The following is a 230,686-nucleotide window of genomic DNA, read 5'->3' on the forward strand; positions in this document are numbered from 1 at the left end:
GATGCAGCACTTGAAATGGGCCTGATCGCCGAAATTGATTCAGATGCATTGGCCGGTGCAACAAAGATTGCCCAGCACATCGCCGAGCAACCACCTCAAGCAATTATTAACACCAAAGCACTGCTCAAGGCGCGCAACCACGAATCAGTGGCAGCAGTGATGAAGGCAGAGTTTGAAATCTTTGCCATGGCTTTGCAATCAGATGAAGCAATGGAAGCGTTTATGAAGTTTATGGCTAAGAAGGGGAAATCATGACACTTGCAGGAAAGCGCATATTCATCACAGGAGGATCTCGCGGTATTGGCTTAGCGATTGCATTGCGCGCCGCAGCCGATGGTGCATCCGTAGCAATTGCGGCAAAAACCTCAGACCCTAATCCAAAACTTCCAGGAACTATTCACACAGCAGCTGCAGAAATTGAAGCCGCAGGTGGAAAGGCCCTTGCAATTCAATGTGATCTTCGGGATGAACTCCAGATTGAGGCCGCAGTTAATCAAGCCGCAGAAGCCTTTGGTGGAATAGATATTCTGGTCAATAATGCCAGTGCCATTAATTTGACGCCTACAGATGCAACACCAGCTAAGCGCTTTGATCTCATGTTTGATGTGAACGTGCGCGGTACTTTTCTAACTTCTCAGGCTGCTTTGCCACATCTTCGCAAATCAGCTGCCGATGGTCGTAATCCTCATATTTTGAATCTGTCACCACCGCTATCGATGAAGCCAGTGTGGTTTAAAAACCATGTTGCTTACACAATGGCTAAATACGGCATGAGTATGTGCGTATTGGGAATGGCTGAAGAGTTCAAGCGTGATGGAATTGCTGTGAATGCGCTGTGGCCACGAACTGTTATCGATACTGCTGCTCTTCAAATGATTCCAGGCATTGATGCCCTAGCTGGTCGCACACCTGAAATCTTGGCAGATGCTGCATATGTCATCTTTAATCGCAAAGCAGCAGATTGCACTGGCAATTTCTTTGTAGATGATGAGTTATTGGCATCAGAAGGAATTACTGATCTAGAGAAGTATTCTGTTACTCCAGGGACAAAGGATTTCCTTCTCGACTTCTTTCTTGACTAAGATGGCTAAATGATCAAGAAAATTCTTGTACTTGCTATTGCCTCTCTGTTTGCCTTTCCTATTGCCGCTTTTGCCCACGGAGAAATGGTCCAAGCAACTCCGGCAGTAGATTCAAATGTGCTCACAGCACCCACAGAGGTTTCAATTGAATTTGATGGAAAGCTTCAAATCATTGGAAACACCAACGTAAATTCAATTGAAGTAACTGATAATCAAGGTCAAATAATTTCATCTCCAACTTCAGTAGTTGAAGGCAACAAGATTTCAACAAAATTGCAGTTAACCGATATTACTGGCCTGGTTTCAGTGCACTATCGAATAGTTTCTGAAGACGGACATCCTGTTGAAGGCGATTACAGCTTCACTGTTGGTGAAACGCCAGTGGCTATTAGTGCGCAAAGTGAAGAAAGCGCTGGAGAAGAAGTTGCAGAAAGTGGCAGTAATTTACTTGTGAACGGAATCGGAATTTTGACTCTAGTTAGCATTGCTTTCCTCGTTGTAAGGCGCATCAAGAAGTAGACTGCCCCAATGCCTATTTTTGAATTAGAACTCAATGGTCCCAACCTGATTCAAGAATCAGAACGACGGGGATCGGCGCGCTCATTGTTCTGGCCGTGGGCTGGAGCAAATGTCTCACTCCTAGCGCTGTCTTATGGTTCCTTCTTCTTAGGATTTGGCATCTCATTTAGGCAAGCCACATGGGCTGCAATCATCGGCACGATTTGTTCCTTTTTCTTAGTCGGTATTAGTTCTTTAGCTGGCAAGCGTTCAAATGCACCAACAATGGTGTTAGCTCGAGCTTCCTTTGGAGTTAAGGGCAGCATCGTTCCTGGATTCCTTTCATATTTTATCTTCGTCGGATGGGAAACAGTTTTAGTCTCTCTAGCAACTCTGGCAACAGGAACGGTTTTTTCTAGAATTGGCGGAGTAGACCAGAACCTTGCTTTGATTCTTGGATTTGTAATAGCGGTCTCACTCACCGTTTTTGGTGGAGTTCTGGGACTTGGCGTCATTATGAAGTTACAGAAAATATTGACGGTAATTACCGTTGTGATGACCGTTGTTTATATCGCACTAACAATCGACACCATTAATTGGAGTGCGGTAACTGCCATTAAGGATGGTTCAACTCAAGGTTTCATAGGTGCACTAATTTTCGGTGTGACTGGAATTGGACTTGGTTGGGTTAATTGCGCAGCAGATTATTCGCGTTATCTTCCTAGATCTGTTTCTAGCAAAGCAGTTGTGGGATGGACTGTCTTTGGGGCCTCGATTGTGCCCATCATTTTGGTTATCTATGGTGCAGCCCTGTCTGCTAGCAGCAAAGATCTCAGCCAAGCAATTGCTATGGATCCAATCGGTGCATTGACTTCGCTATTGCCAACATGGTTCTTAATTCCATTTGCTCTTGTTGCAATTTTAGGATTAGTTGGTGGAGCAATTCTTGACCTTTACTCTTCAGGGCTAGCCCTTGTCTCAATCGGCGTTCCAATCAAACGACATCAAGCGGCCATCATCGATGCATTTATCATGCTTGCTGGGTCTATCTATATCGTCTGGGTCGCCGATAATTTCTTCTATCCGTTCCAAGGATTTCTCATCACACTGGGTGTTCCTGTTGCAGTGTGGTCAGCAATCTTTGTTGCAGATGTAATTATGCGAAAGAAGGCATATAGCGAGAGGGACCTATACGACCCACAAGGGATGTATGGGTCAATCAACAAGGGATCCATCATTTTGATGATTATTGGAACAATTGTTGGTTGGGGATTAGTTACAAATACTTTTGCTTCATGGCTATCGTGGCAGGGTTATTTGCTATTTCTCATTGGTGGCAAAGAAGGTGCTTGGGCATATGCCAACGTGGGAGTTATTGCAGCGTTGGTAATCGGATTCACAGGACACATTCTCTTATCGAGAAAAGCTATAAGGGCGCAGGAGTCGGTCTAAGCCAGATGTATCCAGCTAGCCCGGAGATAATCGCTGAAACAAATAACCCTAAACGCACTTGATCTAACTCCACCTCAGAGCGTGCAGCGATATCTGCAATTACTAAAGCAACTGTTAACCCCATACCGGCCAAGGTTGCAATGCCAGTGATCTCCTTCATACCAATATTTGCATGACCGCCAATTCTTAAAGCTACCCAAGCAAAAAGGGTGATGCCGATGATTTTTCCAATTGACCTGGCGATGATGATGGCGATGGTTGTTTGTGAAGTGAAGGCGCTGATATTGATATCAAGGGGAATATTGACAATCACAATAACGGGCACGATGAAATAGGTTGACACTGGCGTTAAAACCTTGATTACTTTGTGGAGTGCATGAGTGCGTAGCGGCAGTAGGAATCCGATTGTGGCTGCAACTAAAGTAGTGAGGGCCTTTATCGGCTCTAAATCATCACCATAGAAGATTGCAAGAACAATGAGAGAAAATAAGTCATCAGCTATTGCAAGAGTTAATAGGAACAATCGGACGTGAGGGTTAACACGCTTACCAAGTAACGAGAGCACACCCAAAGCAAGGGCTATATCTGTTGGCATAGATGCGGCCCACACATGCGAGCCCGGGTTAAGAAGTAGATAGATGCTGGCCGGAACAATCATGCCGCCCAAAGCTGCAACAATTGGAACAACAGCGGTTTTTAAATCCTTGATGCCATTCTTAATTTCAAGGCCAACTAGAAAGAAGAAGATAGCGATTAAGGCATCTAGGTACATGGTCTAAATCTACTATGACAGCAAACAACAAAGCCCGTACCAATCGGCACGGGCTTTGTCTTAAAGCGGTTTTTAGATGTCGAAATACAGCTCAAACTCAGCTGGATGTGGACGCAAACGAACATAATCAACTTCTTGCTTGCGCTTGAATTCAATCCATGTCTCGATGAGATCCTTTGTAAATACTCCACCCTTGAGCAAGAACTCGTGATCGCGCTCTAGGTTGTTGAGTACTTCATCTAGTGATCCTGGAACTTGTGGAATAGCTGCCGCTTCATCGCCAGTTAATTCATACAAATCTTTATCTACTGGGGCAGGTGGTTCGATCTTATTGATGATTCCATCAAGACCGGCCATCAACATCGCAGCAAATGCTAGATATGGATTTGATGATGGATCTGGGCAACGGAACTCAATGCGCTTTGCCTTTGGATTGGATCCTGTAATTGGGATACGGATACAAGCTGAACGGTTACGCGCTGAGTAAACAAGGTTTACTGGTGCTTCATAACCTGGGACTAAGCGACGGTATGAGTTAACAGTTGGGTTAGTGAAGGCAAGCAATGACGGTGCGTGCTTTAGAAGGCCACCGACATAGTGGCGGGCCAGGTCTGAAAGATCACCGTATCCATCACCAAAGAACAATGGCTTGCCATCTTTCCAGAGTGATTGGTGAACGTGCATACCTGAACCGTTATCACCAAAGAGTGGCTTTGGCATAAATGTTGCAGTCTTGCCGCCCTGCCATGCAGTGTTGCGAATGACGTACTTAAACTTCATTACATCATCACCTGCAGTCAAAATATCTGTGAAGCGGTAGTTAATTTCCATTTGACCTGCTGTACCAACTTCGTGGTGTGAGCGCTCAACTAGAAGGCCAACTTTTCCAAGTTGCATAACCATCTCATCGCGAAGATCAGCAAATTGATCTGTTGGTGATACTGGGAAATATCCACCCTTGACGCGTGTGCGGTATCCACGGTTAGGAGTTCCATCAGCATCTTCCTTAATTCCTGTGTTCCAAGCACCTTCATAAGAATCAATCTCATGATAAGCAGTGTTGATATCAGTCTTAAAGCGAACGCGATCGAAAACATAGAATTCTGCTTCTGGTGCAAAGAACGCTGTGTCAGCAATTCCTTGTGCACGCATGAAGTCAACTGCCTTTGCAACAACACCACGCGGGTCGCGACTATAAGCAGAGTTATCAACTGGATTGTGAACAGAAAAGATAATGATCAGAGTCTTCTCTTTGCGGTATGGGTCAAGGTATGCAGATTCTGGAACTGGTAACAGCTTCATATCTGATTCATGGATTGACTGGAAACCGCGAATTGATGAACCATCAAACATCAGACCATCTGTAAAGACGGCCTCATCAAATGATTCAACAGGAACGTTGAAGTGGTGCTGGATACCTGGAAGATCTGTAAAGCGCACGTCAACGAGCTTTATGTCTTCCTTCTTGATATATGCAAAAATTTCTGCAGAGTTCTTAAACATGCTTCTCCCAATTCACATGGATACATAGATGGTGTATCAGTGCAGATTTTCTCGACTTTGAGCTCTCTGCTTCGTGGCCCAAGAATAAGTCGCAAAAGGCAAAATGGCCTAACCGCCCTGTTACATCCATGTTAAGAATTTTCGGGGCGATAGGCTTAGCCCATGAGCTACCCATTCATCCGAACCACCTATGGACGCCGCATGGGCGCCCTGGCCCTTGATTGGTTGGCGTGCATGTCAATTGTTGGGGCCTTTTCTGGAGGTTTGTTTGCGGTGGACCCGCTTAGACCCCTCTGGATCTTCCTATTGTTTTTTGCGCAGATGTGGATTTTCACCGCTTTGAAAGGTGGAACTCTCGGTCATCACCTCTTTGGAATGAAGGTTGTTCGATTTGAGGATGGTGGGCCACTCTCTATTCGACAGGCTCTGATTAGAACAATTCTGGTGATGCTTGTTGTCACTGCAGTTACTTTTGATGAGAACGGCCGTGGAATCCATGAGCGCTTGAGTGGATCGGTGCTTACAAGAAGCTAGATCAATTTTGAATCAATCAAGTTAACTCCGCTTACACTTACCGAATGAACGGCTCACTGGCACTTGTTGGTTCAGGTGAATATCTACCTGCCATGGCAGAGTTTGAAAAATCACTTGTTCACGACGGTGTTAAGAACGGCAAAGAAGCCAGATATGTTCAAATCCCAACGGCTGCTGGGCGAGAAAGTACTGATCGTTTGGAATACTGGAAACAACTGGGCCTGACACAAGCAAAAGCGATTGGTGTTGAGGCAACTTATCTTCCCATCTACACACGTGAAGATGCCTTCAATCAGAAATATGTTGATGCAGTAGCAAATAGCGCCCTGATGTATATGTCTGGGGGAGACCCGCATCATTTAGCTGAAGTTTTGAGTGACACTCCCTTGTGGTCGGCAATTGTTGAGAATTGGAAAACGGGAGCATCACTTGCAGGATGTAGCGCTGGTGCCATGGTCCTGAGCGCGCATATCCCTAACTTTCGATTGCTCAAGAAAACGGCAACGCAAGGTCTTAATCTGCTGCCAGAGATTCGTGTGATTCCACACTTTAATAAGTTCTTTAAGTGGATCCCAGAGAGTGCGGCAAAGGTATTGCTGCATGTGCCAGATAACTCTATTTTGATAGGCGTTGATGAACTGACAGCTATTGTGAAGCGATCAGGGGATACGGAATGGGTTGTAGTGGGTGAGGCAAAAGTGCACGTATTAAAAGGCCTGCCTGATCAACAACTTCACGACGGGGAGAGAATTAAACTTCCTACCCCTTAATTGATAAGTGTTAGCGAACCTTTGGTGCGCGAGTTGGCATCGGACCCTTAGGAATTGGCATAGATAAACCACCAACTGCCTTAAGGCGAGCACGAACTTCGCGCATTTGATGGGCAGTTAATTTCTTAGGTTGTTTTTGTAAATGCTTTTGTAGTTTACGAAGAGAAACTTGGCCTTCTCCATCACCAACAATTACTTCAATGACTGGAACTCCTGGAGCAAAGCGTTCGGTCTTCTTGTGCTCATCTTGGAGCAGTTGGCGAAGAGTGCTGGGTGAACCTTCACCGGTGAGAACAATTCCCGCACGTCCAACACTTCGGTGGACCATGTCTTGGTTGCGTGAGACTGCAACGGCTGGGGTTGTCGTCCATCCTTTGCGGATTGCCATCAAAACGCTTGCGCCCGCGCCCATCTGACCTTCAATGGATGAATATGCCGCACGACCTGCAACTCGAGTGAAGAAAAGAAGAGTGGCAAGAAAAGAAAGTGGAGTAAAGATAAAGCCAACATAGAAAGGATGATCAACTGCAATTCCAATGCCAATTCCTATTGAGAGTGTTACTAGGAAGATTGCAACAAGTGCAATGCCAATCCAAGGCTTGACTTGCTTGGTGACTGCGTAGGCATCACGGAAAGTTTGAAAGCGTGGAGTCTTGATCTTCTTTTCTTTAGCTTTTCTCTTGAACATGGCTTTAGTTTAGTGGGGCAGGGGCAGTTCCACCAAGGCGGGCTGGAGCCCAACGTTGGCCCACATGGCTATCAGGGTAGTTCTCTTGCACCTGATACAACATGGCCAGCAAAGTTTGCCGCAGATGTAACTCTGATTTCTCAACATCTGCACCGCGCTCATAGAAAATCGGCTCACCAAAAACAACAGTGACGGGGAAGTTATTGCGTTTGAGGTTTCGCTTAACCCCTTTAGTCCAAATCCTCTGACTTCCCCAAATGATTGTTGGGATAATTGGAACACCGGCACCCATCGCTAATCTGACAGCTCCGGATTTAAGTTCTTTGATCTCAAAAGAGGTGGAGGTCGTTCCCTCAGGGAAGATGCCGATAATCTCGCCAGATTTAAGAGCGCGCAAAGCTGCAACAAAAGATGCTGAGCCGTTGCTGCGATCCACATTGATGTGGTGCATACCGCGCATCAATGGCCCCGCAACTTTGTGATCGAAGATTTCTTTTTTAGCCATAAAGCGCACTAACCGCCCAGCTGGCAGGGCGGCAGTTCCAGTTATTGCAAAATCCAAATAGCTCACATGATTAATGGCAAGAATTGCGCCGTCTTTTCGTGGAATGTTTTCTTCTCCGCTGAAATCAAACTTGAGACCAAGATATTTCCATAGGGTCTTTATAACTACGATAACTGGGGGATAGACGAGATCAGCCACGAGCTGCCTTTGCATCGATTGCCTGCTTATAGAGGCGACCTGCGCGATAGCTAGAGCGGACGAGTGGACCACTCATTACGCCGAGGAATCCAATATCGGTAGCCTCTTTTGAAAGCTCAACAAACTCTTCGGGTTTAACCCAACGCTCAACTGGATGGTGGCGATTTGTTGGACGCAGGTACTGAGTAATGGTGATTAAGTCACAGCCTGCATCGTGTAAATCGACGAGTGCTTGAGTAACTTCTTCTCGAGTCTCGCCCAAACCAAGGATGAGATTTGACTTAGTAACTAAACCAAAATCGCGTGCCATGGATATAACAGTTAGGGACTTTTCATAAGTGAACGCTGGGCGAATTCGTTTGAAAATGCGGGGGACAGTTTCCAAGTTATGGGCAAAGACCTCTGGGCGAGTTTCAAAGATTTCATTGAGCAGGTGTACTTTTGCATGAAAATCAGGAGCTAGCATTTCAACGCCAGTACCTGGATTTAACTCGTGGACCTTTCGAATAGTTTCGGCATAGAGCCAAGCACCTTCATCAGGTAGATCATCGCGTGTAACACCAGTGATGGTCGCGTACTTAAGTCCCATTGCTTTAACAGATTCTGCAACCTTGCGTGGCTCTTCACGATCTAGAGCATCAGGTTTGCCGGTATCAATATTGCAAAAATCGCAACGACGGGTGCACTTATCGCCACCAATTAAAAATGTCGCTTCTTTATCTTCCCAGCACTCAAAGATATTTGGGCAAGCTGCTTCTTGGCAGACTGTGTGGAGACCTTCTGATTTAACAAGGCTTTGTAAACGTGTGTACTCAGGGCCCATGTGTGCCTTGGTCTTAATCCATTCAGGCTTTCGCTCAATAGGGACCTCGGCATTGCGTGCTTCAATGCGAATGAGTTTGCGACCTTCTGGGGCAAGTGTCATGCGCACACCTTCTTTAAGGATTCAAAAATATGTCTCTCAACCAATGGAGAAACCTCTTCGATGCTTATGTTACGGCCAAGCTCTCTAGAAATAGAAGTGACATCAGCATCTGAAATTCCGCAGGGAATGATCTGATTAAAGGCGCTTAAATCTGGGCATACGTTGAGTGCAAACCCATGCATTGTCACGCCCTTGCTCACGCGAATTCCAATGGCAGCTATTTTGCGATCGACCTTTTCATCTATTACCCAAACTCCTGAGCGACCAGAAACGCACGTTGCTTTAATCCCTAAATCTTCACAGACATTTATCAGCCCGCGTTCAATTTCGCGAACAAAGCCAACAAGTTCATGAGGTTGAGAAAGTTTTACGATTGGGTATCCAACAAGTTGTCCTGGCCCGTGCCAAGTAATTTTTCCGCCGCGATCAACTTCAATAACAGGGGTTCCATCCTGAGGTTTTTCTGAATCTAAAGTTCTGCGACCTGCGGTGTAAACAGATGGGTGCTCAAGTAATAACAAAGTGTTGGGACGTATTCCCTCAGAAACTTCTAAGTGAATTGTTCGCTGGACTTGCCAAGCCTTTTCATAATCAATCAGGCCATGGCGGGTGAGGGCAATCGCACTTTGGCTTGGAGTGGTTACGACGGGCACATCGCTAGCCTAAAGGTAGGCTTGCCTCCTTACCAATTGAAGCCAAATCAGACCCATAGGAAAGGCCTCCTTCATTATGTCCACGCAGTCAATTCAAAAAACCCGTAAACCCTTCGCCATCGCACTCTTGGTAGTAATTGTTTGGTTTGGCATAACAGGTGTCATGGGTCCTCTGTTTGGCAAGCTTTCTTCGGTTCAAGAGAACAACAACTCTTCTTTCTTGCCTAAGGGTGCTGAAGCAACGAAAGCTTCAGATGTAATTGCTACTTTCTCTGATGAGAAGACCTTCAATTTTCCTACGTTAATTTTATTTGAAGGCACATCAACACCAGAGACATTTGCTGCAATTAATGCCCACATCTCAAAAGTTGGTGCGCTAACACTGGATGGAACAAGCGCAAAGATCTCTGACTTCTTAGCTCCTGGTGCGCAGATAAGTGTCTTTCCATCCCAAGATGGAAAAGCGATTTTGGCAAACATTCCATTAGATGGAAATTCACTCACCAAAGTTCTGCCCAACGATAAGCCAGTCCTACCTGAACTCATCGCAGCGCTTCGCGCAGATATAGGACCAATTGCCAAAGCCAATGGTCTAGAACCTTATGTAACAGGTCCAGGTGGTTTGCTGGGCGATCTCTTTGGCGCTTTTGGAGATATTGATTCTAAATTGCTTTTGACCACTCTTGCAGTTGTTGCAATCATTTTGATTTTCGTTTATCGCTCTCCAGTTTTGTGGATAATTCCACTCTTGTCTTCACTGTTTGCATTATCTACAGCAGGTGGAATTGTTTATCTCTTAGCAAAAAATGACATCATCGATGTTGATGGACAATCCCAAGGTATTCTCTCGGTATTGGTTATCGGTGCTGCCACCGACTACGCACTTCTACTTATCGCTCGATATCGCGAAGAGCTACATCTTCATGAAAGCCGTTTCGATGCGATGAAGAGTGCTTACAAAGGCGTCTGGGAACCAATTCTTGCTTCAGGTTCAACAGTTTCCATCTCATTACTTGTTTTGCTTTTTAGTCAGTTAACAAACACCGCAGGACTTGGTCCAGTTGGAGCAATCGGAATTGTTTGCGCAATGCTCACAATTTTGACCTTACTACCAGCTCTTCTTCTGCTCTTTGGCCGCTGGATATTCTGGCCACGACGACCTCTCTTTGATGGCGATGATCATGTGATGACTGGTGGATGGTCAAAGCTTGCAAATGGAATTGGACGCAATCCTCGCAAGGCGTGGGTTGTTACAGGTTCAGTCCTACTGCTTTTTGCTTTCGCATCAACAACACTTAAAGCTGATGGAATCGGAACAGTCGACACATTCACTGGTAATCCTGAATCAGTTGTTGGACAAAAGCTTCTTGTTACCCACTTCCCAGGGGGAGAGGGTGATCCAACTCAGATTGTTGTGGCCGTCGATAAAATTGATGCGGTAACAGCAGCTGTTAAGAATGCACCTGGTGTAACAGGAATCGTTCCTTTTGTTGATCCAATGACTAAGGTAATGAAGGTTGTTAATAACAAAGCTATTTTAAATGTGACGCTGGATAAGGCTCCAGATAGCGTGGAAGCATCAAATGACATTCCTAAGATTCGCGAACTGGCCCAAGCTGCTGATGAGACCTCATTAGTTGGTGGCACAAGTGCGGTCTATTACGACGTTCGAAAAGCCAATGACAGAGATAACAAGACGATTATCCCAATCATCTTGCTCGTGATCACAATCATCCTTGGATTGCTGCTGCGCAGTATTTTGAGCGCAATAGTTCTTCTCGGAACTGTACTTCTTTCTTATTTTGCAACTCTGGGAGTATGTGCGCTGGTCTTTAATAATGTATTCGGCTTTGCCGGAGGTGATAATTCATTCCCACTCTTTGCCTTCATCTTCTTGGTGGCACTTGGAATTGATTACAACATCTTCCTTATGACTAGAGTGCGCGAAGAAAGTGCCAAGATTGGTACGCGTGCAGGAATCATTAAGGGCGTGACAGTAACTGGTTCAGTTATTACATCTGCCGGAGTGGTTCTAGCAGCAACCTTTGCTGTTCTCGGACTGTTGCCATTGGTGCCGCTAGCTCAGCTTGGCTTTGCAGTGGCCTTTGGAGTTCTCCTAGACACCATCATTGTTCGTTCAATCTTGGTACCAGCAATGGTTCATGAGATCGGTCCAAAGATCTGGTGGCCTTCAAAACTTCAGCATGAAGATATAAAGAGCTAATGCGCGTAGGCATTGCTGGATATGGATTAGCAGGCCGATATTTCCACGCACCTTTGCTTAAAGGGTGTGGGTATGAAGTTGTTGCGATTCAGACCAGTAATGCCGAACGAGCAGGACATGCCGTTGCAGACTTTCCAGATGTCAATGTTGTTGCAACTATTGAAGAGTTAGTTGCTCACAAACTTGATCTAGTCGTTGTTGCCTCTGCAAATCTTGTCCACGCCGAGCATGCATTTGCTGCAATTAATGCTGGAATTCCAGTCGTCGTCGATAAGCCTATGGGGCGCACATTTGCTGAAACTGCAGAGATTATCTCTGCAGGAGAGCGTGCAGGTGTTCCAGTATCAACTTTCTTTAATCGCCGTTGGGATAGTGATGCGCTAACAATTAAGAAAGTTTTAGCATCCGGAGTACTTGGAACTATTCATCGAATGGATTCACGCTTTGAGCGCTTTCGCCCAGAACTCAATAAAGCTTCTTGGCGTGAGAACATGAGCGCTGCCGATGGTGGGGGACAGTTACTAGATTTGCAACCACATCTGATCTCAACTGCTATTGATTGGTTCGGTAAAGCCGAGTTAGTTACATCCACAGTTCGCACCATTCGTGGAGGCGCTGATGATGACGCCGTGTTAGTTCTAAAGCACGATTCAGGTGTTCTTTCAATTCTTTCTGCAAGTGTTGTTGTGGGTGCACCAGGTCCTCGTATCCGTATATTGGGTAGCAAAGGTGCTTTGGTTATCAATGATTTAGATCCTCAAGAGGCCCTACTCAAAGCGGGCAAAATCCCAATGGGTGGTAAATGGGATGTCCCTACGAAATCAAAGACTTTTATCCATCGCGGCGATAGCGTGGAAGAAATAGTTGGCGAAGATGGCAACTACGCCACTTTCTACACTTTGGTAGCTGGGGCAATTGCTGGCACAAACCCATGGCCAATTTCTAATGATGATGCGCTATTAGTTGCTCAAATTATTGACCAGGCACGAAACAACGCACTTCATGTCTAAAAGCAGTGATGTCCTCATTGTTGGTGCTGGTCTAGCTGGGCTCAACGCCGCCATCCAACTCCAAGCTGCGGGGCGTTCTGTAACGGTTATTGAGGCAAGTGATCGCGCAGGTGGACGTGTAGCAAGTGATCACATTGATGGATACATCTGTGATCGTGGTTTCCAACTCATTAATTCTAAGTATCCAGCACTTATGGAACTCGATGTGATCGATGAGATTGATTTCATCCCTGCACCTCGAGTAATTGAAGTCAGTTTAGGAACGGAGCGAATTGCACTAGGTGATCCACGCAAAGCACCATTTTCAGCCCTGCATCGTGGAACCGGTTCCCTAAATGAGAAAGTGAATTTTGCCCGCATTATTTTCTCTAAGTTAAAGGGTGAACAATCACTGGGCCAAGCGCTGCGAAAAGCTGGTTGTGGAACAACATATGAGCGAGTGCTACGTCCATTCTTGCAAGGCGTGTTTTTAGCAGATCCAGACAAAGTTGATGCGCACTATGGGCAAATAGTCATTCGCTCATTTGTGACTGGATCACCTGGTATTCCTAAGTTTGGTGTTGGCCAACTATCACAAGCACTTGCATCTCGGATTGTAGATTTACAACTCAATGTGCGGGCTGAGCGCATTGTGGGTAACACCGTGCAGACATCTGCTGGAGATTTTGCTGCAAAAGATATTTTGATAGCAACGGATGCGACAACTGCGACGCAGTTATTAGAGCTAGGTGAAGTGTGCCGAATGCAAGGCTGTGTGACTTGGTATCACGCAACTGACCAGAATCCATCGGGGACTGGACGCTTGCTTATCGACGGGCAAAAGCGTGGACCGGTCTTTAACTCCCTTGTTATTTCCGATATTTCAAAGGCTTATGCACCTAACGGTATGCATCTGATTTCAAGTACAACCGAGCTTGGAACAACTGATTCAGAAGTGCGCCGTCATCTTTCAACAATGTGGGGCGTTGAAACCCGTGATTGGCAGTTGATCGCAAAGTATGAGATTCCTTCAGCGTTGTCACTTCATGAAGTTGGAAAAGCACTTACACAACCAACGAAGATTTCAGATCATCTCTATGTTGCAGGAGATCACCGAACAGTTCCATCACAGCAAGGCGCCCTCTTTAGTGGCAGCCTGGCTGCGCAATTAATCTTGAACTAGTTGGTTGAGCGCTTCAGTAATGTGGGGATAGTCCCAAGTAAACCCTGCTTCTTGTAATACATGGGGGATCACTTTCTTAGAACCCAGCACTTCAGAGGAAAAACCACCGAGTGCGATCTTTAGTGCAATAGCTGGAGCTGGAAAGAGGGCGGGACGGTGAAGTGCACGCGCTAGGGCTGATGTGAATTCTTGATTAGTAACTGGATTAGGCGAGGTCACGTTCACAGGACCTGAAATTGGATTTTCTAATGCAAAAACGATTGCGCGGATTTGATCATGCAATGTAATCCACGACCACCACTGCTTACCTGAACCAAGTTTTCCACCAAAACCTAAGCGAAAGAGTGGCAACATCTTTCCTAGCGCTCCGCCTGTTGGATCAAGCACTAGTCCTGTGCGAATCTTTACAGTGCGAACATCTGCGGCTAAATCAGCTGCACTTTCCCATTCGCGGCAAACGGCAGCAAGAAAATCATCGCCCACGCGATCTGTTTCAACTACTGCGCGGTTTCCACTCTCTCCATACCAACCAATTGCACTTGCTGAGATAAAGACTTGAGGCTTAAGTTCTGCAACAGCTTTAGCAATAGTTGTAGTTCCGAGTAGACGAGAATTGAGAATTTCAGACTTGTATCTCTTCGTCCAGCGCTTATCGCCAACTCCCACACCAGCCAAGTGAATGATTGCATCCACACCAGCAAGAGGAGCTAAATCAACAAAACCTGTCTTTGGATCCCACTGCACTTCATCGGCTGCAACAGGTGCACGACGAACTAGACGTTGAACTGTGTGGCCTTCAGATTTTAAATGGCCAACGAGGGCAGTACCAATAAGGCCGGAGGAACCGCTAATTGCGATTCTTTGAGGGACGCGCATTACTACTTAGAGTCCCAAATCTGATTCGAAAGCGCCGCCTTCTAGACGTTCTTTCAACGTAACAAGGAATCGGGCTGCATCTGCGCCATCGACTACACGGTGATCGTATGAAAGACCTAGGTAAACCATTGAGCGGATAGCAATAGTCTCTCCGCCATCTTCACCGCGAACAACCATTGGACGCTTAACAACTGCGCCTAAGCCAAGGATTGCTACCTGCGGTTGATTAATAATTGGTGTGTCAAAGAGTGCTCCGCGGCTACCAGTATTTGTGAGTGTGAAAGTTCCGCCACCTAATTCATCTGGAGTTACCTTGTTATCGCGTGTACGAGCAGCAAGATCTGAAATCTTGCGTGCGATGCCGCCCATATTCAAATCACCAGCGTTTGCAATAACAGGAACTAGGAGTCCGCGCTCTGTATCAACAGCAACTCCTAGGTGTTCTGCTCCGTGATAAGTAATTTGATCGCCCTCAACGGATGAGTTAAGAACTGGGTGTTGCTTGAGTGCTTCACATACTGCAACTGCAAAGAATGGAAGGAAGGAAAGCTTGACGCCTTCACGGGCTTCAAATGATGCCTTTGCCTTATCGCGCAGACGAGAAATCTTTGTTACATCAACTTCCACAACAGTTGTTAGCTGGGCACTTACCTGAAGTGATTCAACCATTCTGGCTGCAATAACTTTGCGAAGTCGAGACATTGTCACAGTTGTTCCACGAAGTGGAGAGACTGCAACTGCAGCTGGCTTAGCAGCAGAAGGTGCTGGAGCAGTTGGTGCAGGTGCTGAATATGAAGGAGTTGCAGGCTTTGCTAGAAATTCAACATCTTCACGTCGAATACGTCCACCGATTCCAGTTCCCTTAACGTTTGCAAGATTTACGCCAAGTTCATTTGCAAGCTTTCGAACTAGGGGAGTCACATATGCATCAATAGGTTGTGTAACAGGTGCTGCCGCAACTGGAGCAGGTGCAGAGACAACAGGTGCTGCTGCAACTGGCGCAGCGACCACAGGTGCTGCAACGACTGGCGCAGGTTTTGGAGCAGCAGGTGCTGCTACTGGCGTTGCTCCGCTAGTACCAATTAATCCAAGACGTGCTCCAACTGGAACAGTTGTATCAACGGCAACATCAATAGCCAATAGAGTTCCTGCAACTGGTGAAGGAATCTCAGTATCAACTTTGTCTGTTGAAACCTCTAGTAATGCTTCATCTACGGCAACAGAGTCACCAATGTTTTTTAGCCAACGAGTAACAGTTCCTTCGCTCACGCTCTCACCCAATGCAGGCATTGTGATTACTGTGCCGGCTCCTGCTGCAGCAGGTGCTGCAGCTACTGGTGCAACGGGTGCAGGTGCAGCAGCAACTGGGGCTGCTGGCGGTGGAGTTACAGGTGCTGCAGGAGCAGCAGCTACTGGCGCAGATGGAGCAGGTGCAGCAGCGCCATCAGCAATGATTGCTAACTCTGCGCCAACTGGAACTGTCTGATCAACTTGAACAACAATTTTTGTAAGAGTTCCAGCAACAGGTGAAGGAATCTCGGTATCTACTTTGTCAGTTGATACTTCAAGAAGTGGTTCATCAACATTGACATGGTCGCCTTCGGACTTTAACCAACGTGTAACTGTTCCTTCGCTAACACTTTCACCAAGTGCCGGCATCGTTACGGAAAATGTCATTATTTTCTCTCCTTGGTTATCCGTGTGCGTGAAGCGGTTTGCCTGCAAGAGCCATATGAGCTTCGCCCATTGCCTCAGACAGTGTTGGGTGTGCATGGATCAGGGATGCAACATCGGTTGCACGTGCTTCCCAGTTAAAGATTAACTCTGCTTCAGCCAAAAGTTCGCCGACACGAGCGCCGACCATGTGCACTCCAAGAATTGGGCCATCTTTTTCACCAACAAGTTTGATTGAACCAGCAGTTCCCAGAATCTGAGCCTTACCATTTCCAGCCAAGTCATAACTAAGTTCGACAACATCATGACCGCGCTTTTTAGCCTCTGCAGTTGTTAAACCAACGGAGGCAACTTCTGGATCTGAGTAAGTAACGCGTGGAATTCCATCGTAGTTAATTGGACGGGGATTTAATCCTGCGATTTCCTCAGCAACGAGCATGCCTTCAGCAAAACCAACGTGTGCCAATTGCAGCGTTGGAATTAAATCTCCAACAGCCCAGATGCCTGGAACATTGGTACGGCACTTGTTATCAACGATCACATAACCACGATCCATTGTGATTCCCTGCTCTTCATAGCCAAGGTTTGCAGATACTGGACCACGACCAACAGAGACCATCAAAAGATCTGCGGTGAATTCTTTGCCATCTTCTAAAGTAATTGTTACGCCTTTTTTGCTCTTGGCAGCAGATTTGAATTTAACGCCAAGTTCAAAGTTAATTCCACGCTTGCGGAAAGCACGCTCTAACTGCTTGCTTGAGCTCTCATCCTCTAGTGCAATCAGATGAGGAAGGCCTTCAATAATTGTTACTTCTGAACCAAAAGATTTCCAGACAGATGCAAACTCGCAACCAATCACTCCGCCGCCAAGAACGATGACTGACTTTGGAACATAATCCATCTTTGTTCCATGATCGGATGTAATGATCTGCTTGCCATCAATTTCAAGGCCAGGCAAAGTGCGCGCATATGAGCCAGTTGCAAGGATGATGTTCTTGCCGGTGTAGCGCTGTCCGTTTACTTCAACCGTGTCTTTAGAAACTAACTTTCCATGACCTTCGATGTATGTGATGTTTCGTGACTTCACTAAACCTTGTAGACCTTTGTGAAGACGGGAGATAACACCGTCCTTGTATGAATTAACGCCATCCATATCGATGCCATTAAATGTGGACTTCACGCCGAACTTAGAACCTTCGCGGGCACCATCTGCGATTTCAGCTGAGTGCAAAAGCGCTTTCGTCGGGATGCAGCCCTTATGTAGACAGGTTCCACCAACTTTGTCGGCTTCGATTAAAGCAACTGAGAGGCCAAGCTGCGCACCGCGCAAAGCGCAGGCATAGCCACCGCTTCCGCCACCCAGAATTACTAAATCAAATTGCGACACTGCGCTACCCCTTTTACCTCGAGCTCAGGGCTCTATCCTGCCGTACCTACGCCTGTTCGACCAATCTCACGAGTGAGCGCATGCTCACACCTGTTCCACCGACTGGCGTGTATCCGTGGGGCTTACCCTCATTAAAGGCCGGACCTGCAATATCAAGGTGTAACCATGGAAGATCATCACTTACAAACTCTTTTAAAAATAGGCCAGCAACCATCATGCCGCCGTTCTTATCGCCTCGGTTAGCGATATCTGCAACTGGAGAATCAAGAGAGGCTCGAAGCTCGACAGGTAAAGGCATGGGCCAGAACTGCTCGCCTGTCTCTTTTGCAATTGCGATAAATGAATCACTAAAGCTTTGGTTGTTTGTCATGACTGCGCCAGTGCGAGTACCCAGCGCAACAACTTGGGCTCCAGTTAAAGTGGCTACATCAATCATGCCATCTAGCTTATTTTTGCCAGATTGAGCTTTCACCATTGCATCGGCAAGAACTAAGCGACCTTCAGCATCAGGGTTGAGAACCTCAACAGTTTTTCCGCCAAAGATGGTGATGACATCACTTGGACGCGTGGCAGTATCACTTGGCATATTTTCAGCAAGTGGTGCCCAGCAATCAATTGCCACAGGTAGTGCAAGTTCTGCGATAGCCAACGTTGCAGCACATACCGCTGCCGCACCGCTCATATCGCACTTCATTGCTTCCATACCAAAACCTGGCTTGAGATTGAGACCGCCTGTGTCAAAGGTGATTCCTTTGCCAACAAGTGCAAAGCGCTTAACATTTTTAGCTTTTGGTGTGTAAGAGATATAGAGCAGGCGTGGGGGATTAGCAGATCCCTGTCCCACACCAATGATGCCGCCAAAGCCTTGAGATTTGAGTTGCTTCTCATCCCAGATAGTTATCTTCAAGCCAGCTTTAGCACCGCCGGCCGCTTTAAAGCTTGCAGCAAGTTTTTTAGTAAATGAGTCAGGGGTTAAGTGGCTAGGAGGTGTGTTGATCAGATCACGCACAAGGTGTGTGTACTTAGCAATTATCGATGCACGATTTGTAATCTCTTTAGCTTCACTTTTGCCCGCTAGCTTTGAGAAGATCGTTGCTGACTTCAATGCACTCTTATGGCTATCTTTTGAAGATCCGCGGAAATCATTGAAAACGTAAGCACCAAGGGCCGCGCCTTCTGCAACAGCGCTCACACCTGCTAGATCGCGAGTCGGTAGGGCAAAAGTTGCTCCACTATTTCCTGCCAGCGCTCTAGATGCACTACCTGCTGCTCTGCGCAAAACTTCATGAGAGTAAGTAGAAGATTTAGGACCAAGACCTGTGAAGACCATCAGCCGTGCTGGTCCACCAGGCATCTTTGTTACTTCATCGGCTTTTCCAGTTGCACCCATCTCAAGTAAAGAGGCCAGAAGAGATTTTGAATCAAGGGCTAAATCACCTGATTCGATGGCGATGCCACCTTTTGTGTTGGTGCTAACCAGACCCACAACAAGGAGATCATCTTTAACGAGGCCATCTGAGATTTTGAGTGTTGTCATAGGTGCCAGCGTAATAGATGTATTGGTAGGTTCACACTATGAAGCACTCACCTTTACACGATAAGCATCTAGCCCGAAATGCCAAGATGGCCGATTTCGGTGGTTGGCTGATGCCTATCGAGTATCCAGGGGCAGGAGTTCTAGCCGAGCATGGCGCGGTCCGCGAAAAGGTGGGCATTTTCGATGTCTCGCATTTAGGCAAAGCCAGTGTGACTGGAAAAGGTGCTCTTGAGTTCCTCAATTCAATGTTTACCAACGACCTTGGTCGAATTGGAAATGGCTTTGCCCAATACACCCTGCTGTGTAATGAAAAGGGAGGGGTCATTGATGACCTTATTGCATATCGAAATAGTGAAGAAGATTTCTTTTTAGTCCCAAATGCATCAAATACCACTGATGTTGTTGCAACTTTAAATGCTCATGTCCCAGCGGGAATTACTGTGACAAATCTACATACTGAGTATGCAGTAATTGCTGTGCAGGGCCCACTGGCACCAGCAGTGATGCAATCACTTGGGGTTAATACCGCCATTGATTACATGGCATTTGAAAAAGTAAGCATCGGGGGAGCAGACGTAATTTTGTGCCGTACCGGTTACACAGGCGAACTCGGTTATGAACTTCTACCTAAGACTGCAGATGCCTCCAAAGTCTGGGATGCAATCGTTGCAGCGATAGAACCTGTGGGTGGATTAGTGTGTGGCCTCGGAGCGCGTGACACATTGCGCACTGAAATGGGTTACCCACTACACGGCCATGAACTCTCACTAGAGATCACTCCGGTGGAAGCAAGTGCCACATGGGCCATTGGTTGGGACAAGAGTGGGTTTCTTGGCTCAGAGGTTTTGAAATCACAAAAGGCTCAAGGTGCAAAGCGCCGAAGCGTTGCAATTAAATCTTTGGACCGTGGAATTCCACGTGGTGGAATGAGTGTGAAAACAAAGGATGGCGCAGCCCTAGGTGAAGTGACGAGCGGGACCTTTTCCCCATCACTTAAAGTGGGGATAGGAATCGCGCTCCTTGATGCATCTGTGAAAATCGGTGATCAGTTAGTTATTGATGTGCGAGGCCGGGACTCAATGGTGGAAGTTGTAAAACTTCCCTTTATGCCTTCACACGTTCGTTAAATTCAATCGGCTCTAAAAATGCAGCGCGGGTCTTAGTTCTACGCAGCGCTGATAAAACAGCCTTACCTGAAAACACCAAGAGAATCGTCGTAAAGACTGCCCGGGGGATATCCCAGGCCATTGCTGTGGCAAAGTGAAAAGTGATGAAACGAGAGAGGTTTTCACTTATTGCGCCATTGGCGATGTAAGACAATTGTGTGTCAGCACCCAGCGCCCAAGGCCAAAACTGTAGATCCATCAAGATTCCAAATACCTGTGCAGCGATGATGCCAAAGAAAATCAGAAGCAACATTTCTTTCCAGCCTCTAAGTTTTTTACCGCCAAGCATTCCTGCAGCCATTCCAATCCAAGCTGCTGCAAATGCTTGGTAACCCAGCCATGGACCAACACCACCGGTAAGTAGGGCTGAAACAAACATTGATGTAAGTCCCAAAATAAATCCAAAAGAGGGACCAAAGACACGAGCGCTCAGAATCAAAATAAACCACATGGGTTCAATTCCAACGGCTCCTGCACCTAGCGGGCGAAGAGCTGCAATGAGTGCCGATAAAACACCTAGGAGGGCAACTGATTTTGCATCTAACGCTGAGTTAGAAATTTGAACGATTACTAAAATGAATGCAACGGTGAGTGCTGCCCAAAAGAAAAGCTGCGTGCGTGGAAGTGATTGTCCATTATAGAAAAATGGCCAGAGAAATCCAGCAGCAGAAATCAAGGAAGCTAATGCAAGTACTGATGTACCAATGGGAGAAAATCTCACAACATCATTAGTGCGCATCATTTATCCGCCTCAATAGCTCGGACCACATCGGCCACCGTTAACCAAGGTTGCGGCGCCATGATCTTTGAAACTTGCGGTGCAAAAGCTGGAGAAGATAGGAGAACATCAATGGTTGGTCCATCTGCAACGATGTCACCATCTGCAACAAAGATTGTTCGGGTGGCTAATTCAGCTACTAACTCAACATCGTGGGTAGCGATAATGACGCTTCGATTAAAGACTCGAGCAAAATCAATAAGCATCTTGGTCAATACTCGTTTGGCCTGATAATCCAAACCTCGAGTTGGCTCATCCAGGATAAGAAGGCGCGGATTAGCCGATAGAACCACGCTCAAAGCTAAACCTAAGCGCTGTCCTTCAGAGAGATCGCGGGGATGGGTATGGGTCGAAATTCCAGGAACAAGTTGGGAAAGAAGTGTGAAAGTTGTCCCAGCATCAATTTGATTATCTGAATCGGCTTGCTTGCACTCTTCAGCAACACTTTGCCCATAGAGCAGATCACTTGGCTCTTGTGGAATATAGCCAACGTTTTCTCGCCTTTGCTTACTGTGCAGTTTCTGCGAATCAATACCGTTCACGATTACTTGACCAGCTGCGTTATCGCTTACCCCAGCAATGGCACGTAGCAGTGAGCTCTTGCCGGCTCCGTTGCGACCCATAATCGCAACAATCTCATTTTCATAGATAGTTGCTGAAAGAGAATTCACTGCATTCTTGCCACTATAGGAAATAGTGAGGTCTTTAATGTTTACACATGGCTTGGAAGAGATACTCGCGGTTTCTTGTTGAGTGACTTCGTGTGAGTCTCTAAACTCTTGCGTCATTCGGCGCATTTCGCGAACAGAAACACCAATCTCTTTTAACCCGAGTGTTCTCGCCAACTCAACTATTGGTGGGGCAATGGGGGAGTTCATCAGGATTTCTTCAGGGGTTCCAACAACGGCAGTTCCTGCACCATTAATGTGAACAATGCGATCAGCAAACTGAATTACTCGCTCTAACTTATGTTCTGCGATAACAACTGTCAGGCTCAAATCGTGGACTAGGCGGTGAAGAATTGAGAGCACTTCTTCTGCAGCAATTGGATCGAGTGCACTTGTTGGTTCATCTAGAACTAAGACTTTTGGATGGGCAACCAAGGCACTTGCTATAGCAACGCGTTGTTGTTCTCCTCCACTTAATGTTGCAATCGTGCGATTTCGAAGGGCAGCCAATGACATTAAATCCAATACTTCTTCCACGCGCTTTCGCATAGTTTCATTGGAAAGATTTAAGGCCTCCATGCCAAATACGAGTTCTTCTTCAACCGTATCTGCCACAAAGCCATTAATGGGGTTTTGTCCCACAATTCCAATCAAATGCGCCAGGCCACCAGGCTTTACTTCTGCAGTTGATATTCCATCTACTTCAATACTTCCAGCCAAGATGCCGCCGGTGTGGTGGGGAACAAGGCCATTGATGAGGCGTAGCAATGATGATTTACCTGAACCTGTTGGTCCAATAACTAGAACTAACTCTCCTTCAGCGATTTGAAGGTTGAGATCTTCAATAACTGTTGTTGTGGAGTTTGGGTAGATAAGTGAAACGTTAGAAAACTTAATCATGAAAGACCCACAACCGCTAAGCCGGCAATGACAACGGCCACATCAATTCGTGCCCATTTGATCGGGCGATACTTAGATCTCTTTTTGCTAATTCCGTACCCACGTGAATCCATGGCTGCAGCTAAATCAAGTGATCTAGCTAAGGACTCTTCAAGTAATGGAAGAGCAATACGTTTGAAGGATTTAACCCCGTGGGTCTTCTGACCACGCAAACGCTGTGCCATACGAATACGAGAGACAGCTGAAACTAATTGTGGAAGCACTGAAGTGGCAATAACAACGCTAATTCCAAATTCATAGACATAGACAGGCAAAACGCGCAGCAAGCGGTGTGGACTTGTCAGTGATGCAGCTGCGCCAAAAACCACAAGGATTGCGCAGATGATGATTCCTTCAGAAACCGATGAAGTTAAGCGCTCTAAGGTCACGGCGCCACCAATTCGAATACCGGGCATCCAACTAGGCAGTGGCAGACGAGGGATAGTGAAAAGGGTTGTTCCTGGGATTGGAACACCAATGAGCACGCCAATAATCGCTCGAATTGAGATGATCCAAAGGGATAGCTTCAAAGTTGCGTTAAATGATCGTCCCCATGGGGCGTCATCTCGTTGCGTAAAGACAATCACTGACATAACACCCACTGCCGCGATGGCAAAGACTGGAGAGTTCACTCGGGTTATTGCAAAGGCAACGGCCCCCGAGAAAATCCACCACGTCAGTGGGTGAAATGAAAGTTTTTTCATTAAGGAATTACTTGGTCTTAATCAAAGATTTAGGTGTTGGGATTTCAACACCGCATTCCTTTGCTGGGTAGCCACCAAGGCCGCAGATCAAGCCAGAGGAAGCAGCACGGATCTTTGTGACCTGACCAAGAACATCAATTCCCTGTGAAGTTTTTGCCGTGCGAACGCAGGTAGTGATTGTTTTCTTTGGAGATTCACCTTTGGGTGCCCAGGCTTTTGAACCAAACTCAATGACTAGTCCGATTCGCTTAGTGTCTGTGTCACCTTTAACACCAGCACAGATCTTTGCAAAGCTAGGTTTTACTGCGGGCGCAAGAGAAGGGATATCGTCAGCGCCAAATACAAATGACCAACCTTCAACTGCGCCATCTGCGATATCAACTGTCGGTCCTGTCATTGCAGCAGTCCACTTTGTTGCACCTGGAGCTGCTTGGAAATAACCCCAGTAGCGCCAGCCTTTGCCAGCAGCCTGTGATTGGGGGATAAAGAGAACTGATGTGGAAAGAATGAGTAGTGAAATAAGTAATGCTTTAATCTTCATTGCTGTGGGGCCTCTCGATTGTGAAAGAGTCTCACAGGGAGCAGTGCCGCGCGAATAAGAGATAAATAAAAATCTCAAAGACATGTGGACCACACCCCGCAAACCTCGGCGGGTGTTTGTCTAAAACCAATCATTAGGTAATCCGACTATACGGTTGCGGGTCAGCGTCGGAATTTCACCGAACTTCCCCTAATGAAGGGCGTATTAAGTTGTGTGCGTAGGAAAGCACATAGTGATTGGTTTGGCAACAAGGCGCGCAAGGACTTAGAGTTCTAGGCATGGAATATCGTCGCCTTGGCAGTACTGGAATGTATGTATCCGAGATTTCTTATGGAAACTGGATTACTCACGGCTCACAAGTTGAAGCCGACTCTGCAATCAAATGTGTGAAGACCGCACTTGATTGTGGAATCACAACTTTTGATACTGCCGATGTTTATGCAGGTACGCGCGCCGAGAAAGTACTTGGTAAAGCGCTCAAAGGTGTTCGTCGTGAGTCATATGAGCTGTTTACTAAGGTCTACTGGCCAACAGGCCCAGGCAAAAACGATCGCGGCCTTTCTCGCAAGCACATTATTGAATCCTGTAACGCATCCCTCAAGCGCCTGCAAACAGATCACATTGATCTCTATCAAATGCACCGCTTTGATTTTGAGACTCCATTGGAAGAATCACTCAGTGCCTTTGATGACTTGATTCGTGCTGGCAAAGTTCACTACATCGGATTCTCAGAATGGACTGCTAGCCAAATCGCTGCAGCTTTAAAGATTCAAGATGCAAAAGGCTATAACCGCTTTGTTTCAAGCCAGCCTCAATACTCAGCGCTATGGCGCGTGATTGAAGCAGAAGTAGTTCCGCTTTCTCAAAAGGAAGGCATTGGCCAAATTGTTTGGTCGCCCATGGCACAAGGTGTTTTAACTGGAAAGTATTTGCCAGGGAAGAAACCACCTGCCGGCTCACGTGCTACCGATAAAAAGGGTGGCGCTGGAATGATTTCTAAGTGGATGAAGGATGATGTTTTAACGGCCGTTCAAAACCTTAAGCCAATTGCAGATCAAGCAGGGTTAACAATGTCTCAGCTCTCTGTTGCTTGGGTTTTGCAAAATCCAAATGTCTCAAGTGCAATTGTGGGTGCTACCAAGCCATCTCAGGTTAAGGAAAACGTGAAGGCTGCTGGAGTAAAACTAGATGCAGAGACCATGAGAGCCATTGATAAAGCTTTAGGCAATCTTCCTGAGAAGGATCCAGCTCAAAACATCAGCCCTAATCCAAGAGCTTAATTAACTACGTCGCCCACTTTGGTTTGTGGGTGAGGAGCACGAAGACGACGCATCTGTGTTGAGCGAAGCCATGCATACATTGCTAGGCCCTTTGTACTAGAAGTTGGGTATTTGGAGTTAATGATGCGCTTAATTTTGCGTCCCAAGAAAACTCCATCAATGATTGCAACAAGCAGAACTGCATACATCAGAGCAATTGCTGCAAATTGAACTGCAGGCACTTGAATCAAAGTCAGTACTAAGACTATGAAAATAATTGGCAGGAAGTATTCACCGATTGAGCGACGAGCATCAACGTAGTTACGGACAAAACGGCGCTCTGGGCCTCTATCTCGTAGTGGCATCGCACTCTCGTCACCGCGCAAATATGCAGCTCGCGAGTTAACGCGATCTTGTCTGGAAGCCAACTTCTGGGCGCGCTTTTGCTCCTTGGTGACAACAGGGGATAGGGATGAAACCTTCACCTTTGCCTGGGCATCTTTGCGCTTTGGGGTTGGACGGCCTTTGCCAGTTGAGTCAGTAGTCATAGGGAGAACTATAGAAGGGTGGGGCAAAACCACAAATATTCACGGTACGTCACAACTCGCGCCAGGGGAGAGGGAAAGGTAGGCTTGGAGCAAACAAGGAGAGAAAATGACTACAGAAGTTACAACCACTGGTCTTGCCCTAACCGATGTTGCTGCTGCAAAGGTAGCTGCGCTTTTGGCGCAAGAAGGTCGCGATGATTTGAATCTTCGTGTTGCTGTTCAACCTGGTGGATGCTCTGGTCTTCGTTATCAGCTCTACTTTGATGATCGCAATCAAGATGGCGACATCGTCCGCGAATTTGGTTCAGTAAAGGTCATCGTAGACAAGATGAGTGATCCTTACTTGATGGGTGCAACTGTTGATTTCGTTGACACCATCGAGAAGCAAGGCTTCACAATTGATAACCCAAATGCAGCAGGTTCTTGCGCATGCGGCGATTCATTTAACTAATAAAACCTAAAAAAGGCCCTAGTATCGCCACATGAAAATCGGCGTAGCGGGATCAGTTGGCTTAGATCACTTGATGACTTTCTCCGGAAAGTTCACTGATTCATTTGTCGCAGGTTCATTAGAAAAAGTCTCACTCTCATTTTTAGTAGATAGTTTGGATGTTCGCCGTGGAGGATGTGCGGCCAATATCTGTTATGGCATGGGTGTCCTTGGTTTAAATCCAGTACTCATTGCCGCTGTTGGTAAAGACTGGGCAGATTATGAAGCCTGGCTTTCACGCCACGGTGTGGACACATCACACGCACTTGTTTCAACTTCTTTGTATACCGCCCACTTTATGGTCACAACTGATGATGACCTGAATCAGATCGCATCCTTTTTCCCAGGTGCGATGAGTGAGGCCCGCAATATTGAATTAGGACCCATTATGGAAAAAACCGGCCGCTTCGACATGGTCGTGATTTCACCAGATGATCCTCAAGCGATGTTGCATCACTCTGATGTCTGCCGCAAAGAAGGCATCCCATTTGCTGCAGATCCTTCCCAGCAAATGGCACGAATGTCAGGTGAGGAAATCAAACTTCTCATCGATGGCGCTTCTTATCTTTTCCTGAATGAATACGAACTTGCCCTAGCCATGCAAAAGACGGGCTGGAGTGATCGTGAGATTTTGGAGCATGTGAAGATCCGTGTGGTGACCTTGGGATCAAAGGGTGCCAAAGTTGAAAGTGCAGCTGGGGAGTTCGTTCAAGTAGGAGTGCCCAAGGAGAAATCAAAGACAGATCCAACAGGTGTTGGAGATTCATTTAGATCAGGCTTTATCGCCGGCCTTGCTTGGGGTTTGAGCCATGAGAGATGCGCCCAGTTGGGATCTTTGATTGCCACCTACGTGATAGAGACGATGGGAACCCAGGAATATCGCTTTAGTAGTGATGAGTTCTTAGCCCGCTTTGAAGCTGCTTATGGGGCAGAAGCGGCCTCGCAAATAGCGCCACACCTTAGTTTTTAAGGCCTAAGAATCTGTGACACGAACCACGAGGGTGGCCCCTTAAGCCGATGCCACGCAAGCGCGCTTTGCGCTCTATCCTTACCCCTATGCCGTTAAAAGCGCTTAAATTCCTACGAGGCCTTCTCCTTCTGAGCCCGGCGTTCTTGCTCACGGGTTGCTCAAAAGTTTCAGGCCTTGGCTTTGAAGAGGGATTATCTAGTGTTAACGATCAATCATTATCGCTATGGCAAGGCGCATGGATAGCTGCAGGTGTTGTTGGAGTCTTCACATTAATTTTAATTTTATGGCCAGCGTTTTTTCATCGCCTTAAAAATGACAGCCCAGAGTTTCCCAAGCAAACTCAGTACAACATTCCAGTTGAAGTTCTCTACACAATTATCCCATTTATTATCGTTGCAGTTCTTTTCTATTTCACTGCTCAGAAGCAAACTGTTATTACAGCTAAGACCGATACGTACAAGCATGAGATTACAGTCGAAGGTATTCAGTGGTCATGGCAATTTGGTTACCCAGAAGCAGGTCCTGATGCCGTAGTTACTGGCACACCTGCCCAGCCACCTGTTCTCTATGTTCCACTGGGCGAGCGAGTGCGCTACACAATTACTGCAAACGATGTTATTCATGGATTCTGGATTCCAGCTTTCATGATTCAAATGCAGAACATTCCAGGAGTTACTAATTATTTGGAATTTACAGCCAACAAGCTCGGTGATTTTCCAGGACGTTGCAACATCTTGTGTGGACGAAATCACTCACAAATGCTTTTCACGGTTCGCGTAGTAACACCAGCGCAGTACCAGGCTTATCTTGAAACGATTAAGGGGAATGGCGCATGACAACTTACGCAGAACGCCCAACGATTTCTGACTTGCCACCACTACCGGCCAAAAAAGGTAGAGCATTCGTAAAGTGGGTTACTTCTACTGATCACAAGACCATCGGATATCTATATCTGATGACATCTTTTGCATGGTTTCTTATTGGTGGAGTTTTAGCGCTCCTGCTTCGCTCAGAGCTTGCCCGCCCAGGAATGCAGTTCTTGAGCGCGGAGCAGTACAACCAGATTTTCACCATGCACGGAACGATTATGTTGCTCATGTTTGCAACACCATTGTTCGTTGGCTTTGCAAACGTGATTATGCCGTTGCAAATCGGCGCAGCTGATGTGGCTTTCCCTCGTTTGAACATGCTCTCTTATTGGCTCTACCTCTTTGGTGGCCTCATGGCATTTGCTGGCTTCCTATCACCTGGAGGAGCAGCATCATTTGGTTGGACTGTTTACGTTCCACTCTCAAATGCACAGTATTCACCGGGTATCGGTGCAGACCTGTGGTTACTAGGTCTTGCAGTGAGCGGTATCGGAACAATTCTTGGTGGCGTTAACTTCATTACAACTATTTTCACAATGCGCGCTCCTGGTATGACGATGTTTCGCATGTCGATCTTCTCTTGGAACGTATTGCTGACATCAATCCTTGTTCTTCTAGCTTTCCCTCCACTTGCTGCAGCCCTACTTGGTCTGGAGTCAGATCGCATTTATGGCACGCATCTTTTTGATCCGGCAAATGGTGGGGCGATGTTGTTTCAGCACTTGTTCTGGTTCTTTGGACACCCCGAGGTTTATATCTTGGCACTTCCATTCTTTGGAATTGCAACAGAGATTTTGCCAGTCTTTAGTCGCAAGCCAATCTTTGGTTATAAAGGTTTGATTGCCGCAACTATCGCAATTGCGGCCTTATCTGTTGCAGTGTGGGCACACCATATGTTTGCAACTGGACAAGTCCTCTTGCCGTTCTTCTCGTTTATGACTTTCCTTATCGGTGTTCCAACTGGTGTGAAGTTCTTCAACTGGATCGGAACGATGTGGCGCGGTCACGTTACTTTTGAAACTCCAATGCTCTGGGTTATGGGCTTCCTTGTTACTTTCCTTTTCGGAGGATTAACAGGAATTATCTTGGCTTCACCTCCACTAGATTTTGCAGTTTCTGCTAGTTACTTCGTCGTTGCTCACTTCCACTATGTTCTATTTGGAACTGTGGTCTTTGCGATGTTTGCAGGCTTCTACTTCTGGTGGCCAAAGATGACTGGTCGCATGCTTAACGAGCGTCTAGGAAAGATTCACTTCTGGACAACTTTCTTCGGCTTCCACCTAACATTCCTTATCCAGCACTGGCTAGGAATTAAGGGCTTCCCTCGTCGTTATGCCGATTACCTACCAACTGATGGCTTTACATTTATGAATGAAGTTTCAACAATCGGTTCATTCTTACTTGCGTTCTCAATGATTCCATTTATGGTCAACATCTGGATTACCCGCAAGGCACCACTAGTTGGTGTTGATGATCCTTGGGGTTATGGAGCATCACTTGAGTGGGCAACAACATGTCCACCACCTCGCCACAATTTCTTAACTATGCCTCGCATCTCATCAGAGCGTCCAGCATTTGATCTGCACTATCCACACGTTAAGACAGAAGGGCACTAATAAACTATGAAGGTTTCTTGGCAGCTATTTATCGGTCTGGCGTTGTTCTATGTTTTGATGACAGTGATTTATTGGCAAGTGGGCGGTGAGCCAGTAGGAATTGGCGGCATGTTACTTGCTGCAGCACTTGCTGGAATGGTTGGTTTTTATGTGTGGTTCACACAACGCCGTATTGGACAGATTCTTCCGGAAGATAATCTCACCGCATTAATCTCTGATGGCGCAGGAGAACTTGGTTTCTATAGCCCGCACTCATGGTGGCCATTACCAGTTGCATTGAGTATGTGTGCGTTGACGCTCTCGTTGATCATTGGTTGGTGGCTAACTGTCATCTCACTAGGTGCTCTAGTTATCTCCATCATCGGAATGGTGACTGAGTATGAGAAGCCGATTGCGGTTTCAGCTCACTAATGTCAAAAGTACGTGCAGAGATTTTGGATGTTGATTATCCAAATACGGCTGCTGCACGAATCGTAATAAATGCACCAGCTTCAAAGATATTTGAACTATTAGCTAATCCTCGTGCCCATGCATCTTTTGACGGTTCAGGCAGTATTAAAAAGAGTATTTCGGGACCAGTTCGTCTTCATCAAGGTGCAAAATTTGGAATGGCGATGAATATTAAGGTGCCATATCGCATAACAAACACCGTTGTGGCTTTTGAAGAGAACAAGAAAATTACCTGGTGTCACCTCATGAAGTGGACCTGGTCATATGAACTCCACGATTTGGGTAATTCAACAACTCAAGTTACTGAAATCTTCGATGGCCATTCAATTCCAGCTTTTTCTCGTTGGTGGCTAAAGAAGACTGGAGCTGTGGTTAGAAATCCAAAGTCTATGGCTAAGAGTTTGGTGCAACTAAAAGCGTTGTGTGAAGGTTGAAAACCGCTCGTTTAGCCCCCTTTCTTTTTGTCTTCCTGTGGAGCACTGGCTTTGTAGGAGCTAAGTACGGCCTTCCCTATGCAGATCCCTTCATCTTCTTATCGGTGCGCATATTTATTGCCGCTGGCATTCTCTTCATCGCAGCCCGCTTCATGCACGCACAGATTGCACTGTCTCGAAGTGAAATAAATAAATCTGCACTCATTGGATTGTTCTTGCATGCGTTTTATCTTGGGGGAGTCTTCTTTGCAATCTCCAAAGGTGTCTCTGCTGGAGTGGCAGCAGTGATTACTAGTTTGCAGCCAGTCTTTGTTTCAATCTTGGCTGTGAAAGTTCTAGGTGAGAAGTTGCGCTGGAGCCAGTTTGCAGGATTAGTAACAGGATTGATTGGCGTTGTGTTAGTTCTAGGTCCGAGCTTTGATAGTTCAGTCTCCACTGTAGGAATTGCCGCAGTCTTTGTTGCACTCCTAGGAAGCACCACAGCAACCCTGATGCAAAAGAAATTTGGTGCTGGCATTCCTATGTTGGCTGGAACTGCCTATCAATACCTAGCAGCAGGTCTAGTCCTTGGCATCGCAGCTATTGCAACGGGTGGGACACGCATTGATCTCACGCCCAAGTTTGCTGGCGCAATGATCTGGCTAATTTTTGCCCTATCTGTGGGCGCAGTTCTTCTTCTGCTTCGACTACTCAACAACGGCAGCGCCGCTTCGGTCTCATCGCTGTTCTATTTAGTTCCACCAGCAACAGCCATTGAGGCATATGTCTTATTTGGCGAAAAAGTAAACACCCAAGGCTTCCTTGGAATAGGAATTACCGCCCTGGGTGTTTGGCTTGTAATACGCAGAACCAACTAGTGGTTTTCGATCTCCTTTAATTCTTGCTCAGTTACCTTAGGAACAGAGACTGCATGCGCCTTGCTCAAACGGCGTTGAATCTTGTTCTTTATTGCACCGGGTCTGCGAACACCACGAGCATCAACATCCTCAATCTCAAGCGGTACTAACTGCTCGTGAGATTGCAATAGGTAAGCCTTCTCTGGAGAGATAGGCGCGTGAACTTCTACGAACTCACCGTGTGGCAAGCGAAGTAGGCGACCAGTCTCTGCTCCGTGAAGGAGAAGTTCGCGATCTGCACGTTGCAATGACAAACACAGACGCTTTGTGATGATGAAAGCTAGCGGTGGAAGAATAAAGATTCCTATGCGAGAGAACCACATGATTTGGTTAATCGATAGATCAAAATTCGTCGCGATAATGTCATTTCCACCGTTGATAAGTGAAATCATTACAAAGGTAATTGACATGACACCAAGTGCGGTGCGGTTTGGCACGTTGCGTGGTCGATCTAGTAAGTGATGCTCACGCTTATCGCCAGTAATCCAACTCTCGATGAATGGATAGAGCGCCATACCTGTGAAGATAATTCCAGGAACAATTACTGCTGGAATTAAAATATTCCAGGAAATGGTGTGACCGAATGCGTGAGTTTCTAATGGGGGAGCCATTCGCACAAGACCATCGAGCCAGCCCATGTACCAGTCAGGTTGCGAACCTGCTGAAATTTGTCCAGGAGTGTATGGACCATAGAGCCAGATCGGGTTAATGGAGGCAACGGCTGATATGAATGCGGTGATTCCAAATACTACGAAGAAGAATCCACCAGCTTTAGCCATGTAGACCGGCAAAATTGGGTGACCAACAACGTTGTTTTCTGTGCGACCAACACCTGGGAACTGTGTGTGCTTCTGGTACCAAACCAACATCACGTGAATCGTGATGACAGCTAAGAAGATTCCAGGAATGATCAAAATATGCAGGGTAAAGATGCGCGGGATAAAGTCGGTTCCCGGGAATTCTCCACCGAATAAAAAGAATGCAGCGTATGTGCCAACTACTGGAATAGCTTGAATAATCGCTGAAGTAATACGTAATCCAGTTCCAGAGAGCAAGTCATCAGGAAGTGAATAACCAAGAAGTCCCTCTACTAGACCAAGAGTGAGTAGGAGAATTCCAAGGATCCAGTTGAACTCACGTGGCTTTCTAAATGCGCCAGTGAAGAACACGCGCAAAAGGTGGGCAACGATTGCAGCCATGAAGATGTTTGCGGCCCAGTGGTGAATTTGGCGCATTAAGAGACCGCCGCGAACTTCAAATGAGATATTTAAAGTTGAGGCATATGCAGCCGACATCTTTAGACCTTGGAGTGGCTCATAAGAGCCGTTATAAACAATTTCCTTTTGGGAAGGATCAAACCAGAATGTTAAGAAAGTTCCTGAGAGCAACAAAATGATAAATGAATACATACACACTTCACCGAACATGAACGTCCAGTGATCAGGGAAGACCTTGTTCAGGGACTTCTTAACCCACTTGGCAGCACCAAGGCGCTCATCAACAAAGTTAGCTGCGGTGCCGATCTTCTTTTCAGTAGTTGTCATTGTGAGTTTCGCTCCCAGAAACTAGGTCCGACTGCTTCATTAAATGGTGCACGTGCTACTAAATAACCTTCAGCATCGACTGTGATGTCGAGTTGAGGCAATGGTCTAGCTGCGGGTCCAAAGATGACCTTGGCAGCGCGAGTCACATCAAATGTTGATTGGTGACATGGACACAAGAGGTGTTTTGTTGTTTGTTCATAGAGTGCAACTGCGCATCCCATATGTGAACAAATCTTTGAAAAGGCGATAATTCCTTCATGGGTCATCGCAAGGCGATCTGGCTCTAACTGGAACTCTTCTGGTCGCAAACGAATCAGGAGAACAGGATCTTTTGCGATATCACTCAATGGACGATGTTCCATGTCAGCAACAGCGGGCAAAACCTGAACTACAGAGCCAACTTCAAGGTCTGAGGCCAAGATAGGACGGTTGCCCGGATCAGTGAGCAGGCGAGTTCCTGCTTTCCAGTTCGTCATCTCCAACTTTTTTCCAGGTAGTGGACCAAGATCGCGAAGGAGTAGAACAGGAGGAAGAGCAAAGAGGCCAACGGCTGCGCCAAGTGAGCGCTTGATTAACTTACGGCGACCGAGTTGAACTCCAGCCACACCCTCTTTAACAGTTTGAACTAACTCTGCACGATCTTCATCACTTGAACGAAATTCGTGGCGGTGATTAACAATCTCTTTATCTGGCATCAAAGTTTTGGCCCAGTGAATTGCAGCGATGCCAATAAAGAACAGCGACATAGCCATACCAATACCGATTCCTAATTGCTGAGCGTTCTGATTGCCCATAATCGGAATGAAGATGAATACAGTGTCTTTAACAAAGATGTAGGAATAAATCAGAAGAAGCGAACCAAAACCAGAGAGACCAAAGAGAATCGCTACTTGTTGCTCTGCACGCTTTTCGGATGCAGGATGTACATCTGTCGCACGTGGTGCATGTTGAGGCAGTGCTGAGTCATCAATAGGAGTTAATTCATTAGACACGATGCGCCTACCTTGCTCTCGTAGTTAGCCAGACTGCAATACCAATGAGCAGTCCTAGCCCTAATACCCAAGCCAACAAACCTTCTGTAACAGGTCCAATGCGGCCCATTGTTGCACCGCCTAGATTTGGTTCAGCTTCAGCGGCCTTGATCCACTTGATCATGGAAAGTTTTTCTTCAGGTGTAATTGTTTTATCACTAAAGACTGGCATTGATTGTGGGCCAGTAATCATTGCTTCATAAATATGTTTTGGTTCAACACCCATAAGTGTTGGTGCGTACTTACCTTGCGATAGCGCACCACCTTGACCAGCAAAGTTGTGACACATTGCGCAGTTATTTCTAAATAGCTCGCCACCTTCGGCGGAGTTTCCATCTCGCTCATAATTAAGTTCAGATTCACCTGGAATAGCAGGACCAGGAGCTAACGAAGCAACGTAGGCAGCTAGGGCTGCAGTCTCTTCCTCGTTATAGACACGGGGTTTGCGCATGGCCTGTGTGCTCATATCAGCCATTGGCATACGGCCTGTTCCAACTTGGAAATCAACAGAAGCTGCGCCAACTCCAATTAAAGATGGCGCGATAGATGCACCTTCAGCGTTGAGTCCGTGACAAGAAGAACAACCCTTAAGGAATATTTGCTTTCCTTCTTCAATAGATGCCGAGCGATCTAAAACGCTCTGGGTCTCTGTAACAGTTGCACTTGCAACAGAGAAAGTAGTTCCTATCGCAAGGAGAGCAAAAATTAGAAGCATTGGGCCAGCGGCCTTATGTCGACGGTAACGCGATAAACGCTTCACGAAGTTTTTGTGCCCCTTACTTAATGAGGTAGATCGCTGAGAAGAGGGCGATCCACACGACGTCGACGAAGTGCCAGTAATACGAAACAACAATTGCAGTTGTAGCTTGTTCGTGTGTAAAGCGACGGGCCTTAGAAACACGGATGAGCACAATAAGAAAAGCAAGAAGTCCACCGGTTACGTGCAAACCGTGGAAACCTGTTGCGATGAAAAAGATAGAACCATAGGCAGATGAAGAAAGTGTTAAGCCTTCTTCCACAAGAGCGGCATACTCATAAATTTGTCCACCAATAAAGAAAGAACCCATGAGGAAAGTCAGCGCAAACCATTCACGCATTCCCCATTTGTTGAGCTGGAAGATTGAACCTGTGCGGTGGTTTTGGAATCGCTCTGCAGCAAATACTCCGAACTGACATGTAACAGATGAGAGAACAAGAATTGTTGTGTTCAACGCTGCAAATGGAATATTGAGAATCTCGCCTGCCTCTGTCCAAATCGCTGGACCCTGCACTGCGCGAGTAGTGAAATAAATAGCAAAGAGTGCGGCAAAGAACATCAACTCACTTGATAGCCACACGATTGTGCCAACCGCAACGGCGTTGGGGCGGGTAATCTTGTGGTGGGCAGCTACTGATGTACTCGACATGGGGATGATTATTCCCGAAAAACACGCCTGCGTCTTACGGGAGACCCCTCATATGCAGGTTATTCACCCGGTTCTGGAGTGAAACAGCCCACAGATTTTTCGAGGTAAAAATCAGCTCGCACACCCTTTCCAGGAGCTTAGACTTAGGCCATGGCAAAGAAGCAGATTCTGGTTTATGCAGATGATTCAACTGTACGAAAGGCTGTCATTGACGCCTTGGGTACCAGAACGGCCAGCGATATAGCAGAGCACCAGATCCATGAGTTTGCCACGGCTGCAGCCCTTCGCTCTTATGTCGATAACAACACAAACATTGATTTATTCATCCTCGATGGTGAAGCTGTTCCAGAAGGCGGTCTGGGAGTTGCCCGTCAACTCAAAGACGAAGTTTTCAACTGCCCTCCAGTACTAGTCATAACAGGGCGCAAGGAAGATGCATGGCTTGCCGCATGGTCGATGGCGGAAGCATCAATAGTTCACCCAATTGATCCATTCACTCTTGCCAGAAGTGCTGCCGAACTTCTACGCGGCACAGCACCTGCTGTAGTTTAAAAATGTCGAAAGAGTTGTGGGATCGTTATTTCTCAATTCTTGAAAGTGGGCTGGATTTAGAGCCAGCCGATGTTGCCTGGTGCATGAATCAGATTCTTGAGGGAAAAGCCGATAACGAGTTAATTAAAAAGTTTTTGCTTTCTCTAAAGGCAAAAGGTGAGACAAGTGAAGAAGTGGGTGCGCTAGTTGCCCAGATGTATGAGCATTCTGCGCCAATCTCCATTACAGAGCGCGCGGTCGACACAGTTGGAACCGGTGGCGATGGCGCGCACACTATTAACATCTCAACCACCGCTGCAATTATCGCTGCAGCTGCTGGAGCAAAAGTTGTAAAGCATGGAAACCGCGCAGCATCATCGAAATCAGGAGCAGCAGATTTATTGGAGGCGCTAGGTGTTGCAGTAACGCTAGATGGCAAAGGCGTTGAAACCACTTTTTCACAGCTTGGAATTGGCTTTTGTTTCGCCCCTGTTTTTCATCCAGCAATGCGCTTTGCTGCCCCTGCCCGTAAAGAGTTAGGCGTGCCAACAGTTTTTAATATCTTGGGCCCGCTATCTAATCCAGCTAAACCGAAGGCTGCAGCGATTGGCGTTGCCAATGATCGAATGCATTTAGTGATGGCCCAGGTATTGGCAGATAAGGGCGTAGATGGCTTCGTTTTCCGGGGCGATGATGGCCTTGATGAAATAACTCTTGCAACAACTACTTCTGTTTTAACTTTAGGTAATGGGCAAATAGCTAGTGATTTATTAGACCCACTTGATTTTGGAATTGCTAGAGCCCCGATTTCAGCCCTTGCTGGGGGAGATGCAACTGAAAATGCCAGAATAACTAGCGCTATTTTTGCTGGCGAAAAAGGTGCACCGCGTGATGCTGTTGTATTAAATGCAGCGGCTGCAATTGCAGCCTATGAAGGTGAGATGGAATTGAGCCTTCATGATCGAATCCAGAAGGGTGTTGAACGAGCCACCATGGCTATTGATAGTGGTGCTGCAGCAAAGCTACTTTCACAGTGGGCAGCACTTAGCCAGAAACTAGCCGCTTCTTAACTTTTTTGAATTGTGGCAAAGTCGTAATTCCAAAACTTCCCAGTCTTTCGATAATTCCATGCAAAACATCTACCGTGGCACGGGCATCATCTAGGGCGCGGTGCGTGGGGGAAGTAGTTGCTCCAAAGAACTCTGCCAAGGTGGCTAATTTGCAGTTGATGACATCATCTTTGGTCAATACATATCTAGCTAATCTGGCAGTGTCAGTGACATGGTGATTGGGCCATGGGTAATCAAGATGCGCAGCAGCAGCCTTTAGGAATCCCACATCAAAAGGAGCGTTGTGTGCAACTAATACATTTTCACTCTCTGGCCCCAAGAACTCAATAAATGAGGGAAATACTTGAGCGATCGTCGGAGCGTTGGAAAGCATTTGATCTGTAATCCCAGTGAGTTGTGTGATGAATTCTGAAATCTGAACACCCGGATTTACAAAGGTTTCAAACTCACCAATCACTACGCCGCCGCGCACTTTAACTGCGCCAATCTCTGTTATTCCTGCGCCAGTTGAAGGGGCAGCGCCTGAGGTTTCTAAATCCACAACCACAAAGGTGGCTTCCGATAGGTGCATAGTGGCGATAGTAAATGATTGCACTGTCATTGACAGCACGCGTATGGTGTTCACCATGGCAGTTGAAACAGCACCCCCAGGTTGGATGCAAGATTGGTCGGCGCAAGGCTCAGGCAAAAACGCTCGCGTTGGAGTCTTACTTGTTCATGGATTTACTGGAGCCCCACCATCAATGCGTCCATGGGGCGAATTCCTGCACTCCAAGGGTTACACCGTTCGAGTCCCATTACTTCCGGGACATGGAACGAAACCTGAGGATCTCAATAAAGTGAAATGGCAAGAGTGGCCAGCAAAAGTTCAATCTGAATTGGATCAGTTGTTCAAAAGCTGTGATCAAGTATTCGTGGCTGGTTTATCAATGGGTGGTGCAACCACCCTCTTTGTTGCAGCTGAGAACAACAATCGCTTGAGTGGCCTCATTCTTGTTAACCCAATGATCAATCGTTCATCTGCTGTTTTATCGCGTCTTCCTCTGTGGGCAAAATATCTCCTAACCTTCACAGTCAAACTACGGGCCAGTGTTGGAAATGATATTAAGCGACCTGGGATTACCGAGCATGGATACGATGCAACTGCATCAAAGGGTGCCTATGAATTGTTTAGAATGCTGAAAGTAACTCGTCCAAAGCTGAGCAAAGTCACCATTCCCGTTCAGCTTTTTCATAGTATCAACGACCACACCCTTCCAGTCTGTAACACTGAAATCATTATGGATGAACTTGGATCGACAAATAAGGTCCGCATTGAACTCATCAACAGTTATCACGTTGCCACCCTTGATTACGACCAGGAGCTGATTTTCCAGAACTCACTAACTTTTATCCAAGGGCTCACTCGCCCCTGAAATTAAGCGTTAATGCCAAACCAGAGAAGTGCCAAAACGCAGGTTGCTACTAAAGAGATGATGGCACCATAAACAACGCGCATGCGAGTACTTGATGCGTACTCACCCATTAAGCGCTCATCCTTTGAGATTCCAAACATGAAAAGCAGAAGTGGCAGGAGCAAGATTGCGTTAAGAATCTGAGTGAAAACCAGAACTTTAATCAGTGGTAATCCAGGAATAAGAATGAGCCCTGAAGCCAAAACTGTCATGACACCAAATGTGGCATAAAACAAGGGTGCCTCTTTTGGTCCATCATCGAGTGCTGCAGGTTGCCCGGTGAGATCTCCAACAGAATAGGCAGTTGATAAAGGCAAAATCGAAGCAGCTAGTAGTGCTGCACCTACTAATCCGATTGCAAAGAGAGCTTTTGCTAGTGATCCAGCTAATGGCTCAAGGGCCTGGGCCGCTTGGGAAGCATCAGTGATGTCTGTGATGCCTTGTTTGTTCAAAGTTGCGGCACAGGTGATGACTACAAAGAAACCTATAATTCCTGTGAGCAGTGAACCCGTCCACACATCAATGCGAAGTAGTTTCAAATCATCGCGAGTTAAGCGCTTATCAACGGCGTAGCTTTGAATGAAGGCAAGTCCCCAAGGGGCAAGGGTTGTTCCAAGGGTTGCAGTTGCTAGATAAATAGCATCTTGTGTGAATGGCATCGATGGCACAAAAACACCGCGCGCAGCTTGTCCCCAGTCTGGATTAGCCATGAAACCGGCGACGATGTATGAAATAAAGATTGCAGAGAGTGCAAAGAAAACCTTTTCTACGTTTGCAAAGGAGCCACGCAGCACAAGGGCTGAGACAACTAAAGCCCCTGCGGGAACTGTTATGAAACGTGAGATTCCAAAGAGCTCTCCAGCCACAGCAATACCTGCAAATTCAGCTGTGAGAGTTCCAAAGTTAGCAATAATCAAAGCACTTGCACTAAGAGTTCCAGAGCGAGCACCATACTTTTGACGAACTAATCCAATGAGTCCTTGACGTGTAACAACACCGATGCGAGCACCTAAGTCTTGGAAGATAACTAATGCCAAAGTGGAGAGAACGAGCACCCACAGCATTTGATAACCAAATTTGGCACCGAGCTGTGAATAGGTCGTGATGCCGGCTGGATCATCATCTGAAAGCCCAGCAATGATTCCAGGACCCATGACTGAAAGAAGTGCAGCTAAACGAATCTTGCGCGTTGTTGTCATGAGAGCGCACCTGTTCCTTTAGATAAACCATGTTGTTCTTCTGGCTTAAGTGCATCCACCAAGTCATCAGCCAAAATTCGTCCTACAGGCTTTCCTTTTTCATCAATTACAACGATGGATGCCCCTCGGTTGTTTGAAAACTCTTCGATTACTTCTTCCAGTGGAGAATCAATTTGGACAGATGTTGGGTAAGGAGGTCCGATAAGAGTGCTCAAAAGCGCGGTGGATTTAGCGGCCACCAACTCAATAATTTGGATGTGATCAACTAACTTGCCTTTGCTATCAACGATAACAACGCCATCAGAAATATCGCGATCTCTGTTTTCAACAAGGCGGGCAAGAGCCGCACCACACGTGTCGTTTTCTTGGGCAAAGACCATGTGAGTGGTCATGATTCCACCGGCGAGGGTCTCATCGAAAGCAATGAGCTGACGCAACTGCTTAGCCATCTTGACATCCATTGCTTTCAAAATATCTTCACGGTGCTCATCACTTAAATCGCGCAGTACTTCAGCAGACTCATCTGGTTCCATGCGACTTAGAAGTTCGGCGGCTCGCTCTTCACTCAAACCACGAAGAAGGCCTTGCAATTCTTCATCTTCCATTTCTTCCAGTGCATCGGCAGCCAACTCTGGATCCAACATTTCAATCAATGCACTTTGTTCACGTCCAGCTAAATCTTCGATCAAATCTGCCAAGTCAGCAGGGCGCAGTTGTGAAAGTGCGGTTTTAGAACCAGAGGTTTTAACAACTCCGGAAGTGTCGGCAAGGGATGCAACTGTTGCCCAGTCCAGAACGTGTTGAGGTGTTGCACGACGACCAAGTGCACCAGGAAAGATGCGGCGAAGGAAAGTAACAAAAGAGATATCCACGCCAACTACGCGAATCTCTTTATCTAGAGGCGCTAAGTAAAGATCTGAGGAACGCACAACTCGTAGCCCATTCACATCCACAATCTGGTGATCAAGAACATCGGCATCTAACAATGATTCATCGCTGCGGCGCTTGTAGTCAGTCAAATTAATTGTTGTGGAAGAGAGCTTGATTTGATGGCGCTCTAGCTTTGCAATACGGGCTCCATCAATAAATGATCGACGCAAACCTACTTTTACGATCAATCCTGAGACTGGTGGATAAGCATCTTGGCCATGCTTAACGACAACATCTACTAAACGACCTATCTCACGGCCATCTTCATTGGTAACTGGACAGCCCAATAATCCTGCAAGTGAAACAACAGAATCGCGAACACCTTTGCGTGCCAACACCAGATCACGGCGCCCCACGGCGCGCTCAACGGTATTGACCACACGGGCAATAGGCTTTTTGGTTGGGGCTTTCATAAGCGAAATTGTATCGGCTGACATTGCACGCATTCCGATAGTTTTCTCTGCGTCTAGATGAACTTACTGAAGTGGACCGTACTGGGATCGAACCAGTGACCCCCACAATGTCAATGTGGTGCTCTACCGCTGAGCCAACGATCCTTGCTTGAGTGAGAAATGATACCTCACGAAAATAAGTGGTGCTTATCGGTTGTAGTCATCCTCGATACGCTCAATATCATCTTCACCAAAGTATGAACCGCTCTGGACCTCAATAAAAATAACAGGCTCACTACCGATGTTTGCTAAACGGTGAAGCTCGCCTTGGGCGATATCAATCGAGTCTCCAGCTGACATTTCAAATTCAAGGCCTTCATGAGTGACCTTTGCATTGCCGCTGACGATGAACCAATGTTCAGAGCGATGTTGATGGCGTTGGTAAGAAAAACGAGCGCCAGCATTAACAACAATTCGCTTTACTTTGTGATCTGAACTTTCAGACAAGATTTCATAGCGACCCCACGGTCTGACGTCTTCGTCCATGAACTCTTCCTTTTACTCGTTCTACTAATGGAGGTCGGAACGGGATTTGAACCCGTGTAGAGGGATTTGCAGTCCCTTGCCTCGCCTCTCGGCCATCCGACCAAAAACGAACGCCGTTCATTTTTTACGTGAACGGCGATCAGTTTTGAGAGCGGACGACCGGGTTCGAACCGGCGACCTGAACCTTGGCAAGGTTCCGCGCTACCAACTGCGCTACGTCCGCGAGGAGGGCAAATCTATCGTAGGTGAGGCCATAGCGCCAAAGTGGGAATTCAATGACTACCGTTACCTTGTGAGTTCATCGAAGAATGCGCCTGTTTTTTGGATGAATGGGCGGTTGGCAACTGGCCTTTCGCAGGTTTCAAATGATCCATCGTGTTTAGCCGATGGGGGATTCTGGGCGCTCTCAACAACTTTTGAAGGAGATTTTCAAGCTTTCAAATTTGATCATGTTATTGAAGCAAGTTTTCCAACATCACCATGGCAGAAAATAGAAGGCCAATGGTCAAGTAGTTTGAATGAAAGTCAATACGTAACATATGTGAAGAAAGTGCAAGAGCACATTGCACAAGGCTGGGTCTATCAAGTTAATGCCTGCAGAGAAATCTCTATCCATGTTGATGTTGAGGATCTGCGTGGACTGTTTTCTAAGATTCTTGAAGGTAACCCAGCGCCATGGGCTTCCTATTTAGAAGCACCAGGAATCAACATCGCTTCAGCATCACCCGAGTTATTCCTTAAGCGCGATGGAGGACGAATTCGCACTTCGCCTATCAAGGGCACAGCACCAGCTGGCACAGTTGATTTTGGCGTGAAGGACAAAGCCGAGAACGTAATGATTGTTGATCTCATGCGAAATGATTTAGGGCAGATTTGTAAGAGCGGAAGTGTCACTGTCCCTCGTTTGCTTTCAACCGAGTCCCATCCTGGCCTTGTGCATTTGGTGTCAGATATTGAAGGCGAACTCAAAGATGAGATTACTTGGACAGAGATCTTCAATCGCTTGAGTCCACCAGGATCCATTAGTGGTGCTCCAAAGTCATCTGCCGTCTCTGTCATTAAAGACAATGAAGGAAAGCGCGGGCCGTATTGCGGTGCGCTGGGTTGGGTGCAAGGGGATAAGTGTGAACTTTCAGTTGCAATCCGAATCTTCTATAAAGATGACAAGTTGCGATTTGGTACAGGTGCTGGAATTACGTGGGCCAGCGTGGCAGAAGATGAGTGGGAAGAGACTCAACTCAAAGCAAGACGTTTAGTTTCACTTGCCGGTGGTCAGTTATGAGAGTGATCTATAACGGTGAAGTAAGAGGTATTGATGATGTGCCAGCAACTAGCTCTGGGTGGCTAGAAGGTGAAGGAATCTTTGAAACGATCAAAAGCGTTGGGAACAAGCCATTGTCTTTATCTCGCCATATAGCCAGGGCACAGAGCAGCGCAGTAGCTCTCGGGATCACCATCCCAAACTCAGATCAGATTTCACAAAGTGTGACTGATTTGTTTGCCGCTGTTCCACAAGGTTTAGGAATGCTGCGGATTTCATTTGATAATCAAGGTAACTGGTTGGCAGTTCACATGCCTTATGCAGAGCAAGAGAAAAGCTGTGATGTGAGATTGCATCCAGATGCTGTTACAGGTGATGTTCATAAAAAATTTCCTTATACCAATCGATTAGCAATTCTTGAGCAGGCCCGCCTGGCTGGCTTTGATGATGCAGTCGTCGTTAATAGCCAAGGCAATATCTGTGAGGGCTCAGTTACTAATCTGATTGCAAACATTGATGGTCGTTGGGTGACACCACCAACTACTGATGTTGTTCTGCCCGGAATTATTCGTCAGATTCTGATTGAGAATGAGTTAGTTGCCATCGAGAGCATCCCAGCAGATCGGCTAGCGGAAATCACCTCTGCCTTCTTTATTAGTAGTTTGCGTTTATCTCACGCTATTTCATCGATTGATTCACGGCCGTTGCATCTTTCACACGCCTTCGGAGAAGAAATAAAGGCGTTGGCTCATAAGTATTCGGTAGGCTAGCCTCATGATTCAGGTAACCGTTGATGGTGCATCACGCTCCATAGAGGCAGATCAACGCCCTACCCACCTCTTTGCAGATAATAAAGAGGTAGTCGTTTGCCGTATCAATGGAGCTCTCAAAGATTTGTGGACCGACCTGCACGAAGGCGATGTCGTTGAATCTGTTCTCATCAATTCTCCTGATGGTCTCTTTGTCCTTCGCCACTCAACTGCCCACGTTATGGCACAGGCTGTGCAAGAGGTTTTCGCTGATACAAAGCTTGGAATTGGACCACCGATCAAAGATGGTTTCTATTACGACTTTGATCCAAAGACTCCTTTTAATCCAGATGATTTAACAAAGATTGAAAGCGTTATGCGCAAGATTGTTAAAGATGGCCAGCGCTTTCGCCGCCGTGTTGTTACCGAAAAAGAAGCGCTAGCTGAACTTTCCCACGAGCCATATAAGTGCGAACTCATTGGCATAAAAGGCCCAGCAGGCGAAGAGGCAAGTGTTGAAGTTGGTGGAGCAGAGCTCACCATCTATGACAATTTAGGTAGAGATGGAAACCCAGTGTGGGGAGATCTTTGTAGAGGTCCTCACCTTCCATCAACAAAACACATTCCTGCATTTAAGTTGATGCGAAGTGCTGCTGCGTATTGGCGTGGATCTGAAAAAAATCCCATGCTCCAGCGCATCTATGGCACAGCGTGGCCATCGCAAGATGAACTCAATGCTCACTTGGAATTACTAGCCGAGGCTGAAAAGCGCGATCACCGCCGACTTGGAACTGAACTTGATCTCTTTTCATTTCCAGAAGAAATTGGTTCAGGTTTAGCAGTCTTTCATCCCAAGGGCGGAATCATTCGCCGTGCGATGGAAGATTACTCACGCAAGCGCCATGAAGAAGAAGATTATGAGTTTGTTTATTCGCCTCACTTAACCAAAGCTGCCCTGTTTGAAAAATCAGGACACTTGGATTGGTACTCAGAGGGAATGTATCCACCGATGATCATGGATGAAGAGCTCCATGCCGATGGAACGATTAAAAAGCCTGGCCAGCAGTACTACATGAAGCCAATGAACTGCCCGTTCCACAACCTTATTTTCCAAGCCCGTCAGCGCTCCTATCGTGAACTTCCACTTCGACTCTTTGAATTCGGAACTGTTTATCGTTATGAAAAATCTGGTGTGCTACACGGCATCACTCGTGCTCGTGGCTTTACGCAAGATGATGCCCACATCTATTGCACAAAAGAGCAGATGGCAGATGAATTAGATTCACTGTTAACTTTCGTACTCAATCTTTTGCGCGATTACGGTCTCAATGACTTCTATCTAGAACTATCAACCAAGAACCCTGAAAAGTTTGTGGGCGCAGATGCTGATTGGGAAGAGGCAACTGAGACATTGCGCAAAGCAGCTGTTGCTCAAAAACTAGAGTTAGTTCTAGATGAGGGCGGCGCAGCGTTCTACGGACCAAAGATTTCCGTGCAAGCAAAAGATGCCATCGGTCGCACATGGCAGATGTCCACGATTCAAGTAGACTTCCAACTTCCACAACGCTTTGAACTTGAATATTCAGCAGCCGACGGATCACGCCAGCGCCCAGTAATGATTCACCGCGCTCTCTTTGGTTCTATTGAAAGATTCTTTGGTGTTCTAACAGAGCATTACTCAGGTGCTTTCCCACCATGGCTTGCACCGGTTCAAGTGGTTGGTATTCCTGTTGCTGAAGCGTTTGCAGATTATTTGGCTGATGTCATTAAGCAGATGAAGAAAGCTGGCATTCGTGCAGAGCTAGATGCATCCGATGATCGCATGCAGAAGAAGGTTCGTAATGCACAGATGCAAAAGGTGCCATTTATGGTTATTGCAGGTGAGGAAGATATGGCAGCAGGTGCTGTCTCATTCCGCTATCGCAATGGCGAACAGAAGAACGGAATTCCTATTAAGGATGCAATTGCCGAAATTCAAAAAGTAGTAGCAGAGCGCACTCAGGTTTAACAATGCATATTGATGGCGCAGGAATGCCTGATGGGTGGCAACGTTTATGGGCGCCTCATCGTCTTGAATACTTACGGGGAGAAAACCGCCCATTAGAGGGCAATGAAGTTGAATGTCCGTTCTGCCGTATTCCTAAATTAACTGATGAAGAAGGCCTCATTGTTCATAGGGGCGCAACGGCCTATGTCGTCATGAATTTATATCCCTATAACCCAGGACACTTATTAGTCTGCGCTAACAGACACGTTGCAGATCTAACTGACTTAAGTGAGCAAGAGCGCAACGAGATTTCATCTCTTACTGCTCATGCGATGAAAACTATTCGAAAAGTTTCATCCCCTGCAGGCTTTAACTTAGGAATGAATCAAGGTGCTATTTCAGGTGCGGGGGTGGCAGAACACATCCACCAACACATCGTTCCTCGTTGGAGCGGTGATGCAAACTTCATGCCAATTATTGGAAAAACAAAGGTGCTTCCACAGTTACTTACTTTGACCAGAGAAGAGATTGCTGCTGCTTGGTAGCACTAGTTGAGTTCAGCGAGATATTTCTTTATAACATCAAGGCCAATTCCCTTTTCCATCACAAGTGGAATTGCTGGAAATAGAACACCTGCGGCGAAAGCACCTTCACCCATTGATGTGACAAGCTCTAGATATTCATCACGAAACTCTTGAACTAAAGTTTCATGCTCTGGCTCGCAGGGATTTTTAGTTGGGGGAGTGGTGGAGTAATCGGTGATGACCATGTCCGAGAGTGAGATAAGAGCTCTAGGTGATCCATCATCATCATGGAGAACTAAGTAAGGCGTGGCAATTTGATCAAAGACTCGGTTAGCCAACATGACTGCATCATCAAAGTCAGCATTGTTTCCATCCAACTGTGTAACAACAATCATGCGAGGTGTGAGGAACTCATCAAAGGATTGCCATTGATCAATAGTTGCCTGGTCGATTCCGGTGTTGGGGTTAACAACAAAGAGTGCGCAGGAAATATCACCAGTGGCTTGAGTTCCAACTGATGCCCCGAGCGCCGTGGCAACTTCACCAGGGTTGGCTGAAGGGTGGCCAAAGACGCAGAGATTGAGAGGCGATGTGGGATTCTGCACTGGGTCAGCCTACGATGTGCAGTGATGCTAAGTCGCTCTTTAAAACCTGCGGTTACGAGATTAATAACACCCGTAGCCGCGTCTGCCCTGCGTATTGGGATAACACCCAATGCAGTCACATGGGTGGGAGCTGTGGGAGTAATTGCATCAGCGTTGTTTTTCTATCCTCGTGGAGATTTCTTTCTCGGCACAGCAGTCATTGCCTTCTTTGCCCTAAGTGATCTCTTTGATGGCACGATGGCTCGCATCTCTAAAGCCGGAGCAAGTAAATGGGGAAGCTTCCTAGATTCCACAATCGATCGCGTAACAGATTCAGCGATTCTTCTAGGTGTGAGTATTTACTTGATCAACGATGATGACCAGTTAAGTTTTGTCGTAATCGCAACTTTAGTAACAGGAATGCTTGTTCCATACATTCGGGCCAAAGCCGAAAGTTTTGGCGTTGAATGCAGTGGGGGAATAGCAGAGCGCACCGAGCGGTTAATCATGGCAATGTCTGCAATTGCACTTGATGGCCTTGGGGTTCCATATGTATTGGCCGGTGGAATGTGGTTACTCGCAGGGCTTGGAGCAGTAACGGTTGTGCAACGTATGTTGATAGTTCGCAAGGCATTTAAATAATGATTCAAACTGTGAGTGCGTGGGGTTACTTTGCTGCATGGCGTATTTTGCGTTGGCTACCTGAGAATTTTGTTTATGCCAGAGCTAATGCCGTAGCTGACTATTTAGTGAAGCGAAATGGAAAGAGCATTGCCAGACTTCGCTCCAACCTTGCTCGCACCCAACCCAACATCACGGCCCTTGATTTAGATTTACTTGTTTATTCCGGAATGCGCTCAGCCCTCCGGTATTGGTGTGACACATTTAGATTTCCTGATTGGTCCAGGGAGCGAATTCTCGGCACCGTCACATTTAATGATGAAAGCATTTTGATGGACGCTGTTGCTGCCGGAAATGGAGCAATTGTCACCTTGCCGCACTGTGGTAACTACGATCACGCAGCAGCTTATTTCTGTGCTCGTGGAGCCAAGATTGTCACGGTTGCTGAGCATTTAAAGCCGGAGAAGTTGTTTAAGAAGTTCATGCAATATCGCTCAGATTTTGGGATGGAATCACTGCCACTAGATGGTCGCGTGATTCCCACATTGATGCAGCGCATTAGAACAGGTTGCGTTATTGCATTAGCTGCCGATCGCGATCTCTCCAAATCTGGAATAGATGTGAATTTCTTCGGTGGGCCAGCCAGAATGCCGGCAGGTCCTGCACTACTTGCAATTCGCACAGGTGCACCGTTAATTAGTGCATATGTTTCTTACACTCCAACTGGAATTCATATTGATTTCACTCGGATGCAAATACCAACCGAGGGAACAGAGACTCAGCGGGTTGCTGCACTCGTCCAGAAAAGCGCCGATTTATTTGCAGAAGGTATTGCCAAGTACCCACAAGATTGGCACATGATGCAACGCATCTGGATTGATGGCGATTTCAAGGATCGTGACTAATGCTTACTAAGAAACTCAAAATTGGAATTGTTTGCCCTTATGGTTGGGACACACCGGGCGGCGTGCAAAACCATGTGCGGGATTTAGCTGAGTTTCTCATCGCTGCTGGACATAAGGTTTCAGTCTTAGCACCAGCCATTGATGAGGAGCAATTACCTGACTATGTCGTAAGTGCAGGTAAGCCAATTTCTATTCCATATAACGGCGCAGTTGCTCGTGTTCTATTCGGTCCAATTGCATATGCGCGTGTACGCCAATGGATTGGCAGCGGTGAGTTTGATCTATTGCATCTGCACGAGCCAGCAATTCCATCAATCTCACTTCTTGCCTGCTGGGCAGCAGAAGGTCCAATGGTGGGAACTTTTCATGCTGCGGCAAAGCGACAGAAAGTAATTTTTGCTATCGGCCCGATTCTAGAACCTGCAATTGAGAAACTCTCAGCTCGTATCGCAGTATCAGAAGCTGCGCGCTTAACTCTTACCGATCACCTTGAAACTGATGCAATAGTTGTTCCCAATGGAATTTATGCCAAGCGCTATTCGGCTGGTAATTTCCAGGAGAAATGGGCTGGAAACACCATTGGTTTTATTGGTCGCTTTGAGGAACCGCGTAAGGGTCTACAAGTACTTGTCGATGCACTTCCCATCATCGCTCGCTTTGCACCGGATGTGAAAGTGTTTGTTGCTGGCCCCGGAGATCCAAAAGAGTTTGAAAAGGTAATTGACCCACAACTTCGTGATCGTTTCGAATTTCTAGGAAGAATTTCTGAACAGGAGAAAGCTGACTTTATGTCATCGGTCTCACTCTATGTTGCTCCCAACACGGGCGGTGAGTCATTTGGAATTATCTTGGCTGAGGCGTTAGCCGGTGGTGCATGCGTAGTTGCAAGTGATATTCCAGCATTTGATTCTCTGCTGGGAGGGGGAGAGTTTGGTGCTCTCTTTGAATCTGAGAATTCAACAGATTTAGCAAAGGTAATTATCGATCTATTGCGTGATGAGAATAAGCGTAAAGAATTGGCTAGCGCCGGCAAAAAGCATGCACAAGTTTTTGATTGGGATGTAGTTGCTGAACAAATCTTTTCAATCTATGAAATGGCAATAGTCGGAGGCAAAGGGGTTTCTCTTAGCTCTGATGGACGTGCTTGGGGCCGATTCCTCTCAAGAGATGAGGAAAAGAAATGAAGGTTTTACTAGCCTCTGGATTTCTACTTTTAGTTGGTCTTTGGTACTTATCTTTCTCGGCTACCCGACTAGATCGCTTGCACCATAGAGTTGAAACTAGTTGGGCCAACCTTGATGTCTTACTGCAAAAGAGAGCAGCAATAGCCCTTGAAATAGCACATAGTGATCTAGCCGATCCAGCATCATCAATGTTGTTAACTGGGGCTGCATATCAAGCACGAGATGCCAATGTTAAAAACAGATCTATGGCAGAGAGTGGTTTATCAGGAGCGCTAGGGTTGATTATTGCTGATGGATTGTCGCACGCCACAGATTCAGAACAAGCCTTATTGCAAGAGCTATCTGCATTAACAGCCAAGATTCGTGTGGCCATTTCTATTCACACAGATGCAGTTTCATCGACCCAGATGGTGCGCAATAAGTTTGTCGTAAAGACGTTTCGATTGGCTGGTACCGCCCCGCTTCCCGTTACCTATGAGTTTGAATCAGATGTTCTTTAAGCGCTTAACACTTGTATGTGCAGCACTCCTCGCACTTCTGGCTGGGTGTTCAGCTATTTCAGATCTACTGCCGAAATCAGCCGAGCGCAATGTGCTCAGCGGAAGAGAGGGCACGAACGGCCCAGTTCTTGCAGTCAAAATCGATGATACAAATGCTGCGCATCCACAAATTGGTTTAGAGGATGCAGATGTTGTCTACATCGAACAAGTTGAAGGTGGTCTAACTCGCCTTGCAGCAATCTTTTCATCTGTTATTCCAGAGCGCGTGGGACCTGTACGAAGTGCACGAATTTCTGACATAGATATTTTGAGTCAATATGGTCGTGTTGCATTTGCCTATAGCGGTGCACAGAAGAAGCTGTTGCCGGTTATAGATGCATCGAATCTGCAAAATCTTGGGGCACAAGCACAGCCTCCTTCTATCTACACAACTGATCCCAATCGAGTTGCACCTGTTGCGATGGTTTTACGGGCAGATCTATTGATGGCCAAGGTAATTGAGAAGAATTATCAAATCACTTCAGCAAATAATGTTGGTTGGAGCTTTGGTGATGCACCCGAAGGTGGCAAGCCAACTCAATCTGTGATCATGTATTGGCCAGCGGCTCGATATAGCGCCGAATGGTCAGAAACTGAGTCTCGTTGGTTACTCTCACATAACTCAAAGAGTAATCTCGCAGAATCAGGAATAGTTCTTGGCCCAACAACTTTGGTCATTCAGATGGTTTCAATTACTGACTCTGAATACAAAGACAAAATCGGGGGAGTAACCCCGCTTTCACAAACAGTTGGTAGTGGCCGCGGATTTATTTTGCGTGATGGAAAAAGCTATGCGGCCCTATGGAATCGCGCATCTGAGGGCGTCGGAACTACGTGGACATTGCGTGATGCAAGCGAAATAAAGTTTGCCCCAGGCCAAATTTGGGTTGCTTTGACCGATAAGGAGCCTGATTTCACCTATTTATCTGCGAGCGCGAAGGCGACAAAGACAAAGTAGGATGTTCCCCTACACAGGCGAAGGTGAGTAAAGAGTAAATGTCAGAAGTAAAAGGCACAGGTCGAGTTAAGCGCGGTATGGCAGAGATGCTCAAGGGCGGCGTCATTATGGATGTCGTTAACGCTGAGCAGGCAAAGATTGCCGAAGATGCTGGCGCAGTTGCAGTTATGGCGCTAGAGCGCGTACCTGCAGATATCCGTGCTCAAGGCGGAGTAGCTCGTATGTCTGATCCTGACATGATCGAAAAGATTCAAGCATCAGTCTCAATCCCTGTTATGGCTAAAGCACGTATTGGCCACTTTGTTGAAGCTAAAGTTTTGCAATCTCTGGGTGTGGATTACATCGATGAGTCAGAAGTTCTTACTCCTGCAGATTATGAAAACCACATCGATAAGTGGGACTTCACAGTTCCATTCGTGTGCGGTGCTACAAATCTAGGAGAAGCGCTTCGCCGCATTAATGAAGGCGCAGCAATGATTCGCTCTAAAGGTGAAGCTGGCACAGGCGATGTTTCAAATGCAATGCAACATATGCGCAAGATTGGCGGAGAAATTCGTCGCCTATCTTCAATGCGCGAAGATGAACTCTATGTTGCAGCTAAAGAACTCCAAGCGCCTTATGAATTAGTTAAGGAAGTAGCACAAAGCGGCAAGCTTCCAGTTGTTCTCTTCACCGCTGGTGGCATTGCAACTCCAGCAGATGCTGCGTTAATGATGGCAATGGGCGCAGATGGCGTCTTTATTGGCTCAGGTATTTTCAAATCTGGAAATCCAGCACAGCGCGCAGCTGCATGTGTGAAGGCAACAACGTTTTGGCAAGATGCCAAGGTTGTCGCTGATGCATCACGTGGTCTTGGAGAGGCGATGGTTGGTATTAACGTTGCAGATCTTCCAGCCCCACACCGTCTTGCCGATCGCGGCTGGTAGTTCTCTTCGCTCATGAAGGTCGGAGTTCTCTCACTCCAGGGTGATGTTCGCGAGCACGTGAGTGCATTGATCGCCTGCGGGATTAATCCCGTTGAAGTGCGCAGAGAGTCTGAGTTAGCAGAAGTTGATGCCCTTGTTTTGCCTGGGGGAGAGTCAACAACTATTGCTCAGCTCTCTGAAATCTTTGGCATCTTTGAACCAATAAAGCAACGAATAGCTGCAGGTATGCCGGTCTATGGCTCGTGTGCGGGAATGATTTTGCTTGCAGATCAAATCTTGGATGCCAAGCAAGGACAAAAAACTTTTGGTGGATTAGATATCACTGTTCGCCGCAATGCTTTTGGTCGCCAAGTAGATTCATTTGAAACAGATATCTCTTTTGATGATGGCTCCAGTGAATTGATTAAGGCGGTATTTATCCGCGCTCCGTGGGTGGAAAAAGTAGGGGCTGGCATCACGGTTCTAGCCTCTGTGGATTCACACCCTGTGGCTGTGCGCTCTGCGACTCTTCTGGCCACATCTTTTCATCCAGAACTAACGGCAGATCATCGAATCCACCGTTACTTTATTGAGGAAGTGGCAAAGCCTGCATTAGAGAAGGTAAAGTAAGTTTCATAATCAGCGTTAATGAGATTGAAGGTGTAAGCCATGTCCGGCCATTCCAAGTGGGCGACGACCAAGCATAAGAAGGCGATTATCGATAGTCGCCGTGCAAAGGTTTTTGCAAAGCAGATTCGCGCAATTGAAGTTGCAGCACGCAATGGCGGCGCTGACATGGAAGGCAATCCAACTTTATTCGACGCAGTTATAAAGGCTAAGAAATCTTCTATGCCAGCAGATAACATCGATCGCGCAATCAAACGTGGTGCGGGTTTAGAAGCTGGTGCCAAAGACTGGATCACGATTATGTATGAGGGCTATGGCCCAAGCGGTGTGGCAATCATGATTGAGTGTCTATCTGATAACCGCAACCGTTCTGCCTCTGAAATCAAAGTTGCAGTTACTCGCAACGGCGGATCTATGGCAGATCTTGGTTCAGTTTCATATCTTTTCAATCGCAAGGGTGTCATCATCGTTAACAAGGTCGATGGATTAACTGAGGACCGAGTTCTTGAAGCAGTTCTAGATGCTGGCGCTGAACAAGTAAATGATTTAGGTGAATCTTTTGAAGTGGTGTGTGAGCCAGTTGATTTGGTTCAAGTTCGTACTGCTTTGCAGAGCGCTGGAATTGACTATGAATCAGCTGACTCTTCATTTCTGCCATCAATGTCGATCCCACTAGATGCTGATGGGGCCAAGAAGGTATTTGAACTTATCGATGCGATTGAAGAGCTCGATGATGTGCAAAACGTCTATAGCAACTTCGATGTTTCAGATGAGGTTATGGCGAGCCTGGAATAAGTTCGTCACAGGTAAGGCCTAGGCTAGAAACCTTGAACTTCGTCAGAGGAAATGGTGGCCACAATGCGCGTACTAGGAATTGATCCTGGTCTAACGCGCTGCGGTATTGGAATCGTTGAAGGTAGCCCTGGATCTCCACTCAAGATGGTCGGAGTGGGCGTTGTCATGACACCTGCGGATATGGCACTAGAAAATCGCCTCCTTGAAATTGATAAAGGTTTAAACGAATGGATTGCTCTCTGGAATCCAGATGTAATCGCCGTAGAGCGAGTCTTTGCACAACACAACGTGAGAACAGTTATGGGCACCGGACAAGCTGCAGGAATTGCATTACTCATTGCTGCTAAAGCTGGAATTCCAGTCATGATGCACACACCTAGTGAAGTAAAGGCGGCAGTCTCAGGTTCAGGCCGAGCAAATAAGGCACAAGTAGCGCAGATGGTTCAAAAGATTCTCAACTTGGATTCAATCCCAAAGCCAGTAGATGCAACTGATGCACTCGCACTTGCCATTTGTAATATTTGGCGAGGTGGATCAACTGACAGAATTAATCAAGCAGTAGAGGCTGAGAAGTCCCGTCTTAGAAAACTGCGTGGCTAAATGATTTCAACAGTTACCGGAACTATTCGCTCTCTTTCAATGGATAAGTTAGTCATTGAAGTCGGGGGAGTGGGCTTGAGTGTTTTGATTAATCCACCAACAAGTGCAGGGCTAACTCTTGGTTCCCAGTCCACTCTCTATACATCCCTTGTTGTGCGCGAGGACTCACTGACTTTGTTTGGCTTTTTAACTGAAGAGGTACGCAATCTTTTCGAACTTGTGCAAACGGTTTCTGGAGTGGGACCAAAAGTAGCTCTCTCAATCATGGGCGCATTAACCCCTGAAGATTTAGCTCGCGCAATTTCTCAAGAAGATACTTCTGCAATTGAGCGCGTTCCAGGTATTGGTAAAAAGGGTGCACAGCGCATGATTTTGGAGTTGAAGGGCAAACTCAGCGATCTCTCATCGAGTGCAACATATAAAGGACATCAACCGCCATGGCGTGAGCAACTGCTCAGTGCCCTTGTTTCTCTTGGTTTTTCTCCCAAGGAATCAGATTCTGCAATTAGTTATGTGGTTAATGATTTACATGGCAACGACCAAGATCCAGCCAGCATGGAGTTAAGTGAGCTTTTGAAGTTAGCGCTAGCAAGTGGAAAGAGTTCACGTGGCTGATAATCAAGAGCGTTTAGTGGGCTCAAACATCAAGGGAGAGGAGTCGGCGTTAGAACAAGCCCTTCGCCCCAAAACACTAAAAGATTTCATTGGGCAACACCGTGTGCGCGAGCAGATAGATGTTTTGTTAACTGCTGCGCGCCATCGAAACACGCCTGCAGATCACATCTTGCTTTCTGGGCCTCCGGGACTTGGGAAAACAACGTTGGCATTAATTCTGGCAAGTGAGATGCAAGCACCCATTCGCATAACTAGTGGTCCTGCAATTACACATGCCGGTGATTTAGCTGCAATTCTCTCTTCTTTAGTTGAAGGAGAGATTCTTTTCTTAGATGAAATTCACCGACTGCCACGACCTGCTGAAGAGCTTCTCTATCTAGCGATGGAGGACTTTAGAGTCGATGTTGTAGTCGGCAAAGGTCCCGGGGCCACAGCTATTCCATTACAACTTCCACATTTCACGCTAGTAGGCGCAACAACACGTGCTGGTCTATTGCCTGGTCCACTTCGTGATCGTTTCGGCTTCACCGCGCATTTAGATTTCTATGATGATAAAGAGTTAGCGCAAGTGATTTTAAGAAGTGCTGCATTGCTGGAGATAGATATTCATACCGATGCAATCACTGAAATCTCAGGCCGATCCCGCGGCACACCACGTATTGCCAATCGTTTGCTACGTCGTGTTCGCGACTATGCCCAAGTTAAAGCCAGCCCTTCCATTTCATTAGCCGATGCAAAGGCTGCACTAGAGATGTATGAAGTAGATGAGATGGGCTTAGATCGACTCGATCGTGGGGTCTTGGTGGCATTGGTCGAGCGCTTTAATGGCGGGCCAGTGGGTCTATCAACCTTGGCTATTGCGGTGGGTGAAGAGATAGAAACAGTTGAATCTGTTGCAGAGCCGTTCCTAGTTCGAAACGGCCTTATGGCCAGAACATCTAGGGGAAGAGTTGCAACAGCTGCTGGTTTTGCTCATATAGGACGAACACCACCCGCTCAATTTGCCTCGCTTTTCGACACACCAGCACCTGACGCCTAGACTCTGCACCTATGTCTACAACTACTAAACCAGTAAAGACGACTGCCCGCCCAGCGCGTTCATTGGCAATCCTGGCCCTAGTGCTCATCGCACTTACCGGTCTTGTGTTTGTCCAAGGCGCTACGCAAGTACGTCTAGGTCTTGATCTTCGAGGTGGAACCTCTGTCACTCTTCAACCGCGTATTGCAGCGGGTGAAAGTGGAAAAGTTACGAATGAAGCAATCGACCAAGCAGTCTCCATCATCCGCCAACGCGTTAACTCACTCGGTGTTGCCGAGTCTGAAGTAGCTGCGCAAGGAAGTGGCACCAGTCGACAGATTGTTATCTCTGTTCCTGGAGATACTGGACGTCGCGTTGTTGAATTAGTTGGACAAACTGCAGAGCTGCGATTCCGTCAGGTATTGGCAACTGCAGGATCAACTGGTGCAGCAGATCCTGCTGCAACTCCAGCAACTGGTGTGAGCGAAGAGATTAATGCAAAGTTTGCAGCTCTCGATTGCACGAAGCCTGAAAATCTTCAAGGCTCCGGAGCCGATGCAGAGGGTGACACCATCGTTGCCTGTGATCGCGCTGGCTTTACAAAATATATTTTGGCCCCAGCTGAAGTTCTAGGTCGTCAGATTTCAGAGGCTTCTGCAGGACTTGATGCTCAAAGCGGTAGTGCTTGGTATGTAAGCCTTACATTTAACGGAGAAGGCACAGCAGCATTTGGTGCAATCACTTCACGCGTTACTTCATTAGCTGCGCCCCTTAACCAAGTAGCAATCGTGCTCGATGGTCTGGTTGTGTCTGCACCAAGAATTAATGAAGCGATTCCATCAGGTACTGCTCAAATTACAGGCAGCTTTACACAGCTGGAAGCTCAAGATCTTGCCAACGTTCTTAAGTACGGTGCGCTACCTCTTGCTTTTGATCGTGGTGAAGTTCAGCAGGTTTCTCCGACTCTTGGTGCTGATCAGCTCAGCGCTGGTCTTCTTGCCGGAGGACTTGGTCTTGGACTTGTTCTTCTTTATTCACTTCTGTATTACCGAGGTCTTGGACTAGTAACTGTTGGCTCACTAGCAGTTGCAGCCTCTCTTGTTTATCTCATGTTCTTACTTCTTGGTGAGTGGATTGGATTCACGTTAACTCTGGCTGGTATCGCAGGTGCGATTGTGGCTATTGGTGTTACCGCTGACTCATTTATTATTTACTTCGAGCGTATTCGAGATGAAATTAGAGAAGGACGTTCACTTCGAACCGCTGTTGAGACCGGTTGGAGTAGAGCACGCCGAACAATTTTGGTAGCCGACTTTGTTTCAATTATCGCCGCTGTCTTACTGTATTTCTTTGCAGTAGGTGGTGTTCGAGGATTCGCATTTACTTTAGGTTTAACAACACTTGTTGACTTAATTGTCGTCTTTGTCTTCACAAAGCCAATGGTGACGATCCTTGCAAAGATGAATTTCTTTGCATCAGGTCATCCATTGTCCGGACTATCGGCCAAGAGCACTGGAACATTGCCAGTAGCAAAGGAGGCATAAGAAATGTCAAAGTTTTCAGGATTAGGTGGTCGTCTCTATCGCGGTGAAACCTCTATTGAAATTATTGGTCACCGCCGACGTTGGTATGCAGTCTCTGCTGTTTTTGTCATGCTTTCTCTTGGAGCCCTAGGCGTACAGGGTCTGCACTTGGGAATTGAATTTAAGGGTGGCTCTTCTTTCACAGTTACTAAGGTGGGTGCATCCGTTGAGGATGCTCGCGCTGCAGTATCAGCGACAGGAGTACCTGGAGAAGCAATTGTCCAAACAATCGGCACTGACAAGATTCGCGTACAGACAGGAGCGCTCGATACTGTACAAAACAACGCAGTACAAGATGCTCTTGCAGCAAAGTTCGCAGTTCCGGTCGAATCAATTGATACGCAAATAGTTGGACCATCCTGGGGTAAGGAAATTACCCGTAAGGCCGTCTACGGTCTCCTTGGTTTCTTAGTGTTCGTCATGCTCTACCTTGCAATGGCATTTGAGCCAAAGATGGCTGTTGCAGCTATCGCTGCGGTGGTTCACGACGTATTTATAACTGTTGGTATTTACGCACTCGTTGGATTCGATGTTACTCCAGCAACAGTCATTGGCTTTTTAACCATTTTGGGTTATTCGCTCTATGACACCGTTGTTGTATTCGACAAGATTCGAGAAAACACGCGCACGATTACCGCAACTTCAAAGAGCACGTACTCTCAAGCAACTAACTTGGCAGTTAATCAGACGATTGTTCGTTCGATTAACACATCTGTCATTGCGCTGTTGCCTGTAGGTTCAATCCTCTTTGTTGGTGCTGGATTACTTGGTGCCGGAACGCTCAAGGATCTTTCCCTCGCGTTGTTCATTGGTTTAGCAGTTGGTACATACTCTTCAATCTTTATTGCACCTCCTGTCTTAGCTCAGCTTCGCGAGAGAGAACCTGCGATGCAAGCACTTGCAAAGCGCGTTAACGGTCGTACAGCCCCTGTCGGAACTCCTACGCCAGCACCGGCGCATTCAGAAGAGCGCCGTGGACCACGCAACCAACCAAAGCGTAAACATCGCAAATAGCGGTACCTAAATGGATACTTTGATTGCACCGGTTATAAGTGCGCTCAAAGAGCACCATGCAACGAATAACTTTGCAGATGTTGAACGTGCTTTTGTAGTTGCTGAAAAAGCCCACGATGGACAGCTTCGCAAATCTGGCGATGCATACATAACGCACCCAGTTGCAGTCGCCAATATCTTGGCTGAGTTGGGTTTAACTTCAGAAGCAATCATTGCTGCGCTCTTGCATGACACAGTCGAAGACACGGCATATTCGCTTAAAGAGCTGCGTCATGATTTTGGTGATGAAATCGCTGGATTAGTTGATGGTGTGACAAAGCTAGACAAGCTGACATATGGACCAACGGCAGAGGCTGAGACTGTTCGCAAGATGGTTGTTGCAATGTCGAGAGATATCCGGGTCCTAGTTATAAAGCTGGCAGATCGACTACATAATGCTCGCACGTGGAAATATGTTTCAGCCGAAAGTGCCCAGCGCAAAGCCCGTGAAACTTTAGATATCTACGCACCTCTTGCCCACCGCTTAGGTATGAATGCAATTAAATGGGAGTTAGAAGATCTTTCCTTTGAGGTGTTGGAGCCAAAGAAGTTTGAAGAGATTTCCCGTCTTGTTGCAGAGCGCTCACCATCTCGCGATAAGTTGACACATGATGTAATTGAGATTGTTACGCAAGATTTAGCTGCCGATGGAATCAAAGCAACAGTTACGGGTCGTCAAAAGCATTTCTTCTCGGTCTATCAAAAGATGGTCGTGCGTGGACGAGAATTCAATGACATTTATGACTTAGTAGGTATTCGAGTTTTAGTTGAGGATGTTCGTGATTGCTACGGAGTGCTCGGCGCAATCCACGCAAGATGGAGTCCAGTTCCAGGTCGCTTCAAGGATTACATTGCAATGCCTAAGTTCAACTTGTATCAATCACTGCACACCACCGTGATTGGACCAACAGGCAAAGCTATTGAGATCCAAATTAGAACATTTGATATGCACTCACGCGCCGAATTCGGTATTGCAGCACATTGGAAATATAAGCAAGGACATGAAAATAATGAGACATCTCCTGAGATGCTCTGGCTTCGCCAACTGCACGAGTGGCAAAAGGAGACAGAGGATCCTTCAGAGTTCCTTGAAGCTCTGCGCTTTGATTTAGGCACACCAGAAGTTTTTGTCTTCACACCTAAGGGCAGCGTCGTTGCCCTTCCTGGTGGATCAACCCCGGTCGACTTTGCCTTCTCCGTTCATACTGATGTTGGATTTCGTTGCGCAGGAGCAAAGGTAAACGGGCGTCTTGTTCCGTTGGAATCTCGATTAAACAACGGTGATGTCGTTGAGATTGTTACCAATAAGGGTGAACACGCTGGTCCAAGTAGAGATTGGCTTAACTTTGTAAAGAGTCCTCGAGCTCGTTCAAAGATTAAAGGTTGGTTTAGCAAGGAACGACGCGAAGAAGCAATTGATGCCGGACGTGAATCAATTGCGCGACAAATGCGTAAAGCTGGTTTGCCTCTACAAAAGATTTTTGCAGGTCACTCACTTCTTGAGTTAGCCCATGAACTTCGCTACCCAGATATCGACGCCCTGTATTCAGCAGTTGGTGATGGTCATATCTCTGCTGCCTCTGTCATCGACAAACTTGTTATATCAATGGGCGCCGAAGATTCTCATCCAGAACCAACTATGGATACCTTCACCCCACGCACCCCAACGGCAAGACGTTCGAGTAATGCCATTGATGTTGAAGGTGCTGAGGATGTCTTAGTTAAGTTAGCGCGCTGCTGCACGCCAGTTCCTGGCGATGCCATCATTGGTTTCATCACTAAGGGCAGCGGCGTTTCAATTCATAGAAACGACTGTGTCAACGCAGGTGATTTGGTTCTAAATCAGAACGATCGCATTGTTAATGTCTCTTGGCGTTTGGGTGCGGCAAGTGTTTTCTTGGTCAATATTCAAGTTGAAGCTCTAGATCGCGAGTCACTGTTGGCAGATGTGACTCGCACACTTTCTGATCAGCACGTCAATATTCTGAGCGCTGCAGTGAGTACTTCAAAGGATCGCACGGCAATTTCACGCTTTACTTTTGAAATGGCAGATGCCACGCATTTAGATGCGGTTATTGCAGCTGTCAGACATATTGAGGGTGTGTACGACGTTTATCGCACTACCAACAATTAACTAAATTCAGCTAAGCCCTTTTCAGCTTCAGCTAGCCACACCTTACGAGCTGCAGCAGACTCGCGAGCCTCAGATGCTTTCTTGGCATTTCCAGCAGCCTCTGACTTAGCAGCAATCTTTTCGTAGCTCTCGATTGAGTCAGTAAGTTGCTTAACAACTTCGGCAGCACGTGCCTTTGCCGCTGGATCTGTCTTGCGCCAGATTTCGGCTTCAGCTTCCTTAATAACGCTCTCCACAGCGTGAACTCGTGCATCAAGGGATGCGCGCTTATCGCGGTGAGTCATGCCAATTTTGCTCCATGCGTTCAAGTGATCGCGCAGCGCTTTCTTTGCCTGATCAAGATTAGTGATTGGTAGCAGCGCTTCAATCTGGACAACTAGCTCTTCACGCTTAATAAGGTTCGTGGCCATTGTTGTGTCGCGCTTTTCTAGATCAGCGTTTTTAGCGCTAAAGAACTGATCTTGTGCGGCCTTAAATCTTGCCCACATCTTTGCATCATCACTTGGCTTTCCACGTCCAGCAGCTTTCCAAGCATCCATGAGAGCCTTGAAGCGCTTAGCAGTTGGAACCCACTCAGTTGAGGTTGCAAGCTTTTCTGCTTCTTCAATGATTGCCTTCTTTGCATCAACTACAACCTTTTGAACTGATTCAAGGGCTGCAAAGTGGGTGCGGCGACGCTTATCAAATTTGTTGCGAGATGATGAGAAACGCTTCCAGAGATCTGCATCTGCTTTCTTATCCAAACGAGGTGCAGATTTCCATTCATCAAGGAGCACCTTGAGACGATCGCCAGTGACTTTCCAGCTCTCAGAGAGTGCAAGGCTTTCAGCTTCTGCAACAATCTTTTCCTTCTCAACAAGGATTTGTTCCCGTCGAGCAGACTTAGCAGCAGTCTCTGCTGCCTTCTTAGCCTCATAGGCCTCGCGATGTCCCTCAATGAGAGGTTCGATTTGTTCTACTGATGCTGAAAGAGCATCAAGATCGCCAACACCATTCAATTCTTTTACTTGCTCGCGCAGTTTCTTAACCGCTGCATATGCATCAGATGGGACAAGTGCGCCACTTTTGATTCGGGCTGCAAGGAGTGCAACTTCAGCTGCAAGGAGTTCAAATTTGCGAACGAAGTAAGCCAGAGCTTCTTCGGCTGTTTTACCAGGATACGAACCAACTGCTTTTTCACCGGAGGAGGTGCGAACAAAAACTGTTCCATCTTCGGCTACGCGACCAAAGGCCGATGGATCTCCGATTAAGGCTGATGCTGCACTTGCTTGTGGTGTTGGATTGAAATCGCTCATGGTGTGTTCCCTTTCAGCGCGTTGTTCTGATCTAGAACGTCGCTATCAGTGTGCGTGCTCACTCAAGGCGCACCTTGGATGAGCGTGAATCGTGCGGAGGTAAAAGGTACCCTGTCTAGGTGAGTGAGCGTCAATCGCTCCTATTTTGAGCGTGGGCGAAAGGGTGAAATCGGTGCTAGTCGACTCTTTTGCTGCCCCTATGTATGCCACTAACTGCTGGGTGATTGCTCCCAAGGCTGGAAGCGAATGCGTTGTGATCGATCCCGGAATGCCCGATGTTTCACAGCAGTTGGATGAGATTCTAAAGAAGCACTCACTTAAGCCTGTTGCAGTCATTGCTACACATGGACATCTTGATCACACCTTTTCTATTCAGCCTATTGCCGATGGTTATTCAATTCCTGCCTACATTCACTCACTCGATCGAGTGGCTCTGGCTCATCCTGAGCGTATTCATGGTCCAGAATTCGTAGCGACATTATCGGCTATGGACTTTGTCGAACCGAAGGATGTAAGAGAATTGCGCAATGAAGAAGTGGTGGAGCTTGTGGGTATGAAATTCAAAGCCATCCACGCACCCGGCCACACCGCCGGTTCCCTCGTTTTTGTAGTTGACGATGAATTATTAGTCAGCGGCGATGTTCTCTTTGCTGGTTCTATTGGGCGCACAGATCTGCCAAGTGGATCAGCAGAGGCGATGGAGACTACATTGCGCAAAAAGATTTTGCCGCTCGGCGATCATTTACGGGTTCTGCCTGGACACTATGCAGAGACCACCATGGCCGCTGAGAAGAAGAACAATCCATATTTAACTGCCCTGAAAGGTCGCTACTAATGGCCGGGCAAAAGATTCAAGCTCCTAAAGGTGTCAGTGAATATGTTCCACCGCGCTCTGAAGCATTTGAGTTTGTTCGCGAATCCTTAATTGAGCCAGCTCGCAAAGCGGGTTATCAATTAATCGAACTTCCAGTATTTGAAGATACCGAGCTATTTACACGCGGTGTTGGTGAATCAACTGATGTTGTCTCAAAAGAGATGTACACATTTCAAGACCGTGGCGATCGTTCGATTACATTGCGCCCAGAAGGAACTGCCGGAGTAATGCGAGCAGTTATCGAACATGGTCTAGATCGTGGTCAACTACCAGCCAAGCTTTGGTATTCGGGTCAGTTCTTTCGTGCCGAACGTCCACAAGCAGGTCGCTACCGCCAGTTCTACCAAGTCGGTATTGAAGCCATTGGTTTAGATGATGCGGCAATTGATGCTGAAGTAATTGCTATTGCAGATGCAGGGTTTAAGGCGATAGGTCTAAGTAAGTACCGTTTAGAAATAACCAGCTTGGGTGACGCGGATTCTCGTGCAGCCCATCGTGTTGATTTAGTGAAATTTATTGCGGGGATGAAATTGGATGAGGCAACAACTGCGCGTGCAGCACTTAATCCATTACGCCTTTTTGATGATAAACGCCCTGAAATTAAAGATGCAATGGCGAAAGCTCCATTGCTAGTTGATTACTTGAGTGAGAGTTCACGTGCTCATTTTGAACAAGTGAAAAAGTATCTTGATGTGTTAGGCATTTCCTATGTTCTTAATCCACGGATGGTTCGTGGTTTGGATTACTACACAGGCACTACATTTGAATTTGTGCATGAACTTCTCGGTGCTCAGTCTGGAATTGGTGGGGGAGGCCGCTATGACGGACTTATGGCCGAACTCGGAGGCCAGTCTTTATCTGGAATTGGTTTTGGTTTAGGTGTTGATAGAGCGCTTTTGGCAGCAGAGGCTGAAGGAGTAATTAACGAGAACTCCTTTGTCTCAGATTTGTTCATCATTCCACTGGGGGATGCGGCAAAAGAAATGGCGATGAAGATTGCTAGCCAACTACGCAACGCTGGAAAGAGTATTGAAATTGCTTTTGGAGATCGAGCGCTCAAGGGTGCTATGAAAGGCGCGGACAAGAGCGGTGCGCGCTATGTCATCGTTTTAGGCGAATCAGAGATTTCTAGCGCAACGGTGGAGCTAAAAGAGATGAAAACTGGTGCCACTTCATCGGTTAAGATTGACTCATTAATCAGCGCAATTTAGTTATAGGGATGTAGAACGCACATATGTTAAGAACTCATGACGCAGGCTCATTGCGCAAATCCCATGCCGGTACGACCGTTACTTTGGCAGGGTGGGTCTCACGTCGCCGTGATCATGGTGGTGTTGCATTTATTGATCTACGCGATGCTTCAGGTTCTGTTCAAGTAGTTATTCGCGATGAAAAGATGGCGGGTTCTCTTCGCGCCGAGTGGTGTCTGATGATTACGGGAGAAGTTTTAGCAAGACCTGCAGGAAATGAGAATACAAACATTCCAACAGGTGAAATTGAAGTTATGGGTGACACAGTCGTTGTTTTGAGTGAATCAGCACCGCTGCCTTTCCCAGTTGATTCAGGAAATGATTCAGAGATCAGCGAAGAAGTGCGCTTGAAGTATCGCTACCTAGATCTACGCCGTGAGAAGCCAGCGGCAAATCTTCGTTTGCGCTCAAAGGTGACTTCGGTTATTCGTCGCGTGATGGAGGATGAAGCGTTTCTTGAGATCGAAACCCCATATCTCACACGTTCAACTCCTGAAGGTGCTCGCGACTTTTTAGTCCCAGTTCGTCTGCAGCCAGGTAGTTGGTATGCCTTGCCGCAATCACCACAGCTCTTTAAGCAGTTGTTGATGGTTGCTGGAATGGAAAAGTATTACCAAATCGCCAGATGTTTTCGCGATGAGGATTTCCGAGCCGACCGCCAACCAGAATTTACGCAATTAGATATCGAGATGTCTTTTATTGATCAAGAAGACATCTTGGCCGTTGCCGAAAAGATTGTTTCAAAGATATGGAAGGAAGCTGTTGGGTACACCATCCCACTTCCTCTCCAGCGCATGACTTATGCCGATGCGATGACTCGCTATGGTTCAGATAAACCTGATCTTCGCTTTGGTTATGAACTAACTGAGCAGACTCAGTATTTTGCGCAAACAACTTTCAGAGTTTTCCAAGCACCTTACGTTGGAAGCGTTGTTATGCCTGGGGGAGCAACCTCTCCTCGTCGTGAGTTAGATGCATGGCAAGACTGGGCTAAAGCCCGTGGAGCTAAGGGCCTTGCATACATCTTGGTCAATGAAGATGGAACTTTAGGCGGACCAGTTGCTAAGAATCTTTCAGAGTCTGAATCTTCAGGAATTGCTGCAGCAGCAGGTGCAAAAGCTGGAGATGCGATTTTCTTTGCAGCTGGTGAACGCATGGCATCATTGAATTTGTTAGGTGCGGTTCGTTTAGAAATAGGTAAGCGTTGCAACTTGATTCCTGCAGATAAGTGGGAGTTCCTATGGGTTGTCGATGCGCCAATGTTTGAACCAACAGATAGCGGCGGTTGGACAGCTGTTCACCATCCATTTACTGGACCTAAGCCAGAGTTTGCAAAGACATTTGCAAAGGATCCTGCCTCAGCACTTGCCTATGCATATGACATTGTTTTGAATGGAACTGAACTTGGCGGTGGATCAATTCGTATTCATGATCGCCAAATTCAAAAAGATGTTTTTAGCGTTATTGGTTTGAGCGATGAAGAAGCCCAGAGCAAGTTTGGCTTCCTCTTAGAGGCCTTCAATTACGGACCACCTCCACATGGTGGAATTGCACTTGGTCTTGATCGAGTGTGCGCACTGCTTACTGGTTCAGATTCAATCCGCGAAGTTATTGCATTCCCTAAGACTGCAAGCGGTGGAGACCCGTTAACTGGTGCTCCAACTCCTATTACTACGGCGCAACGCAAAGAGAGCGGTATTGATGGCGCTCCTAAAGCAGCGCCTCAGGTAGGCTAACAACATGGGTCCAGGTGGAATTGCAACAATAATCGCAAGTTGTGCGCTGATGGTTATCGCCATTGCAGTTGCCTACGTGATTATTCGTCTCGGTCGCTTTATAGATGAGGCTAAGGCATCCCTCAAAACCATCACAGATGAAACTGCACCTCTTATCGATGAAGTTCACACAACTGTGACTTTAGTAAATGGACCTCTCAAGAGTATAAACAGAATTACTAAAAATGCTGAAGATCTCTCAGATAAAGTAAATGAAGCAACAACAGCTTTCATTAGCAAAAACGGTTCTGCGGTCAAGGTTGCCGGTGCTCTTATCTCTGCAGCGTCAAAGAAGAAATCTCGATCTAAGAAGAAGGCTGAGTGATCCTCACAAGTGGAATCCGCCGAGATCCGTTCGCGCTGGCTGCGCTTCTTTGAATCAGATAACCGTCAAGGATTAACCCACACCGTTGTTCCATCGGCATCTCTTATCGCTGATGACCCAAACCTCTTACTCGTTAACGCAGGAATGGTTCCGTTCAAACCCTACTTTTTAGGCGAGATTACCCCGCCTTACAAGCGCGCAACATCAGTACAAAAGTGTGTAAGAACATTAGATATCGATGAAGTTGGAAAAACTACACGCCATGCATCATTTTTCCAGATGTGTGGAAACTTCTCTTTCGGTGATTACTTCAAGGAGGGTGCTATTGCACTTGCTTGGGAGTTGTTAACTCGTCCGATTAATGATGGTGGTTATGGTTTTCCAGAAGATCGTTTATGGGTAACTGTTTATTTGGATGATGATGAGGCTGCAGATATTTGGCACACCAAGATGGGTGTTCCAAAAGAGCGCATCCAACGCCGCGATATGGAAGATAACTTCTGGTCAATGGGTGTTCCTGGACCATGTGGTCCTTGTTCTGAGATTTATTACGATCGTGGTCCTGCATATGGCGCAGAAGGTGGACCAATTGCAGATGAAAACCGCTACATGGAAGTCTGGAACTTGGTGTTCATGCAAAATGAGCGCGGAGTTGGCTCTGGTAAGAATGATTATCCAATTCTTGGTGAGCTGCCAGCAAAGAGTATCGATACTGGTTTAGGTCTAGAGCGTATGGCAGCTCTATTGCAGGGCGTTGAAAACATTTATGAAATTGATACGACGATGCAGATTTTAACCAAGGCATCTGAGTTAACAGGTGTTAATTACGGTTCATCTGAGAAATCAGATGTTTCACTTCGCATTATTGCCGACCATGCTCGTACTTCAGCGATGCTCATTGGTGATGGTGTAACACCCGGAAATGAAGGCCGAGGCTACGTTCTACGCCGCATGATGCGCCGCACAATTCGTAATATGCGACTGCTCGGTTCAATGGATCCAATCATGTCCGAGCTCACTGTGGCGGCAATCGGTGCGATGGGACCTCAGTATCCAGAGTTAGTAAGTGATTCAAAGCGAATTCTCTCTGTCAGCGTTTCTGAGGAAGAGAGTTTCTTGCAAACACTTAAGAGCGGCACACAGATTTTTGATGTTGCAAGTGCAGCCCTGAAGAAGAGCAAGAGTTCTGTTCTACCTGGCGAGGATGCCTTTAAACTCCATGACACTTACGGTTTCCCTTTCGACTTAACTCTTGAGATGGCCCGTGAAGAAGGATTAGAAGTTGATGAAGACGGATTCCGCCGTCTGATGAAAGAACAAAAGGATCGCGCTAAGGCAGATTCAAAGGCTAAGAAGAGTGGCCACACAGATCTATCCGTCTATCGCCAAGTGGCAGATAAGAATGGAAAGTCAGAGTTTATTGGGTACGCCCATCTGACAAGTGAAGCGAAAGTAACTGCAGTTCTAGTTGATGGCAATCTAGTTGGCTCTGCTGGAGCAGAGGAAGAAGTTGAAATTGTTTTGGATCGCACGCCGTTCTATGCAGAAGGTGGTGGTCAGTTAGCTGATGGTGGAACGATCACTTTGGCTAATGGCGCTGTTGTGGAAATTGATGATGTGCAAACTCCTGTCCCAGGTGTATTTGTTCACCGTGGTCGTGTTCTCTCTGGATCACTTGAGAGCGGATCACAAGGACAAGCTGCAATCGATGTAGAACGTCGTGATGCTATTTCTCGTGCACACACCGCAACTCACATGGTGCATAAAGCCTTCCGTGAACTTTTGGGGGAGACTGCCACACAAGCTGGTTCAGAAAACTCACCTGGAAGATTCCGTTTTGATTTCCCGGCAACAGGAGCCGTACCTTCATCAGTACTCAATGATGTTGAATCACGTGTTAACACGCTGCTTCTAGATAACCTGGAAGTAAGCGCTGAAGTGATGTCACAAGATGCCGCCAAGAAACTTGGCGCAATGGCACTTTTTGGTGAGAAGTATGGAGACCAAGTTCGTGTTGTCAGTGTTGGTGATTGGGCACGCGAGCTTTGCGGAGGAACACACGTTTCTCGATCAGGTCAACTCGGTGTTGTAAAACTTTTGAGCGAATCATCTATTGGTGCAGGAGTTCGACGTGTTGAGGCTCTTGTGGGTGTCGATGCTTATCGTTTCTTAGCTCGCGAACACATCTTGCTTAACTCTCTTACAGACATCATCAAGGGAGCTCGGGTAGAAGAACTCCCAGAGCGCATCAACGGCCTCATCAATGCAATGAAAGAGATTGAAAAAGAGCTAAGTGTGTTGCGCTCTGCGCAAGCACTATCTCAAGTTGGCGAGATTGCTAAGGGCGCAAAGGTTGTGAATGGAACAACAGTTATCACAGCACTCTTGGGTGATGGCATCTCTGGTGATGATTTGCGCAAGATTGCACTTGAACTTCGCTCAAAGGCTGCTAACAGTGTCGTTGCACTGATCAGTGTCAATGATTCCAAGCCAGTACTAGTTGTTGCGGCAAGTGATGCAGCCCGAGCTGGCGGAGTAAAAGCAGGTGCGCTGGTGAAGATTGGTTCGACGGTATTAGGAGGCGGCGGAGGCGGTAAGGATGACTTCGCTCAAGGCGGAGGAACCGATGCGGCTAAATCAGTTGATGCATTAGCGGCAATTTCACACGCTCTCGTTGGATAATCACTCCATGCAGAGAGGTCGCCGAATCGCTTTTGATTATGGCGATGTGCGAATCGGAGTTGCTGTGTGTGATCCCGATGGAATTCTGGCTACACCACTGACAACATTGAAAACCTCTGATAGCAAACTTAAATTCCAACTGGCTCAGATTTTCACTGAATACGAACCAATTCATATCTACGTCGGTAAACCCTCACACATGGATGGACGCGAAAGTGAGTCAGCCGTCAAGGCGGCAAACTTTGCAAAAGAGTTGGGCGAGATGGCATCTTGTCCCGTGACACTCATTGATGAGCGTTTAAGTACGGTTACCGCCACTCGCGGCATGCGCGATTCAGGTGTCAACAGCAAGGATGCACGCGCTTCAATAGATCAAGCAGCAGCAGTTGAGATTCTTAATTTTGCTCTAGAAATTGAAAAGAACAAAGGATGAAGATATTCAACAACCCCCTCATCCGTGTGGTTTCAGCCTTTCTCTTCGTTGCCCTTCTTAGCCTTTCAATTCACACAGTGAGATCCAATATCTCCTCAGCCCCTGATTTCCCAACAGCGAAAATAGAGGCCAATTCACCGGTAGTAGTTGTTGAAATTCCAGCTGGTGCTAGCGGTTCTGAAGTGGGACAAATACTTTACGAGAACAAAGTAACCAAATCTGCACTGGCTTACTTTAGAGCAGCAGTTGCAGATCCTCGTTCTGCCCAAGTTGCACCCGGTGCACATGAACTAAATCTCGGAATCTCAGCACGTCAGGCTTTGGCCCAACTACTCGACCCCGCACGCATTCCGAATTTGATTAAGGTATTTGAAGGTGGTTGGAAGAGTGAAGTCATCGACTCTCTACTTAAGTATGGTTTCACAAAGAAGGATATAGATACTGCCTTCAAGAAAATTGTGTTGCCTTCAGGATTTTCAAATGCTGAAGGTCTACTTTTCCCAGCGCAATATTCATTTCCTGTCGGAACAAGTGCATTAGAGGCTGTGCAAGCGATGGTTAATCGCTTTTCAGATGAAGCTATGGGACAAGAACTCTTAGCTGCGAAAGGAAAATACTCTCCAGCACAGCTGTTGACCATCGCATCTTTGATCCAAGCCGAGGGGGGCGCAGGGGATTTCTATAAGGTTTCTCGAGTAATCAGAAATCGCCTGGAAATCTCTATGCCACTGCAGTTAGATGCCACGGTTCACTATGTGAAGAAACTTCGTGGAGAAATTTTCTTGAGCACTAATTCCACGCTGATTAAGTCTCCCTACAACACCTATAGAAATTATGGTCTTCCACCATCACCGATCGGAAACCCAGGAAGTGAGGCAATTGCTGCGGCGTTGAAACCTGCCGACGGGGATTGGCTGTATTTCATTACAGTTGCACCAGGGGACACACGGTTCACTCGTTCTCATGATGAATTTCTGACTTGGAAAGCGCTCTTTGTTAAGAACAGAAAGGCAGGGGTATTTAAATGATAAAAGCCGCTGTCCTAGGATCTCCCATTTCACACTCCCTAAGCCCACTGTTGCACAGCGCCGCCTATGCACAAATGGGTCTGAAGGCAAGCTATGAAGCGATAGAAGTGAAGGCAGATACTTTGGCTCAGTTTATGGGTGAAAGAGATGAAACATGGACGGGCTTTTCACTGACTATGCCGTTGAAGGAAGAAGCGATTGCTTATGCAGATCATGTTGATGATTTAGCAAAGCGAATCAATAGTGCAAATACTTTGTATAGAAAAGCAGGGCAGTGGCACGCTACTTCAACAGATGTTATTGGATTTACAAACGCTCTCAAGATGCACAACGTTGATGTGAAGGGCCATGTAGTTATTCTGGGAGCAGGAGCCACTGCGCGTGCTGCAGCTGCTGCATGTGATAATTCAAGTACGCAAATCACCGTTATCAATCGTTCACTGGCAAGAGTGCAGGCCATGTCAGATGCGGTGATCGAGTCAGAATTAAGTTTTCTCAACTGGGATGATTTGAGTGTTCTCGCCGATGCTGATTTGGTGATTAGCACAGCACCAGCCGGCGTGACAGATTCAATTGATCTACCAGACAAAACATCGGTTCCATATTTCGAAGCACTCTATAAGCCCTGGCCAACACCTGCATCATCTTTGTGGGCCTTGCGTGGGGGAAGTGTTATCGATGGTTTAGATCTCTTAATCCACCAAGCCTTGGCTCAGATTGCTATTTTTTCAAGCACGGCCTTTGATTCTGCGCTCATGTATAACAAATTACGTGAAGTTGGGTTAGCAGCCCTTAAGTAATCCACACACGACTTTGGCAGGCGCGTGAAAGTCATACTCTTAAGAAGTGCTGTATCTCCTCTTCGCATTACCGATATCCATCGCAGACATTGCCTCACGCAAAATTCCTAACATCTATCTGCAGCTCTATGCCTACGCGGTCGCGGTTCTAGTGGTTTTTCGGGGTGTTCCAGATGCCATTTTCATACTGGTGGTTCTCGTTACTTTATTTCTCATGTCGGCTATCGGCGTTGGTATGGGGGATTGCAAGTTGCTGGGCCTAATTGTTCTGATGCTGCAACTATCCAGATTTCAAGAATTTGAACTTCTTCTGCTGGCAATCTTTATGATCGCGCTGATTCAAATTGTGCTTATATGGCTCTATTCCAAGGTGATTCCACGAACAATTGCTATGGCTCCAGCGATATTTATCGGAACAACCCTTTATTTGGCAACGAGCCAGAGCTAACTTCTGCAAGAATAGGCTCATGCGTTGGTTAACTGCTGGTGAGTCTCATGGTCAGGCACTCAGTGCGATCATTGAGGGAATCCCTGCCTCGGTAGAAATTACGACGGCAGATATTGATCGTCACTTAGAGCGCAGACGCCTTGGTTATGGCCGAGGAGCCAGACAAAACTTTGAAGCTGACAAGGTAACAATTCTTGGAGGAATTCGACTAGGTCTGACACAAGGTGGACCAATTGCTATTCAAGTTGGAAATTCCGAGTGGCCTAAATGGGAAAAAGTGATGTCTGCAGATCCTGTTCCTGAAGATGAAATTAAGGACTTGGCCCGTAATGCACCTTTGACTAGACCACGTCCTGGTCATGCCGATCTAGTTGGAATGCAGAAGTATGATTTAGATGACGCACGACCAATCTTAGAGCGAGCAAGTGCTCGTGAAACAGCATCCCGAGTTGCACTTGGTGCAGTTGCAAGAAGTTTCCTTGAGCAAAGCGTTGGTATAACAATCTTGTCTCACGTTTTATCTATTGGAAAAGCCCGCGTTCCTAATGATTATGCGTTGCCTGATCCAAAGGACATGGCACGAATTGATAAAGATCCCGTTCGTTGCGCCGATAAAACAACGAGTGCGTTGATGATCAAAGAGATTGAAGCAGCCCACTCAGATGGAGACACCTTGGGTGGAGTAGTTGAGGTTTTAGCTTTCAATATGCCACCAGGATTAGGTTCACACGTTCATTGGGATCGCAGACTCGATGCTCGTTTAGCTGGAGCGTTGATGGGCATTCAAGCCATTAAGGGTGTTGAAGTTGGCGATGGCTTTGAAACTGCAACGCGCCGAGGCTCTGTTGCACATGATGAAATTGAAAAGAATGCCAAAGGAAAGATTGTTCGCCGCACTGACCGCGCGGGTGGAACCGAAGGCGGCATGTCTAATGGTGAAGTTCTCCGAGTTCGAGCAGCGATGAAACCAATCTCTACAGTTCCTAAAGCGCTAGACACAATCGATGTTGCTACGGGGGAGAGTGCCAAGGCGATTAACCAACGCTCTGATGTCTGCGCAGTTCCAGCCGCTGGTGTCGTAGCTGAAGCAATGGTGGCATTAGTTCTAGCAGAGGCAGTACTAGAAAAATTCGGTGGTGATTCAGTAACCGAAACACGCCGTAATTTCAACAGCTACATGCAGAACCTGAACTTTTCATAAAAATGCCACGTCTTGTTTTGATTGGGCCTCCAGGTTGCGGTAAATCAACAGTTGGCGGTGCCCTAGCCAGCAAACTTTCAATCGATTTCGTTGATACGGATACTCAAATTGAAACTTCATTTGGCCATAAAATCTCAGATATTTTTGTTGACAAAGGTGAAGCGTTCTTTCGAGACTTAGAGTTCGCAGCACTAGCTGAGTCTTTGCAGGTTAGTGATTGTGTCTTATCTCTTGGTGGCGGTGCACCTATTGCATCCAGAGCCCAAGAGCTTCTTAAGTCCTGCGCTTCTCCTATTTTCTTTTTGGATGTCTCATTAGCAGTTGCAGCTCCTCGTGTTGGCTTTAATCGTGACAGACCACTCTTGCTCTCAAATCCTCGAGCGCAATGGCAGTCACTTGCAGAGACACGAAGACCTATCTATGAATCTTTAGCAACCTTTGTCATTAAAGTTGATTCCATGTCCGTGGAAGAAGTAGTTAACGAGATTGCAGCAAAATTATGATTCACACTATCCGAGTTCATGCAGAGCATGAATATGATGTAGTTGTCGGTTGTGATTGGCAATCAATCCTCAAAGACTCAATTGATTCTTACACTCGCGTAGCACTTGTGTATTCATCGGCAATGCGTGATCACATTAAAGGATTCAAGCCAGATAACACTGAGATTCATTATTTTGAAGTTGCTGATGGGGAAGGTGCTAAAACTTCTCAGTCCCTGCAATCATTATGGAATTGGTTAGGAGCTGCTGGCTTTACGCGCTCTGATGCAGTTGTGGGTATTGGTGGCGGGACTATTACAGATCTTGCTGGTTTTGCCGCAGCATCGTGGTTACGAGGCATTGATTGGATAGCTGTTCCAACCACTGTTGCCGGAATGGTTGATGCAGCAATTGGTGGAAAAACTGGAATTAATAGCGATTATGGCAAGAACTTAATCGGTGCATTTCATTCTCCTCAAAAGGTTTTGATCGACACCTCGTGGCTCACCACGTTAAGTGATAGAGACTTTGCGGCAGGGTTAGCTGAGGTCGTTAAGTGCGGATTCATTATGGATGGCAAGATTCTTGACTTAGTAAACGGTAAGGGCGTAGCAGAGATTCGCGGGGACGCCTCTCTGGTTCAAGATCTCATTACGCGCTCTGTGGCGGTTAAAGCCCATGTTGTTGGAAGTGATTTCAAAGAATCTTTTGGTAGGGAGGTTCTCAATTACGGACATACTCTGGGGCATGCAATAGAAATTCATAGCAAGTATTCACTTCGTCACGGGGAAGCTGTCTCGATAGGCCTTATTTTTGCCGCCGAACTTGCTGGAGTTAAAGGATTGCTGGATTCAAAGAGCATTCAACTGCACAAACAAATTCTTACTAGCTTGGGATTGCCCACCACATATCCGCGCGATTCTTGGCAACATCTCTATCCGCTTCTGGCTTTGGACAAGAAGTCACGAGGCCACCAACTTCGATTCGTGGGACTGAGTGCGATCGGTGAGACCTTGCGCATTGAGGATGCAAATGAAAGCGAACTAGCAGCTGCTTATGAGAGAATTAGCTCATGAAGATCATGGTTATCAATGGCCCGAATCTGGCTCGCTTAGATATTCGTGATTCCTCTATTTATGGAGATCTTAATTACGCAGAACTTAAATCTTTGATTGAGACAAGTGCATCCTCAGCAGGGATGCAGGCAGATGTGCGACAGAGCAATGATGAGGCAACGATTATCGGTTGGCTCCATGAAGCAGCAGATGCAAAGTTGCCAGTGATTATTAACCCGGCAGCATTTACTCATTATTCATATGCAATTCGCGATGCAGCAGAACTATTGAAGGCACCACTTATCGAGGTTCATTTATCTAATCCAATGGCACGTGAGGAATTTCGTCACACATCAGTTATCTCTGGTGTGGCATCAGGGACAATCGCAGGTTTTGGTCCCAATTCCTATGTTTTAGCGATTAATGCCCTTAAATCCCTGCTTGGCTAAGTTGAAAAATCGCCCGGCAAATACGGGTATCCTTAGCCTCTTGTCATTGACAATCAATGGCCGTAAATAATCACCTACAGACATGAGTGGAGCTTGAACCGTGGCAACTACAGCTGATCTAAAAAATGGAATTACTCTAGAGATTGAGACACAGTTGTGGACAGTCGTTGAGTTTCAGCATGTGAAGCCAGGTAAGGGCCCAGCATTTGTTCGTACAAAGCTCAAGTCAGTACTTACTGGAAAGGTTATTGATCGCACATTCAACTCAGGTGTAAAGATTGATATCGCTATTCTAGAAAAGCGTGACATGCAGTATTTGTATAAAGAAGGCGACGACTTCGTATTCATGGATAGCAAGACTTACGACCAGATGACTATCTCAGCAGCTGTGGTGGGCGATATGGCTAACTACATGCTCGAAAACACAGATGCAGTGGTTGCTGTTAATGAAGGAAATCCTCTTTATATCGAATTAGCTGCATCAGTACCTTTGCGTATTACATACACAGAGCCAGGAATCCAGGGAGATCGCTCTTCTGGTGGAACTAAGCCAGCAACAGTTGAAACTGGAATTGAAATTCAAGTACCACTCTTTATCAAGCAGGATGAAATTGTCATGGTTGATACACGTGATGGTTCATACCAGGGCCGCGCTAACTAGTGTCTGCCCGCAGTAAAGCAAGAAAGCAAGCTTTAGACCTACTCTTCGAAGCTGATATTCGGGGAACTAATGCTTTGGAAACTCTCAACCTCAGAGACATCGTTGAAGAGGGACCAGATGCAAGGCCTATTCGAGAATACACACGCTCTCTTGTTACTGGCGTGAGTGAAAATACTCGAAAGATTGATGAACTCATCACGACTTATGCCCAAGGCTGGGATATGGATCGACTTCCTAATGTGGATCGCAATATCTTGCGGCTAGGTATCTATGAGATTTTATGGGCAGCTGATATTCCAGACAGCGTTGCAATTGATGAAGCATTGAGTTTGGCTAAAGAGCTCTCAACCGATGAGTCATCTGGCTTTATCCATGGCGTTTTAGGTCGAATCTCATCACTCAAAGAGAACCTGTCCCTTTAGTTTCAAAAAGCAGTTTGTTGTGTGATAGATACATGGTGAACTCTTCATGTGTGCAGCCTATGGTGATAGTCAGAAATGCGATATCACTCTTGCGCAGGGACAAAATTTCCCCGTTGAAATCCTGGCGCTCTTTGATAATCCCAAAGATAAATGAGAAGAGAATCTGTGCAGTTGGCGAGCTCTTCTCCTCTGTGATGGAAAGTGCTTTGATTCGGCGCAAATCGATCACAATCTCATCTTCAGCCTTCTGGGTGGGAGAACGTCCCGTTAAGAGATATGAGAGTGGTACGTCATAGAACTCTGATAGTTGAGCCGCTTTCTTCACACTCAACGTTCTATCGCCACGTTCATAGGAGCCAAGAGCGACTGCTCGTAATTGCTTATGACTCTTAGTTTCAACGTCAGCCAAGGTCAGATTTCGTGAAAGGCGTATTGATCGAAGGCGTGCGGCTATTTCTTCCATTTCTATGTTCATGGGTCAAGGCTAGACATGTGATGCCACACGCATTTTTGGATATCCACAGAGGACAGATTCTGCTGATATAGTCGCCCACGCATCCTTTAACGACCCATCCTGCGAGGTGGGGAAGGAGATTTATATGAGCGTAGCCCTGTCCGCACAGGATATTTCACGTGCGTTGACCCGCATTTCCCATGAGATTTTAGAAAAGAATCATGGTTCTTCAGAGATCACCGTCCTAGGCATTCCAACTCGTGGTGCTCACTTAGCTGCTCGTATCGCAGCGATTATGAGTTCGATTGAGGGTAAAGAGATTGCCCACGGAACTCTAGATATCACCTTGTATCGAGATGATCTTCGCCTGCGCGCACCCCGCGCAATCATGCCTACATCAATCCCACCAATAGGAATTCAAGGACGAGATGTCATCTTGATTGATGATGTCTTGTACTCAGGTCGCACGATACGAGCAGCGCTAGATGCACTCGGAGAAGTAGGACGCCCGCGCACTGTGCAGCTGGCAGTCCTTGTCGATAGAGGCCATCGTCAATTACCTATCAGAGCAGATTTTGTTGGTAAAAACTTACCGACATCAGAGAAGCAATCAGTCAGGGTCTCACTGACTGAAACAGATGGTGTCGATGAAGTTGTAATTGAAGGGGAGGCAAACTAATGCGCCACCTTCTTTCGATCAATGATCTGAGCGCATCTGATGCAATCGGAATCCTTGATACAGCAACAGAGTTAGCACGCATTAATGACGGGCAAGTTAAAAAGCTCCCAACATTGCGTGGGCGAACAATCGTCAACCTATTTGCTGAAGACTCCACACGAACAAGAATCTCTTTTGAGGCTGCGGCAAAACGCCTTTCAGCCGATGTCATTAACTTCTCGGCCAAGGGTTCGAGTCTTAGTAAAGGTGAATCTCTTAAAGACACGGCTCAAACTTTGCAAGCTATGGGCGCAGATGCGGTGGTCATTCGTCACTCGGCATCTGGTGCAGCCCAGCGTTTAGCAGATCTTGAATGGATGTCGGGGAGTGTTATCAACGCAGGAGATGGAACGCATGAGCATCCAAGTCAAGCGTTACTTGATGCTTTCACTATTCGTAAACATCTTGGTAAGGGAGCAAGTGATCTGAAGGGATTACGAGTTGCAATTGTGGGAGATGTTCTGCACTCTCGCGTAGCGCGTTCAAACGTATTGTTGCTTTCAATGCTCGGTGCTGATGTTGTGTTAGTAGCACCGCCCACGTTGCTTCCTGTTGGTGTTGAGAGCTGGCCAGCAACAATCTCATATGATTTTGATTCGGTAATTCCAAACGTGGATGCAATCATGATGCTGCGTGTGCAACAAGAGCGGATGAGTGATCTCTTCTTTCCTAATTCACGTGAGTATTCACGCTACTTTGGTCTCAATTCCGAACGAATGTCAGCTATGGCTAAACATGCAATCGTGATGCACCCAGGACCTATGAATCGCGGACTAGAGATCGCAGCTGATGTTGCAGATAGTGCTCGATCCGTAATCGTTGAACAAGTAACTAACGGAGTAAATGTGCGTATGGCTATCTTGTATGTCTTACTTGCCGGCGGACCTTTAGAAGTAGGGAGCAACTAATGACTATCCAACGTTTCTTACTAAAAGGTGGCAAAGTACTAGGAGCGACAAGCTCTGATCTCTTGATTAGCAATGGTCGAATTGAAGCTATTTCTAAATCAATTTCAGATGAAACAGCAACTGTCATTGATCTCAAGGGCAGCGTAGTTTTGCCGGGCTTAGTAGATCTTCATACTCACTTGCGTGAGCCTGGACGCGAAGATAGTGAAACTGTCGCAAGTGCTAGCAGAGCAGGTGCAAAGGGTGGCTTCACAGCACTCTCTGCAATGGCTAACACTTCACCCGTCGCCGATACAGCCGGTGTAGTTGAGCAGGTTTATCGTTTGGGACAAGAAGCGGGATTGGTAGATGTATTTCCAATTGGCGCTGTCACACAGGGGCTCAAGGGCGAACAACTCTCTGAAATAGGAGCCATGGCTGATTCAGTTGCCCGTGTTCGGGTCTTTAGTGATGACGGAAACTGTGTCTTTGATCCTTTAGTTATGCGAAGAGCTTTGGAATACATCAAGAAGTTTGATGGTGTAATCGCCCAACATGCACAAGAGCCGAGATTAACTGTTGGTTCCCAGATGAATGAGGGAATTATCAGTTCGAAGTTGGGATTGAAAGGTTGGCCAGCCATTGCTGAGGAAGCAATTATTGCAAGAGATGTTTTGTTGGCAGATCATGTTCAGTCACGTTTACATATCTGTCACGTTACAACTGCTGGGGGAGTAGAGATTATTCGTTGGGCAAAGGCTAGAGGAATTCAGGTAACTGCTGAAGTAACACCTCATCACCTGCTGCTAACAGATGATTTAGCGAGCTCATATGATCCAATATTTAAGGTCAATCCACCGCTTCGCACAGAACATGATGTGATGGCATTGCGTGAGGCATTAGCCGATGGAACAATCGATATTGTTGCAACGGATCATGCACCACATACCAGTGAGACGAAAGATTGTGAATGGGCTGAAGCATCATTTGGAATGATCGGCTTAGAAACTGCACTCTCAATTGTGACAAAAACTATGGTCGAAAGCGGACTTCTAGATTGGGCCGGAGTTGCCCAGCGTATGTCCATTGCTCCTGCAGCAATCGGTCGATACTCAAATCACGGTCAAGAACTTGTTGTCGGATCTTCCGCACACATAACTGTGATTAATCCAACCAAGAGCTGGGTCGTAGATCGCGATTTGGTTCTCTCAAAGAGTCGCAATACTCCATACCATGGCTATGAATTGCCAGGATTAGTAACACATACTTTCTTTGGTGGTCGAGCAACAATGATTGATTCAAAAGTTATAGACAAGGTGGTGCAGTAATGGCGCAGGCCTTCCTTGTTCTAGATGACGGTCGAATCTTTGAGGGCCGCTCATGGGGAGCTACTGGACGCACTTTTGGTGAAGCTGTATTTCAAACAGGTATGACTGGATATCAAGAAACTTTGACAGATCCTTCTTATCACAAGCAAGTAGTTGTTATGACTGCCCCTCATATTGGAAATACCGGTATAAATACACAAGATAATGAATCATCAAAGATTTGGGTCGCCGGTTTCGTTGCTCGAAACCCATCCTCATTAACATCTAATTGGCGCTCTGAAAATGATTTAGAAGCAGAGTTGATCTCCCAGAATGTTGTGGGAATTCAAGGGGTAGATACTCGTGCAATCACACGTCACTTACGTGATCGCGGTGCCATGCGCGTTGGAATTTTCTCTAACCTCGAACTGACTCGCGAAGAGATGGTTGTTGAAGTTCGCAAATCTCCTCAAATGGCAGGTGCCTTTCTTGTCAAAGATGTCTCAACTCCCAAGACCTATGTGGTCCCATCAGTTGGTAAGAGAAAGTTCGTAGTAGCGGCGTTAGATCTTGGAATCAAAGCTGCAACACCAAGAATGTTGGCGCAGCGCGGCGTTGAGGTGCATGTCATGCCCCATGATTCAACTTTTGAAGACATCCAGGCAGTTCATCCAGATGGCGTTTTCTTATCTAATGGCCCCGGAGATCCTGCGACTATGACGGAAACAATCGAGCTTGTTCGACAAGTTCTTGGCGCACAGATCCCTATCTTTGGAATTTGTTTCGGTCATCAAATTCTTGGTCGAGCACTTGGCTTTGAGACGTATAAGTTGCAGTTTGGCCACCGTGGTATTAATCAACCAGTAATCGATAAGAACACTCAAAAAGTTGAAATCACTGCGCATAACCATGGTTTTGCACTCAAAGCTCCCACAGATGCTCAGTTCACAACGGTTTATGGTCCTGGTGAAGTAACGCATGTGTGTTTGAACGATGGAGTAGTTGAAGGTTTGCAATTGCTAGAAGGTGCAGCGTTCTCAGTTCAGTATCACCCTGAAGCTGCAGCTGGTCCACACGATGCTGCATATCTCTTTGATCGCTTCATTGATTTGATGGGAAAGAAGGTGAAGGCCTAATGCCTCTAGATCCTTCGATTAAAAGTGTTCTAGTAATAGGAAGTGGTCCAATTGTTATTGGACAGGCATGTGAGTTTGATTATTCAGGAACTCAAGCTTGTCGTGTGCTTCGAGCTGAAGGCATTCGAGTTATTTTGGTCAACTCAAACCCAGCCACAATTATGACTGATCCAGAGTTTGCAGATGCAACATATATCGAACCGATTACTTCAGAGATTATCGAAAAGATTATTTCGCTAGAAAAGCCAGATGCAGTTCTGGCAACATTAGGTGGCCAAACCGCCCTTAATGCTGCGATTGGTCTTTTTGAGGGTGGGATATTGGAAAAGTACGGCGTGAAACTCATTGGCGCCGATATTCCCGCAATTCAACGTGGCGAGAATCGTGAATTGTTTAGAGGTATTGTTGAGAAAGTTGGTGGAGAGTCAGCTAAGTCGGTTATTTGTCACACCATGGATGAGATTTTCGCAGCTGTAGTTCAGCTTAACTATCCGGTTGTTGTTCGCCCGTCTTTTACTATGGGTGGCCTTGGCTCTGGAATAGCCTTTAATGAAGAAGAGCTAAATCAAATTGCTGGGGCTGGTTTGCGTCATAGCCCAACATCTGAAGTTCTTCTAGAGGAATCAATCTTGGGTTGGAAAGAGTACGAGCTTGAGGTTATGCGCGATCACAAGGATAACGTGGTCATTGTTTGTACTATCGAAAACCTTGATCCCATGGGCACACATACGGGAGATTCCATCACCGTTGCACCTGCCATGACGTTAACTGATGTTGAATATCAAAAGCTTCGAGACCTATCAATCGATATCATTCGTGAAGTCGGCGTTGCAACCGGTGGCTGCAATATTCAGTTCGCAGTAAATCCTGTAAATGGCCGAATTATCGTTATTGAGATGAACCCTAGAGTGTCACGATCTAGTGCTTTGGCATCAAAGGCAACTGGTTTTCCAATTGCAAAGATAGCAACGAAGTTGGCTATCGGCTACACCCTGGATGAGATCCAAAACGACATCACTAAGACAACGCCAGCCTCATTTGAACCAACTCTTGATTATGTAGTTGTTAAGGTGCCACGTTTTGCTTTCGAGAAATTCGCAGATGCCGACCCTCGCCTGACAACAACGATGAAGAGTGTTGGTGAGGCAATGGCTATTGGTCGTTCGTTTTCTGAGGCGCTCATGAAAGCCCTACGCTCACTTGAGCGCAAGGAAGCAATCTTTAGCTGGCCGCAGATCAGTGAACAAGAAAAGGCGAATCTCTTAGTATCGATGAAGATTCCAACCGAATATCGTCTGCAGCAAGTTCAGAAGGCGATGTGGGCAGGTGCTTCTATTGAGGATGTCTTTGCAGCAACCAAGATTGATCCTTGGTATTTGCGACAGATTCAAATCATTAACGAGCAGGCATTTGCACTCACACAGTTGGGGGAGTTAACAGCTGAAAAGCTACGTGAGGCAAAGGGAAATGGTTTTTCAGATAATCAGATAGCAACTCTGCGCGGCCTGCAAGAAGAAGATATCCGTCGAGAGCGTCATCATTTAGGAATTCGTCCGGTCTATAAGACTGTTGACACATGCGCTGCAGAGTTTGAGGCATTCACGCCTTACCACTATTCCTCTTATGAAGAAGAAAGTGAAGTTAAGCCTCGCACGACACCTGCTGTGATCATTTTAGGCAGTGGACCAAATCGAATCGGGCAGGGAATTGAGTTTGATTATTCATGTGTTCACGCATCCTTTGTCTTGCGTGAAGCAGGTTTTGAAACAATTATGGTGAACTGCAATCCAGAGACTGTTTCAACTGATTATGACACTAGTAATCGTCTCTACTTCGAACCATTAACACTAGAAGATGTCATTGAAGTTGTTCATGCAGAATCACTTGCTGGTCCAGTACTTGGAGTTATTACACAGCTAGGTGGACAAACACCTCTTGGACTTGCTGCAGGATTGAAAGCTTCCGGAATTACGATTCTTGGAACTTCTCCGGATTCCATCAATTTGGCTGAAGAACGCGGCGCTTTTGGAAATATTCTCAAAGAGCAGGGATTAACTGCACCAGAATTTGGGATGGCAGCTTCGCAATTAGAGGCACTGACAATCGCTCAAAGGATCGGATATCCAGTTCTCGTTCGTCCTTCCTTTGTTCTGGGTGGTCGCGGTATGGAGATTGTTTATGACGATGCCGCGCTAGGTGGTTTCATCACACGTGCCACCGACATAACCCCGGATCATCCAGTTTTAGTCGATAGATTTTTGGATAGCGCAATTGAAATAGATGTAGATGCTCTCTTTGATGGCGATGAGTTGTTCCTAGGTGGCGTGATGGAGCACATAGAAGAAGCAGGAATTCACAGTGGAGATAGTGCCTGCGTTCTACCGTCGATGACTGTTACACCAGCTCAGCTCATTGAAATTCGACAGGCAACTGAAAAGATCGCACAAGGCGTCGACGTTCGGGGTTTGATAAACATTCAGTTCGCAATAGCTGAAAATGTTTTGTATGTACTCGAAGCTAATCCTCGCGCTTCCAGAACAGTCCCTTTTGTTAGTAAAGCAACAGGAGTTGCGTTAGCAAAGGCTGCTGCCAGAATTGCAGTTGGTTCAACCATTGCCGAACTGCGTGCCGAATCACTTCTTCCAGCTAGTGGGGATGGAGTTGCAAAGGGCATTTCAGTCAAGGAAGCAGTTCTTCCTTGGAATAGGTTCCGTCGAAGTGATGGTCGCGGTGTTGATGCAGTTCTTGGACCAGAGATGAGATCAACTGGAGAAGTGATGGGTATTTCTCCCACTTTCGGTGAGAGCTATGCAAAAAGTCAGATTGCAGCCTTTGGTCCACTGCCTAAGTCTGGAACCGTCTTTATCTCATTGGCAGATAAAGACAAGGAATCTGGGATCCAAGCAGCCCTTGGTTTGCAGGAATGCGGATTTAGAATCTTAGCCACGGAGGGAACTGCCGGCTTTTTAAATAAGCATGGCGTAACGTGCGTGACTGTGCGAAAGAATTCTGAGGGAACCGGGCCTATGGGCGAGAGAACCATCGTCGAAATCATCAACTCTGGAGATATTGATTTAGTAATCAACACTCCTGTAGGTAGAGGAACGCGTCAAGATGGTTGGGCTATTCGCACTGCATCGCTCCAGCGCTCCATTCCAATTATTACAACGACTGCCGGCTTTAGCGCAGCGGTTGAAGGGATTAGATTCTTGCAAAGCAATAGCTTGTCGATTAAGTCTCTTCAGAAGTGGTTGGGATAAATGGCTGGCATTAATAAGAATGCAGCACAGATTCGGGCAAATGTTGTTAGCAACAAGCGCGTGGGTCAGTATCACCAACTCATTATTAACATAGGCGATCTTGCCCAAACTTGTCGGCCAGGAAACTTTGTAGCAATAAATGTGGGTGGCGAGAATTCACGAATGGTGTTGCGCAGAGCTTTTGCTATATCTCGGGTCTCGGCTAACTCAGTCTCTGGCGGAACAATGGAGTTAATAGTTGCACCACACGGGCAAGGTAGTAAGTGGTTATGCGCCCAGGGCGAAGGAGCAATTCTAGATATCGTCGTTCCACTTGGAACTGCTTTTGGAATTCCAACAGAGCCAGTTCAAGTACTACTTGTTGGTGGCGGCTATGGATCAGCTCCGCTTTTTGGATTGGCTGAAGTACTCAACGCTAAGGGTTGTCGTGTGGACATGCTCCTTGGTGCAAGTACTGCCTCAAAGATTTATGCACCTATGGAAGGAAAGCGAGCAGTTAATTCACTTCGCATCTACACCGAAGATGGCTCAATGGGTCAGACTGGCCGTGTTACTGAGCCAATTGCAGGATTAATTCAAGATCTCAATATTGCAGTTATTTATTCATGTGGACCAATGGCGATGCTTTCGGCTATCGATGAAATTACACGAGGCACCGATGTTGTTCACCAATGCGCAGTTGAAGAATCAATGGCGTGCGGCATTGGAATATGTATGACTTGTGTATTGCCTGTTGCAGATGCTGATGGAAACATCTCAATGCTGCGCTCATGTATTGATGGCCCTGTTATGGATGGATCTTTCGTTCAGTGGGACAAGGTCGGAAAAGTGCTATGACCGCATTAGATTTCTCAACAACATTAGGTAATGCCTGGTTCCCTGCGCCAACTTTCACCGCAAGTGGTTGCGCGAGCTCTGGCCGAGAGTTATCTCAGTTCTTTGATATCAAAACAATGGGTGGTGTTGTAACAAAGTCAGTCATGCTCAAAGCTCGCAATGGCCGCGCAACACCGCGCATGGCAGAAACACCAAGCGGAATGCTCAATTCCATCGGTTTACAGGGCCCAGGTATTGATGCATTTTTAGCTAAGGATGTTCCGTTTTTAGTCGAACAAAAAGCTCGAATCATTATTTCAATTGCTGGTGAGACAGTTGAAGAGTATTCAACTCTGGCGCGTAAATTGCGATCAGTCTCTGGCATTAGCGCAATTGAGGTCAATATTTCCTGTCCAAACGTTGAAAATAGAGGCTTAGTTTTTGCTTGTGATCCAGAAGCTTCCAGACGCGTTATTGATGGCGTGCGCAGAACTATCGGTGGGGAACTTCCTATTATTGCCAAGCTCTCACCCGATGTAACAGATCTTGTCGCTATTGCTAAAGGTGTAGTTGATGCTGGAGCCGATGGTCTGGCATTGATTAACACTGTTTTAGGTATGGTTATTAACCTAGACACTATGCGACCACACCTTGGTGGAAAAACGGGCGGTCTATCAGGTCCTGCAATCAAACCAATTGCAGTAAGAGCGGTCTATCAAGTTCACGCTGAAATGCCACAAGTTCCTATTCTTGGAATGGGTGGAATCTCAAGCGGGCGAGATGCACTAGAGATGATTGCAGCAGGTGCAAGTGGTGTTTCCATTGGTACTGCCAGCTTTGGCAACCCAACAGCGATCATGTCAATTCAAAACGAGCTCAAAGATTTGTTGATTGCTAAGGGTTTCACCTCACTTCGCCAAGCAATCGGCTTTGCACATAGACCAGAGAGTGAGTAGGCGATGAATAAACCAGCTCCCATAGTTCTAGCCGTTGACACGAATGATTTAGAGGTTGCTAAGGCTTGGGTTGGTGCAACTGATGGTGTTATCTCAGTAGTTAAGTTAGGTCTTGAGTTCTACACAACATTTGGAAATGAAGGCATCAAGGCCATTGCAGATAGTTGTAATACCGATATTTTCTTAGATTTAAAGCTCCACGATATTCCACACACAGTTGCAGGTGCAGCAAGGGCTGTTTCAACTTTACGTCCTAGGTTTCTAACCGTGCATGCAGCCGGTGGCAGTGCGATGGTGCAGGCAGCTACAGATGCCATGCCTTCAACTCACATAACGGGTGTAACAATCTTGACTTCTCTGTCGGAGAAAGACGTAGCTGATATCGGCTTTAAGTCTCATGCACTTGATTCTGCCGTTGGCTTAGCAAAGATTGCGGTGGCTGGTGGCGCCCGAGCGATTGTGTGTTCACCTCTTGAAATCCTGGCTATTCGTCAGAATGTGGGACAAGAGATAACAATCATCACTCCGGGAGTTAGACCGGCAGATTCTTCGGGCGCTGATGATCAAGCACGAACTATGACGCCACGCGAAGCTATCGATCGAGGCGCAAATTACGTTGTCATTGGCCGCCCAATCACGCAGAGTTTTGCAAATGGAGCCCAAGCCATGCGTGAGCGAGCAATTGAGCTGGCTGAGCAGATTCTCAATTAACTTCACATGCAGTTAGGGTTAGCGCATGGGAGCACCTCCAGTACTTACGCCGCAGCAGCGCGCTGATGCATTAGCCAAGGCTGCAGTTTCTAGAAAGCGACGAGCAGAGGTTAAATCCAAGATCAAATCTGGTGACTACACAATCGATACCGTTTTGGAGTTGGCGAACACCGATGATGCGGTCGCAAAAATGCGCGTGAGAGAACTATTGGAGGCTCTTTCTGGTGTTGGAAAGGTTCGAGCACAGAGCCTTATGGAGAGATTAAACATCTCGCCAACGCGTAGAATTGCAGGACTTGGTCGCCATCAAATTAAGGAACTGCGTAGCGAATTTATGAAAAATACTCACGCAGTTCGACCTGGAAAACTCATTGTGCTCTCGGGTCCAGGGGGAGTGGGCAAAAGTACGATTGCAGCGCTGTTGCGCAAATCAGGTGATTTTTGGGTCAGTGTTTCTGCAACAACTAGACAACCAAGAAACAATGAACTCAATGGAATTGATTACTTCTTTATTTCTAACGATGAATTTGATCGCAAAATCAAAGAAGATGAATTTTTGGAATGGGCAGAGTTTGCTGGAAATCGATATGGCACACCGAGTGTTGAAGTACAGGATGCGCTCTTACGCGGTGAAAACGTTTTGTTAGAGATCGAAATTGATGGAGCTAAGCAAGTCAAAGCTCATCTACCTCAAGCAATTCTTGTATTCCTAGAACCACCCTCATGGGAAGAGTTGGTGGCTCGTCTTGAAGGTCGTGGAACAGATGATCCTGAGAGAAGGGCTCACAGGTTGCAATTGGCCCAAGAAGAGCTTGCAGCAGCCTCATTTTTCGACCATGTCATCGTAAATGATGCCGTCGAGCGGGTGGTTGCCCAACTGGTAGCATTGGCCTCTTGAGTCCGCAAACGGATTCTCACAGCACACTAGATCTGAGCGGGGTATAAACATGGATGGCATTACAAATCCACCTATCGATGAACTTCTAGATAAGAGCGGTTCTAAGTACAGTTTAGTTTTGTATGCAGCTAAGCGCGCTCGTCAGATCAATGCTTATTACTCACAACTAGGTGAGGGTCTTCTTGAGTACGTCGGACCACTAGTTGAGACACATGTTCATGAGAAGCCATTATCAATCGCACTTCGCGAGATCAATGAAGGCTTGCTCACGATTGAAAATCTAGAACCAACAGCTTAAGCACTAACTCTATGAGCGCCACTAACCGCGAGGTTATCCTCGGTATCGGTGGTGGAATTGCTGCATATAAATCTGCTGATCTTTTGCGCCGCCTTCAAGATAACGGCTTTGCAATTACTGTAGTTCCAACTCCCAATTCACTCAATTTTGTTGGCGCTGCCACGTGGCAGGCGCTTTCTGGCCGTCCTGTTACAACTCAAGTATGGGAAGACGTAGATCAAGTGCGTCATATTTCACTAGCCAAGTTAGCTGACTTCTTCATTATTGCTCCAGCAACGGCAGATCTGATTGCACGCTTAGCGATGGGCAGAGCCGATGATTTACTCACTAATCTTGTTCTGGCAAGTGCGGTTCCAAAATTAGTTGTACCTGCCATGCACCCATCAATGTGGCTAGATCCAGCTACGGTTGCAAATGTTTCAACGCTGCGCGCTCGTGGCTTTGTAGTGATGGAGCCAGAAGTTGGTCGACTCACTGGTTCTGACTCTGGTCAAGGCCGCTTCCCTCAAACACAAAAGATCATCGATGAGTTTTTTGCCATGAGCGGAATAAAGCGAGATCTTGTTGGCAAGAAAGTATTAGTTACAGCTGGTGGAACTCGCGAGGCAATTGATCCAGTGCGATTTATTGGAAACAGATCATCTGGCAAACAGGGTGTGGCAATAGCCAAAGCAGCTGCTGCTCGCGGAGCAAGCGTTCACCTGATTGCGGCAAATGTTGATATGCCTGATTGTGATGGCGTAGTAACTACACATATTGAAAGTGCGCAGCAAATGCTCGCTGAGTTAGAGAAAAACTTCTCTGACACAGATATCTTGGTGATGAGTGCAGCCGTTGCAGATGCTAGGCCGATGAATAGTTCAAGTGAGAAGATAAATAAGAGTGATTTCACCTCTATAGATTTGCAAGTTAACCCTGATCTCTTGGCCACCTTGTCAGCTAAGAAGACAAAGCAAGTGATGGTTGGATTTGCTGCCCAAACAAGCGAACTCATTGCATCTGCACAATCTAAACTCGTCTCCAAGGGTTTGGACCTGATTTACGTTAACGATGTCACTGGGGGAGCCATTTTTGGTCAGGATGAAACAGAAGGTACTATTGTGCTTCGTAACGGGGATTTAGTCCCTATTGCACGACAATCTAAAGACACGCTTGCCCATCATCTACTTGATTACGCCCTTGAGCAGTTAGGTTAGGACAATGTCACAACGTCTATTTACATCTGAATCAGTAACAGAAGGCCACCCAGACAAGATTGCCGATGCAATCTCTGATGCGGTATTGGACTCGTTACTCTCACAAGACAAAAAGTCCCGTGTAGCAGTTGAAACGCTCATCACTACTGGACAGGTCCACGTCGCTGGTGAAGTTACAACTGATGGTTACGCCGATGTTATGGGCATTGTTCGCGATACTGTTTTAAATATTGGCTATGACTCATCTGATAAGGGCTTTGATGGAAATAGCTGCGGTGTTTCAATCTCAATCGGCCAGCAGTCTCAAGACATCGCACAAGGCATTGATGATGCCTATGAACATCGCGTTGGCTCACAAGTTGATCCTCTAGACCTACAAGGCGCAGGAGATCAAGGTTTGATGTTTGGCTATGCCTGCGATGACACAAAAGAGTTAATGCCACTTCCCATTTGGTTGGCTCATGCACTAGCGCAGCAGTTAACTAAGGTTCGCAAATCTGGATTGCTTCCATATCTTCGCCCTGATGGAAAGACTCAAGTCACCATTGAATATGACGGGGACCGCGCAGTTGCACTCAATACAGTGGTTATCTCAAGTCAGCACGCTGAAGAAGTAGATGTGCCAAAGAAGCTCACTCCTGAAATTATTGAGCATGTAATCGACCCAATTCTTGCAACGATAGATCTACCTCGCAAAGATTTGCGCACATTGATTAACCCAACAGGACGCTTTGTAATCGGTGGTCCAATGGGAGATGCCGGATTAACTGGGCGCAAAATTATCGTTGATACATACGGTGGAATGGCCCGTCACGGCGGAGGCGCATTTAGTGGAAAAGACCCATCAAAGGTGGATCGCTCTGCAGCTTATGCAATGCGCTGGGTTGCAAAGAACGTTGTTGCAGCCGGCCTGGCTCGTCGTTGTGAAGTACAGGTTGCCTATGCAATTGGTAAGGCACAGCCTGTGGGAGTCTTTGTTGAAACTTTTGGAACAGAGACAGTTCCAGTTGCAAAGATTCAAAGCGCGGTAACGACTGTCTTTGATCTTCGACCAGCAGCGATTATTCGCGATCTAGATCTGCTTCGTCCTATCTATTCTCTCACCAGTGCCTATGGTCACTTTGGCCGTGAACTTCCAGAGTTTGCTTGGGAACGCACTAATCGCGTTTCAGAGCTACAAAACGCAATTAAGTAATCACTGTGGCAACGCCACGGCTGTTTAGACTCAAGTCTCAGCTAGCACCTGCACCAGAGGGACCTGTCGCAACGGAATTACCCTATGCCCGCATCTATGTTGATACAGGTGTGTTTCATTTAGATACACCTTATGACTATGAGGTCCCGGAGAAATTCTCTGAAATAGTGAAAACTGGTGTGCGCGTACAAGTTCCATTTGGAAACCGTGAAGTAGAGGGCCTTGTCATCGAACGTGTCGTTGCGCCTAGCGTTATCAGCGGGCTTAAATCGATAACTAGAGTTCTTTCTCATCATCTAGTTGCCACACCGAAATCCCTCGAACTGATAGCTCAAACTGCCCAAAGGTGGGCCACAAATCCTTGGGATGTGATTAGAAGTGCTATCCCACCTAGAGTCGCAGCCGTCGATAAAGCTTTTGCACCAACTGCATTAAGGAGTGCTATATCTAGCAACCAATCTGATGTTTGTTTTCGGGCTTTCGAGCCGCATATTTCAGCACATGGACAAGTTGCATCCATAGCACTTGATTCGATCCGCAAGGGATCAGTGTTAATTGTTGCGCCGGATGAGCGTGACATCATAGCCATCTGCGCCCATCTTCAAGCTTCAACTGCACCCGTTGTGCGTATTGATAGTGGACTTTCACGCAATGAGAGATATGCGAATTTCTTGCAATCTATGCAGGAACAACATCAGATCGTTATTGGTTCAAGGAGCGCTGTCTTCGCCCCGTTACCGTCAGCATCCACCATCATAGTTTTTAAGGAATCTTCACCGGATCTATATGAGGTTCGCTCACCTGCATGGAATGCGCGCGATGTCGCAATCATGCGAAAGTCAATAGATTCTGCTCGAGTGATTCTGTGTGGATTTGTCCCGTCTCTAGATGTAGCTGCACTCATAGATACGAAGAGAATTTCCTACTTCAATTCAAGTGCAAAGGTTTCGGTGAAGGCCTTCACACCAGTTGATTCTTCGCTCTTGCCTGGACGAATCTTTTCAGACATTCGCTCGAACATCTCGCAAGGCCCAGTTTTATTCTTATTACCTCGCAAGGGCTACGCCAATGGGATTCTGTGTGCGCATTGCAAAAATGTTGCCCTATGTGCCTGTGGTGGTCGACTACATCTCACCAGCAAGAACGCCGATCCAGCTTGTCGTATCTGTGGAACCCTGACTAAGCATTGGAAATGCAGTTTCTGTGCGCGAGATAAGAAGTTCGTTGTCTCTCGAGGAATTGAAAGAGCCCAAGAAGAGATTGCACGCGCTTTTCCAAATACAGCCATAGTTTTATCCTTTGGCGATGTCATTAAGGACCATGTTGAGAGCAAACCATGCATAGTTCTGGCAACTCCTGGTGCGATACCGCAAGTAAACGGTGGCTACAGCGCAGTTATAGTTCTGGAAGGTCTTTCCTATTTTAGCCACGATGATTTACGAGCAAATGAGCGAGCAAATGAACTCTTCTTTGAAGTAGCAGGATCAGTAAAGAAAGGGGGAGTAGTTCTTCTAGCAATTGATGATTCTCACCCGATAGTTTCTAGTCTGATTCGTTGGAATCCATCTGCAATTTTGAAGCGAGAATTAGCCCAGCGAGCTGAGATTTCTTTTCCACCATCTGTTAATAGTGCTGTGATGATTCTTCCAACGGCGCAAGCAAGCCCGCTCGTCAGTGGAATAAACAAAGCCATTTCGGATGCACGCTTGGCCAGTGATACTCGTGTATTGGGTCCAACCAAGATTGATAGCCAATCAAGCAAGATAGTGGTTCTTTCTTCATCGGACTCTAGGACTGCTCTGACAGCATTTCTACATGAGTTAATGCGACGCAGAAGTATCGCTAAGAAGAGTGATTCCAGCCTTCGAATAGATCCATATTCACTTTAGTATTTTTGATAGACTTCATCCATGTCGATTCAAGAGATTCGTTTATTCGGTGATCCGGTGTTGTTAACTCCGGCATCACCTGTAGTCGACTTTGATAAAGAGCTGCGAAAGCTAGTTGCAGATTTGACTGACACAATGCTTGAAGCTCCTGGAGCAGGCCTTGCTGCCCCACAAATTGGCGTTCCGTTGAGAGTCTTTACGTGGCATGTTGACGACGTTTTAGGTCATTTGATCAATCCAACACTCACTCTTGGTGAAGAAATCCAAGATGGAGAAGAGGGTTGCCTGTCATTTCCTGAACTTCGCTATGACGCGAAGCGAGCTATGAACGCAGTTGCCAGAGGCTTTAATATGTTTGGAGAACCAGTTGTCATCGAGGGGACTGAATTTCTAGCACGGGCGCTGCAGCATGAGACCGATCATCTTGATGGAATTCTCTTCATTGATCGTCTTTCACCGGAGGATCGCAAGCTAGCCATGCGAGAGATTCGCGAATCCGAATGGTTCAATGCGCAGAGCGAATCTGGAAACACACCAACTATTAAAACATCACCGCACTCTGTTTTCGGACGGAACACTTAATGCGTCTAGCGGTAGCCGCTACGCCCGAAGTTGCACTGCCAACTCTTCATTGGTTACAAACAAGCGAACACGATTTAGTAAGAGTCATTAGCCAACCTGATAAGCCCTCAGGACGTGGGCAGGAACTGCACGCTTCTTCAGTTAGTCAGTGGGCAATAGCCAAATCAATCGATTTGGTGAGACCAGCAAATATTGAAGAAATTGAATCAGCGATTGCCGATGTAGATTTGTTGATCACTATCGGTTACGGACGCATTCTGCCTTCTGCAACCATATCCATACCAAAGTTTGGTTGCATCAATCTACATTTCTCACTTTTACCCAAGTATCGAGGAGCAGCACCAGTTCAAAGAGCTATTGAGGCTGGTGAAACACAAAGCGGAGTCACTGTATTTGCACTTGATCCTGGAATGGACACCGGCCCTATCTACACGTCAATCACAACACCCATCGACCCCACAATGCGCAGCTTTGAATTGTTGGACAAGCTCTCACATGTTGGAGTTGATGCACTCAAACAAGCTTTGGTAGCAATTGAAAAAGGTACGAGACCTACTCCACAAACTGGATTGTCGAGCCTTGCTGCAAAAATATCTCGTAATGAAGCACAGTTAAACTGGAGTTCACCGGCGCATTCTTTAGTCAATAAAATTCGCGCTTTCTATCCGCAACCTCAAGCATGGACAGTGTTTCGTGGGCAGCCACTCAAGATTTCTTCGGCAAGAGTTTCGAATGTAGTGCCAGATTTACAGCCAGGAGAGCTGCGAATTGTTGGGAGTGATTGTGTTATTGGAACTCTTGATACAGCGATTGTTTTGGAGAGAGTAACTCCGGCAGGTAAGAAAGAGATGTCAGCGTTAGATTGGTCGCGCGGAGCTCGCTTTGAGGACGCAGAACGCTGTGGTTGAGGCTAGACGCAACACATTCAAGGCTCCTAAACCAGACGCAGTTCGTCTGTTGGCATTTGATCTCATCACCGAAGTTAATCGCAATGATGGTTACTCAAATCTCTTGCTTCCGGCAGCTCTTAACGCTTCATCATTGGAAGATCGAGATCGCAATCTAGTTACCGAACTTGTGTATGGAACATTGCGCATGCAGGGAAAGCATGACTGGATACTGGCCCAAATATCAGATCGACCTTGGATAGAAGTAGATCCAGGAATTGTGGATGTTGCACGCATGGGTGTTCATCAGATTCATGAGCTTCGTATTCCAGATCATGCTGCAGTTTCTGCAACAGTTGAAGTAGCACGTAAACGTCTGGGGGAGTCAAAAGCCAGTTTTGTCAATGCACTCCTTCGCTCAGTGACTCGCAAGAGCTATGAAGAATGGTTTGCACCTCTTGGACAGATTAATGACACAGTAGAACGATTATCAATCCAATACTCACATCCGCACTGGATTATTTCTGCCTACTTTGATTTATTGAAGGATTGGCAAGCAGTTGAGGCAGAGCTTGCAACAAATAATGTCCCTGCACTTCCAACGTTAGTTTCCTGGCCTGGCTATTCGACTCAAGAAGAGTTAGTGGCACTTGGCGCAGAACCTACGTTTTACTCCCAGCTAGGCGCTCGACTTAAGGGTAATCCAGGAAATCTAGATTTGATCAAGCATCGTTTGGCTGGTGTGCAGGATGAAGGTTCGCAATTAGTTGCCACTGTTTTTGCCGCGGCAGCAACTGGTAAGGCGTGGCTAGATCTGTGTGCTGGACCTGGAGGAAAAGCGGCACTTCTTTCAAGTATTGCTAAAGAGCGAGGAATCGATTTCACTGCAAATGAAGTTTCAGAGCCTCGTGCAGATCTTGTGAGGAAAGTCGTGCATGGAGCAACTGTTTGGTGTGGTGATGGCCGCGAGATCGCTACTCACGATCAGAGATTTGATGCGGTGATTATTGATGCTCCCTGCACGGGTTTGGGAGCCTTGCGCCGTCGCCCTGAAGTCAGATGGCGAAGAACTCTCAGTGATCTTCGTGAACTCACCTCGTTGCAGAGAGAACTGATAGATGCAGCGGTAGCTGTTTTAAATCCTGGGGCGATCTTGGGCTATGCAACATGTTCACCCCACTTGGCCGAAACAACGGTGCAGGTTTTAGACATTTTGAAGAAGCATCCAGAGTTAGAGCAGTTAGATATTGGTGAGTTTCTGCCGGCTAACTTGCAGGACGCCGTTCGTGGCAAATCAATGTCTCTCTGGACCCATAAACACGGCACGGATGCGATGTTTCTGGCTTTGCTACGTAAGAAGTAGCACCATGGCAGTTAGGCTAGAGATATGACTCGTGAGATTCGGATTACGCCAAGCATTCTCAACGCTGATTTTGATCACTTAGATCAAGAGATAGCAAAGATTGCAAGTGTCTCAGATCTTATACATCTAGATGTGATGGACAATATTTTCGTCCCAAACTTCACTTTTGATTTTGAAAACGCCAGCGAAATCATTAAGGGTTGTCCTATTGGGGTTGATGCCCATCTTATGGTTTCTAATGTTGATGAAATCGGCCCTCGTTATGCCGAAATTGGTTGCGCAAGTGTGACTATTCATGCTGAAGCCAGTGAGAATATTGCCAAGACTCTGCGTGCTATCCGAAGTCAAGGAGCTCGCTCTGGTTTGGCAATTAAGCCAAACACTTCGATAGATGAGTACGAACAATTCAGCGATCTAGTAGATATGTTTCTAATAATGACCGTCGAACCCGGTTTTGGCGGTCAGAAGTTTATGAGTCAGATGATGGAGAAAGTCCGAGCAGTTCGCCGAGTTATTGGTGATCGCCCTATATGGCTGCAAGTTGATGGTGGAATATCCCTTGAAACTATCGAAATTGCAGTCGAGGCTGGAGCTGACACCTTTGTCGCAGGAAGCGCGGTCTTTAACTCAGATGACCCAGCCAACATGGTTAATGCCTTACGTTCACTTGCACAGAAGGCTAGTTCGTAAGCGTTATTGGTGGGAGAAAAATTGGCAACGCTGGCACGAGGCCCTCTAGTAAACTAAGGCCATGAAAACCTTTGAATCTTTATGGGCTGAGTTAAGTGAGAAAGCCCTCCAACGCCCTGGTGGTTCAGGAACTGTTGCAGCATTAGATGCTGGAGTTCACGCAATCGGTAAGAAGATTTTGGAAGAAGCAGGGGAAGTGTGGTTGGCAGCTGAGCACGAGAGTGATGAAGCTTTAGCCGAAGAGATTAGTCAGCTGATTTATCACGTGCAAACATTGATGTTAGCGCGCGGTCTGACTCTTGATGATGTCTATACCTACCTTTAAGCGAATCGAGTTCACACATGTTGCGCATAGCCGTCCCAAATAAAGGTTCACTAGCTGAAGAATCTATTGCGATTCTAAAAGAGGCTGGATATCGCCAGCGCACTGATAGTCGCGATTTAGTTCTTATTGATAACGACAACAGCGTTGAGTTTTACTACCTTCGCCCCCGAGATATTGCAATCTACGTCGGCTCTGGAGAATTGGAAGCTGGCATCACTGGTCGTGATCTCTTGATTGATTCAGCGGCAAGTGCCGAGGAACGTCTCTCGCTTAATTTCGGTGCATCGACATTTAGGTTCGCAGGTCTAGAGATATGACTCGTGAGATTCGGATTACGCCAAGCATTCTCAACGCTGATTTTGATCACTTAGATCAAGAGATAGCAAAGATTGCAAGTGTCTCAGATCTTATACATCTAGATGTGATGGACAATATTTTCGTCCCAAACTTCACTTTTGATTTTGAAAACGCCAGCGAAATCATTAAGGGTTGTCCTATTGGGGTTGATGCCCATCTTATGGTTTCTAATGTTGATGAAATCGGCCCTCGTTATGCCGAAATTGGTTGCGCAAGTGTGACTATTCATGCTGAAGCCAGTGAGAATATTGCCAAGACTCTGCGTGCTATCCGAAGTCAAGGAGCTCGCTCTGGTTTGGCAATTAAGCCAAACACTTCGATAGATGAGTACGAACAATTCAGCGATCTAGTAGATATGTTTCTAATAATGACCGTCGAACCCGGTTTTGGCGGTCAGAAGTTTATGAGTCAGATGATGGAGAAAGTCCGAGCAGTTCGCCGAGTTATTGGTGATCGCCCTATATGGCTGCAAGTTGATGGTGGAATATCCCTTGAAACTATCGAAATTGCAGTCGAGGCTGGAGCTGACACCTTTGTCGCAGGAAGCGCGGTCTTTAACTCAGATGACCCAGCCAACATGGTTAATGCCTTACGTTCACTTGCACAGAAGGCTAGTTCGTAAGCGTTATTGGTGGGAGAAAAATTGGCAACGCTGGCACGAGGCCCTCTAGTAAACTAAGGCCATGAAAACCTTTGAATCTTTATGGGCTGAGTTAAGTGAGAAAGCCCTCCAACGCCCTGGTGGTTCAGGAACTGTTGCAGCATTAGATGCTGGAGTTCACGCAATCGGTAAGAAGATTTTGGAAGAAGCAGGGGAAGTGTGGTTGGCAGCTGAGCACGAGAGTGATGAAGCTTTAGCCGAAGAGATTAGTCAGCTGATTTATCACGTGCAAACATTGATGTTAGCGCGCGGTCTGACTCTTGATGATGTCTATACCTACCTTTAAGCGAATCGAGTTCACACATGTTGCGCATAGCCGTCCCAAATAAAGGTTCACTAGCTGAAGAATCTATTGCGATTCTAAAAGAGGCTGGATATCGCCAGCGCACTGATAGTCGCGATTTAGTTCTTATTGATAACGACAACAGCGTTGAGTTTTACTACCTTCGCCCCCGAGATATTGCAATCTACGTCGGCTCTGGAGAATTGGAAGCTGGCATCACTGGTCGTGATCTCTTGATTGATTCAGCGGCAAGTGCCGAGGAACGTCTCTCGCTTAATTTCGGTGCATCGACATTTAGGTTCGCAGGTCCAGCAGATCGCGAATGGAAGATTTCCGATATTGCAGGAAAACGCGTTGCAACTGCATATCCAGGTCTGGTCAATCACCACTTGGCCCAGTTGAACATCAAAGCAGATGTGGTGAGATTAGATGGTGCTGTTGAAAGCAGTGTTCGCTTAGGCGTTGCAGATTTGATCGCAGATGTTGTGAGCACCGGTAACACACTTCGTCAGGCGGGGTTAAAGATATTTGGTGATGCCATTCTTACGAGTGAGGCTGTTGTTATCTCCAGAAAAGATGCCGCAATCCCAGCAGAGTTAGAGATTTTGATTCGACGTCTGCAAGGTGTTGTCACTGCGCGGATGTATGTTCTTTTGGACTATGACATCCCAAAAACTTTAGTTGATAGAGCTTGCGCTATTACGCCTGGCCTAGAGTCACCAACCATTTCTCCACTGCAAAATGCTGATTGGGTCGCAGTGCGCGCCATGGTCAAGCGCAAGGAAACTAATGATGTTATGGATGAACTGTGGGCACTTGGTGCTCATGGAATCCTAGTTACTGACATCCACGCTTGTCGTCTATAGAAGCTTATTGAACAGTTATCTCTGCGCCATTACTAGATGCAATTGGGGAGAGAGATTGGTTGAGAGCCTCTTTCTTAGCCCCAGAGATTACAAACTCAATGGTTGTTACAGGATTTGAGGCCAGACGCGTAACACTTTCAATATTTGCACCGTTCTGATGAATCACCTCTGCAAGCTCTTCAATAGCCTTAGGAAGAAGCTTCACGGAGGAAAGTGAAATGCGCACAAGGTTTGTTTTGATATTCAACATTGATTTATCTGCGTAAGAGAAGAGAGAGGCTATGTCCACATCTAAACTCGCTGAGCAGGTTTCTAAATCAGCAGCTATTGCATCTTCATGTGCCGGATTAAGGGTGATCAATACTGTGAGGATGAGTCGATCTTTGATAACCACTTGTTCGATATCCACAATTGTTATGGAAAAGGGTGAAAGTACCTCAAAGAGGGATGCGGTGATACCAGGCTTGTCTACGCCACTAAGAAGGATGAGACCGGTGTATTGCTCTGCATCTGCGCTAGTACTCATGATGAGGCCAAGATTATCTTAAAATCACATCGCGTAATCGCCATTATTTAGGCCATTGGTGCTCTCTAACCAGTATCTTCTTGCTCTATGACCACTTCACCGGTTCTTGAATTAAGCGATGTTTCGGTACGTCGTGGTGAAAAGCTCATTCTGGGACCTTTGAATTTCCAAATTACGCAGGGGGAGCGTTGGGTCATTTTGGGACCTAATGGTGCGGGTAAATCTACTTTATTGCAGATTCTTGCAACGAAGATTTTCCCAACACAAGGAAGCGTAAGTGTTTTGGGAAAGCAAATGGGTCGTGTAGATCTTTTTGAATTGCGCACTCGTATTGGCATTTGCGGAGCACCTATTGCCGAAGATATTCCAGGTGATGAGAAGGTAAAAGATGTTGTCCTCACTGCTGCTTATGCGATTTTAGGTCGTTGGAATGAAGATTACGATTTATGGGATGAGTCTCGAGCTATAGCTTTGCTAACAACTTTTGGTGTCCGTGAGTTGGGCGATCGTCTCTATGGATCACTGAGTGAAGGTGAGAAGAAGCGGACCCAAATTGCAAGGGCTCTGATGGCCGATCCTGAACTTCTACTTCTAGATGAACCCGCTGGGGGGTTAGATGTTGGAGGGCGAGAAGATTTGCTTCGTCGCTTCGCAAATTTTGCAGCAGATCCAACTGCGCCAGCAACGATTTTAGTTACGCATCATATTGAGGAGATTCCTATAGGAACCACACATGCTTTGTTGCTCAAGGATGGTCAGATAGCCGTCTCTGGTCCGGTGGAAGCGGTAATCACCTCAGAACATATCTCTGCAATCTTTAATGAAAAGATCTCGGTAACTCAAGACGCGGGACGATTCTTCGCGCGTTCATATCAATAAACCATGGGGATTTTTGACCAGCTTCATCCAGAGTGGCAAAAGCGTTTAGCTGATTACAAACCATTAGTAACAAGGATTGATTCACTGATTGACAAAAACGATGTTGCTCCGGCTTATGAAAACATTTTTGCCGCCTATCAACTGCCACCGGATGACATTAGGGTCGCAATATTCGGACAAGATCCATACCCAACACCTGGTTATGCGCACGGTTTAGCTTTTTCAGTCTCATCACACACGCAACCTCTTCCCGCGTCATTGAGAAATATCTATAAAGAGCTTGAGAATGATTGCGGCGTGACGCCAGCTACTAATGGAGATCTCCATCGCTGGGCTGATCAGGGCGTTTTGTTGCTCAATCAGATCCTTACGACCCGTCCGACTCAATCTCTTGCCCATGAGAATTATGGTTGGCAAGAGTTCACGGAGGCCACGGCCAAAATAGTTGGTGAATCTGGAGCTATCGGAATATTTTGGGGATCAAAGGCGCAACATTTTGCCAAGTACTTTGATCCCAAACTCTCTATATCTTCGGCGCATCCAAGTCCGTTATCGGCATACAGAGGATTCTTTGGGTCAGCGCCTTTTTCAAAGACCAACGAACTACTTCGTCAGAGCGGCAAGAGAGAAGTTATCTGGTAAGAAAAACTAAAGCCCCGCAGATTTCTCTACGGGGCCTTAGTGGCAAACTTACTGTGGTTTTATCCGATCCAAGAATTAATTGGTGAGGATAGGAAATAAACCATGAATAATCCGGATACAAGTAGTAGCAGAGGATGCACTTCTTTTGCACGACCCTGAACTACGCGGATTACAACGTGAGTAACAAACCCTGCGCCGATACCTACAGAGATGTTGTAGGAGAATGGCATCAAGATGATTGTTAGGAATGCTGGGATACCAATGCCCAAATCATCCCAGTCAATGTTCTTTACTTGACTCATCATCAGGAATCCAACTACGAGCAAAGCTGGGGTAGCTGCTTCGTAAGGGATTATCGCGACAAGTGGCGCAAGGAAAGTTGTGAGCAGGAATGCTATTCCAGTCACAATGGATGCAAGGCCTGTACGTGCACCTTCACCCACACCTGTCGCTGATTCGATGTAACTAGTGTTTGAAGAAACACCAGCGGCACCACCAGCAGCAGCGGCTATTGAATCCACAATAAGGATCTTGTTAGCGCCTTCAATATTGCCCTCACGATCAACTAGTCCAGCCTGATTTCCAATGGCGGTCATCGTTCCCATCGTGTCGAAGAAGTCGGCGAGTAGCAATGTGAATACAAGAAGTAGCGCAGCTAGGAAACCAGTTTTCGGATTTGTGAACGCACCGAAAATATCGTTGAAACCTATACCGAGAGTGTCAAAGCGTGGGGAGTCAGTCAGATTAAGGTTGCCATCTGCGTCTTTAGGAAGGACTGGATTATTCAATGCCCATCCACGAGCGTTGGATTCTGTCGGACTGAGGAAGCTGTTACCGACCTTGAACTGTGCTTCAACCACAATTGCTACCAGGGTTGAAGTCACGATTCCAATAAGAATAGATCCCTTGATCTTCTTAATCATGAGAATAATTGTGAGGAACAAGCCAAAGGCGAAGACTACAATCGGCCATCCAACAAGTTGTCCGCCATCACCAAGTTCTAGTGGAACAGCTGATGGCTTTGAGTTGGTGCTACCCCAGACAACGTTTGGTGTTCTACGCACGAAACCGGCATCGACTAGACCGATTAATGCGATGAAAAGACCGATACCAACAGAGATTGCAACTTTAAGCGATGTTGGAATTGCCTTGAAGACAGCTACTCGGAAGCCTGTGAGCACGAGTATGAGAATCAAAACTCCCTCGATTAACACCAATCCCATCGCTTGTTCCCACGTTGAGTTTTTGGCTATTGAAACCGCTACGAAAGTGTTGAGACCTAAACCAGTAGCTAAAGCTAACGGGAAGTTAGCGATGGCTCCCATAAGCATGGTAAGAATTCCAGCAACAAGTGCCGTGCCTGCAGCGACAATGATGATTGCATTAGTTCTGTCGCCGCCACCAATGAACTGCCCAGCGCCATCTGTTGTCGCAAGGATCAATGGGTTAAGAGCCACGATGTAGGCCATCGTGAAGAAAGTTACGAGTCCGCCTCGAACCTCCTGGGCTACAGATGAGCCGCGTTCTGAGATTTTAAAATAGGAATCCAGCATTAGTAACGCCTTTCTAATTTTGTTAACGGGGGTGTTTGCGACCCCGTGCGAAGTAAACGGCCAACGCACGCCGAGGGAATACTTTGAGGGTAGTAGTTACTTGCTCGTAAGTCGGGAAACAACACCCAGGGCAACGGCAATTGATTGCCCGATTAAGCCTGCAAAGAGGAGTGTTCCGAGCCCAACGGTGCCACCAAGCAGCCATCCAAGGGCAAAGACCGTACTTTCAATAGCCAAGCGCACGCGACCCACTCGGATCCCGGTCTTGAAGTGGATTCCAGTCATTAGGCCATCTCGTGGGCCAGGGCCTAGGCCGCATGTGATGTAGATGGCCGAAGCTGCTCCGACCATCGCAATTCCTAGCAATGTGTAGAGGATTCCAATTAAGTAATTTTCCTGGAGTGGAATATATGTAACACCAATTTCAATAGCCAGGGCGATGATTACTATGTTTGAAATTGTTCCAAAGCCTGGTCTTTCTCGAAGAGGAATCCAAGCGAGTAAAACAAGTGCGCTGATTCCAAAAGTCGACCAGCCCATAGTGATATCTAGATTTTTAGAAATTCCCTGTGCTAATACCGACCAAGGACCATTTCCAATATTGCTTTGAATAACAAATGCATCACCAAGACCGAAGATGAAAAGACCAACCCAGAGGATTAAGACACGACTAACACCTAGATCCCATTTTGACTGCGCTGTCCATGGAGTAATAGGCACAGTTCGGTGAGGGCGAAGAAACTCCATGAATGCATTTGATGACATTGGGGGAGTCTAGTGCAATCAGTTGCGGCGCATCAGGCTATTCTTCAACAATGTTTCCAGGAATCGGCACGCTCATCAATGTTCTCGCAATCATTGGTGGAGCAGGTCTTGGAATATTTGTCGGACATCGACTCAGTCGCAAAACAAGAACTCTCCTCACCGATGTCCTAGGCCTAGCAACACTTCTAGGTGCAGCTTCAGCGCTCATTCCACTGTGGTCTGCGCGTTATGTCGAATCACTACCAACTGGTTGGCCATTGCTCGTTGTGCTTGGTTCACTCATCTTTGGTGGGTTAATCGGTTCTGCACTTGGTTTAGAGGATCGATTAGATCACTTAGGGGAGAACTTGCGCAGAAAGTTCAAAGCCTCCAAAGAGAGTCCTTTCGTTGAGGGCTTTGTTACTGCATCCTTACTCTTCGCAATTGGTCCACTGGCCATTCTTGGAAGTATTAGTGATGGAATGTCTAACGGAATTGATCAACTTTTGCTAAAAAGCACACTCGACTTCTTTGCTGCGATGGCTTTTGCATCATCACTTGGTTGGGGAGTAGCGGTAGCTGCTATCCCTGTTGCTTTGTATCAAGGATTCTGGACAATTATCGGTTTGGCTCTTGGGGAAATCCTTTCGGGATACCAAGTTGATGCGATGACAATCGTTGGAGGAGTGCTGCTTATCGGTATTGGTCTGCGACTTCTTAACATCAAACAAGTGGCAGTCGGCAACCTGTTACCGGCGCTGGCCATAGCACCGCTACTAGCAATGCTGGTGCATTCTTTTATCTAGAAAGTTGATGCATCAATAACAAAGCGGTATTTAACATCGCTAGCAATGGTGCGCTCATAGGCTTTGTCTGCATACGAAGCATCAATGACTTCGATATCACTGACTATCGAATGCTTTCCACAAAAATCCAACATTTCTTGCATCTCTGGAATGCCACCAATCATTGATCCGGCAATACGCCTACGACCATTGAGCAAGGAGCCGGCATTAACCTCGTAAGGCTTTCCTGGCAGTCCAATGACAACCAGAGTCGCATCCAGTTTTAGAAGATCTAGGTATTCATTAATATCTAAAAAGGCACTAACGGTGTTGAGAACTAGATCAAAGGATTTATATAGGGGCTTGAGTGCTCCGGGGACACTTGTGTCGATGAAGTGCTTTGCACCCATCGCTAACGCATCAGCTTTCTTTGAAGGTGAATGCGAGAGAACAGTGACTTCAGCACCCATCGCAACGGCAAATTTAACGCCCATGTGACCAAGACCGCCCAGACCCATAACAGCTACTTTGCTGCCTGCACCTGTATTCCATTTGCGAAGCGGGGAATACAAAGTGATTCCAGCACACAGCAATGGGGCGACACCGTCGAGTGAAAGATTGCTAGGAATATGAACTGCATAATCCTCATTAATAACGAAGAGATTTGAATACCCACCTAGTGCAACTGTCTTTCCGTCGCGCTCCATAGTGTTATATGTTCCAGTCATTCCTTCTTCGCAATACTGTTGAAGTCCTTCTAAGCAGCTTGCACACTTGCGGCAAGAATCAATGAAAACTCCAACGCCTATTGGATCTCCAACTTTAAACTTTGTTACCGCGCTACCAATGGCACTTACTGTTCCGGCAATTTCATGCCCGGGCACCATCGGAAATATTGCAGGACCCCACTCTTCTCGGACCTGGTGAATATCTGAGTGGCAAATGCCCGCATAGGCGATGTCTAGAGCTACATCATGGGCACCCAACTCACGGCGTTCAAACTCATATGGTGTGAGAGCTGCTTTGGGGGTTAACGCTGCTAATCCGCGTACTTTCATGATTACTCCTTGAACGAATTATTGATTAAAAGGTAGAGGCTGCGAAGATGCATGACCGGCGCGAGATGCGCGCGCTGTAACTTGGCGCATGTGGTGGCGGCGACATAAAACTTCATACCCAACTTCACTGCCTGGTGAAACATCTCCAACAACAACTTGTTCACCCTCAACAACCATTACGCCTCCAACGGTTCGAGCATTGTGGGTTGCACGAGAGCCACACCAACACAACGCCTCAACCTGCAATGTGTTAACGCGATCTGCAAGCTCAACCAAACGTGCAGATCCAGGAAAGAGCATGGTGCGAAAATCACTCAAGATTCCAAAAGCATAAACATCAATCCCAAGACCATCGACAATGCGTGCGAGTTGCTCGATTTGAACTGGTTCATAAAATTGCGCCTCATCACAGATGATGTAATCAATACGATCTCCAGCAGATAGTGCATCAACAACAAATTTGTGGATATCTAGCGCAGGGATTACTTCAATTGCAGGAGAAGAAAGACCTAAACGAGAGGAAATAATGCCGCTGCCGGCGCGATCCTTGTTAGTGAAAATCAGACCGGTTCGACCGCGACTCTGATGATTGTGTGCAGTCTGCAATGCAAGGGTGGATTTTCCACTGTCCATTGTTCCGCAGTAATAGGTCAGCTCAGCCATGGAATGCATCTTGCCACAGAGTTAGGCAAAGAGCCCCTTTGCAATCAGGGCTGCTTCAAGTTTAGGTAAAAGTTTCAATGCCATATCGACCGAAATGTGAGATGCATCGCGATAAGAGACGGTGCCTTCAACTATTGCGGGGCAATATGACGAACACAACCAAGGGTTCGGATTGATTACGTCAAAACCACGTATGACTGAGACCTTAGATCGCTCCGTTGAGTCGCAGACTTTTGAATCGCGCGAAGCTAAACAGTTGGGGATATCTCGCAGCGGTCGGGGAGTGTCACTGATGTAGATCAGGTTATTAGTCGAACCCCTTAGGCCCTTGAGTAGTTTTCTTTGTCCATCGTTCCACCATTGGGCCCGAGTAATTTTGTTGTTAGAAGGCGTAAAGTATTGGAAGCTGCTTGTGATGACTGCTAAAGGTTGTATCTCTGCGATTCTTTTGATGGAGTTCTCACGCCACTTTGTGCAATGCACCTGCTTAAACGCACCTTGATCTGGACGCTTAGCATCAACTGCAGGGCAAGCAGATTTTGTGAGAGAGACTAGTTTAAATCCGCGTTCTGTGGCCATCTTTTCTAGCGTTGGAAACCACTGCGCTGCGTGTGAATCACCATAGAGAACGATCGTCTTAGAGGATTCTTTATCACCGTAAGTGCAATAGCCAGACTTTGTTTCACCGTAATTCACATGACAGCCATCTCCATAAACACCAGGTCTTTCCATAACTTGAACTAAATCAAATTGGTAGGAAACCTCACCCTTAGTAGTAATGATGGAGGAGGAAGTAAATGAAATAAGCACGCCGGCCACAAGAGATACCGCAGTCGTGTAAGCGGCCCCTTTATAGATTGTCCGTGGGGATAAGTTCTTATGACGTAAAGGTTCTTCCACATATTTGCTGGTGTAGTGAGCTAGGACGATAGTTAGAAGAATGCATAAGAACCGTTCGTAGAAACGCAAAGGCCGTCCCAAAGCACTGCTGGGTAGAACTAATGCAGGCCAATGCCAGAGATAGAGCGGATAAGAGATTGCGCCTAACCATTGGCTCAACCTGGAATTAGCTAGATCGTTGAACATTGGAGGCCAGTATTTGATCGACGCCATAAGAAAAACAGTTGCAAGAACTGGCACCAAAGCGTTCTTTCCAGGGAAAGCCGTGTTCTCATTGAAGTTAAATGAAGATATTGCGATTCCAAAAAATCCAAGCCACGGAAGGATGCGAATCTTCTTCTTCGTTTCCGGCAAGAAGAGAAGTAGCGCTCCAAAACCTAACTCCCAAGCACGAGTCGGTAATGAGTAAAACGCCCAGATAGGTGCAACCTGAGTGAGATAAATGGAAAAGAGGAGTGAGAGGAGAGTTGTGATTGCAATTCCAGCAAAGACTATTTTCTTTCCATAACGGGCTAGAAAGAGGATGAAAAGTGGCCAAACAAGATAGAACTGTTCTTCAACTGCCAAAGACCAATAGTGAATAAATGGTGAAGGTGTGGCATTGAGATTCTGATAATCATTTTGCCACCAGGCGAAAAGATAGTTAGAGATATATGCAGCCGCAGCAAAGAGATCTCTGCCGAGTGCATCACGAGTGATAGGTGGAAAGAGAATCCAAGCAAATATCGCGGTCACAAACAGAACGAAAACCGAGGTTGGGAGAAGACGCTTAATGCGGCGCTGGTAGAAACTTCTAAGGTCTAATGTTCCCGTCTTTTCGATCTCTCGTAGGATCAGGCCTGTGATGAGGTAGCCAGAAATAACATAGAAGATATCTACGCCAATGAATCCACCTGGAACAAGACGTGCATGAAAAACAGTTACTAATATCGCTGCTACGGCGCGCAGGCCTTGTATTTGGGTGATGCGCACAGTTATGAAACTACCAGTGAGTGAACTGGAATCTGTGGATACTTCACTGCTAGTCGAGCTCGACCTTCAAGGGCTTGGATTTCTAGTAGAGCCAGAATTTGATAAACGCTCCCGCCGGCTCGATTGACTAGTTGAATGGCTGCATCGAGAGTTCCACCAGTGGCCAAGACATCATCAATGAGTAGAACTTCGCCAGCAAATGGAATTGCATCGACATGAATTTCTAAGATATCTGTTCCATATTCAAGGCCATAGCTCTGTGAGAAAACAGCGTGTGGAAGTTTTCCCGCTTTTCTAATTGGCACGAATCCAGTTTTCATTGAGTTGGCTAATGCAGAGGCGAAGATGAATCCGCGAGCTTCAATGCCTGCAATAGAAGTTGAAGCTCTAGCAAATTGGGCAAAGTGATCTGTTACTGCCGTGAAAGCTTCACCGTTGCCCAAAAGTGGGGTGATGTCTTGGAAGAGAATTCCCGGCTTTGGATAATCAGGGATTGCTCTGATGAGTGAGACAGCCTCATCAATGTTCATGTTCTCATCCTAACGAATGTGTCCGAGAGGGGACTTGAACCCCTAATCCCTTACGGGAACTAACACCTCAAGCTAGCGCGTCTGCCAATTCCGCCACCCGGACTAAGTGCTGGGAAAGGATAGCAATTGGGTGAGAGAATGGCGAAATGACTACAACATCACGCACCGAACTTGAAAATGAAGCCATCCGCATTTGCCAGGAATTGATCAGAATTCCCTCAGTCAATTACGGAGATGGAAAAGGTGATGAAAAAGCAGTAGCTGAACATGTGATGAAACTGCTCACCGAAGTTGGTATCGAAGCAAAGATGTATGAAGCAGCACCTGGTCGTTGCAACGTCATTGCACGCATCAAGGGAACAGATGCCACGCGTCCTGGATTAGTTCTCCACGGTCACATCGATGTTGTTCCAGCCAATGCAGCTGATTGGTCAGTCGATCCTTTCAGCGGAGAAATACGTGATGGAATGATCTGGGGCCGCGGGGCAGTGGATATGAAAAACATGGATGCCATGATTTTGGCAACTGTCCGTGACTGGGCAAGAACTGGTTACAAACCAAAGCGCGACATTGTTTTAGCCTTCTTTGCTGATGAAGAAGCGGGCAGTATCTATGGTTCGCATTGGATGGTTGACAAGCACCCAGAAGTTTTCGCTGGATGTACTGAAGCGGTATCAGAAGTTGGTGGGTTTTCAGTAACTGTTGCAGGTGGCAAACGTCTCTATTTGATTGAGACAGCAGAAAAGGGTATTCACTGGATGCGCTTGACGGCTCATGGACGAGCTGGACATGGATCGGTGACGAATAATGAGAATGCACTTACCCGTTTAAGTGAAGCGGTGGCAAAAATTGGTAATCACCAATGGCCACAGCGTTATAGCCAAACTGTTAAGGCGTTCTTTAAAAAGGTTGCAGCAGAAACTGGCAAGGAGTACAACGAAAAGGATTTGACGCCGTTGCTCAGTGAGTTGGGATTTGCTGCTCGCATGGTTGGCGCAACTTTGCAAAACACAGCTAACCCGACAATGCTAGAAGCTGGTTATAAGGCAAATGTGATTCCTGGTTCGGCTAGTGCAGTTGTTGATGGTCGTTTTATTCCAGGTTTTGAGGATGAACTCAATGACACCATCAAATCTCTCATTGGCCCTGACATTACAATTGAAACAATTACGACCGATAAAGCCTTGGAAGTTCCCTTTGAAGGCGACTTGGTAGATGCGATGTGTGCGGCGATCATGGTCGAAGATCCTGAAGGGGTTCCAGTTCCATATGTGATGAGTGGTGGAACTGATAACAAGGCTTTGGCTGAACTAGGAATTATTGGTTACGGTTTCTCACCGCTCAAACTAGATGCAGACTTTGACTTCATGGCGCTATTTCATGGTGTTGATGAGCGAGTACCGGTTGAAGGACTCACTTTTGGTGTCAGAGTATTGAAGGATTTCCTAGAGCACGCTTAAAGGCTTACATCATCTAACGCGCTGCGAACGATGTCAGGAAGAGAAATCTCTTCACTCTTTAAGACACCGCGTAGTTGTGCGCCAGTTCGTGCTCCAATAATTGTGCTGGTAACTCCAGGTGCATCTCGCACCCACGCAAGTGCAATTTCAAGTGGGGAATAACCCAATCCACTGGCGGCAACACAGACTGCTTCAACAATGCTGCTACTTCGCGAATCTAGATACATAGCAATGTCTTTGGCAAAGTGCGGAGCAGCTCCGCGAGAATCACTTGGAATCCCATTGCGATATTTTCCAGTCAATACTCCGCGGCCAAGTGGGGCCCAGGCAAGGAAGCCAACACCACAGGCTTGGGCGCTATCGAGTACTTCAATTTCAACATCGCGATTAAGTAATGAGTATTCACTTTGAATCGTAGTGATAGGTGCCTTGGCTGAATTGCTGATTTGTTTTGTTGCAGATTGTGCAAGTTGCCAGCCAGTAAAGTTTGAGAGTCCAACGTATCGAGCTCGTCCGGAACTATATGCATAGTCGAGCGCCGACAACGTGTCATCAATGGGTGAAAAAGGATCCCAGGTGTGAACCTGCCAGATATCTACAAAGTCAGTACCAAGTCTGGCTAAGGAACGGTCTAGGTCAGCGATGAGTGCGTGACGAGAATTATCAACTGTTCTTACTCCGTCGGGAAAAGTCAGACCAGCTTTAGTGGCAATAACAACGTCATCGCGCTGAAAAAGAGTTCCAATGAGACCACCAATTACTCGCTCACTATCTCCGTCGCCATATGTTGCAGCCGTATCAATGAAGTTTCCACCAGCATCTATGAAAGCGCGACATTGATCGGCAGCCTCATGTTCGTCGGTGTCTCGACCCCATGTCATCGTTCCCAGCGCTAAACGCGAGAGCATGAGCCCGCTATTTCCCGCTTTGCGCATTTGCATGGAGTGACCCTAGCAAGTCATGAGAGTAAAACCTGCGATAGCCTTTGCGTTATGCAGATAGTTTTGATTCGACATGCCCATTCTCAGGCAAATGCTAAAGGGGTCTTATCTGGTCGACTGCCCAATATCTCACTCTCAGAAAAGGGTGTGAAGCAATCTCAAGATCTCGCAGCACGATTAGGTGTTTTCCCAGTTGCCGAAATTCGCATAAGCCCCATGCAACGATGCCACGAAACAATTGCGCCGTGGGTGGCAGCTTTGCCTAAAGCTGCTCAAAAGCTTCTAGTCACTGAGCAAAACCTGACAGAGGTTGATTATGGAAGTTGGAGTGGAAAGAAACTCTCCGTTCTCTCTCGCCATAAATTATGGAAGACCGTTCAAGCAAATCCTTCAGCGATGTATTTTCCAGAGGGTGAAGGCTTAGCCCACATGCAACAAAGGGCTATGCATGCAGTTCACGAGACATTGAATTCAAAAAGATCAGGTGCGGGCGTTCTTGTTAGTCATGGCGATGTCATTAAGGCCATTGTTGCCGGAGCATTGGGAATGCACCTCGATGATTTTCAACGCATTGTCATCGATCCAGCCTCAGTAACCATCTTGGATTACTCACATGGCAAAGCTCGTTTAACTTTGCTCAACGACGTTCGCTCAAATCTCAACGAAGCGCTATCTGGACCTAAGCGAGCCAAGAATCTACTCGGTGGTGGAGCAGGAAAATGAGCCATGAGTTTGAAAACGTGGACCGCTTTATCTGCGGGACTATTGGTGAACCAGGTGAGCGTGAGTTCTATCTACAAGTGCGCTCTGGGAGTTCGCTAGTAAGTGCGGCCTTAGAAAAATCTCAAGCATCCACTTTTGCCCAAAGGTTGGAGATTCTCTGCAAACAGGTCACAAAGGAAGATGTAACGATAATTGTTGATCGTATTGAACGAGATGATGCTTCCTTAGAGTCACCCGTGGAAAGAGATTTCATCATTGGGGCGGTATCGATAGCTTGGGATGATGAATCAAAGAAAGTATGTGTTGAACTTTTCTCCATTAAGGAAGTCGAAGTTGAGGATGAGCTCCCAGAGATAACCTTAAACATCACACTGGGTCAAGCCAAAGCCTTCATCTCAAGAACAAACGCAGTTGTGAATGCTGGACGTATCCCATGTCCTTTCTGCGCAATTCCAATTGATCCACGTGGTCACCTATGTCCTAGGGCAAATGGCTACAGACGATAACCGTCCAATTCTGACGTTAGGCGAAATGTCAGTTACGGGACGATTGGTTGATGCATCTAATGCAACGCTTTTTGCAACAGTTAATTATGAGTCCACAGAAATTGCCTGCATATATAAACCTGTCGCAGGGGAGCGGCCATTATGGGATTTCCCCGATGGCACCTTGGCCGATCGTGAATATGCTGCATTTCTTGTCAGTGATTTCCTAGGTTTGGATTTAGTACCCCTCACAATTTTGCGAGAGGGTCCTTATGGAATGGGAATGGTTCAGGAGTGGATTGATATCGATGAATCAATTGATTTAGCCGCTTACTTCTCCCAAGATCTACCACAGCTTCGTTCTATGGCTTTCTTCGATGCAATTATTAATAATACAGACCGCAAGATTGGTCATCTATTGCCAGATGAGAAAGGTCATCTCTATGGCTGCGATCATGGAGTCACATTTCATGAAGAGGACAAACTACGAACCGTTCTTTGGCAGTGGGCTGGCGGTGAGTTAAGTAGCGAGGAATTAAACTCTTTGAACATTCTCAAAGATGCTTTAGGCAAAGAGTTCAACTTATCGCAGCACCTAACAGATATTGAGATCGAGGCATTGCGTGCCCGTGTAACGAGATTGTTAGAAAACGGGGTTATGCCGCTACCAAACCCGGAGTGGCCAGCTATTCCTTGGCCTGCGTTCTAGCGGCAAAGTTACTAGAATCCACTCATGAAATCTTGGTCGTCAGTTGTCATCCCACAACTGAATAGTTCAATCAAGTTTCCTCAAATATCTCTGACTAACTCGAAAACTCTCAAGAAAGAGTTGGTTGCTAAAAAAGACACCTATCGCATGTATGTCTGTGGAATCACTCCATATGATGCAACGCATCTTGGTCATGCCGCGACTTACTTAACATTTGACCTCATCAACCGATATCTACGAGCTACTGGCTCCGATGTTTTCTACGTTCAAAACATCACAGACATTGATGATCCACTTCTTGAGCGAGCAACAAGAGATAATCTGAATTGGGAAGACTTAGCTCACTCTCAAATCGACCTCTTTAGAGGTGATATGCAGAAACTGCGCGTTATTCCACCAGCTCACTACATCGGGGCTGTTGAGGCTATAGACCTAGTAAGTCAGGCAGTCACTGCCCTTCAAGCAGCTGGCACCATCTATTCCATCGATCAGGATCTTTTCTTCAAGAATTATTCCTCACCAGATTTCGGTTCTCTTTCACATCTTGATAAAGAAAGTATGAAAGAGATTTTCTCTCAGCGTGGAGGCAATCCAACACTTGCCGGAAAGACTGACCCACTGGATTGTTTGGTGTGGATGGCAAAGCGTGAGAACGAACCGGGCTGGGAATCTATCCACGGAGTTGGTCGACCAGGTTGGCATATCGAATGCACTGCAATAGCCCTGAAGTACTTAGAGCCACTTGATTCGGATGCGACATGTATCGACATTCAAGGTGGTGGAAGTGATTTGATTTTCCCTCATCATGAAATGTGCGCATCTCAGGCACAAGTTCTTACCGGTAAAGATCTTGCAGCGACATATGTTCACGCGGCCATGATTGGTTTGGATGGTGAAAAGATGAGCAAGAGCAAAGGCAATCTGGTCTTTGTTTCAAAACTCATTGCATCAGGCACAGACCCGATGGTTATTCGATTCGCTCTGATGTCACAGCACTACAGGTTAGATCGAATGTGGACAGAAGAATTGCTCATGCGAGCAACCAAGCGCGTGAGTGATATTCGAAAAGCGTTTTCTACATCGTCAGTAGCGCCAACAACAGCGGTCATAGAGAAATTAATTGGAGCTTTAAGTGATGACCTAGATACTGCGACTGCTCTGGCAGCACTCGATCAATGGGCCGCAGATACTTTAAGTGGATCTAGCGGGGGAGATGCGCAGGAACTCTCCGTGGCATTAGATGCATTACTTGGGTTAAAACTTTAATCCTTAGTTCTACGTCGCAAATATCTTTCAAACTCTTTTGCAATTGAATCACCAGAAACATCAGGTAGTTCAGCAGCATCCTTTGAATCCTCTAACGCCTTTACATACTCAGCCACATCACTATCTTCTTTGGCCATTTCTGTTACATCCTTCTCCCACTCATCGGCGGCCTCAGAGAGATCAGAAGGCGGAATAGTGATTTCCAGGAAATCTTCTAAAGAGTTAACCAGTGACAAGGTTGCCTTTGGTGAAGGTGAACTGGAGGCATAGTGCGGAATAGCTGCCCACAGTGAGACAGCATCAATACCGCGTCGCATACAACCATCACTGATAATTCCTAAAATTCCAGTTGGGCCTTCATAACTTGAAACTTCAACTCCTAAACGTGTTGCTAAATCAGGATGGGCGCTGCTTCCACTCACTGCGATGGGACGTGAGTGTGGAACATCGGCCAACATCGAACCCATTGTGATGATGAGAGACACCTCAAGATCATCAGCTAGATCTAAAAGTTCGCGCGTAAAACTCTTCCAACGCATCGAAGGTTCTGTACCTTTTACGATAACTAGATCTCGGTCAAAGTGGGGTAGCACAACACCGAATATCTCTGTTGTGGGCCAGGTGATATTTCTAATCTGTGAGTCATCAACAAAGATGTGAGGACGATTTACCTGAAAGTCATAAAACTCTTCCGATTCGATATCAGCTATAAGTTCTGGGACAACATCATTTGGCTCATTTTGCCAAGCAGAAAGTAGATGCTCGACTGCGCCCGTTGCTGCTTCACCCGCATCATTCCATCCAGAAAAGGCCATCACCATTATTGGATTACGCAGAGCTGGGATGTGATGTATCTCCATAGGGTTAAACCTTAGGGTAATCTTGCAGAGTTCTGCTAGATGAATATCTCAAAGGAGACGGGTGAAAAGTTTTTTTGACGCGGTCTTCTTCGATATGGACGGCTTATTGGTTGATTCTGAACCTGAATGGCTCAAATCTGAGAGTGAGATAACGGCTGCATATGGCTATGAGTGGAACTCTGATGATCAGGTGGCTTGCTTAGGTGGTCCACTATCTAGGGTTGGGCAATACATGCATGACAAGTGCAATCAGGCAGAGAGTCCTGATTTCTTCACCACCAAGCTAGTCCAGGTACAGGCCGAGAAGATGCGCTCTCACACTCCCTTTATGCCAGGGGCTTTTGAATTAGTCACAGAACTCCAATCAAATGGAGTAAAGACTGGGTTGGTATCTGCCAGTCCAAGAATTATCGTTGACGCAGTTTTAGATAATGTTGGCACTGATCTCTTTCCGTTCTCTATTTCTAGTGATGATGTTGAGCGAACTAAGCCATATCCTGACGCGTATTTAAAAGCGGCGTTATTAACAAACAGTGACATCTCACAGTGCTTAGTTTTTGAAGATTCTTTAACCGGTGTGAGAGCTGCAACTAGCAGCGGAGCTTGGTTAATTGCCGTGCCTCATCTTGTAAAAGTTGAGGAATCTGCGCGAGTACGTGTGATTAAGTCTCTGGAACAGATGAGCTTTGAAACGTTACGCAGACTTCATACAGATTTCACCGAGGCAATTTAACTTGTGTGTGCAGGACAGATTGTTTTGAAATAGCACCAATCGCATAGGCGACTCGGTTTCGGCGGCCAGTAATCCTTATCAATTGAGGCAAAGATGTCACTCGCTACACGCTTGAGGACCTTTTCTGTTGAGGCAAGATCAGTCAAGGTCGGTGTGCTTTTAACAACTTTTCCATCACCCAAATAGATCAATTGCAACAGTCGGGGGAGAACATTGTGAGTCTTAAAATAGAGAAGGGCATACACGCGCAGTTGAAACAGGGCTTTCTCTTCCCAACCAGGCTTGGGAGCTTTACCTGTTTTATAGTCAACGATTCGAACTTCACCAGTCGGTGCAACGTCAAGACGATCGACGTATCCATGTAAGTAGATGTCATCTGAGAAGTCATTCTCTAGATGCAGTTCACGATGTGTTGCCTCAAAGCTCTGTGGATCTTCCAAAGTGAAATAGGTGCGAAGCAATGATTCGGCGCGATCAAACCATTCCTTCTCATTGGTAACCATCTCCATAAGTTCAGGCTTCGCAGCCATTTGGGCCTGCCAGCGTGATGGAAGAAGTTCGATTGCACTCTGTGGTGTTCTATCACTGGGTGCATTCTCAAAAAGATCGTGCAAAATTGTGTGTACTAAAGTTCCGCGCTCAGCATCTAGTGAGGGCGGTTGTGGGAGTTGATCAATAACTCGGTATTTATAGAGTTGCGGACAGTTCTCAAACTCGCTCACCCGACTAGGGGATAGGCGCAACGGCTGGTTACTCACGTACGGCAACATACCCGCACTTGCATCCTTTATTTGACCTAAGATGCTCCCGTGTCGAATCAAGGTTTCTTTGCTGCGGGTGATCGCATTCAACTCACCGACCCCAAAGGAAAGCTCTATAGCTTCACCATAGTTCCCGGTAAGGAATGGCACACGCACAAAGGTTGGATTACCCATGACGACCTCATTGGGATGCCCGAGGGTTCAGTAGTAAGTACAACTGCTGGTTTAAAGTTCACGGCGTTTAAGCCGCTACTTGCTGATTACGTATTAACGATGCCTCGCGGTGCAACGATTGTTTATCCCAAAGATGCCGCGATGATTATTGGTATGGCCGACATTTATCCGGGTGCCCGAGTCCTTGAAGCTGGCGTTGGAAGCGGCGCTCTAACTATTTCACTATTGCGAGCAGCAGGTGAAAAGGGATACGTGCACTCCGTTGAACGCAGAGCTGATTTTGCAGACAATGCTCGTTCAAATGTGGATGCTTATTTTGAAGGTGCACCGGCAAACTGGAAGTTAGATGTTGGGGATCTGCAGGATCAAAGCTTTGATAGTGAATTCGATCGAGTCATCTTGGACATGCTGGCCCCGTGGGAGTGCGTTGATATTGCAGCAAGAGCGTTGCGCCCAGGCGGTGTATTCATGTCATATGTTGCGACAACAACTCAACTATCAGCAACTGCAGAAGCAATTAAGGAAGATGGTCGGTTCACTGAACCTGAAAGTAGTGAGACCTTAGTTCGTGGATGGCACCATGAAGGTTTAGCAGTTCGACCACAACAGAGAATGATTGGCCACACAGGATTCTTGATTCAAAGCCGCCGCATGGCACCTGGTGTTGAAGTCTTGGCGCGTCGACGACGTCCGGCGAAGGGTGGATACGGTGTCTCGGAAGATTGAGCGATTAATCAATCTAACAATCGCCCTGCTTGCCACAAAGAGATACCTGACCAAAACCGAGATTTTCAACTCAGTTGAAGGCTATGACGGCACAACTGAAACTAAAGAGAGAATGTTTGAGCGCGATAAGGATGACCTACGTTCGCTGGGAATTGAAATTGAAGTAGGTAGTTTTGATCCCTTGTTTAATGATGAAGCCGGTTACAAGATCAAACAAGAAAAGTATCAGTTTGAACTTGGTGACATCTCACCGACGGAAGTCTCACTTTTGTCTCTGGCCGCCGAAGCTTGGCATGAAGCATCATTTGGCGATGTCGCTCAAAAAGCACTTTTGAAACTGCGTTCTATTGGAATTCCAAGTGATGAACTCTCTATTCCGGCTAATGTTCACAAACTCAATGATGGTGGACAGGATTTGTCACTGATGACCAAGGCGATAGCGCAAAGTCAATGCTTATCTTTTGCTTATTTGGATTCGAATTTGAATATCAATGCGCGAAGCATCGTTCCAATAGCTCTAGCTACTCGCAAAGGCTTTTGGTACTTGTCCGGTGTGGATCAAGAGATTCAAGAGATACGAACCTTTCGAGTAGATCGAATAAGTGGCGCAATCGCGGTCAGCAAAGGACCAAAGGATTTTGAAGTTCCAGCTGGATTTGATTTAAGCAAAACTCATCTAGAATCACCGACACGAGAATATGCCCTCATTGATGTTCGTGTGGGTAAAGCCGCCTCTCTTCGCGCACTGGCCGTGTCCTCGCACTCCTTAGGTGAGTGGGACCAGATAAAGGTTCCAATTTTGAATCTGGAATCTCTTTGTTCAATAGTTTTGTGGCATGGACCTGATGCCGTCGTGCAGGAGCCAATAGAACTAAGAAATCTCATCATGGGGCATCTTGAGGCGTTGGTGGCAAATCATGGCTAAGAAATTTTCAGCGCCCCTCGAGCGCACAGCGCGATTATTAGATCTCGTTCCTTACATAAGTTCTCATCAGGGCATCTCATTAAAGGAACTCGCAGCCGTATTCAAAGTCGATCAAGCTCAGATGACAAGTGATCTTACGACTTTGTGGATGTGTGGACTACCTGGATACACGCCTTTAGAACTAATGGACTTAGAGTTTGAATCTGGTTTTGTAACGATTCATAATGCACAGACTTTATCTAAGCCTCGTTCGATTTCCTTTGATGAAGGCGTGGCTCTAGTACTTGGTTTAGATCTGCTGCGTTCATCAATCTCACCAGAGAGAAGTGATCTCCTTGAGAGAATCGATTCGTTATCAAAGCGTTTGGCAATTCTCATTAATCTTCCAACGGCATTATCAGCAACTTCGCAAGTCAATCAAGATGTCTCTGCGGCGATTTCTGATGCGTTGAAATCAAGAATGGGACTTGAAATTACTTACCATTCGCTCTATCGCGATGAGCTCAGTACTCGAACTATTCTTCCAATAGAAATTGTTGAGAGTGACGGAGATGTTTATCTGAGTTCATATTGTTATCAAGCATTAGATTTTAGGCAGTTCCGAATCGATCGCATACAAAGTGCAACAGTCCAAGCCGTTCCTCTAGAAATTCCTAAAACAGCAACTGAGCAGTCGAGCTATGCCTGCACCATCAAGGTCCTGACTCCAACACGTGCGATAGCCGAGCGCTTCAAGAAAAGCGAGCTATCTGTTAACACCGAGTTTGATTTTCAAACTTACTCACTTCAGTGGATAGAGCGATCCATCATGGCCTCTGGAGGAGCCGTTTGCTTGAACTCACCCCCTGATGTTAGAAAATCAATAGCAGTGATAGCCCAAACGATGCTGGATCGTTACAAAGCACGCTGAAATCGCCTACCCATTCATAGAGATCTGATGTAACCTAGGCTCAAATATTAGCCAAGGAGTTAACGTTATGAATTTGGGTCCAAGAGAAATCGTCATCCTTCTCATTGTTGTACTTGTTTTGTTCGGCGCAAAGCGTTTGCCGGATTCAGCCCGCTCACTTGGTCGCTCTATGCGTATTTTCAAGAGCGAAATGAAGGAAATGAAAGCTGACGACACCGTGATCGAAGAAGACGGCAAAACCGAGAAGTAGATAAATGGCATCTGTTAACGAAGCACGGATGCCCCTTCTAGACCACTTACGCGAACTGCGCAAACGAGTTCTTCGTTCTGCGATTGCAGTGTTGGTTGCATTTGGTGGAGGGTGGTATTTCTACGATTCAATCATTGTCACCCTGGCTAAACCAGTATGCGATTTAGAAGCTGCCCAGCAATCAGGGGCGGCTAGTTGTGGTGCTCTCTACATCAGCGGTGTTCTTGGTCCACTAGATTTGCAGATCAAGGTTGCATTACTTACCGGCATCATTGTTTCAGCTCCGTTTTGGCTTTATCAGTTGTGGGCCTTTATCGCTCCAGCTCTTCATAGAAAAGAAAGACGAACGAGCGTTTTGTTCGTTGCATCTGCGACTCCATTTTTTGCGATGGGTGCCACTCTTGGGTACTTAATTCTTCCAGTTGCGATTAAGGCTCTTTTCGGTTTTACTCCGAATTCAATTAGCAACTTAGTCAGATTTGATGATTACTTAGATTTCGTCTTAAGACTTATTCTTTTCGTTGGACTTGCATTCGAACTACCAATTTTCCTTCTAACATTTAATTTGATTGGATTCCTTCGCGGTAAAACAATTTTGAAACCTTGGAGAATTTGGATTTTCACTATCTTCTTCTTTGTTGCAGCGTTATCTCCAACTGCAGATCCCTTAAGCATGGTCCTCTTATCTGGACCCTTGATTCTTTTCTACTTCATGGCTGGGTTAATAGCAGTAGTGGTGGATCGGCGACGCGATAAGAAAGCTGATTCTGTCGAAACGGGTAGTTCTGCGATTGGCGCACCAACATCTATTAAGGAATAGCCGATAGGGTCTCCCCATGTGGGCTTTAGTGATCAACCCTGTTTCAGGTCAGGGAAGAGGAGCCACCGTCGGAACATATGTTGCAGGATGGCTTGCTCAAAGAAATATCCCATACACAATCGTTACCGGCAACTCATCGGTGGCACTCGATGATCACCTTGCATCCTTTGTTGAAAAGTTCCCTGACACCAATGGAGTGATTGCAGTAGGGGGAGATGGACTCCTTCACAACATTTTGCAACGTCTAGTTCCAGCTCAAATTCCACTTGCAATGATTCCGGCGGGCACAGGAAATGACTTTGTTCGAACTTTGGCTTGGGATCTTGAATCCTTCGATGCCCAGTTAGAAGCGATTACTACGCGGCCTCCAGCATCAGTGGACTTGGGCTTAGTCGATGGAGAATGGTTCGCTGCAATCCTCTCGACAGGTTTTGATTCTTTGGTGAACGAAAAGGCAAACACCATGAGTTGGCCTAAAGGACCAATGAAGTACAACGCGGCAATTGCTATTGAACTTCCACGATTTAGACCACGCCACTATGAGATCACCCTTGATGAGAGAACAATCTCAACCGAGGCCATGCTGATCGCAGTCTCAAATGGTCGCTCCTATGGTGGCGGAATGTTGGTTTGCCCAGAGGCAGATGTTGCAGACGGACTATTTGATGTAATGGTTTTGCACCCTGTATCAAAGTTGGAGTTCATAAAGGTGTTCCCGCGAGTTTTCAAAGGAACACACATTACTCATCCAGCAGTTGAAATTGTTCGAAGTAAAAGGGTGAGAATCACATCTGATGCTGTGGCATATGCCGATGGCGAACGAATAGGTCAATTACCAGTAAATGCCGAGTGTGTCCCAAATGCGTTAATGACGTGGTTGCCATGACAACTCCAGCAGAGAAATTCGCAGCCGCAAAAGTCCGCAATCAGTACAAAGAGACTACGGCTTTTGTCCAAAGTTTTGATTTTGAGTTTGATCCCTTTCAAGTTGCTGCTTGTCACGCGGTAGAGGAGGGCAGTGGTGTCTTAGTAGCTGCACCAACTGGTGCTGGAAAGACTGTGGTTGGAGAATTTGCAGCGCACTTAGCTCTCAAACTTGGGAAGAAGTGTTTCTACACCACACCGATTAAGGCGCTTTCTAATCAGAAATATTCAGAGTTTGTAGCAATGTTTGGTGAAGATCGAGTAGGTCTGCTAACTGGAGACACCAGCATTAATGGTGAAGCCGATGTGTTAGTGATGACGACCGAGGTTTTACGCAACATGCTCTATGCCGGTTCAAATACCCTTACCAACTTGGGTTATGTGGTCATGGATGAAGTGCACTACTTGGCAGATAAGTTTAGAGGCGCAGTCTGGGAAGAAGTACTGATCCATCTGATGGAGAGTGTGCAGGTTATTTCGCTTTCAGCAACGGTTTCTAACGCGGAAGAGTTTGGTGAGTGGCTCGGTGAAGTACGGGGCAATACACAAGTCATTGTGAGTGAAATCCGACCTATTCCGCTATATCAACATGTGCTAATCGGCAATCGATTGTTGGATCTTTTTGATAAACCAGGACAGATTAATCCTGAAATTCTCCAACGCGAGAGAGAAGCAGTGCGCAAAGCTGCCATTAGTAGACACCGACGAGGCCGCTTTAACGAGGCTCAAGATCGATTGTCTCGAGCCGACATCATCGAAAAACTAGCCAATCAAAACTTGCTTCCGGCAATCACTTTTATCTTCTCGAGAATTGGTTGCGACGCAGCGGTCAAGCAATGTCTGCACGCGGGTCTGCGTCTAACCTCAACTGCTGAGCGTGAAGAGATTCGTGCTACAGCTCTGAAGTACACCCAAAATATTGCCGAAGAAGATTTGGTGGTCTTGGGCTTTGACGAGTGGCTGAGCGCATTAGAACGTGGAATTGCCGCCCACCATGCTGGATTGTTACCGAGTTTTAAATCAGCAGTCGAGGAGCTATTTCAAAAAGGGTTGATCAAGGCTGTTTTCGCAACTGAAACACTTGCACTAGGCATCAACATGCCAGCCAGAACTGTTGTTCTAGAGAAGTTGATTAAATACAACGGTGAGTCACATGTGCCAATCACACCAGGGGAGTACACACAGTTAACTGGACGAGCTGGCCGACGCGGCATTGATATTGAAGGCAACGCAGTCATTCAATGGTCTCCAACTGTTGATTCGGCTTCAGCTGCTGGTCTGGCATCTACACGTACATATCCACTGCGTTCATCTTTTGCCCCCACCTACAACATGTCAATCAATCTCATTGCAAGATTCGGTCGCGAACGCGCACGTCGTTCCCTCGAGTCATCATTTGCACAGTTCCAAGCAGATCGCGCTGTTGTTGGTTTATCGCGACAGATTGCTAAGAATGAAGCGGCAATTGAAGAACTACTCTCACAAGCGGTCTGTCACCTGGGGGATTTTCTGGAGTATGCGGGCATTCGCCGTGAAATTAAGGAAGTTGAAACTCTTCTTTCAAAGCGTGATCACAAGAAAACTTTTGATAATAGACAACGCGCACGTCTTGAAGGAGATCTAACGGATCTACGTAAGGGCCTTAGAAATCACAGCTGCCATTCGTGCGCCCAGCGAGAAGATCATTCACGTTTTGCCGAAAAAGCGGGTCGCCTTAACCGTGAGAATGATGGTCTTCGCACTCGCGTGCAAAGTCGCACACACGTTATTGCAAAAACTTTTGATCAAATTTGCCAGGTTCTGACTCATCTTGGTTACATCGAAGGGGAAAAACCAACTTCGCAAGGCAAGATTCTTACCAAAATTTATGCAGAATCAGATCTTCTCTTGACCGAGGCAATCCGTCGAGGAATTCTCGATGAACTAAATGCCCCAGAGCTGCTATCAGTTGTGTCAACGATGATTTTTGAATCTCGCAACGCCGACAATGTTGCTCCTAAGATGCCAAGTCCGCGAGTTTCGAGCGCACTTGCCGATGTGATATCCATCTGGGCAGAGTTAGAAGAACTTGAAACCGAGTATGGAGTCAAGACACAGCGCCAACCAGATGCTGGTTTCTGCTGGGTTTCATACCGTTGGGCCAATGGAAATTCGTTACAAAACGTTCTCAAAGGCACGGATATGTCTGTGGGAGATTTTGTCCGAAGTACGAAGCAACTTTCTGATCTGCTCAATCAAATCGCTGCTGCAAGTGAAAAGCTTCGGCCAGTATGCAAAGATGCTGTTAAGCGCATCGACAGGGGAGTGGTTGCATTCCTTATGGGAGATCTATGACATTAATGCTTCTAGATAGCGCATCCCTTTGGTATCGCGCTTATTACGGAATGCCGGACACATTAACCGGACCTGATGGAACTCCTGTTAACGCTATTCGTGGCTACATCGACATGACTTCACGTTTGTTATCAGTCTATAAACCCAATCGCTTGGTTGCTTGTCTTGATGGAGATTGGCGTCCTAGTTGGAGAGTGGAACTTTTCCCAGATTACAAAGCAAATCGTTTAGAAGAAGAGGGCGATGAGGAGGAAGAGCCTGAAACTCTCACGCCGCAAATTCCTATTCTCTTGGACTTGTTAGACCTCTTTGGCATACCTGTTGTGGGCGTTGATGACTATGAAGCAGATGATGTGATGGCAACGTATGCTGAAACTGAAAAGGGTCCAATTCGAATTGTTACTGGCGATAGAGATCTGTTTCAGATGGTGGATGATAAGCGCGATATTAAGGTTGTGTATTTAGCAAAGGGTATTTCGCAACACGATTTAGTTGATTACGCCTACGTTGCAAATAAGTATGCGATTCCGGGGGACCGCTATGCATTATTTGCGATGTTTCGTGGTGATCCATCCGATGGCTTGCCAGGCGTAAAAGGTATTGGCGAAAAAGGCGCTGCGCTTATTGCCAACAATTTTGCAACAGTTGATGAAGCCCTTGCCGGTGCACACGCTGCCCATGAATTATTGCCTCCCGCACTAGCTAAAAAGATTATCGCTGGCTCGGACTATTTGAAGATAGCTCCAACAGTTGTTCAGGTTGCTCGCAATGCACCACTTCCACAGGTTGATCTAGCTATGCCTAAAGCTCCCAAAGATCTATCAGAGATTTATCAATTCAAGGAACGCTATGGATTAGGTGCCAGCGTTGATCGTTTGATCAGTGCATTAGGTTGGTAAATCTACTTTTATCAGCTTTGAGCGGGCTAGTTCTTAGCGCTGCTTTCGAACCAATATCCCTGTGGTGGGTTGCACCAATTGCACTTGCCTTAGAAATGTTTGCACTTTCTCGAAGTGAGCGGACATATCCCAGCGTTCTAGCTTTTGCACTTACCTTTAATCTTGTTTTACTGCACTGGACAAGTACATATGTGGGATCTGTGCCGTGGATAATTCTTGCTTCTGGATTAAGTCTTTTCTACCTGCCGTTAGTAGCGGTAAAACGTCTTGGGATCGCTTTTTTCCCTTTGATATTTATCGTCTTGGAAGAGATTCGTAACAGATTTCCTTTTCAAGGTTTCGGCTGGGCCAGGATTGCATACTCACAGGCCGATGCTCCCTATGCCAAGATCGCAGCACACGGGGGAGCGGTTGCCCTTTCCGCAATTACGGTGCTCATTGGACTTGTTCTCTTCTATTTATTTCAAAAACAATTTCGAATTCTCATCCTTTTGCCATTACTTATTGTTTTAGTTCCAATAAATGTTCAAATGAATGAAACAACACAAGCGCTAATGATTCAAGGTAATGTGCCAAAATTAGGGTTGGATTTTAATTCTAGAGCAAAAGAAGTTTTCTTCAATCACGTGAAAGAAACAGATATTGCGTTAAAGAATAGGAAAGTTGACTTTATTCTCTGGCCCGAAAACTCAGTAGATGTAGATCCATTCCGAAATCCGGAAGTTTTCGAAGCACTCAATAGCTACAAAGTTCCATTGATTGTTGGAGCTATTGTTGGAAGAGATAATGAAACTCTGAATACGTCAATATTATGGACAAAAGAGTCACAAAATGTCTACATAAAGCAACACCTCACACCATTTGGTGAATACATTCCATTGCGATCCCTAGCTTCAAAAATCTCGCCATTTGTTGATGATGTTCGAGATTTCACACCAGGAAATGAGTCGACAATATTTACCGTAGATAAGGCAAAGATTGCGCCAGTTATCTGTTATGAGTTACTTGATGACCAAATCCTTGAAAAGGCAGCAAAATCATCAAATCTTCTTGCCGTACAAACCAACAGTGCAACATTTGGGGATTCTGCTCAAAGTGCACAGCAGCTACAGATCACTCGTATTAGAGCGATAGAACATTCACGAAATATTCTTTCGGTGTCGACTACAGGTTTCTCAGCCGTTATTGATTACAACGGAAAAGTTCTGCAAAAGAGCGACATGGGAACTGCGCAACATCTCTATGCCGAAATAGGACTGATTTCCAGCACATCGCCAAGAGATAGATATGGGGATTGGGCCTTAGTAATGACGCTGATCTGGCTGCTGATAGTCACCCGTCGAGCGTATATATACCGCCGATAAGTTACATTATGTAAAGTCAGGCGAACTCAGATATGGGTGGACAGGAGCAAATCAGGTTCCTATCCCCGTGTGCTCCATCGATACGGCCCACCGTTGGCCAGTACTTGCCCTGCATTCCGATGATTTCACCGCTCACAAGACCATTTCGCACCGAGGGTGTTCCGCCCACTTCACGTGAGTAAGAGCCCTCCCAATTAGCTGCCAGAACACTTTCAATGGTGTGTGGTGCATGGCGAAGAGCTGACTCCTCCACCGAAATCTTGCCATCCATGATTTCCTGAATTTCTCCGTGAATGGCAGTCATTGCGGCAATAAAGCGATCAATCTCAGCGATGTCTTCACTTTCAGTGGGTTCAATCATGAATGTTCCAGCAACCGGAAAACTCATAGTTGGTGCATGGAAGCCATAGTCCATTAATCGCTTTGCGATGTCATCGACGCTCACTCCACTTACCTTGGTGATTTCACGCAAATCCAAAATGCACTCATGACCAACGCGTCCATGTTCTCCCGTGTAGAGAACTGGGAACATTGGATTTAACTTCGCCGCCATGTAATTTGCAGACAAGATTGCTACAGATGTTGCAAGTGTGAGGCCTTCCCCACCCATCATACGAATATATGCCCAAGAAATCGGCAGAATACTTGCAGAACCAAATGGCGCAGCACTAATTGGCCCGGGACCAGTTGCAGGTCCTGCTAACTCATCTAATGGATGATTAGGTAGAAATGGCGCTAAATGTGATCGACAGATAACTGGACCAACTCCTGGTCCCCCACCACCATGTGGAATACAAAATGTTTTATGCAAATTCAAATGAGAAACATCTGCACCGAATTTTCCTGGTTGCGCTAAACCAACTAGCGCATTCAAATTAGCTCCATCAACATAAACCTGTCCACCAGCATCATGAACCAGACCACACAGATCAGTAATAGCTGACTCAAAAACACCGTGGGTCGATGGGTATGTGACCATCATGGCCGCTAATGAGGCCGAATATTGAGCTATTTTTGCCTTCAAATCATCAATACTGACATTTCCATGATCATCACACTCAATCACCACAACCTGCATCCCAGCCATAACCGCACTTGCTGCATTAGTTCCGTGGGCAGAGGATGGAATCAAACAAATAGTGCGGCCCTGATCACCACGCGAATCGTGATAGTTGCGAATAGCCAAAAGTCCTGCGAACTCCCCTTGACTTCCAGCGTTTGGTTGCAGGGAAACTGCGTCATAACCAGTGATCTTTATAAGCCAATCAGAGAGTTGCTCAATTAGTTCGCGAGAGCCCGCATTCTGCTTTGCTGGTGCAAATGGATGAAGTGATGAGTACTCTGGCCAGGTAACTGCTTCCATCTCAGTTGTGGCATTGAGTTTCATCGTGCAGGAACCCAGCGGAATCATTGTGCGATCTAGGGCTAAATCGCGATCAGAGAGTGTGCGCAGATAGCGCAGCATCGATGTTTCAGAGCGCATGGTATTAAAGATTGGGTGACGAAGATAAGTTGATGAGCGAACAGCTGAATCTGGAATCGATTTGCCGGTAGCCCCTACTGCCCCACCACCGAAGATCTCACATAAGTCTTTGAGTATCTTTGCATCCGTAGTTTCATCCAGTGAAACACCCACATGCGTTGCATCAATCCTCTTAAGGTTAATCTTCTTGGAATCTGCTCTCTTGTGAAGTTCTGGTGCATCCTTCACTTCAATTACTAATGTGTCGAAATAATTTGAGTGAACAACTCTGTGACCAGAAGCAGTTACAGAACTAGCGAGTTCTTGTGTTTGTCGATTAACTCTGGAGGCAATAGTTTTCAAACCGGCTGGTCCATGCCACATTGCATAGAAGGCACTCATTACAGCCAGCAGAACTTGAGCAGTGCAGATATTGCTTGTGGCTTTATCGCGGCGAATATGTTGCTCACGTGTTTGCAAAGCTAGGCGAAATGCTGGGTTGCCATGGGCATCAACGCTTTGACCAATCAAACGTCCAGGTAGTGAGCGTTCTAGACCTTCGCGCACTGACATGAAGCCAGCATGTGGTCCACCAAAGCCCATTGGAACTCCAAAGCGCTGGGCGGAGCCAACTGCAATATCTGCGCCCCACTCCCCTGGTGCTTTTAAGAGTGTGAGTGCGAGTAGATCTGTTGCGGCAATTAACAAAGCCTCTTTTGAATGTGCCCAAGTCGCAAGTGCACTGTAATCAATAATTTCACCACGAGTATTTGGATACTGAACAAGAACTCCAAAGACTTCGTTGTGTGAAGGATTCTTTGAAAGGTCAAGAACTTCAACTTTAATTCCCTGTGGTTTAGCACGAGTTTGAACCACTGCAATAGTTTGAGGATGCACATTGATATCAATCAAAAATACTGCATCATCGCTGCCCTTATAAACACGGCGGGCTAAGGTCATAGCCTCTGCTGCAGCTGTGCCTTCATCTAGCATGGACGCGTTTGCAATTGATAACGCGGTTAAATCGCAGACCGCAGTTTGAAATGCAAAGAGCGCTTCCAGGCGACCTTGAGAAATCTCTGGTTGGTAGGGCGTGTAAGCGGTGTACCAGGCTGGGTTTTCTAAAACATTTCGTAGAATTACTGGCGGTGTAATAGTTCCGTAATAACCGGTTCCAATCACATTGCGATAAACATCATTTTTATCTGCCAGTGCTCGTAGCTCTGCGATGACATCTACTTCATTGAGCGCCCTCGGTAATGCTTCACTTAACCGTTTTGTCATTGCAATATTTTGAGGAACAACATCTGCAATAAAATCTGCCATGGAGGAATAACCAAGTTCCATCAACATGGTTTGTGCTTGATCCTCTGAAGGACCGATGTGTCGACGTGAAAAAGCGTCGTAATCAACCATGGACGAGAATCCCCTACTCATGCAAGCAGGCCTTAAATGGCCCGTATGAGTTAAGAATATGTCTTTTTAAGCGCCTTTGCTCTTTCGACGTAGTGAAAGTTCATCGTTAGATTCAACACCCACGCTTTGACCACTGATCTCACCTTGCAATAATGAGAGAGAACCCTCAACCTCGTGCCAGACTTTTCCAACAGCGATACCGAAGACTCCTTGGCCACCTGCCAGCAAGTCGATGATCTCATCGGGGCTAGCGCATTCATAGATAGATGCACCATCACTCATTAACGTCATGCTCTCAAGCTCTGTCACTCCCCTGCTGCGCAGGTGATCAACGGCTGTGCGAATATTCTGAAGTGATACGCCAGCATCTAAAAGGCGCTTAACAATTTTTAAAACAAGAATGTCTCTAAACCCATACAGGCGTTGCGTTCCTGAGCCACTTGCAGTTCTAATGCTTGGCTCAACTAAACCTGTCCGTGCCCAATAATCTAACTGGCGGTATGTAATACCGGCCGCAGAGCATGCTGTAGCGCCACGGTAGCCAATTTCTAGTTCCTGGGAAGTCACGGGGAAACTCGTTTCTCTTGGGGAGTGATGTAAATCTAGGGCAGCAAGGCCCCACCTTCAATGACCGACACGGTCGAAACCTCTACTAGAGATTGAGGGTTTGAGCCTCTACCCCGCAAAATCCTCGGGGTTGATCTGATCCAGGAACTCTCTAAAGCGCTCAACTTCCTGGTTCTCATCCCCTGGCGCACCCTCTGATGGGATCTCAATTCCAATCTCATCGAGTAGTTCAGAGCTAGCCAAGATGTTGGCCGAAGCTCGAAGGGCTAGAGCAATGGCATCTGAAGGCCTGGCCGAGATGGTGTGGGTAGTTTCAGAGCTATCTCTAACAATGAGGTTGGCATAGAAGACGCCTTCATCAATGTGGGTCACGTGAACTGCCGTCAACGTGGCATCGAGTTGCTCAACGATGTTCTGGGTTAAATCGTGGGTCAGCGGTCTTGGTGGTTGAACCCCTTGTTGGGCAAAGGCGATAGCTGTGGCTTCAACAGCCCCTACCCAAATCGGCAGAAAACGTGAACCATCAATTTCTTTGAGTAAGACGATGGGCTGATTGGAAGGCATTTCGACTCTAACGCCGATGACCTCCATTGAAATCATCATTGATTATGAACGAAGGCGATGAAGCCCGCCGCGAACAAGTGCTGCATGCAGACGAATAGAAAGAGATGCGATCTCCTTTTGAACTTCTTCAGCACGGGCCTTTGAGTCGGCGCCCTTTTGGCGAGTCAGCGGAGTGATGACTTGTTCAATCAAACCGATTTCACGATCTGCTGCTGATTTGAACGAGCGCAAGTGACGGGCTTCAATTCCAAAACCGGCCATCTCTGTTACTGCCTTAGCAATTGCTAGAGCATCCCCGTCATAGTGACGACCACGAATAGTGATCAGGCCATAGCCCTCTAGTTCAACGAGTTGATCCTCTTTCAAACCTGAGTTCTTCAATAGCTCATCACGAGACAAACGCATCTCTGATACTTCACCAAATGTGCTGGGTGCCATTTCGCCATCAATTGTTGCAAGGCCAAGAGTTGGTCGCGGTGCTGGAACTGAACCAGTTGCCGCTGGAACTAGGCCGCGATCGATTGCATCTAAATTATCTTTAATAACTTTAAGTGGCAGGTATTGATCGCGCTGGGCAAGTAATACATAACGCAGACGCTCTAGATCAGATGTTGTGAATTTGCGGTAACCCGATGGTGTTCGCTGCGGCTCAATCAAACCTTCAGATTCAAGGAAGCGAATCTTGGAGATTGTTATATCTGCAAAATCTGGGCGAAGTCTGTTTAGAACTTCACCAATGCTCAGATACGCGCGAGCTGGAACTGCCATTGTAATTCTCCCCTAGTTATTTTCTGCCAGAAACAAAAAGCAGATGGAACTTGCCTATTTGAATCTGATCTCCGGAATGTAGTGCGTGTTCTGTTACTGAAGAATTGTTGACGTATGTGCCATTAAGGGAACCACTGTCTTTGAGTGAAAATCCTGAAGAAGTACTTTCAATCTTTGCGTGAGACCTTGACACTGTTACATCGTCTAAGAAAACATCACTGCCAGATGAGCGACCGATGCTTGCACCCTGTGCAGTAACTAAAAATCTAGAACCAAGATTTGATCCTCGATTGATAATCAGCATTGCTTTTTCTGATGACTGTGCGATTTCTTCGATAATGCTGCGATCTGCCGCTGAGACAGTGGCTAGAAACTCATCAAGAGCCCCAGCTGGGGAATCACTGGCTGTGCGAAGACCTAGGTGCAAAGTGGTGGTGAGTTCGCTGGGCGTTTGTTCTGCCTTCACTTATCTCTCCTCCTTCACCGTCAACCTGAGGCTGACACTAAAGGGGTGAGACGCTTTGGTCAAGCCGTGATTTGGGCGTATCCGGCCGCATCAAGCAGATCGGATGGGGCTGCTGCGACCTCAACCTTTACCAACCAGCCAGCCCCATAAGGATCGCTGTTGACTAGCTCCGGGGTTTGAGAAAGAGCGCCATTGATTTCACTTACTACGCCACTAACAGCTGCAAAAATCTCAGATACAGATTTTGTGGATTCAATTTCTCCACAAACTTTGCCAGAAGTAATGCTTTCGCCGACTTTAGGAAGTTGAACATAGACAATGTCACCGAGTGCGGCTTGTGCGAAGTCCGTAATTCCCATTGTGTAGAGATTTCCAGTTGAACTTACCCACTCATGCTCTTTGGTGTAGTGCAAACCTTCAGGAATTGATGACACGTGTTCCCCTCATCTGCGAAAAGCCTTCGCGTCCATAACTTATACCTGTTGCAATGTAGAGGGCAATCCCCCAGATGGCAAAACTCCACCCCAAAACAAAGGCGATGGTGCCCAGAGATGAGTCACTTTTAGCCAAAAGTAAAAACGGGAAGGCATACATAAGGTTAAAGGTTGCCGCCTTGCCCAAATAGGTAACTGTGAACGGTGCCAGGCCTTTTGACTTCATCATAAGTGTGATCAGAGCAAGTATGAGATCACGGGCAATGAGCAAGACGATAATCCAAACTGGAACAATGTCGCGAATCAAAAAGACAATCAGAATCGTCAAGATGTAGAGACGATCAATCGCTGGATCGGCTAACTCTCCAAAGCGAGATGTTTGATTCCAAGCTCTAGCTAACTTGCCATCAAAGTAATCGGTGGCTCCCCCGATAGCTAAAACTACGATTGCCCAACCATCAGCCTCTATAGAAAGAGTCAGATAAACAAAGAGTGGAATACCTAGAAAGCGCAGAAAAGTTAAAGCGTTTGGAATTGATAGAAGCGATGAATTCATTGCTTACTCTCGCTCTTTAACCCTGATCGCTACCTGCACTGGCGTGCCAGGAAAGGAGAACTCCTCACGCAATCTGCGTTCGATGAATCGACGATAGGAAGCCTCAATCCAGCCATTAGAAAAGACAACGAATTTGGGAGGTGCGATGCCAGCCTGGGTGGCGTAATAAACCTTTGGCTGCTTTCCGCCGCGAACTGGAGGCGGTGTTGCACCGATGAGGGCTCCGAGGAATGAGTTGAGCTTGGCCGTAGGCACTCGCTTCTCCCAACTATCAAGGGCGGTGCGAAGGGCAGGTGCCAGACGATCTCGGTGCCAACCAGTTTTGGCGGCCACGTTTACTCGCTGTGCCCATTCCACCTGATCCAGGTGGCGATCAATTTCACGGTCTAGCTGATCGCGGCGGTCCTCATCGACCAAGTCCCACTTGTTCATCACGATGACCATGGCTTTTCCAGCCTCTTCCACCATGGTGATGACTCGCAAATCTTGTTCAGTGATTGGCTCTGATGCATCCAACACAACAACTGCGACTTCACAAAGCTCTAACGCTGTCTGCGTGCGAAGAGATGCGTAATAATCAGTGCCTGATGCCTGGTTAGCCCGCTTTTTCAATCCCGCGGTGTCGATAAATCTCCAGATCGATCCACCAAATTCAATTAATTCATCTACTGGGTCTCTCGTTGTTCCTGCAACGTCATCAACGATTGATCTGTTCTCACCAGCTAGGGCATTTAGCAATGATGACTTACCAACATTAGGTCGGCCAATGAGTGCAACCTTGCGATAACCATCTTGTGTTTGCGCTCCGCCAACTTCAGGTAGCTCAGCAACAATATGGTCAAGTAGATCTCCAGAACCGCGACCATGAAGTGCTGACACGAAATATGGTTCACCAAGTCCTAGAGACCACAAGCCATGTGCTTCTGACTCTTCGCGCTCTCCATCAACTTTGTTGCCTATCAAAATCAGTGGCTTCTTAGCTTTGCGCAGATGTTGAACCAAAATGTCATCTTCATCCAATGCACCAACTTGTGCATCAACAACAAAAGCCAGCACATCAGCTTCTTGCATCGCAATTTCGGCGCCAGCACTTACTTGCACAGAGATACCGTCAGGTTTTGCTTCCCAACCGCCAGTGTCCATAATGATGAAACGACGACCGCCCCATTCGCATTCATACTGAACACGATCGCGTGTAACACCTGGTGTGTCCTCAACAATTGCCTCTCTGCGTCCTAAGAATCTGTTAATCAATGTTGATTTACCAACGTTAGGTCGACCAAGAATTGCAACGATAGGAAGCCCAAGAAGAGATCGTTGGCGAAGTAATTCCCAGATTCGCTCAACCGTTTCATCTAAATCTAGATTCGTTGAATCAACTTCAACTGCATCAAATGCCATAGCAAGCGGTGAAACCGTGCGGGTAGAGTCAATGGAATCGCGATTTTCCAGCGAACTCTTCACGTCAACAGATTTATCATCTGTTTCATTCTCGCGACGATAAGCGCGAGCATCTAAATCAGCTGTTAGATATATCTTTAAAGCTGCATCAGGAACAACTACCGTTCCTATATCGCGCCCCTCGACAACTATTCCGCGTGGAGCTTGGGCAATAATCTTGCGTTGGATGACGAGTAGTTCTTCGCGAATCTGTGGCATTGCACTTATGCGACTAACATTTTCTGTCACAGAAGTTCCGCGGATTGCATGGGTAATCTGTGTATCACCTGCAAATACATCTGGAGAATTCGGATCAGATACAAATCTAATCGGTGCGCTCTTGAGTGCCTTAAGAATTTCTGCAGCTTCAATACAGTTGTTCTCTAGAGCAACCCAAGTAACTGCGCGATAGAGCGCACCTGTATCTAAATAGTTCCAACCTGCGCGAATTGCGATTGCTTTAGATGTACTTGATTTACCTGCGCCACTCGGGCCATCAATTGCTACGACTATGCCCATGTGATGAGCCTACTTCTATTTACGGATCGGATGAACGTTCCACCCGATTGATGAGAGATGATTTGATAACTTCACTGCATCATCTGCAGAAAGTGCCAAAGTGATTAAAGCATTGAGCTGTCCTGGTGAGTGCTCGATTACTAAATCTTCAACGTTGACAGACATTGCGGCACATTCATTAAATATTGCGCCTAATTGACCTGGTTTATCGTCAATAACGATTGGAACGTAGGTGTATTCACGTGCTTTTCCACCGTGTTTACCTGGAATCAGATTTCGTCCATCACGTCCCTTGCGCATAATCACTGCAATTCTTTCTTCATCATCAACTGCATCAATCATTGCGCCAAGCTCGTTATGCAAATTTGTAAGTAGAGCCTTGACCTCTTGAGAATTTGAACTAATGATCTCTTTCCATAAATTCTCATCCGATGCTGCAATGCGAGTGGTGTCGCGAAGACCGGCTCCAGCTAGGTCTAGCCATTCAGGGGCCACGCCATGCAATGAGCCAGCCAAAAGGGTGGCCGTAATCTGTGGCAGATGGGAAACTCTGGCCACCGCTGCATCATGGGAAACCGCATCTAATTCCACGCAGGTCGCCCCGAGCAGTTGAATAAGCCATTTGACCTTGGCTACGGCTTCCGAATCACTTTGTGCATCCGGGGTGATGATCCAACTTCTAGAAAGAAAGAGATCGGCGCGAGCTGACTCTGCTCCCCCGACTTCGCGGCCGGCCATTGGGTGGGTGCCTACGAATTGCTTCAATGGGAGCTTTGATGCCTGAACCTTTTGTAGAGGTTCAACTTTAACGCTACAAACATCCATAAACGTTGAGTTTGGGTTTAGTTCATATTGCTCGTTTATCACCTGGGAAAGGGCTCTGAGAGGAGTTGCCAGAATAATTAGCTCCGGCTCGGCAATGCTGACTCCCCCTGTTAAATCCTGTGCCAAAGCCTGATTACGGCTATCCACGTCGATCATCTCAACAGCTATGTTTTTGGCTGCCAGAGCCAATCCGATGGAGGTGCCTATAAGGCCAGCCCCCACAATTCGAACTGAGCGCACCATTACTGGGCTATATCTCGGCGTAGGGCCACTGCCCCGTGTAGATAGATATGAGAAATCTCTTCATGGCTCTTGCTGCTCTCAACATGGAGCATCGCACGGATGACCATGGCTAAGGCCCCTGGCACATCAACCTCGACTGAGCCAATGAGTGGCACTGAGGCAAAACCGATTTCCCGACACGCAGCCGCCGGAAACGAGGCCGTTAAATCCGGGGTCGAAGTGAAAAAGACCGAGACAACATCGCTAGGTGTCAGGCTGTTAGCATCCAAAATCGCCTGGATCAGCTCTTTAACCCCTGTGGCTATTGCCTCTGGGGTATTTGCGCTCACTTGAGTGGCGCCACGTATAGCTCTGATCGACATGGGATAAGGGTACCTTTCTCGGTCACTTTTTCGCTTGATTTTGAATACTTCTAAGATTATTTAAGTATTTATCGATAAAACCTTTTTACGATATTTCCTTCAACTGATCCTCTATTCTCTCTACATACTCCTGAGATATTGAATATCGATTTATCGTTATTCAGAGCCTGACGTGAGCGGATAAAAAATCGATAAATATATATTTGCTTTCTATTTTATCGATATATAGATTAAACTGTATTTGGCCTATTATCGATTTGTAGTAAAGCCGTTAAAGCCCTAAAACGTTACGTAGATTTGTTAGTTCTCCCTCATTGAGGTTTCTCCAGCGTCCTTCTGGGGTGTCTCCCAATGAGATCGGCCCGAAGTTAGTACGGATCAGTCGAAGGACTTGCACATCAACTGCCTCCATTAGGCGGCGAATAATGTGGTACCTACCCTCGTGAATCGAGACCTCAAGCCAGGTCGGAGAGAGCTCTTTATAGGTCAAAACTCGGCCCATTCCATCCTCTAGTTCGATGCCTTTAAGGAGAATTTTGTCGATTCCAGTAGGCAGTTTTCCCTCGTGTTCGATGATGTAAGTCTTCTCCAGGCCAAAAGATGGGTGGGTAGCTCGAAACGTAAGGTCTCCATCATTGGTCAAAAGGATCAATCCTTCGGAGTCTTTATCCAAGCGCCCAACATGGAAAAGTCGCTCTTTTCGAAGATCAATAAAGTCACTGAGGGAAGGTCGTCCATCTGGGTCATACATGGTAGACAAAACGCCCTTTGGCTTATGAAGCACTAAATAAGACTTAGACAAAGAACGTGTAATTGTCTCACCATCTACCATGACTTGAACTAATTCAGGGTCGAATTTAGAACCCATCTCGCGAATCGTGATTCCATCGACTGAAACTCGGCCAGATTCAATTAGCTCATCTGCGCCTCGGCGGCTGGTAATACCCGCATCTGCAATTATCTTGTTAAGGCGCATTTGGCCCATGGCTATCCTCCCGACAGTCAGGGGTGAAGGATAGCGCGGAAGTTAATCAGTTAGCGAATCAAGGATTTCATCTAGCCCATCAAGGTTTGGCAGGTATGGAGCCAGGGCTGGAAGATCTTCCAGAGAGTTCAGTCCGAGGCGCTCCAAGAAGTAGCTCGTGGTCTTGTAAAGGATGGCGCCGCTCTCGTGCTCTATCCCGGACTCCTCGACTAAACCTCGGGTGATCAACGTTTTCATAACCGCTTCCACGTTCACGCCACGGATAGCTGAAACTCGAGCTCGGGAGACAGGTTGGCGGTAGGCAATGACGGAAAGGGTCTCAAGGGCCGCTTGGGTCAATCGATTTTGCTGGCCATCTAGGACGAACTTCTCAACGGCTGCGTGGTAGTCAGGGTTGCTATAGAAGCGCCATCCCCCGTTGATTTTACGCAAGGAAAATCCACGATCATCGTAGGTAGTTACCAGGTGAGCAAGGGCAGCTTCGACCTCTTCGACTGTCTTTTCAAGGACCTGAGCCAAGATGATCTCTGAAACCGGCTCATCTACGACCATCAGGATCGCCTCGATAGAACGCTCAACTTCTACATTAGACATTCGTACTACCTTCTGTCGGTTCGTCATCTTCTAAAACCACGGGGATATCAAACTCATCGGTCACTTCCACTTCCCCGGACTCAGATCCCGTCCAGGAGATCTGAAGCTCTCCAAGGGCCATGACCTGGTCAAAACGCAAAACGCCTTGGCGATAAAGATCGAGCAAGGCTAGGAATCTGGCAACAATGACCATGGTGTTTTCAGCATCTGAGACTAAATTTCTAAAGCTCATGGACTTCGATCTGCGCAAAGCCTCAACTACAACTCGAGACTCTTCAGCAACGCTGACCAATGCCAAGTGAAGATGCTCAACACTGACAATCGGTGCAACCTTAGGAGTCAGGACTCGTTCTGCGATAGCTGCAAAGCGCTGTGGTCCCACTCCGATTAACACCTCAGGAAGCAGCGCACTCAGGGTTGGATCCAGTGCGACAACACGTGGGAAGAACTTATCGGCAGTTGTTATGCGCTCGCTAAAGGTCGCTGCAATCTCTTTGAAGGCTCGGTACTGAAGCAGACGTGCAAAGAGAATATCTCGAGCCTCAAGAAGAGCTAGATCTTCCTCGTCATCAACTTCCCCACTTGGCAATAATCTTGCGGCCTTCAAATCTAACAAGGTTGCAGCCACAACTAGGAATTCGGTGGCCTGATCTAGACGCCAACCCTCTCCTGAGGCCTCCAAGGCCCTAATAAAGGCTATGAATTCATCGGTCACAAGGCTCAGAGATATCTCAGTGATATCCATTTTGTGGCGAGAAATAAGCTGTAGGAGCAGGTCGAAAGGACCATCGAAGTTATCGAGGTGGACGGAGAATGCGCCAGCTACGGCGTTCACATCCTTTGATTCCTCCAGAGATAAATCCATGGCGTCACCCTACTTCACAGTTGCTCCAGTTCTAGGTAGCGCGTAGGCTCGCGCTCACTTCACGGAAAAGAGGTTTGACGCTTGAACGCTAAATCGACAAAGCAGGAAGATGTAGCCACTACTGCAACTCTTCTGGGCAAGAAAGCGGGAAATATTCCAACACCGCCTGCGATCACCGAGCATGGAAATGCAAAGGTTGTCGCGATCTTCAACCAAAAAGGTGGAGTCGGCAAAACAACTACAACAATCAATCTTGGTGCTTCCCTTGCCGAGATGGGTCGTCGCGTTCTGCTTGTTGATTTTGATCCTCAAGGTGGTCTCTCTCTTGGTCTTGGTGTTAACGCCCACTCACTTCCGTTAGAACAAACTGTTTATTACGCACTCATGACGCCAACAGCCAATGTGGATTCAATCGTTCTCAAATCTGCAGTGCCAGGCCTTGATTTCTTGCCTGCAAACCGCGACCTTGGAACAGCTGAAACAACACTGGGCGCAGAAATTGGTGGTCAGCAATATCTCAAGCGCGCCCTTGGTTCACTGCGTGATTACTACGACGTCATTTTGATCGACTGCCAGCCAACAATGGGTCAGTTAACAATCAACGCACTTGTTGCAGCTGATGAAGTAATCGTTCCTTTGCAATGTGAATATTTCGCACTTCACGGCTTCATCGAACTTAAGGGAAACTTGGACAAGGTTAAGAACTTCCTCAATCCAAATCTTAAGCTCATTGGTATTTTGGCAACGATGTATGACAAGAAGACTTCACACAATCGCCAAGTATTAGAGCGCATTCTTGAGCAGTTCCCACAAGATGTATTTGAAACAATTATTGCCAAGACTATTCGTTTCCCTGAAACAACTGTTGTTGGTGAACCAATCACAACGTATGCAACGAGCTCAGGTGGCGCAGCTTCATATCGCCGACTAGCTAGAGAACTTATTGCCCGAGGAGGCGCACGATGACACGCAGAGCAAATCTTCCAGGTGCTGATGAACTATTTCGTTCAACTGCACCAGCGCTAAGCGCTGTTCCCGCACAAAGTGAAACACCTGCACCACTTGTACCACCAGCTATTGCAACACCAAAGGCACCATCTAGTAAAAAGGGCGTTCGCACAATTGCACGTCGTCGTGTGACAACTGTTGATCGTTCACCTTCTGGACGTGAGCGCCATGATGAGAAGATCACTGTCTATCTATCTCCAGATGAGCTCTTTGAATTAGATCAAGCACGTTTACAACTGCGTGGAGATCTTGGACTTGCAGTTGATCGCGGTCGTATTGTTCGCGAATCAATTGCTGTCATCATCGCTGATCTTGAAGCTAAAGGTGATCAAAGTATTCTTGCCCGCCGTTTACGCGGACTCTAAGAACAACTAACCGCGTGCGCGCGGATGAGCTAGCGAATAACTCTCTCTCACTTTATCGATAGTTATAAGCGTGTATATCTGCGTTGTTGTCACCGATGCATGTCCCAAGAGTTCTTGAACCACTCGTATGTCTGCGCCGCCATCTAATAGATGTGTGGCATAAGAATGCCTAAACACGTGAGGCGAAACGTGAGCTTCGATTCCTGCATCCTTGGCCGCTCTAATCACCATATTCCAGGCGGACTGGCGAGTTAAGCGCACTCCCCTGGAGTTTAGAAAAAGCGCCGTATTAGTTTTGGAATTCTTTGCTGCAAGCATGGGGCGTATGCGGACTAAGTAATCAGTGATCGCCTTTGTTGCAAATGAACCAAGTGGAACTATTCGCTCCTTGGAACCTTTACCGCGAAGCTTTAAAGTCGTGATTTCACCATCAGCACTTTGTGCACTCGCGATATCGGCAATATTGATTCCCACTAATTCAGAGACACGAGCACCACTGCTATAGAGGAGTTCAATCATCGCTTGATCACGAAGAGTTATTGGTTCACTCTCTCTATAAGCAGCGTTGATTAAAGACATAATCTGATCGATTGTTAACGCCTTTGGTAAACGCCGCTTTGATTGACTTGGCGCCATTTCAAAAGTTGGGTTAGCTATCCCAAACTCACTCACAGCATGTTTAAAAAATGAACGAAGTGTTGAATTAATTCGACTGATGCTGGCAGGTGATGCTTGGGAAGTTTTAAGAGAAATCTCAAAATCAGCGATTACTTGGGGATCAACTTCGTCTAATGGTTTTCCGTTAAGGAAATTTTCAAACTTAACTAAATCCCTTCGATAAGCCGAGATTGTGTGCACAGACAATCCACGTTCAATCGTTAAATGATTAAGAAATGAGGTAGAAACTAAATCAAAGTTCAACGCTTGCATATCCATACGCTTTGGCTACGGCGTTTGTGCTAGCAAATCGTGACTCGTGGACCTTAACTTCTTTAGGTACTCCAACGATCATTTACTTACCTTTCGCTGCTACCGCCGCTTTGATCAATCCAACAAAGAGTGGGTGTGGCTTAGTTGGACGTGAACGTAGCTCTGGGTGAGCCTGTGTTCCTACGTAGTAAGGATGCACCTCTTGAGGCAGTTCCACAAACTCCACCAAGTCACGCTCTACAAACATGCCTGAAAAAACTAATCCAGCCTTTGAAATTTGATCACGGTAGAGATTGTTAACTTCATAACGATGACGATGACGCTCAGAAATTTCAAGTGATCCATATGTATTAGCAACAACTGATCCTTTAAGCAGATCTGATTTATAGAGACCTAAACGCATGGTGCCGCCCATGTCGCCTTCTCCTGCAACAACATGCTTTTGATCATCCATAGTTGCAATCACTGGTGTTCCAGAATCAGAGAACTCAGCAGAGATAGCATCCTTCATTCCAGCTAAGTTTCTAGCGGCTTCAATCACCATGCACTGCAAGCCTAGACACAATCCCAGAGTCGGAATCTTGTTCTCTCGTGCAAATTTGAGTGCCCCAACTTTTCCTTCAATACCGCGAATACCAAATCCACCAGGAACGACGATTGCATCTAATCCACTCAGATGCTTCTTTGCTCCTTCTGCACTTTCACACTCATCACTTGGAATCCAAACAATCTCAATCTTTGCCTCATTTGCAAAACCACCAGCGCGTAGTGCTTCAGAGACTGAGAGATAGGCATCTGGCAGATCAATATATTTTCCAACTAAACCAACGCGAACATGGTGCTTAGGGTGATGAACTTTCTGCAAGAGAGCATCCCACTCCCCCCACACAACTTCATGTCCACCAAGGTCTAGGCGCTTAACAACATAGGAATCTAAGCCTTCAGAATGCAACACCTTAGGAATATCATAGATTGATGGTGCATCCATTGCAGCTACAACTGCTTCAAGATCAACGTCACACATCAATGAAATCTTCTTCTTAACACCTATAGGAATCTCGCGATCAGAGCGCAAAACAATCGCATCAGGAGCAATACCGATACTACGAAGGGCAGCCACTGAGTGCTGTGTCGGCTTTGTCTTTAGCTCTCCTGATGGTCCGATGTATGGAACGAGGGAAATGTGTAAATAGAAAACATTATCGCGGCCAACTTCTTGGCGAATCTGGCGAATAGATTCAAGGAATGGTTGAGATTCAATATCTCCAACAGTTCCGCCCACTTCAGTGATTACTAAATCAATGTCAGGGGCAGCCATAGCGCGAATGCGCTCTTTAATCTCATTGGTGATGTGTGGAATAACTTGCACAGTCTCACCTAAATACTCACCGCGACGCTCACGAGCTATGACTCGTGAATACACCTGACCAGTAGTCACGTTAGCTGAGCCGTGCAAATTAGTATCAAGGAATCTTTCGTAGTGACCGATATCTAAATCTGTCTCAGCCCCATCATCTGTTACGAATACTTCACCGTGTTGGAATGGATTCATCGTGCCTGGGTCAACGTTGAGATAGGGATCGAGCTTTTGCATTGTCACGCGGATGCCACGAGCTACTAATAACCTGCCAAGTGATGAGGCGGTGAGTCCTTTGCCGAGTGAAGAGGCGACTCCGCCAGTTACAAATAAGTGTTTAGTCACATGAGGTTGGCCCATGGGAGACCAACCTATCATCGGTTTGGCTATCGCTTCGACAGGGGCAGTTCTAGGAGTTCGGTGGCGTGTTCACGCGCGCTTGTCGAGCTCTCCATTCCCGCCAACATGCGGGCAATCTCCTCAACGCGATCCTCTTTGACCACTTTTCGCACATTGCTTTCGGTAACAGATCCATCAGAGTTCTTCGTCACAACAAAATGTGAATCCGCCCAGGCCGCAACCTGAGGAAGATGAGTCACAACAATAACTTGCGCGTGTTGAGAAAGTGCATGCAAACGTCGACCCACTTCTATTGCTGCTTTACCGCCAACTCCAGCATCTACTTCATCAAAAACATATGTTCCGACAGGATGCGTTGCAGCAAGAACTACTTCTAGCGCTAACATGACTCGAGACATTTCACCACCACTTGCACCTTTTGCAAGTGGAACCAGTGGCCCATCTTTGTGTCCTTGAATAAGCATCGCAATCTCATCACAACCAAGGGCCGTGAAGTCAGATTCCTTTAATGCGTTGTAGTCAGCGCTCTGCACTTGGCAATGGAAAGAAGTGTGGGGCATAGATAATTGCTGAATTTCCTTAGTAACTTCTTTAGACAATTTCCCTGCATTCTCACTTCGAACACTTGTGAGAGATTTCGCGGCAGAAACAAGTTTCTTCTTTATTCCAACAAGCTCGGTCTCTAACTCCTTTAACCGCTCATCCCCACCTTCAAGATCTGCAATGGCATTCTTTGAGCTCTCAAATCGCTCGATAAGTGCAATGAGTTCGTCATCGGCAGATTGTGAACCGCCGTATTTCTTAATCAGTGAGTTCATCTCAGCTTTTCTAGCGTTCAAATAATCTAAGCGAGCAGGATCGGCCTCTAAATTAGCTATATATGAGGCGAGAACACCCTTTGCATCATCTACTAAGAAAAACGCTTCACTCACCCTTTGATAGAGCTCTTCGATTTGTGGATCTTTTGCGCGAACCGAATCCAAAGATTTCCTCGTAATTCCAAGGGTTGTCAGTGAACCTGACTCTTCTTCCTCAATAACTGATGAGGCGTTTTGGGCAGCCAATCGAAGATCCTCAACGCTAGATAAGCGACCAATCTCGTTAGAGATCTCATGTAGCTCACCGCGCTCTAATTTCAACTTGCCCATCACAGCTGCGAACTCACGCAGTTCACTTAACTGTGCATCCCTTGAATCAATGCTTTTCTTCATGGCAGTGATGCGGGACTTGAGCTCGTGATAGTTAGCTAACTCGCTTTGATAATTCACTAACGCGCTATGTAACTCTTTGCCACCAAATCTATCTAGCAACTCTCTTTGCTTGGCAGCCTTAGTCATGTTCAAGTTAGCAGCTTGTGCGTGGACTTCCACCAAGTTCTCACTTGCTGCAGCCAAGGCACTGGATGGCACAGAAATGGCATTACTTGTTGCTTTACTTTTACCATCAGCATTGACGGTTCTTGTGAGAATTAATTGCCCATCTTCAACTTGCAAACCGTGTTCTTCAAAAGAATCCTGCAAAGACTTTGGAACACTAAAGCTGCCACTGGCAACTAATCTCTCGCTTCCCTTTCGCACGAGTGAACTATCACTTTTGCCACCCAAAATGAGATTGAGCGCCGTCAAAATCATTGTCTTTCCTGCGCCGGTTTCACCAGTTAAAACAGTTAAACCCGGGGATATTTCAAGGGTGGAGTGCTCAATAACTCCAATAGAGCGAATAGATATTTCTTCTAGAAATGTGCGATCACTCACCGCGCCAGCCCTCAACGGGAAGTTTGAATTTGGCCACCAATCGATCACTAAATACAGTGTTAGTCAGATGTGCCAACTTAACAACGTGGGAATCTTTAGTGATGACAACGCGATCTCCAACGAGCAAATCAAATTTGCGCAGTGAATCAGCAGATAACACTGCTTCTTTGGATTCTACTTTCACAACAATTTCAGATTGAGGAGAAATAACAAGTGGACGTGAGAACAAGGCATGCGCCGAAATAGGCAACACAACGAGAGCATCTACTTCTGGCCACACAACAGGTCCACCAGCAGAGAATGCATAGGCAGTTGAGCCAGTTGGTGTGGAGCAGATCAATCCATCACAGCCCCAACGTGAAATAGGACGTCCGTCAATTTCAAGGAAAAGCTCAACCATCGTTGAACGCTCGCGCTCAACCGTTACTTCATTGAGCGCCCAACCTTGCGAAACAGTTTTCCCGCCTCTCTTAACGGCATACTGCAACACCATTCGTGAATCCAAAACATATTCACGCTTTGTTATTGCCGAAACAATTGCAGATAGTGGTGGTTTTTCAACTTCTGCTAAAAATCCGACATGGCCCAAGTTCACGCCCATCAATGGAATTTGCTGCTCTCTAGTGACTTCTGCAGCGCGCAACATCGTGCCATCTCCGCCCAACACAACGGCAACCTCTAACGCCGGCATGGAAGCGACATCACACTTAATTACTCCAGCAATTTCAACATCAGAGATTGTGTAGAGGGAAAAACCTCCAGCAGTAAAATCTTTGGCAAGGGCTGTGGCAGCATCAACTGCTTCCTTGCGCGAAGGATTACAGACTAGTAATAAATTTCGCTCACTCATTTATTGCGGCCCAATCGCTATCGCTTGATCTAACGCTTCATGGTTAATCTCTGGGGCTCCTCGACGTAGCCACAAGAAATATTCAACATTGCCAGCAGGTCCTGGCAGTGGACTTGCTGCAACGCCTAGGGTTCCAAGACCGACATCATAAGCAGAATCTGCCACTTCAATCACTGCAGCTTTTCTAAGAGCTGGATCGCGCACAACTCCGCCAGCTCCCAGCTTCTCACGTCCGACTTCAAACTGAGGTTTAACCATCACAACAAAATCAGCTTCCGGCTTTGAAACAGCAGCTAAAGCGGGCAGAACCAGAGTCAATGAAATAAAGGAAAGATCTGCGACAACTAAATCAATCGGATCCCCAATTACTTCACCTGTTAAATGGCGAATATTGGTGCGATCATGGACTGTTACTCGAGGATCTTGGCGAAGCTCCCATGCCAATTGCCCGTAGCCAACATCAACGGCAACAACTCGATCGGCTCCCCTGCGCAATAAAACATCAGTAAATCCGCCAGTTGAAGCTCCGGCATCTAGACAGCGTTTTCCCTCGACAACAACGCCAGTAAAGGCATCAAGTGCCCCAGCCAATTTATGGCCGCCCCGCGAGACAAAATCATCACGCTTGCCGTGAAGTTTTATTGAAGTTTCTGCATCGACCATAGTTGCCGGCTTTGATGCTGGGATTCCATTTACTAAAACTGAACGAGCCTCAATCAAATCCGATGCATGCTCGCGCGAGCGGGCTAATTCCCGGCGCACTAACTCGGCATCAAGGCGAATCTTCACGTGTCCTACTTACAACCCATCAATGGATGAAAGTGCAGTAGATAGTTTTTGGTGCAACTGTTCATAGCGATCACCATGATCATTAATCTGCATGGCATCGATCTCAACTAATTCACTGCGAACTTCTTCTACTAAATTCTCACCCTGGGTCTGTTCAGAGTTAGTTGTCATTTTTTGCTCGCTTTCTTAGTTGCAGCTTTCTTCACAGTTTTCTTGGCTGGCGCAGCTTTCTTTACAGGCTTGTTCATTTTCAAGCGCGCAACTTCCTCTTTTAGAGCTTCGAACTCTCCGCGTTTAACAAAACCCATTTTGGAAACCGAGCGTTCAACTTCATCTTCAATCTTGATCTTGATAGCCTCGCCACCTTCACGCAGCCATTGATTAACCGTGGAGGCTACTTCTGATGCGTTCTTATCCCCATCAGTTACTTTGCTCAGGTAGGTGCGAAGTGTTGAAAAAATGTCATTGGCCATACCCACAAGCCTATCTAAATTCGAGAAATCTCAACGGCTTCAACCTGCCAACGGCTTGCAAGTCCACCGGCACCGGTCCAAAAACGCCTGTGAATAGCACCTGATACTTCAACCCATTCATCGGGCTTTAAAGTCAACGCAATTCGCCGTGATTTAGCGCTCCAAGCGCCGATATCTAAGGTGTCAACACCATCGCGTCGCTCTCTAGAAACAATGAGGCGAAACTCAACGACCTTATCCCCCGACGGCAGTTCTTTCTCAATGGCCGCTGCAGAAATGCGACCTCTCAAAAGAAGATCATTAAGGGAGAAATCCTCTTCCTCTACTTCAAGTACCACGCTCTTTTTCTTACCCTTTTTCTTACCCTTTTTCTCACTCATAATTCAACTCATCTCTTCACTTAATCGGAAAGGATGATGATTACCAGAGGGTGCGACAAAAAGTTAAAGCTTAAAAGTTTTGCTGTGGGTAACTAATTACAAGCAGCGCTCAGAGGCATCAGTTGCCTCTTCGGTATCAATCTCAGCGCACTTAGCAAACCACTCTTGCGACTCTTCTTTGCGGCCAGCAGCCTCGAGAGCATCGGCATAGGCATAGCGCAATCGCACTGCCCACTCTTCTTGTTCGTTCTTGAGTTCCTTGCACGTCAATGTAACAACGGCTGCATCAAATTGACCAAGATCGCGGCGAGCACCGGAAGCGACAATGCGCATTTCAATCTCTTCAGGTTTTGCTAATCGCTTAACCTCATCAGAACCAGCCAAATTCAATGCTTTCAGAGGGTTTCCAAGACCACGTTCGCAATCAGCCATTACTGGCCACATTGAAACATCACCAGAGATTCGATGCGATGCCCGCAGTTCCTTTAGCGCAATTTCATAATGGCCTGCGCGATATGCGGCATAGCCAGCAGATTCACGGACAACAGCTAAGCGACCTGCATGGTGGGCAGCTGCAACACCATGCTTGTGGGCACGTTGTGGGTCATCTTCTGCATATAAATTCACACACGCTAAATGTCGTGCAACTACCTTTGCATTTTCTGCAGAGAGTGAAAGAAGTTCCGCGCGCAAAGACTTGTCTAACTCTTCACCAGTAATCTCATCTGGAATATCTGGTTCAAAAATTCGTGGGCGAAGACGTGATTGTTCGCGATCCATAGGTGCAGGACGCGCACCGCGAGGATCTGATCCATCACGAGTTTGGCGCGGAGCTCCGGCGCGATTAGATGATCCTCCGCGAGCAGGCAAATCTTCACGCCGGCGTGCATTATTTGGCCCCGATGGGCGCGATGAAGCAGGACGTGATGGACGTTTGTTTTTGTCTTCCATTGTCATACTCCAATCTTTGTTTATCAAAAGAAATGATAGAGAAATAAAAAAGGGGCGCTCGTTAAAGCGCCCCTTTTTATAAAAGAAGTCCGGCGACGTTCTACTCTCCCACAAGGTCACCCTTGCAGTACCATCGACGCTGAGAGGCTTAACTTCCGGGTTCGGAATGGGACCGGGTGTTTCCCTCTCGCTATGGTCGCCGAAACGCTATTGAGTTTTCGGTCTAAAATGAAAAGGGGTCAAAGCCTTTTCATTTGATCGTGGATCTCGAGACCGTATCTCGAGAGCCACACAGTGGACGCGTAGCAACTTTGTAGTTAAATCCTCGGCCTATTAGTACCGGTCAGCTCCAAGTCTTGCGACTCTTCCACTTCCGGCCTATCAACCCAGTCGTCTAGCTGGGGGCCTTACCCGGTAAACCGGTGGGAAACCTAATCTTGAAGCGAGCTTCCCGCTTAGATGCTTTCAGCGGTTATCCCTTCCGAACGTAGCTAATCGGCGGTGCTCCTGGCGGAACAACCGACACACCAGAGGTTCGTCCAACCCGGTCCTCTCGTACTAGGGTTAGGCCTTCTCAAGTTTCCTGCGCGCACAGAAGATAGGGACCGAACTGTCTCACGACGTTCTGAACCCAGCTCGCGTGCCTCTTTAATGGGCGAACAGCCCAACCCTTGGGACCTACTCCAGCCCCAGGATGAGACGAGCCGACATCGAGGTGCCAAACCTTGCCGTCGATATGGACTCTTGGGCAAGATCAGCCTGTTATCCCCGGGGTACCTTTTATCCGTTGAGCGACGGCGCTTCCACAAGCCACCGCCGGATCACTAGTTCCTGCTTTCGCACCTGCTCGACATGTCTGTCTCACAGTTAAGCTCCCTTGTGCACTTACACTCGACACCTGATTACCAACCAGGTTGAGGGAACCTTTGAGCGCCTCCGTTACTTTTTAGGAGGCGACCGCCCCAGTCAAACTACCCACCAGACACTGTCCCTGATCCGGATTACGGACCGAGGTTAGAAGTTCAAAACGATCAGAGTGGTATTTCAACGATGACTCCACAAACACTGGCGTGCCCGCTTCAAAGTCTCCCACCTATGCTACACAAACCGTTCCGAACACCAATATCAAGATATAGTAAAGGTCCCGGGGTCTTTCCGTCTTTCTGCGCGTAACGAGCATCTTTACTCGTAATGCAATTTCGCCGAGTTCACGGATGAGACAGCGCTCAAGTCGTTACGCCATTCGTGCAGGTCGGAACTTACCCGACAAGGAATTTCGCTACCTTAGGATGGTTATAGTTACCACCGCCGTTTACTGGGGCTTAAGTTCTCAGCTTCGCCTTGCGGCTAACCAGTCCCCTTAACCTTCCAGCACCGGGCAGGCGTCAGTCCGTATACATCGTATTGCTACTTCGCACGGACCTGTGTTTTTGGTAAACAGTCGCTTGAGCCTGGTCTCTGCGGCCTTCCAACGCTTCGGAAGTAAATTCCTACACGTCGAAGGGCCCCCCTTCTCCCGAAGTTACGGGGGCATTTTGCCGAGTTCCTTATCCATGATTCTCTCGATCGCCTTGGTATTCTCTACCTGACCACCTGTGTCGGTTTCGGGTACGGGCCGCAATAATTCTCGCTAGATGCTTTTCTTGACAGCATAGGATCATCCACTTCGCCTTACGGCTCGGCATCAGCTCTCAGGATATGTGTGATGCGGATTTACCTACATCACTCCCTACCACCTTACCCCGGGACAACCATCGCCCGGGTTGGACTGCCTTCCTGTGTCACACCATTGCTTAACTACTACCACACCGGTTCGAGCCATCCACCCACGCGGCTTACGCCGAACAGGATTCAGACTCTTAGCATTAGTGGATTCGTTATGGGCGAATTAAAGCGGGTACTGGAATATCAACCAGTTGTCCATCGACTACGCCTGACGGCCTCGCCTTAGGTCCCGACTTACCCTGGGCGGATTAGCCTGGCCCAGGAACCCTTGGTCTTTCGGCGGAAATGTTTCTCACACTTCTCTCGCTACTCATGTCTACATTCTCACTTGTGTAGCTTCCACGGCTGGGTTCCCCCGCCGCTTCACCAGCTACACAACGCTCTCCTACCCATCCACACTCCTGGATCTTGCGACCGGGATAATGTGTGAATGATAGAACTTCGGTGCTGTGCTTGAGCCCCGTTACATTGTCGGCGCGGAATCACTTGACCAGTGAGCTATTACGCACTCTTTTAATGGTGGCTGCTTCTAAGCCAACATCCTGGTTGTCTATGCGACTCCACATCCTTTTCCACTTAGCACAGGCTTTGGGACCTTAGTTGCTATTCTGGGTTGTTTCCCTCTCGACTATGAAGCTTATCCCCCACAGTCTCACTGCCACGCTCTCACTTACCGGCATTCGGAGTTTGGCTGATGTTGGTAAGCTTGTAGGCCCCCTCGACCATCCAGTAGCTCTACCTCCGGTAAGAAACACGTGACGCTGCACCTAAATGCATTTCGGAGAGAACCAGCTATCACGAAGTTTGATTGGCCTTTCACCCCTACACACAGTTCATCCCCTAATTTTTCAACATTAGTGGGTTCGGTCCTCCACGCGGTCTTACCCGCGCTTCAACCTGACCATGCGTAGATCACCTCGCTTCGGGTCTAGATCGTGCGACTCTGACGCCCTATTCAGACTCGCTTTCGCTACGGCTTCCCCTCGACGGGTTAACCTTGCCACACGACACTAACTCGTAGACTCATTCTTCAAAAGGCACGCTGTCACAACTTACGTCGCTCCAACGGCTTGTACGCACACGGTTTCAGATTCTATTTCACTCCCCTTACGGGGTTCTTTTCACCTTTCCCTCACGGTACTAGTCCGCTATCGGTCATCAGAGAGTATTTAGGCTTAGCGGGTGGTCCCGCCAGATTCATACCGGATTCCTCGAGTCCGGTATTACTTGGGATACCAATAAAGAGTTAATCACGTTTCAGCTACGGGGGTCTCACCCTCTGTGCCTGGCTTTCCCACGCCATTCACTTACGCAATTAATTTTTTACTCTTTGAACTAACGGCAGTCAGTTCTAACTGGTCCCACAACCCCGATACTGCAACGCCTGCCGGCTTGGCACAGTATTGGTTTGGCCTCTTCCGCGTTCGCTCGCCACTACTAACGGAATCACGGTTGTTTTCTCTTCCTGTGGGTACTGAGATGTTTCACTTCCCCACGTTCCCTTTATCTGCCCTATATATTCAGGCAGAAATAACCAGACATTACTCTGGCTGGGTTTCCCCATTCGGAAATCCTCGGATCAAAGCTCGTTTGACAGCTCCCCGAGGCTTATCGCAGCCTACTACGTCCTTCATCGGCTTCTGATGCCAAGGCATCCGCCATGTGCGCTTAATAATTTGACCACAAAGATGCTCGCGTCCACTGTGTAGTTCTCAAAATACGGGCGGTACTCAATAAAGCCTTGAAGACCTTTTCGATACATCGAATGGTTTCTTCGCCTTATTAAGTCCAGAGGTTTGGCCTTTTCAGCCGTCCCCTCAGGACCCAACAACGTGCCGAGTTGATTTCTTAAACAGAGCCAAGTTTCCACTGTCGGCAATAAAGACGACTTGTACTAATGGATGAAAAATATAAAAACCTAAGTCAATGCTCCACTTATGAGCTCACCTGCTTATTGCTGAAACCTTTGTCCAGCGCATGTGATTGCTCCTTAGAAAGGAGGTGATCCAGCCGCACCTTCCGGTACGGCTACCTTGTTACGACTTCGTCCCAATCACCGATCCCACCTTCGGCAGCTCCCCCCTTACGGTTGGGCCACTGACTTCGGGTGTTACCGACTTTCGTGACGTGACGGGCGGTGTGTACAAGCCCCGGGAACGTATTCACCGTAGCGTTGCTGATCTACGATTACTAGCAACTCCGACTTCATGGGGTCGAGTTGCAGACCCCAATCCGAACTGAGACTGGCTTTATCGGATTCGCTCCACCTTGCGGTATCGCAGCCGTTTGTACCAGCCATTGTAGCATGCGTGCAGCCCAAGACATAAGGGGCATGATGATTTGACGTCATCCCCACCTTCCTCCGAGTTAACCCCGGCAGTCTCCTGTGAGTCCCCAACTAAATGCTGGCAACACAGAACGAGGGTTGCGCTCGTTGCGGGACTTAACCCAACATCTCACGACACGAGCTGACGACAACCATGCACCACCTGTATACAGACCTTGCGGCTATGGAATTTCTGCCATATTCCTGTATATGTCAAGCCTTGGTAAGGTTCTTCGCGTTGCGTCGAATTAAGCCGCATGCTCCGCTGCTTGTGCGGGGCCCCGTCAATTCCTTTGAGTTTTAATCTTGCGATCGTACTCCCCAGGCGGGGCACTTAATGCGTTAGCTGCGTCGCAGAAACCGTGGAAGGTTCCCACAACTAGTGCCCACCGTTTACGGCGTGGACTACCAGGGTATCTAATCCTGTTCGCTCCCCACGCTTTCGCTCCTCAGTGTCAGTAATGGCCCAGAGACCTGCCTTCGCCATTGGTGTTCCTCCTGATATCTGCGCATTCCACCGCTACACCAGGAATTCCAGTCTCCCCTACCACACTCTAGCTCGCCCGTATCGAATGCAGGTCTGGGGTTAAGCCCCAGATTTTCACATCCGACGTGACGAACCACCTACGAGCTCTTTACGCCCAATAATTCCGGACAACGCTTGCACCCTATGTATTACCGCGGCTGCTGGCACATAGTTAGCCGGTGCTTCTTCTGCAAGTACCGTCACTTTCGCTTCTTCCTTGCTGAAAGCGGTTTACAACCCGAAGGCCTTCATCCCGCACGCGGCGTCGCTGGGTCAGAGTTCCCTCCATTGCCCAATATTCCCCACTGCTGCCTCCCGTAGGAGTCTGGGCCGTGTCTCAGTCCCAGTGTGGCCGGTCGCCCTCTCAGGCCGGCTACCCGTCGTCGCCTTGGTGAGCCATTACCTCACCAACAAGCTGATAGGCCGCGAGGTCATCTTCAACCGAAAAACTTTCCAGACCCGCAGATGCCTGCAGGTCTCGTATCCGGTATTAGCCCCGGTTTCCCGGAGTTATCCCAGTGTTGAAGGCAGATTCCTCACGTGTTCCTCACCCGTTCGCCGCTAATCCTTCCCCGAAGGGATCTCATCGCTCGACTTGCATGTGTAAAGCACGCCGCCAGCGTTCGTCCTGAGCCAGGATCAAACTCTCCATAGAAAGTTTTATCTGGCGTACAGACAAACAAACTAACGTTTATTTTGTCTTATTACCAAAGGAAATCAACGGGTATAACTTTTAACGGTCATACCTCATTGAAGTATTTATTTGCCGTGGATATCTATCAAAGCAGTGTAAAACACTGGTTTTTTGCTATTAAAAGCATGACAAATAGAGCCACATATTGGCATTGACTTATTAGCACGCTGTTGAGTTCTCAAGGTACGGATGCGCACTGAGTCCCAGGATTTCTCCTGTTTTTCAGGGCAGACCGCCAAACCTAGTGCATACACGCAGGCGCGGTCAAACCGCGCTCAATGAAGCTCTAGATTTGGGAATCAATGCTGTTCGGCCTCAATCGTCCGTTTCACAGCAAGAGGGAAACTATAACCCCCAGGTCCAAGGGGGTCAAATCGGGCTTTTCGGAGCTTTTCGACCACTTCTTACACATCAAAAAACGTTGGCCCGCTAGCGTTTTGGGCCAAAAAGGGCGATTTTTATATCAGCTCCACAGCGGCTAAATCTCGCTTGCCTTTTCGCAAAACCGCATATTTACCGCATAAAAAGTCAGATTTTTGAGGTGCAAAATCTTCTCCGGAGATCTTTTCATTATTGAGATATGCGCCACCTTCTTTAACAATGCGGCGCGCTGCAGATTTAGAGTCAACAACACCAGTTGCTGCTAAGAGATCAACCCATGTTGGAATTGCATCATTTTTCGACACAGTCGTGCGAGGTAGTTCAGCAAGTGCGCCTGCCAATGTTTCTTCATCAAGTTCTGTGAGATCTCCTTGACCAAATAACGCCTTTGCAGCTGCTTCTACCCGATCAGTTGTAGCTTGTGAGTGCACAAGTGCAGTTAATTCACGGGCAAGGGCGCGATGGGCTTCACGCAAACCAGGGTTTTCTTTATGTGCATTTTCCAGAGCGGCAATTTCCTCATGAGATTTGAAAGAAAAGACCTTAAGAAAGTTGATGACATCTTTATCGTCAGTATTTAACCAGTACTGGAAGAAAGCATAAGGAGAAGTCATAGCAGGATCTAGCCAGACTGATCCCCCAGCTGTTTTACCAAACTTAGTTCCATCAGCTTTGGTCAAAAGTGGCACGGTGAGTGCATGACCGCTTCCCTGCTCAACGCGGCGAATCAAATCTAGGCCAGCAACGATGTTGCCCCACTGATCTGAACCGCCTAATTGCAATGTGCAATTATTGCGACGATAGAGTTCCAAGAAGTCATAGGACTGCAAAACTTGGTAAGAAAATTCTGTGTATGAAATTCCACCAGCTTCCAATCTTGTAGAAACTGAATCTTTAGAGAGCATTTGGTTCACGCTAAAATGCTTGCCAATATCGCGCAAAAACTCAATTGCACTTAGGGGTGAAGTCCAATCAAGATTGTTAACAACAATGGCCTTGTTTTTAGCTTCGCTAAAATCTAGAAATGCAGAGACTTGTGTGCGAATACGATTGACCCAGCCCTCAACGATTTCAGTACTGTTGAGTGTGCGCTCTTCATTCTTACCGCTGGGATCTCCCACTAATCCCGTAGCACCGCCGACTAGAGCGATTGGTGTGTGACCGGCTAATTGGAAGCGGCGTAGAACTAGAAGAACCACGAGATTGCCCACGTGTAGTGATGGCGCAGTTGGATCAAAGCCCACATACAAAGTGATGGGTTTTTTCAACGATTCAAGCAGAGCCGCCTCATCAGTGGACTGGGCTAATAGCCCGCGCCAGCGTAGATCTTCTAGAAGGTTCATGAACCCATCATCTCTGAAAAGGCCTTGGCTTTGTCGGCTATTTTCTTAGATTGCGTCGCATTTTCTTTAAGCGCGCTCTTAATTTGCTCGGCCACTAACGCCGGCGCTGTTCCTCCAGCAGTTGTCCGTGAACTCAAAGCTCCGGCCACGTTTAGCACGTCTCTGACTCCCCCGTCTAGAGAAGGATGGATAGTTTTAAACTCATCATCGCTAAGTTCATGCAATTGACGTGAACTCTTTTCACACAACGCAACACATTTTCCTGCAGATTCATGAGCAGTAGCAAAAGGAACATTCTTTCGAACCAAATAATCAGCAATCTCTGTAGCAAGGGAGAAACCAGTTGGTGCTGCCAGTGCCATCTTTTTTCGATCAAAATCGGTAGTTGCAACCATGCCAGTAATTGCTGGCAACGTTAAGAGCAAAGTATCAATGCTGTCAAAGAGAGGTTCTTTATCTTCTTGCAGATCGCGGTTATATGCAAAAGGCAATCCCTTAAGCATTGTCATGACTGAGACCAGATTGCCAATCAGTCGACCTGATTTGCCTCGTGCAAGCTCTGCCATGTCTGGATTCTTCTTCTGAGGCATAATCGATGAACCCGTTGAGTACTCATCTGCAACTTTGGCCCAGGCAAACTCTGTTGATGCCCACAACGTCCACTCTTCACCGATACGAGATAAGTGCAAACCTATTGTTGCGCAAATAAACAGCGCCTCTGCAACATAATCACGATCACTGACGGCATCAATGCTGTTAGCAAAACTAGAATCAAAACCAAGCTCTTTTGCAGTGCGCTCTGGATTCAATGGAAGTGAAGATCCTGCAAGAGCGCCTGCCCCAAGAGAGCTCACCGATGTGCGCTTTAACCAGTCGTTAATGCGATCGAGATCTCTTGCAAAAGCATGTGCGTGCTTTGCTAATTCATGTCCAAAGGAAACGGGCTGTGCATGTTGAATGTGAGTAAAACCTGGAGCACTGTCGTTGACATACTCATTGGCCTTGTTCAAAATTGCGGTATTCAACGCGGTAACCAATGAAGCAACTTCCAACATGTGATCGATGGCAAAGAGACGTAGATCAGTTGTGACTTGATCATTGCGAGAGCGCCCAGCACGAAGTGCTCCCCCAACTGCGCCCAGCTTGGCAGTTAGCCCACGCTCCAAAGCGCTATGAACATCTTCATCGCCAGGCTGCGCCAAAAATGAGCCCTTTGACACCTCAACTGCTAATTCTTTGAGAGCACCGCGAATAGCTGCTGCATCATCTTTTGCTACTAACTTGCTAGATTCCAAAACAGATAAGTGAGCCAGGGATGAGCGAATGTCATACGGGGCTAAACGCCAGTCAAAGTGGGCACTGCGAGAGAGTGCAAAGACAGCATCGGCTGGGCCATTACTAAAGCGTGCACCCCAGAGCGCCATTTACTTTCTCCCATTCTTAGTTGCTGCGTAAGCGAGTAATTCTTTCGCTAATTGCGCTCCACCTGTTGCTTTCTTGGACACAAGGATAATCGTGTCGTCTCCTGCAATCGTGCCAATAACACCTGTGAGATTGGCGTGGTCAAGTGAACTAGCAACAAACTGCGCCGCCCCTGGTGGTGTGTGAATCACGGCCAAGTTGGCACTGTGATCCACGGAGAGAATTAACTTTGATGGAACAGGATTGATACGAGAAAGAGCATCATCAGAGGACTCTCTAATTTGGTAGACAGATTCACCATCTCGACCACGACCACGAACCGCACCAATTTCTTCGAGATCTCTACTAGCCGTTGCCTGAGTAACTCGATATCCACTTTTTTTGAGTGCCACGACCAAATCAGACTGTGAGTGAATAACTCCAGATTGAATCAGCGCAATGGCCTTTGCTCTGCGCGCAGAAACATTCGTTGCATTACTTGCCATCACTGATCACCTTTCTAAAGATAGAAACAAATTTCACCAGTTGTGCCTGAGTAACAATGAGGGCAGGTGCTATTCGAATCGTTGATTCATTAGCAGCATTGACCAAAACTCCAGCCTTAGCCATCTTGGCCGCAAACTCTTTTGCAGTAGGTGTATCCAACTCAATTCCAATGAGCAATCCAGCTCCGCGCACTTCCTTCACACCCTTAACCATCGCTAACTCTGTCAAGAGATATTCATGATGAAGGACTGTCTTTTCAATAAGCTTCTCTTTATCAATCACTGCAATGGCTGCAAGACCTGCAGCAGTAGTAACTGGGTTGCCACCAAATGTTGTGCCGTGATCTCCGGCCTCAAAAAGTGATGCTGCTTTCCCTAGTGCGATCATTGCCCCTAATGGCAATCCCCCACCTAATCCCTTAGCCAAAGTAATCACATCAGGCTTTATCCCTGAGTACTCATATCCAAACCAATCACCCGTGCGACCCATACCTGTTTGCACAGCATCAATTACTAACAACACACCATATCTATCGCAGAGTTCTCTCACCTGTGACAAGTAATCAACCGGTGGAATTATCACTCCGGCTTCTCCCATGATTGGCTCCAGAATCACCATTGCAGTCTTTCTTGAAATAGCACGGCGCATTGCTTCGATGTCGCCAAATGCAACGTGTTTAACACCTTTCACCAAGGGCAAAAATGGTTCGCGCTTTGCAGGTTGTCCTGTTAGTGAAAGTGCACCCATTGTTCTACCGTGAAAAGCACCTTGCGCAGCAATGATTCGGTTGCGACCTGTTCGACGAGAAAGCTTTAATGCTGCCTCATTAGCTTCAGCGCCAGATTGGCAAAAGAAAACACGTGCACTCTTATCGCCCGTCATTTCAACTAACTTTGCAGCTAACGTTAAAGCGTTGGGATGGGCATAGAAATTACTCACATGACTTAACTGTGCAATCTGCTTGCTAACAGCCTTCACAATAGCCGGATGTGCATGTCCCAAGATACTTGTTGCAATTCCGCCTAAGAAATCTAAGTACTGCTTTCCATCGGCATCAGTAACGACTATGCCTTTACCCTTTACAAGAGCAATGGATGGGACACCATAATTATTCTGTGTTGTGCTCTTCCACTGCTTTATGAGATCTGTGTTTTTCATGCGATCACCAACGTTCCACCTTTGCTCAGTAGTGCATCCGCAAAGCTGTTTGGATCCGTGCCGTCAATAATTCGAACGGCTTTAGCACCACTGGCAACTGCATCTAGTGCGGCTTGAACTTTAGGTGCCATGCCTTCAGCGAACCCCGCTTTAATGGCGTTGAGCTCATCTGATGAAATAGATTCAATCAAAGATGAAGTATCTGGCCAACTACGATAAATGCCAGCAACATCAGTCATAACGATGAGTGCAGAAGCATCTAACGCTCCAGCAATAGCTGCGGCAGCTAAATCAGCATTGACATTCAATCCACCAGAGCCGCCTTCATCACTACTAATGGGTGCAACGACTGGAACTACTCCCTTACTGACTAATTCTTTAAGCGCCGAAACATCGACCCTGACAACATCACCCACGCTCCCAAGATCGGCATTACTTCCATCTACTAATGTTGTTTTCTTTCTCGCGATCAGAGTGGGAAGTGTGCGTCCGGATAGTGCTTGAGCCTTAATTCCACCCTTAATAAGAGTTTGTGCAACCTTTGGGCCGACTTCATTAGCTAGAACTGTCTCAACAACTTCAAAAATCTCTGGTGTTGTGAAGCGAAAGCCACCAACGAATGAACTTTCAATTCCCTTAGCTTTCAACGCCGCATCAATTTGAGGTCCGCCGCCGTGCACAACCACAACGGATTCACCTGTCGCTTGAGCAGCTGCAATTGCCTGGGCAAAAGCGCCGTTTTCATCCTTCATGGCATGCCCACCGAATTTAACGACGATCATGTTGAATACGCCGAGTTCTCATGAACATAGTCATGTGAGAGATCGTTAGTCATCACAGTTGCACTAGCTTTGCCAACCTTTAGATCTATGACTATTTCTACCAGACGGTTACTGAAATCAACTTTGCTCTTATCGGCATCCGGTGCGCTGTTAGAACAAACTTGAACACCATTGAGGGCAACATCAATCGTTAGCGGATCCATGTGGGCATCTGCTGTGCCAACGGCAGCTAACACTCTGCCCCAGTTTGGATCTCCACCAAAGATTGCTGCCTTGAGTAAGTTGTTGCGAGCACACGCTCTTCCTACTTCAACGGCGTCCTTTTCACTCACTGCATTGTTGACCGTAATCGCAACTGATTTGGTAGAGCCTTCTGCATCTTCAATGAGTTGCGCCGCAAGTGAACCACAAACTTTCATTAACAGATCTTCCAACTCTGAATCAGAAAGTGTCTGCCCTGACGCACCTGATGCCATAAAGAGCACTGTGTCATTAGTTGATGTACAACCATCTGAATCAATTCGGTTATAAGTTCGATCCGTTACTTGTGCAAATATCTCGGCAGCATTTGAACCCACAAGCCCATCTGTCATAACAACCGAAAGCATTGTTGCTAAAGCTGGAGCTAACATTCCGGCACCCTTGGCAATACCTGCTACTTCAACTTTGCCTAGGCTGGCTTGTGCAATCTTTGGTACTGAATCCGTTGTCATAATGGCTTGTGCGCACTCCTGCAGTGATTCAGATTTGAGCTCTGATGCAATTGATCTAATGCCACTTTCAATCTTTGTCATGGGTAGTAATTCACCAATAAGGCCAGTTGAACAAACAACCACTTCACCCGATGAAACTTCTAGTAAATCCCCTACCAACTCTGCAGTTGCATGAGTGTCAGCAAATCCTTGCGGTCCTGTGCAGGCATTGGCCCCGCCGGAGTTGAGCACAACTGCTCTAACGATCTGATCTTTAACTACCTGCTTGCTCCAGATGACCGGTGCTGCGATTACTTTGTTTGATGTGAATACCGCCGTACCGAAAAAGGTAGGTCCAGTGTTCTCAATCAGTGTTAAATCAAGTGCCCCTGTGCTTTTTAAGCCTGCAACACATGCAGCACCAACAAAGCCTTGAGGTAGTTTCATGCGCCTAAACCATCAGTTGATAGACCAGAACCTTCATGAAAACCAGTAATGATGTTTGCATTTTGTATTGCCTGACTTGCTGCGCCTTTTCCTAAATTATCCAAGGCAACACTGATTACTAGACGGTTGGTGTGTTCATCAACGGCAACCTGCATTTGAACCTTGTTGGAACCTGTAACACCGCCTGTCTTAGGCATCTGACTCAGTGGCAACACATCTACGAAATACTCTCCCGCATAGTGCTTTGTAAAAAGGTCGTGTGCTTCTTTTGAATTCATGGGCTTGTTCAACTTGGCAGTAATGGTTGCCAGAATGCCACGGGGCATTGGTGCAAGTATTGGCGTGAAAGAGATTTTCACCGGCTTTTTTGCAATAGCTGACACAGCCTGCTCAATCTCTGGTGTGTGTTGATGCACTCCGCCGAACTTATATGAAGTCAGAGAGCCCATCACTTCACTTGCAATCAAATTAATCTTGGCGCTTCGACCCGCCCCAGTTGTTCCAGATGCCGCAACTACAACAACATCGCTAACATCTACATGATTAACTGCGGGTGCTATCCCTAAAGTAATTGCCGTTGCATAGCAACCAGGATTGGCGATTTTGCTTTCCTTCGCTATAGCTTGACGTTGTCCCGCGCTAAGTTCAGGTAGGCCATAGACCCAAGCTCCGGCATGGACTCCCCCATAGTATTTCTCCCAGGCAGAAGCATCTTCTAATCTGTAATCGGCACCTAGGTCCACGATCTTTGTCGTAGATGGAATCTTTGCAATGAGTGAGGCTGATTCACCATGAGGCAGCGCGATAAAGACGAGTTCGATATCTGAAAAATCTATCTCTGAAACAGCTAAAAACTTCTCACCATTGTGAGTTGTTAAGTGTGGATGGACGGATGTGACTAGCTCACCAGCATTCGAGTGAGCACTAATAGCCGTGACTTGAAAATGTGGATGCACTGCCAGTAGACGAAGGAGTTCTCCCCCGGCATACCCGCTTGCACCAATGACCGCTGTTTTCATGGTCCTAGGATATCTTCTAGTCGATATTTATGCAAACACCTGCATATTTATGCGGTGCGAACTACTGCTCCGCATTTCTTGGCTGCCACAGCTGTAGCTGCCTCACGCATGGCTGAGACCTCATCGCCAGTTAGCGTGCGATCAGGTGCTCTAAAGACCAAAGTGAAAGCTAGAGAGATCTTGCCATCGCCGATCTTGTCGTAGCGATCAAAAAGAGAGATGGACTCAAGTAAGTCTCCAGCACCCTCTGTAAGGGCTGCCTGAACTTCAGCAGCCGTTACTTTCTCATCAACAATTAACGCCACATCTTGCAACGCTGCAGGCATTGTTCCTACACGTGTTGGACGTACGAGAGATGAATCTGGAAGAGCGCTTAACCCAACAGCAAATGCAACACTTCGCTCAGGTAACCCGTATTTAGCAATAATTCGTGGGTGAATCTCTCCCGCATGTGCCACTGCTTTGCCATCAACGATTAATTCTGCGCATCGTCCTGGATGCCACGGTGCAAAATCAGAGCGCTTGATACTCCACTCCAGATTACACAGCGCCAAAATATCTTGGGCATATTCAATGGCATCGTGCCATGTGTATGCACGCGCTTTCCCTTGCCAATTCTCATTCTCTACTTTGCCTACAAGCAAACCAGCCACGTGATAAGCCTGTGGTGGAACGGAAGCAAAAATCTCTTCAATAACCTTTTGACTTGGTCGCTTGGACAAGTCAGGTGAAATTGCGGGGACTAATTTCTGAGCACTTCGGAAAATGGATCCCATCTCAAAGATTGCAAAATCTTTTGCCCCGCGGCTGATATTGCGCTGTGCAACCTCAATTAACCCCGGAACTAAATGCACGCGCATCAATGGGAACTCTTCAGACATTGGGTTAGCAATTGCATAGGTTGAAGCACGTTCGCCGACAAAGCCCATCGCATCAATAGTTTCTTGGTTTGTGAATGGAAAAGTTTGAACTTCAGCTAAACCACGACTTGCAAGCATTGTCGCAACGGCTCTGCGACGCTTTTGAGTTGGGGTGAGCGATGCGTGCAATGGACGAGGAGGCAAAATGGATGGAATCTTGTCGTAGCCAATCATGCGGGCGACTTCTTCGGTGAAATCCGCTGCCGTTAGTAAATCCGCACGCCACGATGGAGGATCAATGGTGAAGCTCTTCTCATCAACATCGCAACCAATTACACGTAGAAGCTCGGCAACCTTTGCAGGTGGCACATCAAAACCCAGGGTCTTTGAAACATAAGAAGAATCAATAGTTACCAAGGGTGCATAGATGGGCTCGCCATCAACCACTGTTGCCACATGCTTGGCTGAACTGTGAGCGGTAAGCAGTTGGACAAAACGCGCTGATGCGAATTCGGCCAATGAAGGATCTACGCTTCGTTCAAAACGTCGCGATGCTTCAGATGAAAGTTTGTGACGACGAGAGTTCTTAGCGATGCATACCTCACAGAAGTGAACCGCTTCCAATGCGATATCGGTTGTTGTTTCTGTAATTTCAGAAGACAAACCTCCCATTGTTCCGGCAAGAGCTAACGGTTGTTCATCATCACATACCATCAAATCTTCAGGATCTAATGTGCGCTCTACACCGTCCAGAGTTCTAAATTTTTGTGCCTTGCCGGCGCGCTTGATCGTAAGTCCGCCCTTAATCTTTGCTTTATCAAAAGCATGCAAAGGCTGTCCAAGTTCGAGCATTACATAATTTGTAACATCGACAACTAAGGAAATTGAACGCATACCCATTTTTTCGATGCGTCGGCGCATCCAGATCGGTGTTGTTGCTTTTGGATCAAAATTAGACAAGGTGCGCAAGTAAAAAACAGATGCAGGGTGACCTTCTGCAATCTTTGCCGATACACCCTTGCCAGTCTCCTCAAACTTCAATGTTCGCAGTGCCTCAACAGGATCAGTGAACTTCAACCCCAATGAGCCTGCAACCTCACGTGCTATTCCTCGAATGCTCAATGCATAACCGCGATCTGGATTAACTGCCACATCAAAGATCACATCGTTAATCTGCAAGCCCTCGATTGCATCGGCACCAATTTTCACATCGGCCTCTGAGAAAACCATGATGCCAGCATGCTCATCACTAATACCTAATTCGCGAGCAGAGCAGATCATTCCATTAGAAGTTTTGCCGTAAGTCTCACGGGCACTAATTGCAAAATTACCAGGCAACACAGCCCCCGGAAGAGCTGCAACAATCATGTCCCCCACTGCAAAGTTGGTGGCACCACAAATGACATAGCGAGTTTCTTTTTCCCCACAATCAATACCCACATAGCGGATTGGCTTCTTATGCTCAGTTAACTCTTCAATCGAGAGCACCTTTGCAAACTTAAGTGGGCCAGTTAAATCAGCGCCTTGGTAGATGATTTCTTCAACTTCAAAGCCAACTCGAATAAGGCCGTCAGAGATCTCATCTGCACTTACCTTTGCTGGAATATCAACAAACTCTTTAATCCACGATAGAGGTGCGCGCATTAGAGTCCCACCCCGAACTGGCGCGTGAAGCGCAGATCTCCTTCAACGATGTCATGCATATCTGTAATGCCATGTCGCACCATCAAGGTTCGCTCTAATCCCATTCCAAAAGCAAAGCCACTGTAGACATCGGTATCTATCCCGCAACTTTGCAGAACCTTTGGGTTGACCATTCCACAACCGCCCCATTCAATCCAGCGATTGTTAAAGAATATGTCGACCTCAGCACTTGGTTCAGTGAATGGGAAAAATGATGGGCGAAGTCGAGTTGTCACATCAGGACCAAACATATGACGGGCAAAGTTATCCAGCGTGCCTTTGAGGTGGGCCATCGTGATGCCCTTATCAACAACTAAACCTTCAACCTGATGGAAAACTGGGCTGTGTGTTGCATCAAGTTCATCTGCTCTAAATGTTCGCCCAGGACAGATGACATAAATAGGTGGAGTCTGAGTCAGCATCGTGCGAATTTGAACAGGTGATGTGTGAGTACGCAGCACCATTCCTGATTCAACTGGCTCAACAAAAAATGTGTCCTGCATTGTGCGAGCCGGATGATCTGCAGGAATATTGAGCGCATCAAAGTTCAACCACCCTGATTCAAGCTCTGGGCCTTCAGCCACTGCATAACCATGCTCAATAAAGAAATCTGAGACTTCATTTTTGATAATCGAAATCGGATGTAGTCCCCCGCGATGTCTGCGATTAACGGGCAAAGTAATATCGACAACTTCTTCTAGCAAAACCTTCTTATCGCGCTCGGCCTCAAGTTTTTCTGTTGCCGTAGCAAGTGCTTGTGCAATTGCGGCTTTCGCATCCCCAATAATTTTGCCAAAGCTAGCTTTTTCATCCGGCGACAAAGATCCAAGTCCTCGTGAAGCAAGAGAGATAGGTGCCTTATCTCCAGCATGGGCTAAACGAGCAGCCTTAAGAGAATCTAAATCTGTAGCGGCGCTAAAGGCTGCTTGGGCATCTTTAACCCATTGTGAGACATCTTCTTGGCGCATAGAGCGAACTCTATCCTGTGAGAGTTTAGGAAGATGGGATATTTGCTAGGTGATACATAACAATGGTTGCCGCCGCTGAAAGATTCAGGCTTTCGGCATTACCAGGCATCGATATTTTGACTTGTTCAATAGACGATACGCCTTGGGCAGTTGCTAATCCCCTGGCCTCATTGCCAAATATTGCTACACAATCCTTAGTGATCTTGAGATCCTTGAGTGATTTTTGTCCTTCTGCTGCCAAAGTGAAAGCTTGAACGCCAAGAGCTAGAACCGTAGATAGCTCTATGTTTTCAAATACAGGTGTGTGCCAGAGTGAACCGGCAGTACTACGAACAACTTTCGGAGAATACAAATCCACACTTCCTGGAGATGTAATCACGGCATCTATTCCAAAAGCATCAGCAGAGCGAATGATTGTTCCAGCATTACCTGGATCTTGGATCTCTGAGAGATAAACAAATTTACGTGTGCCATTGAGAGTGATTGACTCTAATGAATTACTTGGGATAGAACATACGGCCAGAATTCCTTGTGGCGTAATCGTCTCTGACATCGCCTTCATAACGTCATCACTTACTTCAATGACATTAAAGCCGCCTAAATCAGAAATCTGTTCTACTTTAATTCGCCCACTTGGTGTGACATATAAAGTTTCAATACGTGGACCGGTCGTAGCCACCATTGCCTCACGAGCACATTGCAAACCTTCTGCAACAAAGAGTCCTGAAGATTTACGTTCTTTTGTACCCCTAGAACCAATTAGAGCCTTAACTCGCGCTATATGTGGCGAGTTAAGGCTCTCAATCATTGGGATCTATTAAGCAGATACAAGGCTCTTGCGAGCAACATCAACAAGTGTCTTGAAAGTAGCTGGATCATTTGTTGCAAGATCTGAAAGAACACGACGATCTACTTCCACTCCTGCAGCCTTAAGGCCTTGGATGAAGCGGTTGTATGTAAGACCATGTTCGCGGCATCCAGCGTTAATGCGCTGAATCCATAGGCGACGGAAATCGCCCTTCTTATCTTTACGGTCGTTGAACGCGTAAACCATTGAGTGCGTAACTTGTTCCTTCGCCTTTGTGAAAAGACGGGAACGTTGTCCGCGATAACCACTGGCACGTTCTAAAGTTGTGCGACGCTTCTTAGCAGCGTGAACTCCGCGTTTTACTCTCATTTAATTCACACTTCCTTACTTCAAGCCAAGCATGCGCTTGGCTGTCATCGTTACGGTTGGCTTTGCTGACTTCTCAGTTGAGAGACGGCGGGTGACTCGTGAAGATTTGTGCTCGAGTAAGTGGCGCTTTCCAGCACGCTCGTGCATAACCTTTCCAGTACCTGTGATGCGGAAAGTCTTCTTCGCACCACTATGTGTTTTCATCTTTGGCATTTCTTACGCTCCATCCGTTGTCTCTGCTGCGGCATCGGCTTTTGCCTTACGCGCTGCTTTTGCTTCAGCTACTGCTTCTGTCTTCTTCTTTGTTGGGCCTAACACCATTGTCATGTTTCGTCCCTCTTGTTTAGGGGCGAACTCAACAAAGGCAAACTCTGCAACATCTTCTGCAAGACGCTGCAATAGCTTGTAGCCCATCTCAGGTCGCGTTTGTTCGCGGCCGCGGAACTTCATCGTCACCTTCACCTTGTCGCCACCCTTGAGAAATTTCTCAACCTGATTGCGCTTTGTAACGTAATCATGAGTTTCGATCTTTGGTGTTAAACGCACTTCCTTCACCACAATGTGGGTCTGGTTCTGTCGCGCTTCCCGTGCCTTCTGTGCAACTTCGTACTTATATTTTCCGAAGTCCATGATCTTGCAAACGGGTGGATTGGCTTCTGGCGCGATTTCGACTAAGTCGAGACCAACTTCATCTGCCATCTTTAACGCTGTATCGATATCGACAACTCCAACTTGCTCACCGGTGTAACCGATAAGACGAATTTCGGGTGTGCGAATTCGATCATTAATGCGCGGGTCAGTTGTGATTTGTGCTCCTTCGGCTTCGTTTAACGCTTTGGTCTAACAGCGCTGCATGAGAAAACCGCAAGGAAAAAGAGAAGTAAATCTCTCATCCGACAAACCAGCTCGCACTAGTGGCGAAGAAGGTGGGAGCGGTAACTCCTCTTGCAGTGATTATTAGGCCACTGGTCTGGGGCAAAGATTACCGGCTGGGGGCTAAAAGGTGAAATTGAGGCCCAAAGTGCGCTTAGGCACCCATGGCATGGACGCCACCATCAACATGGATGATTTCGCCCGTGGTCTTAGGAAACCAATCTGACAGCAGAGCAACGACGGCTTGTGCAGCAGGTACTGGATCCGTGACATCCCAAGCAAGTGGCGCTCGCTCATTCCATACTTTTTCAAACTCATCAAAGCCAGGGATAGATTTTGCAGCCATCGTGCGGATAGGACCTGCAGCAACTAAATTCACGCGAATATTTTCAGCACCTAAATCGCGTGCCAAATACCGTGATGTTGATTCCAGTGCAGCTTTTGCAACACCCATCCAGTCATATTTAGGCCAAGCAACTGTTGCATCAAAATCAAGGCCAACAACTGATCCTCCGCCAGTAAAGAGTGGCTTTGCAGCCATCGTCAAAGATTTCAGCGAATAGGCAGAGACATGCATGGCAGTTGAAACATCATCCCAAGAAGTATTGAGGAAATTGCCACCAAGGGCTGCTTCTGGAGCAAATCCAATTGAGTGAACAACACCATCTAGACCATCTGGAAAATGCGCACGTACTCGTGATTCAAGGGCAGCAAGATCTGCCTCATTTGTGACATCGAGTTCAATGATGGAGGCCGGATGTGGCAAGCGTCCTGCAATACGTGTTGTTAGTGAAAGCACTCGTCCGTAGGAAGAGAGAACAACTTGTGCTCCTTGTTCTTGTGCAAGACGGGCAATATGAAAGGCAATAGAACTATCTGTTAGTACTCCCGTTACCAGAATCTTCTTGCCATCGAGTAAACCCATATCAGTGTCCCATTCCTAATCCGCCATCAACTGGAATAAGTGCTCCAGAGATATAGCTGGCTTGTGGTGAAGCGATAAAGGTGACGACATCTGCAATCTCTTGCGCAGAACAAAAGCGACCTAGGGGAATAGATCCAGCAATTTCATTTCTGCGTTTTTCATCCAAAGTCGATGTCATATCTGTTTCAACAAAGCCTGGTGCAACAACATTTGCCGTAATCCCTCGACTGCCAATTTCTCGTGCAAAAGATCTAGCCATTCCGACGAGGCCAGATTTTGAAGATGAATAGTTCACTTGTCCTGCAGAGCCCAAAGCTCCAACGACTGAGCCAACAAAAATTAAACGACCCTTTTTCAATTTCAAAAGACCTTTAGTCGCACGGCGTGCCACACGAAACGCCCCAGTCAGATTTGCATCAATGACAGACTCAAAATCCTCATCACTCATACGCATGACAAGACCATCTTTAGTAATTCCTGCGTTAGCAACAATGATCTCTGGGATTCCCCATTGGGCTTCGATCTCATCGAAAGCTTTATCGACACTCTCTGTGCTGGTCACATCCATGATGACGGACTTAAAGCCAGCTGGCGCGCTTCCACTTCGGTACGTAACAACGACGTCATGGCCTGCGGCGGCAAGAGAGTGCGCAACTGCTAAACCGATGCCACGATTTCCACCTGTTACTAAGGCCACTGAACTCATACCCAAAACTTACTGGTTACCGCTAGGTATTCAAAAGAAGCGCTTGGGTGCGCCTAGCACTACTCTTACTGCATGGCTAAGAAGAAGAAAGTTTTCGCGATTACCGATGCGCCCTTAGCCCTGACCCGTGATCAAGCTGCTCGTCAAAAAAGGTATTTCATTTCCATGATGGTTCGAACTGCTTGCTTCGTATTAACGGTTATTTTGCCTAGCCCCTACCGTTGGTTCGCTTTGGCCGGAGCCGTTGGTCTTCCATATTTTGCTGTAGTCATCGCTAACGCTGGCCGAGAAACTATTTCGAGAAATAATCAGATTATCGAAGAGAAACCTTTATCACTCGATTAATCATGGCAAAAGTTCGCGAACCATTTGCATATTTTAAATCTTTAGTCGCTCTAACCCTCATTATTCTCTGTCTCATAGCTGCTCAGTGGCAATATCAGCGTGGTGTAGATAGACATGCACGAAATGCGATTATTGAAAAACACATTGCACTTGCCCCAACTTCTCTAGATTCAGTGAAAGATTCACCTCTAGCGGCTGAATGGCAGACCGTCACCACACAAGGCGTCTTTGATCCAACAAAGCAGATACTCCTGAAAAATCGCTATAGCGAAGGTTTCTATGGCTTTGAAGTTCTCACATTGTTTACAACTCCCAACAATGAAAAATTCTGGGTGGATCGTGGATGGGTAAAGGCCGGAGCAGCAGCCACAATTGCGCCAACCATTACGCCTCCACCAACAACTCCTGTTTCAATCACAGGTAGATTGCGATTAGATTCTTCGCTCCCTCGAGGATCCTTCTTTGCACTTCCAGCAGATGGAAGCGGCCTTATCTCTAAGCTCGATGCACAATCTCAACTTGATACACAGGATTACTACATCGATCTCTTAAGCGGATCTGAAAGCTCACTCACACCAGCTGTGCCCGCACAACTTCCTGAACTGAGCGATGGCCCTCATATGGCATATGCATTGCAGTGGCTCTTCTTTGGCGGCTTAGTAATTTACGGACGGATATTAATTCGCCGCACCCGTTAAGTCCTGACGGTTATAAAGATCGGCATATAGACCACCGCGTGCCACAAGTTCATCGTGCTTTCCGCGCTCAACTATCTGACCCTTATCAAGAACAAGAATTTGATCAGCATCTCTCACGGTGCTCAAACGGTGGGCAATAACAATGCTTGTGCGACCCTTCAGAGCGCTTTGCAACGCAGCCTGAACTAACGCCTCATTCTCTGAATCTAAATGCGCGGTCGCTTCATCAAGAATGACAACTGATGGAGATTTGAGAAGTAAGCGAGCAATAGCCAAGCGTTGCTTTTCTCCGCCAGATAGACGGTGTCCTCGCTCTCCCACCATGGTGTCTAGCCCATTAGGCAAAGACTTAATCAACTCCCAAATCTGTGCTGACTCACAAGCAACGCGCATTTCATCCTCTGTTGCATCGTTTTTGGCATAGCGTAAGTTTTCAGCAATAGTCTCGTGGAATAGGTGTGCATCTTGCATAACGACACCAATTGCCCCACGTAAAGATTCAAGAGTCAGATCACGGATGTCATGACCATCAATTTCAATTGCACCAGTTGTAACGTCATAGAGACGTGGAAGCAGGGCACTTATCGTTGTCTTACCGGCACCAGACGGACCAACTAATGCAGTTAGCGTTCCAGGGGCTGCGGTAAATGAAAGGCCCCGAAGTACTTCCCCACTTTGAATCGTCTCGGGCTTTGCGGCTGATTCAAGGGATGCAAGTGAAATCTCTTCAGCCCTTGGATATGAAAAACTAACATCCTTGAACTCAATCTTTGGATGAGTTGGCTTTAACTCAATCGCATTTTCACGATTCTTAACCATAGGTTCTAGATCTAACACTTCAAACACGCGTTCAAATGAAACAAGAGATGTCATAACATCAATGCGCACATTCGATAGCGCAGTTAGCGGACCATAGAGTCTTGCTAGCAGAGCGGTAATCGCTAACAATGTTCCAACGGTTACTCCCCCGTTAATGGCTAAATGTCCACCAATACCGTAAGCAAAAGCTGTAGCGATTGCTGCAACGCTAGTGAGTGCAATAAAGAAAAGGCGATTCAGCATTGCCATCTTGATGCCAATATCAGCAACCTTGCGGGCTCTAGAGCGGAAGTATTCACGCTCTCTAGAAGGCTCACCATAGAGAGCAACAAGCATTGCGCCAGAGACATTAAAGCGCTCAGTCATCGTGCTCGACATTTCAGCATTGGTGTTAAAGGAATCTCGGGTCAACTCTTGAAGCTTGCGGCCAACCCATTTAGTTGGAATGAGAAAGACCGGCAAGAGAAGCAGGGAGAAAATCGTGATCTGCCAGGACAAAATCAACATGGTCACACCTACCAAAACCAAACTCACAACATTGCTAACAAGGCCTGACAGTGTTGCTGTAAAGGCTTGCTGTGCTCCCATAACATCGGAATTGATTCTAGAAATAAGGGCGCCAGTTTGTGTGCGGGTGAAGAAAGCTATTGATTGTCTTTGCACATGTCCAAAGACTACAGAGCGAAGATCATAGATAAGACCTTCACCGATTCGAGAAGAGAAATATCGCCCCAACATGCTCATCGCTGCATCTGCAACAGCGAGTAATCCAACATAGATGGCCAGACGAGTGACTAATGCACCGTCTTTAGGAATCACACCTTCATCGATGAGTTGGCGCAAAAGTAATGGTGTGGCAACGATTAGCGCGGCATCGATAACAACGGTAAAGAGAAAGATCCAAATGCTGAGGCGATATGGTTTAGCGAAAGTAAAGATTCGCTTTACCGTTCCGGCCTTGAGCTTTTGCTGCTTGACCGATGGGTCTGCGGTCATAGATCTGTGGGTCATCCAAGCCGCATGCATTGACATGTGACTACCTTATTGAGTTATACCTCAGACAGTAAAACCGAGAGCGCGAAGCTGATCTCTTCCATCATCAGAAATCTTGTCTGGACCCCAAGGTGGCATCCAAACCCAGTTAATTTTCACGTCCGTTGTCATCCCCGCTAACGCTGATCGGGTCTGATCCTCAATGACATCTTGAAGAGGACATGCAGCTGAAGTCAGCGTCATATTCAAAATTGCAATATTGGCTTCATCAACCATAACGTCATAGATAAGTCCTAAGTCGACAACGTTAATTCCCAACTCTGGGTCGACAACATCTTTCATTGCTTCTGTTACATCTTCAACACTCGTTGTCATTTGCTCTCTCCCTGTGACTGAATCGCTGCATCTTTAAAGGCCATCCAACCAAGCAGTGCACACTTTACACGACCTGGAAACTTTGAAACTCCCGCAAAAGCTACTGCATCCTCAAGTATCTCTGGATCTCCTGCTGCGGTTCCCTTGCTTGCCATGAGTTCTGAAAAAGCGTTCACAACTTCTTCTGCTTGTGAAAATGTCTTGCCCGTTAACAGATCACCCAATATTGAAACGCTGGCCTGTGAAATTGAACAGCCCTGGCCATCCCATGAAATCGCTGAAATCACACCATCGGTGACAGTTAGGTTGAGAGTAATTTCATCTCCGCAACTTGTGTTCACATGATGCACTTGAGCTGAATAGTCGCTTCGCAAACCTTTATGTTGTGGATGTTTATAGTGATCTAGAATCACTTCCTGATAGAGGGAATCTAATTCCATCAGAATTTTCCAAAATACTTCTGTGCACCCAATAAGGCTTCGACTAAAGCGTCAACGTCATGCTCATCGTTGTAGAGGTAGAAGGAAGCACGCGTTGTCGCTGGAACGTTCATAATCTTTGTTAGCGGCCAGGCGCAGTGATGGCCTGTGCGCACTGCAATTCCCTGGCTATCAACATACTGACCAACATCGTGTGGGTGAATATCTTTGATGGTGAAAGAAAGAGCTGCCCCACGATCAACATTATCTTGAGGACCAACAATGCGAAGTCCAGGAATTTGCAACAGTTTATCTAGCGCATATCCAGTTAATGATCGCTCATGCTCGGCAATCGCATCCATACCAATGTTGGAAAGGTAATTAAGCGCGGCACCCAACCCAACAGCCTGTGCCATATTTGGAACTCCGGCTTCAAACTTTTGTGGTGCCTCTGCCCATGTAGCACTCTCCATTGTTACAGCAGTCACCATTGAACCACCCGTTAAAAACGGTGGTAACTCGCTAAGCAATTCTGCCTTACCCCACAAAATTCCAACACCCGTTGGGCCAACAGATTTATGACCAGAGAAGGCTAGAAAATCCACATCTAAATCAACAACGTTCACACGCATATGCGGAACAGACTGACAGGCATCTAGAACAACCACTGCCCCTACTTCACGTGCACGCTTAACGATGGCACCTAATGGATTAATCGTTCCCAAAACATTTGATTGATGCGTAAGTGCAACCACCCTTGTATTGGCGGTAATAACCTGATCAATGTTTGAGAGATCTAACCTTGAATCTTGATTGACTTTAAACCACTTGAGCTGAGCCCCGGTGCGCTTAGCTAACTGCTGCCAAGGAATCAGGTTTGCATGGTGCTCCATCTCGGTAACAACTATGGAATCAGATGCAGTTAATGCAAAGCGGTTTCCAGGCTCGGCATTACCCATGGCGTAGGCAACTGCGTTAATTGACTCAGTAGCACTCTTTGTAAAGATGATTTCATTATCTTGAGCGCCTAAAAACTCGGCAACAATTGCTCGAGCTCCTTCGTAGGCATCTGTTGCCTCTTCAGCTAGTTGGTGAGCCCCACGGTGAACGGCAGCATTGTGCTTTGAATAAAAATCACTCTCGGCGTTAATTACTGCCCAAGGTTTTTGAGACGTTGCACCGCTATCTAGATAGACCAGCCTTTTACCATCGCGAATAGTACGTTCGAAGATTGGAAAATCTCTACGTACATTCGCAACAGAAAAACTCATTAGATCCTTACTTGCTCACGTAATCTGCGTAACCATTGGCCTCTAGCTTGTCAGCTAGATCCGGTCCACCCTCTTCAACGATTTTGCCATTAGCAAAAACGTGAACAAAGTCAGGCTTGATGTATTTCAAGATACGTGTGTAGTGAGTAATCAAAAGCACGCCCAAATCATTATTTGCCTTTGCGCGATTAACACCTTCTGAAACGATACGAAGAGCATCAACATCTAGCCCTGAATCTGTTTCATCCAAGATGGCCATCTTGGGCTTCAATAGTTCCAGCTGCATAATTTCATGACGCTTCTTTTCTCCGCCAGAAAATCCCTCGTTAACATTTCGAGTAGCAAATGCTGGATCCATATTCAACGCTTCCATTGCACCCTTTACTTCGGCAACCCATGTGCGAAGCTTTGGAGCTTCACCGCGAAGTGCTGTTGCCGCTGTGCGAAGGAAGTTAGAAACTGATACACCAGGAACTTCTACTGGGTACTGCATCGCAAGGAACAAACCCGCTTTAGCGCGCTCATCAACTGTCATATCCAAAACATCTGCGCCATCTAATGTTACAGAACCACCTGTGATTGTGTACTTAGGGTGGCCTGCGATTGAGTAAGCAAGAGTTGATTTACCAGATCCGTTAGGACCCATGATTGCATGTGTCTCGCCAGACTTGATTGTTAGGTCAACACCCTTGAGAATTTCGACACTACCGTCGTCAGTATTAACTGAAACCTGTAGTCCGCGGATTTCTAGAACGCTCATTATTTTCTCTCTTCTACTCGTGTACTAAATCTCAACCGTGACGGAATTTCCGTCGATTTTTACTGCATATGTCGCAAGGCTTATGTTTGCCGGCAAAGTCAAAGCTGCGCCGGTTCTTAAATCGAATTCTGCACCATGTAGCCAGCATTCAATTTTAAAATCTGTAACTTCACCCTCTGATAGAGAAGCCTCTGAGTGGGAACAAGTGTCATCAACTGCAAATACTTCATCGCCCACTCTGGCAACACAGATGCTCTTTCCATCTTTTTCAATCTTGACCGGCTTGCCAACCTCTAATTGATCTAATGTTAAGTCGGCCATTTATGCACCAGCTCTTTCAAGTTCGCCATCGATACGTTCCATGAGGCGCTCTTGTACTTCTTCGTTTCCAATCTCAGTAATGATTTCATTGAAGAAACCACGAACAACTAGGCGACGGGCATTTTCTAGCGTGATTCCACGTGACATCAAGTAGAACAACTGCTCGTCATCAAAGCGGCCTGTAGTACTCGCGTGACCCGCACCAACGATTTCGCCAGTTTCAATCTCAAGGTTGGGAACCGAATCAGCGCGTGCTCCATCTGTTAGCAAAAGATTTCTGTTGAGCTCATAGGTGTCAGTACCTTCGGCAACTGCGCGGATCAATACATCACCGATCCACACTGTGTGAGCATCTCTGCCAGCAAGTGCGCCTTTAAAGTTCACTCGAGATTTAGCATTTGGCACAGCGTGATCAACGTGCATACGGTGCTCAAAGAACTGTCCGGTAGTTGCAAAATACACTCCTAGAAGTTCTGCTGATGCACCTGGTGCTGTGAATTCAACTGTTGGCAGAATGCGCACTACATCTCCCCCAACGGTTACTGTGATTGATTTGAATGTTGCATCCTTATCAACCACTGCGTGGTGGCGGGCGGTGTAAACACTCTTTGAATCAAACTCTTGAAGAGTTACGAAAGTCAGCGATGATCCAGGAGCTAAAGCGATCTCTAGGTCTTCTGCCAGCAATGTATCGCCAATGTTTTCAACGATTACTGTTGCAACAGCATGAGTACCTAGTGAAATACGCACTCTTGAAAGTTCAGCTGAATCAAGGGCGCCTGCTGAGCGGGTCAAAAAGATTGGCTCTTTAATTTCCGCATTTGCGTCAATAGAAAGATGTGCAACATCAGAGACTTCCCCGCGGATGCGCTCGATGATGACATCATCGCTCACAGCAAGAGGTGCCAAAGATTCACGAGTAAAGCTGGCACCCTTAGGTAATCCCGCTTTGGCTAAAAGTGAATTACGGTCTGCAACAACAGCCGAACCATCATGTAAACCGCGCAAGCGCTTTAACGGTGTGAACCGCCAAGCTTCTTCGCGCCCCGTTGGGGTTAAGTAATTAGTAGTTAAAACAGACATTAACCAACAGCACCTTCCATTTGAAGTTCAATGAGGCGATTGAGCTCTAGGGCATATTCCATAGGTAGCTCACGTGCAATTGGCTCAATGAATCCACGGACAATCATGGCCATAGCTTCATCTTCAGTTAATCCGCGAGACATCAAATAGAAGAGCTGATCATCAGAGATCTTTGAAACAGTTGCTTCGTGACCCATTGAGACATCATCTTCGCGAATATCAACATATGGATATGTATCAGAACGAGAAATTGTGTCAACTAGAAGTGCATCGCACTTCACTGTGCTCTTCGAGTGATGTGCGCCCTCTTGAACTTGGACAAGTCCACGATAAGAAGTACGTCCACCATTTCGTGCAACAGATTTAGAGATAACAGATGACGATGTATATGGCGCAGCATGAACCATCTTTGCGCCAGAATCTTGGTGTTGTCCTTCTCCAGCAAAGGCAAGTGAGAGAGTCTCACCCTTTGCATGTGGACCCATCAAAAAGATTGCTGGGTACTTCATGGTGACCTTAGAACCGATGTTTCCATCAACCCATTCCATGGTCGCACCTTCGGCACATGTTGCGCGCTTGGTAACCAAGTTATAGACGTTGTTAGACCAGTTTTGAATTGTGGTGTAGCGAACGCGTGCACCCTTCTTCACAATGATTTCAACTACAGCTGAGTGAAGTGAATCTGACTTATAAATAGGAGCTGTACAGCCTTCAACATAGTGAATGTATGAATCCTCATCGGCGATGATTAATGTGCGCTCGAACTGACCCATGTTCTCAGTGTTAATGCGGAAATATGCCTGCAATGGAATATCTACGTGAACACCCTTTGGCACATAAATAAATGAACCACCTGACCACACAGATGTATTAAGAGCTGCGAACTTGTTATCGCCCACTGGGATAACAGTTCCGAAGTACTCCTTAAATAGCTCCGGGTGCTGCTTAAGAGCGCTATCTGTATCAAGGAAAATAACGCCTTGCTTCTCTAGATCCTCACGGATTGAGTGATAAACAACCTCTGACTCATATTGAGCAGCAACACCTGAAACTAAGCGTTGTTTTTCAGCTTCTGGGATACCTAGACGATCGTATGTGTTCTTAATTTCATCTGGCAGGTCATCCCACGTTGCAGCCTGCTTTTCTGTTGAGCGCACGAAGTATTTGATTGTGTCAAAGAAGATTCCAGAAAGGTCAGAACCCCAGTTTGGCATTGGCTTTTTCTCAAATAGCGCAAGGCCCTTTAAGCGAAGGTCTAGCATCCACTGTGGCTCAGATTTCTTTGCCGAGATGTCGCGCACGACATCTTCATTCAGGCCACGCTTTGCGTTCGTGCCTGCATCGCTCTTATCTGACCAACCGTATTCGTAGTTGCCGATACCTTCGAGTTCTGGATGTGCGATTGTCATGCACGTACCTTTCGCTTTGTTGTAGCTGTGGTTGTGGGTATAAAAGTTGTGCACACGCCATCACCATGTGCAATTGTTGCTAAACGTTGAACGTGAGTACCTAATAAACGTGAGAGTGCTTCAGTTTCTGCTTCGCATAACTGGGGAAATTCAGATGCAACGTGGGCAATGGGACAGTGGTGCTGACATAACTCTTCACCCATTGGCTTCTTAGTAACACTTGCGGCATAGCCCTGCTCTGTGAGAAATTGTGCGAGAGCTTCAGTCTTATTGCTCTTCTTAGCTAGAGCAACTGTCGCCTTTCGCTCAATGTCATCTGCGCGAGATTGGGCAAAATTGGAAACTAAGTGTTCTCCCGATTGGGCCGACATAAACTTCAATGCAGCAACCGCTAAATCGTCGTAAGAATGCTCGAATTGTTCACGGCCCTTATCGCTCATAACAAAAACTTTTGAAGGTCGACCTCTGCCACGATTAATCGCTGAGTGCGGTTCGCGTGCTTGCAAAACTCCATCTGCAACAAGTAAATCAAGATGGCGTCGAATTCCAGCTGGAGTCAGACCTAGGCGCTGGCCAAGAACAGCAGCCGTTGAGGGGCCGTTTTCTAATATGGAACGCGCCACTAAGTCCCGGGTGCGAAGATCATCACCTGGAACTGGGCTTGTTTGGCCGCTCATTTTCACAACACTATTGTGTCGTAATTCGACACCATCGGCCACTCGGCCCGCCTGAGCACCGGGTAGCCATAGGGTTGGGCCATGGCATCAATGCGCGCAGCTCGAGCGTTAAAACCTCTGAGTCTGGCCCTTCTAGTTTCCCAGGCGGCCATCGTTGTCACTGGGGGCGCAGTACGCCTCACCGGCTCAGGCCTTGGTTGTCCCACATGGCCCGAGTGCACGCCAGGTTCATATTTTCCAGTTGAAAACCAAGTCGAAGGAACTTTTCACTCCTGGATTGAGTTTGGTAACCGCTTACTTACCTTTGTTCTTGTTATTTTCGCGCTGGCAACTTTGATTGCAGTTCTTCGCTCTGGAAGAAAAGATCTGCGCATACTTGCAGCTGGCCAATTCTTAGGAATTTTTGGCCAAGGTGTTCTAGGTGGAATCACCGTTCTAACAGATCTCAATCCGCTGACAGTGGCTAGCCACTTTTTACTATCAATAGTTTTGATTGCTGGAGCAACATCTCTTCACTCACGACGCAAAGGACCAGCCGCTAAGACCGGTGCAAGTGGTGTCATAAGCAACTATTCGAAAATTCATGTTACCTGGACGGCTCTGGTAATCGTCTTGGGAACAATTGTTACTGCAGCAGGTCCCCATGCCGGAGATTCTGATGTCCCGCGACTTGATGTAGCAATGCAAGATGTTGCACGTACGCATTCAATCTCGGTAATTCTTTTAATGCTCTTAACAATTGCCTTCTATCGCAGGAGCGAATTAACTGCGTTGACTAAGCACCGCATTGGTATCTTCTTCCTTATTTCACTTTCTCAAGGGGTGCTTGGATACATTCAATACTTCCTGGGTGTACCTGAGCTACTAGTAGGACTTCACATTCTGGGAACAACTTTGGTGTGGATTGGTGCGTGGAGAATCTGGCTTTCAGTTCAATTTAGAGCAAAGGAAATGGCGTTATGAGTTCGATATCTGATTGGTCAGAGATGGATGATCTGGTTGTTGCACATGCCCGTGCTCTGGCAGCAGATGCGGTTCAAAAAGTGGGCAATGGCCACCCAGGTACGGCAATGTCATTGGCACCGGTTGCTTACACACTCTTTCAGCGCCATTTAGTTCATGATCCTTCAGATCCGCAGTGGATTGGTCGTGATCGCTTCATCCTTTCTTGCGGTCACTCATCACTGACTCTCTACACGCAACTTTTCTTAAATGGTTACGGCCTTGAAATGAAAGATCTTCAAGAGTTTCGCACGTGGGGTTCACTTACTCCGGGCCACCCAGAATTCGGTCACACTGCCGGCGTTGAAATGACAACCGGTCCTCTCGGACAAGGTGTTGCAACTGCAGTGGGAATGGCTATGGCTGCGCGTTATGAGCGTGGTTTATTGGATCCACAAGCACCTGCAGGTGGCTCTGTATTTGATCACAGCATCTGGGTCATTTGCTCTGATGGAGATCTACAAGAAGGAGTAAGTGCTGAAGCATCTTCTCTTGCTGGAACACAAGAGCTTGGTTCATTAAATGTTATTTATGATGACAATCGAATTTCCATTGAAGGCGACACACATAACGCATTTACCGAAGATGTATCTGCCAGATATCGCGCTTACGGTTGGCATGTCATTGATGTTGCAGCTGCTTCTAACGGCAACGTAGATATCGCTGCCCTTGATGCCGCAATGGTTACAGCCAAGAAAGAAACAACCAAGCCTTCTTTGATTCGCATGAAATCTGTTATCGCTTGGCCAGCACCCAAGGCTCAAGGAACTGCAGGTTCTCATGGTTCCGCACTCGGTGATGAGGAAATTGCTGCAACTAAAAAAGCTCTTGGTCTGAATCCAGAAGAGAAGTTTGCAATGCCTGCAGATGTTTTAGCTCACGCACGATTGGTAAAGGATCGTGCAGCCAAGGTGCGCAATGAATGGAATTCAAAATTTACGACTTGGCAATCAAGTAATCCAGAACAAGCAAAGCTATTGGAGCGCTTGCGTGCGAAAGCATTGCCAGCTGGCTGGGATTCAGACATTCCAACATTTGCTCCCGGCAAGGATGTTGCAACTCGCGCAGCATCCGGTCAGGTGATTAACGCAATCGCCAAACATCTACCTGAGTTCTGGGGTGGTTCTTCAGATTTAGCTGGCTCCAATAACACCAGCATTGATGGTGGCGGTTCATTCTTGCCTGCATCCAGTGAAATTAAAGGCGCTCATCCATACGGACGAATTATTCACTTTGGTATTCGCGAACATGCAATGGGATCAATTCTCAATGGAATCGCACTCCATGGTTTGACCCGATCATTCGGTGGAACCTTTGCAGTCTTTAGCGATTACATGCGTCCGGCTGTTCGCCTTGCTGCTCTCATGAATATTCCTTCTACTTTTGTTTGGACACATGATTCAATCGGTGTTGGTGAAGATGGGCCAACTCACCAACCTATTGAGCACTTTGCGGCTTTGCGCGCTATCCCAGGATTAGATGTAGTGCGCCCCGGAGATGCCAACGAAGTTGCTGAGAGTTGGAAGAAGATTCTGACTCGTGGTCGCGCAGCTGGCATCCTGTTATCTCGCCAAAATCTCCCTGTCTTAGATCGCACAGATTGTGAACCAGCATCTGGAACAGCCAAAGGTGCATACATTCTCAAGGATGCTGTTAATCCAAAAGCGATTCTCATTGCTACTGGCTCTGAAGTGTCACTGGCCATTGATGTACAGAGCGCATTAGCAAGTGAAGGAATTGCTGTTCGCGTTGTAAGCGCCCCATGTCTTGAGTGGTTTAGCGAACAAGATCAAAGCTATAAAGATCAGGTGCTCCCACCATCAATTAAGTTAAAGGTAAGTATTGAAGTAGGAATTGCCCAAGGTTGGCATCAGTTAATCGGTGATGGCGGAATCGCAATTTCACTTGAACACTATGGTGCTTCAGCCGATGCTAAGCGCTTATTCAAAGAGTTCGGATTCTCTGTTGAAGCAATCGTTACCAAGATTAAGGCAGCTCTCTAATGTCTGTAGCCGATGTAGCTAAGGGCGGAACTTCAATCTGGCTCGATGATTTATCCAGAGCGAAGATTTCGGGTACCGATGCTCATTCACTCCCATCTCGTATTGCACACTCAGGCGTAGTAGGTGTTACAACTAATCCTTCAATCTTTGGAGCAGCTATTGCAGGGGCAGATGAATACGCCGCAGATATCGCAGCTATGAAGAATGCTTCAGTTGATGATGTTGTAAAGAAACTGACTACTGACGATGTGCGAGCTGCATGTGATCTTTTCAAGGAAATCTACTCCGCAACCAAGGGTGTCGATGGACGTGTAAGCATTGAAGTCGATCCTCGTCTTGCTCACGATACCGAAGCCACAATCGCCCAAGGCAAAGAGCTCTGGTCAATTATTGATCGACCTAACTTAATGATCAAAGTGCCAGCAACTATTGAGGGCCTACCTGCAATCACCGCACTCATTGCCGCTGGAATTAGCGTTAACGTCACTTTGATTTTCTCAGTAAAGCGCTACGGCGCAGTAATCGATGCATACATCTCAGGTATAGAAGCTGCAACTAACCCAGCACATGTGCACTCAGTTGCATCCTTTTTCATTAGCCGAATCGATTCATCTATTGATGCACTGCTGAAAAAAGATGGCTCAGAAGCTGCAATGTCCCTTCTTGGAAAAGCAGCGATTGCTAATGCCCATCTTGCCTATCAACTCTTTGAAGAGAAGTTCTCCTCCCCTAGATGGCAAGCACAAGTTGCAAGAGGTGCACACAAGCAACGTCCACTATGGGCATCAACTGGCGTGAAAGACCCTGCCTACGATGACACTCGCTACGTTGTTGAACTCATCGCACCAGATACTGTCAACACCATGCCTCAATCAACTTTAGATGCCATTATTGATCATGGAAAAGTTCGCGGTAACACAATTACTTCTAACTACGGCGCTGCAGTTGAGGTCCTCAAAGATCTATCCGCTCTTGATATCTCTCTCGATTCTGTGACAACTGATCTTGAAGTTGATGGTGTGAAGAAATTTGCCCAAGCCTGGGATGATCTACTAGCTAATGTGAAAGCAGCTCAGCAAGGATGATAAAGATTTCAGGACATGCGATCAAATACATTGATCGAAGCGATGTGCGTTATGTGGCTCTAACTCAAGTTCATGCACGTTTGGCAAAGAAGGACTCAACTATTTGGGGCCCTGCCGCACAAGCTGAGGCATCTGTGCGCTTGAATTGGATAGATCTTCCGGAGAGCTCTAGAGATCTCTTACCCGCACTAGATGCCCTCTATGCAAAGCATCGCGACAAGGGCAATGTTGTTTTGTGTGGCATGGGCGGATCATCACTTGGTCCTGAAGTTATCGCGCAAAGCTTTAAGAAAAAGCTTTTTATTCTTGACTCAACTGACCCTGATTATGTCGCCCATGCACTCAAGGGTGATTTGGCAAAAACTGTTGTTGTCGTGAGCTCAAAATCTGGTTCAACTATTGAAACAGCCTCACAGCGCGCACTCTTTGAAGATGCATTCACTCAAGCAGGATTAGCACCACACAACCACATGGTTATCGTTACTGATCCAGATTCACCGTTGGATAAGCAAAGCCGCGCAGCCGGATTCACCGTCATCAACGCCGATCCCAATGTTGGTGGACGCTTTAGTGTGTTGAGCGCATTCGGCTTGGTGCCCTCAGCTCTGATTGGTGTAGATGTTTCAATTCTTCTTGATAACGCCAGCGATGCAAAAACCGCATTCCTAAAAGATCCAACATTGGTCGTAGATATCGCATACCTGCTCGCCTATCACGCAGGTCAATATCTTTCCTATACCGATGATGGCTCTGCAATGCCGGGCTTAAGTGATTGGGCTGAGCAGTTGGTTGCCGAATCAACTGGCAAGAATCAAGTAGGACGCCTTCCCGTAGTAATTGAAAAAGCTGCATCAAATCCAAATGTGTTTTCTGTTGCATACGCCGGTTCTGCTGATTTAGTTGTAGAGGCAGACCTTGCTGCCCAATTCATTATTTGGGAATGGGTAACCGCCCTCGTTGGAGCAGCACTTGAACTCGATCCATTTAATCAACCCAATGTCACCGAAGCAAAAGAGCAGACATCTGCATTGCTTAAGGAATGGGGCGGCGTCCTGCCTGTCTTTACTGCCCCACACACCGATGGTGCAGTTGAAATATTTGGCGAAGGAGTTGACCTTGCCAACTCACTCAAGCTCTTTACTCAAGGCATCCACAAAGATGGTTATGTAGCAATCATGGCTTATCTAGATCGCAAAGATGAAGCAAGGATTTCAGAGATCAGATCAATGCTTTCAGAGAAAATCGGCAAGCCAGTCACCTTTGGTTGGGGACCACGCTTTCTTCACTCCACGGGACAGTTTCACAAAGGTGGCCAACAAAACGGTTCCTTCTTACAAATTACTGGAACTCCATCAACAGATATTGCAATCCCAGGACAGATCTTTGGTTTCAAGACTTTAGTTGCAGCTCAAGCGCTGGGTGATGGAAAAGCACTTGCCTCAAGAAAATACCCGCTCCTGCGATTTAATTTAACAAATCGTAGTGCGGGTATAGACCAACTTCTTGATGCTGTAAAAAAGATTTAGTCTTCGTCATCTCCACGAAGTTTGCGCAGCGCCTCTTCTAGAATCTTCTCGCCTTCAGCATCTGTGCGACGCTCTTTAACGTAGGCAAGGTGAGTCTTGTATGGCTCATTCTTAACTGGGCTTGGTGGATTGTTGCGATCGCGACCTGCTGGGTAACCACACTTAGGGCAGTCCCACTCAGCTGGAATAACTACAGTTTCTTCAACGGCAAATGATGGACGAACTTCGTGACCATTTGCACAAAAATATGAGACATATGCGCGAGCAATCGAATCACCGCGTTCTGCCTCGCCCATTGGGCCAGCGCCGACTCGGCTTCCACGAATTGCACTTGCCATGTATTACTCCTTTTTAAAATATGGAATTAAAAGTTTTACTTAAGAACAAGACTTAAGGCAACAACTAGTGCGAACCACAGTCCACCAGCAACGATTGTGATGCGATCTAGGTTGCGCTCAACTACTGATGATCCACCGTAGTTAGTTGAAATACCGCCACCGAAGAGGTCGGATAGTCCGCTGCCCTTGCCCTTATGTAAAAGGACGAGCAGGATCATGATGACGCTTGTAATGACGAGCAAGATTGATAGAGCTAATTTCACGTTGTCGAACTCCTTGTTTCGTAGAGGGTAAGGATACCTGCAAAAGCGGCCGCGGCCTCACTCTGCTTGCGCGTGGAACTTCACAATCTTGGCTAATTCCTCAGGGTCTAGGCTCGCTCCCCCGATAAGGGCGCCATCCACATCGCTCTTTTTCATGATTTCTGCGATGTTAGAAGATTTCACTGAACCTCCATAAAGGATTCGCATATTTGATGCGATCTCAGCAGATCCGATGTTTTCAATCTCTTCACGAATAGCGGCGCAGACTTCTTGAGCATCTTCTGGTGTTGCAACCTTGCCTGTACCAATTGCCCACACTGGCTCATAAGCAATCACAATCTTTTTTAGCTCTGGCTTAGTAAATCCTTCAAGACCTGCGCGAACTTGGCGAATCACATGACTGACGTGAGCCCCAGATTCACGAATCGCTAACTCTTCACCAACGCAGAAGATTGGAATAATCTCATTTGCAAGAGCGGCCTTAATCTTGCGATTAATTAGTGCATCAGATTCACCGTGAATAGCACGGCGCTCAGAGTGACCGATAAGAACAAATGTGCAACCAAGCTTGTGCAACATCGACCCAGCGATATCTCCGGTGAAAGCACCACTTGCCTCTGGTGAGAGATCTTGTGCACCATAAGTAAGGCGCAAGCGATCTCCATCAATCAAAGTCTGAATCGAGCGAATATCTGTGAAAGGAGGAATGATCGCAACATCAACTGCGTCATAGTCCTTGTCATCTAGTGAGTAAACCAACTTCTGGGCAACTGCAATAGCCTCAAGGTGATTGAGGTTCATCTTCCAGTTTCCAGCCATCAATGGTTTACGCATGAGTGCTCCTTATAAGCCAAGTGCTTGAAGACCAGGAAGTTCCTTGCCCTCTAAATATTCTAACGATGCTCCGCCGCCAGTTGAAATATAACCAAACTCTGAGTCTGCAAAGCCTAGAGCACGTACCGCTGCAGCTGAGTCTCCCCCGCCAACAACTGAGATACCTGAAACCTTGGTCAGCGCCGTTGCAACAGTTTTTGTGCCAGCTGCAAAGTTAGCAAATTCAAATACTCCCATTGGACCATTCCAAAATACTGTCTTGCATTTTTCGATTTCAATGGCAAAAGCTTTAGCCGACTCAGGGCCAATATCTAATCCCATTTGATCGGCTGGAATTGCATCGGCTGAAACGAGAGTGGGTGTGGCATCGGCAGAAAAGCTGGGTGCAACAGCGATGTCAGTGGGAAGAACCAATTTCACGCCATTCTTCTTCGCACTTTCAATGAGACCTTTAACAACATCGAGCATCTCATTCTCAACAAGTGATGTGCCGATTTCCTTGCCTTGCGCTTTAAGGAACGTAAAAACCATTCCTCCGCCAATAGCTAAGACATCCACCTTTCCCAGTAGATTCTCAATCACACCTAACTTGTCTGAAACCTTTGCTCCACCAAGAACTACTCCATAAGGACGCTCTGGATTTTGCGTGAGTTTCTTTAGAACCTCAACTTCTGCTGCAACTAACGTGCCAGCAACATGAGGCAAGAGCTTTGGAAGATCAAAAACTGATGCGTGCTTACGGTGGACAGCACCAAAGCCATCACCAACGTATGCATCGGCTAACTTTGCAAGCTCTGCTGCAAACTCCGTGCGCTCTGATTCTTCTTTACTTGTCTCGGCGCTACTAAAGCGAATGTTTTCAAGAAGCAGAATCTGACCTGGCTTTAACTCAGTGGCCGCGTTTGAAACAACATCGCCAACTACTGCGCCAGGGAAAATGATTTCTTTGCCCAATAACTCACCTAAACGTTTTGCGACTGGAGCAAGTGAGAGTTCAGGTTTTGCTTCACCCTTTGGACGACCCAAGTGCGCAGCGATGACAAGTGATGCACCTTTTTCAAGCAATGCTTGAATAGTAGGAAGCGAGGCTTTAATACGACCATCATCTTTAATGACACCATCTTTTAATGGGACATTGAGATCGCAGCGTAGAAAAACCCTCTTTCCCGCTACATCAAAGTGTGCAAGATCTGACATTAAAGAGTTTTGCCAACGTGTGAAATCAAGTCCACAAGACGGTTTGAATAACCCCACTCATTGTCATACCAACCAACGATCTTGACCTGGTTACCAATTACCTTGGTTAAACCTGAATCGAAGATACATGAAGATGGATCAGTGACGATATCTGAAGAAACGATTGGATCTTCTGTATATGAAAGATAACCCTTGAGCGGACCTTGTGCAGCGGCCTTCATTGCAGCGTTAATCTCTGCAGCTGTTGCCTCCTTTGCAAGCTCCACAGTTAAATCTGTTGCAGAACCTGTTGGAACAGGAACGCGCATTGCATAACCATCTAGCTTGCCTTTGAGCTCTGGAAGAACCAAAGAGATTGCCTTTGCAGCACCCGTTGATGTTGGAATCATGTTAGTTGCTGCTGCGCGAGCACGGCGTAGATCCTTGTGTGGGAAATCTAGGATGACCTGGTCATTTGTATAGGCGTGAATTGTTGTCATTAAGCCCTTAACAATGCCCCAGTTATCGTTTAGAACCTTAGCCATTGGTGCCAGGCAGTTAGTTGTACATGATGCATTTGAAATGATGTTGTGCTTTGAACCATCATATTTTTCATGGTTCACGCCCATAACAATGGTGATGTCCTCATCAGTTGCTGGCGCCGAGATGATTACCTTCTTAGCACCTGCGGTGATGTGCTTTTGTGCATCGGCAGCCTTAGTGAAAATACCTGTTGATTCAACCACTACGTCAGCTTTAACAGAGGCCCAAGGCAAGTTAGCTGGATCGCGTTCTGAGAAAACCTTGATTGTCTTTCCACCAACAGTGATTGAATCATCGGTGAATGTAACTTCAAGACCCAAACGTCCCAAGATTGAGTCGTACTTGAGCAAATGTGCCAAAGTCTCATTAGGTGTGAGGTCGTTGATTCCAACGATATTGATATTTGGGTTTGTTAGAGATGCACGAAAGAAGTTGCGTCCGATGCGTCCAAAACCATTAATTCCGACATTAATCACAGTACGTGTCCTTGCTACTAAAGGGGCTAGTAATAGAAAAGCCCAGCTGTTGGTGGTTCGTATGACTGCCACAACGCTGGGGTCTTGATGCAAATACTATCAGTGGCCATAGGCCTAACTTGCGGGTAGAAATGGTGTTTAGTTCAACAAATCAGGCGAAAGCCCGCTTTCAGTATCAGGGATTCCGAGCTCTCCCGCTCGTTTATCAGCCATCGCCAATAAGCGACGAATTCGACCGGCAATTGCATCTTTAGTCATTGGCGGAGTAGCTAGTGATCCCAACTCTTCCAGTGATGCTTGACCATGATTAATGCGAAGCTCGCCTGCTTCTTTCAAATGATCCGGAATCGTTGGACCAAGAATCTCCATCGCGCGCTGCACACGTGCTGCTGCAGCAACTGCTGCCCGAGCAGAACGTCGAAGATTTGCATCATCAAAATTAGCTAAGCGATTTGCCGTTGCCCGAACTTCGCGGCGCATACGACGCTCTTCCCAAGCAAGTACAGATTCATGTGCACCAAGGCGTGTAAGCAAAACTCCAATGGCATCGCCATCGCGAATAACAACACGATCCACACCGCGAACTTCTCTGGCCTTTGCAACAATTCCCATACGACGCGCTGCCCCAACTAACGCCAATGCAGCCTCTGGTCCCGGACATGTAATTTCCAGTGAAGAAGAGCGCCCTGGTTCAGTGAGGGAACCATGTGCAATAAATGCTCCGCGCCATGCAGCCTCTGAATCACAGATTGCAGCTGAAACAACTTGTGGCGGTAAACCTCGCACTGGGCGACCATTGGCATCTACTAAACCTGTTTGTCTAGCAAGTGCATCTCCTGCTTCGATGACGCGAACAACATAGCGTGAGCCTTTGCGCAATCCACTCGATGAGAGAACAGCCAAATCAGATCCATGTCCATAAATATCTGCAATGTCTTTGCGAAGTCTGCGCGCGCTTTGAGAAGTATCTAATTCAACTTCAATCAAAATCTTGCCAGCGGCGATGTGTAGTCCCCCAGCAAAGCGAAGAAGTGAGGAAACCTCGGCTTTGCGACAGCATGGCTTAGTGACAGATATGCGACTGAGTTCGTCCTTAACTGATGCTGTCATTGCCATGGGGTTATCCAACCAGTTTTGGACCCATGATGTGGCCCAAATGGAGAGTCAATTTTGAAACATCATGATGAACACTGCCTGGTGCCTTGCGAATATCGGCTGCAATCACTCTTCCGCCCATTTTTGCTGCAGCTTCATCAAGGGCAACTGAATTTCGGACTACAGATGAATCAACCAGGCAATAATCAATCTTTAATTCTGGGGCATATGAGTGAAAAAACTCTAAATGCTCTTCTGGTGTGGAGCCGGCAAACTCTTCACCAGTTGTAGAGCTGGTGGCATCAAGATTGAGAATCAATATCTTTTTAGCTTTTGTGCGAAGTAGAGCATCTTGTTGCATGGGCACCATCAAATGTGGCATGACTGATGAAAACCACGATCCCGGACCCATGGTTATCCAATCGGCAACGCGTATGGCAGTAAGGACTTCTAAACGGGCCTGGGGATTTTCTGGAATTACGCGCAGTGATTCAATGCGCCCCTTAGCAGTGGCAACTTCCTTTTGTCCTCTAACAACGATTCGCCCCGTTGATGTGTTGAAAGTTCCCTCAATATCTAAAGCGGTTTCAGCCATAGGAAGAACTCGGCCAATAACTTTCAATAACTGACCCACGCGATCTAAACCAATCACTGGATCTTCATTTTCATTCCACAGAGATGCCAGTAAGAGATTGCCCATTGCATGGCCGTTCAGTGGTCCATCACTTTCAAAGCGATGTTGCATGATGTTGGCCCATGTTCGACCCCACTCGTCATCTGCACACAATGCAGCTAAGGCCATGCGCAGATCTCCCGGAGGCAATATCGGAAACTCTTCACGCAAACGTCCACTAGATCCACCGTTATCAGCAACGGTTACAACAGCTGTTATGTCACTGGTTATTTGGCGAAGCGCAGATAACGTTGCGGCAAGGCCATGGCCTCCCCCAAGTGCAACTACTTTTTGCACTACTTATTCTCGCCCAACGTCTCGATGAGTTGCATAGGCAGAGCGATCATTAGAACTGAGTTGGCGTGCAATCTCTTCTGCAATCGCAACACTTCGGTGCTTTCCACCCGTGCAGCCAACAGAGATAGTCACATACTTTTTGCCTTCATTCATATATCCAGGAACCATGGAATTAATGAGAGCAACATAATCTTTCACAAACTCGCTGACACCCTCACTACCCAAAACCTTTTCACTTACTTGCGTTGTTAATCCAGTAAGAGGTCGCAGTTCGGGAATCCAATGTGGATTTGGAATAAAGCGGCAATCCAAAACTAAATCTGAATCAACTGGGATTCCATACTTATAACCAAAGGAGAGAACATTGATGCGAATCCCCTGTATCTTTCCACCACCAAAAATCTCACCAATTCTCTTCTCAAGTTGGTGCACATTCAAGTTTGTTGTATCAATGGCCACATCGCACTCAGCACGAACTTCTTCAAGCTTGGCCCGCTCCCGTGCAATTCCATCCACGATTCGATCTCCACCTTGTAATGGATGTGGTCTGCGAGTGGATTCAAAGCGTTGAACTAAAGCTTGATCTGTTGCATCTAAGAAAACTAAACGATAAGCCGAACCATTCTTCTTGAGTTCAGCTAAAGCTGCAGTTAACTCATCAAAGAAATGTCCTCCGCGAACATCCACCACAACTGCATACTCTTTGCCTTGAGAACCTGTGCCTTTACCAACTAACGCTGGCAGCAACGCTGGCGGTAAGTTATCAACTACATACCAACCTAAATCTTCTAGAGCATGCGCCACCGTTGAACGTCCGGCACCCGACATCCCCGTCAGGACTAAGGTCTCATTGCTCGTCATGGCTTTATCCTCTTACACCTGTCAAGAACCCGTTCACACGCTCCATGCTCTTCTCTAAATAGGCCGGCAGCATCTCTTTATGTTCAGGATTTTTAGTCTCATAGAGATAGTTAAGTAGAACCAGTCGACGCTGTAGTAGCAGGGAGTCCATTTGAGCCTTGGTATAGGTAGGTAGTTCGCAGACTGTTCTATACCCCTCCAACACTGCCGCGTCCTGCTCTGGAGTATCTAAGTAATACAAGGTGATCGCTAAATCTTGATGTGGGATTCCATAGCCACAATCATCAAAGTCAAAGATGAAGAGTTCGCCTTCGTGCCACATCAAGTTCCAGCCATGTAGATCTCCATGAATGACTTGTATGGGATTGGCAGCAAAAAGACTTTGTGTATCAGCTTCAATGACATCAATTGCCGATTTGATAGCAGTGAATTGCTCCTTTGTGAGCAAGCTCTTAGAACTGAGCAAAAAGTCTTCAGTCCCCCACAACCAATCACTAAAGGTTGGAAGCTGCGCTTTTTCAGAAAGTTTAAACTCACGTGCACTTTGATGCATCCGTGCCATTGCAGCGCCGAGTGTCACTAATTGCTCATGAGTAGGTTCATCACCAATCTCTTCACCTTCAAGCCATGTATAGAGAATTCCATGAAGCGTGCGCCCAGATTCAGGATGAACAATGGAGGAAACATAACTGTCTTGGCTATTGGCAACCGGTCTTGCCACTTTAATCCCCGGGATTCTGGATGAAAAGTTAACAAACTCAATTTCACCCTGGATATTGCCCAAGGTGCGAGTGGAATTCACGTTTATCCGAAGAGCGTATTTATCACCGCTACCTGTGACTACTGAAAATGTTGCATTGAATTCATAATTGATGCACTTGACTTCAACTTCATTGAGGCCATAACCAGCTAGCATTTCTCTTGCAGTCTTTGTGAAAGACTCTATTTGTTGTTCGCTTGTAGAATCAAAGAAATCCGCACTCATTATTTACTCTCCACTATCTCACCTGTTGTTGTATTTATCTGCTGGGAACTCATTGCCGCAAGTTGCTCACCAATAACTGCTGCAATCTTGCTGCCAATACCTGGAGTCGCAGCAATATCTTCAACCGTTGCCTTACGGATTGCCGCTACTGAACCAAAGCGCTCCAGCAACGCCTTTCTGCGTGCCTGACCAAGTTGTGGAATCTCATCAAGAATTGATTCCAACATAACCTTAGAGCGACGTGAGCGGTGGAAAGTTATTGCAAATCTATGTGCCTCATCACGAATGCGTTGTAAGAGATAAAGCCCTTCACTTGAACGAGGAAGGATGAGTGGATCTGATGAACCAGGAATCCACACTTCTTCTAATCTCTTAGCCAAACCACATAGTGCGATATCAGTAATACCTAATTCAGCCAGAGCACGTGCTGCAGCATTTACTTGAGGCTGACCACCATCAACAACGATGAGTTGCGGTGGATATGAGAACTTACTCAACTTGCCACCCAGCTCTGCCACTTCAGCTTCATCTACAGACCTATCATCGAGTAATCGTTTCATTCGCCGAGTAATCACTTGATGCATAGCCCTGGTGTCATCGAAGCCCTCATCAGTATTGATGATGAATCTGCGGTATTCACTCTTCTTAGCTAACCCATCTTCAAAAACCACCATTGAAGCAACCACTGATGTGCCTGAGATATTTGAGATATCGAAGCATTCAATGCGAAGTGGTGTGCGAGATAAATCCAATGCCTCTTCGATTTCAAGCAGAGCTTTACCACTTACTGCTGCATCATTTGCGCGCTTACTCAAGAACTGAATTAGTGAGTACTGAGCATTTCGTTTAACAGTTGCCAGAATCTCAACCTTCTCCCCGCGCTGTGGAACCTTCAATGAAACCGGTGCGCCGCGCAAACCACTGAGCCAACTCTCAAGAGCCGTCGCATCTAGTGGAAGTTCATTGATGAGAATCTCGGCTGGAATATCTGTTGGTGCACTTTGACTATAGATCGAGTAGAAAAGCGCACCCATCTCATCATCGCCTTCTAGCGATTTACTTTGATCCACAATCCATGAACGTGAGCCCTTGATAGCGCCGCCTCTAACAATAAATATTGACCCTGCCGCGTGTGCTCCGTCATGGTGAATAGCAACTATGTCAGCCGTTAAATTCTCCGGCAGCGCAGCCTCTGCAGACTCCTGTGCCCGCTCAATTGCATCAATTGAATCTCGAATTTTGCTTGCACGTTCAAACTCTTCTCGACTAGATGCCAGCTCCATTTCAGCGCGAAGAGTTGGAACAATGTCAGTGTTTCCATTGGACATGAACTTAACTAAGCGATCAGAGAGCGCTTTATGATCTTCTTTGCTAATCCACTCAACGCAGGGTGCAGCGCACTTACCGATATCGCCCAGCAAACATTGGCGCTTAGTTCGCTTGGCACGTTCAAAGTTACTGCTTGTGCAGGAGCGAATAGGGAAGGTCTTTAGAACAACATCGAATGTGCTGCGCAGCGCCCAGGTATGAGTAAAAGGCCCAAAGTATGAAATTCCTGGTCGCTTTGATTTGCGCGTAATGAATACACGCGGGAACTCTTCCTTATTCGTTATAGCAAGATAAGGATAAGACTTGTCATCCCTAAACTGGACGTTGTATTGCGGCGCGTATTGCTTAATCCATGAAAACTCTAACTGCAGAGCTTCAACTTCCGTATCAACTATCGTCCAATCAACTCGCACGGCTTGGTGGACCATGCGATAAGTTTTTTCAGCTAAGTTGCCCTGGAAGTAATTGCTCAAGCGATTCTTAAGATTAATTGCCTTGCCGACATAAATGACCGTGTCCGTCGCGTCATAGAATCGATAGACCCCAGGAAGTTTGGGAATATCCGATGGCCGATAGCTTTGGGGATCTGCCATATCAATTACTTCTTAGTCGCTACTTTGCGATTACTTGCCAAAATCTCACCCAAGAACTGTCCGGTGTAACTGGCCTTTACCTTGGCAACATCTTCAGGTGTTCCTTGGGCAACAACTAATCCCCCGCGGAATCCACCCTCTGGTCCCATATCAATAACCCAGTCAGAGGATTTAATGACATCTAAGTTGTGTTCGATGACGACAACAGTATTTCCGGTATCAACTAAGCGATTGAGAACACCGAGTAACTTGCTCACATCTTCAAAGTGCAGACCTGTTGTTGGTTCATCCAATACATAAATTGTGCGGCCAGTCGAGCGACGTTGCAGTTCAGTAGCCAGCTTCACACGTTGTGCTTCACCACCTGAAAGTGTTGGTGCTGATTGACCTAAGCGCACATAGCCCAAGCCAACATCATTGAGAGTCTTCAGATAGCGGGCAATTGCTGGCACAGATTCAAAGAATCCTGCTGCTAGTTCTATTGGCATATCCAAAACATCGGCAATGGTTTTACCCTTGTAATGAACTTCCAGAGTCTCACGGTTATATCTGGCGCCATGACAGACTTCGCAAGGAACATACACATCAGGCAAGAAGTTCATCTCAATTGTGATGGTGCCATCGCCTGAACAGTTCTCACAGCGTCCGCCTTTAACGTTAAAGGAGAAACGTCCCTGCTGATAGCCACGAATCTTGGCCTCTGACGTCTCGGCAAATAACGCACGTACCTTGTCGAACACGCCTGTGTAGGTAGCAGGATTAGAGCGAGGTGTGCGACCAATTGGTGATTGATCTACGTGCACAACTTTGTCTAGTAGCTCGACACCTGAGACTGTTCGATGTCGCCCTGGAACAAGGTTGGCTCCGTTGAGCTTATTCGCAAGAGTGGTATACAAAATATCGTTTACCAGAGTTGATTTTCCAGAACCGCTCACTCCCGTAACTGAAACAAAGACTCCTAGCGGAACCTCAACGTCAATGTTTTGTAGGTTGTTCTCCTTTGCGCCTTTAACTACTAATTGGCGTTTTGGATCCACCTTTCGACGCTTAGCTGGAATAGCAATTGATTTACGGCCAGAGAGATATGCACCTGTGATTGATTCTTTGGAAGCAATCAGATCGTCATAGCTACCTGAAACAACAACCTTTCCACCATGCTCACCAGCACCTGGGCCAATATCAACAACCCAATCGGCAGTTCTAATCGTCTCTTCATCATGTTCAACAACAATAAGTGTGTTGCCTAAATTACGAAGTCGAGTCAATGTATCAATCAAGCGACGGTTATCCCTTTGGTGCAAACCAATACTTGGCTCATCCAAAACATAGAGCACGCCAACTAATCCGCTACCAATTTGTGTAGCAAGGCGAATTCTCTGTGCTTCACCACCAGATAGTGTTCCTGCCGGACGCGCAAGCGATAAATAATCCAAACCAACATCGAGTAAGAAGCCAAGACGTGCATGAACTTCTTTCATGACTCGTTCAGCGATTTGGGCTTCGCGCTTATTGAGCTTGATTGCCTTGAGGAATTCAGCACACTCAGCGATTGAGAGCTCGGTGATTTCACTAATGTTCTTATCACCCAAAGTCACAGCTAATACTTCAGGCTTGAGGCGTGCACCCTTACAAACATCACATGGAGTCTCACGCATAAAAGCTTCGTATTTATCGCGACTATAGTCACTATCGGTTTCACTTAATCGACGATGAATAAATGGAACGACGCCTTCAAAACCAGTGGTGTAGTTCTTAGTACCGTATCGACCCTTGTATTTCATCTTAATTTCATACTCATAGCCATTGATGATGGCATCACGTGCCTTAACCGAGATCTTCTTCCACGGTGTATCAAGGGAGAACGACACGTCCTTTGAAAGCGCCTCTAACAAGCGTATGAAGTAATCAGATGAGACTTTGCCGGTCCAGGGCGCAATAGCACCATCATTAATCGAGATTGAGTCATCAGGAATGATCAAATCATTATCAACTTCTAACTTAGTTCCAATTCCAGAACACTCAGGGCAGGCACCAAATGGTGAGTTGAATGAGAAAGAACGTGGCTCTAACTCCTCAAAGGAAAGGTTGCAATCATGGCAAGCCAAGTGCTCACTATAAGTACGCTCCTTCTCAGCACCCTTTGCATCTACAAAATCAAGCAGAACAATGCCTGATGCAAGGCGAAGCGCAGTCTCAATAGAGTCCGTAAGTCGAGTCTTGGACTCCTCTTTTGCAGTGAGGCGATCGACAACAACTTCAATCGTGTGCTTTTCCTGTTTTTTAAGCTTTGGAACATCGGTGAGCTGAATAACTTCACCATCAACTCGAGCGCGTGAGAATCCCTGAGTAATTAAGTCAGCAAATAGCTCAACAAACTCACCTTTTCGTGAACGCACTATTGGAGCTAAAACTTGAAACTTTGTTGTTGATGGCATTGTAAGAATCTGGTCAACAATCTGTTGCGGTGATTGTCTCGTTACTGCTTTGCCACACGTTGGACAATGTGGGCGTCCAGCTCGCGCAAACAGCAAACGTAAGTAGTCATAAACTTCAGTAATTGTTCCAACAGTAGAACGCGGATTTCGGTTCGTTGACTTTTGGTCGATAGAGACAGCTGGCGATAGTCCTTCAATAAAGTCCACATCAGGCTTATCCATCTGCCCTAAGAATTGGCGGGCATATGCTGATAGAGACTCAACATATCGACGTTGGCCTTCGGCAAAAATAGTGTCAAAGGCTAAAGATGATTTACCTGAACCAGATAGACCTGTAAAAACAATGAGTGCATTACGTGGCAGCTCAATGGAGACATTCTTGAGGTTATGCTCGCGAGCACCGCGAACAATGAGTTTGTCGATAGTCACTAAACCCCAGCCTCTTCCATAGAACGTAGTTCCTTCTTTAGGATCTTTATCTCATCGCGCAAACGTGCAGCGACCTCAAATTGAAGGTCTCCAGCAGCAGCGCGCATCTGATCAGTGAGCGAGCCTATCAATGCCATTAAATCTTGGCGCGGTAAGGAGGCAAGGGATTTCACATAGAGTCCAGCCGTTGCCGCGCTCTTTTGATTTGCCCGCTTATTCGATGCCATGAGCTCTTCAGTGTCCTCAGATTCACGATTAATAAGATCGGTGATATCTGCAATCTTCTTGCGCAATGGTTGTGGGTCCACGCCCTTTTCTAGATTGTATGCAACTTGCTTGGCACGACGTCGATTTGTCTCATCAATAGCCTTCTCCATTGAGGCTGTGATGTTGTCGGCATACATATGAACTTCACCTGAAACATTTCGAGCTGCGCGACCAATGGTTTGAATCAGTGAAGTAGCTGAGCGAAGGAAGCCCTCCTTGTCGGCATCCAAGATTGCAACTAATGAAACTTCAGGTAAATCCAAACCTTCTCGAAGTAAGTTAATGCCAATCAATACGTCGTACTCGCCGATTCGTAGTTCGCGCAAAAGTTCAACACGACGCAGAGTGTCTACTTCTGAGTGCAGATAACGAACTCTCACTCCCTTTTCTTGCAAATAATCGGTTAAGTCTTCGCTCATCTTTTTAGTCAGAGTTGTAACAAGCACACGTTCATTCTTCTCAGCGCGAATTGTGATTTCATTCAATAAATCATCAATCTGACCCTTAATTGGCTTAATGACAATTTGTGGATCTACTAAACCAGTTGGGCGAATTACTTGCTCCACTACATCGCCATCCACCTTTGCCATCTCGTACTTTCCTGGTGTTGCAGAGAGATAAAGCTTTTGTCCCGTTCGCTCTATAAATTCTGGAAACTTCAGTGGTCGGTTATCTAGCGCGCTAGGCAATCTAAAGCCGTGTTCGACCAATGTGCGCTTGCGCGATGCATCGCCTTCAAACATCGCACCTAACTGCGGAACGGTCACGTGGCTCTCATCAATAACCACAAGGAAATCCTCTGGGAAGTAATCCAACAAGCAGTTCGGTGCAGAACCAGCCGCGCGATCATCTAAATGGCGTGAGTAATTCTCAATTCCACTACAGAAACCAATTTGCTCCATCATCTCAATATCAAAGGTGGTTCTCATTCGAAGGCGCTGTGCCTCAAGGAGCTTTCCCTGCTTTTCAAAGAGATTGAGTTGGACTTGTAGTTCATCCTGAATATCACCGATTGCCCGCTTCATAGTTTCAGGACCAGCTGCATAGTGAGTGGCTGGGAATATATACATCTCAGTTTCATCACGCATGATTTCACCCGTCAAAGGATGCAACGTAGTTATCTTTTCAATCTCATCACCAAACATCTCAATACGAATAGCTAACTCTTCATACATAGGGATGATTTCGATGGTATCTCCACGCACTCGGAAAGTGCCACGCTCAAAGGCAACATCGTTGCGCTTGTATTGCACATCAACGAACTTGCGCAGTAGAGCATTTCGTTCAATCTCATCGCCCACACGCAGTTTGATCATGCGATCCACATACTCTTGCGGTGTTCCAAGTCCATAAATACAAGAAACCGTTGCGACCACAATCACATCTCTGCGGGTTAATAACAAGTTTGTTGCTGAGTGGCGCAAGCGCTCAACCTCATCATTAACACTTGAATCCTTCTCAATGAAGGTATCTGTCTGTGGTACGTATGCCTCTGGTTGGTAGTAGTCGTAGTAAGAGACAAAGTATTCAACGGCGTTATTGGGAAGTAGTTCTCTAAACTCATTTGCTAGCTGCGCAGCCAGAGTTTTGTTTGGAGCTAAGACCAAGGTAGGACGCTGGAGCTTTTCAATCAACCAGGCGGTGGTTGCAGACTTTCCTGTACCGGTGGCGCCAAGTAGAACCACATCTTGTTCGCCAGCATTAATGCGACGGGCAATCTCTTCAATAGCCTCTGGTTGATCACCAGCAGGGACATAGTCACTAATTACTTGAAATGGCTCGACTCGTCTCTGGAGTTCAGATATCGGGCGCATTTGCTAAGCCTACTTTTTTACATCCTTATCCGCGAGTTCTTCCCAGATATTTTCTACTTTACGCAGTAAATCATCTTCACTACCATCATTTTCAATCAAGAAATCAGCTATCGATTCGCGCTGCTCTCTCGTTGCCTGGGCAGCTATGCGAGCTTCTATCTCAGAGATATGTAAGCCCCTTGCACGCAATCGTGAAACTCTATTCTCCATCAATGATTCAACGGTAATGACAATATCAAAGCGATCCTGACCTCCAGTTTCAAACAAAAGAGGGATTTCATAGACAAGGGTTTGATCAGCTTTTAAGGATGCAACTGCTTCTTCGAACTCATGACGAATCCAAGGATGAATGATGTTTTCTAATTTCACCTTCAATGTGGGGTCTTTAAATATCAACTCCCCCAGTGCGCGCCTATCGATGTCACCATTCTTTAATATGGAATCACCGAAGGTGCTCACTACTTCATCAAAGCCAGTCGAGCCTCGCTCTATCGCCGCGCGAGCTAACTGATCTGCATCAATAACGATTGCGCCAAGATCGGCAAAGTACTCCGCCGCAAGTGACTTACCGCAGCCAATGCCACCGGTTAAACCAATTACGCGCATGGAATAAGGATAACCCGAGTAGAAAAGAAAAAGGACCCGACTATTACGTCGAGTCCCTTTACTTTAATTATTTCTACTCAGCAGCAGGAGTTTCTTCGGCTGGAGTTGCAGCAGCATCGGCAGCTTTAGCTTCTGCCTTTTGCTTCTTATGTGCCATGAAACGCTCTTGCGCTTGGGCGTATTGCTTTTCCCATTCTTCGCGCTGTGTTTCATATCCAGGCTTCCACTCTTGTGAATCTGAATCGAAACCTTCTGGATAGATGAAGTTTCCAGAAGCATCATAACGAGCAGCCATTCCGTATTGAGTTGGATCAAATGCTTCGATCGCAATCTCATGTCCTTCATTGGCTTGCTTGAGAGAAAGTGAAATACGACGGCGCTCTAGGTCGATATCGATGATCTTTACGAATAACTCATCATCAACTTGAACAACCTGCTCTGGGATTTCAACGTGGCGTTCTGCCAACTCTGAAATGTGAACTAGGCCTTCAATGCCCTCGTGAACACGAATGAATGCTCCGAATGGAACAAGCTTTGTAACCACACCTGGAACAACCTGATTGATTGTGTGAGTGCGAGCAAATGCCTGCCATGGATCTTCTTGTGTTGCCTTGAGTGAAAGTGAGACGCGCTCACGCTCGAAATCAACTTCAAGAACTTCAACAGTTACTTCATCGCCAACTTCAACAACTTCACCTGGGTGATCGATGTGCTTCCATGAAAGCTCTGAGACGTGAACAAGTCCGTCTACGCCACCAAGGTCAACGAATGCACCGAAGTTAACGATTGATGAAACTACACCTGTGCGAACTTGACCCTTTTGTAGCTGATTAAGGAAAGTTGTGCGTGATTCAGATTGCGTCTGCTCAAGGAACGCACGACGTGAAAGAACAACGTTGTTACGGTTCTTATCTAGTTCGATGATTCGAGCTTCAACCTGCTTACCAATGTAAGGAGTTAGATCGCGAACACGGCGCATTTCAACAAGAGATGCTGGCAAGAAGCCACGTAGCCCGATATCGACGATAAGTCCGCCCTTAACAACTTCAATAACTGTTCCAATAACAACTTCGTCGCGCTCTTTCTTGCCTTCAATGTCTCCCCAGGCACGCTCGTACTGTGCGCGCTTCTTAGAAAGAATCAAACGACCTTCTTTGTCTTCTTTTTGAAGAACAAGAGCTTCAATAGTCTCGCCAACCTTGACGAGTGAGTTTGGATCTACATCGTGGCGAATTGAAAGCTCGCGTGAAGGAATAACACCTTCAGTTTTGTATCCGATGTCCACAAGAACTTCTTCGCGTCCAACCTGGACGATTGTTCCTGTTACTAGATCTCCGTCATTAAAATTTCTGATTGTGCCTTCGATTGCTGCTAGAAAGTCGGCAGCTGATCCAATGTCATTTACTGCAATTACAGGTGCTGTAGTCAAGTTGCTCCGTAGGGATAGATGAGTAGTAGTTCCCGCTTTCGCGGCTGGAGGGTAAGGGTACGGTTTGCGCGTCTATTTGAGCAAATCCATGCGCAATATTCACGCTCGCAGATAGACTTCCGTCAACGATGAAACGATACAAAGAGCTTTTTGCCTTTCCGCATGTTATTACTTTGGCATTAGCGGCATTTCCGGCTCGACTTGCCTATTCGATGATCGGCTTGGGAATCTTTTTTAAGGCAGAACAAGAAACAGGATCTGTGGCCGTTGCAGGTTTAGCTATTGGCCTGAACTCTCTTGCCGGCTCTCTCACCGCTGGAATTCGCGGTTCCTTGATGGACAAATGGGGTCAAAAATGGCCACTACGTATCTTTGTCCCTTGTTATGCATCTTTGATTTTGGCACTGAACTCAATGCATTCCAAAGAATCGATTTTGATCACAGCATTTGTATTAGGAATCTCTGCTCCCCCTATCAATTTATCTGTTCGCCCATTGTGGAAAGACATTGTTCCTGAAAATTTCCTACGAACTGCATATGCATTTGATTCATCGATGATGAGTACAACTTCGGTATTTGGCCCAGTAGTGGTGACATCCCTTGCCCTCTCTTCACGGCCTGGTTTGGCATTAGGCGCGACATCGGCGCTGATGATTATCGGTGGCACAGCTTTAGCTCTCACCTCTGTCTCGCGCAATTGGGTTCCTGAAAAGAAAGCTAAAGGACAACAAAAACTTTGGAGAGATAGAGCTATTCAGCTTTTGATGTTTGAAGGCTGCTTTATTGGATTTGGTTGGGGTGTCTTTGATGTTGCCGTCCCAGCTTATGCAACACAAGAAGGAGTACAACAACGCGTTGCTTGGATCTTTGCAGCCTTCGGTATTGCCACAGTCATTGGTGGACTTCTTGGTGGTTTAGTTTCTAAGAAATTAGCACCACTATCAGCTCTGCGAAATGCATATGTAGTGTGGTTCATTACCTGTATTCCAGTCGCTTTCACATATCCAGATTGGACCATGGCATTAGTGGGAACATTTATTGGACTTATGGGTGGCGCGGTTCAAGTCTTCTACTTCGAAGTTCTTGAAGCTGTTCGACCTAAAGGTTCTCAAACTGCTTCACTAGGTTGGATCTGGAGTGTTGAAGGATCTTTCATGGCAGTAGGCGCAGCAACTGGTGGCTGGATTTCAGAGCACTACTCTCCACAAATAGGTTTGGCGTTGCTTCCTACAATGCTTTTTTGTGGCCTCATCATTCTCACAATTGGGAAGAAACGTCTGGACGCAGCTAATGATGTCCCAACCGAAGAAGAAGATCTTCAAGCAATTAAGGATATTTCCAACGAAGTTAAGTAGTTAGTGCGCAGCCTCATGCCACGTAAGACCCAAGCCAGCACTGACATCTAGTGGAGCCCGCAGCGGATATGCCGCACCCATCTCGCGCTTAACTAAAGCCGTTATCTGCTCTTCTTCACCTTTTACGACTTCAACTATCAACTCATCGTGAATCTGCAGCAATAAGCGTGAAGCGAGTTTTTCCTTTTCGATTGCTGCCTGAACTTTGAGCATGGCCAACTTAATAATGTCAGCAGCAGATCCTTGGATTGGAGCGTTGAGCGCCATGCGCTCTGCCACTTCACGGCGCTGGCGGTTATCGTGCATCAGATCAGGTAAATATCTGCGACGTCCCATAATTGTTTCGGTGTAACCGACCTTGCGTGCATCTTCAACAACAACTTTTAAGTAGTCACGAATACCACCAAAGCGCTCAAAGTATTTATCCATCAGATCTTGGGCTGCAGGTGGAGAGATATCTAACTGCGCAGAGAGTCCGTAAGAAGAGAGTCCATAAGCCAACCCATATGACATTGCCTTAATCTGCCTGCGCATTTCAGGGTCAACATCATGTGCTTTAACACCAAATATCTCTCCGGCAATCCTTGCGTGCAAATCCTCCCCTGACTCAAAGGCCTTAAGGAGTTTTTCATCATGAGATAAGTGAGCCATGATGCGCATTTCAATCTGACTGTAGTCAGCAGTTAAAAGTCCAACATAACCTTTACCGGCGATGAAGCAGTTGCGAATCGTGCGACCTTCTTCGGTGCGCACAGGAATATTCTGAAGGTTAGGACCCGTGGATGATAAACGCCCTGTAGCTGCAACTGTCTGTTGGAAGTGCGTATGAATGCGACCATCCTTGGCAATTTCTGCAATTAATCCTTCAACAGTTGTTCCTAGTTTCTTGGTTTCACGAATGCGCAAAAGTGAAGTTAATACTGGGTGACCGCTCTTTTGATGCAGCCAATCTAAACTCTCGGCATCGGTTGTATACCCAGTCTTAATCTTTTTTGTCTTTGGAAGTTTGAGCTCATCAAAGAGAACAACTTGTAGCTGCTTAGGTGATGCCACATTGAATTCATGGCCGACGGCATCATGAGCAGCTTTTGTCTCTCTACTTACTTCTCCTTCAAAGTAGGCAGCAAGCTTGTCTAGCTCCTTTTTATCGACTGCAATTCCAAGGGCTTCCATCTTGGCTAAAAGGGCAGCAATAGGGAGTTCCATGTCAATAAATAGATTCCATAATCCACGCTCTTTGAGTTCTCGCGTCAGGGAATCACGCAATGTGAATAATGCGCGAGCAGAAGTCAGAAGCTCCTGTTCAGGGGATGAAAAGTTAATTGCACTACCATCTCCCCAACGCTCTTGTAGATCTTTAAGTTCTTGGGCTCGAACACCTGGATTAACTAAATAAGCAGCAAGCGAGGTATCAAATTCAACACCTGCGAGTCCATTACTTCGAGCTAGTGACTTAGCATCATGTGCGATCTTTGGAATTGAGACATCAGTTGCCCAATCCCCCATCGTTGATGAGTGCACCAAGAAGATATCCTCTTTAGAAAATGCCACGGCGTAGCGATGCAATTTCTCATCATCGAGTGAGAAGGTGATTGCTATTTCACCTTTGTGCTTAGCAATCTTTGCATCTAGCTCGCCTGGAGTTAAGACACCTTCACTCAACTCCTCTGCAAAGAGAGCAAACTCTGGTTCGAGTGATTTACCAGTTCCTTTGAGAAGAATTTGCTTCATGCGATCTTTTAACGTTTTAAACTCAAGTCGATCAAATAGCGGATTGGTCAGATTCTCATCGACTCCTGACCATGCCAGTGCATCAATATTCAGATCCAAAGGAACTTCGGCAACTAGTTGCGTGAGCTCTCGATTGCGAATGACATTATCGATTGAATCTCGTAGAGACTGCCCGACCTTGCCGCCAACTTTATCTACATTAGATAAGAGTTCTTGTAGTGATCCATATTCAACAACCCACTTCGCTGCCGTCTTTTCACCAACACCTGGAATTGATGGCAAGTTATCACTGGGGTCTCCGCGAAGAGCTGCAAAGTCTGGATACTGGGTTGGTGACATTCCATATTTTTCTTGCACAGCATCCGGCGTCATCCGCGCTAAATCACTCACACCCCGCTTGGGATAGAGCACTGTCGTTTTATCATTTACTAACTGGAATGAGTCTCGATCACCGGTGCAGATAAATACTTCTGCACCTTCCTTTTCTGCTCGCTTAGTTATTGTGGCAATAACATCATCGGCCTCATATCCCTCAACTTCAAATTGCGTGATACCAAAAGCACTCACTAGCTCATGCAAATATGACATTTGTGAGCGGAACTCATCCGGGGTTTTAGCGCGATTAGCTTTGTATTCAGGAAAGATTTCAGAGCGAAATGTCTTACGAGAAACATCAAAGGCCACGGCAACGTGGGTCGGTTTCTCACTCGAGAGCAGCGAGAGCAGCATCGTGGCAAAGCCATAAATTGCATTGGTGTGCTGGCCTGATGCCGTAGTGAAGTTCTCGGCAGGAAGGGCGTAAAAAGCGCGATATGCCATGGAGTGCCCATCGATAAGTAATAGGCGTTTGCTCATGGGCACATCTTAGGTTGCGCACTAGAATACGTCTCATGATCAACGAAGAGTTTGTAGAGTTTTACAAAGAACGCGGTAGCGGCGCACTAGATCAAAAGATGGGCATCAAGATTCTTGAAGCCGAGCAAGGCCGCATCGTTGGCACAATGCCTGTTGAAGGAAATACCCAACCCATGGGCCTATTACATGGCGGAGCAAATGTTGTTTTGGCTGAAAGTCTCGGCTCAATCGGTACTTCGCTTCACGCCGGTCCTCATCGCAAGATAGTCGGTGTGGACATCAATGCAACTCACCACAAATCTGCAACAACTGGATTAGTAACCGGCGTAGCAACAGCGATTTCACTGGGTAAGACTTTATGCAGTTGGGAAATCGTTATTAAAAACGAAGCAGGCGAACGAACTTGTACAGCTCGAATTACCTGTTTAATCCTGGCAGAGCGTTAAGAATGGGCTCCAGTGCCAAGGTATGCCTCACGCACTGCAGGATCATTAAGTAGATCTGAAGCCTTAGCCTCTTTCACTACATTTCCTGTCTCCAAAATATAAGCACGGTGTGCACGTTGTAACGCTTGCTGTGCATTTTGCTCAACGAGCAAGATTGTCACACCAGTCTTATTAATTTCAGTAATGATGCGGAAAATATTGGCAATCATCTGAGGTGCAAGACCCATTGATGGTTCATCTAGAAGTAGAACCTTTGGACGAGACATCAGTGCACGGCCAATAGCCAACATCTGCTGTTCTCCGCCAGATAGCGTTCCGCCAGCTTGTGAAACGCGCTCTTTCAAACGTGGGAAGAGTGTATAGATCTTATCGAGGTCTTCACTCATCTCAGCTTTGCGATTCTTGCGGTGGAACTTACCCATTTCTAGATTCTCAAGAACTGTCATACCAGGAAAGATTCCGCGGCCTTCAGGTGCCTGTGAAATTCCAAGATCCACGCGCTCGTGAGCTGGAACATTTGAAATATCCTGACCATCAAAAATGATGGAGCCAGATGAAGCTTTGCGAAGACCTGAGATTGTCTTAAGCGTTGTTGTCTTACCGGCGCCGTTAGCACCGATCAGAGTAACAATTTCACCTTCGTCAACGACTACAGAGATGCCCTTAATTGCTTCGATCTTGCCGTAGTGAACGTGTAGATCTTTAATTTCAAGACGCATCAGCTGGCACTCCTAAATAGGCCTCAATAACCTTTGGATCATTTTGAACTTTACTTGGTAGGTCATCAGCGATTTTGACACCGAAATCTAGAACAGCAACGCGGTCTGAGATTCCCATAATCAATGACATATCGTGTTCGATAAGAAGAACGGTATAACCAGCATCACGGATGCGCTTAATCAAGGCGGCAAGTTCAACCTTTTCAGCTGGGTTAAAACCAGCAGCTGGTTCATCTAGAAGAAGCAGTTGTGGACTTGTTCCCATCGCACGTGCGATTTCAAGACGGCGCTGAACACCATAAGGAAGGTTCTTTGCCAAGCGATCTGAATACTCATCAATTCCAATGAACTTCAAGATCTCATGAGCACGTTCACGGTTCTCGCGCTCTTCACGGCGAGCACGTGGGGTACCAAATAGAGCTCCCATTAGCCCACTCTTCTTGTGGACATCTGTTGCCGTGATTACGTTTTCAAGGGTAGTCATGTCTCCCCATAGACGAATGTTCTGGAAAGTACGGGCAATTCCCATCCCGGTAATCTGAAAGCGCTTTTGTTTATTGATTTTTGTTCCAGCAAAAGTGATAGTGCCACTTGTTGGTGTGTAAACGCCAGTAACAACGTTAAACACTGTTGTCTTGCCAGCACCGTTAGGGCCGATCAAAGCAAGGATTTCACCTTTTTTGACTTCAAGGTTTACCGCACCAAGTGCTGTGACGCCACCAAATTTCATGGTGACGTTTTCAAGTGAAAGAAGTACCTCTGACATTATGCATTCACCCCTTTCTTAACAATTGCTTTTTCGCGCTTTTTACGAGGTAGCAATCCATCTGGGCGGAAGTTCATTACAACGACGAGAACTAATCCGAATACCAAAAGACGTGCATCAGAGATGAAACGGATGCGATCTGGAAGGTAACCAAGGATTGTTGCACCCACAATTACGCCCCAGATGTTTCCAATTCCACCAAATACCACGCAGGAGAGAATCAATATAGAAACATTGAGCGTGAACATCTCAGGTGCAATGAACAAGTTCTTAGAGGCATAAAGAACACCGGCTGCGCCTCCAACGGCTGCGCCTAATGTAAATGACCAAATCTTGTACTTAAGTGTTGCAATGCCCATGAGCTCGGCAGCATCTTCGTCTTGACGAATAGCTTCCCAAGCACGACCTGGACGGCGCACACTCAGGCGACGAATCATCCAGATAGTTAGCAGGATCATGAGGATTACCACCCAGAAAAAGACTTTTTGATCATCTAACTTAAACTCCAATGGTCCAATATCTGGAGGCATTGGAACGTTTGCAATTCCATTTGGGCCCTTACTCCAAGAGGAGTTAAGGAGAACCAGACGAACAATTTCACCAAAACCTAAAGTAACAATGGCAAGGTAGTCACCGCGCAAGCGAAGTGTTGGAAGACCCAGAATCACACCGGCCAACATTGCAAAGCCAATACCAAATGGCATGATCTCCCAGGTGTTAAGGCCTGTTGTGGTTCCCATAATCGCCATTGTGTAAGCACCGATAGCAAAGAAAGCCACATATCCAAGATCGAGCATTCCTGACTTACCGACCACGATATTTAAACCAAGTGCCATCAGCACGAAAATTCCCACTGGATAAACCAGAACAGCATCGTATGCAGCAATTGGTGTTGCTAAGAATGAGGCTCCAGCAAATGGAAGGAGTCCAACGAGAATAATTGAAGTAACTGCAATTGCAACACGCTTAGGGCGATTAGCTCGCTCCCAGATATCTGCGCCCCAGTCGCGAAGGTTCCAATAGTTTCTAATTTTCATGAGTTATGCCCTCGTTGTCTGGACGGCTTCGCCAAATAAACCATTTGGCTTGAAGAGGAGAACAAGAACCAAGACGATGAAGACAGTTACTGCCTTCCACTGCGTTCCAAGGACAGCTGAGGCATACACCTCGAGTAATCCAAGGCTGAGGCCGCCATAGAAAGCGCCTCGGATATTTCCAATTCCACCTAGAACGGCTGCGGTAAATGCAGCCATACCCATTGTGAAACCAATATTAAATTTGGTGTATTCAAATACTGTGATGTAGAAGAAACCAGCTGCACCTGTTGCAAGTCCACCAACAAGAAACGTTGTGGTGATAACACGGTTGAGGTTCACACCCATCAATTTTGCTGCATCTTCATTCATGGAAACGGCGCGAATTGCCTTACCCATGCGTGAGAGTTTAATGAAGCGCTCTAATACAAAGAAGATCAACGCTGCTGCAATAATTGTAATTACTGTGTCGAGGCGGACGTTTGCGCCCCAAACTTCAGTCAAAATAATCTTTTCAAGAACGCGTGGAGATCCCACTGGTCGTGAATCTGTTAAAAGACGCATTACTTCTTGAAGTGCAATGGAGATACCAATTGCAGAAATCAGAGTTGCAAGTCGGTTAGTGCCCTTCATGCGAAGGCGACGGTATGCGACGAACTCAACAAAGACAGCCGTAAGGCCAGCAACCAACATTGACATGAACAAGCTTGTGACCAATACCAGGGCAAGCTTTCCACCCGTTGCTGGTTCTGAAGTTTGTGTGTAATGAAAAATATCGCGTGAGGTAATTACAGTTCCGAACGTTCCCCACATAAAGATTTCGGAGTTCGCAAAGTTAATCATGCGTAGCACTCCATAAACCATGGTGTAGCCGAGGGAGATCAAAACGTAGATAAATCCAAGGGCGATTCCTGCAATTGTCAGCGACCAGAACTGATCAATTAGTACTGCAAACATTGTTCTCCTTCGCTAATACCTCTGCGCGAGTATAAAGGTAGATGTTACGCAAGTGGTGGGTGTCTTGGCCTCTTTTTCAAGAGATTTCCAAAACACCCACCAACTTGTTAAGCGTCAGTCCTAGTTAATTACTTGATGATTCCTGTGTTAACTAGAACACCGTTCTTAGTTGTGAAACCAGCAAATAGTCCGTATGAAATGTCGCCATTTGCATCGAACTTAATTGTGTTTCCAGAGATGCTCTTGCCCTTGTAAGCCTTTACATAAGCAAGCATTGCTGTACGAGTTGTCTTTCCAGCCTTGATGCCAGAAAGCAAGATGTTTGCAGCATCGAATGACTCAACTGAGTAAACACCTGATGAAACGCCCATCTTCTTCTTGAAGTCAGCTTCCATCTTTGCATCTACGCCAGCAAGACCGCCAACGCCAGTTACCTTTGAACCTTCAGCTGCAGCTCCTGCAAGCTTTGGGAACTCCTGGTTGAATACTCCGTCGCCGCCAGCAAATACTGCCTTTGAACCTGAGTCACGAAGCTGCTTGATGAACACAGCAGCTTGGCTGTAGTAACCAGTGTAGATAACAACAGTTGCGCCAGATGTCTTGATCTTTGCAATTGTTGGGCTGAAGTCTGTTGTTGTGTTTGGAACTGAGTCTCCGCCTACAACTGTTGCTCCAGCAACCTTCTTCAAACCAGCTTCAACGAAGCCACGAAGAGGTACTGCGTATGCTGATTGGTCATCGAAAACGAAAACCTTTGCAGCTGAAACGCCTGCTGTTGCGTACTTAGCCAAAGCTGGACCCTGAAGGTCATCTTTACCTACGACGCGGTGGAAAATTGGTCCACCAAAGTCAGGAGATGTTGGGTCAGTTAGTGACACGCGTGTTGCTGATGGTGAGATCAACGCCATGTTTACTGACTTGTAATATGGAAGTGAAGCAATTGTTGCACCTGAGTAAGCAGGTCCTACAACGCCAAGAACGTTCTTGTTTGAAGCAACACCTGGAGCAACTGTTCCAGCTACTGCTGGGTCTCCCTGGTCATCGATTGAAACTAGCTTGATCTTGAAGCCTTTGTTCTTTGCTTCGAATAGTTTGATTGCATACTTAACTGCGTTTTGCTCATCGATACCTGTTGATGCTTCTCCACCTGAAAGTGGGCCTTGGTAACCGATTGTGTAAGTCTTAACAGCTGCACTAGCGGCTGGTACTGAAGTCAAGCCAAAAGCAACGGCTGCAGCAGTAACAACGGCAAGTGAACCCTTGATCTTCTTGTTCATTTAGTGCCTTTCCTGTTCTTGTGTCCCGGGACAGGGAGGTGGTTAGGGTAATGGCAGCGATGACCTATTCACAAGCCCGATTGAGCATGAAAAGCCCTGCTTTGGTTGCATTTATGTAACGTTTTAGGCAGGAGAGCGATAACTAGCTCTCGGGTACGGCCTGCGGACTGATGACGGCCTCGGCGACCTGTTTCATCGTTAATCGACGGTCCATGGCCGCCCTTTGAATCCAAGAGAAGGCTTCCGGCTCTGAAAGATTAAGCGCCTTCATCAAAATACCTTTTGCCCTATCAATAATCTTTCGTGTCTCTAGTCGATCATGTAGATCTGCAACTTCTGCAGCAAGTGAGCGCATTTGTGTGTGACGACTAATTGCGATTTCAATTGCAGGAATCAAATCCCCAATCGTAAATGGCTTAACAACATATGCCATTACTCCAGCATCGCGCGCTCTATCTACTAATTCTTTTTGTGAAAAAGCTGTCAGCATCAACACAGGTGCAAGATCAATAATTTTTTCAGCTGCAGAAATTCCATCTAGCACCGGCATCTTCACATCAAGAATTGCTAAATCTGGTTTGTGTTCATTTGCTAGATCAATTGCTTCTTGGCCATTTGTTGCCTCTGCCACAACTTCATAGCCAGCACCTTGTAACATCTCAACAAGGTCCATGCGAATAAGCGCTTCATCTTCGGCTACGAGGATGCGAACCTTTTGTGTCATGTGCCCCGAGTCGGATTTGAACCGACACTGTGCAGTGTTTGAGACTGCCCTCTCTACCGTTGGAGTACCGAGGCGTTACGTGATATCCGAACGGGGCCAATCTTAGCGGTAAGCCGCAGCTACCCCACCAACAGCATCTCCCACGCGGTGAACGCGCATCGCGTTCGTTGAACCTGGAATTCCAGGAGGTGAACCAGCAACAATCATCACTTGATCACCTAATTGAGCGCGAGCTGAATCAATAAGGACGGTGTCTACCAATTTCACCATTTCATCGGTTGCACCAACGATAGGAGTGAGCATTGATTCAACTCCCCATGAAAGTGCAAGGCGGTTATATGTGCCAACCTCTGGCGTCATGGCAAGAATTGGAATAGGTGAGCGCAAACGAGACATACGACGTGCTGAATCACCACTTTGTGTAAAGGCCACTAAATACTTTGCATCAACAATAGCGCCAACTTCAGTTGCTGCCTTTGTTATTGCCCCACCCTTAGTACGTGGGGCTGTTTTTATTGGACGAATACGGTCGAGGCCGCCTTCTTCAGTCTTTTGAATGATGCGTGCCATTGTTTGGACAGCTTCAATTGCAAACTCTCCAACACTTGTTTCACCTGAGAGCATTAGGGCATCTGCGCCATCTAGCACTGCATTTGCACAATCTGTTGCCTCTGCGCGAGTTGGGCGTGAGTTGGTAATCATGGAATCAAGCATTTGAGTTGCAACGATAACTGGCTTAGCCATATCTCGGGCTAACTCAACGCACTGCTTTTGCACCAATGGCACATCTTCAATTGGAAGTTCCACACCAAGATCACCACGCGCAACCATGATGCCATCAAAGGCATCAACGATTTCAACAAGGTTTTCAACGGCTTGTGGCTTTTCAATCTTTGCAATTACGGGAACACGAATTCCCTCTTCATCCATAATCTTATGAACATCTTTAATATCTTCTGCGCTTCTAACAAATGAGAGTGCGATGAAATCAGCTCCTGCTCGCAAGCCCCAGCGAAGGTCATCAATGTCCTTTTCAGATAACGCAGGGACGGAGACTGCAACACCTGGCAAGTTAATGCCCTTGTTGTTACTCACTGCGCCAGGTTCAATAACCTTAGTAACAACATCATTACCCTTAACTTCAACAACTTCGACAGTTACTTTTCCATCATCAATGAGAATGCGATCTCCGGTTTTGCAATCTCCTGGTAAACCTTTGTAAGTAGTGCCAACGCGCTCTTTAGTTCCCTCAACATCATCAACTGTGATTGTGAAGATGTCACCACGTGCTAAATCATGTGGTCCTGCCTTAAAGCGAGCCAGACGAATCTTTGGACCTTGCAGATCAACAAGAATGGCAACTGGGCGACCAGCAGCTTTTGCGGCGTTGCGAACAGAATCTAAGCGTGCTTGGTGCTCTTCATATGAGCCGTGAGAGAGATTCAACCGTGCCATATTCATACCAGCGTCAATGAGCTCCTTAACTTTTTCAGGAGATTCAACTGCTGGACCCATCGTGCACACGATCTTTGCTCTACGCATATTCCTACCTTAAACCATTAGTTGACGGGTTGTTGGTTCTATCGGTGACGGAAGCTGAGTCTCCCCAGTGAGATATCTATCAACGGCTGCTGCTGCACTTCTACCTTCTGCAATTGCCCAGACAATTAAAGATTGTCCGCGCCCTGCATCTCCTGCTACGAAAATACCTTCTTCACTAGTTTCAAAATCTGCATTGCGTGCAATGTTTCCACGATCATCTAACTTAACTTCTAACTGTGAAATGAGATCAGATTGTTCAGGTCCGGTAAAACCCATTGCTAGGAATACAAAATCTGCAGGAATCTCGTTGGCAGTCCCAGGAACTGGTTCAAACTTTCCATTTTCAAACTTTGTCTCAACGATACGGATGGCACGTAGATTTCCATCAGCATCACCTAAGAACTCTTCAGTACTTACTGAGAACATACGGTTATCGTTTTCTTCATGCGCACTTGAAACACGATAAATCATTGGATACGTCGGCCAAGGCTGTGAACCTGGACGCTCATCACTTGGGCGAGGCATGATTTCAAGCTGAGTAATACTTGCAGCTCCTTGGCGAATAGATGTTCCCAAGCAATCTGCACCGGTATCACCGCCGCCTAAAATCACGACATGTTTTCCTGCAACATTAATTGGTGAAACTTCGATCTCACCCAAAGCTTGCTTATTGCCCCAAGGCAAAAACTCCATTGCTTGGTAGATGCCTCTATATTCGCGGCCAGGAATTGGTAGGTCGCGCCATTTAGTCGCACCGACTGCAAGAACAATTGCATCGTATTTCTTGCGAAGATCAGCGCCAGTTAATTCCACTCCGACATCAACGCCTGCACGAAAACGCGTTCCTTCTTTTTCCATCTGAGACAAACGGCGATCAAGAATGTGTTTTTCCATCTTAAACTCTGGAATTCCATAGCGAAGAAGTCCGCCAATTTTGTCTGCTCGCTCATACACAGCAACAGTATGACCAGCACGTGTGAGCTGTTGGGCCGCAGCTAGACCTGCAGGCCCAGAGCCAATAACAGCAATAGTTTTACCTGAAATACGATCTGGAGCCAAAGGCTTAACATCACCTGCATCAAATGCTTCTTCAATAGTGCGCAGCTCTACTTGCTTAATTGTCACAGCTTCGCGATTAATCGCAACAACACATGCAGTCTCACATGGTGCTGGGCACAAACGGCCAGTGAATTCAGGAAAGTTATTCGTAGCATGCAAACGGTTAATGGCTTCGGTTTTATCACCGCGCCAAATCAAATCATTCCATTCAGGAATTAGGTTTCCGAGTGGGCACCCTGAATGACAGAAAGGAATTCCGCAATCCATGCAACGACCAGCTTGCTTTTGTAGATGCTCAAAGCTTTGTGGTTCATAGACTTCGCGCCAATCTTGAATGCGAACATCAACTGGACGTCGCGTTGGAGTCTGGCGCTCAGTTGTCATAAAGCCTTTTGGATCAGCCATTTGCAGCAACCTCCATCACCAAAGCATCTACAGGTAAACCTTCACGTGTTGCACGGGCCATTGCTTCGAGCACGCGTGCGTAATCACGTGGCATCACAAGGGAGATTCGCTTAATTGCACTATCCCAATCTTTGATTAATTCACTTGCAACAATAGAGCCTGTCTCTTGGGCAAAGTCAGAGACAAGTGCGCGAAGAATCTCTTTTTGATCGCCAGGTACTGCCAAAATATCAACCATCTCTGCATTTACATTTGCAGGATCTAGATCCAAAACAAAAGCTCGTCCACCTGACATACCAGCTGCAAAATTACGACCTGTGCGACCAAGGACAACCACGCTTCCACCAGTCATGTATTCACAACCGTGATCACCAATTCCTTCAACTATTGCTGTGGCACCTGAGTTTCTAACACAGAAGCGCTCACCAACAACTCCGCGAATCATGATCTGACCAGATGTTGCACCGTAGCCAATAACATTTCCAGCAATAACATTCTCATTTGAATTAAATGAAGATTTCTCATCAGGTCGAACAATGATGCGACCGCCTGAAATTCCCTTACCCACGTAGTCATTGGAATCACCGTAAAGACGAATTGTTAAACCACGTGGAATAAATGCACCCAGTGATTGACCAGCTGAGCCATGTAAAGTCACATCGATTGTGTCATCAGGTAGTCCTGCTCCCCCGTGATTACGGGTGATTTGCGCACCCAACATTGTTCCAACGGTTCTATTAACATTTCGAACAGGAAGATCAATGCGCACTAACTCCTTCTTCGCTAGCGCTGGCTGTGAAAGAGAAATCAATTGATTATCAAGTGCAGCATCTAGGCCATGATCTTGCTTTGATGTGTTGTGGAGCGGGCTGATTACATCTGGTCGTGTGAGCAATGGTGAAAGATCAAGTCCACTTGCCTTCCAGTGATCAACTGCACGCTTGGTATCTAGATACTCAACATGGCCGACTGCTTCAAGTAGAGTCTTAAAGCCAAGGCTGGCCAAAATCTCTCGCACTTCTTCGGCAATATATTCAAAGAATGTCTCAACGAATTCAGGCTTACCTGTGAAGCGCTTTCGCAGTTCAGGGTTCTGCGTTGCAACACCAACTGGGCATGTATCCAGATGACACACGCGCATCATGATGCAACCAGAAACAACGAGTGGCGCAGTAGCAAAACCAAACTCTTCAGCTCCAAGGAGTGCGGCAATAACAACATCGCGACCAGTCTTTAACTGACCATCGGTTTGAACAACGATGCGATCGCGCAGATTATTGAGCAAGAGTGTCTGCTGAGTCTCGGCCAAACCAAGTTCCCATGGAGCACCCGCATGCTTAAGTGATGTAAGCGGTGAAGCACCGGTTCCACCATCATGTCCGGAGATAAGAACAACATCGGCATGTGCCTTACTCACGCCTGCTGCAACAGTTCCAACGCCAACTTCTGCCACAAGCTTGACGTGAACACGTGCATTCTTATTGGCGTTCTTTAAATCGTGAATGAGTTGTGCAAGATCTTCAATGGAGTAAATATCGTGGTGTGGAGGTGGTGAAATTAGGCCAACACCAGGGGTTGAATAGCGAACCTTTGCTACCCATGGATAGACCTTGTTACCTGGGAGTTGTCCGCCTTCACCAGGCTTTGCACCTTGCGCAATCTTGATTTGAATGTCATCTGAATTAACTAAGTAATCACTGGTGACACCAAAGCGACCTGATGCAACTTGCTTGATGGCAGAGCGCTTTGAATCTCCATTAGCCATCTTGATGTAACGCTCTGGATCTTCTCCACCTTCACCCGTATTTGATTTACCACCAAGGCGGTTCATAGCAATCGCTAAAGTCTCATGCACTTCTTGTGAAACAGAGCCATATGACATCGCTCCAGTTGAGAAGCGCTTAATAATCTCTGAAGCTGATTCCACTTCATCAATTGAAATGGCAGGACGCACGCCTTCATTGAAACCAAAGAGTCCGCGCAAAGTCATTAAGCGCGTGCTTTGATCATTGACTCGGTCGGTATAGCGCTTGAAGACGTCATAGCGCTTATTGCGAGTTGAATGCTGCAATGTAAAGACAGTCTCTGGATCAAATAGATGTGGCTCACCTTCACGGCGCCATTGGTATTCCCCACCAATGGGTAAACGCTTAGTTCCAGGAATCGCTCCCCCTGGAGGATATGCAATGTGATGGCGCGCAATTGTCTCTTGGGCAATGACATCTAAGTTGACTCCGCCAAGGCGAGATGTTGTGCCAACAAAATACTCATCTACTAACTCTTGGCTCAAGCCAATTGCTTCAAAAACTTGGGCTCCGGTGTAAGAAGCAATGGTGCTAATGCCCATCTTCGACATAACTTTGAGGACGCCCTTACCTAAAGACTTAATTAAGTTGCGAACAGCCTTCTCAGGTGTAATTCCTGTGATTACACCCTGTAGAACTAAATCTTCAGCAGTTTCCATAGCCAAGTACGGATTAACTGCCGCTGCGCCATAACCAATTAAAAGTGCAACGTGGTGCACTTCTCGCACATCGCCAGCTTCAACAACAAGTCCCACTTTGGTGCGAGTCTTCTCTCGAATTAAATGGTGGTGAACAGCAGAAGTTAAGAGAAGGGATGGAATAGGTGCTTCTTCAGCATCTGCATCACGATCAGAGAGAACAATGATGTGTGCTCCATCGGCAATTGCCTGTGAAACTTCTGCCTTAATCTCTTCCAAACGCTCACGAAGTGAATCGCCACCATCTGCAACAAAGAACAAACCACGAATCACATGTGTGGCTAAGCCTGGGTAATCTCCATCAGCGTTAACGTGAATAATCTTTGCTAACTCATCATTATCGATAACTGGGAAAGCCAAAGAGATTTGGCGACAGCTACTTGGACCTGGATCTAACAAATTGTGTTCTGGACCCATAGACGTTCCAAGGCTTGTAACTAACTCTTCGCGAATTGCATCAAGCGGCGGATTAGTAACCTGGGCAAAAAGCTGAGTGAAGTAGTCAAAGATTAATCGCGGCTTATCAGAGAGAGCTGCAATAGGAGTATCTGTTCCCATTGAACCGAGAGCTTCTAATCCATTCTTTGCCATCGGCGTAATAAGAATGCGAACTTCTTCTTCGGTATAACCAAATGCACGCTGTCGGCGTAATACTGATGAGTGAGGATAAATAATGTGCTCGCGGGAGGGAAGGTCACTTAACTTAACCATTCCCGCATGAATCCAATCTCCATAGGGAGATGAATCAGCTAATTGATCTTTAATCTCAGCATCTTCAATAATTCTTCCAGCTTCGATATCTACTAAGAACATCTTGCCTGGCTGCAGACGACCCTTTCGTGCAATGTTTTCTGCAGGAATATCAAGCACACCAACTTCAGATGCAAGTACTACAAGCCCATCCTTAGTTACCCAAAAACGAGAAGGACGCAAACCATTTCGATCAAGAACTGCTCCAACTTGATGACCATCCGTAAATGTCACACATGCAGGTCCATCCCATGGCTCCATCAGTGATGCATGGAATGCATAGAAATCGCGACGATTCTGCGGCATCGTTTCATGATTTTCCCACGCCTCAGGAATCATCATCAACACTGCATGTGGCAAAGAGCGACCACCTAAATACAAAAGCTCGAGTACTTCATCAAATGATGCAGAGTCGCTACCTGACATTTCAACGATTGGGAACAAACGCTTGAGATCTCCGGGAATTAAATCACTTTCAAGTAAAGACTCACGAGCACGCATCCAGTTTCGGTTTCCCTTAACAGTGTTAATTTCACCGTTGTGAGCGATAAAGCGGTAAGGGTGTGCAAGTGGCCAAGAAGGAAAAGTATTTGTTGAAAAACGCGAGTGCACGAGTGCTAGCGGTGAGATAACACGCTCATCAGAGAGATCAGGGAAAAACTCTTCTAACTGTCCAGTTGTAAGCATGCCCTTATAAACAATTGTTTGGGATGAGAGTGAAGGGAAATAGACTTTCAATCCATGTTCGGCGCGTTTGCGCAAACAAAAAGCCATACGATCTAGAACTAACCCAGATTCCCCGTTCACACCCGCAATGAAGATCTGCTGAAAACTAGGCATAACAGAAAGCGCAGTTTTACCAAGTGAGCTCGAATTAATAGGTAGCTCGCGCCAACCTAAAATCTTTAACCCTTCTTCTACCGCAATCTTTTCTATCGCAGCTTTAACATCAACACCCTGCTCAACAAATGCAATTCCTGATGCATAGGAGCCAGCTGCTGGTAAATCAAAAGTAGTTACATCCTGATAAAACTTATCTGGAATACGAATAAGGATTCCTGCACCATCACCGCTATCTGGTTCTGCTCCAGATGCACCGCGGTGTTCTAAATTACGAAGAGCGGTGAGTGCTTTTTCAACAATTTCATGTGTTGCTACTTTATTAAGCGTTGCCACCATTGCCACACCGCAGGCATCATGTTCTTGCGCAGGGTCATAGAGACCTTGTGCATGCGGGTAATTGGAAGGCAAAGCCACGGCGTCAGAGCTCCTGTTGTCGAAAATGATGTGAGGGACAACCTTGGCCCTGTGGTGCTGGTAAAGAGTATCAACAACTGAGCAGATTTCTACAGCAGTTAAATCCCAGAGATATGGGCAATCTTTCCAATACCTGCGGTGATGAGCATGCCCAGGCATCCTCCAATAATTACTCGAAGGGTTGGTACCAACACCTTTGAGCCTGCTGTCCTTGCACTAAGAATGCCCGTGATAACTAAGCCCATCACCGTGAAGGCAACAATGCTCCAGGCCTTAGCGCCAAGGGTCGGTGCAAAAGCACCGAGGAAGGGAATGAATCCTCCTGCTGTAAAACTTAAGGCCGAAGCTATTGCTGCCTGAACAGGTCGGGCCTTGGTGTGAGGATGTTGACCCAACTCATCACGCAAGTGCGCAGCAAGTGGATCTTTCTTATGCATCTCTTGTGCAACAGTTAAAGCAAGTTGCGGTGAAAGACCACGCTCAATATAAATGTGTTGTAGTTCAACAAGTTCACCTTCTGGATCTGTAGCAAGGTGTTCGATTTCTAACAGGCGATCTGATTCTTCAACATCGTTTTGAGAACGCACTGAAACATATTCACCAACAGCCATAGACATTGCACCGGCTGAAATTCCGGCTAAACCAGCTGTTAGTAGAAAATCAGTTTTACCTGCTGCTGCAACACCAATCATTAAAGATGCTGTGGATACCAATCCATCGTTTGCACCAAGAACTGCAGCGCGCAACCAACCAGCACGATGAGTGCGGTGGTGAAGATTGCGCTGATATACATCTTCTAGTGCCATGGGTCTGAGCCTACCTGAAAGCTATTGCCCTTTGCGTGATTGTGCGCGAAGTGTCAATGCCCCAGCTAGTGCAACCAGCACGCTCACCCAAATATTGACGCGAAATCCAGCAATTGTGTTAGCAGAATCAATTCGGATCGATTCAATTGCCAAGCGTCCTATTGAATACACCATTACATATATGGAGAAGACCTGACCGGGTGCAAGGTGCTTACCAAATTTAATCAAAGCAAACGCTAAAGCAGAACACCACAATGCTTCATAGAGAAAAGTCGGGTGAAATGTTTCAAATGCTGCATAGCCTGAAGGTCGATATTGCACGGGGACTTCTAGGGCCCAAGGTGCATTTAATGGTTTGCCAAATAATTCGACGTTAAACCAATTTCCAAATCTTCCTATAGCTTGTGCAAACAAAATCCCTGGTGCCAGCGCATCCAAAAAATGTGCAAAATTTGGCAAATCCATGCCCTTAGCTAATTGGCGATATCGAAGCCAAGCACCCACAGCGCCAAGAGAGATTGCGCCCCAAATACCCAAGCCACCCTCCCAGATTTTGAGAGCATCAACTGGGTTTCCTCCAGAACCAAAGTAAGCATTAGGAGAAGTGATCACGTGATAAATACGCCCACCAATAATTCCTGCAGGAACCGCCGTGATTGCAACTTCTGAAACTACAGATTTAGCTTCTGGTGCTTGCGCACGAAAGCGCTTATCTCCTAACCAAATAGCTATTGCGATTCCAGCAATTATGCATAAGGCGTAGAGATGAAAAGTAAGTGGGCCCAACTCCAACGATGAAACTGTTGGTGATGGAATTGAGCGAATCAAGGCTTAGCTTGCTTCGAACGCAGCTGCGAACTCACTTGGAAGGAATGCATTGTTCTGGCGCTCCCACTTTTTGCCGTTAAAGAACACGGTTGGAGTTCCTTGAACGTTGTATTTGGTCATAGATTCATAGGCAGCTTTTACCTTATCTAGCTTTGAACCCTTGGTCACGCAATCACTGAAGCTCTGCGTTGTAAGACCCGCGTAACTACCAATCTTGATTAAGTTTTCTGTTGAATAAAAGCCTGAGTTTTCAAGTACTGGCTGCACCAAATACATAGCCTTATGGAAATCTAGATAACGACCTTCATCAGCTGCGCAATAAGCAGCATTAGCAGCGGCAACAGATTCATTTCCAAGGAAAGAGACAACGTGGTAAACAACGTTAGCTTTCTTGGTGCGCACTAATTCATCGATGAACTCACCGTTGGCCTGTTCAAAAGTATTACAGACTGGGCACTGTGGATCTTCCCAAATATCAATAGTCTTTGCTGCACCGTTGTTAAATGTAATTCCCGCACCGTTTGCTTCATCAACAGTTGAAACAACTGTTGGGCCAGGTTTAAAATCGCTCAAGATTGCAAATGACTCATTGGCTTTAGACTTCTCACCAACAACGCTGAAGATAGCCCCTGATGCAACAACGAGGGTGACCATTCCGATAACTAACCATCGTGTGAATTTATCTCCGCCAGATGATTTAGTTGCCTTCGACTGCTTTGCCATTACTGCTCCTCGTTATTGTGAAGTGGTTTTTCAATGCTCAAACGTCCGTATGGGAAAAAGTATAGATAGGTACCGCACAAAGCCAAACCTAAATCGCGCAGAATCTCCTTGAGATAGGCGCTATGTGCCTCGGCAGCTTTACTTGGGTCAACTTCGCCTCCCCCACCAAAACATCCACAGTCAATGAGGATGCCGCGGGCCCACACCGAGATAATTGCGGCGATAAAGATAATCATGACGCCTGTTCCGATAACTGCAGCAAATCGAGTGGACAGGCCAATAATTAACAGGATTCCGATTGCGATCTCTAACCATGGCAATGCATAGCCAATCAGATGAGCAAGATTTGTAGGCAAGATTTTATAAGCCGCAACTGCACCTGCTGACTCAGAAGGTTTGAAGGCTTTTAGTCCTCCTGCTACTAACAGCACTCCACCTAGAAGAAGGCGACAAATCAAAGTAATAAAAGGTTGATACTTCTTATGCAAATTACTCATCGACCCTCTCGCACTCCTAACGCCAACTCTTTTGCTAATGCTGAAATCGCATCTAATCCCTCTTGCTCTGATTTAGCAGTTAAAAGCAGTTTAATGAAAGCTGATCCAACAATGACGCCATCTGCATAGGCTGCAACTTGCTTTGCCTGCTCACGCGTTGAAACTCCTAAACCAACAGAAACAGGAAGCTTTGTTGTGTTCTTCACTCTTGCAACCAGCGCACTTGCATCAACTGAAACATTGGTTCTAGCTCCAGTGACTCCCATGACAGAGGCGGCATAGACAAAACCGCCAGTCTTAGCAGTCACTTTGGCCAAGCGAGCATCTGAAGTACTTGGTGCAACGACATAAATTGGATTAATCCCAGAGTTATCAACGGCCTCTAACCAACGGGCGGATTCTTCAATTGTTAGATCCGGTGTAATAACCCCAGAGCCACCGTTATCTGCGATGGACTGTGCAAACTCGTTCACACCATATTTTTCAATAGGATTCCAATACGTCATAACAACCGATGCAACACCGGTATCACTTGCCACCTTCAGAGCTGAAAAGACATCTGCAGCATTTGTCCCACCTTTAAGGGAAATCTCTGCAGCCTCTTGAATTGTTGGACCATCCATAATCGGATCAGAGTATGGATAACCGATTTCAATTGCATCAACGCCCGCCTCTGCCAGAGCTTTGATTGCTTTTTCGCACCCTGATTTGGAAGGAAAACCTGCTGGAATATATGCAATGAGTGCAGCTCTATTTTCTGAACGAGTTCTTTCAAAAACTAGATCTAAAGCTGTGCTCACAATGGAATACCGAAATAATCTGCCGCAGTCTGAACATCTTTATCTCCACGTCCAGAAAGGTTAATAAGTAGAGTCGCATCAGGACCTAACACATTTCCTAGTACCAGCGCACCAGCTAAAGCGTGAGCAGTTTCAATTGCTGGGATTATTCCCTCTGTTCTAGAAAAGAGAGAGAACGCAGCCATGGCTGCATCATCATTTACTGCACGATATTCGGCGCGACCAATGTCATGTAGGTAGGCGTGCTCTGGACCAACACCTGGATAATCTAAACCGGCAGAGATTGAATGGGATTCAATCGTCTGTCCGTTTTCATCTTGCAAAACATAAGAGCGAGTTCCGTGCAATACACCCTCTGAACCACCGCTAATTGTTGCTGCATGGCGACCAGTTTCAATTCCATCCCCGCCAGCTTCCAAACCAATCAAACGTACTCCCGCATCAGGGATGAATGCATGGAAAATTCCGATTGCATTAGATCCTCCCCCAACGCATGCAAGAACAGCATCAGGTAATTTTCCGGTCAAGGCTAGAACTTGTTCACGGGCTTCTTCACCGATAATTTTATGGAAATCGCGCACCATTGTTGGGAATGGATGCGGTCCTGCAACTGTGCCCAACATGTAATGAGTTGTTGCAACATTTGTTACCCAATCGCGCATTGCTTCGTTAATAGCATCTTTAAGAGTGCGAGAGCCTGAAGTGACTGGAACAACTTCAGCCCCTAACAACTTCATTCGTGCAACATTGAGTGCTTGGCGGCGTGTGTCTTCTTCGCCCATGTAAACAACACATTCAAGTCCCATGAGCGCTGCAGCAGTTGCTGATGCAACGCCATGTTGTCCTGCGCCAGTTTCAGCGATGATGCGCTTCTTACCCATCTTCTTGGTAAGTAGTGCTTGACCTAAAACGTTATTAATCTTGTGGCTACCAGTGTGGTTGAGATCTTCTCGCTTGAGCAGAATTCTTGCCCCACCTGCGTGTTCAGAAAATCTCTTAGCTTCTGTGATGATGCTTGGACGTCCTGTGTATGTGCGATGTAGTTCGGCCAGCTCTGCTTGGAAAACTGGATCAGTTTTTGCCGCGTTATGCGCTGCCTCTAGCTCATCAAGAGCTCCAATAAGTGCTTCGGGCACAAAGCGACCACCGTATTGACCAAAGTGGCCAAGGACATCACCTAATTGGATTGTCATGAACTAATCCTATCCGTGCCTAGAAGTTCGCGCATCGCCAACTCTGGATTGGCTGCGCGCACCAATGCCTCACCCACCAGAATCGCCGTCGCCCCATTGTTTTGTGCAAATTCGACTTCAGAGCGCTTGGAGATTCCAGATTCTGCGACGCGCACCACATCTTTTGGGATGAGAGGCAAAAGCTGCGCAAATGCACTTGCATCAACATCTAGGGTCTTTAAGTTACGGGAGTTAACACCAACAATGCGCGGTGAGATCTCTAACGCTCTCTCCATTTCATCATGTGTATGTACTTCAACAAGTGCTCGCATATGCAAACCCTCTGCTAATTGATGAAAATCGTTGAGTTGTGACTTACTCAATGCAGCAACAATAAGAAGCACAACATCTGCGCCATGGGCGCGTGCTTCAAAGAATTGATATTCATCAACCATAAAATCTTTACGCAGTATAGGAATATTCACTCGCGAACGGACCGCATCTAAGTCATCAAGTGAACCGCCAAAGCGTCGTCTTTCAGTCAACACGCTAATTACGCTGGCACCAGCGTTTTCATACTGCTCAGCCAAACTTGCAGGATCTGCAATTGTCGCAAGTGCTCCCTTGCTCGGCGAAGAGCGCTTAACTTCAGCAATCACTGAGAGTTCATTTTGAAGTAGCTTCTCTAAAGGATCGCGCACCGGTGCCGCTTTATCCATGGCCTCTTGCAGTTGAGCTAAAGGTTTTCTACGAGCAGCTAAATCTTCCCGAACGCCTTCAATAATCGAATCCAGGACGCTCATTTTTTATCCTGCACAGTTGGGTCAATGCCTTCATCAAGTGCGCTCCACGTGTTGAGCACACGAGGCTTTCTCTCATAGCGTGAAGAAAGCTTGAACTTCTTACCAATAAGCAGCACTAAGGAATAAACAACAAGAATGCTCAAGGCGATTGCAATTGATTGTTCCATTAGTTCTTTCGCAATCTATTTGCCGAATCCACTGCCATCAACACAGCTGCTGCCTTATTTCTACACTCTTGATTCTCTGACTCCGCATCAGAGTCTGCAACGATTCCGGCCCCTGCTTGCACGTAAGCAACACCATCATGAATTAACGCAGTTCTAATCGCAATGCATGTGTCAATATTTCCAGTGAAATCTATATAACCGACAATGCCTCCATAGACTCCGCGACGAGTTGGCTCGAGCTCTTCAATAATCTCCATCGCTCGAGGCTTTGGTGCACCAGATAATGTGCCAGCAGGAAAGACTGCAAAGAGTGCATCTACTGGAGTTGATTTCTCGCCCAAAGTGCCAGTAACAGTTGAAACAATATGCATGACGTGCGAATAGCGTTCAATGTGCATGAAATCAATAACTTCCACAGAACCCGGAGCACACACACGCCCCAAATCGTTTCGACCTAAATCAACCAACATTAAATGCTCTGCTCGCTCTTTTGGATCTGCTAAAAGTTCCTCACCTAAGCGGTGATCTTCCTCAGGAGATGATGAGCGCTTTCTCGTTCCAGCGATGGGGTGAATCATTACTTCACGCGCATTTACTTTCACCAACGCTTCAGGGCTTGAACCCACAATTGTGATTCCCTCATTGAAACGGAACAAATACATATATGGACTTGGGTTATTAAGGCGCAGCATGCGATAAACATCAATTGCATCGGCAGAACATGGCATTGAAAAACGTTGAGAGAGAACAATCTGGAAAGCCTCTCCGGCCAATATCTCCTCTTTTGCAATTGCAATCTTTGCCTTGAACTCATCAGGGCTCATGTTGGCTTCAAAAGTTGGTGAAGCATGTGAATCAATCTGTGCAATTTCACCATCAAGGGGTGCTGCCAAATCTGCTTGCATGCGATCTAAACGCTCATTGCATGCATTGAATGCTTCATCGATACGATCATCGCTTCCATCCCAGTTAATGGCATTAGCAATTAAAGTAATGGTTCCATCACTGTGATCTAGAACTGCCAAATCACTTGTCAACATAAAACTCAGCTCTGGAAGTGGTAGATCCTTTTTCGAAAGGCTAGGAAGTTTTTCCAATCGTCGGACAACGTCATAGCCCATGAAGCCCACTAGTCCCCCAGTTAGTGGAGGAAGTCCTGCAAGGGTGGGTGATTTCAAATGTGCTGCAGAAAGACGCAACGCTTCAAGTGGGTCAATTCCAGTTGGTGCACCAGCTGGTGCCGTGCCCTGCCAATATGCCTTTCCATCTTTTTCGCTCAGCGTTGCTTCACTTCGCACGCCAATAAATGAATACCGTGACCAAGCACCACCATGTTCGGCAGATTCCAATAGAAAGGTATTGGCAGCGTTCTTAGCTAATTTTCTATAAACACCCAACGGTGTTTCACCATCTGCAAGCAGACGCCTTGAAACTGGAATTACATTTGAAATCTTGGCGTAAGCTCGAAATTCTTCTAGGTTCATTCTTACTTACCCAGCGCTAACGGGGTGTGGAAACAGGTTCTTTCACCAGTATGGCAAGCAACACCTGTTTGCTCCACTCGAATGAGTAATGCATCTCCGTCACAATCCAAAGCGACAGAGATTACTTTTTGAAAGTGTCCAGAAGTTGCACCTTTAATCCAGAGTTCGTTTCGAGAGCGCGACCAATACGTTGCCTTTGCTGTACTAAGAGTCAGCGCAAGAGATTCTGAGTTCATATAAGCCAGCATTAAAATTTCATTCGTTGTTGAGTCTTGAACCACGGCAGGAATGAGTGTTGTTGGATCTTTAAGCAACGCTGTAACTGCTGGATCAAGTGAGCTCATGGAGTAATTCTGCCTTACCTTGCTGCCACGGCGCGCACGGGATAATTGTGCGAACCTAGGTAGGACTTCACATCACCTATGCGGTGTATTCCAAAGTGGAACACGCTTGCAGCAAGAAGTGCACCGGCCCCTGCATCTAGGGCTGCTGCGAAATCAGCCGAAGTTCCAGCACCTCCACTGGCAATCAATGGCACTTTTGAAACTGAACGCATTGCGGTAATCATTCCAATGTCATAACCAGCACGAGTTCCGTCGGCATCCATAGAGTTCAGAAGAATTTCACCGACGCCCAATGCACAAGCTTTTTCAATCCAGGCGATTGCATCAATATCTGTTCCTTCTCGACCGCCATGAGTTGTGACTTCAAAACCTGATTCGGTACGTGCACGGCGGGCATCGACAGAAAGGACAAGGACTTGTGAACCAAATCGATCTGCAATCTCTGCGATTAATTCAGGTCGAGCTACTGCTGCAGTGTTAATTGAAACCTTGTCTGCTCCAGCTCGAAGTAAGCGATCTACATCAGAAACATTTCTAATGCCCCCGCCAACTGTGAGTGGAATAAAGACTTGTTCAGCTGTGCGGCGAACAACATCTAACGTTGTCTCTCGTCCATCAACGGTTGCTGAGATATCAAGAAAAGTTAACTCGTCAGCACCTTCTGCCCCATAGAGAGCGGCCATCTCAACTGGATCTCCAGCATCAACAAGGTTTGTGAAGTTAACTCCCTTAACAACTCGACCATTAGTGACATCCAAGCAAGGAATGATGCGAACAGAAAGAGTCATCGTCCTGCAACTTTCAGCGCTTCTTGCAAAGTAAAAGCACCGGCATATAAAGCCTTACCAACAATGGCACCTTCAACACCTGTTGAATTGAGATCACACAATGCTTGAATATCAGCCAAAGAAGAGATACCACCACTAGCAACAACTGGTTTAGATGTTGCTGCACAGACAGATTTAAGAAGTTCCAAATTAGGCCCAGCTAACGTGCCATCTTTTGTCACATCAGTTACTACATAGCGAGCACAACCATCTTTATCTAATCGTGAAAGAGTTTCAAAGAGATCCCCACCCTCTTTGGTCCATCCTCGCGCAGAAAGCACGTGACCGCGCACATCAAGTCCAACAGCAATGCGATCGCCGAATTCACCAATGACTCGAGCAGTCCATTCAGGATCTTCTAGGGCAGCTGTTCCAAGGTTTACTCGTGTGCAACCAGTTGCTAATGCTCTGCGCAACGATTCATCATCTCTAATGCCGCCAGATAGTTCGACTTTAATATCAAGTGCGCCAACAACTTGTGCCAAGAGTTCAGCATTACTTCCGCGGCCAAAAGCAGCATCAAGGTCAACAAGGTGTAACCACTCAGCTCCTGCTGCTTGAAACTCAAGTGCAACTTCAAGCGGTGCTCCATAAATACTCTCTTGGGCAAGCTCGCCTTGCACCAAGCGCACTGCACGCCCATCTTTAACATCTACTGCAGGCAGAAGCTCCAAGTAACTCATAGTGCACTCACCCAATTCTTAATCAAAGCTAACCCTGCATCTCCGGACTTTTCTGGATGAAATTGCGTTGCCGAAACATAGCCATCTTCAACCACTGCCAAAAACTTCTCACCGTGAAAGCTCCACCCTTGCATCTTTCCGACTGCTTTCTTGGCTGCATATGAGTGCACGAAATAGAATGACTCGCCTGAAACTCCTTTTAACAAAGTGGAGTTCGGATCACTTTCAATATTGTTCCAACCCATATGAGGAAGTATTGGTGCCTTCAGGCGCGAGACTTCACCTTCCCAAACTCCAACACCTTTATGGTTTGTATTTTCAGCATGCTCGCTACCCTCTTGAAAAAGTATCTGCATACCAATACAAATTCCTAGTACAGGTCGTTCTTTCGCAATTCGCTCACGAATGATTGCTTCGCCATCAACAGATCTCAACCCCTGCATACATGCCGCAAAGGCTCCAACGCCGGGAACAACTAAGCCATCGGCTTCAAGTGCTGTGGCGCGATCTGATGTGACAACTACATCAACACCAGAAGTAGCAAAGGCTCTTTGTGCCGAACGTAAGTTGCCAGAACCATAATCAAGAATTGCGATCAAAGAGAGCCTTTAGTTGAAGGAATACCTGCAACTCTGCCATCGAGTGAAACTGCATCACGTAGTGCACGTGCAACAGCTTTGAACTGTGCTTCAAAAACATGGTGCGCATTTCTTCCTTCAAGCACACGGATATGCAGGGCAATATGTGCTTCTGCAACTATTGATTCCCAAATATGTTTTCCAAGTGTTGTATCAAAAGTTCCAATGAGCTCAACAATCTCTGGCTGACGGTGGACTAAATATGGACGGCCAGAGAGATCAACTGCAGCTTGAACTAAAACTTCATCAAGTGGAACCATCGAATCACCGAAGCGGCGAATGCCTGCTTTGTCCCCCAACGCTTCACGTAGGGCTTGGCCAAATGCCAGTGATGTGTCTTCAACACTGTGATGAGAATCGACTTCAACGTCACCCGTTGTCTTAATAGTGAGATTAAAGCCTGAGTGCTTACCGAGCTGAGACATCATGTGGTCAAAAAACGGCACACCAGTAGAAACATCGATAACGCCTTGTCCATCTAGGTTAAGTTCAACTAAAACATGTGACTCTTTAGTTGCTCTTTCGACTCGTGCAGTTCTCATGGTGGCCTCTCTTTAGATGAGTTCTTTTAATGCAGTTATAAATAATGTGTTTTCGGCTTCATTGCCGACAGTTACTCGCAAATACCCTGGTAGTCCGACATCTCGAATTAGGACGCCTTTACCGAGTAGTTCACTCCAAAGTTTAGGGGCTTCGGCCTTAAATCCTGTAAACAAGATGAAGTTGGCGCTGCTCGGGACAACCTTGAGCCCGAGTGCGTGTAACTGCGCAGTCATTGCCTCCCGAGCCCGTATCAACTCAGAGACATATCCCAGTAGTTCGTCTTTGAAATCTATGGCAACTGATGCCGCAGCTTGAGTCAATGCACTTAAGTGATACGGCAATCTCACAAGCATCATGGCATCTTTTACCGAACTATCACAGAGCATGTATCCCACTCGTGCTCCTGCAAATGCAAACGCTTTACTCATTGTCCGTATAACAACAACATGAGGATTCTTAGCTATGAGTGTTACTGCAGAATCTTCAGTTGAAAATTCAGCGTATGCCTCATCCACAATCAGTAGACCATTGACCTTTGCTACAGCATCAGCAAGTGACTTAATTTGTGAGATTGAAACAGATCCACCTGTTGGATTGTTAGGCGTTGTGATAAAAGTTAATGCTGGCTTAATCTGCACAATTTGCTCAATAGCAAGTTCGACGTTTAGTGAGAAATCAGAATTTCGCTTTCCATCCACCCAATTTGTTCCACACACCTTGGCAATGAGTGGGTGCATTGAATAAGAGGGCGTGAAGCCAAGTGCACTCCCCTGACCGAATGCTAGAAAAATAGATTGAATAATCTCATTACTGCCATTAGCTGCCCAAATGTTATCTATTGTGAGATTTACCCTAGACGTTGAATTGATGTATCCAGCCAACTTAGTTCGCAGTTCATTGGCATCACGATCTGGATAACGATTCAAATTCGCTGCCGCAACCATCACAGCATCAGCAATCGCTTTCTGCAGAGCAGGTGAAGGTGAATAGGGATTCTCATTAGTGTTCAATGATGCTTGCGCAGGAACTTGTGGTGCGCCATAAGGAGTAAGAGGAGTTAAGTCCTTGCGCAGAGGCAACCAAGTTGGCCAATTCATTTACGAATTTTCCAATCTAATTGTCATTGCTTGCCCATGTGCGGGTAAGTCCTCTGAATTAGCTAGCGTCACAACTGTCGGAACTAAATCAGTAAATGCTTTTTCGCCATATTCAATGAAGTGAAGTCCACGCAGAAATGTCTGAACAGATAATCCACTTGAGTGGCAAGCACATCCGCCTGTAGGCAGGACGTGGTTAGAGCCTGCCGAGTAATCTCCAAGTGAGACTGGTGAGAAGCGTCCGATAAAGACTGCTCCAGCGTTTCTAATTTGTGCAGCATCTTCGCGCGAATTCTTTGTCTGAATTTCTAAGTGCTCTGCAGCATAAGCATTAACAACATCAATCCCCTGCTTCATGTCATCGACTAAGACAATTGCTGACTGAACGCCTGAAAGGGCAGATGTAATTCGCTCCTTGTGTTTAGTCTTTCCAACTTGAATCTTAAGTTCGGACTCAACCTTGTTTGCTAAATCAATTGAGTCGGTAACCAAAATCGCTGCCGCGATTACATCGTGCTCGGCTTGGCTAATTAGATCTGCTGCAACATCACTTGCTCGAGCAGAAGAGTCAGCCAGAATTGCAATTTCAGTTGGGCCAGCTTCTGAATCAATTCCAATCACACCACGTAATGCGCGTTTTGCAGCAGCTACATAGATATTGCCTGGACCTGTAACCAGATCACTCTTTTCACACAGACCTTCAACACCATAAGCAAACATGGCAATCGCCTGGGCTCCCCCAACAGCAAAGACTTCAGTTACACCAAGTAGTGCACACGTTGCCAAAATAGTTGGGTGAGGCAGACCTGCGAATTCTTTTTGCGGTGGTGAAGCAACAGCTATCGATGAAACCTTTGCAATTTGTGCAGGTACCACATTCATGACAACGCTACTTGGATATACCGCTCGTCCACCTGGAACATAAAGACCCACACGATCAACTGGGATCCACTTTTCAGTAACCGTGCCACCGTCAACAACGTTCGTAGTCCTATCAGCTCTTACCTGATCATTATGAACTTTTCTCACTCGTTCAATTGAAAGCTCTAACGCTGCCCGAATTGCAGGATCTAATGACGCTAAAGCCGAATCCAAAGCCTGCTGTGGAACACGAATAGAAGCAGGAGTTACGCCATCGAATTCTTGCGCCAATTTAATGAGTTCGCTTTCTCCACCGGTTTTCACACGGTGCAGAATTGGCTCAACCAGAGCCATAGCTTGGGCAACATCTAAAGCTGCACGCGGAAGTTCGGCGTTATATCCAGCCTTAGTAAGGGCTTTGCCACGAAGATCAACGGTGCGAATCACATGCTAATTGTAACGGCTGAGCCCAACACGGCGGACTTGAATTTAAACCAGGCAGTTAGGCCCAAGAATAGATTTGAGATCTGCGCTCAGTGATGGAGAAGCTGTGACCGATGCATCAATCTTCATTACTGTGCTGCTGCCATTTTCACTCAATGACAGATGCACTTCTCGCTTACCTGGATGTGAACGCAAAATTTCCTTAATGCGATCAACCACAGGTGGCGTGCACTGAGACATTGGAATTGAAATCACAAGAGGACCTGTAGGACCTGCAGAAATATCTGGCATAGACATTTCAAGGGCTGTAAATCGCAGGTTCTCTTCACGGCGATCAACGCGACCACGAACAGTCACAATTCGATCCTCAGTTAGCGACATTGAATACTGGTTGTAGGTGTTTGAGAAGAAGAGAACTTCCAAAGATCCTTCAAGATCTTCAATTGTTACTACGGCCCATGAAGCTCCTTGCCTTGAAACCTTGCGAGTAACGCTAGTGATTAAGCCGCCGATAGTGACAACTGATTCATGTTGCGCGCCTTCATCAACTAATTCACTGATAGACATATCTGTATTTGCGCGAAGCACATGTTCAACGCCTAAAAGTGGATGATCGGAAACATAGAGACCCAGCATCTCGCGCTCATAGCTAAGCAGCATCGCCTTATCCCACTCACCAGTTGGGATCTCAATATCTAATCCTGAAACCTCAGTGATGGCTTCTCCACCAAATAAATCAAATTGTCCAATGGCCTCAGCACGCTTGCTCTCAATAACAGAATCAATTGCCTCCAAGTGAACAGCAATCAAGCCCTTACGAGTTGCTCCAAGTGAGCCAAAAGCTCCCGCCTTAATCAAGGATTCAATTGTCTTCTTGTTACACACTTGCGCATCTACTTTTGCTAAGAAATCACCAAAGGATGTGAATCGACCTTTACTCTCACGCGCAGCTTTAATGGATGCAACAACGCCTTCACCAACATTTCTAATTGCTGCAAGACCAAAGCGAATATCTTTTCCACGAGGGGTATATTCACCATTTGATTCATTGACATCCGGTGGCAACACATTAATTCCCATACGGCGGCATTCACTTAAATACAAGGCAGATTTATCTTTATCATCTCGAACGCTAGTCAACAGCGCAGCCATGTATTCAGTTGGGTAGTTAGTCTTTAAATAAGCCGTCCAATATGACACAACACCATAGCCGGCTGAGTGTGCTCGGTTGAAAGCGTAATCAGAGAATGGAATAAGAACGTCCCATAAGCGTTTGATAGCAGCAGTTGAGAAACCATTGGCCTGCATACCCGCTTCAAAAGGAATATATTCCTTATCCAAAATATCTTTGTTCTTCTTACCCATCGCCTTACGCAAAAGATCTGCACGTCCGAGTGAGAACCCAGCAACCTTTTGTGCAATAGCCATTACTTGTTCCTGATAAACAATTAGGCCGTATGTGTCACCAAGAATTTCGTGCAAAGGTTCTGATAGCTCTTGGTGAATAGGTTCAACTGGCTTTCGCTTGTTTTTGCGATCGGCGTAGTTGTTATGTGCATTCTCACCCATAGGACCTGGACGATAGAGAGCGATAACAGCCGAAATATCTTCAAAAGAATCCGGTGACATAGATTTGAGCAACGCACGCATTGGTCCACCATCGAGCTGGAACACACCCAGAGTGTCACCGCGTGAGAGCAGTTCATATGTCTTTTTATCATCGAGCTTTAAATCCTCTAACACCACATCAATGTTTTGGTTCTCTTTAATGTTGAGCAGCGCATCATCTAGAACAGAGAGGTTTCGAAGGCCCAAGAAGTCCATCTTGAGTAAGCCAATGGATTCACATGCACCCATATCAAACTGAGTAATGATTGCGCCATCTGCTTCGCGGCGATGGATTGGAATGACATCGAGTAATGGTTCGCGAGAGAGAATAACTCCAGCTGCGTGAACACCCCACTGGCGCTTTAATCCTTCAAGACCACGGGCCGTATCAACCACTCGCTTTGAATCTGGATCTGATTCATACAGTGATCGGAACTCCCCTGCTTCACCGTAGCGATCATCTTTAGAATCAAAGATTCCACCAAGAGAAATATCTTTACCCATAACCGATGGCGGCAAAGCCTTTGTTAACTTCTCACCAATGACGTATGGATAACCTAGAACGCGTGTTGAGTCCTTAATCGCTTGCTTGGATTTAATGGTTCCATAAGTGATGATCTGAGCAACCCGATCTTCGCCATATTTATTTGTTGCATAACGAATCATTTCGCTGCGACGACGCTCATCAAAGTCCAAGTCGATATCAGGCATAGAGATACGTTCTGGATTAAGAAAGCGCTCGAACAAAAGTCCATGTTCAAGTGGATCTAAACCAGTAATACCAAGTGAATAAGCAACCAGTGAACCTGGAGCCGATCCTCGACCTGGTCCAACCCGAATACCAACTTTCTTTGCATGTCCTACTAAGTCAGCAACAACAAGGAAGTAACCAGGAAAACCCATCTTCTCCATCACACCTAGTTCATAATCAAGACGAGATTCGTGTGCAGGTGTGAGCTTGTCCCCCAAACGCTCCTTCATGCCGCGCACGGCTTCCTTCTTAAGCCAAGAATCTTCCGTCTCTCCAGCTGGAACACTAAATTGCGGAAGGAGATTTTCATTTTCTCGCATAGTCACATCACAGCGCTCGGCAATAAGTAATGTGTTATCGCAACTCTCTGGAATGTCCTTAAAGAGCTCTCGCATCTGTGCCGGAGTTTTGACATAGAAAGAGTCATTATCGAATTTAAATCGCTTGGGATCTGCCAATGTAGAACCAGATTGAACGCAGAGCAGAGCCTCATGTGCACCAGAGTCTGCTTGTAATGTGTAGTGCAGATCATTGGTTGCAAGAAGTGGAAGGCCTAACTCTTTTCCAAGCTTGAGCAAGTCAGCTTTGACGCGAGTTTCAATATCAATTCCATGATCCATTACCTCTAAAAAGAAATTGCCTTCACCAAAAATATCTCGATAATCACTTGCAGCCTTTATTGCCTCTTTATATGCACCCATTCTCAAACGAGTTTGGATCTCTCCACCTGGGCAACCCGTAGTCGCAATCAATCCCTTGGAATACTGAGCTAGAAGTTCTCTATCCATGCGGGGCTTGTAGTAATAACCTTCAAGGGATGCAAGAGAAGATAGACGAAAGAGATTGCCGAGACCAACATTATTCTCAGCCAAAATTGTCATGTGCGTGTAAGCACCGCCACCGGAAACATCATCTTCACCACCACTTGCCCACTGCACTCTCTTTTTATCAAAGCGAGATTCAGGGGCAACGTAGGCTTCAATTCCAATGATTGGCTTAACACCAGCTTTTTTCGCTTGCTTATAAAACTCATAAGCACCAAAAACATTTCCATGATCTGTCATTGCAATTGCTGGCATGCCTTGTCTGACAACTTCTTGCATTAAATCGGGAACACGCGCTGCGCCATCGAGCATTGAATACTCGGTATGGACGTGCAGATGTACGAAATTCTCAGAAGTCATGGTGGTCGTAGATTATTACTTAAGGCAGAACTGCATCAGATAGCAACGCTAATGAGCGTGTGAGATCGGCTGGGTATGGAGCTTCAAAACTCAGGTGTTCACCAGTAATAGGGTGGTCAAACATGAGCTCCTTGGCGTGTAGCCAAGGTCGTCTCATCTCTAGAGATTTAGCCAAAACAGGATCTGCGCCATATGTTGTGTCGCCAACAAGTGGATGGTTGAGTGCAGAGAAGTGGACACGGATTTGGTGTGTACGACCGGTTTCTAATTCAACTTTGGCTAATGAAACACCTCGATAAAACTCAATAACTTCATAATGGGTTATGGAATCTTTTCCTGTTGCCACTACTGCGAAACGATGATCCTCTTTTGGATGACGATCAATAG

Annotated in this window: 226 protein-coding genes, 5 tRNA genes, 3 rRNA genes, 2 pseudogenes and 1 riboswitch (2 of these 237 only partly in view); of the genes and pseudogenes, 104 read left to right on the plus strand and 132 right to left on the minus strand. The window is 46.7% G+C overall.

The genetic code is table 11. The features are described 5' to 3' along the window. The 4 genes in view from A7sIIA15_RS03045 to A7sIIA15_RS03060 are tightly spaced (at most 9 nt apart) and all read left to right on the plus strand, a layout consistent with a single transcriptional unit that may run on beyond the window. Positions 1-255 carry the 3' end of an enoyl-CoA hydratase-related protein gene (locus A7sIIA15_RS03045; RefSeq protein WP_095685730.1) on the plus strand. Its footprint begins 492 nt before the window's first position, so the window shows 255 of its 747 coding nt (coding positions 493-747); its start codon lies off the left edge, out of view; its stop codon occupies positions 253-255. Then, on the plus strand, positions 252-1,082 hold the full coding sequence (locus A7sIIA15_RS03050) for an SDR family oxidoreductase (protein WP_095685731.1): 831 nt from the start codon (positions 252-254) through the stop codon (positions 1,080-1,082). The genes A7sIIA15_RS03045 and A7sIIA15_RS03050 overlap by 4 nt, the downstream gene beginning before the upstream one ends. A 9-nt stretch (positions 1,083-1,091) precedes the next feature. Further along, positions 1,092-1,601 carry a copper resistance CopC family protein gene (locus tag A7sIIA15_RS03055; RefSeq protein WP_095685732.1) on the plus strand — a complete coding sequence of 170 codons (510 nt, stop codon included), beginning with the start codon at positions 1,092-1,094 and terminating at the stop codon, positions 1,599-1,601. 9 nt (positions 1,602-1,610) lie between these two features. Beyond that, positions 1,611-3,032 carry a purine-cytosine permease family protein gene (locus A7sIIA15_RS03060; RefSeq protein WP_095685733.1) on the plus strand — a complete coding sequence of 474 codons (1,422 nt, stop codon included), beginning with the start codon at positions 1,611-1,613 and terminating at the stop codon, positions 3,030-3,032. On the opposite strand, the gene A7sIIA15_RS03065 is transcribed toward A7sIIA15_RS03060, so the two are convergent. Both A7sIIA15_RS03065 and glnA read right to left on the minus strand, forming a co-directional pair. Next, positions 3,007-3,804 carry a Na+/H+ antiporter NhaA gene (locus A7sIIA15_RS03065; protein WP_095685734.1) on the minus strand — a complete coding sequence of 266 codons (798 nt, stop codon included), beginning with the start codon at positions 3,802-3,804 and terminating at the stop codon, positions 3,007-3,009. The two genes, A7sIIA15_RS03060 and A7sIIA15_RS03065, sit on opposite strands and share 26 nt — an antisense overlap. A gap of 72 nt (positions 3,805-3,876) precedes the next feature. Further along, the gene (gene glnA, locus A7sIIA15_RS03070; RefSeq protein ID WP_095685735.1) at positions 3,877-5,307 is read right to left on the minus strand and encodes a type I glutamate--ammonia ligase; all 1,431 of its coding nucleotides are present in this window, start codon (positions 5,305-5,307) and stop codon (positions 3,877-3,879) included. A 162-nt stretch (positions 5,308-5,469) separates the two neighbouring features. Between glnA and A7sIIA15_RS03075 the strand changes: the two genes are divergently transcribed. Together A7sIIA15_RS03075 and A7sIIA15_RS03080 are read left to right on the plus strand one after the other, a co-directional pair. Further along, a complete protein-coding gene (locus A7sIIA15_RS03075) occupies positions 5,470-5,841 on the plus strand; it encodes an RDD family protein (protein ID WP_095685736.1) in 372 nt (123 codons plus the stop codon). Positions 5,842-5,885: 44 nt separating this feature from the next. Beyond that, a complete protein-coding gene (locus A7sIIA15_RS03080; RefSeq protein ID WP_095685737.1) occupies positions 5,886-6,611 on the plus strand; it encodes a Type 1 glutamine amidotransferase-like domain-containing protein in 726 nt (241 codons plus the stop codon). Between the two features lie 10 nt (positions 6,612-6,621). On the opposite strand, the gene A7sIIA15_RS03085 is transcribed toward A7sIIA15_RS03080, so the two are convergent. The 4 genes from A7sIIA15_RS03085 to lipB are packed head-to-tail and all read right to left on the minus strand — an operon-like array spanning position 6,622 to position 9,580. Further along, on the minus strand, positions 6,622-7,299 hold the full coding sequence (locus A7sIIA15_RS03085; protein ID WP_095685738.1) for a DUF4191 domain-containing protein: 678 nt from the start codon (positions 7,297-7,299) through the stop codon (positions 6,622-6,624). A 4-nt stretch (positions 7,300-7,303) separates the two neighbouring features. After that, positions 7,304-8,002, minus strand: a complete 699-nt coding sequence (locus A7sIIA15_RS03090) for a lysophospholipid acyltransferase family protein (RefSeq protein WP_190279150.1) — start codon at positions 8,000-8,002, stop codon at positions 7,304-7,306. Then, positions 7,995-8,927: a lipoyl synthase gene (lipA, locus tag A7sIIA15_RS03095; protein WP_095685740.1), complete on the minus strand. Its 933-nt coding sequence runs from the start codon at positions 8,925-8,927 to the stop codon at positions 7,995-7,997. Before lipA ends, A7sIIA15_RS03090 begins: the two co-directional genes overlap by 8 nt. Continuing rightward, positions 8,924-9,580, minus strand: coding sequence for a lipoyl(octanoyl) transferase LipB (lipB, locus tag A7sIIA15_RS03100; protein ID WP_095685741.1), 657 nt, complete (start codon positions 9,578-9,580; stop codon positions 8,924-8,926). Before lipB ends, lipA begins: the two co-directional genes overlap by 4 nt. A 76-nt stretch (positions 9,581-9,656) precedes the next feature. On the opposite strand from lipB, the gene A7sIIA15_RS03105 reads away from it, so the two are divergent. From A7sIIA15_RS03105 to A7sIIA15_RS03115, 3 genes are read left to right on the plus strand one after another with little or no spacing between them, the layout of a single operon-like run. Continuing rightward, entirely contained in the window at positions 9,657-11,804 is a 2,148-nt protein-coding gene (locus tag A7sIIA15_RS03105) for an MMPL family transporter (RefSeq protein ID WP_095685742.1), read from the plus strand. Next, a complete protein-coding gene (locus tag A7sIIA15_RS03110; RefSeq protein WP_095685743.1) occupies positions 11,804-12,814 on the plus strand; it encodes a Gfo/Idh/MocA family protein in 1,011 nt (336 codons plus the stop codon). Before A7sIIA15_RS03105 ends, A7sIIA15_RS03110 begins: the two co-directional genes overlap by 1 nt. Then, a complete protein-coding gene (locus A7sIIA15_RS03115) occupies positions 12,807-13,976 on the plus strand; it encodes a protoporphyrinogen/coproporphyrinogen oxidase (protein WP_095685744.1) in 1,170 nt (389 codons plus the stop codon). The genes A7sIIA15_RS03110 and A7sIIA15_RS03115 overlap by 8 nt, the downstream gene beginning before the upstream one ends. Here A7sIIA15_RS03115 and A7sIIA15_RS03120 read toward each other — a convergent pair. From A7sIIA15_RS03120 to A7sIIA15_RS03135, 4 genes are read right to left on the minus strand one after another with little or no spacing between them, the layout of a single operon-like run. Beyond that, complete coding sequence (locus A7sIIA15_RS03120; protein WP_095685745.1) at positions 13,962-14,852, minus strand: TIGR01777 family oxidoreductase; 891 nt, start codon at positions 14,850-14,852, stop codon at positions 13,962-13,964. The two genes, A7sIIA15_RS03115 and A7sIIA15_RS03120, sit on opposite strands and share 15 nt — an antisense overlap. 6 nt (positions 14,853-14,858) lie before the next feature. Continuing rightward, entirely contained in the window at positions 14,859-16,529 is a 1,671-nt protein-coding gene (sucB, locus tag A7sIIA15_RS03125; protein ID WP_095685746.1) for a 2-oxoglutarate dehydrogenase, E2 component, dihydrolipoamide succinyltransferase, read from the minus strand. Positions 16,530-16,545: 16 nt separating this feature from the next. After that, positions 16,546-17,913, minus strand: a complete 1,368-nt coding sequence (gene lpdA, locus A7sIIA15_RS03130; RefSeq protein ID WP_095685747.1) for a dihydrolipoyl dehydrogenase — start codon at positions 17,911-17,913, stop codon at positions 16,546-16,548. 46 nt (positions 17,914-17,959) lie between these two features. Then, positions 17,960-19,450 (minus strand): leucyl aminopeptidase, encoded by a 1,491-nt coding sequence (locus A7sIIA15_RS03135; protein WP_095685748.1) that lies wholly within the window; start codon positions 19,448-19,450, stop codon positions 17,960-17,962. Positions 19,451-19,488: 38 nt separating this feature from the next. Here A7sIIA15_RS03135 and gcvT point away from each other — a divergent pair, with 38 nt between their 5' ends. Continuing rightward, positions 19,489-20,577, plus strand: coding sequence for a glycine cleavage system aminomethyltransferase GcvT (gene gcvT / locus A7sIIA15_RS03140; protein ID WP_095685749.1), 1,089 nt, complete (start codon positions 19,489-19,491; stop codon positions 20,575-20,577). Here gcvT and A7sIIA15_RS03145 read toward each other — a convergent pair. Genes A7sIIA15_RS03145 through A7sIIA15_RS03160 form a run of 4 tightly spaced genes read right to left on the minus strand, consistent with a single transcriptional unit; the run spans position 20,555 to position 24,246 of the window. Further along, positions 20,555-21,358, minus strand: a complete 804-nt coding sequence (locus tag A7sIIA15_RS03145) for an ECF transporter S component (protein WP_223298292.1) — start codon at positions 21,356-21,358, stop codon at positions 20,555-20,557. The two genes, gcvT and A7sIIA15_RS03145, sit on opposite strands and share 23 nt — an antisense overlap. Further along, a complete protein-coding gene (locus tag A7sIIA15_RS03150; RefSeq protein WP_095685750.1) occupies positions 21,355-22,962 on the minus strand; it encodes an ABC transporter ATP-binding protein in 1,608 nt (535 codons plus the stop codon). Before A7sIIA15_RS03150 ends, A7sIIA15_RS03145 begins: the two co-directional genes overlap by 4 nt. Continuing rightward, positions 22,959-23,705, minus strand: coding sequence for an energy-coupling factor transporter transmembrane component T family protein (locus A7sIIA15_RS03155; RefSeq protein ID WP_095685751.1), 747 nt, complete (start codon positions 23,703-23,705; stop codon positions 22,959-22,961). Before A7sIIA15_RS03155 ends, A7sIIA15_RS03150 begins: the two co-directional genes overlap by 4 nt. A gap of 7 nt (positions 23,706-23,712) precedes the next feature. Continuing rightward, positions 23,713-24,246 carry an SCO2322 family protein gene (locus A7sIIA15_RS03160; protein WP_095685752.1) on the minus strand — a complete coding sequence of 178 codons (534 nt, stop codon included), beginning with the start codon at positions 24,244-24,246 and terminating at the stop codon, positions 23,713-23,715. Between the two features lie 130 nt (positions 24,247-24,376). Beyond that, positions 24,377-24,442, minus strand: a riboswitch (adenosylcobalamin-variant (AdoCbl-variant) riboswitch). 82 nt (positions 24,443-24,524) lie between these two features. Here A7sIIA15_RS03160 and A7sIIA15_RS03165 point away from each other — a divergent pair. Beyond that, positions 24,525-25,526: an aldo/keto reductase family protein gene (locus A7sIIA15_RS03165; RefSeq protein WP_095685753.1), complete on the plus strand. Its 1,002-nt coding sequence runs from the start codon at positions 24,525-24,527 to the stop codon at positions 25,524-25,526. Here the strand turns inward: A7sIIA15_RS03165 and A7sIIA15_RS03170 are convergent. Beyond that, positions 25,523-26,053 (minus strand): DUF3043 domain-containing protein, encoded by a 531-nt coding sequence (locus A7sIIA15_RS03170; RefSeq protein ID WP_095685754.1) that lies wholly within the window; start codon positions 26,051-26,053, stop codon positions 25,523-25,525. The two genes, A7sIIA15_RS03165 and A7sIIA15_RS03170, sit on opposite strands and share 4 nt — an antisense overlap. Positions 26,054-26,159: 106 nt before the next feature. Here A7sIIA15_RS03170 and erpA point away from each other — a divergent pair, with 106 nt between their 5' ends. Genes erpA through A7sIIA15_RS03205 form a run of 7 tightly spaced genes read left to right on the plus strand, consistent with a single transcriptional unit; the run spans position 26,160 to position 31,739 of the window. Then, positions 26,160-26,504: an iron-sulfur cluster insertion protein ErpA gene (gene erpA / locus A7sIIA15_RS03175; RefSeq protein WP_095685755.1), complete on the plus strand. Its 345-nt coding sequence runs from the start codon at positions 26,160-26,162 to the stop codon at positions 26,502-26,504. Between the two features lie 31 nt (positions 26,505-26,535). Further along, complete coding sequence (locus tag A7sIIA15_RS03180; protein WP_095685756.1) at positions 26,536-27,513, plus strand: carbohydrate kinase family protein; 978 nt, start codon at positions 26,536-26,538, stop codon at positions 27,511-27,513. Between the two features lie 47 nt (positions 27,514-27,560). Next, a complete protein-coding gene (gene ctaC / locus A7sIIA15_RS03185; protein ID WP_223298293.1) occupies positions 27,561-28,349 on the plus strand; it encodes an aa3-type cytochrome oxidase subunit II in 789 nt (262 codons plus the stop codon). After that, positions 28,346-29,998, plus strand: coding sequence for an aa3-type cytochrome oxidase subunit I (gene ctaD, locus A7sIIA15_RS03190; RefSeq protein ID WP_095685757.1), 1,653 nt, complete (start codon positions 28,346-28,348; stop codon positions 29,996-29,998). Before ctaC ends, ctaD begins: the two co-directional genes overlap by 4 nt. A gap of 6 nt (positions 29,999-30,004) precedes the next feature. Then, entirely contained in the window at positions 30,005-30,409 is a 405-nt protein-coding gene (locus A7sIIA15_RS03195; protein WP_095658548.1) for a cytochrome c oxidase subunit 4, read from the plus strand. Beyond that, positions 30,409-30,882, plus strand: a complete 474-nt coding sequence (locus A7sIIA15_RS03200) for an SRPBCC family protein (protein ID WP_095685758.1) — start codon at positions 30,409-30,411, stop codon at positions 30,880-30,882. Before A7sIIA15_RS03195 ends, A7sIIA15_RS03200 begins: the two co-directional genes overlap by 1 nt. Beyond that, positions 30,879-31,739, plus strand: coding sequence for a DMT family transporter (locus A7sIIA15_RS03205; RefSeq protein ID WP_095685759.1), 861 nt, complete (start codon positions 30,879-30,881; stop codon positions 31,737-31,739). Before A7sIIA15_RS03200 ends, A7sIIA15_RS03205 begins: the two co-directional genes overlap by 4 nt. Here the strand turns inward: A7sIIA15_RS03205 and qcrB are convergent. The 4 genes from qcrB to ctaE are packed head-to-tail and all read right to left on the minus strand — an operon-like array spanning position 31,736 to position 35,759. Next, the gene (qcrB, locus tag A7sIIA15_RS03210) at positions 31,736-33,322 is read right to left on the minus strand and encodes a cytochrome bc1 complex cytochrome b subunit (RefSeq protein WP_095685760.1); all 1,587 of its coding nucleotides are present in this window, start codon (positions 33,320-33,322) and stop codon (positions 31,736-31,738) included. The genes A7sIIA15_RS03205 and qcrB overlap by 4 nt on opposite strands. Next, entirely contained in the window at positions 33,319-34,314 is a 996-nt protein-coding gene (gene qcrA, locus A7sIIA15_RS03215; RefSeq protein WP_095685761.1) for a cytochrome bc1 complex Rieske iron-sulfur subunit, read from the minus strand. Before qcrA ends, qcrB begins: the two co-directional genes overlap by 4 nt. 7 nt (positions 34,315-34,321) lie before the next feature. Further along, positions 34,322-35,113, minus strand: a complete 792-nt coding sequence (gene qcrC / locus A7sIIA15_RS03220) for a cytochrome bc1 complex diheme cytochrome c subunit (RefSeq protein WP_095685762.1) — start codon at positions 35,111-35,113, stop codon at positions 34,322-34,324. 16 nt (positions 35,114-35,129) lie between these two features. Then, complete coding sequence (gene ctaE, locus A7sIIA15_RS03225; RefSeq protein WP_095685763.1) at positions 35,130-35,759, minus strand: aa3-type cytochrome oxidase subunit III; 630 nt, start codon at positions 35,757-35,759, stop codon at positions 35,130-35,132. A 150-nt stretch (positions 35,760-35,909) separates the two neighbouring features. Between ctaE and A7sIIA15_RS03230 the strand changes: the two genes are divergently transcribed. Together A7sIIA15_RS03230 and trpD are read left to right on the plus strand one after the other, a co-directional pair. Next, the gene (locus tag A7sIIA15_RS03230) at positions 35,910-36,311 is read left to right on the plus strand and encodes a response regulator transcription factor (protein ID WP_095685764.1); all 402 of its coding nucleotides are present in this window, start codon (positions 35,910-35,912) and stop codon (positions 36,309-36,311) included. A gap of 2 nt (positions 36,312-36,313) precedes the next feature. Continuing rightward, positions 36,314-37,360 carry an anthranilate phosphoribosyltransferase gene (gene trpD, locus A7sIIA15_RS03235; RefSeq protein WP_190279151.1) on the plus strand — a complete coding sequence of 349 codons (1,047 nt, stop codon included), beginning with the start codon at positions 36,314-36,316 and terminating at the stop codon, positions 37,358-37,360. On the opposite strand, the gene A7sIIA15_RS03240 is transcribed toward trpD, so the two are convergent. Further along, the gene (locus A7sIIA15_RS03240; protein ID WP_223298294.1) at positions 37,335-37,931 is read right to left on the minus strand and encodes an exonuclease domain-containing protein; all 597 of its coding nucleotides are present in this window, start codon (positions 37,929-37,931) and stop codon (positions 37,335-37,337) included. The genes trpD and A7sIIA15_RS03240 overlap by 26 nt on opposite strands. Position 37,932: 1 nt before the next feature. Between A7sIIA15_RS03240 and A7sIIA15_RS03245 the strand changes: the two genes are divergently transcribed. Next, the gene (locus A7sIIA15_RS03245) at positions 37,933-38,775 is read left to right on the plus strand and encodes an alpha/beta hydrolase (protein WP_223298295.1); all 843 of its coding nucleotides are present in this window, start codon (positions 37,933-37,935) and stop codon (positions 38,773-38,775) included. 2 nt (positions 38,776-38,777) lie between these two features. Here A7sIIA15_RS03245 and A7sIIA15_RS03250 read toward each other — a convergent pair whose 3' ends face one another. The 6 genes from A7sIIA15_RS03250 to A7sIIA15_RS03275 form a co-directional block, all read right to left on the minus strand. Beyond that, positions 38,778-40,013 (minus strand): NRAMP family divalent metal transporter, encoded by a 1,236-nt coding sequence (locus A7sIIA15_RS03250; RefSeq protein WP_095685767.1) that lies wholly within the window; start codon positions 40,011-40,013, stop codon positions 38,778-38,780. Continuing rightward, positions 40,010-41,356: a magnesium transporter MgtE N-terminal domain-containing protein gene (locus A7sIIA15_RS03255; RefSeq protein WP_190279152.1), complete on the minus strand. Its 1,347-nt coding sequence runs from the start codon at positions 41,354-41,356 to the stop codon at positions 40,010-40,012. The genes A7sIIA15_RS03250 and A7sIIA15_RS03255 overlap by 4 nt, the downstream gene beginning before the upstream one ends. Before the next feature lie 72 nt (positions 41,357-41,428). Next, positions 41,429-41,500: transfer RNA gene (locus A7sIIA15_RS03260), tRNA-Val, on the minus strand. Positions 41,501-41,542: 42 nt separating this feature from the next. Then, positions 41,543-41,881 (minus strand): phosphomannose isomerase type II C-terminal cupin domain, encoded by a 339-nt coding sequence (locus A7sIIA15_RS03265; RefSeq protein ID WP_095685769.1) that lies wholly within the window; start codon positions 41,879-41,881, stop codon positions 41,543-41,545. Between the two features lie 28 nt (positions 41,882-41,909). After that, positions 41,910-41,983 (minus strand) — tRNA-Cys (locus A7sIIA15_RS03270). A 48-nt stretch (positions 41,984-42,031) separates the two neighbouring features. After that, positions 42,032-42,104 (minus strand) — tRNA-Gly (locus A7sIIA15_RS03275). A gap of 69 nt (positions 42,105-42,173) precedes the next feature. Between A7sIIA15_RS03275 and A7sIIA15_RS03280 the strand changes: the two genes are divergently transcribed. From A7sIIA15_RS03280 to A7sIIA15_RS03295, 4 genes are read left to right on the plus strand one after another with little or no spacing between them, the layout of a single operon-like run. Beyond that, the gene (locus A7sIIA15_RS03280) at positions 42,174-43,163 is read left to right on the plus strand and encodes a chorismate-binding protein (protein WP_223298296.1); all 990 of its coding nucleotides are present in this window, start codon (positions 42,174-42,176) and stop codon (positions 43,161-43,163) included. Further along, positions 43,160-43,912: an aminotransferase class IV gene (locus A7sIIA15_RS03285; RefSeq protein WP_095685771.1), complete on the plus strand. Its 753-nt coding sequence runs from the start codon at positions 43,160-43,162 to the stop codon at positions 43,910-43,912. Before A7sIIA15_RS03280 ends, A7sIIA15_RS03285 begins: the two co-directional genes overlap by 4 nt. A 4-nt stretch (positions 43,913-43,916) precedes the next feature. Then, positions 43,917-45,899 carry a threonine--tRNA ligase gene (gene thrS, locus A7sIIA15_RS03290; RefSeq protein ID WP_095685772.1) on the plus strand — a complete coding sequence of 661 codons (1,983 nt, stop codon included), beginning with the start codon at positions 43,917-43,919 and terminating at the stop codon, positions 45,897-45,899. Positions 45,900-45,901: 2 nt separating this feature from the next. Then, positions 45,902-46,423, plus strand: coding sequence for an HIT domain-containing protein (locus A7sIIA15_RS03295; protein ID WP_095685773.1), 522 nt, complete (start codon positions 45,902-45,904; stop codon positions 46,421-46,423). A 2-nt stretch (positions 46,424-46,425) separates the two neighbouring features. Here A7sIIA15_RS03295 and A7sIIA15_RS03300 read toward each other — a convergent pair whose 3' ends face one another. Beyond that, positions 46,426-47,007 (minus strand): P-loop NTPase family protein, encoded by a 582-nt coding sequence (locus tag A7sIIA15_RS03300; protein ID WP_095685774.1) that lies wholly within the window; start codon positions 47,005-47,007, stop codon positions 46,426-46,428. A 24-nt stretch (positions 47,008-47,031) separates the two neighbouring features. On the opposite strand from A7sIIA15_RS03300, the gene pgsA reads away from it, so the two are divergent. The 14 genes from pgsA to A7sIIA15_RS03370 all read left to right on the plus strand — a co-directional run bounded on the left by pgsA (position 47,032) and on the right by A7sIIA15_RS03370 (position 60,523). Next, complete coding sequence (gene pgsA, locus A7sIIA15_RS03305; RefSeq protein WP_095685775.1) at positions 47,032-47,628, plus strand: phosphatidylinositol phosphate synthase; 597 nt, start codon at positions 47,032-47,034, stop codon at positions 47,626-47,628. Further along, positions 47,628-48,512, plus strand: coding sequence for a phosphatidylinositol mannoside acyltransferase (locus A7sIIA15_RS03310; RefSeq protein ID WP_095685776.1), 885 nt, complete (start codon positions 47,628-47,630; stop codon positions 48,510-48,512). Before pgsA ends, A7sIIA15_RS03310 begins: the two co-directional genes overlap by 1 nt. Next, a complete protein-coding gene (locus A7sIIA15_RS03315) occupies positions 48,512-49,696 on the plus strand; it encodes a glycosyltransferase family 4 protein (protein ID WP_095685777.1) in 1,185 nt (394 codons plus the stop codon). Before A7sIIA15_RS03310 ends, A7sIIA15_RS03315 begins: the two co-directional genes overlap by 1 nt. Then, complete coding sequence (locus A7sIIA15_RS03320) at positions 49,693-50,196, plus strand: LemA family protein (RefSeq protein WP_095685778.1); 504 nt, start codon at positions 49,693-49,695, stop codon at positions 50,194-50,196. Before A7sIIA15_RS03315 ends, A7sIIA15_RS03320 begins: the two co-directional genes overlap by 4 nt. Beyond that, the gene (locus A7sIIA15_RS03325) at positions 50,171-51,193 is read left to right on the plus strand and encodes a DUF3048 domain-containing protein (RefSeq protein WP_223298297.1); all 1,023 of its coding nucleotides are present in this window, start codon (positions 50,171-50,173) and stop codon (positions 51,191-51,193) included. The genes A7sIIA15_RS03320 and A7sIIA15_RS03325 overlap by 26 nt, the downstream gene beginning before the upstream one ends. A 38-nt stretch (positions 51,194-51,231) precedes the next feature. Continuing rightward, positions 51,232-52,119, plus strand: coding sequence for a pyridoxal 5'-phosphate synthase lyase subunit PdxS (gene pdxS, locus A7sIIA15_RS03330; protein ID WP_018225339.1), 888 nt, complete (start codon positions 51,232-51,234; stop codon positions 52,117-52,119). Positions 52,120-52,131: 12 nt separating this feature from the next. Next, positions 52,132-52,728, plus strand: coding sequence for a pyridoxal 5'-phosphate synthase glutaminase subunit PdxT (gene pdxT / locus A7sIIA15_RS03335; protein ID WP_095685780.1), 597 nt, complete (start codon positions 52,132-52,134; stop codon positions 52,726-52,728). 39 nt (positions 52,729-52,767) lie between these two features. Then, entirely contained in the window at positions 52,768-53,520 is a 753-nt protein-coding gene (locus A7sIIA15_RS03340; RefSeq protein ID WP_095685781.1) for a YebC/PmpR family DNA-binding transcriptional regulator, read from the plus strand. Between the two features lie 63 nt (positions 53,521-53,583). Then, positions 53,584-54,120: a crossover junction endodeoxyribonuclease RuvC gene (gene ruvC / locus A7sIIA15_RS03345; RefSeq protein WP_223298298.1), complete on the plus strand. Its 537-nt coding sequence runs from the start codon at positions 53,584-53,586 to the stop codon at positions 54,118-54,120. After that, positions 54,121-54,735: a Holliday junction branch migration protein RuvA gene (ruvA, locus tag A7sIIA15_RS03350; protein ID WP_095685783.1), complete on the plus strand. Its 615-nt coding sequence runs from the start codon at positions 54,121-54,123 to the stop codon at positions 54,733-54,735. Then, the gene (ruvB, locus tag A7sIIA15_RS03355; RefSeq protein WP_095685784.1) at positions 54,728-55,774 is read left to right on the plus strand and encodes a Holliday junction branch migration DNA helicase RuvB; all 1,047 of its coding nucleotides are present in this window, start codon (positions 54,728-54,730) and stop codon (positions 55,772-55,774) included. The genes ruvA and ruvB overlap by 8 nt, the downstream gene beginning before the upstream one ends. 11 nt (positions 55,775-55,785) lie before the next feature. Beyond that, complete coding sequence (gene secD / locus A7sIIA15_RS03360; protein WP_095685785.1) at positions 55,786-57,297, plus strand: protein translocase subunit SecD; 1,512 nt, start codon at positions 55,786-55,788, stop codon at positions 57,295-57,297. Between the two features lie 3 nt (positions 57,298-57,300). Continuing rightward, the gene (gene secF, locus A7sIIA15_RS03365; RefSeq protein ID WP_095685786.1) at positions 57,301-58,350 is read left to right on the plus strand and encodes a protein translocase subunit SecF; all 1,050 of its coding nucleotides are present in this window, start codon (positions 57,301-57,303) and stop codon (positions 58,348-58,350) included. 10 nt (positions 58,351-58,360) lie between these two features. Next, positions 58,361-60,523 carry a RelA/SpoT family protein gene (locus A7sIIA15_RS03370; RefSeq protein WP_095685787.1) on the plus strand — a complete coding sequence of 721 codons (2,163 nt, stop codon included), beginning with the start codon at positions 58,361-58,363 and terminating at the stop codon, positions 60,521-60,523. On the opposite strand, the gene A7sIIA15_RS03375 is transcribed toward A7sIIA15_RS03370, so the two are convergent. After that, a complete protein-coding gene (locus A7sIIA15_RS03375; protein ID WP_095685788.1) occupies positions 60,520-61,818 on the minus strand; it encodes a DUF349 domain-containing protein in 1,299 nt (432 codons plus the stop codon). The genes A7sIIA15_RS03370 and A7sIIA15_RS03375 overlap by 4 nt on opposite strands. A gap of 163 nt (positions 61,819-61,981) precedes the next feature. Between A7sIIA15_RS03375 and A7sIIA15_RS03380 the strand changes: the two genes are divergently transcribed. From A7sIIA15_RS03380 to nusB, 15 genes are all read left to right on the plus strand, one after another. Further along, positions 61,982-62,653: an MBL fold metallo-hydrolase gene (locus A7sIIA15_RS03380; protein ID WP_223298299.1), complete on the plus strand. Its 672-nt coding sequence runs from the start codon at positions 61,982-61,984 to the stop codon at positions 62,651-62,653. Further along, a complete protein-coding gene (gene hisS, locus A7sIIA15_RS03385; RefSeq protein ID WP_095685789.1) occupies positions 62,653-63,903 on the plus strand; it encodes a histidine--tRNA ligase in 1,251 nt (416 codons plus the stop codon). The genes A7sIIA15_RS03380 and hisS overlap by 1 nt, the downstream gene beginning before the upstream one ends. 23 nt (positions 63,904-63,926) lie before the next feature. Further along, positions 63,927-65,678 carry an aspartate--tRNA ligase gene (aspS, locus tag A7sIIA15_RS03390; RefSeq protein ID WP_095685790.1) on the plus strand — a complete coding sequence of 584 codons (1,752 nt, stop codon included), beginning with the start codon at positions 63,927-63,929 and terminating at the stop codon, positions 65,676-65,678. A 4-nt stretch (positions 65,679-65,682) separates the two neighbouring features. Next, entirely contained in the window at positions 65,683-66,042 is a 360-nt protein-coding gene (locus A7sIIA15_RS03395) for a DUF948 domain-containing protein (protein WP_095685791.1), read from the plus strand. A gap of 9 nt (positions 66,043-66,051) precedes the next feature. Beyond that, positions 66,052-68,724, plus strand: coding sequence for an alanine--tRNA ligase (gene alaS / locus A7sIIA15_RS03400; RefSeq protein ID WP_095685792.1), 2,673 nt, complete (start codon positions 66,052-66,054; stop codon positions 68,722-68,724). 7 nt (positions 68,725-68,731) lie between these two features. After that, positions 68,732-69,157 (plus strand): Holliday junction resolvase RuvX, encoded by a 426-nt coding sequence (gene ruvX / locus A7sIIA15_RS03405; protein ID WP_095685793.1) that lies wholly within the window; start codon positions 68,732-68,734, stop codon positions 69,155-69,157. Continuing rightward, entirely contained in the window at positions 69,154-70,185 is a 1,032-nt protein-coding gene (gene mltG, locus A7sIIA15_RS03410; RefSeq protein ID WP_095685794.1) for an endolytic transglycosylase MltG, read from the plus strand. The genes ruvX and mltG overlap by 4 nt, the downstream gene beginning before the upstream one ends. Beyond that, the gene (locus tag A7sIIA15_RS03415; RefSeq protein ID WP_095685795.1) at positions 70,182-70,985 is read left to right on the plus strand and encodes a shikimate dehydrogenase; all 804 of its coding nucleotides are present in this window, start codon (positions 70,182-70,184) and stop codon (positions 70,983-70,985) included. The genes mltG and A7sIIA15_RS03415 overlap by 4 nt, the downstream gene beginning before the upstream one ends. Positions 70,986-71,031: 46 nt before the next feature. Beyond that, entirely contained in the window at positions 71,032-71,433 is a 402-nt protein-coding gene (locus A7sIIA15_RS03420; protein ID WP_095685796.1) for a hypothetical protein, read from the plus strand. Between the two features lie 19 nt (positions 71,434-71,452). Further along, entirely contained in the window at positions 71,453-72,634 is a 1,182-nt protein-coding gene (aroC, locus tag A7sIIA15_RS03425; protein WP_095685797.1) for a chorismate synthase, read from the plus strand. A 2-nt stretch (positions 72,635-72,636) separates the two neighbouring features. Beyond that, positions 72,637-73,137: a shikimate kinase gene (locus tag A7sIIA15_RS03430; protein ID WP_095685798.1), complete on the plus strand. Its 501-nt coding sequence runs from the start codon at positions 72,637-72,639 to the stop codon at positions 73,135-73,137. Further along, complete coding sequence (gene aroB, locus A7sIIA15_RS03435; RefSeq protein ID WP_095685799.1) at positions 73,134-74,192, plus strand: 3-dehydroquinate synthase; 1,059 nt, start codon at positions 73,134-73,136, stop codon at positions 74,190-74,192. The genes A7sIIA15_RS03430 and aroB overlap by 4 nt, the downstream gene beginning before the upstream one ends. Further along, positions 74,189-74,620 (plus strand): type II 3-dehydroquinate dehydratase, encoded by a 432-nt coding sequence (gene aroQ / locus A7sIIA15_RS03440; protein WP_095685800.1) that lies wholly within the window; start codon positions 74,189-74,191, stop codon positions 74,618-74,620. Before aroB ends, aroQ begins: the two co-directional genes overlap by 4 nt. Before the next feature lie 100 nt (positions 74,621-74,720). Further along, a complete protein-coding gene (gene efp / locus A7sIIA15_RS03445; RefSeq protein ID WP_029635414.1) occupies positions 74,721-75,281 on the plus strand; it encodes an elongation factor P in 561 nt (186 codons plus the stop codon). After that, positions 75,281-75,703 carry a transcription antitermination factor NusB gene (gene nusB, locus A7sIIA15_RS03450; RefSeq protein ID WP_095685801.1) on the plus strand — a complete coding sequence of 141 codons (423 nt, stop codon included), beginning with the start codon at positions 75,281-75,283 and terminating at the stop codon, positions 75,701-75,703. The genes efp and nusB overlap by 1 nt, the downstream gene beginning before the upstream one ends. Here the strand turns inward: nusB and A7sIIA15_RS03455 are convergent. Continuing rightward, positions 75,681-76,178, minus strand: coding sequence for a helix-turn-helix domain-containing protein (locus A7sIIA15_RS03455; RefSeq protein ID WP_095685802.1), 498 nt, complete (start codon positions 76,176-76,178; stop codon positions 75,681-75,683). The genes nusB and A7sIIA15_RS03455 overlap by 23 nt on opposite strands. Before the next feature lie 124 nt (positions 76,179-76,302). Here A7sIIA15_RS03455 and pyrR point away from each other — a divergent pair, with 124 nt between their 5' ends. The 22 genes and pseudogenes from pyrR (at position 76,303) to hisG (A7sIIA15_RS03565) (ending at position 97,438) form a co-directional block, all read left to right on the plus strand. Next, positions 76,303-76,836 (plus strand): bifunctional pyr operon transcriptional regulator/uracil phosphoribosyltransferase PyrR, encoded by a 534-nt coding sequence (gene pyrR / locus A7sIIA15_RS03460; RefSeq protein WP_095685803.1) that lies wholly within the window; start codon positions 76,303-76,305, stop codon positions 76,834-76,836. Further along, entirely contained in the window at positions 76,836-77,783 is a 948-nt protein-coding gene (locus A7sIIA15_RS03465; RefSeq protein WP_095685804.1) for an aspartate carbamoyltransferase catalytic subunit, read from the plus strand. Before pyrR ends, A7sIIA15_RS03465 begins: the two co-directional genes overlap by 1 nt. A gap of 5 nt (positions 77,784-77,788) precedes the next feature. Beyond that, a complete protein-coding gene (locus A7sIIA15_RS03470; RefSeq protein WP_095686441.1) occupies positions 77,789-79,090 on the plus strand; it encodes a dihydroorotase in 1,302 nt (433 codons plus the stop codon). Further along, positions 79,090-80,205, plus strand: a complete 1,116-nt coding sequence (carA, locus tag A7sIIA15_RS03475) for a glutamine-hydrolyzing carbamoyl-phosphate synthase small subunit (protein ID WP_095685805.1) — start codon at positions 79,090-79,092, stop codon at positions 80,203-80,205. Before A7sIIA15_RS03470 ends, carA begins: the two co-directional genes overlap by 1 nt. Next, positions 80,205-83,465 carry a carbamoyl-phosphate synthase large subunit gene (gene carB / locus A7sIIA15_RS03480; protein ID WP_095685806.1) on the plus strand — a complete coding sequence of 1,087 codons (3,261 nt, stop codon included), beginning with the start codon at positions 80,205-80,207 and terminating at the stop codon, positions 83,463-83,465. The genes carA and carB overlap by 1 nt, the downstream gene beginning before the upstream one ends. Further along, positions 83,466-84,302: a dihydroorotate dehydrogenase electron transfer subunit gene (locus tag A7sIIA15_RS03485; RefSeq protein WP_095685807.1), complete on the plus strand. Its 837-nt coding sequence runs from the start codon at positions 83,466-83,468 to the stop codon at positions 84,300-84,302. It begins immediately after the preceding gene. Further along, positions 84,299-85,237: a dihydroorotate dehydrogenase gene (locus A7sIIA15_RS03490; RefSeq protein ID WP_095685808.1), complete on the plus strand. Its 939-nt coding sequence runs from the start codon at positions 84,299-84,301 to the stop codon at positions 85,235-85,237. Before A7sIIA15_RS03485 ends, A7sIIA15_RS03490 begins: the two co-directional genes overlap by 4 nt. A 3-nt stretch (positions 85,238-85,240) precedes the next feature. Then, complete coding sequence (pyrF, locus tag A7sIIA15_RS03495; protein WP_095685809.1) at positions 85,241-85,948, plus strand: orotidine-5'-phosphate decarboxylase; 708 nt, start codon at positions 85,241-85,243, stop codon at positions 85,946-85,948. A 25-nt stretch (positions 85,949-85,973) separates the two neighbouring features. Then, complete coding sequence (gmk, locus tag A7sIIA15_RS07185; RefSeq protein ID WP_095685810.1) at positions 85,974-86,846, plus strand: guanylate kinase; 873 nt, start codon at positions 85,974-85,976, stop codon at positions 86,844-86,846. Between the two features lie 49 nt (positions 86,847-86,895). Next, positions 86,896-87,144 carry a DNA-directed RNA polymerase subunit omega gene (rpoZ, locus tag A7sIIA15_RS03505; protein ID WP_018207237.1) on the plus strand — a complete coding sequence of 83 codons (249 nt, stop codon included), beginning with the start codon at positions 86,896-86,898 and terminating at the stop codon, positions 87,142-87,144. Positions 87,145-87,155: 11 nt separating this feature from the next. After that, positions 87,156-88,340: a bifunctional phosphopantothenoylcysteine decarboxylase/phosphopantothenate--cysteine ligase CoaBC gene (gene coaBC, locus A7sIIA15_RS03510; RefSeq protein ID WP_095685811.1), complete on the plus strand. Its 1,185-nt coding sequence runs from the start codon at positions 87,156-87,158 to the stop codon at positions 88,338-88,340. A gap of 4 nt (positions 88,341-88,344) precedes the next feature. After that, a complete protein-coding gene (gene metK, locus A7sIIA15_RS03515) occupies positions 88,345-89,535 on the plus strand; it encodes a methionine adenosyltransferase (protein ID WP_095685812.1) in 1,191 nt (396 codons plus the stop codon). Between the two features lie 5 nt (positions 89,536-89,540). Continuing rightward, entirely contained in the window at positions 89,541-91,424 is a 1,884-nt protein-coding gene (locus tag A7sIIA15_RS03520; RefSeq protein WP_095685813.1) for a primosomal protein N' family DNA-binding protein, read from the plus strand. Positions 91,425-91,445: 21 nt separating this feature from the next. Then, positions 91,446-92,006 (plus strand): peptide deformylase, encoded by a 561-nt coding sequence (def, locus tag A7sIIA15_RS03525; protein ID WP_095685814.1) that lies wholly within the window; start codon positions 91,446-91,448, stop codon positions 92,004-92,006. Next, complete coding sequence (gene fmt / locus A7sIIA15_RS03530; protein ID WP_095685815.1) at positions 92,006-92,914, plus strand: methionyl-tRNA formyltransferase; 909 nt, start codon at positions 92,006-92,008, stop codon at positions 92,912-92,914. The genes def and fmt overlap by 1 nt, the downstream gene beginning before the upstream one ends. After that, positions 92,907-94,256 carry a transcription antitermination factor NusB gene (locus tag A7sIIA15_RS03535; RefSeq protein WP_095685816.1) on the plus strand — a complete coding sequence of 450 codons (1,350 nt, stop codon included), beginning with the start codon at positions 92,907-92,909 and terminating at the stop codon, positions 94,254-94,256. Before fmt ends, A7sIIA15_RS03535 begins: the two co-directional genes overlap by 8 nt. 24 nt (positions 94,257-94,280) lie before the next feature. Then, entirely contained in the window at positions 94,281-94,946 is a 666-nt protein-coding gene (gene rpe, locus A7sIIA15_RS03540) for a ribulose-phosphate 3-epimerase (protein WP_095685817.1), read from the plus strand. Between the two features lie 61 nt (positions 94,947-95,007). Beyond that, positions 95,008-95,271 (plus strand): phosphoribosyl-ATP diphosphatase, encoded by a 264-nt coding sequence (locus tag A7sIIA15_RS03545; protein ID WP_095685818.1) that lies wholly within the window; start codon positions 95,008-95,010, stop codon positions 95,269-95,271. A 17-nt stretch (positions 95,272-95,288) separates the two neighbouring features. Further along, positions 95,289-95,576 (plus strand): annotated as a pseudogene (gene hisG, locus A7sIIA15_RS03550) (ATP phosphoribosyltransferase); the annotation flags it as partial. An 8-nt stretch (positions 95,577-95,584) separates the two neighbouring features. Next, positions 95,585-96,250: a ribulose-phosphate 3-epimerase gene (gene rpe, locus A7sIIA15_RS03555; RefSeq protein WP_095685817.1), complete on the plus strand. Its 666-nt coding sequence runs from the start codon at positions 95,585-95,587 to the stop codon at positions 96,248-96,250. 61 nt (positions 96,251-96,311) lie between these two features. Next, positions 96,312-96,575, plus strand: coding sequence for a phosphoribosyl-ATP diphosphatase (locus A7sIIA15_RS03560; protein ID WP_095685818.1), 264 nt, complete (start codon positions 96,312-96,314; stop codon positions 96,573-96,575). 17 nt (positions 96,576-96,592) lie between these two features. Then, positions 96,593-97,438, plus strand: coding sequence for an ATP phosphoribosyltransferase (hisG, locus tag A7sIIA15_RS03565; protein ID WP_095685819.1), 846 nt, complete (start codon positions 96,593-96,595; stop codon positions 97,436-97,438). Positions 97,439-97,442: 4 nt separating this feature from the next. Here hisG (A7sIIA15_RS03565) and A7sIIA15_RS03570 read toward each other — a convergent pair whose 3' ends face one another. Beyond that, the gene (locus A7sIIA15_RS03570) at positions 97,443-97,964 is read right to left on the minus strand and encodes an ACT domain-containing protein (RefSeq protein WP_095685820.1); all 522 of its coding nucleotides are present in this window, start codon (positions 97,962-97,964) and stop codon (positions 97,443-97,445) included. Between the two features lie 87 nt (positions 97,965-98,051). Between A7sIIA15_RS03570 and A7sIIA15_RS03575 the strand changes: the two genes are divergently transcribed. Next, the gene (locus A7sIIA15_RS03575; RefSeq protein ID WP_095685821.1) at positions 98,052-98,843 is read left to right on the plus strand and encodes an ABC transporter ATP-binding protein; all 792 of its coding nucleotides are present in this window, start codon (positions 98,052-98,054) and stop codon (positions 98,841-98,843) included. Between the two features lie 3 nt (positions 98,844-98,846). Beyond that, the gene (locus A7sIIA15_RS03580; RefSeq protein ID WP_095685822.1) at positions 98,847-99,485 is read left to right on the plus strand and encodes a uracil-DNA glycosylase; all 639 of its coding nucleotides are present in this window, start codon (positions 98,847-98,849) and stop codon (positions 99,483-99,485) included. A gap of 59 nt (positions 99,486-99,544) precedes the next feature. Here A7sIIA15_RS03580 and A7sIIA15_RS03585 read toward each other — a convergent pair whose 3' ends face one another. Together A7sIIA15_RS03585 and yczE are read right to left on the minus strand one after the other, a co-directional pair. Further along, entirely contained in the window at positions 99,545-101,038 is a 1,494-nt protein-coding gene (locus A7sIIA15_RS03585) for an NCS2 family permease (protein ID WP_095685823.1), read from the minus strand. 96 nt (positions 101,039-101,134) lie between these two features. Then, positions 101,135-101,803: a membrane protein YczE gene (gene yczE, locus A7sIIA15_RS03590; RefSeq protein WP_095685824.1), complete on the minus strand. Its 669-nt coding sequence runs from the start codon at positions 101,801-101,803 to the stop codon at positions 101,135-101,137. 50 nt (positions 101,804-101,853) lie between these two features. Here yczE and A7sIIA15_RS03595 point away from each other — a divergent pair, with 50 nt between their 5' ends. Next, the gene (locus A7sIIA15_RS03595) at positions 101,854-102,588 is read left to right on the plus strand and encodes a DUF554 domain-containing protein (protein WP_095686442.1); all 735 of its coding nucleotides are present in this window, start codon (positions 101,854-101,856) and stop codon (positions 102,586-102,588) included. On the opposite strand, the gene A7sIIA15_RS03600 is transcribed toward A7sIIA15_RS03595, so the two are convergent. The 5 genes from A7sIIA15_RS03600 to A7sIIA15_RS03620 all read right to left on the minus strand — a co-directional run bounded on the left by A7sIIA15_RS03600 (position 102,585) and on the right by A7sIIA15_RS03620 (position 106,793). Further along, positions 102,585-103,625, minus strand: coding sequence for an NAD(P)-dependent alcohol dehydrogenase (locus A7sIIA15_RS03600; protein ID WP_095685825.1), 1,041 nt, complete (start codon positions 103,623-103,625; stop codon positions 102,585-102,587). The genes A7sIIA15_RS03595 and A7sIIA15_RS03600 overlap by 4 nt on opposite strands. A gap of 18 nt (positions 103,626-103,643) precedes the next feature. Then, complete coding sequence (locus A7sIIA15_RS03605) at positions 103,644-104,288, minus strand: thymidine kinase (RefSeq protein WP_095685826.1); 645 nt, start codon at positions 104,286-104,288, stop codon at positions 103,644-103,646. A 21-nt stretch (positions 104,289-104,309) separates the two neighbouring features. Next, a complete protein-coding gene (locus A7sIIA15_RS03610; RefSeq protein WP_095685827.1) occupies positions 104,310-106,160 on the minus strand; it encodes an acyltransferase family protein in 1,851 nt (616 codons plus the stop codon). Between the two features lie 2 nt (positions 106,161-106,162). Continuing rightward, on the minus strand, positions 106,163-106,690 hold the full coding sequence (locus A7sIIA15_RS03615) for an adenine phosphoribosyltransferase (RefSeq protein ID WP_095685828.1): 528 nt from the start codon (positions 106,688-106,690) through the stop codon (positions 106,163-106,165). A gap of 19 nt (positions 106,691-106,709) precedes the next feature. Beyond that, positions 106,710-106,793: transfer RNA gene (locus A7sIIA15_RS03620), tRNA-Leu, on the minus strand. A gap of 43 nt (positions 106,794-106,836) precedes the next feature. On the opposite strand from A7sIIA15_RS03620, the gene A7sIIA15_RS03625 reads away from it, so the two are divergent. Continuing rightward, the gene (locus A7sIIA15_RS03625) at positions 106,837-108,150 is read left to right on the plus strand and encodes a M20/M25/M40 family metallo-hydrolase (RefSeq protein ID WP_095685829.1); all 1,314 of its coding nucleotides are present in this window, start codon (positions 106,837-106,839) and stop codon (positions 108,148-108,150) included. Here the strand turns inward: A7sIIA15_RS03625 and A7sIIA15_RS03630 are convergent. Further along, the gene (locus A7sIIA15_RS03630) at positions 108,147-109,091 is read right to left on the minus strand and encodes an aldo/keto reductase (protein WP_095685830.1); all 945 of its coding nucleotides are present in this window, start codon (positions 109,089-109,091) and stop codon (positions 108,147-108,149) included. The genes A7sIIA15_RS03625 and A7sIIA15_RS03630 overlap by 4 nt on opposite strands. 51 nt (positions 109,092-109,142) lie before the next feature. Between A7sIIA15_RS03630 and A7sIIA15_RS03635 the strand changes: the two genes are divergently transcribed. The 4 genes from A7sIIA15_RS03635 to mshC are packed head-to-tail and all read left to right on the plus strand — an operon-like array spanning position 109,143 to position 112,274. After that, positions 109,143-109,814, plus strand: a complete 672-nt coding sequence (locus tag A7sIIA15_RS03635; RefSeq protein WP_095685831.1) for an MSMEG_4193 family putative phosphomutase — start codon at positions 109,143-109,145, stop codon at positions 109,812-109,814. Beyond that, on the plus strand, positions 109,811-110,320 hold the full coding sequence (locus A7sIIA15_RS03640) for a DUF3090 family protein (protein WP_095685832.1): 510 nt from the start codon (positions 109,811-109,813) through the stop codon (positions 110,318-110,320). Before A7sIIA15_RS03635 ends, A7sIIA15_RS03640 begins: the two co-directional genes overlap by 4 nt. After that, positions 110,304-111,008 carry an SCO1664 family protein gene (locus A7sIIA15_RS03645; RefSeq protein ID WP_223298219.1) on the plus strand — a complete coding sequence of 235 codons (705 nt, stop codon included), beginning with the start codon at positions 110,304-110,306 and terminating at the stop codon, positions 111,006-111,008. Before A7sIIA15_RS03640 ends, A7sIIA15_RS03645 begins: the two co-directional genes overlap by 17 nt. Positions 111,009-111,032: 24 nt before the next feature. Continuing rightward, positions 111,033-112,274: a cysteine--1-D-myo-inosityl 2-amino-2-deoxy-alpha-D-glucopyranoside ligase gene (gene mshC / locus A7sIIA15_RS03650; protein WP_095685834.1), complete on the plus strand. Its 1,242-nt coding sequence runs from the start codon at positions 111,033-111,035 to the stop codon at positions 112,272-112,274. On the opposite strand, the gene A7sIIA15_RS03655 is transcribed toward mshC, so the two are convergent. Then, positions 112,271-113,134, minus strand: coding sequence for a PAC2 family protein (locus A7sIIA15_RS03655; protein ID WP_095685835.1), 864 nt, complete (start codon positions 113,132-113,134; stop codon positions 112,271-112,273). The two genes, mshC and A7sIIA15_RS03655, sit on opposite strands and share 4 nt — an antisense overlap. A gap of 61 nt (positions 113,135-113,195) precedes the next feature. On the opposite strand from A7sIIA15_RS03655, the gene A7sIIA15_RS03660 reads away from it, so the two are divergent. After that, positions 113,196-113,867 carry an HAD family hydrolase gene (locus A7sIIA15_RS03660; protein WP_095685836.1) on the plus strand — a complete coding sequence of 224 codons (672 nt, stop codon included), beginning with the start codon at positions 113,196-113,198 and terminating at the stop codon, positions 113,865-113,867. Here the strand turns inward: A7sIIA15_RS03660 and A7sIIA15_RS03665 are convergent. After that, positions 113,864-114,637, minus strand: a complete 774-nt coding sequence (locus A7sIIA15_RS03665) for a RecB family exonuclease (protein ID WP_095685837.1) — start codon at positions 114,635-114,637, stop codon at positions 113,864-113,866. The genes A7sIIA15_RS03660 and A7sIIA15_RS03665 overlap by 4 nt on opposite strands. 39 nt (positions 114,638-114,676) lie before the next feature. Here A7sIIA15_RS03665 and A7sIIA15_RS03670 point away from each other — a divergent pair, with 39 nt between their 5' ends. From A7sIIA15_RS03670 to lnt, 9 genes and pseudogenes are all read left to right on the plus strand, one after another. Continuing rightward, on the plus strand, positions 114,677-115,528 hold the full coding sequence (locus A7sIIA15_RS03670) for a tRNA (adenine-N1)-methyltransferase (protein ID WP_095685838.1): 852 nt from the start codon (positions 114,677-114,679) through the stop codon (positions 115,526-115,528). Next, a complete protein-coding gene (locus A7sIIA15_RS03675) occupies positions 115,512-116,453 on the plus strand; it encodes a helix-turn-helix transcriptional regulator (protein ID WP_095685839.1) in 942 nt (313 codons plus the stop codon). Before A7sIIA15_RS03670 ends, A7sIIA15_RS03675 begins: the two co-directional genes overlap by 17 nt. After that, the gene (locus A7sIIA15_RS03680; RefSeq protein WP_095685840.1) at positions 116,446-117,363 is read left to right on the plus strand and encodes a helix-turn-helix transcriptional regulator; all 918 of its coding nucleotides are present in this window, start codon (positions 116,446-116,448) and stop codon (positions 117,361-117,363) included. Before A7sIIA15_RS03675 ends, A7sIIA15_RS03680 begins: the two co-directional genes overlap by 8 nt. 67 nt (positions 117,364-117,430) lie before the next feature. Beyond that, positions 117,431-117,583, plus strand: a pseudogene (gene tatA, locus A7sIIA15_RS03685) (Sec-independent protein translocase subunit TatA); the annotation flags it as partial. Between the two features lie 34 nt (positions 117,584-117,617). Next, positions 117,618-118,433: a twin-arginine translocase subunit TatC gene (tatC, locus tag A7sIIA15_RS03690; protein WP_223298220.1), complete on the plus strand. Its 816-nt coding sequence runs from the start codon at positions 117,618-117,620 to the stop codon at positions 118,431-118,433. Positions 118,434-118,449: 16 nt separating this feature from the next. After that, positions 118,450-119,319, plus strand: a complete 870-nt coding sequence (locus tag A7sIIA15_RS03695; RefSeq protein ID WP_095685842.1) for a diacylglycerol/lipid kinase family protein — start codon at positions 118,450-118,452, stop codon at positions 119,317-119,319. Next, positions 119,316-121,691 (plus strand): DEAD/DEAH box helicase, encoded by a 2,376-nt coding sequence (locus A7sIIA15_RS03700; RefSeq protein WP_095686444.1) that lies wholly within the window; start codon positions 119,316-119,318, stop codon positions 121,689-121,691. Before A7sIIA15_RS03695 ends, A7sIIA15_RS03700 begins: the two co-directional genes overlap by 4 nt. Further along, positions 121,688-122,590: a 5'-3' exonuclease gene (locus A7sIIA15_RS03705; protein WP_095685843.1), complete on the plus strand. Its 903-nt coding sequence runs from the start codon at positions 121,688-121,690 to the stop codon at positions 122,588-122,590. The genes A7sIIA15_RS03700 and A7sIIA15_RS03705 overlap by 4 nt, the downstream gene beginning before the upstream one ends. A gap of 17 nt (positions 122,591-122,607) precedes the next feature. After that, entirely contained in the window at positions 122,608-123,954 is a 1,347-nt protein-coding gene (gene lnt / locus A7sIIA15_RS03710) for an apolipoprotein N-acyltransferase (RefSeq protein WP_150123719.1), read from the plus strand. Positions 123,955-123,970: 16 nt separating this feature from the next. Here the strand turns inward: lnt and gcvP are convergent, their stop codons facing one another. From gcvP to A7sIIA15_RS03775, 13 genes are all read right to left on the minus strand, one after another. Then, entirely contained in the window at positions 123,971-126,832 is a 2,862-nt protein-coding gene (gene gcvP / locus A7sIIA15_RS03715; RefSeq protein ID WP_095685845.1) for an aminomethyl-transferring glycine dehydrogenase, read from the minus strand. A gap of 66 nt (positions 126,833-126,898) precedes the next feature. Beyond that, on the minus strand, positions 126,899-127,399 hold the full coding sequence (locus tag A7sIIA15_RS03720; protein WP_095685846.1) for a MerR family transcriptional regulator: 501 nt from the start codon (positions 127,397-127,399) through the stop codon (positions 126,899-126,901). A gap of 108 nt (positions 127,400-127,507) precedes the next feature. After that, on the minus strand, positions 127,508-127,999 hold the full coding sequence (locus A7sIIA15_RS03725) for a bifunctional nuclease family protein (protein ID WP_095686445.1): 492 nt from the start codon (positions 127,997-127,999) through the stop codon (positions 127,508-127,510). 6 nt (positions 128,000-128,005) lie between these two features. Beyond that, complete coding sequence (ftsR, locus tag A7sIIA15_RS03730) at positions 128,006-128,731, minus strand: transcriptional regulator FtsR (RefSeq protein ID WP_095685847.1); 726 nt, start codon at positions 128,729-128,731, stop codon at positions 128,006-128,008. A 16-nt stretch (positions 128,732-128,747) separates the two neighbouring features. Next, positions 128,748-129,197: an FHA domain-containing protein gene (locus A7sIIA15_RS03735; RefSeq protein ID WP_095685848.1), complete on the minus strand. Its 450-nt coding sequence runs from the start codon at positions 129,195-129,197 to the stop codon at positions 128,748-128,750. 59 nt (positions 129,198-129,256) lie between these two features. After that, on the minus strand, positions 129,257-129,631 hold the full coding sequence (gcvH, locus tag A7sIIA15_RS03740) for a glycine cleavage system protein GcvH (RefSeq protein ID WP_095685849.1): 375 nt from the start codon (positions 129,629-129,631) through the stop codon (positions 129,257-129,259). Beyond that, entirely contained in the window at positions 129,615-130,187 is a 573-nt protein-coding gene (locus A7sIIA15_RS03745) for a CDP-alcohol phosphatidyltransferase family protein (protein WP_095685850.1), read from the minus strand. The genes gcvH and A7sIIA15_RS03745 overlap by 17 nt, the downstream gene beginning before the upstream one ends. 3 nt (positions 130,188-130,190) lie before the next feature. Continuing rightward, positions 130,191-132,146 (minus strand): ribosome biogenesis GTPase Der, encoded by a 1,956-nt coding sequence (gene der, locus A7sIIA15_RS03750; RefSeq protein WP_095685851.1) that lies wholly within the window; start codon positions 132,144-132,146, stop codon positions 130,191-130,193. 15 nt (positions 132,147-132,161) lie between these two features. Next, a complete protein-coding gene (locus tag A7sIIA15_RS03755) occupies positions 132,162-133,214 on the minus strand; it encodes a prephenate dehydrogenase (protein WP_095685852.1) in 1,053 nt (350 codons plus the stop codon). Beyond that, positions 133,214-133,576: a chorismate mutase gene (gene aroH, locus A7sIIA15_RS03760; protein ID WP_095685853.1), complete on the minus strand. Its 363-nt coding sequence runs from the start codon at positions 133,574-133,576 to the stop codon at positions 133,214-133,216. The genes A7sIIA15_RS03755 and aroH overlap by 1 nt, the downstream gene beginning before the upstream one ends. A gap of 271 nt (positions 133,577-133,847) precedes the next feature. After that, a complete protein-coding gene (locus tag A7sIIA15_RS03765) occupies positions 133,848-134,561 on the minus strand; it encodes a pseudouridine synthase (protein ID WP_095685854.1) in 714 nt (237 codons plus the stop codon). 42 nt (positions 134,562-134,603) lie between these two features. Beyond that, positions 134,604-135,155 carry an SMC-Scp complex subunit ScpB gene (scpB, locus tag A7sIIA15_RS03770; protein WP_095685855.1) on the minus strand — a complete coding sequence of 184 codons (552 nt, stop codon included), beginning with the start codon at positions 135,153-135,155 and terminating at the stop codon, positions 134,604-134,606. Then, on the minus strand, positions 135,148-136,020 hold the full coding sequence (locus A7sIIA15_RS03775; protein ID WP_095685856.1) for a segregation and condensation protein A: 873 nt from the start codon (positions 136,018-136,020) through the stop codon (positions 135,148-135,150). The genes scpB and A7sIIA15_RS03775 overlap by 8 nt, the downstream gene beginning before the upstream one ends. Positions 136,021-136,101: 81 nt before the next feature. Here A7sIIA15_RS03775 and A7sIIA15_RS03780 point away from each other — a divergent pair, with 81 nt between their 5' ends. Continuing rightward, a complete protein-coding gene (locus tag A7sIIA15_RS03780) occupies positions 136,102-136,986 on the plus strand; it encodes a ParA family protein (RefSeq protein WP_095685857.1) in 885 nt (294 codons plus the stop codon). After that, positions 136,983-137,393: a hypothetical protein gene (locus A7sIIA15_RS03785; RefSeq protein WP_029635245.1), complete on the plus strand. Its 411-nt coding sequence runs from the start codon at positions 136,983-136,985 to the stop codon at positions 137,391-137,393. Before A7sIIA15_RS03780 ends, A7sIIA15_RS03785 begins: the two co-directional genes overlap by 4 nt. A gap of 6 nt (positions 137,394-137,399) precedes the next feature. Here the strand turns inward: A7sIIA15_RS03785 and A7sIIA15_RS03790 are convergent, their stop codons facing one another. From A7sIIA15_RS03790 to fabG, 27 genes are all read right to left on the minus strand, one after another. Continuing rightward, complete coding sequence (locus tag A7sIIA15_RS03790; RefSeq protein ID WP_095685858.1) at positions 137,400-138,323, minus strand: site-specific tyrosine recombinase; 924 nt, start codon at positions 138,321-138,323, stop codon at positions 137,400-137,402. An 82-nt stretch (positions 138,324-138,405) separates the two neighbouring features. Next, positions 138,406-140,040, minus strand: a complete 1,635-nt coding sequence (locus tag A7sIIA15_RS03795; RefSeq protein ID WP_095685859.1) for a CTP synthase — start codon at positions 140,038-140,040, stop codon at positions 138,406-138,408. 26 nt (positions 140,041-140,066) lie between these two features. Beyond that, positions 140,067-141,794, minus strand: a complete 1,728-nt coding sequence (gene recN, locus A7sIIA15_RS03800) for a DNA repair protein RecN (RefSeq protein ID WP_095685860.1) — start codon at positions 141,792-141,794, stop codon at positions 140,067-140,069. After that, a complete protein-coding gene (locus A7sIIA15_RS03805) occupies positions 141,787-142,644 on the minus strand; it encodes an NAD kinase (protein ID WP_095685861.1) in 858 nt (285 codons plus the stop codon). The genes recN and A7sIIA15_RS03805 overlap by 8 nt, the downstream gene beginning before the upstream one ends. Beyond that, positions 142,645-143,433 (minus strand): TlyA family RNA methyltransferase, encoded by a 789-nt coding sequence (locus A7sIIA15_RS03810; RefSeq protein ID WP_095685862.1) that lies wholly within the window; start codon positions 143,431-143,433, stop codon positions 142,645-142,647. A gap of 9 nt (positions 143,434-143,442) precedes the next feature. After that, on the minus strand, positions 143,443-143,604 hold the full coding sequence (locus A7sIIA15_RS07070; protein ID WP_190279109.1) for a hypothetical protein: 162 nt from the start codon (positions 143,602-143,604) through the stop codon (positions 143,443-143,445). Continuing rightward, positions 143,601-143,906 (minus strand): hypothetical protein, encoded by a 306-nt coding sequence (locus tag A7sIIA15_RS03815; protein ID WP_095685863.1) that lies wholly within the window; start codon positions 143,904-143,906, stop codon positions 143,601-143,603. The genes A7sIIA15_RS07070 and A7sIIA15_RS03815 overlap by 4 nt, the downstream gene beginning before the upstream one ends. Before the next feature lie 14 nt (positions 143,907-143,920). Beyond that, a complete protein-coding gene (locus A7sIIA15_RS03820; RefSeq protein ID WP_095685864.1) occupies positions 143,921-144,286 on the minus strand; it encodes a single-stranded DNA-binding protein in 366 nt (121 codons plus the stop codon). Positions 144,287-144,382: 96 nt separating this feature from the next. After that, the gene (locus A7sIIA15_RS03825; protein ID WP_223298223.1) at positions 144,383-145,243 is read right to left on the minus strand and encodes a tetratricopeptide repeat protein; all 861 of its coding nucleotides are present in this window, start codon (positions 145,241-145,243) and stop codon (positions 144,383-144,385) included. 81 nt (positions 145,244-145,324) lie between these two features. Beyond that, positions 145,325-145,441 (minus strand): 5S ribosomal RNA (rrf, locus tag A7sIIA15_RS03830). 109 nt (positions 145,442-145,550) lie between these two features. Continuing rightward, positions 145,551-148,644, minus strand: a 23S ribosomal RNA gene (locus A7sIIA15_RS03835). A gap of 312 nt (positions 148,645-148,956) precedes the next feature. Next, positions 148,957-150,469 (minus strand): 16S ribosomal RNA (locus A7sIIA15_RS03840). The 16S, 23S and 5S rRNA genes sit together here, the layout of an rRNA operon. Positions 150,470-150,966: 497 nt before the next feature. After that, positions 150,967-152,232: a tyrosine--tRNA ligase gene (gene tyrS, locus A7sIIA15_RS03845; RefSeq protein ID WP_095685866.1), complete on the minus strand. Its 1,266-nt coding sequence runs from the start codon at positions 152,230-152,232 to the stop codon at positions 150,967-150,969. Beyond that, positions 152,229-153,656 (minus strand): argininosuccinate lyase, encoded by a 1,428-nt coding sequence (gene argH, locus A7sIIA15_RS03850; protein WP_095685867.1) that lies wholly within the window; start codon positions 153,654-153,656, stop codon positions 152,229-152,231. Before argH ends, tyrS begins: the two co-directional genes overlap by 4 nt. Beyond that, positions 153,657-154,139 carry an arginine repressor gene (locus A7sIIA15_RS03855; protein WP_018225439.1) on the minus strand — a complete coding sequence of 161 codons (483 nt, stop codon included), beginning with the start codon at positions 154,137-154,139 and terminating at the stop codon, positions 153,657-153,659. It lies immediately after the preceding gene. Then, a complete protein-coding gene (locus A7sIIA15_RS03860; protein WP_095685868.1) occupies positions 154,129-155,298 on the minus strand; it encodes an acetylornithine transaminase in 1,170 nt (389 codons plus the stop codon). Before A7sIIA15_RS03860 ends, A7sIIA15_RS03855 begins: the two co-directional genes overlap by 11 nt. After that, positions 155,295-156,080, minus strand: a complete 786-nt coding sequence (gene argB, locus A7sIIA15_RS03865; RefSeq protein ID WP_095685869.1) for an acetylglutamate kinase — start codon at positions 156,078-156,080, stop codon at positions 155,295-155,297. The genes A7sIIA15_RS03860 and argB overlap by 4 nt, the downstream gene beginning before the upstream one ends. Further along, entirely contained in the window at positions 156,077-157,219 is a 1,143-nt protein-coding gene (argJ, locus tag A7sIIA15_RS03870) for a bifunctional glutamate N-acetyltransferase/amino-acid acetyltransferase ArgJ (RefSeq protein WP_095685870.1), read from the minus strand. The genes argB and argJ overlap by 4 nt, the downstream gene beginning before the upstream one ends. After that, positions 157,216-158,238 (minus strand): N-acetyl-gamma-glutamyl-phosphate reductase, encoded by a 1,023-nt coding sequence (gene argC / locus A7sIIA15_RS03875; RefSeq protein ID WP_095685871.1) that lies wholly within the window; start codon positions 158,236-158,238, stop codon positions 157,216-157,218. The genes argJ and argC overlap by 4 nt, the downstream gene beginning before the upstream one ends. 47 nt (positions 158,239-158,285) lie before the next feature. After that, the gene (pheT, locus tag A7sIIA15_RS03880; RefSeq protein WP_095685872.1) at positions 158,286-160,742 is read right to left on the minus strand and encodes a phenylalanine--tRNA ligase subunit beta; all 2,457 of its coding nucleotides are present in this window, start codon (positions 160,740-160,742) and stop codon (positions 158,286-158,288) included. Further along, positions 160,742-161,749: a phenylalanine--tRNA ligase subunit alpha gene (pheS, locus tag A7sIIA15_RS03885; protein WP_095685873.1), complete on the minus strand. Its 1,008-nt coding sequence runs from the start codon at positions 161,747-161,749 to the stop codon at positions 160,742-160,744. The genes pheT and pheS overlap by 1 nt, the downstream gene beginning before the upstream one ends. A gap of 25 nt (positions 161,750-161,774) precedes the next feature. Beyond that, a complete protein-coding gene (locus A7sIIA15_RS03890) occupies positions 161,775-162,557 on the minus strand; it encodes a TrmH family RNA methyltransferase (RefSeq protein WP_095685874.1) in 783 nt (260 codons plus the stop codon). 9 nt (positions 162,558-162,566) lie between these two features. Further along, positions 162,567-162,926, minus strand: a complete 360-nt coding sequence (gene rplT, locus A7sIIA15_RS03895) for a 50S ribosomal protein L20 (protein WP_017956033.1) — start codon at positions 162,924-162,926, stop codon at positions 162,567-162,569. A 15-nt stretch (positions 162,927-162,941) separates the two neighbouring features. Then, complete coding sequence (gene rpmI / locus A7sIIA15_RS03900) at positions 162,942-163,139, minus strand: 50S ribosomal protein L35 (protein ID WP_017956034.1); 198 nt, start codon at positions 163,137-163,139, stop codon at positions 162,942-162,944. 3 nt (positions 163,140-163,142) lie between these two features. After that, positions 163,143-163,733, minus strand: a complete 591-nt coding sequence (gene infC, locus A7sIIA15_RS03905; protein ID WP_095658429.1) for a translation initiation factor IF-3 — start codon at positions 163,731-163,733, stop codon at positions 163,143-163,145. Positions 163,734-163,953: 220 nt separating this feature from the next. Beyond that, positions 163,954-164,724: an enoyl-ACP reductase FabI gene (fabI, locus tag A7sIIA15_RS03910; protein ID WP_095685875.1), complete on the minus strand. Its 771-nt coding sequence runs from the start codon at positions 164,722-164,724 to the stop codon at positions 163,954-163,956. 1 nt (position 164,725) lies between these two features. Further along, the gene (gene fabG / locus A7sIIA15_RS03915) at positions 164,726-165,430 is read right to left on the minus strand and encodes a 3-oxoacyl-ACP reductase FabG (RefSeq protein ID WP_095685876.1); all 705 of its coding nucleotides are present in this window, start codon (positions 165,428-165,430) and stop codon (positions 164,726-164,728) included. A 72-nt stretch (positions 165,431-165,502) separates the two neighbouring features. On the opposite strand from fabG, the gene A7sIIA15_RS03920 reads away from it, so the two are divergent. Beyond that, on the plus strand, positions 165,503-165,775 hold the full coding sequence (locus A7sIIA15_RS03920; RefSeq protein WP_095685877.1) for a DUF3099 domain-containing protein: 273 nt from the start codon (positions 165,503-165,505) through the stop codon (positions 165,773-165,775). 2 nt (positions 165,776-165,777) lie between these two features. Continuing rightward, a complete protein-coding gene (locus tag A7sIIA15_RS03925) occupies positions 165,778-166,473 on the plus strand; it encodes an SURF1 family protein (protein ID WP_095685878.1) in 696 nt (231 codons plus the stop codon). Here A7sIIA15_RS03925 and A7sIIA15_RS03930 read toward each other — a convergent pair. The 9 genes from A7sIIA15_RS03930 to A7sIIA15_RS03970 are packed head-to-tail and all read right to left on the minus strand — an operon-like array spanning position 166,453 to position 174,600. After that, on the minus strand, positions 166,453-168,324 hold the full coding sequence (locus A7sIIA15_RS03930; protein WP_095685879.1) for an ABC transporter ATP-binding protein: 1,872 nt from the start codon (positions 168,322-168,324) through the stop codon (positions 166,453-166,455). The genes A7sIIA15_RS03925 and A7sIIA15_RS03930 overlap by 21 nt on opposite strands. Positions 168,325-168,348: 24 nt before the next feature. After that, positions 168,349-168,660: a metal-sulfur cluster assembly factor gene (locus tag A7sIIA15_RS03935; protein ID WP_017956045.1), complete on the minus strand. Its 312-nt coding sequence runs from the start codon at positions 168,658-168,660 to the stop codon at positions 168,349-168,351. Further along, positions 168,657-169,100 (minus strand): Fe-S cluster assembly sulfur transfer protein SufU, encoded by a 444-nt coding sequence (gene sufU, locus A7sIIA15_RS03940; protein ID WP_095685880.1) that lies wholly within the window; start codon positions 169,098-169,100, stop codon positions 168,657-168,659. The genes A7sIIA15_RS03935 and sufU overlap by 4 nt, the downstream gene beginning before the upstream one ends. Beyond that, positions 169,100-170,350 carry a cysteine desulfurase gene (locus A7sIIA15_RS03945; RefSeq protein ID WP_095685881.1) on the minus strand — a complete coding sequence of 417 codons (1,251 nt, stop codon included), beginning with the start codon at positions 170,348-170,350 and terminating at the stop codon, positions 169,100-169,102. The genes sufU and A7sIIA15_RS03945 overlap by 1 nt, the downstream gene beginning before the upstream one ends. A gap of 7 nt (positions 170,351-170,357) precedes the next feature. Continuing rightward, positions 170,358-171,110 carry a Fe-S cluster assembly ATPase SufC gene (sufC, locus tag A7sIIA15_RS03950; protein ID WP_095685882.1) on the minus strand — a complete coding sequence of 251 codons (753 nt, stop codon included), beginning with the start codon at positions 171,108-171,110 and terminating at the stop codon, positions 170,358-170,360. Between the two features lie 24 nt (positions 171,111-171,134). Next, positions 171,135-171,431 (minus strand): non-heme iron oxygenase ferredoxin subunit, encoded by a 297-nt coding sequence (locus tag A7sIIA15_RS03955; protein ID WP_095685883.1) that lies wholly within the window; start codon positions 171,429-171,431, stop codon positions 171,135-171,137. Then, positions 171,432-172,514 carry a Fe-S cluster assembly protein SufD gene (sufD, locus tag A7sIIA15_RS03960; RefSeq protein WP_095685884.1) on the minus strand — a complete coding sequence of 361 codons (1,083 nt, stop codon included), beginning with the start codon at positions 172,512-172,514 and terminating at the stop codon, positions 171,432-171,434. Continuing rightward, positions 172,514-173,923, minus strand: a complete 1,410-nt coding sequence (gene sufB / locus A7sIIA15_RS03965) for a Fe-S cluster assembly protein SufB (protein ID WP_017956051.1) — start codon at positions 173,921-173,923, stop codon at positions 172,514-172,516. The genes sufD and sufB overlap by 1 nt, the downstream gene beginning before the upstream one ends. Then, on the minus strand, positions 173,920-174,600 hold the full coding sequence (locus A7sIIA15_RS03970; RefSeq protein ID WP_223298224.1) for a helix-turn-helix transcriptional regulator: 681 nt from the start codon (positions 174,598-174,600) through the stop codon (positions 173,920-173,922). Before A7sIIA15_RS03970 ends, sufB begins: the two co-directional genes overlap by 4 nt. An 81-nt stretch (positions 174,601-174,681) precedes the next feature. Here A7sIIA15_RS03970 and A7sIIA15_RS03975 point away from each other — a divergent pair, with 81 nt between their 5' ends. Genes A7sIIA15_RS03975 through A7sIIA15_RS03990 form a run of 4 tightly spaced genes read left to right on the plus strand, consistent with a single transcriptional unit; the run spans position 174,682 to position 180,216 of the window. Next, positions 174,682-175,563, plus strand: coding sequence for a COX15/CtaA family protein (locus tag A7sIIA15_RS03975; RefSeq protein WP_095685886.1), 882 nt, complete (start codon positions 174,682-174,684; stop codon positions 175,561-175,563). After that, entirely contained in the window at positions 175,560-177,605 is a 2,046-nt protein-coding gene (tkt, locus tag A7sIIA15_RS03980; protein ID WP_095685887.1) for a transketolase, read from the plus strand. The genes A7sIIA15_RS03975 and tkt overlap by 4 nt, the downstream gene beginning before the upstream one ends. Continuing rightward, positions 177,605-178,690 carry a transaldolase gene (gene tal, locus A7sIIA15_RS03985; RefSeq protein WP_095685888.1) on the plus strand — a complete coding sequence of 362 codons (1,086 nt, stop codon included), beginning with the start codon at positions 177,605-177,607 and terminating at the stop codon, positions 178,688-178,690. The genes tkt and tal overlap by 1 nt, the downstream gene beginning before the upstream one ends. Continuing rightward, entirely contained in the window at positions 178,687-180,216 is a 1,530-nt protein-coding gene (locus tag A7sIIA15_RS03990; RefSeq protein WP_095685889.1) for a hypothetical protein, read from the plus strand. The genes tal and A7sIIA15_RS03990 overlap by 4 nt, the downstream gene beginning before the upstream one ends. Here the strand turns inward: A7sIIA15_RS03990 and A7sIIA15_RS03995 are convergent. From A7sIIA15_RS03995 to rpsA, 14 genes are all read right to left on the minus strand, one after another. Further along, positions 180,213-180,554: an RNA polymerase-binding protein RbpA gene (locus A7sIIA15_RS03995; RefSeq protein ID WP_018226103.1), complete on the minus strand. Its 342-nt coding sequence runs from the start codon at positions 180,552-180,554 to the stop codon at positions 180,213-180,215. The genes A7sIIA15_RS03990 and A7sIIA15_RS03995 overlap by 4 nt on opposite strands. A 35-nt stretch (positions 180,555-180,589) precedes the next feature. After that, complete coding sequence (gene secG / locus A7sIIA15_RS04000; protein WP_095685890.1) at positions 180,590-180,817, minus strand: preprotein translocase subunit SecG; 228 nt, start codon at positions 180,815-180,817, stop codon at positions 180,590-180,592. 57 nt (positions 180,818-180,874) lie between these two features. After that, the gene (tpiA, locus tag A7sIIA15_RS07150) at positions 180,875-181,651 is read right to left on the minus strand and encodes a triose-phosphate isomerase (protein ID WP_095685891.1); all 777 of its coding nucleotides are present in this window, start codon (positions 181,649-181,651) and stop codon (positions 180,875-180,877) included. 9 nt (positions 181,652-181,660) lie between these two features. Continuing rightward, the gene (locus A7sIIA15_RS07155; RefSeq protein WP_095685892.1) at positions 181,661-182,848 is read right to left on the minus strand and encodes a phosphoglycerate kinase; all 1,188 of its coding nucleotides are present in this window, start codon (positions 182,846-182,848) and stop codon (positions 181,661-181,663) included. Further along, positions 182,848-183,846 carry a type I glyceraldehyde-3-phosphate dehydrogenase gene (gap, locus tag A7sIIA15_RS04015; RefSeq protein WP_095685893.1) on the minus strand — a complete coding sequence of 333 codons (999 nt, stop codon included), beginning with the start codon at positions 183,844-183,846 and terminating at the stop codon, positions 182,848-182,850. Before gap ends, A7sIIA15_RS07155 begins: the two co-directional genes overlap by 1 nt. A gap of 138 nt (positions 183,847-183,984) precedes the next feature. Then, on the minus strand, positions 183,985-184,962 hold the full coding sequence (gene whiA / locus A7sIIA15_RS04020) for a DNA-binding protein WhiA (protein ID WP_018226098.1): 978 nt from the start codon (positions 184,960-184,962) through the stop codon (positions 183,985-183,987). 4 nt (positions 184,963-184,966) lie between these two features. Then, a complete protein-coding gene (locus A7sIIA15_RS04025) occupies positions 184,967-185,911 on the minus strand; it encodes a gluconeogenesis factor YvcK family protein (protein ID WP_095685894.1) in 945 nt (314 codons plus the stop codon). Positions 185,912-185,914: 3 nt separating this feature from the next. Then, on the minus strand, positions 185,915-186,772 hold the full coding sequence (gene rapZ / locus A7sIIA15_RS04030) for an RNase adapter RapZ (protein ID WP_095685895.1): 858 nt from the start codon (positions 186,770-186,772) through the stop codon (positions 185,915-185,917). Between the two features lie 4 nt (positions 186,773-186,776). Further along, the gene (locus A7sIIA15_RS04035; protein WP_095685896.1) at positions 186,777-187,757 is read right to left on the minus strand and encodes a phosphotransferase enzyme family protein; all 981 of its coding nucleotides are present in this window, start codon (positions 187,755-187,757) and stop codon (positions 186,777-186,779) included. Next, on the minus strand, positions 187,757-189,679 hold the full coding sequence (gene uvrC / locus A7sIIA15_RS04040; RefSeq protein ID WP_095685897.1) for an excinuclease ABC subunit UvrC: 1,923 nt from the start codon (positions 189,677-189,679) through the stop codon (positions 187,757-187,759). Before uvrC ends, A7sIIA15_RS04035 begins: the two co-directional genes overlap by 1 nt. A 5-nt stretch (positions 189,680-189,684) precedes the next feature. Continuing rightward, positions 189,685-192,543 carry an excinuclease ABC subunit UvrA gene (gene uvrA / locus A7sIIA15_RS04045; RefSeq protein ID WP_095685898.1) on the minus strand — a complete coding sequence of 953 codons (2,859 nt, stop codon included), beginning with the start codon at positions 192,541-192,543 and terminating at the stop codon, positions 189,685-189,687. Then, positions 192,543-194,624, minus strand: coding sequence for an excinuclease ABC subunit UvrB (gene uvrB / locus A7sIIA15_RS04050; protein WP_095685899.1), 2,082 nt, complete (start codon positions 194,622-194,624; stop codon positions 192,543-192,545). Before uvrB ends, uvrA begins: the two co-directional genes overlap by 1 nt. A gap of 9 nt (positions 194,625-194,633) precedes the next feature. Further along, positions 194,634-195,230 (minus strand): dephospho-CoA kinase, encoded by a 597-nt coding sequence (gene coaE / locus A7sIIA15_RS04055; RefSeq protein ID WP_095685900.1) that lies wholly within the window; start codon positions 195,228-195,230, stop codon positions 194,634-194,636. Between the two features lie 73 nt (positions 195,231-195,303). Then, entirely contained in the window at positions 195,304-196,659 is a 1,356-nt protein-coding gene (rpsA, locus tag A7sIIA15_RS04060) for a 30S ribosomal protein S1 (protein ID WP_095685901.1), read from the minus strand. Between the two features lie 128 nt (positions 196,660-196,787). Here rpsA and A7sIIA15_RS04065 point away from each other — a divergent pair, with 128 nt between their 5' ends. Beyond that, entirely contained in the window at positions 196,788-198,014 is a 1,227-nt protein-coding gene (locus A7sIIA15_RS04065) for an MFS transporter (RefSeq protein ID WP_095685902.1), read from the plus strand. Here the strand turns inward: A7sIIA15_RS04065 and polA are convergent, their stop codons facing one another. Continuing rightward, entirely contained in the window at positions 198,015-200,600 is a 2,586-nt protein-coding gene (gene polA / locus A7sIIA15_RS04070) for a DNA polymerase I (protein ID WP_095685903.1), read from the minus strand. Between the two features lie 35 nt (positions 200,601-200,635). On the opposite strand from polA, the gene A7sIIA15_RS04075 reads away from it, so the two are divergent. Next, positions 200,636-201,046, plus strand: coding sequence for a PaaI family thioesterase (locus A7sIIA15_RS04075; RefSeq protein WP_095685904.1), 411 nt, complete (start codon positions 200,636-200,638; stop codon positions 201,044-201,046). On the opposite strand, the gene A7sIIA15_RS04080 is transcribed toward A7sIIA15_RS04075, so the two are convergent. From A7sIIA15_RS04080 to A7sIIA15_RS04210, 28 genes are all read right to left on the minus strand, one after another. Beyond that, entirely contained in the window at positions 201,043-201,765 is a 723-nt protein-coding gene (locus A7sIIA15_RS04080; protein WP_095685905.1) for an ABC transporter ATP-binding protein, read from the minus strand. The two genes, A7sIIA15_RS04075 and A7sIIA15_RS04080, sit on opposite strands and share 4 nt — an antisense overlap. After that, positions 201,755-202,531, minus strand: a complete 777-nt coding sequence (locus A7sIIA15_RS04085) for an ABC transporter ATP-binding protein (RefSeq protein ID WP_095685906.1) — start codon at positions 202,529-202,531, stop codon at positions 201,755-201,757. The genes A7sIIA15_RS04080 and A7sIIA15_RS04085 overlap by 11 nt, the downstream gene beginning before the upstream one ends. Beyond that, a complete protein-coding gene (locus A7sIIA15_RS04090; protein WP_095685907.1) occupies positions 202,531-203,568 on the minus strand; it encodes a branched-chain amino acid ABC transporter permease in 1,038 nt (345 codons plus the stop codon). The genes A7sIIA15_RS04085 and A7sIIA15_RS04090 overlap by 1 nt, the downstream gene beginning before the upstream one ends. Positions 203,569-203,571: 3 nt before the next feature. Beyond that, entirely contained in the window at positions 203,572-204,522 is a 951-nt protein-coding gene (locus A7sIIA15_RS04095) for a branched-chain amino acid ABC transporter permease (RefSeq protein ID WP_095685908.1), read from the minus strand. A 128-nt stretch (positions 204,523-204,650) separates the two neighbouring features. Then, positions 204,651-205,799, minus strand: coding sequence for a branched-chain amino acid ABC transporter substrate-binding protein (locus A7sIIA15_RS04100; protein ID WP_095685909.1), 1,149 nt, complete (start codon positions 205,797-205,799; stop codon positions 204,651-204,653). Between the two features lie 142 nt (positions 205,800-205,941). After that, on the minus strand, positions 205,942-206,523 hold the full coding sequence (locus A7sIIA15_RS04105; protein WP_018226081.1) for an ANTAR domain-containing response regulator: 582 nt from the start codon (positions 206,521-206,523) through the stop codon (positions 205,942-205,944). A 1-nt stretch (position 206,524) separates the two neighbouring features. Continuing rightward, positions 206,525-206,597 (minus strand) — tRNA-Leu (locus A7sIIA15_RS04110). Between the two features lie 28 nt (positions 206,598-206,625). Beyond that, the gene (gene pyk / locus A7sIIA15_RS04115; protein WP_095685910.1) at positions 206,626-208,065 is read right to left on the minus strand and encodes a pyruvate kinase; all 1,440 of its coding nucleotides are present in this window, start codon (positions 208,063-208,065) and stop codon (positions 206,626-206,628) included. Positions 208,066-208,074: 9 nt separating this feature from the next. Further along, the gene (locus A7sIIA15_RS04120) at positions 208,075-209,529 is read right to left on the minus strand and encodes a glutamate synthase subunit beta (RefSeq protein ID WP_095685911.1); all 1,455 of its coding nucleotides are present in this window, start codon (positions 209,527-209,529) and stop codon (positions 208,075-208,077) included. Continuing rightward, complete coding sequence (gene gltB / locus A7sIIA15_RS04125; protein WP_223298225.1) at positions 209,522-214,198, minus strand: glutamate synthase large subunit; 4,677 nt, start codon at positions 214,196-214,198, stop codon at positions 209,522-209,524. The genes A7sIIA15_RS04120 and gltB overlap by 8 nt, the downstream gene beginning before the upstream one ends. Continuing rightward, the gene (locus tag A7sIIA15_RS04130) at positions 214,138-214,845 is read right to left on the minus strand and encodes a VIT1/CCC1 transporter family protein (protein WP_095685912.1); all 708 of its coding nucleotides are present in this window, start codon (positions 214,843-214,845) and stop codon (positions 214,138-214,140) included. Before A7sIIA15_RS04130 ends, gltB begins: the two co-directional genes overlap by 61 nt. Positions 214,846-214,866: 21 nt before the next feature. Next, positions 214,867-215,673, minus strand: a complete 807-nt coding sequence (gene lgt, locus A7sIIA15_RS04135) for a prolipoprotein diacylglyceryl transferase (RefSeq protein ID WP_095685913.1) — start codon at positions 215,671-215,673, stop codon at positions 214,867-214,869. Positions 215,674-215,676: 3 nt separating this feature from the next. Continuing rightward, on the minus strand, positions 215,677-216,396 hold the full coding sequence (locus A7sIIA15_RS04140; protein WP_095685914.1) for a DsbA family protein: 720 nt from the start codon (positions 216,394-216,396) through the stop codon (positions 215,677-215,679). Beyond that, a complete protein-coding gene (locus A7sIIA15_RS04145) occupies positions 216,396-216,893 on the minus strand; it encodes a MauE/DoxX family redox-associated membrane protein (RefSeq protein ID WP_095685915.1) in 498 nt (165 codons plus the stop codon). Before A7sIIA15_RS04145 ends, A7sIIA15_RS04140 begins: the two co-directional genes overlap by 1 nt. Then, entirely contained in the window at positions 216,890-217,693 is an 804-nt protein-coding gene (gene trpA, locus A7sIIA15_RS04150; RefSeq protein WP_095685916.1) for a tryptophan synthase subunit alpha, read from the minus strand. Before trpA ends, A7sIIA15_RS04145 begins: the two co-directional genes overlap by 4 nt. Beyond that, positions 217,690-218,886: a tryptophan synthase subunit beta gene (trpB, locus tag A7sIIA15_RS04155; RefSeq protein ID WP_095685917.1), complete on the minus strand. Its 1,197-nt coding sequence runs from the start codon at positions 218,884-218,886 to the stop codon at positions 217,690-217,692. Before trpB ends, trpA begins: the two co-directional genes overlap by 4 nt. Continuing rightward, complete coding sequence (gene trpC / locus A7sIIA15_RS04160; protein ID WP_095685918.1) at positions 218,883-219,668, minus strand: indole-3-glycerol phosphate synthase TrpC; 786 nt, start codon at positions 219,666-219,668, stop codon at positions 218,883-218,885. Before trpC ends, trpB begins: the two co-directional genes overlap by 4 nt. Further along, positions 219,665-219,835 carry a hypothetical protein gene (locus A7sIIA15_RS07080; RefSeq protein WP_190279110.1) on the minus strand — a complete coding sequence of 57 codons (171 nt, stop codon included), beginning with the start codon at positions 219,833-219,835 and terminating at the stop codon, positions 219,665-219,667. The genes trpC and A7sIIA15_RS07080 overlap by 4 nt, the downstream gene beginning before the upstream one ends. Then, on the minus strand, positions 219,835-221,319 hold the full coding sequence (locus tag A7sIIA15_RS04165; protein ID WP_095685919.1) for an anthranilate synthase component I: 1,485 nt from the start codon (positions 221,317-221,319) through the stop codon (positions 219,835-219,837). The genes A7sIIA15_RS07080 and A7sIIA15_RS04165 overlap by 1 nt, the downstream gene beginning before the upstream one ends. A 2-nt stretch (positions 221,320-221,321) precedes the next feature. Continuing rightward, the gene (hisI, locus tag A7sIIA15_RS04170) at positions 221,322-221,663 is read right to left on the minus strand and encodes a phosphoribosyl-AMP cyclohydrolase (protein ID WP_095685920.1); all 342 of its coding nucleotides are present in this window, start codon (positions 221,661-221,663) and stop codon (positions 221,322-221,324) included. A gap of 14 nt (positions 221,664-221,677) precedes the next feature. Next, complete coding sequence (hisF, locus tag A7sIIA15_RS04175; RefSeq protein ID WP_095685921.1) at positions 221,678-222,451, minus strand: imidazole glycerol phosphate synthase subunit HisF; 774 nt, start codon at positions 222,449-222,451, stop codon at positions 221,678-221,680. After that, on the minus strand, positions 222,448-223,173 hold the full coding sequence (gene priA / locus A7sIIA15_RS04180; RefSeq protein ID WP_095685922.1) for a bifunctional 1-(5-phosphoribosyl)-5-((5-phosphoribosylamino)methylideneamino)imidazole-4-carboxamide isomerase/phosphoribosylanthranilate isomerase PriA: 726 nt from the start codon (positions 223,171-223,173) through the stop codon (positions 222,448-222,450). The genes hisF and priA overlap by 4 nt, the downstream gene beginning before the upstream one ends. Continuing rightward, positions 223,170-223,772: an imidazole glycerol phosphate synthase subunit HisH gene (gene hisH, locus A7sIIA15_RS04185; protein WP_095685923.1), complete on the minus strand. Its 603-nt coding sequence runs from the start codon at positions 223,770-223,772 to the stop codon at positions 223,170-223,172. Before hisH ends, priA begins: the two co-directional genes overlap by 4 nt. Further along, positions 223,769-224,353, minus strand: coding sequence for an imidazoleglycerol-phosphate dehydratase HisB (gene hisB, locus A7sIIA15_RS04190; RefSeq protein ID WP_095685924.1), 585 nt, complete (start codon positions 224,351-224,353; stop codon positions 223,769-223,771). Before hisB ends, hisH begins: the two co-directional genes overlap by 4 nt. A 12-nt stretch (positions 224,354-224,365) precedes the next feature. Next, on the minus strand, positions 224,366-225,451 hold the full coding sequence (locus A7sIIA15_RS04195; protein WP_095685925.1) for a histidinol-phosphate transaminase: 1,086 nt from the start codon (positions 225,449-225,451) through the stop codon (positions 224,366-224,368). Beyond that, positions 225,452-226,759, minus strand: a complete 1,308-nt coding sequence (hisD, locus tag A7sIIA15_RS04200; RefSeq protein ID WP_095685926.1) for a histidinol dehydrogenase — start codon at positions 226,757-226,759, stop codon at positions 225,452-225,454. Between the two features lie 42 nt (positions 226,760-226,801). Further along, the gene (gene dnaE, locus A7sIIA15_RS04205) at positions 226,802-230,299 is read right to left on the minus strand and encodes a DNA polymerase III subunit alpha (protein WP_095685927.1); all 3,498 of its coding nucleotides are present in this window, start codon (positions 230,297-230,299) and stop codon (positions 226,802-226,804) included. Between the two features lie 19 nt (positions 230,300-230,318). Beyond that, a protein-coding gene (locus tag A7sIIA15_RS04210; protein ID WP_095685928.1) for an RluA family pseudouridine synthase crosses the window boundary here: on the minus strand, positions 230,319-230,686 show its 3' end. 574 nt of this gene lie beyond the right edge of the window; the window shows 368 of its 942 coding nt (coding positions 575-942); the start codon falls outside the window, past its right edge; the stop codon is at positions 230,319-230,321.

Origin of the sequence: Candidatus Planktophila vernalis, assembly GCF_002288185.1 — a bacterium.
GTDB lineage: Bacteria > Actinomycetota > Actinomycetes > Nanopelagicales > Nanopelagicaceae > Planktophila > Planktophila vernalis.

Bases quoted from the DNA above. Each gene is read 5' to 3' on its own strand.
- A7sIIA15_RS03050 (WP_095685731.1), top strand. From the start codon at position 252: ATGACACTTGCAGGAAAGCGCATATTCATCACAGGAGGATCTCGCGGT.
- A7sIIA15_RS03055 (WP_095685732.1), top strand. From the start codon at position 1,092: ATGATCAAGAAAATTCTTGTACTTGCTATTGCCTCTCTGTTTGCCTTT.
- A7sIIA15_RS03060 (WP_095685733.1), top strand. From the start codon at position 1,611: ATGCCTATTTTTGAATTAGAACTCAATGGTCCCAACCTGATTCAAGAA.
- A7sIIA15_RS03065 (WP_095685734.1), bottom strand. From the start codon at position 3,804: ATGTACCTAGATGCCTTAATCGCTATCTTCTTCTTTCTAGTTGGCCTT.
- glnA (WP_095685735.1), bottom strand. From the start codon at position 5,307: ATGTTTAAGAACTCTGCAGAAATTTTTGCATATATCAAGAAGGAAGAC.
- A7sIIA15_RS03075 (WP_095685736.1), top strand. From the start codon at position 5,470: ATGAGCTACCCATTCATCCGAACCACCTATGGACGCCGCATGGGCGCC.
- A7sIIA15_RS03080 (WP_095685737.1), top strand. From the start codon at position 5,886: ATGAACGGCTCACTGGCACTTGTTGGTTCAGGTGAATATCTACCTGCC.
- A7sIIA15_RS03085 (WP_095685738.1), bottom strand. From the start codon at position 7,299: ATGTTCAAGAGAAAAGCTAAAGAAAAGAAGATCAAGACTCCACGCTTT.
- lipA (WP_095685740.1), bottom strand. From the start codon at position 8,927: ATGACACTTGCCCCAGAAGGTCGCAAACTCATTCGCATTGAAGCACGC.
- A7sIIA15_RS03105 (WP_095685742.1), top strand. From the start codon at position 9,657: ATGTCCACGCAGTCAATTCAAAAAACCCGTAAACCCTTCGCCATCGCA.
- A7sIIA15_RS03110 (WP_095685743.1), top strand. From the start codon at position 11,804: ATGCGCGTAGGCATTGCTGGATATGGATTAGCAGGCCGATATTTCCAC.
- A7sIIA15_RS03115 (WP_095685744.1), top strand. From the start codon at position 12,807: ATGTCTAAAAGCAGTGATGTCCTCATTGTTGGTGCTGGTCTAGCTGGG.
- A7sIIA15_RS03120 (WP_095685745.1), bottom strand. From the start codon at position 14,852: ATGCGCGTCCCTCAAAGAATCGCAATTAGCGGTTCCTCCGGCCTTATT.
- sucB (WP_095685746.1), bottom strand. From the start codon at position 16,529: ATGACATTTTCCGTAACGATGCCGGCACTTGGTGAAAGTGTTAGCGAA.
- A7sIIA15_RS03135 (WP_095685748.1), bottom strand. From the start codon at position 19,450: ATGACAACACTCAAAATCTCAGATGGCCTCGTTAAAGATGATCTCCTT.
- gcvT (WP_095685749.1), top strand. From the start codon at position 19,489: ATGAAGCACTCACCTTTACACGATAAGCATCTAGCCCGAAATGCCAAG.
- A7sIIA15_RS03145 (WP_223298292.1), bottom strand. From the start codon at position 21,358: ATGATGCGCACTAATGATGTTGTGAGATTTTCTCCCATTGGTACATCA.
- A7sIIA15_RS03150 (WP_095685750.1), bottom strand. From the start codon at position 22,962: ATGATTAAGTTTTCTAACGTTTCACTTATCTACCCAAACTCCACAACA.
- A7sIIA15_RS03155 (WP_095685751.1), bottom strand. From the start codon at position 23,705: ATGAAAAAACTTTCATTTCACCCACTGACGTGGTGGATTTTCTCGGGG.
- A7sIIA15_RS03160 (WP_095685752.1), bottom strand. From the start codon at position 24,246: ATGAAGATTAAAGCATTACTTATTTCACTACTCATTCTTTCCACATCA.
- A7sIIA15_RS03165 (WP_095685753.1), top strand. From the start codon at position 24,525: ATGGAATATCGTCGCCTTGGCAGTACTGGAATGTATGTATCCGAGATT.
- A7sIIA15_RS03170 (WP_095685754.1), bottom strand. From the start codon at position 26,053: ATGACTACTGACTCAACTGGCAAAGGCCGTCCAACCCCAAAGCGCAAA.
- erpA (WP_095685755.1), top strand. From the start codon at position 26,160: ATGACTACAGAAGTTACAACCACTGGTCTTGCCCTAACCGATGTTGCT.
- A7sIIA15_RS03180 (WP_095685756.1), top strand. From the start codon at position 26,536: ATGAAAATCGGCGTAGCGGGATCAGTTGGCTTAGATCACTTGATGACT.
- ctaC (WP_223298293.1), top strand. From the start codon at position 27,561: ATGCCACGCAAGCGCGCTTTGCGCTCTATCCTTACCCCTATGCCGTTA.
- ctaD (WP_095685757.1), top strand. From the start codon at position 28,346: ATGACAACTTACGCAGAACGCCCAACGATTTCTGACTTGCCACCACTA.
- A7sIIA15_RS03195 (WP_095658548.1), top strand. From the start codon at position 30,005: ATGAAGGTTTCTTGGCAGCTATTTATCGGTCTGGCGTTGTTCTATGTT.
- A7sIIA15_RS03200 (WP_095685758.1), top strand. From the start codon at position 30,409: ATGTCAAAAGTACGTGCAGAGATTTTGGATGTTGATTATCCAAATACG.
- qcrB (WP_095685760.1), bottom strand. From the start codon at position 33,322: ATGACAACTACTGAAAAGAAGATCGGCACCGCAGCTAACTTTGTTGAT.
- ctaE (WP_095685763.1), bottom strand. From the start codon at position 35,759: ATGTCGAGTACATCAGTAGCTGCCCACCACAAGATTACCCGCCCCAAC.
- A7sIIA15_RS03230 (WP_095685764.1), top strand. From the start codon at position 35,910: ATGGCAAAGAAGCAGATTCTGGTTTATGCAGATGATTCAACTGTACGA.
- trpD (WP_190279151.1), top strand. From the start codon at position 36,314: ATGTCGAAAGAGTTGTGGGATCGTTATTTCTCAATTCTTGAAAGTGGG.
- A7sIIA15_RS03240 (WP_223298294.1), bottom strand. From the start codon at position 37,931: ATGCACCTATCGGAAGCCACCTTTGTGGTTGTGGATTTAGAAACCTCA.
- A7sIIA15_RS03250 (WP_095685767.1), bottom strand. From the start codon at position 40,013: ATGACAACAACGCGCAAGATTCGTTTAGCTGCACTTCTTTCAGTCATG.
- A7sIIA15_RS03255 (WP_190279152.1), bottom strand. From the start codon at position 41,356: ATGAAAGCCCCAACCAAAAAGCCTATTGCCCGTGTGGTCAATACCGTT.
- A7sIIA15_RS03265 (WP_095685769.1), bottom strand. From the start codon at position 41,881: ATGGACGAAGACGTCAGACCGTGGGGTCGCTATGAAATCTTGTCTGAA.
- A7sIIA15_RS03285 (WP_095685771.1), top strand. From the start codon at position 43,160: ATGAGAGTGATCTATAACGGTGAAGTAAGAGGTATTGATGATGTGCCA.
- thrS (WP_095685772.1), top strand. From the start codon at position 43,917: ATGATTCAGGTAACCGTTGATGGTGCATCACGCTCCATAGAGGCAGAT.
- A7sIIA15_RS03295 (WP_095685773.1), top strand. From the start codon at position 45,902: ATGCATATTGATGGCGCAGGAATGCCTGATGGGTGGCAACGTTTATGG.
- pgsA (WP_095685775.1), top strand. From the start codon at position 47,032: ATGCTAAGTCGCTCTTTAAAACCTGCGGTTACGAGATTAATAACACCC.
- A7sIIA15_RS03310 (WP_095685776.1), top strand. From the start codon at position 47,628: ATGATTCAAACTGTGAGTGCGTGGGGTTACTTTGCTGCATGGCGTATT.
- A7sIIA15_RS03315 (WP_095685777.1), top strand. From the start codon at position 48,512: ATGCTTACTAAGAAACTCAAAATTGGAATTGTTTGCCCTTATGGTTGG.
- A7sIIA15_RS03320 (WP_095685778.1), top strand. From the start codon at position 49,693: ATGAAGGTTTTACTAGCCTCTGGATTTCTACTTTTAGTTGGTCTTTGG.
- A7sIIA15_RS03325 (WP_223298297.1), top strand. From the start codon at position 50,171: ATGAGTTTGAATCAGATGTTCTTTAAGCGCTTAACACTTGTATGTGCA.
- pdxS (WP_018225339.1), top strand. From the start codon at position 51,232: ATGTCAGAAGTAAAAGGCACAGGTCGAGTTAAGCGCGGTATGGCAGAG.
- pdxT (WP_095685780.1), top strand. From the start codon at position 52,132: ATGAAGGTCGGAGTTCTCTCACTCCAGGGTGATGTTCGCGAGCACGTG.
- A7sIIA15_RS03340 (WP_095685781.1), top strand. From the start codon at position 52,768: ATGTCCGGCCATTCCAAGTGGGCGACGACCAAGCATAAGAAGGCGATT.
- ruvC (WP_223298298.1), top strand. From the start codon at position 53,584: ATGCGCGTACTAGGAATTGATCCTGGTCTAACGCGCTGCGGTATTGGA.
- ruvA (WP_095685783.1), top strand. From the start codon at position 54,121: ATGATTTCAACAGTTACCGGAACTATTCGCTCTCTTTCAATGGATAAG.
- secD (WP_095685785.1), top strand. From the start codon at position 55,786: ATGTCTACAACTACTAAACCAGTAAAGACGACTGCCCGCCCAGCGCGT.
- secF (WP_095685786.1), top strand. From the start codon at position 57,301: ATGTCAAAGTTTTCAGGATTAGGTGGTCGTCTCTATCGCGGTGAAACC.
- A7sIIA15_RS03370 (WP_095685787.1), top strand. From the start codon at position 58,361: ATGGATACTTTGATTGCACCGGTTATAAGTGCGCTCAAAGAGCACCAT.
- A7sIIA15_RS03375 (WP_095685788.1), bottom strand. From the start codon at position 61,818: ATGAGCGATTTCAATCCAACACCACAAGCAAGTGCAGCATCAGCCTTA.
- hisS (WP_095685789.1), top strand. From the start codon at position 62,653: ATGGCCGGGCAAAAGATTCAAGCTCCTAAAGGTGTCAGTGAATATGTT.
- aspS (WP_095685790.1), top strand. From the start codon at position 63,927: ATGTTAAGAACTCATGACGCAGGCTCATTGCGCAAATCCCATGCCGGT.
- A7sIIA15_RS03395 (WP_095685791.1), top strand. From the start codon at position 65,683: ATGGGTCCAGGTGGAATTGCAACAATAATCGCAAGTTGTGCGCTGATG.
- ruvX (WP_095685793.1), top strand. From the start codon at position 68,732: ATGCAGAGAGGTCGCCGAATCGCTTTTGATTATGGCGATGTGCGAATC.
- mltG (WP_095685794.1), top strand. From the start codon at position 69,154: ATGAAGATATTCAACAACCCCCTCATCCGTGTGGTTTCAGCCTTTCTC.
- A7sIIA15_RS03415 (WP_095685795.1), top strand. From the start codon at position 70,182: ATGATAAAAGCCGCTGTCCTAGGATCTCCCATTTCACACTCCCTAAGC.
- aroC (WP_095685797.1), top strand. From the start codon at position 71,453: ATGCGTTGGTTAACTGCTGGTGAGTCTCATGGTCAGGCACTCAGTGCG.
- A7sIIA15_RS03430 (WP_095685798.1), top strand. From the start codon at position 72,637: ATGCCACGTCTTGTTTTGATTGGGCCTCCAGGTTGCGGTAAATCAACA.
- aroB (WP_095685799.1), top strand. From the start codon at position 73,134: ATGATTCACACTATCCGAGTTCATGCAGAGCATGAATATGATGTAGTT.
- aroQ (WP_095685800.1), top strand. From the start codon at position 74,189: ATGAAGATCATGGTTATCAATGGCCCGAATCTGGCTCGCTTAGATATT.
- A7sIIA15_RS03455 (WP_095685802.1), bottom strand. From the start codon at position 76,178: ATGAACATAGAAATGGAAGAAATAGCCGCACGCCTTCGATCAATACGC.
- pyrR (WP_095685803.1), top strand. From the start codon at position 76,303: ATGAGCGTAGCCCTGTCCGCACAGGATATTTCACGTGCGTTGACCCGC.
- A7sIIA15_RS03465 (WP_095685804.1), top strand. From the start codon at position 76,836: ATGCGCCACCTTCTTTCGATCAATGATCTGAGCGCATCTGATGCAATC.
- carA (WP_095685805.1), top strand. From the start codon at position 79,090: ATGGCGCAGGCCTTCCTTGTTCTAGATGACGGTCGAATCTTTGAGGGC.
- carB (WP_095685806.1), top strand. From the start codon at position 80,205: ATGCCTCTAGATCCTTCGATTAAAAGTGTTCTAGTAATAGGAAGTGGT.
- A7sIIA15_RS03485 (WP_095685807.1), top strand. From the start codon at position 83,466: ATGGCTGGCATTAATAAGAATGCAGCACAGATTCGGGCAAATGTTGTT.
- A7sIIA15_RS03490 (WP_095685808.1), top strand. From the start codon at position 84,299: ATGACCGCATTAGATTTCTCAACAACATTAGGTAATGCCTGGTTCCCT.
- pyrF (WP_095685809.1), top strand. From the start codon at position 85,241: ATGAATAAACCAGCTCCCATAGTTCTAGCCGTTGACACGAATGATTTA.
- gmk (WP_095685810.1), top strand. From the start codon at position 85,974: ATGGGAGCACCTCCAGTACTTACGCCGCAGCAGCGCGCTGATGCATTA.
- rpoZ (WP_018207237.1), top strand. From the start codon at position 86,896: ATGGATGGCATTACAAATCCACCTATCGATGAACTTCTAGATAAGAGC.
- coaBC (WP_095685811.1), top strand. From the start codon at position 87,156: ATGAGCGCCACTAACCGCGAGGTTATCCTCGGTATCGGTGGTGGAATT.
- metK (WP_095685812.1), top strand. From the start codon at position 88,345: ATGTCACAACGTCTATTTACATCTGAATCAGTAACAGAAGGCCACCCA.
- def (WP_095685814.1), top strand. From the start codon at position 91,446: ATGTCGATTCAAGAGATTCGTTTATTCGGTGATCCGGTGTTGTTAACT.
- fmt (WP_095685815.1), top strand. From the start codon at position 92,006: ATGCGTCTAGCGGTAGCCGCTACGCCCGAAGTTGCACTGCCAACTCTT.
- rpe (WP_095685817.1), top strand. From the start codon at position 94,281: ATGACTCGTGAGATTCGGATTACGCCAAGCATTCTCAACGCTGATTTT.
- A7sIIA15_RS03545 (WP_095685818.1), top strand. From the start codon at position 95,008: ATGAAAACCTTTGAATCTTTATGGGCTGAGTTAAGTGAGAAAGCCCTC.
- rpe (WP_095685817.1), top strand. From the start codon at position 95,585: ATGACTCGTGAGATTCGGATTACGCCAAGCATTCTCAACGCTGATTTT.
- A7sIIA15_RS03560 (WP_095685818.1), top strand. From the start codon at position 96,312: ATGAAAACCTTTGAATCTTTATGGGCTGAGTTAAGTGAGAAAGCCCTC.
- hisG (WP_095685819.1), top strand. From the start codon at position 96,593: ATGTTGCGCATAGCCGTCCCAAATAAAGGTTCACTAGCTGAAGAATCT.
- A7sIIA15_RS03570 (WP_095685820.1), bottom strand. From the start codon at position 97,964: ATGAGTACTAGCGCAGATGCAGAGCAATACACCGGTCTCATCCTTCTT.
- A7sIIA15_RS03575 (WP_095685821.1), top strand. From the start codon at position 98,052: ATGACCACTTCACCGGTTCTTGAATTAAGCGATGTTTCGGTACGTCGT.
- A7sIIA15_RS03580 (WP_095685822.1), top strand. From the start codon at position 98,847: ATGGGGATTTTTGACCAGCTTCATCCAGAGTGGCAAAAGCGTTTAGCT.
- A7sIIA15_RS03585 (WP_095685823.1), bottom strand. From the start codon at position 101,038: ATGCTGGATTCCTATTTTAAAATCTCAGAACGCGGCTCATCTGTAGCC.
- yczE (WP_095685824.1), bottom strand. From the start codon at position 101,803: ATGTCATCAAATGCATTCATGGAGTTTCTTCGCCCTCACCGAACTGTG.
- A7sIIA15_RS03595 (WP_095686442.1), top strand. From the start codon at position 101,854: ATGTTTCCAGGAATCGGCACGCTCATCAATGTTCTCGCAATCATTGGT.
- A7sIIA15_RS03600 (WP_095685825.1), bottom strand. From the start codon at position 103,625: ATGAAAGTACGCGGATTAGCAGCGTTAACCCCCAAAGCAGCTCTCACA.
- A7sIIA15_RS03605 (WP_095685826.1), bottom strand. From the start codon at position 104,288: ATGGCTGAGCTGACCTATTACTGCGGAACAATGGACAGTGGAAAATCC.
- A7sIIA15_RS03615 (WP_095685828.1), bottom strand. From the start codon at position 106,690: ATGAACATTGATGAGGCTGTCTCACTCATCAGAGCAATCCCTGATTAT.
- A7sIIA15_RS03625 (WP_095685829.1), top strand. From the start codon at position 106,837: ATGACTACAACATCACGCACCGAACTTGAAAATGAAGCCATCCGCATT.
- A7sIIA15_RS03630 (WP_095685830.1), bottom strand. From the start codon at position 109,091: ATGCAAATGCGCAAAGCGGGAAATAGCGGGCTCATGCTCTCGCGTTTA.
- A7sIIA15_RS03635 (WP_095685831.1), top strand. From the start codon at position 109,143: ATGCAGATAGTTTTGATTCGACATGCCCATTCTCAGGCAAATGCTAAA.
- A7sIIA15_RS03640 (WP_095685832.1), top strand. From the start codon at position 109,811: ATGAGCCATGAGTTTGAAAACGTGGACCGCTTTATCTGCGGGACTATT.
- A7sIIA15_RS03645 (WP_223298219.1), top strand. From the start codon at position 110,304: ATGGCTACAGACGATAACCGTCCAATTCTGACGTTAGGCGAAATGTCA.
- mshC (WP_095685834.1), top strand. From the start codon at position 111,033: ATGAAATCTTGGTCGTCAGTTGTCATCCCACAACTGAATAGTTCAATC.
- A7sIIA15_RS03655 (WP_095685835.1), bottom strand. From the start codon at position 113,134: ATGGAGATACATCACATCCCAGCTCTGCGTAATCCAATAATGGTGATG.
- A7sIIA15_RS03665 (WP_095685837.1), bottom strand. From the start codon at position 114,637: ATGTTGCCGTACGTGAGTAACCAGCCGTTGCGCCTATCCCCTAGTCGG.
- A7sIIA15_RS03680 (WP_095685840.1), top strand. From the start codon at position 116,446: ATGGCTAAGAAATTTTCAGCGCCCCTCGAGCGCACAGCGCGATTATTA.
- tatC (WP_223298220.1), top strand. From the start codon at position 117,618: ATGGCATCTGTTAACGAAGCACGGATGCCCCTTCTAGACCACTTACGC.
- A7sIIA15_RS03695 (WP_095685842.1), top strand. From the start codon at position 118,450: ATGTGGGCTTTAGTGATCAACCCTGTTTCAGGTCAGGGAAGAGGAGCC.
- A7sIIA15_RS03700 (WP_095686444.1), top strand. From the start codon at position 119,316: ATGACAACTCCAGCAGAGAAATTCGCAGCCGCAAAAGTCCGCAATCAG.
- A7sIIA15_RS03705 (WP_095685843.1), top strand. From the start codon at position 121,688: ATGACATTAATGCTTCTAGATAGCGCATCCCTTTGGTATCGCGCTTAT.
- gcvP (WP_095685845.1), bottom strand. From the start codon at position 126,832: ATGGTTGATTACGACGCTTTTTCACGTCGACACATCGGTCCTTCAGAG.
- A7sIIA15_RS03725 (WP_095686445.1), bottom strand. From the start codon at position 127,999: ATGATTTCAATGGAGGTCATCGGCGTTAGAGTCGAAATGCCTTCCAAT.
- ftsR (WP_095685847.1), bottom strand. From the start codon at position 128,731: ATGGCAGTTCCAGCTCGCGCGTATCTGAGCATTGGTGAAGTTCTAAAC.
- A7sIIA15_RS03745 (WP_095685850.1), bottom strand. From the start codon at position 130,187: ATGAATTCATCGCTTCTATCAATTCCAAACGCTTTAACTTTTCTGCGC.
- der (WP_095685851.1), bottom strand. From the start codon at position 132,146: ATGGGCATAGTCGTAGCAATTGATGGCCCGAGTGGCGCAGGTAAATCA.
- A7sIIA15_RS03755 (WP_095685852.1), bottom strand. From the start codon at position 133,214: ATGGTGCGCTCAGTTCGAATTGTGGGGGCTGGCCTTATAGGCACCTCC.
- aroH (WP_095685853.1), bottom strand. From the start codon at position 133,576: ATGTCGATCAGAGCTATACGTGGCGCCACTCAAGTGAGCGCAAATACC.
- A7sIIA15_RS03765 (WP_095685854.1), bottom strand. From the start codon at position 134,561: ATGGGCCAAATGCGCCTTAACAAGATAATTGCAGATGCGGGTATTACC.
- scpB (WP_095685855.1), bottom strand. From the start codon at position 135,155: ATGTCTAATGTAGAAGTTGAGCGTTCTATCGAGGCGATCCTGATGGTC.
- A7sIIA15_RS03775 (WP_095685856.1), bottom strand. From the start codon at position 136,020: ATGGATTTATCTCTGGAGGAATCAAAGGATGTGAACGCCGTAGCTGGC.
- A7sIIA15_RS03785 (WP_029635245.1), top strand. From the start codon at position 136,983: ATGACACGCAGAGCAAATCTTCCAGGTGCTGATGAACTATTTCGTTCA.
- A7sIIA15_RS03790 (WP_095685858.1), bottom strand. From the start codon at position 138,323: ATGCAAGCGTTGAACTTTGATTTAGTTTCTACCTCATTTCTTAATCAT.
- A7sIIA15_RS03795 (WP_095685859.1), bottom strand. From the start codon at position 140,040: ATGGGCCAACCTCATGTGACTAAACACTTATTTGTAACTGGCGGAGTC.
- A7sIIA15_RS03805 (WP_095685861.1), bottom strand. From the start codon at position 142,644: ATGAGTGAGCGAAATTTATTACTAGTCTGTAATCCTTCGCGCAAGGAA.
- A7sIIA15_RS07070 (WP_190279109.1), bottom strand. From the start codon at position 143,604: ATGACAACTAACTCTGAACAGACCCAGGGTGAGAATTTAGTAGAAGAA.
- A7sIIA15_RS03815 (WP_095685863.1), bottom strand. From the start codon at position 143,906: ATGGCCAATGACATTTTTTCAACACTTCGCACCTACCTGAGCAAAGTA.
- A7sIIA15_RS03820 (WP_095685864.1), bottom strand. From the start codon at position 144,286: ATGAGTGAGAAAAAGGGTAAGAAAAAGGGTAAGAAAAAGAGCGTGGTA.
- A7sIIA15_RS03825 (WP_223298223.1), bottom strand. From the start codon at position 145,243: ATGACAATGGAAGACAAAAACAAACGTCCATCACGTCCTGCTTCATCG.
- tyrS (WP_095685866.1), bottom strand. From the start codon at position 152,232: ATGAACCTTCTAGAAGATCTACGCTGGCGCGGGCTATTAGCCCAGTCC.
- argH (WP_095685867.1), bottom strand. From the start codon at position 153,656: ATGGCGCTCTGGGGTGCACGCTTTAGTAATGGCCCAGCCGATGCTGTC.
- A7sIIA15_RS03855 (WP_018225439.1), bottom strand. From the start codon at position 154,139: ATGGCAAGTAATGCAACGAATGTTTCTGCGCGCAGAGCAAAGGCCATT.
- A7sIIA15_RS03860 (WP_095685868.1), bottom strand. From the start codon at position 155,298: ATGAAAAACACAGATCTCATAAAGCAGTGGAAGAGCACAACACAGAAT.
- argB (WP_095685869.1), bottom strand. From the start codon at position 156,080: ATGATCGTCGTTAAATTCGGTGGGCATGCCATGAAGGATGAAAACGGC.
- argJ (WP_095685870.1), bottom strand. From the start codon at position 157,219: ATGAAACTACCTCAAGGCTTTGTTGGTGCTGCATGTGTTGCAGGCTTA.
- argC (WP_095685871.1), bottom strand. From the start codon at position 158,238: ATGAAAACAGCGGTCATTGGTGCAAGCGGGTATGCCGGGGGAGAACTC.
- pheT (WP_095685872.1), bottom strand. From the start codon at position 160,742: ATGCGCGCACCTCTATCGTGGATTAAAGAGTTTGTTGATATTCCAGCA.
- pheS (WP_095685873.1), bottom strand. From the start codon at position 161,749: ATGCGCCAAGAAGATGTCTCACAATGGGTTAAAGATGCCCAAGCAGCC.
- A7sIIA15_RS03890 (WP_095685874.1), bottom strand. From the start codon at position 162,557: ATGATTGAGAGCCTTAACTCGCCACATATAGCGCGAGTTAAGGCTCTA.
- rplT (WP_017956033.1), bottom strand. From the start codon at position 162,926: ATGAGAGTAAAACGCGGAGTTCACGCTGCTAAGAAGCGTCGCACAACT.
- rpmI (WP_017956034.1), bottom strand. From the start codon at position 163,139: ATGCCAAAGATGAAAACACATAGTGGTGCGAAGAAGACTTTCCGCATC.
- fabI (WP_095685875.1), bottom strand. From the start codon at position 164,724: ATGGGTTTACTCGATGGCAAGAAGATTCTGGTAACGGGAGTACTAACA.
- fabG (WP_095685876.1), bottom strand. From the start codon at position 165,430: ATGAGTTCAGTGGCCTTAGTAACAGGTGGAAATCGTGGCATCGGTTTA.
- A7sIIA15_RS03920 (WP_095685877.1), top strand. From the start codon at position 165,503: ATGGCTAAGAAGAAGAAAGTTTTCGCGATTACCGATGCGCCCTTAGCC.
- A7sIIA15_RS03925 (WP_095685878.1), top strand. From the start codon at position 165,778: ATGGCAAAAGTTCGCGAACCATTTGCATATTTTAAATCTTTAGTCGCT.
- A7sIIA15_RS03930 (WP_095685879.1), bottom strand. From the start codon at position 168,324: ATGTCAATGCATGCGGCTTGGATGACCCACAGATCTATGACCGCAGAC.
- A7sIIA15_RS03935 (WP_017956045.1), bottom strand. From the start codon at position 168,660: ATGACAACGAGTGTTGAAGATGTAACAGAAGCAATGAAAGATGTTGTC.
- sufU (WP_095685880.1), bottom strand. From the start codon at position 169,100: ATGGAATTAGATTCCCTCTATCAGGAAGTGATTCTAGATCACTATAAA.
- A7sIIA15_RS03945 (WP_095685881.1), bottom strand. From the start codon at position 170,350: ATGAGTTTTTCTGTTGCGAATGTACGTAGAGATTTTCCAATCTTCGAA.
- sufC (WP_095685882.1), bottom strand. From the start codon at position 171,110: ATGAGCGTTCTAGAAATCCGCGGACTACAGGTTTCAGTTAATACTGAC.
- A7sIIA15_RS03955 (WP_095685883.1), bottom strand. From the start codon at position 171,431: ATGGCCGACTTAACATTAGATCAATTAGAGGTTGGCAAGCCGGTCAAG.
- sufD (WP_095685884.1), bottom strand. From the start codon at position 172,514: ATGTCTGTTTTAACTACTAATTACTTAACCCCAACGGGGCGCGAAGAA.
- sufB (WP_017956051.1), bottom strand. From the start codon at position 173,923: ATGACAATCGCACATCCAGAACTCGAAGGTATCGGCAACTACGAATAC.
- A7sIIA15_RS03970 (WP_223298224.1), bottom strand. From the start codon at position 174,600: ATGAGCGGCCAAACAAGCCCAGTTCCAGGTGATGATCTTCGCACCCGG.
- A7sIIA15_RS03975 (WP_095685886.1), top strand. From the start codon at position 174,682: ATGGCATCAATGCGCGCAGCTCGAGCGTTAAAACCTCTGAGTCTGGCC.
- tkt (WP_095685887.1), top strand. From the start codon at position 175,560: ATGAGTTCGATATCTGATTGGTCAGAGATGGATGATCTGGTTGTTGCA.
- tal (WP_095685888.1), top strand. From the start codon at position 177,605: ATGTCTGTAGCCGATGTAGCTAAGGGCGGAACTTCAATCTGGCTCGAT.
- A7sIIA15_RS03990 (WP_095685889.1), top strand. From the start codon at position 178,687: ATGATAAAGATTTCAGGACATGCGATCAAATACATTGATCGAAGCGAT.
- A7sIIA15_RS03995 (WP_018226103.1), bottom strand. From the start codon at position 180,554: ATGGCAAGTGCAATTCGTGGAAGCCGAGTCGGCGCTGGCCCAATGGGC.
- tpiA (WP_095685891.1), bottom strand. From the start codon at position 181,651: ATGCGTAAACCATTGATGGCTGGAAACTGGAAGATGAACCTCAATCAC.
- A7sIIA15_RS07155 (WP_095685892.1), bottom strand. From the start codon at position 182,848: ATGTCAGATCTTGCACACTTTGATGTAGCGGGAAAGAGGGTTTTTCTA.
- whiA (WP_018226098.1), bottom strand. From the start codon at position 184,962: ATGGCAATGACAGCATCAGTTAAGGACGAACTCAGTCGCATATCTGTC.
- rapZ (WP_095685895.1), bottom strand. From the start codon at position 186,772: ATGACGAGCAATGAGACCTTAGTCCTGACGGGGATGTCGGGTGCCGGA.
- A7sIIA15_RS04035 (WP_095685896.1), bottom strand. From the start codon at position 187,757: ATGAGTGCGGATTTCTTTGATTCTACAAGCGAACAACAAATAGAGTCT.
- uvrC (WP_095685897.1), bottom strand. From the start codon at position 189,679: ATGGCAGATCCCCAAAGCTATCGGCCATCGGATATTCCCAAACTTCCT.
- uvrB (WP_095685899.1), bottom strand. From the start codon at position 194,624: ATGCGCCCGATATCTGAACTCCAGAGACGAGTCGAGCCATTTCAAGTA.
- coaE (WP_095685900.1), bottom strand. From the start codon at position 195,230: ATGCGCGTAATTGGTTTAACCGGTGGCATTGGCTGCGGTAAGTCACTT.
- A7sIIA15_RS04065 (WP_095685902.1), top strand. From the start codon at position 196,788: ATGAAACGATACAAAGAGCTTTTTGCCTTTCCGCATGTTATTACTTTG.
- polA (WP_095685903.1), bottom strand. From the start codon at position 200,600: ATGAGCAAACGCCTATTACTTATCGATGGGCACTCCATGGCATATCGC.
- A7sIIA15_RS04075 (WP_095685904.1), top strand. From the start codon at position 200,636: ATGATCAACGAAGAGTTTGTAGAGTTTTACAAAGAACGCGGTAGCGGC.
- A7sIIA15_RS04080 (WP_095685905.1), bottom strand. From the start codon at position 201,765: ATGCGTCTTGAAATTAAAGATCTACACGTTCACTACGGCAAGATCGAA.
- A7sIIA15_RS04085 (WP_095685906.1), bottom strand. From the start codon at position 202,531: ATGTCAGAGGTACTTCTTTCACTTGAAAACGTCACCATGAAATTTGGT.
- A7sIIA15_RS04090 (WP_095685907.1), bottom strand. From the start codon at position 203,568: ATGAAAATTAGAAACTATTGGAACCTTCGCGACTGGGGCGCAGATATC.
- A7sIIA15_RS04095 (WP_095685908.1), bottom strand. From the start codon at position 204,522: ATGTTTGCAGTACTAATTGATCAGTTCTGGTCGCTGACAATTGCAGGA.
- A7sIIA15_RS04100 (WP_095685909.1), bottom strand. From the start codon at position 205,799: ATGAACAAGAAGATCAAGGGTTCACTTGCCGTTGTTACTGCTGCAGCC.
- A7sIIA15_RS04105 (WP_018226081.1), bottom strand. From the start codon at position 206,523: ATGACACAAAAGGTTCGCATCCTCGTAGCCGAAGATGAAGCGCTTATT.
- pyk (WP_095685910.1), bottom strand. From the start codon at position 208,065: ATGCGTAGAGCAAAGATCGTGTGCACGATGGGTCCAGCAGTTGAATCT.
- A7sIIA15_RS04120 (WP_095685911.1), bottom strand. From the start codon at position 209,529: ATGGCTGATCCAAAAGGCTTTATGACAACTGAGCGCCAGACTCCAACG.
- gltB (WP_223298225.1), bottom strand. From the start codon at position 214,198: ATGCCTGGGCATGCTCATCACCGCAGGTATTGGAAAGATTGCCCATAT.
- A7sIIA15_RS04130 (WP_095685912.1), bottom strand. From the start codon at position 214,845: ATGGCACTAGAAGATGTATATCAGCGCAATCTTCACCACCGCACTCAT.
- A7sIIA15_RS04140 (WP_095685914.1), bottom strand. From the start codon at position 216,396: ATGGCAAAGCAGTCGAAGGCAACTAAATCATCTGGCGGAGATAAATTC.
- A7sIIA15_RS04145 (WP_095685915.1), bottom strand. From the start codon at position 216,893: ATGAGTAATTTGCATAAGAAGTATCAACCTTTTATTACTTTGATTTGT.
- trpB (WP_095685917.1), bottom strand. From the start codon at position 218,886: ATGACAATCCAATTAGGTGATGTCCTTGGCCACTTTGGTCAATACGGT.
- trpC (WP_095685918.1), bottom strand. From the start codon at position 219,668: ATGAGCGTCCTGGATTCGATTATTGAAGGCGTTCGGGAAGATTTAGCT.
- A7sIIA15_RS07080 (WP_190279110.1), bottom strand. From the start codon at position 219,835: ATGGAACAATCAATTGCAATCGCCTTGAGCATTCTTGTTGTTTATTCC.
- A7sIIA15_RS04165 (WP_095685919.1), bottom strand. From the start codon at position 221,319: ATGAACCTAGAAGAATTTCGAGCTTACGCCAAGATTTCAAATGTAATT.
- hisI (WP_095685920.1), bottom strand. From the start codon at position 221,663: ATGAGCTCACTTGATCCAGCAGTTACAGCGTTGCTTAAAGATCCAACA.
- hisF (WP_095685921.1), bottom strand. From the start codon at position 222,451: ATGACTCTTTCTGTTCGCATCATTCCTTGCTTGGATGTCACTAATGGT.
- priA (WP_095685922.1), bottom strand. From the start codon at position 223,173: ATGAGTTACTTGGAGCTTCTGCCTGCAGTAGATGTTAAAGATGGGCGT.
- hisB (WP_095685924.1), bottom strand. From the start codon at position 224,353: ATGAGAACTGCACGAGTCGAAAGAGCAACTAAAGAGTCACATGTTTTA.
- A7sIIA15_RS04195 (WP_095685925.1), bottom strand. From the start codon at position 225,451: ATGAATTGGCCAACTTGGTTGCCTCTGCGCAAGGACTTAACTCCTCTT.
- dnaE (WP_095685927.1), bottom strand. From the start codon at position 230,299: ATGACTTCTGAGAATTTCGTACATCTGCACGTCCATACCGAGTATTCA.